A 223946-nucleotide genomic window follows, 5' to 3' on the forward strand; every position below is an offset into this window, starting at 1 on the left:
CCAGGTCTGCCAGTCCTGTTTCGGCGAGTCCCAGCCCAGGCGCGCACCGAGCAGGGCGTAGGCATCGGCGTGGTAACTGTTGGCGTAATCGACTTGCACCTTGGACGCCATCTGCGTGTTGACCCCGGCATGGAAGCCGCTTGGCCAGTCGTAGCGCAGTTCGGCCTGGTAGTAATGCATGGGAATGCCAGGTAGGCGGTTGTCGCCGAAGGTGTCATCGTCCCGGTAGTGGAAATCACTGAACGTGTAGGCCTGGCGCAAGCTGAGCTTGCCAGTGCCAAGGTGCTCCCAGAGGGTGCTGTCCAGGCCGGCTTCGACGCCCTGGTGCACGGTGGCGCTGGCATTGACCTCCTTGGCCGGGAGGCCTGCCGCGATTTCAACGGCCAACAGTTCATGGCGCACTTGCGAGTAGTACCAGGCCAGGTCCCAGCGGCCCAGGGCCGAATCGCCGCGCGCGCCCAGTTCCAGCGTGGTGGCTGTCTGGTTTTGCAGTTCGATCGGCTGCGTGGCGACCGTGGAGCTCCAGATCAGTGACCATGGGTGGGGTGGCTCGACGGACCGGCTCAGGTTGCCATACACCTGCAGTTGCGGGTTGATGTCGTAGCGCAGGCCCAGGCGCGGTGCGTAGTCCCAGTCATGCTGGCTGACCTTGCCACCGTTCTGCGGATAGGTGACTGCGCTTTCACGGCGGGTATAGATCATCGCCAGGCCGGTGGTCAGCCACAGGTCCGGGATCAGCTCCAGATCGTTGCCGACATGCAGGACAGTATCCGACCCCTGATAGCTGAAGTCGCGGCTGCGTGCGCCGAAGTTGTCGCCAGTGGTACGGGCAAACTGCGAGGCGCCGCTGTTGGGCAGGTGCTTGGTGGTTCGCCAGCCCACGGTGGTGTTGCTCTGATGGCCCAGCAAGGTGTCGCGGCGCATGTAGTTCAGGGTGCCGCTGACATCGGTGTAGGCGACCTTCAGGCGCATCGGGCCTTCGCGCAGGTCCATGGGGAAGTCGTGGTACACCAGCCCGGCTTCCACCCGGGCATCGTCCTCAAGGTAGAAGGTGGTCTTGTTGGCCACCCAGGTACTGCCCGGTTGCGGCCGGCTGTCGTCGCGCGCCAGGTAGGCGGCGTTTGCGGCACGCGGGTCGTGCTTGATCTGGTCCTTGGTCAGGCGTCCGGCCAACTCATTCTCGGTTTCCCGGTAGCGCAGGTAGAAGCGCGTTTCCAGGTTGGGGTTGAAACGATAACCCACGTTGGCGGCGATGCCTTTGGCGCTGCCGCTGCTGTGCGCCTGGTAGCCGTCGTATTCCGAATCGGTGAGGGCCACGTAGTAGTCGAGGTTGCCCAATACCTGACCCGAGCTGACGTGCCTGTGCTGATAGCCGCGGCTGCCGGCCTCGTACCGCACCTGCAATGGCGCGGCGTCGTAACCGGTAGGCGTCACATAGTTGATTGCGCCACCCAGTGCCAGCGCGCCCTGATCGAAACCGTTGGCCCCTCGCAGTACTTCGGCGCGGCTCAGCCACAGCGGCTCGAACAGCTCGTAAGGTGTACCGCCCGGGCCGGTCAGCGGCAGGCCGTCGAACATCGTGTACACCCCTGAGCCGTGGGCTCCGGGCGCACGGTTGATGCCTGACCCGCGGATGGACAGCTTGATGCCATCGTTACCTGCAGACTGTGCGAACACCCCAGGCTGGTAGGCCAGCACGTCCTGGTTGCTGGTCACCCGTCCTTGCCCCACACGCTGCATGTCCACCAGGTTGCTGGCGCCGGGTACTGCCTGCAGGCGCGCGCGGGCGTCTTCCAGTTCGCTATGTGCTTCGTCACTGATCAGCACTTCGCCCAGTTCGACCGCAGGTGCAGCTGACGCGTGCTGGGCGACTGTGAAAAGGGCCACAAGGCCAAGGCAAGGTGAGGGGGGCAACACGGGGCGCATCGTACAACTCCAGGTGAAAAGGGCAGGCAACGGCGATGTGACGAGCGAAACGCCGTGCAAAGCACGGAGAGTTTCACTTAATTGAAAGCAGCCATTTGAGGATGGGTTTGTAGGACGGCGATTTACAAACCGTATGAATGGAACACGTGTTTTGGGATTCGTAAGGTGGAGTCCTACCGCGTCAGCCCGATAGCTGACGTGAACTGGCGATGATTTTTTGGAGTTCGGTGATGAGTGCCAACACGCAACAGATCGAAGATAGCCAAGCGGATACGCCTATTCGCCTGACCCCCAGAGAGCAGCAGGTATTGCTGTGGTGTGCCTATGGCAAGAGTTCGTGGGAAATCGGTCGAATCCTGCAGTGCCAGGAGTCGACGGTAAATTTCCATGTGGGCAACATCCTGCGCAAATTCGATGTATCCACGCGGGTCGCCGCCGTGATCAAGGCCATTCGCTACGGCATGCTTGCAGAGCAGTGAGGCACTCATGAGTGAAGTCGCATTGATTGATGGTGCCCTGTCCTGCGTTGTGGAGTGGCTCGAGCGCGACGGGCGGGTGCTTTTCGGTGCAGTGTTGGGCGCTTTACTGGTCAGCGCGGCACGTGATCGGCTGGTCATCGTTTCGCGCAAGCGGCTTACGTTGGGCAAGCAAGCCTTGCTGGCCCTTCTCACCGTTGGCGTGGGCTACCTGTTCGAGCCGCTGTTGCAAGCTTTGGCCCCCATGCTTTCGCGGGGCATGGCTGCTTTCGTGGCGGCGGTCGTGGTGGTTCCGATCAGCCTCAAGGTCATGGTGTGGCTGGACTCGGTGGACCTTCGTGAAATCGTGCAGCGTTGGCGCCGGCGCAGTTAGCCTTCGGAGGTATCCGGCTCACGGTAGGCAAGTGCATCCAGTTTCTTCTCCAGCTCCTGGATGCGCTGTTTGTCCTTGATGTACAGCAGCGTGGCCTCGCGGTCGGCGAATGAAAGGCTGCGCAAACGTTCGAGGATGTCATCTTCCCAGCCTTCACCGGTGTGCAAGGTACGCTCGCGCTCACCCATCAGCAGCCAGTCCAGCGAGCAGGCATGCTGCCGGGCCATATCTACGCATAATGAGTATGGAATGCTTTCGCGTACCTTCCAGCTGCTCAGTGTCTGCGGGCTTATACCAAGCGCTCTGGCCAGCTGAGCGTCGCTTTCGGACTGGGTAAGTTGCTTGAGGCGGGCCAGCACCGAGGCGAAAAAACGGCTACTCATAACAGATATCCATTGCTGGTTTAATGACATTCCCTGGGCTTAAACTACTCGTTATGAATAATAACCCTGCAATATGAGGAACTTTATCGTCATGAACAGCAGTTTGATGAAAAGCCTTTCTTATACAGTAGGCAATACTGACACAAATGGACGATCAACCTTACAGCTTCTGCCATTGCTCGGCCTTAACAGGTATCTACCGTGAGTACTTACAAACTGGTCTGCCCTCACTGCCATAGCCGGATGCGCATACGCACCAGCGAAGGTCGCCATATTTTCCTTAGAGTGGCCTATTTGCAATGCACCACGGAGGCGTGTGGCTGGTCGGTGAGGGCCGAGTTCGAAATGACCCATGAACTGTCACCCAGTGGAATGCCTAATCCGGATGTGTACTTGCCATCGGCCAGCAGTGATTTACGCAGGACTGCACTGCGCCGCAGTGATGATGTTGCGTCAGGCAGGCAAGCGGAACGGTAGCGTAGCCGGCACGGTTTGCAGCGCAGATAAAAAAACACCCCGCATGAGCGGGGTGTTTGCTATTGCCTGTTCGATCAGCCGATCAGCCGATCAGTTGCAGGCCAGCCTGCTGGACCATTTCCAGCAACGGCTGCGGGTAGACACCCAGTACGAAGGCGAGAATGGCGATCGCCAGCAGCATGACGCCGCCAGTGCGCTGTTCCCACTTCAGCGGCGCATCGTGGCGGCGCAGGTTCGGCTCGACCAGGTACAGGGTGACCATCACGCGCAGGTAGTAGTAAACGCCGATGGCGCTACCGATCACCAGGGCACCGACCAGCCACCACAGGTGCGACTCGACGCCAGTGGCGATGATGTAGAACTTGCCGATGAAGCCAGCGGTCAGCGGGATACCGGCCAGCGACAACATCATCACGGTCAGCACTGCCGTCAGGTACGGGCGGCGCCAGAACAGGCCGCGGTACTCGTACAGGGCATCGGCGTCACGGCCGCCGTAAGGCGAGGACATCAGGGTGATGACACCGAACGCACCCAGGCTGGTGATCACGTAGGTGACCAGGTACACGCCCATCGCTTCCATGGCCAGGCCCTTGCTGGCGATCAGGGCGATGAGCAGGTAGCCGAAGTGGGCGATGGACGAGTAACCGAGCAGACGCTTGAGGTTGCTCTGGGTCAGCGCCAGCAGGTTACCGACCAGGATCGAGGCGACCGCGATCACCGCCAGAACGGTGCTCAGCACGCCGCTGCTGGCAGCAGGGGAGAGCATGAACAGGCGTACGACCACGGCGAACACCGCGACCTTGCTCGCGGTGGCCAGGAACGCGGCGACTGGCGCCGGGGCGCCTTCGTAGACGTCCGGGGTCCACAGGTGGAAAGGTACCAGCGACAGCTTGAAGGCCAGGCCGACCAGCATCATGCCCAGGCCCAGCTGAGCCACCAGGCTTGGCATGCTGGTGGCGGCCAGGGCTTTGCCGATCTGGTCGAAGCTCAGGCTACCGGCATCGGCATACAACAGCGCCATGCCGAACAGCAGGAAGGCCGAGCCTGCGGCCGACAGCACCATGTACTTGATACCGGCTTCCAGCGAACGCTTGTTGAAGAAGGCGTACGCCACCAGGCCGTAGACCGGCACCGACAGCAGCTCCAGGCCGATGAACAGGCCGGCCAGGTGGTTGGCACTGACCAGCACCAGGCCACCGAGGGCCGACATCAACAGCAGCAGGTAGAGTTCTTCACGGTTGCCGGGGAAGCCCTTGGAGCCTTCACCGAGATAGGCGTGAGCCAGTGTGACGCAGGCCAGCGTGGCCACCAGTACGATGGCCATGTACAGGCAGGCGAACTTGTCGATGGTGATTAGCGAAGTGACCGCCAGCGGCGCGACCTTCAGCGCCGGCAGGATCGACAGCAGGGCCAGGTTCAGGCCCACGGTGGACAACAGGAAGGTCTGCGAGTGGTTGCGCTTCCAGGCGATCGCCAGCATCACCACCACCGTGGTGATGGTGGTGATCAGCATCGGCGCCAATGCGATGAAGTGTTGAGTGGTGAATTCCATAGCGCTCTTACCGGGCCGAAGCGAGTTGAGTGAAAGCGGAGCCAAGCCACTGCTGCACACCGCTCATGGTGGCTGCAGAAGTGTCGAGGAACGGCTGCGGGTACACACCAAGCACGATCAGCAGCACCGCAAGGCCCAGCACCATGATCAGCTCGCGGCCGTCCATACCGGCCAGCACGGTGTCGCTCTTGCTTGGGCCGAAGTAGGCACGGTGGATCATGATCAGCGAGTAGACCGAGCCGAAGACCAGGCCGGTGGTTGCGATCACGGTGATCCATGGCACGCTGGCGAAGCTGCCGATCAGGATCAGGAACTCGCCGACGAAGTTGCCGGTGCCTGGCAGGCCCAGCGATGCAGCGGCGAAGAACAGGCTGATGGCGGGCAGGTAGGCAATGCGGTGCCACAGGCCACCCATCTGACGCATGTCACGGGTGTGCAGGCGCTCGTACAGCTGGCCGGACAGGATGAACAGCGCGGCAGCCGACAGGCCGTGGGCCAGCATCTGGATCACCGCGCCTTGCAGGGCCTGCTGGCTGCCGGAGTAGATGCCGATCAGCACGAAGCCCATGTGCGAGACGCTGGAGAAGGCGATCAGGCGCTTGATGTCGGTTTGCGCGAAGGCCAGGAAGGCACCGTAGAAGATACCGATCAGGCCCAGGGTCATGGCGATCGGGGCAAACTCGGCCGAGGCGTTCGGGAACAGCGGCAGGGCGAAGCGCAGCAGGCCGTAGGCCGCCGTCTTCAGCAAGATGCCCGCCAGGTCCACGGAACCTGCGGTCGGTGCCTGGGCGTGCGCATCAGGCAGCCAGGAGTGGAACGGCACCACCGGCAGCTTGACCGCGAAGGCGATGAAGAAGCCCAGCATCAGCAGGTATTCGACGCCAGCCGGCAGTTCGGCCTTGAGCAGGTCGCTGTAGTTGAAGGTGAGCACGCCGGTGGTGTTGTAGTTGACCAGCACCAGGCCAAGGATCGCCACCAGCATGATCAGGCCGCTGGCCTGGGTGAAGATGAAGAACTTGGTGGCGGCGTAGATCCGGGTCTTCTTGCCGTCTGCCGAGCTGTGACCCCAGAGCGCGATGAGGAAATACATCGGCACCAGCATCATTTCCCAGAAGAAGAAGAACAGGAACAGGTCCAGGGCCAGGAATACACCGACCACGCCGCCCAGAATCCACATCAGGTTGAGGTGGAAGAAGCCGACGTGGCGCTGGATTTCTTTCCAGGAGCACAGCACCGAGAGCACACCGAGCAGGCCGGTGAGCAGGATCATCAGCAGCGACAGGCCATCGAGGGCCAGGTGGATGCTGATGCCGAAGCGCTTGATCCACTCGACTTTGTATTCGAGTGCCCAGGCAGGTTCGGCGCCCGGTGCAGGGGCCAGGGTGTAATCGCCGGTGCCCCACAGCCACAGGCCGATGCCGAGCAGCAGGGACATGGTCAGCAGCGCGATCCAGCGCGGCAGGGTGGAGCCGAAGCGCTCACCCAGCCAGCACAGGAAGCCGCCGATGAAAGGGATCAGGATCAGCCAAGGCAAAATCATGACGGGTTGGTTTCCTTTGGCAAAGTCGCAAGATTCATAGTCATACCGCAGCCACTACCACAGCGCCGAGTACCAGCACGGCGCCGACGGCGATCGAGGCGGTGTACCAGCGCAGCTGGCCGGTCTCGGTCTTGCTCATGGCGACGTGGCCGCCACGGGCCATCCGAGGGATCAGGCCGATGCTGCGGTCAACCGGATCCTTGCGCAGGATGTGGCTGATCAGCAGGTAAGGTTTGACGAAGAGCTTGTCGTAGATCCAGTCGAAGCCCCAGGCGGCGAACCACCAGGCCGAAAGGACGCGGCCGATGCTGCTGTTGGCGACGGCGCTGGCGAAGCGGCGCTTGCCCAGGAACAGCAGGGCCGACAGCAGGATACCGGCGATGGCGATGGCGCCCGAGGCGATCTCCAGCGAGTGCTTGGCTTCACCGCCGGCATGGCCGGCGCTTTCAGGCAGCACGCCTGCCAGCGGTGGGTGGATCCAGGCGCCGACGAAGGTCGACAGCACGATCAGCACGCCCAGCGGCAGCCAGTGGCTGATGCCGTGGCCGGCGTGGGCTTGGGTCTTGGCTTCGCCGTGGAAGGCGATGAAGATCAGGCGGAAGGTGTACAGCGAGGTCATGAACGCACCGACCAGGCCGGCGTACAGCAGGCCGGTATTGCCGCTGGCGAAGGCTTCCCAGAGGATCTCGTCCTTGGAGTAGAAGCCTACGGTCAGGATCGGCAGGGCGGCCAGGGCGGCACCACCGACCACGAAGCTGGCGTAGGCCAGCGGCAGTTTCTTCCACAGGCCGCCCATCTTGAAGATGTTCTGCTCGTGGTGGCAGGCAACGATCACCGCACCCGAAGCAAGGAACAGCAGGGCCTTGAAGAAGGCGTGGGTCATCAGGTGGAAGATTGCCGCGTCCCAGGCACCCACGCCCAGCGCCAGGAACATGTAGCCGATCTGGCTCATGGTCGAGTAGGCGAGGATACGCTTGATGTCGGTCTGCACCAGCGCGGCGAAACCGGCCAGCACCAGGGTCACGCCACCGACCACACCGACCAGGTGCAGGATGTCCGGGGCCAGCAGGAACAGGCCGTTGGTACGGGCGATCAGGTATACGCCTGCGGTTACCATGGTGGCGGCGTGGATCAGTGCCGAAACCGGGGTAGGGCCTGCCATCGCATCGGCCAGCCAGGTCTGCAGCGGCAGCTGGGCCGATTTACCGACCGCGCCACCCAGCAGCATCAGGGTTGCCAGGACCATCCAGGTGTCGCCCGCCTGGAATTTCTGCGGTGCCAGCACCAGCAGCTCCTGCACGTTCAGGGTGCCGAGCTGGACGAACAGGATGAACAGGCCGATGGCCAGGAACACGTCGCCGACACGGGTGACGATGAAAGCCTTGAGTGCTGCATTACCGTTGTTGCGGTTGCTGTAGTAGAAACCGATCAACAGGTAAGAGCACAGGCCCACGCCTTCCCAGCCGAAGTAGATGAACAGCAGGTTATCGCCCAGGATCAGGAACAGCATGCTGGCGATGAACAGGTTGGTGTACGAGAAGAAGCGCGAGTAACCGGCTTCGCCACGCATGTACCAGGAGGCGAACAGATGGATCAGGAAGCCTACGCCGGTGACCACGCCAAGCATGGTGACCGACAGGCCGTCCAGGTACAGGGTGAAGTTCGGCGCGAAGCCGTCCACCGACATCCACTGCCACAACAGCTGGCTGTACGCGCCGCCTTCAGGCGGGGCGACATTGAATTGCCAGATGACGTAGGCCGCCACGGCGGCCGAGAGGCCGACCGAGCCGACGCCGATCAGGGCGGACAGGTTCTCCGAGAACCGCCCGCGCGAGAACGACAGCAGCAAAAAGCCGATCAGGGGGAAGACGAAAGTCAGGAAGAGAAGGTTCATCCGCGCATCTCACTGGCAGCATCGATGTCGAGAGTGTGGAAGCGGCGATACAGCTGCAGCAGGATCGCCAGGCCGATACTGGCCTCGGCGGCTGCCAGGCTGATCACCAGAATGAACATCACCTGGCCGTCGGGCTGGACCCAACGGGCACCGGCGACGACGAACGCCAGGGCAGAGGCGTTCATCATGACTTCCAGGCTCATGAGCACGAAGAGGATGTTGCGGCGGACCATCAGGCCAACCAGACCTAAGCAGAACAGGATGCCGGCGACCGCCAGACCATGCTCGAGAGGGATAGCACCCATGATTTACTCCTTCGCCTCGTTGCGGCCCAGGTGGAAGGCGGTGACGGCTGCGGCGAGCAGCAGCATCGAGGCCAGTTCGACCACCAGCAGGTACGGGCCGAACAGGCTGATGCCCACTTCTTTCGGGCCCACGGTGGTGCCGCTGATGCCGGCCCCGCTCGGGGTGACGAACAGCACGTACAGCAGCTCAAGCAGCAGCAGGGTGCCGAGTATCACCGGCCCTGCCCATATGCCGGGCTTGAGCCAGCCGCGTTCCTGGGCGACCGAGGCCGGCCCCAGGTTGAGCATCATCACCACGAAGACGAACAGCACCATGATGGCGCCGGCGTAGGCGATCACTTCCAGGGCGCCGGCGAACGGCGCACCCAGGGCGAAGAAGATCATTGCCACGGAAATCAGCGAAATGATCAGGTAGAGCAGGGCGTGCACGGGGTTGGTGCCAGTGACCACCCGAAGGGTGGAGACCACGGCGATCCCGGATGCGAAGTAGAAAGCGAATTCCATCTTTCTGTCCTTATGGGAGCAAGCTCTTCACGTTGATCGGCTCGGCTTCGTTCTGCGCAGAGCCTTTCGGCTTGCCAGCGATCGCCATACCCGCAACACGGTAGAAGTTGTAGTCAGGGTTCTTGCCGGGGCCGGAGATCAGCAGATCTTCTTTCTCGTACACCAGGTCCTGACGCTTGAACTCGGCCATTTCGAAATCCGGAGTCAGCTGGATTGCGGTGGTCGGGCACGCCTCCTCGCACAGGCCGCAGAAAATGCAGCGCGAGAAGTTGATGCGGAAGAACTCCGGGTACCAGCGGCCGTCCTCGGTCTCGGCCTTCTGCAGCGAGATGCAGCCGACTGGGCAGGCCACCGCGCAGAGGTTGCACGCTACGCAGCGCTCCTCGCCGTCGGGGTCGCGAGTGAGGACGATACGGCCGCGGTAGCGCGGCGGCAGGTACACGGGTTCTTCGGGGTACTGCAGGGTGTCGCGCTTGCGGAACCCGTGGGAGAACACCATTGCCAGGCTGCGCAGCTGAGTGCCGGTGCCCTTAACGATGTCGCCGATATATTTGAACATGGGTCAAATCCTCACTGGGCCGCGACGGCTGGCGTGTTGTAAAGCACGATCGCAGCGGTCACCAGCAAATTGATCAGGGTCAGCGGCAGGCAGAACTTCCAGCTGAAGTCCATCACCTGGTCATAGCGTGGGCGCGGGATCGAAGCGCGCAGCAAGATGAACAGCATGATGAAGAACGCGGTTTTCAGCGCGAACCACAGGAACGGCACTTGCGGCAGGATGCCGAACGGGCCGTGCCAGCCACCGAAGAACAGGGTCACCAGCAGCGCCGAGATGAGGATGATGCCGATGTACTCACCGACGAAGAACATGCCCCATTTCATGCCGGCATACTCGATGTGGTAGCCGTCGGCCAGTTCCTGTTCCGCTTCTGGCTGGTCGAAGGGGTGACGGTGAGTCACGGCAACGCCGGCGATGAAGAAGGTGCAGAAGCCGAAGAACTGCGGAATGATGAACCACAGGTTCTGGGCCTGGTATTCAACGATGTCACGCATGTTGAACGAGCCCACCTGTACCACCACGCCCATCAGCGCCAGGCCCAGGAACACTTCGTACGACACGGTCTGTGCCGAGGCGCGCAAGCTGCCCAGCAGGGCATACTTGTTGTTCGACGACCAGCCGGCAAACAGCACGGCGTAGACCGACAGGCCGGCCATGGCGAAGAAGAACAGCAGGCCGATGTTCAGGTCGGCAACGCCCCAGCCCGGCGTGATCGGAATGATCGAGAAGCCGATCAGCAGCGCACTCATGGCCACCACCGGCGCCAGGGTGAAAATCATCTTGTCGACGAAGGGCGGGTTCCAGTCTTCCTTGAAGAACATCTTCAGCATGTCGGCGGCGATCTGGAACATGCCGAACGGGCCGACGCGGTTAGGACCGTAACGGTCCTGCCACCAGCCCAGCAGGCGGCGCTCGACGAAGCTGAGCAGGGCGCCGCAGACCACTACGGCCAGCAGGACCACGATAGCCTTGACGACCTGGATGATCACATCGATCACTTCGGGGGTGAACCAGCTCATTGTGCTGCCTCCTGCAGACCTTCGACGGATGCACCGAAGATGGCCGGCGGGATGCCGGCCAGGCCTTTGGGCAGCGCGACCAGGCCAGCGCCCAGTTCTTCATTGATGCGCAGCGGCAGGCGCAGGGCCACACCGGCCACGTTCAGGCTCAGCAGCGCGCCTTCGTTGACGCCCAGGCGGTCGGCCTCGGACTTGGCCAGTGCCACGTAGGCGGCAGGGATGCGCTCTTGAACCGGTGCAGCGCGCGAAGAGCTTTCTTCGCTGCCGAACAGATGGAAGAACGGTACTGCGGTCCAGGTGCCACGGGCCGGGTTGAAGGCGCCCGGAATGGTGTTGAACCAGGTCAGGCGATCGCCTTGCGATTCGATCAGGCGCACGCCCGGGTCACCGGCACGCAGGTGGCCACCGACCTCGTCCTGGAACTTGTTCCAGGCTTGCGGCGAGTTCCAGCCCGGCGACCAGGCGAACGGCACCTGCTGGCGCGGTTCGGCGGAGCCCGAGTAGCCTTCCATGGAGAAGGCGAACGCGGTGTCCTTGTCCTGCGGGGTGCGTGGCTCGTGCACGCTGATGTTGGCGCGCATCGCGGTACGGCCGGAGTAGCGCAGCGGCTCACGGGCCAGCTTCATGCCCTTGATGCGGAACGCAGCAGAAGGCGCCGCGTTGACGATGCCGGCCAGTTGCGGGGCAGCTACGGCGCAGGCGCTGGTGACGTGGTCCAGCTGGGTCCAGTCGACCGGCTTGTTCAGCAGGGTGGCACGCAGGGCGTGCATCCAGCGCCAGCCTTCGTGGACCAGGATGCTGCTGTCCAGGTACTGCGGGTCGAACACCTGGAAGAAGCGCTGGGCACGGCCTTCCTGGCTGACCAGGGTACCGTCGCCTTCGGCGAACGAGGCCGCCGGCAGCACCAGGTGGGCACGCTCCAGGGTGGCTGTGTTGGAGTGGTCGGCGACGATCACGACCTTCGCAGCGGCCAGGGCGGCATCGACCTTGGCGGCCGGTACGCGGGTGTACAGGTCGTTTTCCAGCACCACGATGGCGTCGGCCTTGCCGCTGATGACCGCATCCAGCGCGGCATCGGCGGACTCGCCACCGAGCATGGCCAGGCCGAGGCTGTTGGCCTCAGGTACCACCAGGCTCAGCGAGCCGTTTTTCTCGCGCAGCTTCAGGGCCTTGGCGATGTTGGCGGCAGCCTCGATCAGCGCCGGGTCGGCCAGCGAAGTACCGGCAACCACCAGCGGACGCTTGGCGGCAACCAGGGCGTCGGCGATGCGCTTGGCCAGGGCCAGGGCTTCGTCGTCCAGGCCTGCAACGGCCGGGGCGCTCGGGTCGATGGCGTGGGCCACGGCGAAACCGATGCGGGCCAGGTCGGCGGGGGCGGCGTGCACGCATTCTTCGGCAACGTCGTCCAGCTTGGTCTCAGCCAGGCTGGCGATGAACAGCGGGTACAGTGCGTGCTGGCCGATGTTCTTCACGGCGGCGTCGAGCCAAGGCTGCACTTTCATGGCCTCGGCCATGGCTTCAGCCTTGCCTTTGGTTGCTTGACGCACGGCCAGGGCAACGCGGGCGGCGGTCTGGGTCAGGTCTTCGCCGAGCACGAACACTGCGTCGTGGTCTTCGATGTCGCGCAGGGTCGGCACTTGCAACGGGCTGTTGTTCAGCACGTCCAGGGCCAGGCGTACGCGGGCCAGCTCACCGGCTTCCATACCCGAGTAGAAGTAGTCGGCACCGACCAGCTCGCGCAGGCCGTAGTTGCTTTCCAGGCTGGCGCGGGGCGAGCCGATACCTACGATGGTACGGCCGCGCAGCAGGTCGGCGGCCTTGTCCAGGGCGGCGTCCAGGCCCAGTTTGGTGCCATCGGCCAGGCGTGGCTGGCGTGGGCGGTCGGTGCGGTTGACGTAGCCGTAACCGAAGCGGCCACGGTCGCACAGGAAGTACTGGTTGACCGAACCGTTGAAACGGTTTTCGATCCGGCGCAGCTCGCCGTAGCGCTCGCCCGGGCTGATGTTGCAGCCGCTGGAGCAGCCGTGGCAGATGCTCGGGGCGAACTGCATGTCCCACTTGCGGTTGTAGCGCTCGGAGTGGGTCTTGTCGGTGAACACGCCGGTCGGGCAGACCTCGGTCAGGTTGCCGGAGAACTCGCTTTCCAGCACGCCGTCTTCAACGCGGCCGAAGTACACGTTGTCGTGGGCGCCATAGACACCCAGGTCGGTGCCGCCTGCGTAGTCCTTGTAGTAGCGCACGCAGCGGTAGCAGGCGATGCAGCGGTTCATCTCGTGAGCGATGAACGGGCCGAGGTCCTGGTTCTGGTGGGTACGCTTGGTGAAACGGTAGCGGCGCTCGTTGTGGCCGGTCATTACCGTCATGTCCTGCAGGTGGCAGTGGCCGCCTTCCTCGCACACCGGGCAGTCGTGCGGGTGGTTGGTCATCAGCCATTCGACGACGCTGGCGCGAAACGCCTTGGATTCGTCATCGTCGATGGAAATCCAGGTGCCGTCGGAGGCAGGGGTCATGCAGGACATGACGATACGACCACGGGTGTCGTTCTCGTCGGTGTACTGCTTGACCGCACACTGCCGACAGGCGCCAACGCTTCCAAGCGCCGGGTGCCAGCAGAAATAGGGGATGTCGAGGCCGAGCGACAGACACGCCTGTAACAGGTTGTCTGCACCGTTGACTTCGAGCGCTTTGCCGTCTACGTGGATAGTGGCCATTGTTCAAAGTTCTTCGTTGGCCCGCGTGAGCGGGCGTGGCTAATGGAAATCTGTAAGCCTGCGGCCTGCCGCGAATCGTTCGGGCCGGCCTGCAGGCTGGCGGGTGGCACGGACCACCCGCGTTCTATCTTTTTATGCGCCGACTACAATCGGCCCGGCCTGGATTGGCTTTGCCAGGTTCGGGCGCAGGGTGCCAGCGCTTTCAGGCGCCACACCGGCCTCGAACTCCGAGCGGAAGTATTTGATGGCACTGCCCAGCGGCTCGACGGCACCGGGTGCGTGAGCGCAGAAGGTACGGCCTGGGCCGAGGAAGTTGACCAGACCCAGCAGGGTCTCGATGTCTTCGGCACGGCCCTGGCCGTTTTCCAGGGAGCGCAGCATCTTCACGCTCCACGGCAGGCCGTCCCGGCAGGGGGTGCACCAGCCGCACGATTCGCGGGCGAAGAACTCTTCCATGTTGCGCAGCAGCGAAACCATGTTGACGCTGTCGTCGACCGCCATGGCAAGGCCCGTACCCATGCGGGTGCCGACCTTGGCGATGCCGCCGGCGTACATCTGCGCGTCGAGGTGCTCGGGCAGCAGGAAACCGGTACCGGCGCCGCCTGGCTGCCAGCACTTGAGCTTGAAGCCGTCGCGCATGCCGCCGGCGTAGTCTTCGAACAGCTCACGGGCGGTCACGCCGAATGGCAGCTCCCACAGCCCCGGGTTCTTCACCTTGCCTGAGAAGCCCATCAGCTTGGTGCCGTGGTCCTCGCTGCCTTCGCGGGCCAGCGACTTGTACCAGTCGTTGCCGTTGGCGACGATGGCCGGCACGTTGCACAGGGTCTCGACGTTGTTCACGCACGTCGGCTTGCCCCACACACCCACGGCGGCAGGGAAGGGCGGCTTGGAGCGCGGGTTGGCGCGGCGGCCTTCCAGCGAGTTGATCAGTGCGGTTTCTTCACCGCAGATGTAGCGCCCGGCACCGGTGTGCACGAACAGCTCGAAGTCGAAGCCCGAGCCGAGGATGTTCTTGCCCAGCAGGCCGGCAGCCTTGGCTTCATCGATGGCGCGGTTGAGGTTCTTCGCCGCAGTGGTGTACTCGCCACGCAGGAAGATGTAGCCGCGGTAGGCCTTCAGGGCGCGGGCGCTGATCAGCATGCCCTCGACCAGCAGATGGGGCTGTTGCTCCATCAGCATGCGGTCTTTCCAGGTGTTGGGCTCCATTTCGTCCGCGTTGCACAGCAGGTAGCGGATGTTCATGGATTCGTCTTTGGGCATCAGGCCCCACTTCACGCCAGTGGGGAAGCCCGCGCCGCCACGGCCCTTGAGGCCGGAGTCCTTGACGCTCTGCACGATGTCGTCGGCGGACATTTCTGCCAGTGCCTTGCGGGCGGCAGCGTAGCCGTTCTTGGCCTGGTACTCGTCGAGCCATACCGGCTCGCCGTCGTCACGCAGGCGCCAGGTCAGCGGGTGAGTTTCGGCCGAACGCGCGATGCGGTTGGCCGGGCCGAAGGAAGTGATGGTCATACGTAACCCTCCAGCAGCTTGGAAACGCCAGCAGGCTGCACGTCGCCAAAGGTATCGTCATCGATCATCAGCGCCGGGGCCTTGTCGCAGTTGCCCAGGCAGCACACCGGCAGCAGGGTGAAACGACCGTCTGCGGTGGTCTGGCCCAGGCCGATGCCCAGTTCGCTCTGGATCTGGCTGACCACCGACTCGTGGCCGCCGATGTAGCAGACCATGCTGTCGCACACACGAATGATGTGGCGGCCGACAGGCTGGCGGAAAATCTGGCTGTAGAAGGTGGCCACGCCCTCGACGTCGCTGGCAGGGATGCCGAGCACTTCGCCGATGGCGTAGATGGCGCCGTCCGGCACCCAGCCGCGTTCCTTCTGGACGATCTTCAGGGCTTCGATGGACGCCGCGCGCGGGTCCTCGTAGTGGTGCATCTCGTGCTCGATGGCCGAGCGCTCGGTTTCGCTCAGGGCGAAACGGTCTGTCTGGATAAGCGTGCTGTTCATGCTTAGCGGTCCACGTCAGCCATAACGAAGTCGATACTGCCCAGGTACGCGATGAGGTCCGCGACCATGCTGCCTTTGATCACCGAAGGGATCTGCTGCAGGTGCGGGTAGCTCGGGGTGCGGATCCGGGTGCGGTAGCTCATGGTGCCGCCATCGCTCGTCAGGTAGTAACTGTTGATGCCCTTGGTCGCTTCGATCATCTGGAACGACTCGTTGGCCGGCATGACCGGGCCCCACGAGACTTGCAGGAAGTGCGTGATCAAGGTTTCGATGTGCTGCAGGGTGCGCTCTTTCGGCGGCGGCGTGGTCAGCGGGTGATCCGCCTTGTACGGGCCTTCCGGCATGTTGCGCAGGCACTGGTCGATGATGCGGATACTCTGGCGCATCTCCTCGACACGGACCATGCAGCGATCGTAGGCATCGCCGTTGTGGGCCAGCGGCACTTCGAACTCGAAGTTCTCGTAGCCGGAGTACGGGCGCGCTTTGCGCAGGTCGAAGTCGCAGCCGGTGGCGCGCAGGCCGGCACCGGTGGTGCCCCATTCCAGCGCTTCTTTGGTGTTGTACGCGGCAACGCCAATGGTACGGCCCTTGAGGATGCTGTTCTGCAGGGCAGCCTTGGTGTATTCGTCCAGGCGCTTGGGCAGCCAGTCGACGAAGTCCTTGACCAGCTTGTCCCAGCCACGCGGCAGGTCGTGAGCGACGCCGCCGATGCGGTACCAGGCCGGGTGCAGGCGGAAACCGGTGATCGCCTCGATCACGGTGTAGGCGCGCTGGCGGTCGGTGAAGGTGAAGAACACCGGAGTCATGGCGCCGACGTCCTGGATGTAGGTACCCAGGAACAGCAGGTGGCTGGTGATGCGGAAGAACTCGGCGAGCATGATGCGAATCACGTCGACCTTCTGCGGCACCTGAATACCTGCCAGCTTTTCTACCGCCAGGACGTACGGCAGGTTGTTCATCACCCCGCCCAGGTAGTCGATACGGTCGGTGTAGGGGATGAAGCTGTGCCAGGACTGGCGCTCGGCCATCTTCTCGGCACCACGGTGGTGGTAGCCGATGTCCGGTACGCAGTCGACGATCTCTTCGCCGTCCAACTGCAGGACGATACGGAACGCACCGTGGGCAGACGGGTGGTTGGGGCCCAGGTTGAGGAACATGTAGTCCTCGTTGGCGCCCTGACGCTTCATGCCCCAGGCTTCCGGGTTGAAGCGTGCCGATTCCTCTTCAAGCTGCTGCTTGGCCAGGGTCAGGCTGTAGGGGTCGAACTCGGTGGCGCGGGCCGGGTAGTCCTTGCGCAGCGGGTGGCCTTCCCAGGTCGGCGGCATCATGATGCGGCTCAGGTGTGGGTGGCCGGCAAAGTCGATGCCGAACATGTCCCAGACTTCGCGCTCGTACCAGTTGGCGTTTGGCCAGATGCCGGTCACGGTCGGCAGGTTCAGGTCGCCTTCGCTGAGCGACACCTTGATCATCACGTCGCTGTTACGCTCGACCGACATCAGGTGGTAGAACACACTGAAATCGGCGGCAGGCAGGCCGCGACGCTGTGTGCGCAGGCGTTCGTCGACACCGTGCAGGTCGTACAGCATGCTGTATGGCTTGGTGACGCCGCGCAGGAAGCTGAGCACCTCTTTGAGCTGGGCGCGCTTGACCCACAGCACGGGCATGCCGGTGCGGGTTTCCTGGGCGACGAATGCTTCGGCGCCAAAACGGTTGTGCAGTTCGACGACCACATCCTGGTCGTCAGCCTTGTAAGGCGGAATGAAAATAGCGTTGTCCGCTGTCATGGTCTCGGTCGCTTTGGGTCAACGTTAAGAATGAAGCCAGGCCGCCGGCTCCTTCGGGAGCGGGCGGCAGGTCGCTGGATCAGACTTCGTCGGGGCTGCGCAGGTTGGTTACGGCAATGCGCTGCTCACGACGCAGGTCTTTCTGGGCTGGCATCTCGGCACGGTAAATACCTTGATCACCAACGACCCAGGAAAGCGGGCGTCGTTCTTGGCCGATCGACTCCTGCAGCAGCATCAAGCCTTGCAGGAAAGCTTCAGGGCGTGGCGGGCAGCCAGGCACATAGACGTCCACAGGGAGGAACTTGTCGACCCCCTGAACGACCGAGTAGATGTCGTACATGCCGCCGGAGTTGGCGCACGAGCCCATGGAGATGACCCATTTGGGTTCGAGCATCTGCTCATACAGGCGCTGGATGATCGGCGCCATCTTGATGAAGCAGGTACCGGCGATGACCATGAAGTCGGCCTGACGCGGCGAGGCCCGGATGACTTCGGCGCCGAAGCGGGCGATGTCGTGGGGCGCCGTGAAGGCCGTGGTCATTTCCACGTAACAGCAGGACAGGCCGAAGTTGTACGGCCAGAGGGAGTTCTTGCGCCCCCAGTTGACCGCGCCACGCAGCACATCTTCGAGTTTCCCCATGTAGATGTTCTTGTGGACCTGGTCCTCTAGCAGCTGGTCGGTAACGGTTTCCCGTTCGCCGACCGGGTACTGCTCGTTGGGCGCATCCGGATCGATTCTGGTGAGATTGTATTGCATTGCCAAAGCCTCATTGTTTCAGCTTCGCTTGCCGCTTGCGGCGACCTTCGGGAGCCCAATCAAGTGCCCCGACGCGCCAAAGGTAGACAAGACCTGCCAACAGAATTGCTATGAAAACGAGCGCTTCGACGAATCCGGTCCAGCCGCTTTCGCGGACGGACACAGACCATGCAAAGAGAAAGAGGGCTTCGATATCGAAGATCACGAACAGCATCGCGACCAGATAGAATTTGGCGGAAAGGCGCAGGCGGGCGCTGCCGACGGGCAGCATGCCGGATTCGAAGGGTTCGTTCTTGGCGCGGCCCCAGGCCTTGCTACCGAGCAGGCTGGACAGGCCGAGCATGAAGGCGCACAGGCCGACGACACCCAGGAGGAAGATGGCAAAGCCCCAGTTGTGGGCGATGAGTCCTGCCGAATCGGACATGCTAGAGATCCTTATACAGAGACCCAGCTCTGCAGTCTGAAATAAGTAGAGCGGCGACGTGGTGTCGCAGGTGCAGTGACCAAATGTCGCAGCTGAATCAATCGCGCTGATTTTATGGGTAAACCCGGTGCAAGTAAAATTTCTGTCGCAAATTTATTCGTAGGATTAAGAACAAAATCCGCTCGTAACTGGCTGAAAGCCTTGAAATTCGGGCATTGCGTGCGTTTTTGTCAATTATGTTTCTTGCAAAGAGTAACGAAGTGCAACTTTAGTAATGATAATTAATAGCATTTGTTCTGGTGCTTTTGATTGACTGTTCCGTGGCTTGTAAAGCTCGTCTGGCAATTTCCCTCTGCTTGCAAATGCGAAAGACTCGTGTTCTAGCAGCTTGCGGTGCGGCTTGTGCCGCTCTGGGTCAATACTTTATCGATTTAGCGATGACCGGCTGATGAGCGGGTGGGGCAGGCGGCTCGACAGTACCAGGAGGCAGGCGCCGGGTGCAGGCAGCCTGCCACACGCCAGGGCGCGTCAGCGCATGGCACTGATGGCCAGGCGTACTGCTGCGCTGTCGCAAGCGTAGACCTTATTTTGCGGTTTGTGCTGATGCCTTTGGCGCTTGAGGGCGCCGTTGGAGGCATAGCGAATGGAATGCGGCGCCCGCCCACATCGTCAAGGGCGTGAAAACCTCAAAAAAGGCCTCCCGGCGTCAGGGTAGGCCAAGGGTGGGTTTACGGGAAAATGATCTTGCTGTAGGCAAACTCATTATCACCCCGTTTGATGCCTGCCTCGGAGGTTGTCACCTCAACGCGGTCATCGTCGTGAACAACGATGATCTGGTGCGCATCCAGGACCTCTACACCTTCGGGCTTGTTGCTGAACACCAGCGCACTGCCGTCTTCGCGTGTCAGAAGTTTGGGCGTGCCCGGCTTCCCCGCTGTGAACGGTACGGCCCATAGAAAACCACCTATTTCAGTGGATTTTTTGCCCGCAGCATCAACGGATTGCTGCTCGAAGCTGGTCACCGCGTAGAGTCTGTCTTTGTTGAACCGGTCATACTCGATACCTGATAGCCCGAGTGTCTTGCCTTGCGCCTGGAGGTTGAAGTTCTGGATGGTTTTGAACGCCTCCACAAGCTCCATGGTTCCATTATTGAACTTCACATGCGCTGAAATAAGTAGAAAGCCGAAATACGAGTCAGCACTGCTGTTTCCCTGTTTGCGAATGCCGATGATCAGTTGGCCATCTGCCGCTTTTTCGTGCGCCGGTTCGCTCGGCGCCATGGTAATGCCTTCGATTTGAAAGTAAGGCGCACCAATGGCTTCGCTGATCTGTTTGCGCAGTCTAATTGAGCTTGTTACCCCGCCTCGTGATGAGGGCGACAAGGGTTTTGCAGCTTCAGGATCGTCCACGGGCCAGTACAAGAGGGTGCTGAGTGTGTCAGCACGTGGATCTTGTTGGGTACCGGCTTTGTTGAAGGCGGTGCTGGCGATGATGTATCGGCCATCCAGCGTCTTCGTCAGCGCCTCGTATTTATCGGCTTCTTTTAACGCATCCCCAGGCAGCACCGCAGGCTCACCACTGATTTTGCCCTGCTCAAGGTCAAGCGTGAACAGGGCCGGCCCCCCCGTGGCAGGCAAGCGTTTGTCGTTGGCCAAGAGCAGTTTTCCATTGCTCTCAACCACTGCCGATACTTCACAGTTGACGGAGGTTTCAGGGGTAAAACACGCTGCAGTGTGATGTTCGACGGTTGCAATGCGTCCTGGCAGTTCAGCTGCCGGTGCGTGGGGCGCTGCGCCGGCGAGGCCGGCAACCAGCATGATAATTGCTCGCTTTTCCATGGGCACTGTCCTTGTGGGAGTGGGAACGTTGCGCAGAAAAGCGTAATGGGAGGGAGAGAAGCCGGAAACTGGCATTTTTGGCAGTAGCCGTTCGACATGATCCACACGCGGACGACCTGATGTCATTGCCAGCAGGCGCATCGACCCTCTGCCCCCAAGGCGGTCAGAGCCCCAGTTCGCTGAGCCCCGGATGGTCGTCCGGGCGACGTCCCAAGGGCCAGCGGAACTTGCGGTCCGCTTCGGCGATAGGCTGCTCGTTGATGCTCGAGTGGCGATTGTGCATCAGGCCATCGGCGGCGAATTCCCAGTTTTCGTTGCCATAGGCACGGAACCACTGACCGCTGTCGTCGTGGTATTCGTAGGCATAGCGCACCGCAATGCGGTTGTCGGTGAATGCCCACAACTCCTTGATCAGTCGGTACTCCAGTTCATGGTTCCACTTGCGGGCCAGAAAGGCTTGGACCTCGGCACGGCCCCGCGGGAACTCGACACGGTTACGCCATACGGTATCGGGGGTGTATGCCAGCGATACCTTGGCCGCGTCACGGCTGTTCCAGCCATCCTCGGCCAGGCGGACTTTTTCGATGGCGCTTTCGCGGGTAAAGGGAGGCAATGGAGGGCGGGACATGGGGGGGCTCCTTGGCGGTGGTTGGCGTAGAGGAGAGTACTGCTGTAGCGGCATTGGGGGGAATGGCTGCAACGGGCACTTCATAATTGCGCCCGTTGCAAGAGTGCAGCGCTTGCGCCAGCGGCTAAACCGCGGCGCCCAAGGCCTTGTCGACAGCCTTGCCGCGCCCGCCCAGCCATACCAGCACCAGGGCCGCCGCCGCCAGCACGCCGCCGGCCATGGGCACTGCGGCATAGCCCAGGTCCAGGCTGATCACCGTGCCACCCAGTGCCGCGCCAACGGCATTGCCAAGGTTGAATGCGCCGACGTTGATTGACGATGCAAGCCCTGGTGCCTCGATGGCGGCAGTCATGACGCGCATCTGCAAGGGCGGCACCACGGCGAAGGTGAACACGCCCCAGACCAGCAGCGCGACGGCCGCACCAATGTGGCTGCCCAGTAGCAGCGGCATCAGCAACATGATCAGCGCCAGAGCACCGAGGAAGATGCGCGCAGCGCCGTCCAGCGACCAGTCGGCCAGGCGCCCACCCAGGCTGTTGCCCAAGGTGAAACCGACACCGATCAGCACCAAGCCGAGGGTGATGAAGCTGTTTGAAGCGCCGGTCAGTTCCGCCAGCACCGGCGCTACGTAGGTGTACAGGGTGAACATGGCACCGGCGCCAAGCACGGTGGTAGCCATCGCCAGCAGCACGCTGGGGCGGGCGATGACCGCCAGCTCTTTGCGCACGTGGGGCACGCTGCCACGCTCACCTTTGGGCAGCGCGTACCACAGGGCGGCCATGGCCAACAGGCCGAGTACTGCAGTACCGGCAAAGGCCATGCGCCAGCCGACCTGCTGGCCGACCCAGGTCGCCGCAGGTACGCCGCCGATATTGGCGATGGTCAGGCCCATGAACATCGTTGCCACGGCACTGGCCTGTTTGTCCTTGGGGACCACGCTGGCGGCGACCACTGCGCCCAGGCCGAAGAAGGCACCGTGGTTGAGGCTGGTGACCAGCCGCGAGGCGAGCAAGGTGTAGTAGTCCGGGGAGAGTGCCGAGAGCAGGTTGCCGAGGGTGAAGATGGCCATCAGCGCCATCAGTGCGGCGCGTTTGCCAAAGCGGCTGAACAGCAGGGTCATGATCGGCGCACCGACCATCACGCCGATGGCATAGGCGGTAATCAGCATGCCCGCGCTGGGGATGCTCACATCGACGCCTTGCGCGATTACCGGCAGCAGGCCCATGGGCGTGAATTCGGTGGTACCGATGCCGAAGGCGCCGATAGCCAGGGCAAACAAAACCCGTTTTGGGGAAAGCGTGCTCATCAGGAGCTCCGGTTCAAAGGTCAATGAGCAGTGGTACCGGCCAGGAACAGGCCGGTACCGACATGCAGCGGGTAATCAGTCCCAGGCGGGCGCCAGGCCATCCGGGCTGACTTCACGGCCATTGCGCTCGAGCGATGCGATGCGCGCCATGTCGTCGGCATCCAGTCTCAGGCTGCAGGCGAGCAGGTTGCTGGCCAGGTTCTCGCGCTTGGTGGAGGAGGGGATCACTGCGTATCCCTGCTGCATGGCCCAGGCCAGGGCCACCTGGGCGACCGTGGCCTTGTGCTTGGCGGCGATCTCGGCCAGCACCGGGTCCTTCAGCACTTTGCCGTAGGCCAGGGTCATGTACGAGGTGAGGGTGATGCCCTGATCCTTGAGGTAGGCAGCCAGTTTGGCGTTTTGCAGGTAGGGGCTGAGCTCGACCTGGTTGGTGGCGATTTCGTCTTTGCCGACCACCTCGATGGCTTGGCGGGTGAGTTCGATATTGAAGTTTGACACGCCGATCTGACGGGTCAGGCCGAGTTTTTTGGCTTCGGCCAAAGCTGTCATGTACTCGGCCAGTTCGATGCCCTTGCCTGGGGCTGGCCAGTGGATCAGCAGCAGGTCGACGTAGTCGGTACGCAGCTTGGCAAGGCTCTCGCGCAAGCTTTGGGCAAGCTTGTATGCGCCATGGTTGTCGACCCAGATCTTGGTGGTGATGAACAGCTCGCTGCGCGGTACGCCGCTTTCGGCAATGGCCTGGCCTACGTCGGCTTCGTTCTTGTAGATCTGCGCGGTGTCGATGGCGCGGTAGCCCAGCGCCAGGGCGGACTTTACCGAGTCGATGACGGCCTGGCCGGTGAGGCGGTAGGTGCCAAGGCCGAAGGATGGAATGCTCATGGGGCTGCTCCTGCTGAGTGATTGAGGTTGAACCAGAGCTTGGGCGCCCTGCTGCCGACCTCGTTCGAATGGGGAGCAGTGTGCAAGTTTTGCAGGGCTTGATTAAGACGGCACAACGCCAAGGTCTTTTGACCAGAAATCACGAGTCATCCCTGGGCTCGTGATTCGAACGCCGTGAATAAGCCCTGTCAGTCTCGACTCACGTGGTGATCTGCCCAGGAGCCGACTGCAGTCGCCACAGATGGCCCATGCCAGCCACTTGCTCTTGCAGCGTAGAGGCCAGCCCTGCACGCCGCGCAGCCCGATCCTGGCTGAGCATCTCGTCAAGCATGTCCAGCAGTTCGCGAGACTGGGCGGCCGCTGCGCTATGGGTCGTATCGTCCTGCAGCACGCCCTCCTGATAGGTGCGCACGCGCTCTTTCTGGCTGGCCTCTTGAGTCGCGGTCGCCTCGACCAGGGCGTTGTCGGCAAACGCCAGGCGAGTGCTGCTGCGGGATTGGTCGTCGATCGTGTGATAGCTGTAGTTCTGCGTTTTGTTGTCGCGGGTCAGGGTCAGGCCGACGAGCGGGTTCAAGCCTTCATGCCAGGCGGCTTTCATGCTTGCCTGTTGCGCCTGCTCCACGGTCAGGGTCGCTGCCGGGCCTTGCAGAGTGGTCGATTGCGAAACCTTGTAGTCGAAGTGGTCCACTTCTTCAGGCCGCATCGGATTGATCTTCTGTTCGGTCTGCGTGATCGAGGCATCGAAGTCGGCCAGGCCGCTCAACAGCAGGCGGCTGGCCGTGTTCGGCGCCAGGTCATGGCCTGCAGGGCGCTTGCTGGTATCGTCCACGCTGTTGAGCTGGCTGAAGGCATCCTTGAACAGTGCCATCAGTTGCGCGTCACCATGGCCGCGCTTTTGTGCTGCGTCGAACTGGGTCAGGTAATTGGCCACAGCTGCCTGACGCTGAGCCTGGCTGCCCAGCAGCGCGCCGCCCTGGGTGTCGAGGTTCATCCTGACCGTGCCGTTGGCGCCTTGCAGTGTGAGGTTGCGGGAATCTTCGTTCAGTTGCAGGTCGAAGGTTTGCTGGTCGCCGCCGGCATTCTGCAATTTGGCATTCAACTGCAAGCCGGTGAACAGCGCCGGGTCGAGCTTGACCAGTGCGCCCAACTGCAGGCTGGGTGGTTCCTGGGTCAGCCCGTTGAGGGCAGCCTGGAAGCTGTTCGCAAGCGCTGCCAAGCCTTTGAGCTCGTCAGTGGTCAACGTACCGCCTTGCACGTCGGCATCCACGGCCAGGCCGTTGGTGCTGCTGTAGAGCCCCACCGTCACGGTGGCGCCTGAGCCGGTAGTGAGGTTGAAGCTGACGCTGCTGGTGGCGTGTTCGCGCAACCTGGCCTGCTGCATGGCCAGCAGCAACGGGTCGGTTGTCGCGCCATCATCGATCGCCAGCCCGGATTGCGAGATACGCTGGCCACCGCTGGCCGCCAGTTGCTCCAACAGGGCAGCGCCAAGCCCTTGGAAGCGCGCTGCGGGGGAGGAAGCCTGAATGGCGCTCAGCATGTACATGCTGAGTTTGTCGATGCCGTCCTGCTCCCACACATACTGTGTCTGCGCTTTACCGAGGGTACCTTTGGCCGTGTAGGTCTGGGTGTCGACGCGGCTTTCTTGCTGGCCAAGGCTTACCACCGTGCTCGGGGATGTCATCGGCGCTTCTGTCGGCAGGGTGGCTGGTACCTGAGGTGCACGGTGGGTGATGTGGGCGACAGGGGTCAGGCGCACCACTGAGGTGATCGGGTTCATCGCCAGCTTCCTTTCTGGTCAGCAGTTGTAACTGTTATCGGCAGGGCTTGTGCAAACGTGAACGTCTGTCACGTAGGCAGGTTGCAATAGTTAACGCAAAAGCCTCGTCACGCGGTGGTGCAATCGCTGTTTTGCGCCCTAGGAGCCCGCGATGCCCAGTCAGCCGTTCACTGATGACTCCACCAATGCCTTGATTGCCAGTCGCTTGCCCGCCTGGCTGACCGAACTTGCGTCCGACACCCTCAACAGCTTGCTCCAGAGCCAGCAGCGACAACAGCAGCTACAGCATCAGTTGCACGAATGGCTGGCGCGGATCACCCCACTCGATGCATTTGCCGAGCCGCTGCTGCGAGAAGCTCTGCAGGCGGAACATCAACTTGGTGTCGATGTGCGTCGGGCCACGCTGCGGCGCAGAACCCTGCAGCGATATCCCTCGCATGTTGCGCAAGTGCCGGATGGGGTCAAAGAGCAGATCTACCAGCACAGCCTGCTGCAATCGGCGTTGCATAACTTTACCGAAGGTGAAACGTTCGCCACCAGCATCATGCAGGGCACTGCGGTGCTGGATGCATCAGGGAATGCTTGCGCGCTCTCGCCCAAAGCATTCTTTGCCCTGTGCCGCTCGCTCGACCTGGGGGGGCGTTACCAGGCGTACCTGCGCGCGCAGTTGACGCCCGGTGGTGAAGCGGGGAAACAACTGAGCACGCTGATCGAGGCAGGTTATCGCACGAGTCTCGAGGCGGCGCTGAGGCTGGCACTGGTCAATGGTGAAATAGCAAGGCATGCCTATGAACACTGTGCCCCGCTGATTGACTTGATCTCAGCTACACCCCCCTCCATCTCTGGGCTGCGGCCCATGCAACTGCGTGTGTTCGGCCGGCTGGTGCGGGGCGCGGTGGCGTTCGAGATAACCCATCAGCGCGCGACCGGTGACGAGTTCGAGGGCATATTGTGCTGGATCCCTGATGATCCTCAAGGCCCGCTGACCTGGTATACCTCTTGGGCATCGCTGTTCATGACGTTGGGTAAACAGTTCCGTTTGCCCGGTTACGTCGAATTCTTCGAACGCTTTATCGGTGAGCGTGACCGGAGTGCCTACACCCGTGCCTTGACCCAGGCGCTGAGTGATACTGCCGAGAATGTGCCGGTCCAGCTCGATGGTCGTTACGAGCCTATCGAGCAGCCGTTGTTCGAATACCTGCGCCGCCAACTGATCGACACCCTGTTGGACAATGCCAAAGTGCACGCCATACCCACTGCCGAAGTGGACGCGCAGCAGCGCGACAGGCGCCTGCATTTCTACCTGAGCTTTGCCATCGATGCGTTGGGCCTAGCGAGCTTCGCGCTACCTGCACTGGCTTTGCCATTGCTGGGGATCACCGCGTTGCAGGTGGCTGACGACGTGTACGAGGGCTATGCCGATTGGCGCTTGGGGGACCGCCAGAGCGCGCTGGAGCACTTGTATTGCGTAGCGCAAACCGTGGCTATGACAGCAGTCAATGCCGGCGCAGGCGCGGCTTCGCACCGCCTGGTGGAGGATGCTCGCGTCGCAGATCTAGTGCCGGTCTACACGGATGAACATACATTGAAGTTGAGTGACCCCAGGCTGCCAGGCTATGCCGTCCGAGACCGAGGAGCAGTCGGTGAGTTGATCAGTCTGCAAGGTGCAGAGTATGTGCGTACACCCTTGGCCAGCCATTTGACCTACCTGGAAGCTCAAACGCAGCAGCGTCGCATCCGCCATCCCGTGCGTCCCAATGCTTATGCGCCGCTGCTCGAGGGCAACGAGGGCGCTTGCTGGCAGCATGAACTGGAGACGCCCCAGGAATGGCACGCCAGCGCTGAGCTGTTTCAGGACCTCGACGCGGGCTGGGGGCACCTCGATGAGCAGGCCATACACGCGGTGATGCGGGCAACGGGGTTCAACCAGGACCAACTGCGCCGTTTGCATGTGGAACAGGCACAGGCGCCGGCGCGCTTGCACGATGCGGTGCAGAGGCAGCAGTTGCACGCTCAGCGGCCAGAGCTGAACGGGGAGGCCTTCGAGCGGCAGCTGCAGGCTCAGCAGCCCATGCCCGGCGAAGCCGAAACCCTGCTTCGCCGGGACTTTCCCGGCCTGTCGGTAATGGGTGCGCGTGAGATCATCGAACATGCGCCCGAGGACCAGGTGGAGCATATGCTCGCGCACCAGCGTGTGCCGTTGGCCTTGGCCGAGCAGGCGCGCTGGTACGTGCGCGATACGCGCCTGGACCGCGCTTGTGCGGGCCTGCTTCAAACCGCAGCAATCAATCGTGATACCGAGCAACTGGCATTGGGCATGATCGCCGAGCGCGCACCGTGGCGAGGAGTGCGCATCGAGCTGCGCGGTGACACGCTGTCGGGTGAAATGACTGCGTCGGCCGGAGCGCAAGCGGCCAGCGAGGTACGCACCGTGCTTCGAACGGCCCAGGGGTATCAGGCGCTGGATGAGCGCGCAAACCCGTTGCCATTGGCCAGAGCTGACGACAGCCTGTTCCAGGCCCTGTTGCTGCAGCTCGATCCCTGGCAGAAACGAATGTTGGGCGATGCCAGCGACGCCCCCGAAACACTGGCCCAGGCCATGTCGCAATGGGCCAGCGAAGAACGCGAGCTCGCCGCTTCACTGTTGCGCATGGCGCCAGTCGGCCTTGGTTTCAGGCCGCCGGTACGGCTGGGCGACGGGCGCCTGGGTTACCCCTTGAGTGGCCGTGGCGAAAGCAGCAATCGCGCATTGCGTCGGGGTATTCAACGGCTGTTCCCCGATTTCGACGAAAGCGCGATGGAGCAGTTTGAGCAGAGCGCCCGCACGCTTGGGCTGACACCTTGGAATCACTACCTGCGCCTGTGTGAAGAGCTGCGAACGCTTGATCAGGCGTTGGGGCTGTGGCGTCGGCAATCGTCGGGGCCGATTCAGTTGATCCGGCGGGCGCGCATGGCACGGCGGATTCGTCACGCCTGGCAACGTCGCACTCACGACACTGACGGCCATCCTGCGTTGATTCTGGAGGGTTCACGCCTGGGTAGTCTGCCCGAACTGCCGGAGCGCGTTCACTTCGACCATGTGACTTCACTGGTACTGCGCAATCTTGATCTGACGGCGCTCGGCGAGGGCTTGCTCGCCCGCTTTCCCAATGTACGGCGCCTGGACTTGTCTTCCAACCGGCTGACCTCGATACCGGATACCAGTGCACTGGCACAGCTGGAACAGCTCGATTTGCGTAACAATCGCATCGTCGACATCAGTGAAGCGCAGGCCGGCTGGTTACGCGCCAACCCCGGCTGCGCAAGCTTGCAGGGCAATCCGCTATCACCGGTTGCACTCGAGCGGCTGGCGATCGAGCCTGAAGCGATCGGCCAGCAGGGCGCAGAGGGCATTGCCCCGTGGCTCGAAGGGCTGACCGAGCGCGAGGCTGCGCCGCGTCGCAGGTACTGGCAGGCGCTGGCGCAAGAGCCAGGCTGCGAAGAGTTCTTTGCTTTTCTCACAGCGTTGCTGCAGACCGAAAAATTTGCTCTTGAAACCGAAGACATGCGGCGTCGTGTGGGTGAGCTGCTTTATGCCATGTACAACCATGCTCATATTCGACGGGCGGTATTCCATCAGGCAGCGGTACCAGGCGCAGGCGCCGACCTCGATGCCTTGATCGTCCACCTGCAGGTGGCGTTGCGCACCGATGGCGTGCGCGGTAGGCAAGTCGAGCAAGCGCTGCGCAGCCTGGGCCGTGAGTTGTTCAGGCTTGATCAGGTGAACCGCTTCGCTGAGCGGTACATCGAAAGCCTGAGCCAGCGCTCGGTGCCCTTCAAGCCAAGTGAGATTTACCTGGCCTTCCGGGTACAGCTTGCAGAGTCGCTGGGTATCTACGGCCAACCGACCTATCTGAGTTTCAAGCATGTCGCCAACGTGACGCCGGACCAACTGGTCGCAGCCGAGGCCGCGGTGTACGAGGCCGAAACAGCTGAGGCGCTGAGCCAGTTCCTGGCTCAGCAGGCATTCTGGCAGGATCATGTACGGCTCGCGTACGCCGATCAGTTCGCGGCCATACGGCAAGCCTACACAGAACGGCAAGCCGCACTAGCGGCCAATGGCGAGCAAGAGCAGGCACCGAGCAATGCAGGCGCTGGAATTGCAGAGCAGCGCACGCAGGAGGAGGTCGCGTTGACGCTGACGCTGGCCCGCGGCAACTACCGGACGTGGTATCGACTCGAGCTACCTCATGGTCCTGGCTCGCGCGCGTTTGCCCATCTGTCGAGGCGTCTGGACAGTAGCCTGGCGATGTGGTGCGGGGAGCCTGGCGACCCGGAATATCTGGCGCGGTCCTATCTGGCGGGTGTCCTGCGCCATTTCTGGCAGTCGGATTACAGCAATGATGTCCCGCCCCGGCGTTCGAGCAGCGAAGGGTGGACCGTCAGTTCTTTACCCGTGCTGCCCCCAGGCATCATGTTTGAACAAATACGTGACCTGTCAGTGTGCAACCATCAGATTACGGTTATCGAGGCTGATTTCCTGCGTCGTTTTCCCAATCTGGAAACAGTCGACTTCTCTGGCAATTGCTTGCGAACGCTTGATGGGCTTGAGCACTTGCCGCGGGTGCGCACATTGAACCTTGGCGGCAACATGCTCGAAACGGTGCCGGGGTTGCAGTACTTGAGCGAATTGAACGCTCTGGACCTCAGTGGCAATCAACTTGCCGATCTACCGGCTGGCATCGAGCAGTTGACCGAACTGACCCATCTGGACCTCTCCTTCAACCAGATCGCTGCGCTTGATGGGCGGATTGGGCAACTGGCAAGCCTTGAAAGCTTGCAATTGAGCGGTAATCTCCTGAGTGCGTTGCCGGACAGTATTGGCAACCTTGTGCAACTGAGCACTCTCGATGTCGCAGCGAACCGCTTGCTCACTGTCCCGGCACAGTTGAATCTTCTGGGCAGGTTGACCCAGCTCTTCATGCAGAACAATCTCATAACACTCGACGCGCAAAGCCAGTTGCGGCTGGAATGGTTCTCCAGGCTGGAGGTGCTAAACCTTGACGCTAACCCATTAGGGGTAGCGCCACAGTTGCGCTACAACGTTCACCTGCAGTACGTGTCGTTGCGTGCCACGGGCCTTCGCAGTTTTCCTCTGGCGTTGCTGCAGCGCCAGCCAAACCTGGTCGTAGACTTGCGTGGCAACCGGATCGTGACATTGAGCGAGGAGGCGTTGAGCTGGGTCGAAGCGCACCCGCACACGGTCAACCTCGAACAGAACCAGCTGAGTGAGGCGGTCATGGAGCGCGTGCGTGAAGCAATGGCTCGGCTGCGGGCAGAACGGGACGGGGCTGCAGAACTGGATCCCTGGGGGGTAAGCAGAAGGCCCATTGACCGCAGGGGTTGAAAAGCCGTGCAGCGAGGTGGCTGCATGAACTGGAGCATGGCCCACCGTGCGGTGGGCCATGCCGGGAGACGATCAACGGCGGCGGAACAGCGGTAGCGGCTCGTCGGTGGCGGCCTGGTAGGTCACCGAGAAGTCCTTCAGCCCTTGCAGGGCATCTTCCGGGTCCTTGTCGGCACGGATGGCGAAGGCATCGAAACCGCAGCGGGCCAGGTAGAACAACTGGTCACGCAGTACGTCGCCAATGGCGCGCAGCTCGCCCTTGAACTGGTAGCGGTCGCGCAGCAGGCGCGCATTGGAGTAGTTGCGCCCATCGGTGAAGGCCGGGAAGTTCAGGGCGATGACCTGAAAGTACTGCACGTCATCACCGATCTCTTCCGCTTGTTCATCGCTGTCCAGCCACACGCCCAGGCCACCGTCGCGAGCCTTGAGCATATGGGCATGGTCACGCCACAGTTGCAGCGGGACGATGTAGTCGTCGCAGTTGGTCAGTTCGTCGATCGTGGTTTCCTTGGGCAGCAGGTGCCAGGTTTCGTCGACGATCTGGTTGTTCTTAATGATTCGCTGCATAGACGCGTTCCTTGAAAGGGTCGATGCCGATACGCTGGTAGGTGTCGATGAAGCGCTCTTCCTCGGTACGTTGCTCCACGTACACGGCGATCAGCTTCTCGATCACGTCGGCCATGTCGTCCTGGGCGAAGGACGGGCCAAGGATCTTGCCCAGGCTCGCGTCGCGCGCGGCGTTGCCGCCCAGGGACACCTGGTAGAACTCCTCGCCCTTCTTGTCCACGCCGAGGATGCCGATGTGGCCGACGTGGTGGTGGCCGCAGGCATTCATGCAGCCGGAGATGTTCAGGTCGATCTCGCCGATGTCGAACAGGTAGTCCAGGTCGTCGAAGCGGCGCTGGATGGATTCGGCGATCGGGATCGACTTGGCGTTGGCCAGCGAGCAGTAGTCACCGCCAGGGCAGCAGATGATGTCGGTCAGCAGGCCGATGTTCGGCGTGGCGAAACCACCTTCGCGCAGCTCCAGCCACAGGGCGTGCAGCTGACGCTGCTCGACGTCGGCGAGGATGATGTTCTGCTCGTGCGAGGTGCGCAGGAAGCCGAAGCTGTAGCGCTCTGCCAGGTCCGCCACGGCGTCCAGCTGCTTGTCGGTCAGGTCGCCCGGGGCAACGCCGGTGGGCTTGAGCGACAGGGTCACGGCCACGTAGCCAGGGCGCTTGTGGGCGCGGGTGTTGCGCGAGCGCCAGCGGGCGAAGCCTGGGTATTCGGCGTCCTGGGCGCTGTAGTCGACGTTGTCCAGGGCCAGGTAGTCCGGGTCGACGAAGTGGCGCGAAACACGCTGTACTTCTTCTTCGGTCAGGGTGGTGCTGCCGCCACGCAGGTGGGCCATTTCGGCCTCGACCTTCTCGGCGAACACTTCCGGGGTCAGGGCCTTGACCAGGATCTTGATCCGCGCCTTGTACTTGTTGTCACGACGGCCGTAACGGTTGTACACGCGCAGGATGGCGTCCAGATAACTGATCAGGTCTTGCCACGGCAGGAATTCGTTGATGAACGAACCGACCACCGGGGTACGGCCCAGGCCGCCCCCGACCAGCACGCGGAAGCCCAGCTCACCGGCGGCGTTGCGCACCGGCTCCAGGCCGATGTCGTGCACTTCGATGGCCGCGCGGTCTTCTTTCGAGCCGTTGATCGCGATCTTGAACTTGCGCGGCAGGTAGGCGAATTCCGGGTGGAAGGTGGTCCACTGGCGGACGATCTCGCACCAGGGGCGCGGGTCGATGATTTCGTCTGCGGCAACACCGGCGAACTGGTCGGTGGTGGTGTTGCGCAGGCAGTTGCCGCTGGTCTGGATCGCGTGCATCTGCACGGTGGCCAGTTCGGCAAGGATGTCCGGGATGTCTTCAAGTGCCGGCCAGTTGTACTGCACGTTCTGGCGGGTGGAGATGTGGGCATAGCCCTTGTCGTAATCGCGGGCGATCTTGGCCAGTGTGCGAACCTGGCGGGCGTTCAGCTGGCCGTAGGGCACGGCGACGCGCAGCATCGGGGCGAAACGCTGGATATAGAGGCCGTTCTGCAGGCGCAGAGGGCGGAATTCTTCTTCGCTCAGCTCACCGGCCAGGTAGCGGCGGGTCTGATCACGGAACTGCTTGACGCGGTCCTCGATGATCCGCTGATCGTACTCGTCGTATACGTACATAAAAGTCCTGTCTCAGGCTGCATGCAGCTATTCGCGCGCACGGCCGCGCACTCCGGTTCGGAGCGGGGAAACGATATCAGGTTGCGTTTATGCGCTAAAGTGATGTTTTTGCATATGAAAAGAACCAAACGAACTAAGTGAGATTGACTGGCGTTTATCCGTCACTCAGCGCCGCAGGTTTATACTCGCGGGTTTGTTGGTAAGGATGTAACCGCATGCTCAAGGCATTGTGCTACAGCTTGTGCCTGAGCCTGCCGCTGGCAGCCAGCGTTCAGGCCGCTTCGGTGGTTTTCCTCAATCCGGGCCTACCCGCAGAGACGTTCTGGGTCAGTTACTCGCGCTTCATGCAAGCGGCGGCTGATGACCTGGGCATGGCGCTGCAGGTGCAATACAGCGCCCGTAATCCCGAGCGCGCCCTGAGCCAGGCCCGGGCGGTGCTCAAGGGCCCGCAGCGCCCGGAATACCTCGTGCTTGTCAACGAGCGGTACGTTGCGCCGCAGATCATTCGCCTGGCGCAAGGTAGCGGGGTCAAGCTGTTACTGGTCAACAACGGGCTGACCGCCAGCCAGGCGAGCAGCATTCAAGCCCAGCCCGCAAAGTACGGCGCTTTGTTAGGGGCCTTGACGGCCAATGACGAGCAGGCCGGTTACCAGATGCTGCACCAGATGGTCGCTTTGCTACCGCGCAGTAACGAGCCGGTGGACCTGGTGGCTTTCGCCGGGCTCAAGACCACGCCCGCCTCGCAGTTGCGTGAAGAAGGCATGCGTCGCGCCTTGGCCGACTTCCCTCAGGTGCGCCTGCGGCAGATGGTTTACGGTGGCTGGAACCGCCAGCGCGCCTTTGAACAGGCGCAGCAGTTGCTGCAGCGCTACCCGGATATCAAGCTGGTGTGGTCGGCCAACGACGAAATGGCCTTTGGCGCCATGCGCGCGTTCGAGGCTGCGGGGCGCAAGCCTGGGCAAGATGTAGTGTTCAGCGCCGTCAACAGCTCCCCCGAGGCCTTGAGAGCGCGCATCGAAGGGCGCCTGGGGGTGCTGATGGGTGGGCATTTCAGTCTCGGCGGCTGGGCCATGGTCATGCTGCATGACGATGCCTATGGTGTGGATATCGCACGGGATGGTCAGCGCGACCATGTGATGCCGGTTTTGCAGTCGATCGATCCAGACAAGGCAAAGCGTTGGCTCAAGCTGGCGGAACAGGACGACTATGGTGTCGACTTCCAGCGTTTCAGCGCCCAAGGACGCCCGCCGACTTACCGGTATCCCTTCCTGACGTCACCTGTCGACTACTGAAAAACCCTGCTTGAGAGAAGGGCATTGCTCGTCTTAACTGCTGGTTGTGAAGTGCATTCCCATAACCACTACAAGAGGCAATGCAATGGGAAATACAACCAAGGTCCGCAAAGCTGACAGCAGCGTCGATGCCTGGGCGATCCTCTGCCTGATCGTCCTGGTGGTGGTCACTGCCGTGTACTGGGTCAGCCACCAATAGCCTCAGCTCCAGGCCGTGATGCAACTTGAGCCGCCCGCGCAAGGGAATTACGCGGGCGGGTTGCGTTTCAGTGGGCGGTCAGGTGCAGCGCCAGTCGTACCAGGCCGATCAGGATCAGGATGAACACCAAGGTGAACAGTGCGCCCAGCGCGATGAAGTGGCTGGCCTTGCCATGGGTAAAGTCGCGCGCGCGGTTCTTGCCGCTCTGCACACCCAGCGCGGCGGCCAGGATGCTGTGCAGCATCTGCCAGAAGGTAGGGGGTTTGCCTTGACTGGAATCGTCCATGCTGGCTCCTTGGATATTCAGAGGCAATCAGGGACAGTGTAGATGGCAAATGGGGCCGCAAAGCGGCCCCACGAACGTCAGCTGTCGTACCCCAGGTTCGGTGCCAGCCAGCGCTCGCTGACGCTGACATCCTGGCCCTTGCGTGCGCTGTAGCTGTCGATCTGGTCCTTGTCGACCTTGCCCACGGCAAAGTACTGCGCTTTCGGGTGAGCAAAGTACCAGCCGCTGACCGCCGCAGCCGGGAACATGGCGAAGTGCTCGGTGAGGAACACGCCGCTGGGGCCGGTTTCACCAATGGCTGTGCCGTCGAGCAGGCGGAACAGCGTTTCTTTTTCGGTATGGTCCGGGCAGGCCGGGTAGCCTGGGGCAGGGCGGATGCCGCTGTACTGTTCCTTGATCAGTGCCTCGTTGTCCAGGTGCTCGTCACGCGCATAACCCCAGTGCTCTTTACGCACCTGCTCGTGCAGCCACTCGGCACAGGCCTCGGCCAGGCGGTCGGCGAGGGCCTTGACCATGATCGAGCTGTAGTCGTCGCCCTTGTCCTGGTAAGCCTTGGCCACTTCCTCGGCACCAATGCCGGCGGTGGTGATGAAGCCACCCATGTAGTCGGTGACGCCGCTGTCTTTGGGCGCGACAAAGTCGGCCAGGGAGAAGTTCGGCTTGCCATCGGGCTTGATGGTCTGCTGGCGCAGGTGGTGCAAGGTGGCCAGGGGCTGACCGTTGTCGTCGTAGACCTGAATGTCGTCATCGGCAACCTGGTTGGCTGGCCAGAAGCCGAACACGGCGCGCGCACTGATCAGCTTCTCGTCGATCAGTTTGTCGAGCATCTCGCGGGCATCCTTGTACAGCGAGGTTGCCGCTTCACCCACCACTTCATCGGTGAGGATGCGTGGGAACTTGCCGGCCAGGTCCCAGGAAATGAAGAACGGCGTCCAGTCGATGTACTCGGCCAGGGTGCGCAGGTCGATGTTGTCCAGCACCTTGACGCCTGTGAAGGCAGGGACCGCCGGCTGATAAGCGGCCCAGTCGTATTTCGGCTTGGCCGCCACGGCCTGCGCGTAGCTCAGGCGCTCGGTGCGGGCACTGCGGTTGGCAGTGCGTTCACGCACTTCGATGTAGTCCAGGCGGGTTTTTTCAACAAAGTCGGGCTTGAGTTCCTTGGACAGCAACTGGGTGGCCACACCTACCGCGCGGGAGGCGTCGGTCACATAGATCACCGCATCGTTGCTGTACTTGGGCTCGATCTTGACTGCGGTATGGGCCTTGGACGTGGTGGCGCCGCCGATCATCAACGGCAGCTCGAAGCCCTGGCGCTGCATTTCCCGGGCAACATGAACCATCTCGTCCAGCGACGGGGTGATCAGGCCGGACAAACCGATGATGTCGCACTTCTCGTCGCGGGCGGTCTGCAGGATCTTCTCTGCCGGTACCATCACGCCGAGGTCGACGATGTCATAGCCGTTGCAGCCCAGGACCACGCCGACAATGTTCTTGCCGATGTCGTGCACGTCGCCCTTGACCGTCGCCATGAGAATCTTGCCCTTGGCTTCGGGCTTGTCGCCTTTTTCGGCCTCGATGAACGGGATCAGGTGGGCCACGGCCTGCTTCATCACCCGCGCCGACTTGACCACCTGCGGCAGGAACATCTTGCCGGCGCCGAACAGGTCGCCAACCACGTTCATGCCGCTCATCAGCGGCCCTTCGATGACTTCGATCGGGCGCGCACATTGCTGGCGGCACTCCTCGGTGTCTTCGACGATGTGTGCGGTGATGCCTTTGACCAGCGCATGTTCCAGGCGCTTGCCGACCGGCAGTGAGCGCCAGGCTTCGTTCTCTACTTCCTTGGTGGCGCCGCCGCCTTTGTAGTCGTCGGCGATGGCCAGCAATGCATCGGTACCTTCGGGGGTGCGGTTGAGCACCACGTCCTCGACCCGCTCGCGCAGCTCGGCCGGGATCTCGTCGTAGATTTCCAGCTGGCCGGCGTTGACGATACCCATCGTCAGCCCGTTGCGGATGGCGTGGAACAGGAACACCGAGTGGATCGCCTCGCGCACCGGGTTGTTGCCGCGGAACGAGAACGACACGTTGGACACGCCGCCCGAGCTCAGCGCATGTGGCAGGTGGTCACGGATGTAGGCGCAGGCCTCGATGAAGTCCACGGCATAGTTGTTGTGCTCTTCGATGCCGGTAGCGACGGCGAAGATGTTCGGGTCGAAAATGATGTCTTCCGGCGGGAAGCCGACTTCATTGACCAGGATGTCGTAGCTGCGCTGGCAGATTTCCTTCTTGCGCGCGGCGGTGTCGGCCTGGCCGACCTCGTCGAAGGCCATCACCACCACGGCCGCGCCGTAGCGTTTGCACAGGCGGGCGTGGTGCTTGAATTGCTCGACGCCTTCTTTCATGGAGATCGAGTTGACGATGCCCTTGCCCTGGATGCATTTGAGGCCAGCCTCGATCACTTCCCATTTCGACGAGTCGATCATGATCGGCACGCGAGAGATGTCCGGCTCGCCTGCAATCATGTTGAGGAAACGGACCATGGCGGCCTGGGAGTCGAGCATCCCTTCGTCCATGTTGATGTCGATTACCTGAGCACCGGCCTCTACCTGCTGCAGGGCGACCTCCAGCGCTTCGGTGTAATTCTCTTCGCGGATCAGCCGGGCGAACTTGGCGGAGCCGGTGATGTTGGTGCGCTCACCGACGTTGACGAACAGCGACTGGCGGTCGATGGTGAACGGTTCCAGGCCCGACAGCCGGCAGGCCTTGGCGATTTCCGGGATCTGGCGCGGCTTGTATTTGGCCACTGCCTCGGCGATGGCCTGGATGTGCCCGGGCGTGGTACCGCAGCAACCGCCGATGATGTTGAGGAAACCACTGGCCGCGAACTCTTCGACCACGGCAGCCATCTCGGCCGGGGTTTCGTCGTACTCGCCGAAGGCGTTCGGCAGGCCGGCATTGGGGTGGGCGGAAACGTGGGTGTCGGCCTTGGTCGACAGCTCTTCAAGGTAAGGGCGCAGGTCCTTCGCGCCCAGCGCGCAGTTCAGGCCGACGGAAATCGGCTTGGCATGGCGTACCGAGTTCCAGAACGCTTCGGTAGTCTGGCCGGACAAGGTACGGCCCGAGGCATCGGTGATGGTGCCGGAGATCATGATCGGCAGTTCGATGCCGTCATCTTCGAACACCTGCTGCACGGCGAAGATCGCTGCCTTGGCGTTGAGCGTGTCGAAGATGGTCTCGATGAGGATCAGGTCGGCGCCACCCTCGATCAGCCCGCGGGTCGCCTCGATGTAGTTTTCCACCAGTTCGTCGAAGGTGACGTTGCGGTAGCCGGGATCGTTGACGTCCGGGGAAATCGAGCAGGTGCGGCTGGTCGGGCCGAGCACGCCGGCAACGAAGCGTGGCTTGTCCGGCGTTTCCAGGGTCTTGGCGTCCGCCACCTGGCGGGCGATGCGTGCGCCCTGGACGTTCAGCTCGTAGACCAGCGACTCCATGCCGTAGTCGGCCTGGGAAATCTGCGTGGCGTTGAAGGTGTTGGTTTCGAGAATGTCGGCGCCAGCGTCCAGGTACGCCTTCTCGATGGCAGCGATGACATCGGGGCGGCTGAGCAGCAGCAGGTCGTTGTTACCTTTTACATCGCTTGGCCAATCGGCGAAGCGCGTGCCACGATAGTCGTGTTCCTCGAGGCGGTAACTCTGGATCATAGTACCCATGCCGCCGTCGAGGATCAGAATGCGCTCATTGAGTGCGTGCTGGAGTGCTTGGAGACGAGCGCTGCGGTCGGACATAGGAACTACCTGGTCGGGCGAATATCAGAAGGTGCGGAATCATAACAAAGCTGCGCGGTTTTTAGGCGCATTGGCCATTCGCATGAATTTCGTTCATGTTGCGCCGTGAAGCACCCATGGTCGACCAGGCAAACGTGATGGCTTTTCTAGAACCCAGGACTTTCGGCACATGGTGCATCGTTTTCTTGTCGGCGCTTTCGCGCTGCTGCTCAGCAGCGTCGCGCTCGCACAAGCCCCCCAATCGAGCGCGGTAATTTCCTACACCCGGGACATTCAACCGATTTTCACCGAGAAGTGCGTGGCCTGCCATGCCTGCAACGACGCCGCCTGCCAGCTGAAGCTGGAGAGCCCCGAAGGCGCAGTGCGTGGTGCAACCAAGGTACCGGTGTACCAAGGTGAAAGGAGCAAGGCAGTCCCGACCACGCGGCTGTTCTACGATGCGCACAGCGAAGAGCAGTGGCGCAAGAAGGGCTTCTATTCCGTGCTCGACGGCCAGGGCAGCCAGGCCGCATTGATGGCACGCATGCTGGAGCTGGGGCACAAGGCGCCGCTTACCCCCAACGCCAAGCTGCCCGACGATATCGTCCTGGGGCTCGCGCGCAACAACATGTGCCCGTTGCCCCATGAGTTCGATGCCTATGCCGGCGCCCACCCCAAAGAGGGTATGCCGCTGGCGGTCACTGGCCTGACCGATAAGGAATACCAGACCCTGCAGGGTTGGCTGGCTGCAGGTGCGCCGGTCGAGTATGAGCCCATTCAACCCAGCGCGGCCGAGGCGAAACAGATCGCCGACTGGGAAGAACTGCTCAATCGACCGGGCTCTACCGAGGCCTTGGTCGGGCGCTGGCTGTACGAGCATCTGTTCCTGGCGCACATCCATTTCGTCGGCGGCGAGCAGGGCCACTTCTTCCAATGGGTGCGCTCGCGCACGCCCAGCGGCCAGCCGGTCGACCTGATTGCCACGCGCCGCCCCAACGACCCGCCGGGTACCGACTTTTATTACCGGTTGATTCCGGTGCAGGGTGTGATCGTGCATAAAACCCACATCACCTACCCGATGGGGCCGCAAAAGCTCAAGCGCGTGAAGCAGCTGTTCTATGCCGGTGACTGGCACGCCAGCGCGCTGCCGGGGTATGGGCCGCGCCACCGCGCCAACCCGTTCGAGACCTTCGAGGCGATCCCGGCGGTGGCGCGCTACCAGTTCATGCTGGATAACGCCGAGTACTTCGTCCGCACCTTCATCCGCGGGCCGGTGTGCCGTGGGCAGATCGCTACCGATGTGATCCGCGATAACTTCTGGGCGCTGTTCCAGGAACCGGCGCACGACCGCTACATCACCGATGCTGCGTACCGTGGCCAGGCTACACCGTTGCTCGCCATGCCGGGCCAGATCGATGACGTGGGCAGTGTGCTCAACCTCTGGCATGCCTACCGTGACAAGCGCAACGAGTATGAAAAACTGCGTCGCGACGCCTACGCCGAAATGCCGGCGCCGGGCTGGTCGACCCTGTGGGCCGGCAACGACAATGCGCTGCTCAGCATCTTCCGCCACTTCGACAGCGCTTCGGTGACCAAGGGCCTGGTCGGCGATGTGCCGCTGACGGTGTGGCTGTTCGACTACCCGCTATTCGAACGCACCTATTACCAGCTGGCGGTCAACTTCGATGTATTCGGCAATGTCTCGCACCAGTTGCAGACGCGGCTGTACTTCGACCTGATCCGCAATGGTGCCGAGGTCAACTTCCTGCGCCTGATGCCAGCGGACCAGCGTGGTGCAATTCTCAGCGACTGGTACCAGAACAGCGGCAAAGTGAAGATGTGGCTCGACTATGAAGACATCGACACTGACACGCCGAGCGGCATCAGGCTCGACCCACGCGACCCCAAGCGCGACTTCGGCCTCAAGCTGCTGCAGCGCACCGGCAGCCTGAACGCTGCGCCCGACCCGATCAACCGCTGCCAGGGTGCTTACTGCTCGCGGCCGCAGATGAATGAAGAATTCCGTAACGTCGAGCAGTCGCTCAGCCGTCTCGTATCACGCCCGGCCGCAGGCCTTAAGGTGATCAACCAGTTGCCTGAAGCCACCCTGCTGCGCATCGAAGGGCAAGGCGGCCAGCGTCAGGTCTACAGCCTGCTGCGCAACCGTGCGCACAGCAATGTCGCGTTCCTGCTGGGCGAGGCCGCGCGCTACCAGCCGGGGCTCGATACCCTGACCTTGTACCCCGGGGTGCTCAGCAGTTACCCGAACTTCATCTTCAACATCCCGGCGGCGGATGTGCCGGAGTTCGTCGAAGACATGGAATACGCGCGCGACGATGCCGCCAGGTTTGAACGTATCGTCATGCGCTGGGGCGTGCGCCGCAGCCACCCGCAGTTCTGGCGTTACTTCCACGACCTGAGCACCTATATCAAGGAAACCCAGCCGTTGGAGTCCGGGGTGCTGGACATGAACCGCTACGAGAACCTCTGATCGGTTGCGCTGACCTTTCCGGCACACCTGCGGTCGGAAAGGTTGGGTGGTCCGGGGCTGCCAGGCAGCCCCACTGTGGCCTCAATGCACCAAGGCAATCGCAGGGTGATCCATGCTGTATTCGCTTCAGGCACTGCGGGCGTTCGCCGCCTGGGTGGTGGTCTGCCACCATTTCATGCAGATCTTTTTCGACTTCCATGCCACTGGCCCCATCGGCCAACTGCTCACTGACCGCGGCGCCGTGGGCGTCGACATCTTCTTCGTCATCAGCGGGCTGGTGATCTACCTTTCGACCCGAGACAAGCCCGTTGAGCCGCGTCGGTTCCTGCTCAACCGCGCGTTGCGCATCGTCCCTGCCTACTGGTTCTACACCCTGTTGATGGCGCTACTGCTGCTGGCCTTCAGCCAATGGATGCCACACCAGGCATTCACCTGGCATCACCTGCTGCTCTCGATGCTGTTCATTCCGGCAGAGAACCCCGGTGGCTACGGCCTGTACCCGACCTTGAACGTTGGCTGGACGCTGAACTTCGAGATGTTCTTCTACCTTTTGTTTGGCCTGGCATTCCTTGTCCGGCAGCGCCACCAGTTGCTGCTGGTGACCGCTGCACTGCTGCTGGTCAGCGAAGTGCTGGGCCGCCTTGGCGTGCTCAGCCGCTTCTACAACAACGGCATCATCTACGAGTTTCTGCTCGGTATCGGCATCGGTGTGCTTTATCGCCGCGGCCTGGTGCGCGAGGGGTTGTGGTTGCCGCTGGCGGTGCTGGGCGTGGCGGGCTACGCGATCTACCACCTGGACGCGTCCCAACGGCTCTTGCATTGGGGCCTTCCCGGTGCACTGATAGTGCTGGCATTTGTAGCGCTTGAGCCGTACTTCCAGGGCAACCGGCTGCTCAAGGCATTGGGGGACTGCTCGTACTCGGTGTACCTGATCCACGTACTGGTGCTGTACGCGGGCTGGTTCGCCAGCCAGCGCCTGCACTTGAACCCCTACCTGGTCTTTGCGCTGTGCGTGCCGTCCATTGGACTAATGTCGTGGTTCAGCTACCAGTGGCTGGAGCGGGGCCTGTACCGGCGGATGCAGGTGTGGCTGGCGGCACCGCGGGAGCAAACGCCGGCGTTTGCTCTTTCCCGAGTCAAATGCTAGGACTTTGTTCGAAGGCCAGCTTGGCGTACACTTGGCCGCAAGTCTGTGAGGAACTTCCATGAGCGCTATAACCATTACCGACGCCGCCCATGATTACCTGGCCGATCTGCTTTCCAAGCAGAACACGCCTGGCATCGGCATCCGCGTTTTCATCACCCAGCCGGGCACCCAGTACGCCGAAACCTGCATTGCCTACTGCAAGCCGGGCGAAGAAAAGCCTGACGACACCGCCGTGGGTCTGAAGAGCTTCACTGCCTACCTGGATGCCGTCAGCGTGCCGTTTCTGGAAGACGCGCTGGTCGACTACGCCACCGACCGCATGGGCGGCCAGCTGACCATCAAGGCGCCGAACGCCAAAGTACCGATGGTCAACGAAGACAGCCCGATCAACGAGCGTATCAACTACTACCTGCAGACCGAGATCAACCCAGGTCTGGCCAGCCACGGTGGCCAGGTCAGCCTGGTGGATGTGGTCGACGACGGCATTGCCGTGTTGCAGTTCGGTGGTGGTTGCCAAGGCTGCGGTCAGGCCGACGTAACCCTGAAGGACGGCATCGAGCGGACCCTGCTCGAACGCATTCCGGAGCTCAAGGGCGTGCGGGATGTGACTGACCACACCCAGAAAGAAAACGCGTACTACTGATCGGTAGTTCGGCGACCGGCTGGCCACAAGCTCCTAGCAACAAACTGTTACGGATTCAACCCCTGCGACAACAGGCCGCAGCCCGTGTTTAAAGGGCTGCAAGCCATCACCGCCTTGGTCGGGTAGAAGCGCTTGGGGCGTCATGCCAGAATGCCCCGGTTTTTCGGCCGGCCCGTCCCGAGGGTCGGCACCTTCCCTTTAAAGGATGGTTCCATGAATGATCTGTTGACCCGGCGCGCAGTCGTCGCCGGGATGGGCGTTCTCGGGCTCGGCCTGCTGGCAGGCTGCAACCCGGCCCGAGGGCTCGAGTTCAAGTACGGCAAGAACATGAGCAACGAAATCCTGGGGCGCAAGTTCCGTCTCAAGGATACCAAGGGCAACGACGTCACCCTGTCGAGCTTCTACGGCAGCATGCCGATGATCTTCTTCGGGTTCACCCAGTGCCCGGCAGTCTGCCCGACCACCCTGGCGCGAGCGGCGCAAATCCGCAAGCAGCTCCGGGGCCGCGACCGCGATCTGTTCCAGGTGGTGTTCATCACCCTGGACCCTGAGCGCGACACCCCCGAAGTGCTCGACGCCTACGTCAAGGCCTTCGACCCCTCGTTCATGGCCCTGACTGGCACCCCGGAGGAAATCGCCGAGGTGGCCAAGGAGTTCAAGGTGTTCTACGAGAAGGTCCCGGCCGGTGATACCTACACCATCTCACATTCGTCCACCAGCTACGTCTACGACACGCGTGGCACCCTGCGCCTGAGCCTGGGCCATTCCCTGAACGCCAAGGAATGCGCCGAGGACCTGGTCACCCTGATGGAGATCTGCTAATGGCTGTTTCACTGCACCCGTTCAAGCGCGGCCTGGCCGCTATTGCCCTGCTGGGCCTGGCGCTGCCGGCTTTGGCCCAGACCACCGTCAGTGATGCCTGGGTACGTGCCAGCGTACCGCACCAGCAGTCCACCGGTGCGTTCATGACCCTGACTGCCAGCAGCGACAGCAAGCTGATAGGGGTGGCATCGCCTGTGGCCAAGACTGTGCAAGTGCATGAGATGACCATGAACGGTGATGTGATGGGCATGAAACAGGTCGAGGCCGTGCAGCTGCCAGCCGGCAAGCCGGTAAGCCTGGACCCCAATGGCTATCACGTGATGTTGATGGGCCTGACGCAGCAGGTGAAGGAGGGTGACAAAGTCCCGCTGACCCTGACCGTGGAAGATGCCAAGGGTGGCAAGGAAACCTTGGAAGTGCAGGCAGAGGTACGGGCGCTCAACGCCGAGATGGGCGGTGGGCACGACCACATGCACATGAAGCACTGATTGACCCGGGGCCGCTAAGCGGCCCCACTTCATTCAGCTGCGAAAACGCGGCAGCGGCCTTTCCAGGGTCAGCGAGGTCAAGGTCTTGCGGACCTGGGCTTCGTCGGCCTCCAGGGCCTTGAGGCTTGCGCGGATCTTGCCAGCGGCGGGCACGTCACCCTGCCGGTCGATCCAGTCGGCGATCTCTTTGCAGGCACTGCTCAGGCAGGCCTGGCGCTGGTTCATCAACGATATGAGGGTGGTGAGCTCTCTTTCGGACATGGCAGGATCCTCCAATTCAGCCATGTCAGTGTAGCAGAGGGCTGGCCAGGCACTTACTGACTTTTCAAGGCGCAGCAGACGCTGCTCTCAAGGCGTAGTAACAACTCGTTACTTATAAACAGAATGTTTAAAGTCGATGCCTTTGTCTGCCTAAGATTCAAGGTGCGGCATCTGAAATTAATCTGCTGAAGCGTTCTGCTGGGGGAGTCTGCCAGTTGTGGGAATGCCGAAGTTAAAAATGGCCACTAGTAGGAATGTTCCTATGTGCTGAGTTGTGTGTGCGCGGAGGAGGGGTGTTGTTACAACTTTCGGGTTGAGCGTGATGCTGGACGAGTTTTAGATTGGTTTTGCCCAAATTGCGCAGGGTGATTTCAATAATCTGAAGTGCCTAGGCGCAATATTACCAAGTAGGAATTGACCTATGCTGCTGGCTGAGGGAATCACGAAATATGCGGGCGCTGGGTGTTGATCGCGGGACGCGTTCTCTAGCGTTCGGCTATTGTTTTTCCAAGTGTGGTGAATTTGCCTTCGAAGCTGCATTTGCCGTGGCCATCGTATCAATGACCGAGGCGGATCTGCTTTTGATTGGCATCGCTTATTTCTTTCGCTACTTGCCCAGTATGCTGTTTTCACCTTTAGGTGGCTGGCTGGCGGACAATGTCAACAGGAAACGAACGTTGTTTGCTGTCGAGGCGGCTAAAGGCCTCCTAGCACTTGCCTTCTTTACCTTATTCAGCTTTTTCACACCGGTATTGCCCGTCTTGGTCGGCCTTGCGATGGTCATGACGGCATTCGAATGTCTGTATGTACCTACGTTTCGAGCGTATTTTCCAGACCTTGTCGGAAAGGACCAACTCGCCTCGGTGAACAGCGGTATTCAGGTGATCGAGGATGCAGCCTCGATTATCGGGCCGCTGGTTTTCTCGGCATGTGTGTTACTGCTGTCTCGCGAAGCAACCTTCTTGTTCTTTGCGGCGTGCCTGGTGTTGTCGGTCATTTCTATCGCTACCCTTGGGCCTGCCAGGCAGGGCGTCCGGCAGGTATTCGATGGGCGCGCCATAGTGCGGGATACGGCGCGCAGTGTAAGTCAGCTCAGGGTCAGCAATGCGCCTTTGTTTGCTGTTATTGGCTGTACCACCCTCTGTGCGATGTTTGCCACGTCGGTGATTCGCTTCATCCTTCCGGCTTCGGTGCTGGAGCACTTTGCCTCAGAGGCAGCGGTTGGCTATGTTTTCTCACTGCTTGCGGCAGGCACCGTATTGGGTGGCGTGCTCTACACACGCTTCAACCCATGGACAACTGCACGCTTGGTACTGCGTTACTGGGCGCTGTATGGGGCACTGTTTTTTGCTGCGGCAGTGGCATTGCACTTCAACAAGTGGCTGTTCCTCCTGATTTTGTTCCTGGTCGGTTTCATTGGTGCATTTGTCGATATCGCGATCGTCACCAACATCCAGTGCTTGTCGAGTGAGCATGAAGTTGGCAGGAATTTTTCCCTCTATTACTTCACTGCCGTCATTGGTGATGCCGTATCGGGGCTGATTGCCAGCCTGGTCTTCGTGCTTGCGGGGCCAGCGACCTTCATATGGATGACGCTCATGCTGTGTATCGCGCCAGTACGCTGGAACCTGAAAGAAAGTGCGCATGACAGCGACAATCGATGATGCAATGCAAGCCAGTGTGCGTGGGGCGTTGGCGCATAACGCTTGGATCCTGTGGGGCACCCGGCAGGAACAACTGATGAAGGGCGGTTAGGCCAGCGGCAAGGACGGCCAGTGCGTGTGGCCGGTATTGCCGTCAGGATTCGACGAAAAGATTCGGATCCTTTGCAACTGGAGCTGGCGTTGTGAGCCGGTGGGAAGGCACGACCGCGTGAACGCATGCTTGTCGATAGGCCCCTGGCGTCACGCCATAGGCCTGTTTGAATTGCCGGCTGAGGTGGCTCTGGTCAGCGAAGCCCAGGTTGAAAGCCACGTGGGTCGCAGCCACGCCGCTCTTGAGCATTTCTCGGGCACGGGCCAGGCGCCGTTGCTTCAGCCAGGCATGCGGCGGCAGGCCGGTGGCCTGGCGGAACACCCGGGCGAAATGGAACGGCGATAGATTAACCGCGCCCGCCAGTGCTTCGAGCGATGGCGGTTCTGCCAGTTGGCTCTCCAGCAGCTCGCGGGCGCGGGCTACGGCCAGTGGTTCGTGGCCAGGGGGAGTGGGCTCAGCGCATTGCCCGTGTCGTTGTACCAGGGCCAGAACCGCCTGGCGCCAGGCGGTCTGTTGCTGCAGGGCACTGGCGCTGGCTTCGGACAGCTGATGCAGCTTACTGAAGGCCATGGCCAGGGCCGGGTCCTGGATCACGCTGTCCTTGAAGCAGGGCATGCCGTGGCGGCCCAGTTCCAGCTCGTCGAGCACGCCGGTCACCCGTTCATGCTCCGGATAAAACCCGCGGTAGCGCCAGCCAGCCTCATGGGCTGTGGCGCCGGTATGCAGTTCGTCAGGGTTGATCAGCACCATGCTGCCCACGGGCGCCAGGTGCTCGCTGCCGCGGTGCCAGAAGCGCTGGGCACCCGACTCGATCACGGTGAACACGTAACCCTCGTGAACATGTGGGGCGAAGCGTTGCTGAATGTAGCGCGCATGCAGCATCTCGACATCGCCCAGCGCGGGCGCCTGCCAAAGGTGGGTTTGTTCGCGCAGGGGCGTGCTCATGTCAGCCAGCTGCGCAGCAGGAAGAAGATAAACATGCTCACCAGCATGCTCAGCAATACACTGCGGGTCAACAACACCAGAACGATGGCCACTACAGCCCCCAGCAGGTAGGGGTTGAGCGGGCTCAGGTCCAGCTGGTGGCCGGGCAGGAAGACGATAGGCCCGCAAATGGCGGTGAGCATGCCCGGCACGGCAAAACCCAGAAACTGCCGGGCATTGGAGCTCAGGCGCAGCGGTAGGCGCGGTTCCAGGAAAGCGTAGCGATTGAGGAACACTACGGCGCCCATGGCAAAGATCAGTAGCCAGGTCATGCGCGGCCTCCGGAAAATTTCTGGCAGACAAATCCGGCAGCCATGCCCAGCAGGCCAGCGGCTACCAACGCGGTTTCCCAGTGCCAGTAGCTGAAAAGCACTGAACAGAACAGCGACACCGCCACGCACACTACCGTGGCGAGGTTGCGCACCAGTGGGGCGATCAGGGCGACAAAGGTGGCGACAATGGAAAAATCCAGACCCAGCTGGTCCAGATGCGGGATGTTCTGGCCCAGCACGATCCCGGCCAGGGTGAACAGGTTCCAGGCCACGTAGAAGGTCAGGCCGACACCTAGCGCGTACCAGCGGTTGAATTGCTGTTGGTCATAGTGGCTGGTCAACGCGAAGAACTCATCGGTCAACAGGAAACCCAGGCCCAGGCGCCAGCGCAGCGGCTGGTTCGACAGCACCGGGCGCATCGACAAGCCGTAAAGCAGATGCTGCGAGGTGAGCAGCAGTGTGGTCAGCAAAATCGACAGCAGGTTGGCGCCGCCCTTGAGCATGCCGATGGCTACCAGTTGCGCGGCGCCAGCGAACACGATCGCCGACAAGCCCTGACCCTCCCAGGCACTGAGGTTGGCCTCGATGGCCATCGAGCCTGCAAGCAGGCCCCAAGGGGCAACGGCCAGCGATAACGGAACAATGGCGATGGCGCCGTGCAGAAAAGCTTGGCGGGCAATAGGCGGACTGCTTTGCATGATGGCTGCAACACTGTTGTTCGGCAGCGCAGCATGCCAGAGGGCGGGGCAGGTGGCTTGAACGATCTTGCTGGTTTGCCACTGCCAGAACAACGTTCAACGCTGGCTGGTCAACCGCCGTTGTGCTGCTGCGCAACCATTGATTTCCACCGCCTTTTGCAGCAAGTCCCGGCGGTGCTGCGGATCGAGGTCGCCCAGCAACCGATACACCTCGGCCTGATAGTCGCGTTGACGCCCCCACTGCATTTCCAGCCCTTGTGGCTGGCTGCGGCTGCAAGCCAGCCGAGTGGCCGGTTGCGGGTAGTAGGGCGCATACAGCGTGGCCATGCCCGGGATCGCTTCGAGCGCTTGGCGGTAACGGGGGCTGGCGTTATACGGTGGGCACCAGGTGGCGATCGCCGTCGCGGGTGGGGCAAAGCCCTGTTGTAGGCTGGCCTCGAGCAAGGGGCATGCAGCATCAGGGATTTGCGCCGCTGGCAGGTAGGTCGTGTAGTACAGCGCCAGGCGGTATTGGGCCACGGGATGGCCGAGTTCCACTGACTTTTCAAGCAGGGCTACCGCAGTTGGAAGCGTACGGGCCATGGCCTGGCCCTGGCGTTTGAGTTCCGGATCGCCGCCAATGGCAGTGCGCAGCGTGTTGGCGTTATCGTCCTGGTTATCGGCCTGCTCCAGCAATGGCAGGGCTTGGCGATAAAGCAGGTCGGCATGCGGGTCGATACGCACGTCGAGCGCTTGTGCGGCAAGCGGCATCAGCGAGATGAGTAGTGCGGGCACGCGGGCGAAACCACTCACAGGCAGGCCTCACTGGCACCACAGCCCGGATAAGTGGAAAGGTACTGGTAGACGGCTCGGGTGTTCATGACAAGTACACGTTCGCCTCTGGCGTATCGGAACGACGGCCTATTCTAGCCAACCGGAAGCCCCGACCGAAAGGGCAACGCACATTTGTCAGACGAGCTTGATCGGTGTGACCTTGCGTTGAGCATGTTTTTCCTGGGCCAGGCCCAGTTTGGCGGTGATCACCTTGGCCAGCGCATTGTTGCCCAAATCGTTCAGGTGCAAGCGATCAATGAACAGCTCGGCCCCGAATACAGGGGAGCTGCTCAGCATGCTGTTCATGTCGTAACACGGCACCGGATCTGCCTGGCTCTTGATGCGCCTGAAGAAGGCCATGTGCAGTTGACTGTCGAAGGCGCCTTCAAGCAGTCGGTCGAAGTTGGTCGGTTGCTGTTCCAATGCCGACAGCATGGCTCGCTCTCCGGCAGGCAGCGTTTCACGGCACCATGGCAGCAGCGGTTGAAGAATGAAGGTAAGGGTGGCGTGGCTGTCGGCAAGCATGCGTTCCCACTGGCGCAAGGTGCGGCCAATGCTGTCGGCAGCATGCGCCAGGCGCTTCTGCGGGGCGGACAAGGGCCAGGCGGGAACCGGCGTGGGCCGGCGCGGGGCCAAGGCCTGGCCGAGGCGTTGCCACAGTGAGTCCCGGCGTGCCGGGCCGGTAGGCAGCATGCCTTCGTTGAAACTGTTGAGGTATTGCTGATAGGCCTTGGCGTGCAGTGCAGCGTGTGGGCCGCCCAGCACCTCACCCAGGCCCTCGTGGGCCAAGGTATTGATCCCGCTGAGCACCACCACGTGGCCGACTTCGCCAAAACGGTGCTGATGGGTGAGAAACAGCAGCAGTTCCTGGCTGGCATTGAGCCCACAGCCAGCCAGGCTCAACCACACTTCCCCGGTGAGCATCGACAGGTGTGACGCCACCGTATTCTCATCGGAACTGGCACCGATGCCCAATGCGGTCGAACCGCCGACGAGCAAGTTGACACGGCCGGTGCCGCCATACTCGGCGGCCGAGAATCGCTTGCCGGCGCAATGGCTGTAGCGCAAACCGAGCGCATCGGTGTTGATGGTGCCGGAACGGTAGCCGCTTTCGTGCACGTGCAGGGTGTGCGGGGCACGGCGGCTGCCCAGTTGCAGGAAGCGCTGGTAGTCGAGCGACAGTGGCGCAGGGAGGCCCGAGCCGAATGTTGCGGTATTGGACGGGCTCATGGGCGCTCCTTGTTGTCCGGCGTGGCGTCTCGCACCGAGCCGTCAGCCCGCCAGCTCTTTGATGTTGTAGGCCAGGCCGCCGACGGCGATCAGCAACAGGGCAACCCCCGAGGCCAGCGAAATCATCCGATTGCTACGCTGCGAGGCGATCTTGCCGATGGCAAAGATGTAAAGGCTGAGCACGGCGAAGTCGATGGCTACCCACAACAGGGACAGCACCATCATGCTTTTGCCGAACGATTCGGTGATCTGGATGAACTGTGGGAAGAAGGCGATGAAGAAGATGATGTCCTTGGGGTTGGAAATACCGACCATGAAGCCTTGCCACAAACCGCCACGCCCGGCTTTGGGCGTTTGCGCCAGCGTCTCGCAGGCAGGCGCTTGCAGGCATTCGCGCAAGGTGCCTACGGCGATGTAGCCGATGAACAGGCAGCCGAGCAGGCTCATGCCGCTGAGCCAGGCCTTGTCGATGGCTGCACTGGTGAGGATGACCCAGGCCGCGGCGCCGATCAGTACCAGGGAAGCCCAGTTGGTGCCCACGGCGGTGAACATGGCCTTGCGCGAGCCAGAGGCTGCGGCGGTGTTGACGATCAATGCCACCACCGGGCCTGGTGTGGCGATCAGCAGCAGTACGGTCAGGGCGTAGGTAGCGGTCAGTGCGGTATTCACGGTCAGTTCTCGATCTGGGTGTCGGTTGTTGCGTGGACGTGGGCATGAAAGGGGCAGCGCGACGGGTTGAGCGAGCCTGCTTCCTGCAGTTGGTATTGCTTCCATTCGAAGTTGTCGGCCTGGCCGAAGAAGCCCAGGCTGTCGGGCATCACGCCGTCGTTGTAGTGCTGCACGCGTTCGCGGATGCGTGCACGGATGCGCTTGCCGCTCTCGGTGCCGGCATTGGCCACTTCGTCGAAGTTTTCCCGCGGGTTGATGACGAAGGTGATGTGATTGCCCAGGTTGCGACTTTTCATTTGATGGTGGCCGGGAAAGTTCATGTTGATGAACAGTGCCATGCCGGCGTAGCAGAACGACCAGCCACTGTCGTGTGGGTCGGCCGGGATCGCTTGCGGCCATGGGTGCGGGTCACGGGCATGGACGCCGCGCAGCACCTTCCAGGCCAGCGCCTGCTGTTCGGCCAGGCTGCTGTCGGCGGCCGTTTCGAGGAACACCACCAGTGGGCTGCCAATGCGTTGCTTGACCGGCACCGTTGCTATGGTGCGCACGTATTCGGCCAAGCCTTGTGCGATGTCATCGGCGAGCTGTTCGGCGCGGGCGAAAAGGATGTGGCAGGATTCACCGGCCACCGCCTTGCGCCCGAACAGGCACGGAAAGTCAGGGTTTGCGAGGATGTTGCGAAAATGCTGTATGGTTTTGTGCGTCCAGTGATGCGTGTTCCGGACATGTTCAGCGGCCAGCTCTAGCGCATCCAGGCGATAGCAGTTTCCATAACCCGTAAACATGATTTCCCCAGGCGTGAATTAGCAGAAAGTTCAAGACACATGCAGGCAGGTTATTGGCTTATCTTGGTTGTTTACCTGCATTTTCTGAGGCGTACCTTACGTTGTAAAACGCGTGGTACTATGACCTACTATTAGTCTCACTCATGCTTCGGGGGAATCATGTCGGAACGGATCCAGGCGTTGCACGCTCTGCGTGCCTTCGAGGTCGCCTCACGTTACGGGTCGTTCACCCGTGCGGCCGAAGAGCTGGCACTGACCCAAGGCGCCGTCAGCCACCACATCAAGACCCTCGAGGGCCTGTTCGGCTGCGACCTGTTCGAGCGACGTGGGCCCAAGTTGAGCCTCACCGAACATGGGCGCCTGCTGGCCCAGGAGCTCAAGGTCGGCTTCAAGATCATCGAAAACGCCTGTGCACTGCTGCGCCAGGACCGCTACGGCCTGCGCTTGAAGGCGCCCTCGACGCTGACAGTTCGCTGGTTGTTGCGGGCGCTGGATGCCTTCAAGAAAGTCGATGACAGCTGCAGCGTGCAATTGTCGAGCGTCTGGATGGACATCGACACGGTGGACTTTTACTCCGAGCCCTACGATTGCGCCTTCCTCTTGTCCAACGGCCGGTTTGCCGCCGACATCGAGAGTTTCAAGCTGTTCGACGAATGGCTGATTCCGGTGTGCCACCCGGACTACATGGCGCATGAGCAGCCGGCACTGGGTGACCTGCGCCAGTGTGAACTGCTGCATCCTTCGTCGGATCGGCGCGACTGGCGGCGTTGGCTGGCGCGCATGGATGCCCTGGACATCAGCATCGATCAGGGCCAGGTGTTCGACACCCTCGACCAGGGCATTTCTGCGGCCCAGCAGGGCTTGGGGATTTCCGTGGTCGACCTGGTGCTGGCCAGTGCCGACCTGACCGCAGGGCGCCTGGTCACCCCGTTCAAGCATGCAGTGGCGACCGGAGACGGGTATTACATGACCTGGCTCAAGTCCAGCCCCAAGGCGCGGCAGATGCACAAGCTGCGCGATTTTCTGCTGGGGCAGGTGCCGCCATTGGCCTACAAGGACATCAACTACCTGTATGGCTGATTGCCCGCACAGGCCCCCCGCGCAAGGGTAGAATCGTCGCATCCGACCTATCCGTCGCACCGAGGACAACGCAGTGGAGTTGCAGCAGGGCTTTGTCCTGACCCGGCATTGGCATGACACGCCCCAAGGCACCTGCGTGGAGTTCTGGCTGGCCACCGACCAGGGGCCGCGGCTGTTGCGCCTGGCCCCGCAGGAGTCGGTGGCGTTCATCCTGCAGGCGCAGGTCGAGCATGCGCGGCTGTTGCTGGCGGGCGAGGCCGGTGTCGAAATCAGGCCCCTGCGCCTGCAGGATTTCCAACATCGTCCGGTGCTGGGCGTGTATTGCCGTCAGCACCGGCAACTCATGCAACTGGAACAGCGCTTGCGCGGTGCCGGCGTCGAGGTGTTCGAAGCTGATATCCGCCCCCCCGAACGCTACCTGATGGAGCGCTTCATCACCGCCGCCGTGCAGTTTACCGGCCAGCCTGATGCCCAGGGTGTCATCTGCGAGGCTCAGCTCAAACCCTTGGCGCACTACCGCCCGCCGCTGCGCCTGGTATCGCTGGACATCGAGACCAGCGAGCGCGGCGAGTTGTACAGCATTGCGCTGGAAGGCTGCGGCCAGCGGCAGGTGTTCATGCTAGGGCCCGCCAATGGCCAGCCCGACGCCGTGGATTTCGACCTGCACTACTGCAACGACCGGGCGGCACTGCTCGACTGCCTGAACCAGTGGATGGCCAGGCATGATCCGGATGCGATCATCGGCTGGAACCTGGTGCAATTTGACCTGCGCCTGTTGCATGAGCACGCCAAGCTGCTTCAGGTGCCGTTGAACCTGGGGCGTAACGGTGCGCCCATGACTGTGCGCGCCCACGCCAACCGTAGCCATGTGTTCGCCGATGCGCCCGGCCGCTTGTTGATCGACGGCATCGAAGCGCTGCGCTCGGCCACTTGGAGCTTCCCTTCGTTCAGCCTGGAAAACGTCGCTCAGGCATTGCTGGGGGAAGGCAAGGCGATCGACACGCCTTACCAGCGCATGGACGAGATCAACCGCATGTTCGCCGAGGACAAGCCGTCGTTGGCGCGTTACAACCTCAAGGACTGCGAGCTGGTGACGCGTATTTTTGCGCATACCCGGCTGCTGGAGTTTCTGCTGGAGCGCTCATCGGTGACCGGGCTGGCGGTAGACCGCAGCGGTGGCTCGGTGGCAGCGTTCTGTCACCTGTATATCCCGCAGATGCATCGGCTGGGCTTCGTCGCGCCCAATCTGGGCAGTCGCCCGGATGAAGCCAGCCCGGGTGGTTTTGTCATGGACTCGCGCCCGGGGCTCTATGACTCGGTGCTGGTGCTCGACTACAAAAGCCTGTACCCCTCGATCATCCGTACTTTCCTGATCGACCCGGTAGGCCTGGTCGAAGGCCTGCGCCAGCCGGATGAGACGCACTCCGTCGAAGGCTTTCGCGGCGGGCGTTTCTCGCGCAGCCGGCATTGCCTGCCCGCGATCGTCGAACGGGTCTGGCAGGGCAGGGAGGAGGCCAAGCGTGAAGGCAACGCGCCGCTATCGCAGGCACTCAAGATCATCATGAATGCGTTTTACGGGGTGCTCGGCTCAAGCGGTTGCCGCTTCTTCGACCCACGCCTGGCGTCTTCGATCACGATGCGCGGGCACCAGATCATGCGCCAGACCCGCGCGCTGATCGAGGCACGAGGTTACGACGTTATCTACGGCGACACCGATTCCACCTTCGTCTGGCTCAAGGGTGCACAGGGTGAAGAGGCGGCGGCGCGCACCGGCCGCGCGCTGGTGGCCGAGGTCAACCTGTGGTGGCAGCAGCACCTGCGTGAAACCTTGGGCCTGGAAAGCGCGCTGGAGTTGCAGTTCGAGACCCATTATCGGCGGTTTCTGATGCCGACCATCCGCGGCGCCGACGAGGGCAGCAAGAAGCGGTACGCCGGCCTGGTTCAGCGCGCCGACGGCGGCGAGGACATGGTGTACAAAGGCCTGGAGTCGGTGCGCACGGATTGGTCGCCCTTGGCCAGGCAGTTCCAGCAGGCGTTATATGGGCGAATCTTCCGGGGCGAGCCGTACCGTGACTATGTACGCGGGTTCGTCCAACAGACCCTGGCCGGTGAGCTGGATGAGCTGCTGATCTACCGCAAACGCCTGCGCCGCCCGTTGGCCGACTACCTGCGCAATGTCCCGCCACATGTACGCGCAGCACGCCTGGCCGATGAGTACAACAGCCGCCTGGGGCGTGCCCGGCAATATCAGAATGGCGGCTGGATCAGTTACGTGATCACCACAGCCGGCCCTGAACCCATGGAAAACCTGCAGTCGCCGATCGACTACGACCACTACCTCAGCCGCCAGTTACAGCCTGTGGCCGATGCCATCCTGCCCTTTGTCGGTGATGACTTTGCGGCGTTGACCGACCGTCAGCTGTTGCTGTTCTGAGTGCCGGCTCAAGCGCCCCTTCAGGCGAGCGGGAGGGAGCGCAGGTTGCCGTTAGTGGCTTTGGGCTATGCTGAGTTTGGGTATCGGCCGTTTCCGAAAAGGCTGCCATCCTGGTATCGGTCACCATTGGAAACTGCCAGTTACTTTTCCCTGGCCCTCTGATGTTCGAAGTGGTTTAGGCTCCGGGTCGGATTTTTCTCCGTGATCTGTAGTCACTGTTTTATCGAGACAATAAGGAGATGCGTATGCTCGTCCGGTCACTGACCCTCGCCACCCTGCTCGCCGTCACTGGCCCTCTGTTCGCCGCCGACAGCGACGCTCCGCTGGCCAAGGAACTGGGCAAGGCACGACCATTGGTGATCATTGCCCCCAGTTCCGCCGACCCGACCTTGCGGGGGTTGAACGATGCCTTGAAAGACCCTGCCACCCAGGCTGCGTTCAAGGAGCGTGGCCTGGTGATCTACAGCGTCGCCAACATGATGGGCAAGCGGGAGGACAAGAACCTCGAGCAGCAGACCACCATGGCGCTGATACGTGAGCTCAAGCTCGGCGCCAGCAAGGGCACCAAGGTCATCCTGGTGGGTAAAGACGGTGAGCGGCACATGCTCAAGGATGACGAAACAGGTGAAAAGATCGACCCGCAGGCCATCATCAAAGCCGTCGATGAGCTGCCGGCCAGCGAAAAGGCCGTGACTGCACCGGAGCCTGTCGCTGCGGCAGCAGAGCCCAAGGCCAAGGACAGCAAGCCCGCCAAACCGGCCAAGCCGGCAGCGCCGCCCAAGCCACTGGAAGACTGACGTCAGCTACGCGTATCACCCCTGGTAGGACAGCAAAGGGCTCGTGGGCTGTACGCTCCGGGCCCTTTGCATTTCATGCTGTTCGGGCCTGGACCGTGATGTGCCGTTTGATCCAGTGATCAATGCTTAGCTTCCCGGCACCTTTGAGCAGCAATGGCAGCAGTGCAACCAGGTAGATCAGGGGCAGCTTGTAGTTGCCGAACCCTAGATCGGTGATGGCGTAACCCTTCGCCAATTCTGCCAGGTCCGACCAGTGCGCAGGCCAGTGCACCGCTGCGATCGCTACGACGGTTACCACCGCCAGCCCCGCCGCCGCCAGCCGTGTGCCAAGGCCCAGTAGCAGTAGCAGCGGCAGGACCAGTTCAGCCCACATCGACAGTTGCCAGTTCAACTCCGCTGGCAGCAGGCTGAAGGGCAGTGGGAAGCTCCCCTGTATATCGCCGAACCAGTTGCTGCCGTTGAATTTCTCCAGGCCGGATTCGAAGAACTCCCAGGCCAGAAACATCCGCAATGGCAAATCAGCGCCCCAATCTGCAAGACTGTCGAGGGGGGGCAGGGTGCGAGTCAGCGTGGTCATGGTCTGTTCTCTTCTTCAGGAAAGGGCCGTGGCGTTACGGCGCTTGTACAGCGCCAGCTTGGCGGTGAGCTTGAGGGCGATGGCGGTGAACATCAGGGCAAAGGCCAGCGGATACCAGCCACCCATGGGAATGCGTTTGTAGAACGACAGGCAGAACACGCCGGCTAACACCCACATGCCGGTGCTGTGCAAGGCTTTCCAGGCACGGCCGCCGAGCAGGCGCATGCTCGGCTTGAAGGAGGTAAGGGCCAGCAACAGCAGGAACAGGTAGCCGATGCTGCCTGGCAGGCTGGAGGTAGCGGTGCGGCCGGCCCAGAACAACTCGGGAAAATGCTGGGCGTAGCGGTAGATCAGCAGGCCGTGCACGGTGTGCGAAAAGGCAAAAGCCAGCCCCAGGAAGCGCCGCTCGCGCAAAACGCGACGGCTGCTTGGGCCGGGCAGCAAGGCCACCAGCGTCGAGGCCAGGAACGTCATCAGGAACAGGGCGAAGGAACTGCGTGCGGTAGCGCGGATAGCGCTGCGCAGGCCATCGGAACCGAGCGGGTGGCTGGCCAGGACCACGGCGGTCATGAGCAGAGTAAGGCCGGCCAGGACGGTGAACAGCTTCCAGCCGGAGGGAAGGGCGATGGCTCTCATCGAAGAGGCTCCCGGTGTGTCAAAGTGTGACCGGGAGTGTGGCGGTACGGCGTATCTGCAGTGTGTCGGCGCAGGCTGTATTGTGTATCGGAATGTAGTGACAGGTGGTGTAGGCCAATTTCACCCGTGCAGGCGCGGCGCGCAGCACCGCGTCAAGGACGGCAGCGTTTCACTTCAGCTCGATTTGTGCGCACAGGCCTCCGCCCTGGCGATTGCTGAGGACCAATTGCCCGCCCATGGCCTGCATCAGTTGGTGGGCGATTGCCAGGCCCAGGCCGGTGCCCCCGGTACTGCGGTTGCGCGAGCTTTCCACCCGATAGAAGGGTTTGAGCACTTCGCCGAGCTCTTGCTGGGGGATGCCAGGGCCTTCGTCCAGCACGCGGATCACGATACGTCCCTGCTCACGGCTGACCTCCAGTTGCGCCTTGCCGGCGAACTTCAGGGCATTGTCCAGCAGGTTGACCAACACCCTGCGCAGCGCATGCGGGCGCGTTTCCAGCAAACTGCCGGTACTGCCGTGGCGCTCGACCTGCGCGCCGCTGTCCTGGTAATCGAACACCACGCTGTCGAGGAACGCGTCGAGGTTGATGCGGCAGGGCGGCTCGGTGTTGATATCCATGCTGCGGGCATAGGCTACGCCTTCGCGGACCAAGTGCTCCATGGCATCCAGGTCATGCCACAACTTGTCCTTCTCGACTCCCTCGTCCATTACCTCGACCCGGAGTTTCATACGCGTGATCGGGGTTTGCAGGTCATGGGAAATCGCTGCCAGCAACTGCATGCGCTCCTTGAGGTAGGCAGCTATGCGCGCCTGCAAGGCATTGAAGGCGACAGCGGCGAATTTCACTTCGCGCGGGCCGCTTTCGTCCAGCAACATGCCGGGCTTTTCTGGGTCTAGGTCGTCAAGCGCCTTGACCAGGCGTGTCAGCGGGCCGATGGCCAGGCGCACGGCCAGCCAGGTACAGAACAGCAGCACGGCAAGCTGAATGAGCAGCACCAGCGGCAGCCAAGTGGCGATCGGCACGGGGGCCGGGGTGACATCGATGGTCAGCGGTGCGCCGTCGGCCAGACGTAGGTGGGCCTGGAAGTGTGCGTTCGGGCCAGGTATCTCCTGGAAGGTCAGGCGATACTGGCTACCGATGGCCTTGACGATCGAGTCGGCGGCCATGGGCGGGTCGTCGCTGGGCATCGCCGCACCCGTTACGCCAGCGTCAAGCCGATAGCGGTAGGTGCGCCGCTCCAGGCGGGGCAGCCAGGCCGGGCGTTCAGCGGCGGGCAGGCGGTCGAGGATGGCCACCGAAGTGGCGACGTCCTGTTCCAGATTGCTGAGCATCATCGAGCGGCTGCTGATATAGCGCTCATAGGCCTGCAGGCTGAACGACAGCCCGTAGGCCAGCACCAGCCCGGTGATGAAGATCAGTGCCAGGCGCGAGGCGAGGGTGCGCGGCCACTTCATGATGGCGACTCGAGCAGTTGCACTGGCAGCGAGAACACATAACCTTCGCTGCGCACCGTCTTGATGCAGCTGGGCTCGCGCGCGTCGTCGCCCAAGCGCTGGCGCAGGCGGCTGACCAGCAGGTCAATGGAACGATCGAAGATATCGGCCTCGCGGCCCTGGGTCAGGTTGAGCAACTGTTCGCGGCTGAGCACCCGTTGTGGGTGGTCGAGGAACACGCGCAACAGGCGGTATTCGGCGCCACTAAGGGCCACCAGCGTGCCTTCGCTGTCGAGCAGGTGGCGCGCGGTGGTATCCAGACGCCACTGGCCGAAACGGATCAGGCGGCCGCTTTCGCTGATGGTCAGGTTGGGCGGCAGCATGCGTGTGCGGCGCAGCACGGCATTGATGCGAGCCAGCAGTTCACGGGCTGAGAATGGCTTGGTCAGGTAGTCATCGGCGCCCATCTCCAGGCCGATGATGCGGTCGGTCTCGTCGTTGCGCGCGGTCAGCATCAGCACAGGCGTATTGCGGTGCTTGCCGGCGCGCAGTTCGCGGCACAGCAGCAGGCCGTCATCGCCCGGCATCATGATGTCGAGGACGATCAGGTCGACGCTGTTGGCTTCGAGGAAGGCGCGCATCTGCCGGCCGTCGGCGACGATGCTGGTGCGCAGGCCGTTCTTCTTCAGGTAATTGCCGACCAGTTCGCGGATTTCGCGGTCGTCGTCGACGATCAGGATGTGATCGACATGTTCCATCGGTGGGGTCCTGTGCAAGGGGAATGGGCGCAGTGTACCGAGCAGGTATGAGCTTGCCTGCAGAGGTTTGTATTGCAGTGTATCTGGTGGCGCATCAGATACAGCAGGAGGCAGGGCGCAGGGTCAGGCGACACATGCCCGATACCTGGCGAGCGTGAAATGGCTCTCACCGGGGAACACAACTCCCCACCCTCAGAAGATCCACAGGAGAGATGCCATGAACATGAAAACCCTCGCCAGCGCCAGCCTGTTCGCCTTGCTCAGCCTCGGCACCCTGGCTGCCCAGGCATCCACGCAGCCGATGGAGGATGCCAGCGTCATGCAATACCGCTACGGCGACCGGCTGGATATACAGAAAGTGCTGTCGGTGAAGGATGATCAAAGCGATGCCTGTGGCCTGGTCAACACCCGTATGGATTACATCAACTCCCAAGGCCAGCGCCAGAGTGTGCAGTACCGCACCTATGCCACGAGCGGTTGCCATGACAACTGAGCGCCGCTCGTTGTTGAAAGTGGGCGGCGTCGCCTTGGCGCTCTTGGGCCTGGGCCTTGCCGGCCACCTGGCAGCCCGCGACAGTTACGGCGCGATGCCATCGCTGTCCGGGGCCAGTGAGTGGATCAACTCGCCAGCGCTGGATACCAAGGGGCTAAAGGGCAAGGTAGTGCTGGTGGACTTCTGGACGTGGGACTGCATCAACTGCCAGCGCAGCCTGCCGCACGTCAACGACTGGGCCCGGCGGTACGCCGATCAGGGGCTGGTGGTGGTGGGCGTGCACACGCCGGAGTACGACTACGAGCATGATGTCAGCCAGTTGAAACGCAAGGTGGCCAGCCTGGGGATCGCTTACCCGGTGGCGGCGGACAACGATTATCGGGTGTGGAATGCCTGGGGTAATCAGTTCTGGCCTGCGCATTACTTTGTCGATCGCCAGGGCCAAGTGCGGCATGTGCACTTTGGTGAAGGTGACTACGACGGGCAGGAGAAGGTGATAAAGGCGTTGCTGGATGAAAAAGGCTGAGGTGTTTACCGTTCCTTTCGCGAGTAAACCCGCGAAAGGAACGGCACGGGCTCAACCGAAGCTGGCGAAATGTGCCTGCATGCGCTCGGCATTGGCCTGGCGGCCACTGAACAGTTCGAACGCTTTCACCGCCTGGAACACAGCCATGTTGCTGCCATCCAGGGTCCGGCAGCCCAGTGCCCGTGCGGCGCGCAGCAGCTCGGTTTCCAGCGGGAAATAGATGATCTCCGCCACCCACAGCCGGGCATGCAGCAGCTCGACCGGCAGCGGTGTGCCCGGCAGTTTGGCCATGCCGACCGGCGTGGTGTTGACCAGCCCGTCCGCTTCGGCAATCTCAGCCGCGAGGTCCGTGCCCACAATGGCTCTGCCTGCGCCGAAATGGCCGTTGAGGTTGTCGACCAGCGCCTGGGCACGCGCTGCATCGACTTCGAACAGCACCAGCCGCTCGACCCCTTCGCCCAGTAATGCATGGGCCACTGCCGAGCCAGCACCGCCGGCACCCATCTGCACCACCTGCCGGCGCGCGACGTCGGGCAGGCCGCGGCGCAAGCCCTCGGCGAAGCCCAGGCAGTCGGTGTTATGGCCTACACGCTTGCCGTCCTTGAGGACCACGGTGTTGACCGCACCGATACCCCTGGCCTCATCGGACAGCTCGTCGAGCAGCGGCAGGATCGCCTGCTTGAACGGGTAGGTGATATTGAGCCCGGTGAAGCCTGTGTGCTGGGCCGCTTCGAGCAATTGCGCCAAGGCGCTGTCTTCCAGTTGCAACTGGTCGGCGTCTATCAGGCGGTAGAGGTAGCGCAAGTCCTGCGCATCGCCTTCATGTTCATGCAGGGCAGGGGTGCGCGACAGTTGAATACCACGGCCGATCAGGCCGGCAAGGATGGCCGGCTGAGTCATGCTGCCTGCTCCTGGAGCATTTCGGCGAAGTGCGCCAGAGCCATGCGGTAGCCGTGGCTGCCCAGGCCGCAGATCACACCCACCGCGATCGACGAGACGAACGACAGGTGGCGGAACGGCTCGCGCTTGTGCACGTTGGAGAGGTGCACTTCGATCACTGGCACCTCGCTGGCGACCAGCGCGTCGCGGATGGCCACCGAGGTGTGGGTCCAGGCACCGGGGTTGATCACGATACCGGCGCAGCGACCACGGGCAGCGTGGATCCAGTCGATCAGGTCGCCTTCGTGGTTGGTCTGGCGGAATTCGATATCCAGGCCGTGGGCCTGCGCGGTGTCTGCGCAGCTCTGAGCCAGGTCAGCAAGGGTTTCACGGCCGTACTGCGCAGGCTCGCGGGTACCCAGCATGTTCAAGTTGGGGCCGTTGAGCACGAGGATAAGGGGCTTCATGGCGGGCATCACTTTGTTGTTGTTGAATGCCCGTATGTTTGTACCACCTGGTTAGTTTCGTCAATTGGGTTAGGTGTCGCATCGTGGAAAGTGGGCGATTATCGGACCCGGAGTATCGCGTTCTCAACGCGGGTATGCCCTTTGAAGCGCCTTTTGTTGCGAAAGGGCTGCAATGCAGCCCCACTCTCAAACGGTGCTGGCGGCCGCGCGACCCACTTCATCCCCGGCTGTTTCTTCATGCAACGATATTCGCGAGGTTTCTGGCAGCGCCAGCCCACCCACCAGCGCCACCAGCGCGATGACCACCAGGTAGAACGCTGGCGCCAGGCTGCTGCCGGTCTGTCCGATCAGCCAGGTCGCCACCAGCGGTGCGGTGCCGCCAAACAGCGTATAGGCCACGTTGTAGGTAATCGCCGATGCGGTGTAGCGCGTACGGGTCGGGAAACTCTCCGAGAGCAACGCGGCGGTCACCACACCACTGCAAAGTGCGCCTACCGCCAACAGGATGACCCCCACCAGCGCAGCCGTCACCGACCCGGAACTTGCCAGCCAATAAGCCGGGAATACACAGACCATTACCCACAGGCAGGTGAAACCAATGGTCTTGCGCCGCCCGACCCGGTCCGAGAACGCGCCGGCCAGCGGACAACCGATGGCGGCGAACACCAGCGCTACCGTTGTCACCAACAGCGACTGGGCGCGTGTCAGGTTGCCGACCATTTGCAGGTAGGTGGCGAAGTAGGTAGTGAACATGTAGAACGACAACGCTGTAAGCGAGATGAAGGCACCCAGATTGCGGATGGCCCGGCCGTGGTTACGCAACGTGTCCTTGAGCGGCGAATGCTCATGGGTCTTGCCTTGAGCGATGGCCTCGCGAAATGCCGGGGTTTCCTCCATGCGCCAGCGCAGGTAAAGGCCCACCAGGCCCAGCGGCGCCGCCACCAGGAACGGTATGCGCCAGCCCCAGGCCGCCATCGCTTCGGCCGACAGGCTTGCCTCAAGGCCGTAGGCGATCACCGCCGCACAGGCGAAGGCAGAGAAGGTCGACACGGGCACGAAGCTGCCATAGAAGGCCCGCTTGTTTTGCGGTGCGTGCTCCATCAGGTACGCACAGGCACCTGCATACTCACCGCCTGCGGAGAACCCCTGCAGGCAGCGCGCAAGGGTCAGTAGCGCGGGGGCGGCAAGGCCGATGCTGGCGTAGGTCGGCAGCAGGCCGATCAGTGTGGTGGAGCCGGCCATCAGCAGGATGGTCAGTGACAGGATGCGTTTGCGTCCCAGCCGGTCACCCAGCGCCCCGAACACGATCCCGCCCAGTGGCCGCAAGGCGAAGGCCACGGCGAAAACGGCAAAGGTCTTCAGCAAGGCCACGCTGGCATCGCCGCTGGCGAAGAACTGGCTGGCGATGATCGTTGCGAGAAAGCCGTAGACGGCAAAGTCGAACCATTCGACGAAGTTGCCGATGGCCGAGGCGGCGATGACCCGGCGCAGAGTGGCGGGGGATACCTCGTGAGATGCGGACATAGAGAAACGCTCCGGTTTCAAAGGCAGCCTGGCGGATTAGCGAAGCGGTCTGGCCGCTTCGTCGTTGTTGTTGCAGGCAGTAAACCGGCGCGGTAGCGAGGGCGCTTCTTCGAGGGCGACGCCCAGATATCTGTTTTGACCGCGTGCGCCCATTCGTGGCCAAGCCGCGGTCAGCCCGGCAATGAGTGGGTGTTATACCGAAAACACCACCCCGGTACGCGAAGCCGCGTTGCGAATATGCTCCTGCATCGCCTTCTGCGCCGCCGCCTGTGAACGGCGAGCCAGGGCGCGCAGGATCTTGCGGTGCTCCTGCCAGGTTTCCATCGCCCGTTCCGGGCGGATAAAGGGCAGCTTCTGGCTTTCCAGGAATATCTCCTGGCTGGCGGTGATCACCTGCAGCATGGCGTGGTTGCCGCAGGCTTGCAGCAACTGCTGGTGAAAGGCGAAATCCAGCCGTGCGGCGGCTTCGAAGCGGCCCGCGCGCAACTCCTGATGCATCGCCTCTACATTGACTTCCAGGCGATCGATGTCGTCCGCAGTCAGTGCCAGTGCCGCCTGCCCGGCAGCGAAACCTTCCAAGGCGTAACGCAGCTGGAAGGTGTCGCTTGCAGAGACCTGTTCGGCATACGGCCAGGCAAATGCCGAAGGCGCTGGCGCCTGCACGAACACACCCTTGCCCGGCTGCACGCTCACCAACCCCAGAGCGCTGAGGGAGGACAGTGCTTCTCGCAGAGAGGCCCTGCTGACCCCCAACTGCTCGGCAAGGTCGCGCTGCGAGGGCAGGGCATCGCCGGGCTGATAGCCGCCGTCTTCGATCAATTTGCGGATGCCTTGCAGGGCCTGTTCGGGGACGGCGCGGGGTAGGGTGTCGAGCATGCTGTTCAGACCGGTCGGAGGGCGATGACCTTGGCTTTTTACGGCCATTGTCAGGCGCTTGCAAGCATTGCTCCGCGCTGATGCAGGCAAATGCGGCCTTGCACAAAAGCGGGGCGTGACGGCGGCGGGGTAAGCGGGCAGGCAAGCAACTGTTCAGACCAGTAAGACCGTTCAGCTCAGGGCTTGCGCACGTCAAGCCGGTGCCAGCACGGACGTTGGCATGGCCCGTGCACTGGCCAGCCAGCACTCTTTTCCCTGGTTACCTGCGAGGCCACACCATGAAGACATTCCGCACCTTGTTCCTGGCCAGCCTGTTCTGCAGCAGCGCCCTTGTGCTGCCAACCGCCCAGGCTGATGCCCTGGCCGACATCAGCGCCCGTGGCGTGCTCAAGGTGGCAGTGCCCCAGGACTTCCCGCCTTTCGGCGCGGTCGGGCCAGACCTCAAACCCCGTGGCCTGGACATCGACACTGCACAACTGCTGGCAGACAAGCTGGGTGTGAAGCTGGCCCTGACCCCGGTAAACAGCACCAACCGCATACCGTTCCTCACCACAGGCAAGGTCGACCTGGTGATTTCCAGCCTCGGCAAGAACCCGGAGCGTGCGGCAGTGATCGATTTCTCCCGGCCCTATGCGCCGTTCTACCTGGCCGTATTCGGCCCGGCCGAGGTGGACATCGCGGGCATCGACGCCGTCGCTGGCAAGACCATCAGCGTCACCCGTGGCTCGATCGAGGACATGGAACTGAGCGCCGTAGCGCCAAAGGGGGCGGTGATCAAGCGCTTTGAAGACAACAACTCGACCATCGCCGCCTACCTCTCTGGCCAGGTCGAACTGATCGCCAGCGGTAGCGTGGTAATGGCCGCCATTGCCCAGAAGAACCCGGCCAAGGTGCCGGTGGTCAAGGTCAAGCTCAAGGACTCGCCGGTTTATGTGGGCCTGGCCAAGAACGAGCCGGCGCTGCTGGACAAAGTCAATGCCACGCTCGAAGCCGCCAAGGCCGACGGCAGCCTCAACCGCAATGCCGAAAAATGGCTGAAGCAGCCGCTGCCGGCCGACCTCTGAGCTGTACCCGGAGTTTGCCACCATGGCCTATGAATTCGACTTCGCCCCCGTGCTGGCCCAGGCCCCCCTGTTGCTCAAGGGCGCCTGGTTCACCCTGCAGCTGACGGTGGTCGGCACCTTGCTGGGCGTGGCCATCGGCGTGCTCGGCGCGGGGGTTCGCGCCTGGCGTGTGCGCCCCTTCGACATGCTGTTTGGCCTGTACGTGGAACTGATCCGTAACACGCCCTTCATCGTCCAGCTGTTCTTCATCTTCTTCGGCCTGCCGGCGCTGGGCATTCGCCTGACCGAGTGGCAGGCGGCGGTGCTGGCGATGGTGATCAACCTGGGTGCCTACTCCACCGAGATCATCAGGGCGGGCATCCAGGCCATTCCCAAAGGCCAGCTGGAAGCGGCAGCAGCCTTGGCCATGAGCCGCTTCGAGGCGTTTCGCCATGTGGTGTTGCAGCCTGCCCTGGCCAAGGTATGGCCGGCACTGACGAGCCAGATCGTGATCGTCATGCTCGGCTCGGCGGTGTGTTCGCAAATCGCCACCGAGGAGCTGTCGTTCGCCGCCAACTTCATCCAGTCGCGCAATTTCCGTGCATTTGAAACCTACCTGCTGACCACCGTGCTGTACCTGATCATGGCCATCGCCTTGCGCCAGTTGCTGGCATGGGTTGGGCAACGTCTGCTGATGGGGAGACGCTGAATGGACTTCACCTTCTGGGACATCCTGCGCAACCTGCTGATCGGCCTGCAGTGGACCTTGCTGTTGTCGCTGGTGGCCTTCTTCTTCGGTGGCCTGGCAGGGCTGCTGGTGCTGGTCGCACGCATTTCTCAATGGCCGTGGCTGCGTGGCCTGGCGCGGGGCTACATCGAGCTGTTTCAGGGCACGCCATTGCTGATGCAACTGTTCATGGTGTTTTTCGGCATTGCCTTGTTCGGCCTGGATGTGTCTGCCTGGATGGCGGCTGCCATCGCCCTGACCCTGTTCACCAGTGCGTTTCTCGCAGAGATCTGGCGCGGCTGCGTTGAGTCCATTCCAAACGGCCAGTGGGAAGCGTCCGGCAGCCTGGCGCTGAGCCGCATGGAGCAGCTGCGCCACGTGATCCTGCCACAGGCGTTGCGCATTGCCGTGGCACCGACCGTGGGCTTTTCGGTGCAGGTGGTCAAAGGCACGGCGGTCACCTCGATCATCGGTTTCACCGAGTTGACCAAGACCGGCGGCATGCTGGCCAACGCCACCTTCGAGCCGTTCATGGTCTACGGCCTGGTTGCGCTGGGCTATTTCATCCTCTGTTACCCGCTCTCGCTGAGCGCCCGTTATCTGGAAAGGAGGCTGCATGCCCCTGCTTAGAGTGTCCGCGCTGCACAAATACTACGGCGACAACCATGTACTCAAAGGCGTTGACCTGAGCATCGAAGAGGGCGAGGTGGTAGCGATCATCGGCCGCAGCGGTTCGGGCAAAAGTACCTTGTTGCGCACGCTCAACGGCCTTGAGTCGATCAGCGATGGCGTGATCGAAGTGGACGGTGAATACCTCGATGCCGGCCGCGCCGACTTGCGCGCGCTGCGCCAGAAAGTGGGCATGGTGTTCCAGCAGTTCAACCTGTTCCCACACCTGAGCGTGGGCGAGAACGTGATGCTCGCGCCGCAGGTGGTGAAGAAGGCCAGCAAGGCCCAGGCGCGCCAGCTGGCTGAGCAGATGCTGGCGCGGGTGGGCCTGGCGGAAAAGTTCGATGCCTACCCCGACCGGCTTTCCGGAGGCCAGCAACAGCGGGTGGCGATCGCGAGGGCGCTGGCCATGTCGCCCAAGGTGCTGCTGTGCGACGAGATCACCTCGGCGCTCGACCCCGAACTGGTCAACGAGGTGTTGGGCGTGGTGCGCCAGCTGGCCAGCGAAGGCATGACCCTGATCATGGTCACCCATGAGATGCGCTTTGCCCGCGAAGTGGGCGATAAACTGGTGTTCATGCACCATGGCAAGGTGCATGAAGTGGGTAACCCGCGTGAAGTGTTCGCTGCACCGAAAACGCCCGAGCTGGCCAATTTCATAGGCTCAGTGGTATCGGCCTGAGCCTGCATCATTGAGTGCAGCTCAGGCGGCCCGCTCCAGCACATCGAGCAGGTCGACGAACTCCATCGCCAGTTTGTGCCGCGGCGCCAGGTGTACCAGCGGTACCGACGCCAGGTGCGACTCTCGCATCTTGATCGAGCTGCTCAAGTACACCGGCAGCACGGGCATGCCCTCGCTGCGCAGTTGGTCAACCAAGGTCTTGTGCAACGCGGTGCGGCCGGCGAACTGGTTGACCACGACGCCTTCCACTTGCAGCGCCGGGTTGTGGTCCAGGCGCAGCTCCTCGACCTCGGCCATGACACTGTGCAGCGCCTGGCGCGAGAAGCTGTCGCAGTCGAACGGGATCAACAGGCGCTCAGCCGCAACCAAGGCGCTGAAGGTATAGAAGTTGAGCGCAGGGGGGGTGTCGATGTAGATCCGTTCGTAGTCCTCGCCCAGCTCCAGCAACAGCTTGCGCAGCTTGTTGATCTTGAACTTGCTCTCAAGCTTGCTCTGCAAGTCGCTGAGGTCGGGGCTGGCGGTCACCATGTGCAGGTTGCGGTAGCGGGTTTCGGTGATGGCCACCCGGTGCTTCTTGCCAGCAGCGGTGACGGGCGACAGCGTCTGGCGAAAAAAGTCGGCGATGCCGGCGGGGATGGCGTCGTTGGTGAGGCCAGTGAGGTAGTAGGTGGCGTTGGCCTGTGGGTCGAGGTCCACCAGCAACGTGCGATAACCCTCCGCGGCACTGGCGGCGGCAAGGTTGCAGGCGATGCTTGACTTGCCCACGCCACCTTTCTGATTGAAAACCACACGACGCATTAGACGCTCATCCATGAAGAAGGGAAATGTCAGGTTGGGGTCAATCCTATGACCAATACACGACAGTTTTATGACAATACTTGTTACATCTTTCCTTCAGTGCCCGCCAGCTTCGCTGCACACCTGATTTCGCCCTCCGCGCTTGGCCCGGTACAACGCGCTATCCGCCTGGCTGAGCGCTGCACCCGGCTCGCGATCCTGCTCGGCGTGCCAGTGCGCCACCCCCAGTGAGATGGTCACAGCGCCGACCGGTTCTATCGCGGTGTCCTGCACCATCACGCGCAGTCGCTGCGCCACCGTTGTCGCGACTACCAGGCCGGCCCCCGGCAGCAGCATCAGGAACTCCTCCCCACCGGTCCGGCACAGCAGGTCACCTTCACGGCAACAGCCGCGCATGATTGCGGCCAGGCGCTGTAGTACCTGGTCCCCGACATCATGCCCATGCCCATCGTTGATCCGTTTGAAGTGGTCGATATCCAGCACGATGACCGAAAACGCGCGGCCTTCGGCCTCCAGCAGCGACAGCTTGAACTCCAGGCTGCGGCGGTTGCCCAGGCCGGTCAGCGGATCGGTCTGGGCATCGCGGTTGAGCCGGCCGATGCGCTCTTGCAAGAGGTTCAGGCCGAACAGCATGGCCCGCTTTAGTTCCGCAGCCTCGAAGTACCAGGCATGTACCCTGTGCAGCCGTTCGGCGTTGCCGGTGCGGTCCATGGTGCGGGCGCCGGCGGCCAGTTGCCAAAGTGGCCTGGCGATGGTCAACGCCAGCCACCACAGCAGCAGGCTGCCCACCAGTGCCAGGGGGGCCGAGATGCCCATGACAGTGAGAATCAGATGACTCAACGGCGCCACCGTTTGCGCCAGCGGTTGTTGCGCCACCACGCCCCAACCGGTACTGGGCACTGTGGCGAAGCCCGCCAGCATGGCTACCCCTTGGCTATTGATGACCTGCCGCGTGCCGTGCTGCAGTTCGGTCAGCTGGTCGATCAGGGTATTGCCTTCGACCACGCTGCCTACCCGTTCGGCATTGGGGTGATAGAGCAGGCGGCGGTTGCGATCGACCACATAGAGGTAGGAGCCGTCCTTGTAGAAATGCTCGCCCAGCAGGCTGTTGAGTATGTTGCGTTCGCGCAGGTACAGGCTGCCGCCGACATAGCCCAGGTAGCGGCCGTTGGCATCGAAGATCGGCTGCGACAGCGCCACCACCAGGTTGTTGGCCGCCGACAGGTAGGGCGTCGACACCAGGGGCCGGCGCTCGCGCAATGCCTCTTCAGTACCGGGCGTCTGTACCTTGCGGCCAAGGTAATGGCGCAGCGCAGCGGGTGAAATCGCCCTCACGATACCTTCGGCATCGACCACGAAGGTGGAGTTGAAGGCCATGCTCTGGCGCAGCAACCGTGTGGTTTCTGCTTCCAGCGCAGCGCCGTCGGCCAGTTGCCGCCCCTGCACACTGGCGCTGAATGACAGCTGTTGCAAGGCAGTGGCGATGAAGGTTTCGGTGATTGCCGCCAGCTTCGCCGCATATACCCGGTTGGCCTCCAGGGCGTTATCGATCAGCAACTGGCGCTGCACCCGGTAGCTGGCGAAGTAGCTGGCACAGAGCATCACCAGGGCTGTGAGTGTGCAAAGGCTGAGGATCAGCGTGCGCAAGTCCAGGCGCAGTCCATGCTTGGCGTGTGGCAATCCAGACCTCACTGACGCAAAAGAAATAACCTTACTCGTTATGGGCTTGCACCGCTACGGGAGGGATGTGGGGCTGTCGCAATCGTTCAGGAACCGGCGTTTTCCAATGCGTCCAGCTCGTCCTGCACCCGTTGCAGGCGCTGCGCTGCGAGTGCCTGGGCCTTTTCATCGCGTGCTGTCTCGCGCATCAGCCGGGTAAGTTTCGCGCTCAGTTGCTGGCCGTCCTCGGTCTGCTCCAAGGCCTTGGCCTTTGCCGGGTCCCGAGTCACCTCGACGATAGTGGCGAACTCGGCGTCGCTGAAGTTCTTTTCGCTGTAGAGCTTGAACAGGTCCTGGCGCTGATCCTCGACCGTGAGGTGCTTGCGCAGCACGCTGCGGATTGTTTCTTCGTCGAGTTGCGGGTGGCTGCGGGTCAGCAGCAACGCCATGCGGTCGATGTTGTGCTCATAGGCCTCCTGCAAGGGCAGGCTGGCCACGATCTGCTCTTCTCGAGTCGGTTTCTGGTCGCAGGCGGTGAGGGCAGCGGCGAACAGCAGGGGCAGCAACAACTTGCAGAGGCGGGGCATGGGCTGGCCTTGGGCGCGTTTCAGGCCGGGGATTATAGCGAGGTCGGGCCGACCATGCATTGCGCCGTCCGATGCTGTAGGGTAGAAACCCGTTCCCCAGGCCATCGCTTCAACCCCATGCCCGACTGGACCTTGCAATCACCCGGCCGTGACGCCATCGATGAAGTCGTTGCCTTCGTCGACAGTGCCCGACGCGAGCTGTTCCCCATGCTCGCCCATTCGCCTTTGCCCAAAGACCTGGCCCATTTCGAGGCGACTTACCTGGATGGCGGCGGGCACTTTCTGGAAGCCCGTGATCGTGGCACGTTGATCGCAGTCATTGGCTACCTGCCCTATGACCATCGCTTCCACCAGCTCGACTACCACGGCAAACGCGTCGTCGAAATCGTGCGCCTGTTCGTGCTCCCCGAATACCGGCGCAACGGCCTGGCCGCGGCATTGTTCCAGGCCTTGCGTGAGCACGCCGTCGAGGCAGGCGTTGAGTGTCTGTACCTGCACACCCATCCGTTTCTGGCAGGGGCGATCCGGTTCTGGGAGCGGCAGGGCTTCACGGTGATCAACGTAGAGGATGACCCGGTGTGGCGGACTACGCACATGGAGCAGTACCAGGTCATTTAGGAACTTTCCTGCTTTGCAGTGACGAGGGTGGATACCCGCAACGCCAAGGGCCTCATCAAACCGGCGCACAAGGAGGATGAAACCACTCAGAGCCCGCCCGACAACGGCCACTCCACGGCCAGGCGGATCTGGTTGCCGTCCAGTTCCGCCTGCGCCGTATCCCCGCGGTGCACATTGTGCCTCAGTGAAAACGCCGTGCCCTTGGCCTTGCCACTCTGTACCACATACCGCGCCTCAAGGTCCCTCTCCCAGTGTTTGCCACCCTTGCCATAGCCCAGGTACGCATACCCGCCGTTGGGGTCCACGTGCGTGCCATCGATATCGAACCCGCGCACATACAGCGCCGTCAGGTTCAACCCCGGCACCCCATAAGCGCCCATGTTCAGGTCATAGCGCGCTTGCCAGGACTTTTCGTTGGGTGCGTTGAAGTCAGACATCTGCACGGCGTTGGCAATATAGATTGCACCGCGGGTCACGTAGTCGAACGGCGTGTTGCCATCCACCTGCTGCCAGCCCAGGCTGAAAGCATGGGGGCCTTGGCTATAGCGCGAGACCAGGCTCCAGGTGGTGTTGTCGATGCGCCCGGACAGCGCTTTGCCGGTGTCGGTGGTGCGGTACAGGTTGAGGTCCAGGCTCAGGCTGCGCCGGTCATCCAGTGCATGGGTGAGGGTGCTGCCCAGGTAGTGCTGGTTCCAGGTGTCTTCATAGCGGGAGGTGTACAGGCTGGCGCTCAAGGCAGCGCTGGGGTTCCACACCGCACCGGCGAGGTCGAAGCTGTTGCCCTGGCGGGCGTTGGAGTAGTTCACCACGAAGCCCTGGTCATGGCTTGAAGCATTGCGGTCGGTGCTTTCGTTGAAGTGCCCGGCAACCAGCTTGACCTTGTCGATTTCATTGCTGGTGAGGAAAAAACCGGTGGCGGTTTCGGGTAGCAAACGGCTGTCGGAAGAGCTGAATACCGGCGTTTTCACTCGCTGCTCACCATAGGAAAGCACTGTGTCGGACAGGCGAAGCTTCAGAGCGGCACCGCCGCGGCTGTATTCGTTTTTAGGGTGGCCATCGTTGTCCACACCGAGTAGGCGAGCCTTGCCGGTTCGACCTCCACCGCTGTCGAGTTGTACGCCAAGGTAGGCATGGGCATCGACGCCAACACCGATCAGGCCCTGGGTAAAACCGGACTGGAATGTACCCATCAAACCGTAGGCCCATTCCTCGGCCAGGCCATTGCGTTCACTGCGCGGTTTGTAGGCATTGCGGGCGGCACTGTTGCGCCCGCCATGCTTGTAGTCACGCTGGTCGTAGACCGTGCGGTTGAGGATGCTCCAGCTGCTGTCTTCGACCAAGCCGTTACTCTGCGACTGTGCGGATTCCGCCAGCGCCAAGGGCGCCAGGCCCAGCAGCGGCAGGGCCAGAAGCAAACGGTTCATTGGCCGGCCTCCAACTGCTGCAGTTGGGCTGCCAGGCGCGCACGTGCCCGCGCAGGCAAAGCCGCTGGCAACTCGGCCAAGCCGGTATCACCCACCTGGATCAGCATCACCATGCCCATGGCCAGGTGTGGGATGCACTGGATGCCGTACACCCCAGGCACCGTAAAGGTCTGCTCGAAGGGCTGGTTCAGCTTGCTCTTGAAAGCCTCGGCGCCTACCGGCAGCAACCTGGGCAGGCTGGCCGCGTTGTGGCCGCTCTGGGTCGGCACGAAACGTACCGTATCACCCGGTGCGATACGCAGGTGGTCGGGCTCGTAGACCATGGCACCGGCCGCGCCGCGGGTGAGCATCTTCACTTCGTGCACGTCGGCCAGCGCAGCGTGAGGTAGCAGAGCGTTGGCGAGCAGCAGGACGGTAGTGCGCAACAGCATGCGGGAGCTTCCTGGTTCAGGGGGCGCGAAAGCGCAGGATGCGCGCGCCGTCGAAGGGGTCGGTGAGGTAGTGGGCATGTACGCCGAAGGTGCTCAGCAAACGCTCGGGGGTCAGTACCTCCAGCGGCTTGCCGAGGGCCACCAGACGGCCGTGTTCGAGCACCGCCACGCGGTCGCAGGTCAGCGCCTGGTTCAGGTCGTGCAGGGCCACCAGGGTGGTTACCGGCAGCGCCTGTACCTGTTGCAATAGGCTCAGCTGGTGCTGGATGTCGAGGTGGTTGGTCGGCTCATCGAGCAGCAATACCTGCGGGCGCTGGGCAAGAGCGCGGGCAATGTGTACGCGCTGGCGTTCGCCACCGGACAGCGAGCTCCAGATGCGCGTGCGCAGGTGCGAGGCATCGAGGTCGGCCAGGGCCTGCTCGACGACCGCGCGATCCTCCTGGGAAAACGGCGCCAGGGCGGACAACCAAGGGGTACGCCCTAGCGCCACGGCGTCGAACACGCTGATGGCGTCGAGGGTGTCGGCCTGTTGCTCAACCAGCGCCAGGGCCTGGGCGATGCGCCGGCGCGGCAGGCGCGCAAGCGGCTCGCCGAGCAATTGCACACTGCCGCTATGCGGCGTGCGCAGCCCGGCCAGCAGTTTGAGCAGGGACGATTTGCCGGAGCCATTCGGGCCGACGATGCCGAGGGTTTCACCCGTGGCGACCGTCAGGTTGATATCGCGCAGCACGGGGTTGCCCGACAGTTGCAAACCCAAGCCCTGGCAGGCGAGCGGGGCGACCTTTGGGGGTGTCATGGCCGTCATGCGCGCCCCCTGCGGCTGACCAGGATCAACGCAAACACAGGTGCGCCGATCAGCGCTGTGACGACGCCCACTGGAATCACCTGGCCGGGGATCAGCGTGCGTGAAAGCATGTCCGCAGCGATCAGGAACAGCGCACCGCCCAGGGCGCTGGCCGGCAGCAGGCGGCTGTGGCCTGGGCCGAGCAACAGGCGCAGGGCATGCGGGATGACCAGCCCGACAAAACCGATGGCGCCGACGATGGACACCATCACTGCCGTCACCAGCGCCGCGCAACTGATCAGCAGCAACTGGCTGCGCCGCACTGCAATGCCCAGCGACGCCGCCGAATCGGTACCGAAGGTGAAAGCGTCCAGTGTGCGCCGGTGCCACAGGCACACCACCAGCCCGAACAGCGCCACCGGCAGCGCCAGCCATACTGACGGCCAGCGCACGCCACTGAGGTTGCCCAGCAGCCAGAACAGGATGCCGCGAGCCTGTTCGGCCGTGGCCGATTTGGTGATCAGAAACGCCGTCAGGGCGTTGAACAGTTGCGAGCCGGCAATCCCTGCCAGGATCACTTGGGCGTTGTTGCTGCTCGGGCCGGCTGCGCGGGCCAGCACCAGGACCAGGGCGAAGGCCGCGACGGCGCCGACAAAGGCGCCGCCCGACATGCTCAGGGCAACACTGCCCAGGCCCAGCAGGCCTACCAGCACGGCGCCGGTCGAAGCCCCGGCCGACAGGCCCAGCAAATAGGGTTCGGCCAGCGGGTTGCGCAGCAGCGCCTGCAGGATCACCCCACAGGTCGCCAGCCCTGCGCCACAGGCTGCGGCGACCAGCGTGCGGGTCAGGCGGTAGTTCCAGACGATACCGGCGTCGATCGGGTCGACCGGGTAACCGGCCTGCCACAGGTGGTTGGCCAGTACCTGGTACACCACGCTGGGTGACACGGTGGTCTCGCCAATGGCGGTGCCGGCAAGCAGCGCGCCGAGCAGGGCAACCAGGGCCAGGGCGCAGCAGGGCAGCTTACGGTTCATCACGGCGCCGCTTTACCGCTGGCGAAGGCTGCCGACAGGGTCTGCAGGCCCCGGAACAGGCGGATACCGGCCTGCATGGCATCGGCGTCGAGGATGATGATGCGGTTGTTCTTCACGGCATCCATGTGCTGGGTTACCGGGTCGCTGCGCAGGAATTCGAGCTTCTTCTGGTAGTCGTCGGCCGGAAAGCGGCGGCGATCCATGCGGGCGATGATCAGCCACGTAGGGTTGGCCTTGGCGATGGTTTCCCAGCCCACCGTGGGCCACTCTTCGGTGGACTCGACCACGTTGCGTACACCCAGGGTGCGCAGCATGAAGTCCGCCACGCCCTGGCGGCCCGCAACGTAGGGGTCGATGTCGAGGTCGGCGCTGGAGAACCAGAACAGTGCCGAAGTCTGGCTCAGGTCTTTGCCGGCCAGTTGTTGCCTGGCGCTGTCCAGGCGCGCCTTGAGGTCGCTGTTCAGTGCCGCGCCGCGGTCCTGGACGTCGAAGATTTCCGCCAGCTGGCTGACGCTCTTGTAGATGGTCTGGACCTGAAACGCCTGTAGTCGCGTGCCATCGGCCCCCACCAGGTTGTCCTTGCCTTCGCAGTCTGAGGGCAGCAGATAGGTGGGGACCTTCAGTTCGTTGAACTGCTCACGGGTCGCGACCACGCCCTGGGCGCCGACCATCCACTCGAACTGCACCGCCACCAACTCTGGTCGCTTGCCCACCACTGCTTCGAAGCTCGGGTCGTTGTCGGCCAGGCGCGGCACCTTGTCGTTCTGCGCCTTGTATTCGGGCAAGACGTTGTTGAACCACAGCGATGTGCCGGCCAGTTTGTCGCCCAACCCCAGCGCGTAGAGGATTTCGGTGCCGGCCTGGCCGATGGTGACTGCGCGCTCGGGGGCGTGGGTGAAGGTCTGCGGCATGCCGCAGTTGTCCACGGTCAGCGGGTAGTGCGTGGCGGCGGCCTGAGCCGCGCCGGTTAGGCTCAAGCCGGCGAGCAGGGTGGCGAAACGGGACAGCATGCGGGGCGATCTCCTATCGGACAGTTCACGGAAGGAACGCACGGACAGGCATCGCCGCGCCCCTGCAGGCGACAGGGGCAACTCTGATGGCCAATCCCGGACACCCCGCCGGTTGGTGAATGTAAGCCGGCAGGTCTCCTGACTGGTGCGTCATCACCCGGCTCCGGCCTTCCCGGATCGGCTGATCCAGTGGCATCGATGGAGCGGGCTCGGCACCTACAGTTGCGGGGGCAGTTCCGTTTGGCGCGCCTGGGCGGCCTGGGATTCCCTATTATTTCCGTGGTGGAAACCGGCGGCCCGCATGGTAGACCATCAGGCAGCCGGTGAAAACGCTAAATCAGAAGTACTTGAGCCAGGTGATGTCGCGTCGGCGCGCCTTTAGCCTGGCGAACCAGCGCACCGGCAGGTACAGCGCCATGGCCAGCAGCACAGCACCCAGCCACACCGCGCCAATGCCGTCAAAACCGAAGTAGTCGCCGTGATTGCGGCCGAACAGGGCGACGCTGGCCAGGTACATCAGTTTCAACACGTACAGGTGCAGCAGATAGAAGAACATCGGTGCCGCGCCAAACACCGCCAGGGCACCGATCCAGCGGGCTTGCCCTGCGCGCTCAAAGGCGCGCAGCAACAGCAGGCCGCAGCCCAGGGTCAGGGCCAGGAACAACAACGAAGGCGGGTATTTGGTGATGTTGAAGAAACTCATCACGGTCTGGGTAAGCGTCGGGTAGCCGCTCCACGGCGCTTCGCCGTAGCCATTGAGCATGCGCAGCGCCATGAAGCCGAGCAGGGCGATGACCCCTGCCAGCAGCAGGCGGTACTGACGCTGGCCGGCATCGCTGCCACGGGCGAACCAAGGGCCCAGGCCATAGCCCAAGGCAATGACGCCGATCCACGGCAGTACCGGGTAGGAGGTGCGCAGGCGCAGGCTTTCAGAGAGCTCCAGCCAGCCACGGTCATGCAGGATCGCCCACGGCACATGCATCGCCGACTCAGCGCCAAAGTGCAGGCTGTCGAGCAGGTTGTGCCCGGCGATGATCACTGCGCCCAGCACAACCAGCGCCGGGCGCGGCAGCCATACCAGCAGCGACAGGGCGATCATGCTGACGCCGATTGCCCAGATCACCTGCAGGTAGATGACACTGGGCGGCAGCTGGAAGGTCCAGGCGAAATTCACCAGGGTGAACTCCAGCACCACCAGGAACAGGCCGCGCTTGAACAGGAACGCCGAGACATCGCTGCGGCCCTGATACTTCTCGCCGTACAGCCACGCTGACAGGCCAGTGAGCAGTACGAACACTGGTGCACATAGGTGGGCCAGGGTGCGGCTGAAGAACAGGGACGGGTCGGTGGCGTCGATGCTCATCGGGTCGCTGACCTGGCGGTGCAGGAAAAATGTCTCGCGGACGTGGTCGAGCAGCATGAACAGGATCACCAGGCCGCGCAGGGCATCGATGCTCTGCAGGCGCTGGGTGAGCTGGGTGGGGGTGGCGGCGGCACTTGTCATGGAGGGGTCGCAGGCAGGAATGGATGTCAAATGAAACGTTATCTTATAACTATTTCATTTGTGCCGGGTAGTGGTTTTTGCAGTGGCGGTTCAGCCGTCATCGCCGGCAAGCCAGCTCCTACTGGGTTTGCGCTGAGCTCGAGAGCAGCGGGGTCCCTGTGTGGCCGGCTTGCCGGCGATGAGGCCAATACAGTCAGCTCAAATCAGAAGCTGTAAGCCACCGTCGCCAAGTGCGACTGCGGCACGCAGTCGCCTCCAGGTACAAACACCACGGGCTTGAGAGGGCAGCGCCGGACTTGTCGTGGCCCCCGACGCACCGGCTCCCGTTTCACCCCGCGCGCGGCGGCGCAGGATGCCTGAAACTGGCGCGCGTATGACTATTGGGCGGGATGCGCGTCAACCATTTACCTGCTGCTGCTGCTCAGTGCGCGCCGGCCGACTTGCTCAGGTCGCTTTGCGCCCATTCGGTGTAGATGCAGGCATCTGCAACCGCCCAGCGGACCTTCACGGTGTCTCCGGGCTGCATGGACATACCCGCAGCCGACAGTGCTTTCACGGTCAGTTCAGTACCGCCCGGGGTCATTACATGGCAGGTCTGGCTTTCGCCGAGGAACAGCACTTCGCCAACCTTGGCAAGCACTTCGTTCCAGCCCGCTGGCAACGGCTCGCGTGCAGCCTGGTCGGTGGTGAGTGCCAGGGCCTTTTCCGGGCGTACCATGATCAGCGCATCTTGGCCCGCCGCCAGGCCAGGCGTCAGGCGGATCGCCACTGGCTGGCCTTCGAAACTGCCGGCACCGTTGCTGCTGGCCGTGATGCGCAGGAAGTTGGAGTTGCCCAGGAACGAGGCGACAAAGGCGTTGGGCGGGTTCTGGTAGAGGTCATAGCCGGTGCCCAGGCCGACGATCTTGCCGTGGCTGAAGATGGCGATGCGCTGGGACAGGCGCATGGCTTCTTCCTGGTCGTGGGTGACGTAGACGATGGTGATGCCCAGCCGGCGGTGCAACTGGCGCAGTTCATCCTGCAGGTCTTCGCGCAGTTTCTTGTCCAGCGCGCCGAGTGGCTCGTCCATCAGCAGGATGCGTGGTTCGTACACCAGGGCGCGGGCAATCGCCACACGCTGTTGCTGGCCGCCCGACATCTGCGAGGGTTTGCGATGGGCGAACGCCTCCAGTTGTACCAGCTTGAGCATGGCGTCGACCCGCTTCTTGGTTTCTGCCGCGCCGAGCTTGCGGATGGCCAAGGGGAAGGCGATGTTGTCACGCACATTCAGGTGCGGGAACAGCGAGTAACGCTGGAACACCATGCCGATGTCGCGCTTGTGCGGTGGCACATTCACCAGCGACTGCCCCTCGACCAGAATCTCGCCGCTGCTGGGCGTCTCGAACCCGGCCAGCATCGACAGGGTGGTGGACTTGCCCGAGCCGCTGGAGCCGAGGAAGGTGAGAAACTCGCCGTCCTGGATTTCCAGGTCGAGATCATCCACGGCGGTGAAGTCACCGTAATGCTTGTTCAGGCCGCGCAGGCTGACCAGGGTCTTGTTGTGCGCGTTGTCTTTGATCACTGCACTCATTGTTGTTTTCTCCGGGCGCTCAGGCGTTCGTTTCGGTGCGCCGGCGCAAGGCGGCGGCAATGACCATGACCATCAGCGACAGGCCGATCAGCAGCGTCGAGGCGACGGCGATCACCGGGCTCAGGTCCTGGCGCAGGGTGGTCCACATCTTCACGGGCAAGGTTTGCAGGTCGGGGCTGGCCATCATCACGCTCAGTACCACCTCGTCCCACGAAACCAGGAAGGCAAACAGGCCGCCGGCGATCATCCCCGGGCGAATGGCCGGGAAGGTCACCTTGAAGATCGCTTGCAGGCGTGAGGCGCCGCAGATCACCGCGGCATCCTCGATCGACTGGTCGAACAGCTTGAGCGAGTTGATGATCGAAATGATGGTGAAGGGCAGGGCGACGATCACGTGGCTGACCACGAAGGCGAACAGCGTGCCGGTATAGCCGAGCTTCAGAAACAGTGCATACACCGCCACGGCAATGATCACCAGCGGCACGATCATCGGCATGGTGAACAGCCCATAGAGCATTTCGCGGCCGGGGAAGCGGCCACGCACCAGGGCGAATGCGGTAGGCAGGCCCAGCAGCACGGCGGCGATGGTGGTCAGCACGGCGACCTTGAAGCTGGCCAGGGCGGCGTCCATCCACTCCGGGTTGGCGAAGAACTGCGCATACCACTTGAAGGTCCAGCCTGGTGGCGGGAAGACCAGCCACTGCGATGAGCCGAACGACAGCAGGATGATGAACACTACCGGCAGCAGCAGGAAGGCCGCAATCACGCCGGTGGTCAGGTACAGGCCCGTGCGCAGCGGGCGCCCCATGGCATTGGGAGACAGAAGCATGGCGGTTTACCTCGCGTTGCCGACCGGTGATTCCGGTTGCAGCTTCAGGTACAGGTAGAAGAGCACCAGGGTGATGACCACCAGCAGTGCGGCGGCAGCGCTGGCCAGGCCCCAGTTAAGGAACGATTGCACCTGCTGGATGATGAATTCGGGCAGCATCATGTTTTGCGCGCCACCAAGCAGGGCCGGGGTGACGTAGTAGCCCAGCGACATGACGAACACCATCAGCGCACCGGAGAACAGCCCCGAGCGGCACAGTGGCAGGAACACCTTCCAGAAGTTGGTCCAGGGGCTTGCGCCGCAGATGGAGCCGGCCTGCAGGACCATCGGGTCGATGGCGTGCATGGTCGCCTGCAGCGGCAGCACGATGAACGGGATCATGATGTAGCTCATGCCGATCACCACGCCGGTCAGGTTGTGCACCATTTCCAGCGGGGCATCGATGATGCCCAGCGCCATCAACGCCTTGTTGATCACCCCCGAACCCTGCAGCAGCACCAGCCACGAATAGGTACGCGCCAGCAGGCTGGTCCACATCGACAACAGCACGATGTTCAGCAACCAGCGGCCCCAGCCGTTGGGCACCAGGGTGATTGCCCAGGCCAGCGGGAAGCCCAGCAACACGCTGATCAGGGTGACGACGCCGGCCACCGAAAAGGTGTTGAACAGTACCCGCGCATACGCCGAGTTGGCGAACAGCTGCTCGTAGTTGCCCAGCCCCGGCACCGGCTCCAACACGCCGCGCAGCAACAGGCCGATCAGCGGGGCGAAGAAGAACAGGCCAAGGAACAGCAGGGCGGGCAACAGGTTGCGGCTGCCCTTCCAGCGCTGGCCGAGGCTCATGCGGCGTGGGGCCGTCCCCGGAGCGCCGGTGCCCGTGGGGGCACCTTGCGCGTTTTGCAGGGCATTGATGGCGACTTTCATTTCACCAACCACTCATTCCAGCGCGCGGCGATGGCCTGGCCGTTCTTGGCCCAGTAGGCGAAGTCCAGGGTGACCTGGTCCTGGGCGTAGGCGGTCGGCAGGTTCTGCGCGAGGTCTTTGTCGAGTTTGGCCACGCTGTCCAGGTTCACCGGCGCGTAGGCGGTCTTGTTGGCGAACTCGGCCTGGCCTTCGGCGCTGCTGGCCTGGGCCAGGAACTTCATGGCCGCGTCCTTGTTCTTGGCGCCCTTGGGGATGACCAGGAAATCGGCCATGACCAGGTTCTGCTTCCAGCTCACGCCCACCGGCGCTCCATCTTGCTGCAGGGCGTAGACGCGGCCGTTCCAGAACTGGCCGAGCGAGGCTTCACCGGAGGCCAGCAGCTGCTGCGACTGGGCACCACCGCCCCACCAGACGATGTCTTTCTTGATGGTGTCGAGTTTCTTGAAGGCGCGGTCCAGGTCCAGCGGGTAGAGCTTGTCGGCTGGCACGCCGTCGGCCAGCAGGGCCAGTTCCAGTACGCCGGGGCTCGGCCACTTGTACAGGGCGCGTTTGCCGGGGTAGGTCTTGGTGTCGAACAGCGCGGTCCAGTCCACCGGCTTGTTGGCGCCGAGCTTGCCTTCGTTGTAGCCGAGCACGAACGAGAAGAAGAACGAACCGACGCCATGGTCGGAGACGAAGCGTGGGTCGATCTTGTCGCGCGCGATGGTGTTGAAATCGAGGGGTTCGAGCAGGCCTTCGCTGGCGGCCCGCAGGGCAAAGTCGGCTTCCACGTCGACCACGTCCCACTGCACGTTGCCGCTCTCGACCATGGCCTTGAGCTTGCCGTAGTCGGTCGGGCCGTCCTGCACCACTTTGATGTTGGTCGATTTGCTGAAAGGTACGGCCCATGCTTCTTTCTGGGCGTCCTGGGTGGTACCGCCCCAGCTGACGAAGTTGAGGCTGTCGGCGGCCTGGGTGGCCTGACATGCCAGGGTCAGCAGGCTGGCGGACAGCACTGCGGTTACACGTTTGCTCAACAGCATGGTTACGCCCTCGTTGCTTTTTGTTATTCGAGGCGGGCTGGTAGTGCGCCCGCCAACAGTATTCGGGGAGCAGCTAAAACAATGTGTCGGTGGCCGTTTGGTGAGTGTAGGTGGCGGCCTGTGATTTTAAGGTCTACGGGATATCATATTATGGTATTCCAAGATTTTGGCAAGAGCGGGAGGCTACCGGCCATCACTCTTTCTCGCCTCGAAGCTGCAAGCCTCAAGCTGCGAGCTTCAAGTCAAAGCAGATCGCGTTGCGCCGCAGATCCGCTTCAACTTGCAGCTTTCAGCCCTGGGGCTCGAAAGGTATGCTCTGCACCACTTCCAGCTCATACCCGGCCAAGCCCGCATACTTGAGCGGTGGGCCCAGGTGGCACAGCTTGCCAACGCCCAGGTCCTGGAGAATCTGCGCGCCGGTGCCGACTTCCGAGTACACCTTCGATTGCCCACGCTGGTAGGGGCGCAACGGCTGGGTCAGTTGCGGTATGCGCTCAAGCAGCGCCTGCGACGATTCATGGTTGGCCAGGATCACCACCACCCCGGCACCTTCCTCAGCGACCTTCTGCAGCGCAGCCCACAAGGTCCAGTTGGCCGGCCCGGCATATTCGGCACCGACCAGGTCGCGCAGCGGGTCGATCACATGCACGCGCACCAAGGTCGGCTGTTCGCGGCGGATATCGCCCATCACCATGGCCATGTGCACACCGCCTTCGATACGGTCTTCATAGGTGACCAGGCGGAAGGTGCCGTGCACGGTCGGCAGTTCGCGTTCACCGATGCGCTTGATGGTCTGCTCGGTGCTCAGGCGGTAGTGGATCAGGTCGGCGATGGTGCCGATCTTGATGCCGTGCCGGGCGGCGAACACTTCCAGGTCCGGTCGACGGGCCATGGTGCCGTCGTCGTTGAGCACCTCCACGATCACCGACGCCGGAGCAAAACCGGCCAGGCGTGCCAGGTCGCAACCCGCTTCGGTATGGCCGGCGCGGTTCAGCACACCGCCTTCGCGGGCGCGTAGCGGGAAGATGTGGCCGGGCTGCACCAAATGCTCCGGGCGGGCATCGGCGGCCATGGCTGCAGCCACGGTGCGTGCCCGGTCGGCCGCAGAAATACCCGTGGTAACCCCCGTAGCGGCCTCGATCGATACGGTGAAGGCGGTGCTGAACGCACTGCCGTTGGCCGGTACCATCTGCTCAAGCCCCAAGCGCTGACAATGCTCGTCGGTCAGTGTCAGGCAGATCAGGCCCCGCGCTTCGCGGGCCATGAAGTTGATGGCCTGAGCGTCGCAGCGCTCGGCGGCGATCAGCAGGTCGCCTTCGTTCTCCCGATCCTCGTCGTCAACCAGCAGCACCATCTTGCCTTGGCGGTAGTCCTCGAGGAGTTCTTCGATCGTGTTGAAAGCCATGCTGCACGCTCACTGTGAATGGGTGATTATTATGGTATACCATCATACACAAATAGTTTTGCAACAGGAGAGTAGCGGATGAAAGCGTATTGGATTGCCCACGTGGACGTGACCGACCCGGAGCAGTATCAGCAGTACACCCAACGTGCGCCCGCCGCCTTTGCCGCATTCGGCGGGCGGTTCCTCGCCCGGGGCGGGCGCAGCGAGGCGCTGGAAGGGCGGCCAACCCCCCAGCGCAGTGTGGTGATCGAGTTCCAGACCTACGAGCAGGCGCTGGCCTGCTATCGATCCGAGTTGTATCAGCAAGCGTGCACCCATCGCCAAGGGGTGGCCAAGGCAGAGGTGATCATCGTGGAAGGGTTCGAGCCCTGAGCGCGGGCTGATATCGCCTGACCTGTTGTGCTGGGTCATTCCCAGCGGCTGGCTTTTCCCCTATTGTCGACGCTATCTTTCCAAGCGATTTGGCAGGGCCATGGAGAAAGTCATTGTCATCACCGGCGCCAGCCGTGGCATCGGCGCCGCCACCGCCATGCAGGCCGCCCGCGAGGGTTACCGCATCTGCATCAACTACCACGCCGATGACCAGGCCGCGCAAGGCATTCTTGCCCAGGTGCGCGCACTCGGCGCCCAGGCCATCTGTGTGCGTGCAGACGCCAGTGTCGAGGACGAGGTGATCCAGCTGTTTCATCGCGTCGATGAAGAGCTAGGCCCCGTCACCGCACTGGTGAACAACGCCGGCACCATCGGCCAGCAAAGCCGTGTCGAAGGCATGTCGGAGTTCCGCCTGCTCAAGGTGATGAAAACCAATGTGGTCGGGCCGATGCTTTGCGCCAAGCACGCATTGCTGCGCATGGCACGCCGCCACGGCGGCCAAGGCGGGGCCATCGTCAATGTGTCATCGGTCGCTGCGCGCCTGGGCTCACCCAACGAATACGTCGACTACGCCGCCTCCAAAGGTGCCCTCGATACCTTCACCATCGGCTTGGCCAAGGAGGTGGCAGGTGAGGGGGTGCGGGTCAATGGCGTGCGCCCAGGCTACATTCATACCGCCTTCCACGCCCTGTCCGGCGACCCCGACCGTGTCGCCAAGCTCGAGCCTGGCTTGCCCATGGGGCGTGGCGGCCGCCCGGAAGAAGTGGCCGAGGCGATTCTCTGGCTGCTGTCGGACAAGGCGTCCTATTCCATTGGCAGTTTTCTCGACCTGGGCGGCGGGCGCTGAGCGCCACCGCTCACGGCTGCCTGGCCGCCAGCAGTTGATAGACGCACTCGGCCAGCGCATCCAGCTCGAACGGTTTGCCCAGTACATGGCTGCCTTGCAGCAACTGATCGTCTCCCAGCGCCACACTGTTGTCATAGCCGGTGATGAACAGCAGTTCAAGGCCGGGATACTGTTGCCGGTAGCGCTCAGCCACCTGGCGACCGTTGGGGCCGTCGGGCAGGCCGATGTCGCTTAACAGCAGGTCCGGCCGCTCGCTGCGTTGCAAGTGTGCCAGGGCGGCAGCGCCAGTCTCGAAGGCTTCGACCTGATAACCCTGTTCTTCCAGCACCTCGCGGATCACCAAGCGCAGAGCTAGCTGGTCTTCCACCAGCACGATGCGCTGCCCGCCCGCACGGTGCCTATCCAGTGAGCCGGTCTTGGAGGGCAGGGCCTGCTGCACGGGCTGTGCGTGATGGCGCGGAAGGTACAGTTCAACGCGTGTGCCCTTGCCGGGTTGAGAAAGCAAGCGTAACTGCCCGCCAGACTGGCGCACGAAACCGTAGGTCATCGACAACCCAAGGCCGGTGCCCCGGCCGATGGGTTTAGTGGAGAAGAACGGGTCGAAGGCGCGTGCAACCACTTCCTCGCTCATACCGCAGCCGTTGTCGACAACGCTGAGGCGCACGTAGTCGCCGCAGGGCAACCCTAAAGGGCGTGCCTGATCGCTGTCGAGCGCCACATTGTCGCCATGAATGCTGATGACACCACCGTCAGGCAGCGCGTCGCGGGCATTGATGCACAGGTTGAGCAATGCGCTTTCCAATTGTGGCGGGTCGATAAAGGTTGGCCAGAGTTCAGGCGCGAACCGGCTGTGCAGGGAAATGGAAGGGCCGATCGTTCGGCGCACCAGCTCTTGCATGTCGCCCAGCAGCGCCGCCACCTCGGTGGAACGTGGTTGCAGGGTTTGCTGGCGCGAAAATGCCAGCAGTCGGTGCACCAGCGACGAGGCGCGTTTGGCCGTACTGTTGGACAGTTCGAGTAAGTTTTCAAGCCCGGTATAGCGCTGTTGTCGCAGGCGCAGCTGGATCAGTTCCTGGGTATTGAGGATGCTGCCCAGCAAGTTGTTGAAGTCATGTGCGATGCCGCCGCTAAGCTGCCCGACGGCCTCCATTTTTTGCGCCTGACGCAGGGCCTGCTCTGCGTTGGCAAGGCGTTGCTGCTGCTGTACCCGCTCGCTGATGTCGTAGGCGAACAGGTAAGCACCCATCGGGGTACCTGCAGCATCGCGCAGGGCATTGAAGCGCAGTTCATAATGGCGCTGGTCCGGCGGCTGGCCGAATGCACCGGTTGCGGTGAACTGCTCGCCCTGCAGTGCCCGTCGCCACAAGGGCAGGATCGCATCCCGGTCTGCGGCATTGTCACCCATCAGGGGGGGCATGCAGGCGCCGACTACCGGTGTCTGACCATACAGGAACCGGAAGTCCTCCCTGGCCTTGCGATTGACGGCCAGCCAGTGCATGCCGCTATCGAGCACATGCACGTTGGCTGCGCTCTGGTCGATAAGCTCTGCGAACAGGCTGCGCTGTGCCAGGGCTTCGCTGACCCTTTGCTCCAGGTGCGCATTGAGCTGCTCGAGGGCCTGCTCGGTCTTGCGTCGCTCGGTGACATCCTTGAACAGAACCGCAACCTGCCGGCGCTGCGCCGGCTCGACGCGAAAGCTGCTCACTGACAAAACGCGGCCGCTGGCTCGCAATTCCTGCTCGAATTGCAGGGGGGTGCCTGTATGCAGCACTGGACCGTAGCGGGCAACCCAGGCGTCGGCTTCATCAGGCAATATGTCGCGCATTTTCTGGCCGGTCACGTCAGCGATGCCGGCATGCCTGGCATAGGCCGGGTTGACGAGCACGTGCACGAAATCACTCAGCGGGCCATGCGGGCCGTCAATGAATTCGATGATGCAGAAGCCTTCATCCATGCTCTCGAACAGAAAGCGGTAGACATTGAGGCCCAGATGCGGGTGTTGCTGCAGTTCGGCTTCAAGCTGCGCGTTACGGCGGCGCAGGGTTGCGATTTCCTCGCGCAGGGCGAGCATCTCGTTCAGAGGCATTGGCGACGTCCGGCAGCGGTGCGTGGCCAGACTTTAACGCGACGGCTCTGGTACGCCTAGCCGCCATCTCGCCAGATTGCGCACGAGTGGGCAGTTTGCCGTCAGAATGAGCGGATGATGCGGCCCAGGGTTTCCATGGCCCGTTCGGCGGTGTCGCCCCAAGGGGTGCCGTAGTTCAGGCGGATGCAGTTGCCAAAGCGGCGGGTGGGCGAAAATATAGGCCCCGGAGCGATGCTGATGCCTTGGGCCAAGGCCATGTGGAACAGCTTCAGTGCATCTATCCGTTCGGGCAGTTCCAGCCACAGAAAGTAGCCGCCAGAAGGCTGGCTGACTCGCGTCTGCGGCGGAAAATACCGCGAGATGGCGGCGAGCATGTTGGCTTGCTGGCCCTCCAGGGCATAGCGCAGTTTGCGCAAGTGGCGGTCATACCCGCCGTGTTCCAGGTAGTCGGCAATGGCGGCCTGGGCCGGCATCGAGGCGCACAGCGAGGTCATCAGCTTGAGCCGTTCGATCTTCTGGGCAAAGCGCCCGGCGGCTACCCAGCCAATGCGGTAACCGGGCGCCAGGCTCTTGGCGAACGAGCCGCAGTGCATCACCAGGCCTTGCGTGTCGAAGGCCTTGGCGGGCTTGGGCGCCTGCTGCGAGTAATACAGCTCGGCGTAGACGTCGTCCTCGATCAGCGGCACCTGATGGCGCTGTAGCAACGCCACCAATGCCTGTTTCTTCGCCTCGGGCATGCTCGCGCCCACCGGGTTCTGGAAGTTGGTCATGCACCACACGGCTTTGACCGGGTGCTTTTCCAAGGTCTGGGCGAGCGCGGCCAGGTCCATGCCTTCGCGCGGCTGCACGGGTATCTCCACTGCCTTGAGCTTGAGCCGTTCCAGCACCTGGAGGCAGGCGTAGAAGGCCGGTGCTTCGACCGCCACCAGGTCACCCGGCTCGGTGACCGCCTGCAGGCACAGGTTCAGTGCTTCCAGCGCGCCGTTGGTGATCAGCAATTCCTCCATGGGCAGCATCAGCCCGCCGACCATGTAGCGCAGGGCGATCTGCCGGCGCAGTTGCGGGTTGCCCGGTGACAGGTCGGTGACCACCATGCGCGGGTCCATGGCCCGGCTGGCGCTGGCCAGCGAGCGCGACAGGCGCTGCAGCGGGAACAGTTCCGGGCTGGGGAATGCCGACCCGAACGGCACGGTGTTCGGGTCCTTGATCGACTCGAGTATCGAGAACACCAAGGCGCTGACATCCACGTCAGTCGATTCGCTCAACGGCTCCATTGGCTGTGGCTCGCTGAACTGACGCGGTGCATGGGCAGTGACGAAATAGCCTGAACGCGGCCGTGCGCGGATCAGCCCGCGGCGTTCAAGCAGGTAGTAAGCCTGGAACACGGTCGACGGGCTGACCCCGTGCGTCTGACTGGCGTAGCGCACCGAAGGCACGCGCTGGCCGGGGCCGAGCACGCCGGAGCGGATCAGTTCGGCAATGTCATCGGCAAATCGTTCGTAGCGTTTCATGAGGGCTCGGCAAGCAGGGTGAACAGGCAATTCACCCACACTATGGCCCCGAAGCGGTTTTCAGTACAGGCTCAGGCCATGCACCAAAAACCGGATCAGTTGCCGGGCAGTGCTTCTGCCGCGCTAGATTACCGAGCCAGGAACGCTCGCCTTCAAATGCTTTCGGCTGTCCACGGCACCGGCGACGGTCAGCGCGTCGGCTTCGGCTTCGGTGATCGGGACACGCTGGCCTGCGAGCAGTGCCACAGACATGTGCAACTGCTCATCTGTAACGATCTCGATGTCCGGGCCATCGCCTTCGATGCGCAGGTCTTCGCCTATGAGGGTGCAGCGGCGGGTGCTTTCTTCGATTTCGACGGGCATGGGATGGTCCTCCGGGTTGCGGTTACAGGTGTGACCGCGAGCGGTAGCAGGTTGCTGCATCAAGCTGCTGCACGGCACTTTATCGGGTGTACACGGGTCAACCCACAAAGGCGCCCCTGCCGGCCTTTTCGCCTGCATTGCTCGTGAATGGAAGGTAGGGGCAGCACACAGCTTGCGTCTGAGTAACGACCCATGGACCTCATCTGGCAAACCATTCAAGCAGAATTCGCCGACATCACCGAAGTGCGCGAAGTCACCCGGATCATCCTGCGCCTGCTGATGGCAGCCATTCTGGGTGCCATTCTGGGCTTCGAGCGTGAGCACAAAGGCAAGTCCGCTGGTGTGCGTACACATATGCTGGTGTCGATGGGCGCTGCATTATTCGTGCTGGCGCCAAGCATGGCCGGTGCCGACGAGCAGGCCTTGAGCCGGGTGATCCAGGGTATCGTCGCCGGTATCGGTTTCCTCGGTGCCGGCACCATCCTCAAAGGTAATGGCCGCGATACCAGCCACGTCAAAGGCCTGACCACGGCCGCCGGCCTGTGGATGACGGCGGCAATCGGTACCGCTGCAGGCATGGGGCGTGAGGCGACGGCGCTGATCAGCACAGTGCTTGCGCTGCTGGTGCTGGCCACGATGCCGATAGTGGTGGAGAAGGTCGAGGGGCAGGACGAGGAGAAACAGCAGGAGGAGGGCAGGAAGCACTGAGGGGAGCCGAAGCTCCCCTCAAAGCGTTGTTGCCTGCTCTTTTCTTATTATTGAGGCCGGCCTTTTGTTGTTTTTGTAGGCCTGCCTTGGTGTTGCGGGTGACCCCCAACCGGGGTCAAGAGCAAACGTATTTTTTTGAGCGCTGACCTGCTTTCATCCTGGGGATCCGATGCTGACTGCCGCTACCTTGAGGTAGTTTTATTGTTCTGTGCCAGACCGCGGGGCGAACCCCTGAAAAGCGTGTCTACTCCAAAAAAATCTGCTTGCTGCGCCTCTGCCGTGTTGTTCTTGTTATGTCAGAGCCGTTACATGTTGTTTTTATTGGGTATCGCATTTTTTGTTGTTGTTGTACCAAAGATATAGCAGGTGTCGTGCCAACTTTTTAAAACCCTTGAAAATCAATGGTTTGGCCTGATTCGCATGATTTGGGTGCCGTGAAATTCTGTCGAATTGTTTCCCTGTTACCCGATTTTTTGCTGACGGCTGTGGGGGCGGTAACACTCACCCACACATACGTGACAACCGTGTGAATCACTGTGCGCTGCGTGCCCGCGCCACACGAGAGCCGTTGGCCCGGCCCAGCACCTTGCTGATCCGCTGCCCGGCGGCGATCAAGCGGCCCAGGTCGATGCCGGTTTCAATCCCAAGCCCTTGCAGCAGGTACACCACATCCTCGCTGGCGATATTGCCCGTTGCGCCCTTGGCATAGGGGCAACCCCCAAGGCCGGCCACCGAGCTGTCGAACACACTGATGCCTTCGAGCAGGCTGGCATACACGTTGGCCAGCGCCTGGCCGTAGGTATCGTGGAAGTGGCCGGCCAGTTGCTCGCGCGGCACGTGCGCCGAGACTACCTCGAACAGCCTGCGGGTATCGCCTGCGGTGCCAGTACCGATGGTGTCGCCCAGAGAGACTTCGTAGCAGCCCATGTCATGCAGGGCCTTGGCCACAGGGGCGACCTGTTCGGCACTGACCCTGCCTTCATACGGGCAGCCGAGCACGCAGGAAACGTAACCGCGCACCCGCACACCGTGGCTGCGCGCCGCCTGCATGATCGGCTCGAAACGCTGGAGGCTCTCACTGATCGAACAATTGATGTTGCGCTGGGAGAACGCTTCGGAGGCGGCGGCGAACACTGCCACTTCCTTCACCCCGGCCGCCAGGGCGTCTTCGAAACCCCGCAGGTTGGGCGCCAGGGCCGCATAGGTAACACCCGCGCGTTGCTCGATAGCGGCAAACACGTCGGCAGAGCCGGCCATCTGCGGCACCCATTTGGGCGAAACGAAACTGCCGACTTCAATGTAGGCCAGCCCGGCGTCGGTAAGGTCGTCGACCAGGCGCACCTTGTCCGCGACACTGATGGGCTGGGCTTCGTTCTGCAGGCCGTCGCGAGGGCCGACTTCGACCAGGCGGACTTTTTCGGGCAAAGGCATGGTGGGGTTCCTGTGGCGGGTCAGCGGTTGTCGTTATTGTTCAATGTTGCAGCCAGGGCCTGTTCGCAACGTTCCTGGGCGGTGTCCAGCTCCAGTTGCATCTGGTGAATATCGAGCATCTGTTGCTCAAGCTGGGCGCGGCGCTCGGCGATCTTTGCCAGCATGCTGTTGAGTTGCTTGAGGTTACCGCTGCTGGGGTCGTAGAGCTCGATCAGTTCACGGCATTCGGCCAGCGAGAAACCGATGCGCTTGCCACGCAGTATCAGCTTCAGGCTGACCTTGTCGCGTGCCGAATAGATGCGTTCCAGGCCACGGCGCTCGGGGCTGAGCAGGCCCTGTTCCTCATAGAAGCGGATGGCGCGGGTGGTGATGTCCAGCTCGCGGGACAGGTCGGAAATGCTGTAGGTCTGGCTGCTCATGCGTGGGCTCGGCGTGGAGTATGGCGGTATCCTGAATGCAGGTTGACGTATACGTCAAGCAGGGTGTTGCGGGTGTGTCGCTCTTTGCTGTCCAGTACAGGCATTGCCAATCAATCAGGCTGCACCGAGCGACGATAACCATTGGGTGTCTGCCCACTCAAGCGCTTGAAGAACCGTGCAAAGTAGGTCGGATCACTGAACCCCAGGCTGTCCGACAACTGCCCGATGCTCATGCGTGTGTAGATCAGGTTTCGCTGTGCCTCCAGCAGCAGCCGCTGGTGCACCAGTTGCAGTGCGCTCTGCCCGCTCAATGCCCGGCACAGCTGGTTGAGCTGCAGGCTCGGGATCTTCAGCCGCGCGGCAAAGTCCTCCACCGACAGGTGCTCACGGTAGTGCGCTTCGACCAGGCGCAGGTATTGCCCCAGCAACTGACGGTCACGTTCGTCGCGGTTGCGCGGCGCCTGGCCCAGTTGCTGGCGACGGCTGATCCACACCATCAGTGCGGTCACCAGGGCTTCGAGCAGGGGCGCGCGTGCCGGAGCATGGCCCTGGTACTCCTGCTGCAGCGTGTCGATCAGGCTGCGCAGATGCACACGGTCCTTGCCCAACGGGTAACAGGCAGGCTTGGCCAGCACCCCCAGCGGTGCACCCAGGCGTTGCTCGAGGTTGGCTACCAGCGCGGTGCCGAAGGTCAGCACATGCCCCTGGATATCGGCACTGAAGCGAAAACCGTGCACGGTCAGCGGTGGCACCACCTGGATTGCCGCTTCGCCAATGGCACTGCGCACGCCCTCGATCTCTACCTGAGCCTGGCCACGTTGCACATACAGCAACTGAAACAGTTCGGCGTGCTGGTGCGGTTTGATTTCCCAGTGGTGCAGGCGGCTGCGGGCCGGGATCGACTCGCAATGCAGCAGGTCCGTACCGGGCCATGCCTGGTTTTCGCCATACAGCTGAAACAGCGGGACGCCGGGGAGTGACGATTTCATGAGCGGCTGGCCTGTCCGTTAATCGAACGCTTTTTATAAAAGTGCAGGTTTTGCATCGGATAGCACAGCTATTGCGCCTGTGCTGCCCGTAAAAATGCAGCTAGAAATCTAATAACACGAGAGAACAACAATGAAAACTCAGGTTGCAATCATCGGTGCAGGTCCGTCTGGGCTTCTGCTTGGTCAACTGTTGTACAAGGCCGGGATCGACACCGTCATTCTTGAACGTCAGACGCCTGACTATGTACTTGGCCGCATCCGTGCCGGTGTGCTCGAACAGGGTACCGTCGACCTGCTGCGTGAGGCAGGTGTTGCCGAGCGCATGGACCGCGAAGGGTTGGTGCACGAAGGTGTCGAGCTGCTTGTAAGTGGCCGCCGCCAACGCCTGGACCTCAAGGGCCTGACCGGAGGCAAGACGGTCATGGTCTATGGCCAGACCGAAGTGACTCGAGACCTGATGCAGGCGCGCGAAGCCAGCGGTGCGCCGATCATCTATTCGGCCAGCAATGTCCGGCCCCACGAGCTCAAGGGCGAACGGCCGTACGTAACCTACGAGAAGGACGGCCAGACCCATCGCCTGGACTGCGACTACATCGCCGGCTGCGACGGCTTCCATGGTGTTTCCCGCCAGAGCATCCCCGAAGGTGTACTCAAACACTACGAATGTGTTTACCCGTTCGGCTGGCTAGGAATGCTGTCCGATACGCCGCCAGTGAACCACGAACTGATCTACGCCCATCACGAGCGTGGCTTTTCGCTGTGCAGTCAGCGTTCGCAGACACGCAGCCGCTACTACCTGCAAGTACCGCTGGATGAACGCGTGGAGGACTGGTCCGACGAGCGTTTCTGGACCGAACTCAAGGCCCGTTTGCCTGAAGACGTGGCAGCGCGCCTGGTCACCGGCCCGGCGCTGGAAAAGAGCATTGCTCCCTTGCGCAGCCTAGTGGTCGAACCCATGCAATATGGGCACCTGTTCCTGGTCGGTGACGCCGCACACATCGTCCCGCCCACCGGGGCCAAAGGCCTCAACCTGGCGGCTTCGGACGTGAATTATCTGTACCGCATCCTGGTCAAGGTCTACCGCGAAGGGCGCACCGACCTGCTGCAGCAGTACTCGCCCTTGGCGCTGCGCCGCGTGTGGAAAGGCGAGCGCTTCAGCTGGTTCATGACCCAGTTGCTCCATGACTTTGGTGAGCACAAGGATGCCTGGGAGCAGAAGATGCAGGAGGCGGACCGTGAGTATTTCCTGTCCTCACCTGCGGGGCTGGTGAACATTGCCGAGAACTATGTGGGGTTGCCGTTCGAGGATGTGGTTTAGGGGCAGTGCATTTAGAGCGCTTGCGATCAAAAAAGAGGCCTGCAGGTTAATACCGGTCAGTTAGCGTTAGCAGGGCTGCTATGCAGCCCAATCGCCGGCAAGCCGGCGATTGGGCCTCGGAAATTGCGAAGATCAATGCGCCTGCGCGTGACGGCGCACCCGATTGACCGGCTGCTGCTTGGCCGGAACCTGCGGTGGCAGGTGGTGATGGTGCTGTGCATGACGCCGCACGATGCGTAGTACACCCCAGAGCATGGCGGCAGCGACGCTAAGCCACATACCTACCAGCATGAGGATTGCCATGGTCAGGCTCATGTCTACCTCCTTCTCTTGGGCCAGCTTTCGGCTCACCCTCCAGATATTGCTTAGTCTAGCTCCCCCCGCGTGACGTTCCATCTATCGAAGGTCTATTGCTTGGTTCGTTTGGTTCCAAGCCCGCACCGGGCTATACCCACGTCGCCTGGCGCCCTATGATCGTGGGTCAAGGCCGGGCGTTGCCAGCCTGGCGCCAGAACAAGCGAGTGTCCATGGTGCAAATTTCCTTCAAGTCCCGGGTTTTCGAGCCGCGCCGCCTGATGGTGGCCTGCCTGCTGGCCGCGAGCCTCTCAGGCTGTGCCAGCGCGCCACCGGCCGCCGTCAAGGGCGTTGCGCAGCGGGTCGAGATCAGCAGCGTGCCGTTCTACCGAGGCAACGCCAACCACAGTGGGGCCATGGCGCTGGCGGCGTTGCTCTCGCAGCAGGGCGCGCCGATCACCCCAGGGCTGCTGGACAAGCCACTGAACCTGCCGCAGGGCGCCGAGTCGCTGGGCACCGGCATCCCGCGCGTGGCGCGCGATTACGGCAGGGTCGTATACCCGCTGGACAAACAGCTGGACGCCCTGTTGACCCAAGTCGCTGCAGGCAACCCGGTGCTGGTGCGTTTTCAGGAAGGTTCGGCGTGGTGGAGCGAGCCGCGCTATGCGGTGCTGATCGGTTTTGACCGTTACAAGCAGCGGGTGCTGCTGCGTTCAGGGATGCACCGGCGGCAGATGATGCCCTTCGATGATTTCACCTCGGCGTGGGCGCAAGAGGGGAGCTGGGCGATACTGGTACAGCCGCCACGGCAACTGCCGGCCCAGGTGGACCGGCAGCGCTGGCTGCAGGCTGCCGACGAGTTGGCCCGTGCGGGCCAGGAATTGGCGGCTAAGCAGGCCGTGGACAGCCTGGAAAGGTAAGCCACCCGTACTGGCCTGATCCGCGGCAAGCAGGCGATCAGGCCAGTGCTGGCAACATCATCAGAAGCCCAGACGGTCGCGCAAGCTGTAGTACCACGCACCCAGGGCGCTGAACGGTACGCGCAGCATCTGGCCACCCGGGAACGGGTAGTGCGGCAGGCCGGCGAACGCGTCGAAGCGCTCGGCCTGGCCGCGCAATGCCTCGGCCAGCACCTTGCCCGCCAGGTGGGTGTAGGTGACGCCGTGGCCCGAGCAACCCTGCGAGTAATAGATGTTGTCGCCGATACGGCCAACCTGTGGCAGACGTGACAGGGTCAGCAGGAAGTTGCCGGTCCAGGCGTAGTCGATCTTGACGTTCTTGAGCTGCGGGAAGGCCTTGAGCATCTTCGGGCGGATGATCGCTTCGATGTTGGCCGGGTCGCGTGCACCGTAAACCACACCACCGCCGAAGATCAGGCGCTTGTCGCTGGTCAGGCGGTAGTAGTCGAGCAGGTAGTTGCAGTCCTCGACGCAGTAGTCTTGCGGCAGCAGGGTGCGGGCCAGTTCCTCGCCCAAGGGCTCGGTGGTGATCACTTGAGTCCCGCATGGCATCGATTTGGCCGCCAGTTCCGGCACCAGGTTGCCCAGGTAGGCGTTGCCGGCGACGATGATGAACTTGGCGCGCACCTTGCCCTGCGGGGTGTGCACAACCGGGTTGGCGCCACGCTCGATGCGGATGGCCGGGGTCTGCTCATAAATGATGCCGCCCAGCGACTCGACCGCGGCAGCTTCGCCCAGGGCTAGGTTCAGCGGGTGGATGTGGCCGCCGCTCATGTCCAGCATGCCGCCGATATAGCTGTCGCAGGCGACCACTTCACGGATGCGCTTCTGGTCCATCAGCTCCAGCTGATTGTGGCCGAAACGTTCCCACAGGCGCTTTTGCGATTCCAGGTGGCCCATCTGCTTGGAGGTCAGCGCAGCGAATACGCCGCCATCCTTCAGGTCGCACTGGATGTTGTACTTGGCTACACGCTCACGGATGATGCGGCCGCCTTCGAAGGCCATGTGGCCCAGCAGCTGTGCCTGCTTGGGGCCGACTGTGCGTTCGATGACGTCGATGTCACGGCTGTAGCTGTTGACGATCTGGCCGCCGTTGCGGCCCGATGCGCCGAAGCCGACCTTGGCCGCTTCGACGATGCTCACCTTGAAGCCGTTTTCCAGCAGGAACAGGGCGCTGGACAGGCCGGTGTAGCCTGCACCGATGATGCACACATCGGTTTCCACCTCACCCTGCAGCGCCGGACGTGGCGGCACCGGGTTGGCCGAGGCGGCGTAGTAGGACTGGGGGTAGGGGGTATTGGCCATGCTCGAGAAACCTCGTGTTTTATATTTTTAACGAATGTACCGATGCTATCAATAATAATAAACACCCGCTAGTCGTCCGTTGAAAATCCTTTACTGCTCCTTGGCCGGCGCTTCTCTATAAAGAGGTTAAGATTCAGTAGGTTAGCTCGAAAAAAAGTGTTGACAGCGGTTTTGGATTGCGTAGAATGCGCACCACACGACAGGCACATAGCTCAGTTGGTTAGAGCACCACCTTGACATGGTGGGGGTCGTTGGTTCGAGTCCAATTGTGCCTACCAAATCTCAGAAAGGGCGATCCGAAAGGGTCGCTTTTTTTGTTTGTGGCTTCTAAAGAAGGCCGCGCGCCACAGGTGGGGCAGGCTTCTGAAAGTTTTTGATTTTTTTGAAAAAAACGCTTTACAGGTACGCATGCGGTGACTAATATGCGCACCACACGACAGGCACATAGCTCAGTTGGTTAGAGCACCACCTTGACATGGTGGGGGTCGTTGGTTCGAGTCCAATTGTGCCTACCAAACATCAGAGAGGGCGATCCGAAAGGGTCGCCCTTTTTGCATTGTGCGCGTCCGGTGGGTGGCCGGTATGTAGCAAGGTGTAACGTATGGTCGCGGTCCGGGCCATGGGCCGCCATGCTAGAATCCGCCGCTTCGAAACGGGAGGTACACGCGTGCGCAAACTGGCAGTGGTAATGGCAGTGCTGGCCCTGGTGGGCTGTGAGAACGAGGTCGAAGGTGTGCACAAGCAGGTGGCTGAGCACCTGCACAACCCCAAGACCGCCAAGTTCGGCAACGTGCGGATCGACACCAAAGGCACCATTTGCGGTCAGGTGCGTGGCAAGGACGATGCCGGGCAGTACGAAGCCTACCGCAGCTACGTCGCCGTCAAGGGTGAGGGTGGCCAGTACGACATTATTGTCGACGACAATGGCAACAACCTGCGCATCCGCGAAATCTGCGGCGGCGCCGAGTTGCAGCGCCGCGCCGAGGCCCTGGCCGACCAGCCAGCCCCCCAAGGCTGGGATGTCGAGGTGATCCAGGGCGCCAACATGGGCGCATTGAGCGACATGACCGCCCGCCTGATCGAGAAGGGCATCCCGTCCTCGGTCGAATATCGCAATGGCAAGCCGGTGGTGCTGCTGGGGCCGTTCCCTACCAAGGAGGAGGCCGAGGCACGCAAGGCAGAGGTCATGGCCAAGCTGGGCACGGATTCGGTTGTCATTCAGCACGGTGCGCAGCGCTGACTTTGTAGCATGGCCTCTAGTGTGGGAGTCGGCTTGCCGGCGATCACCGGCGCAGCCGATGCCATGCACTGAGGTGCCTGCATAGAGGCGAGCCGCCTTTTCCCGCTGGCTGTGAAAGCGCCGGAACAGACGCCTGTCATCTGTAACCCGACCCGTCTATGCTTGCTCTGTGAGACGGCTGAAACGGGGAGGGCCTCATGTCTACACTGGAGCGGGCCATCGTGGTAGCCACCAGAGCGCATGAAGGGCAATACGACAAAGGCGGTGCGGCGTATATCCTGCACCCCCTGCGGGTGATGATGCAGGTGTCCACGCCCGAACAGCGCATCGTCGCCGTGCTTCACGACGTGATCGAAGACACGCCGCTGACACTTTCCGACCTTGCCCGCGAGGGCTTCACGCTAAAGATCCTGGCCGCCTTGCTGGCCTTGAGCCGGCGTGATGGCGAAAGCTACGAGGATTTCGTCGTGCGCCTTGGCTGCGACCCGCTGGCGCGTACCGTCAAAATGGCCGACCTGGCCGACAATAGCGACCTTTCACGCATCGCCTGCCCAGGCCCGGCCGACCTGGCACGGCTGGCCCGTTATCGGCAGGCCAGCGCCTACCTGCAGGCACTGGCCTAGGCCCCTTGCGCGGTCAATCGTCCTTCGGCACCGTCCAGAAAATCTGCACACCGCCATCGTCGCGGTGGGCGAGGGTGACGTTGTCGTTCTCGGCGATCTCCTCGAGCAGGGTTTCCCAGTCGTCGGGCGACTCCTGTTCCAGGCGGAAGATCAGGGCGGCGCGGCTACGTTGAGCGATGGGGCTGTTGATGATTTTCTGGATACGCGTACCCAGTTGTTCATAACTGCTCGGCGTTGCAGGGGCGGTACTGGCCACGGGGCTTTTCCTTGTTTTGCTGTATGCGCGTACAGTATTTCACTGTAAGGTATTTCGCAACTGCGTGTAAGGTAAAAAAGCGGAGGGCTGTGGGTGGCCGATCCGTGGCGAGTTAAACCGCGAAAAAGGGCCGGTGTAGCCACCACACCAGCCCCTTGTCATGCAGCAATCAGTATTCCCAGAAAATCCGCTGCAGCTCTTTGCTGTCCTGGGTCTTGGTCATTGCCACCATGGCCAGGATCCGCGCCTTCTGTGGGTTCAGGTCGTGCGCCACAACCCAATCGTTCTTGTCATCCGGCTGCTCGGCGTTGCGCAGCACGAAACCGCCCTGGTTGACGTGCGACGAGCGGATGATCTGCACGCCATCCTTGCGCAGCTCCTGCAGTGCCGGCACCACGCGCGACGACACCGAACCGTTGCCGGTACCGGCATGAATCAGCGCTTTCGCGCCGTTCTGTGCCAGTGCCTTGTAGGCCGTGTCGGTCACGTTGCCATAGCCGTAGGCGATGTCGACCTGCGGCAGGCTGCTGATCTGCTTGATGTCGAATTCCGAGTTGACGGTGTGACGCTTGGCCGGCAGGCGGAACCAGTACGATTTGCCTTCCACCACCATGCCCATCGGGCCCCAGGCGCTCTTGAACGCTTCGGTCTTGATGTTGACCGCCTTGCTCACGTCGCGGCCTGACTGGATCTCGTCGTTCATGGTCACCAGTACGCCCTTGCCGCGGGACTGCTTGTCGCTGGCCACGGCCACGGCGTTGTACAGGTTGAGCATGCCATCGGCCGACATGGCGGTGCCCGGGCGCATGGAGCCCACCACCACGATCGGCTTGTCGGTCTTCTCTACCAGGTTGAGGAAGTAGGCGGTTTCTTCCAGGGTGTCGGTGCCGTGGGTGATGACGATGCCGTCGACGTCCTTGCTTTCGGCAAGTTCGGCGACGCGCTTGCCCAGCTTGAGCAGGTCGTCATTGCTGATGCTTTCGGAGGCGATCTGCATCACTTGCTCGCCGCGCACGTTGGCAATGCCGGCAAGCTCCGGCACGCCGGCGATCAACTTGTCGATGCCCAGCTTGGCCGCTTGGTACGTGGCACTGTTGGCAGCACTTGCACCGGCGCCGGCAATGGTGCCGCCGGTTGCGAGGATGACCACGTTGGCCAGCTTCTGTTGGGTTTGGGCTTCTTTCGCCGAAGCAGCGGTTGGCAGGATAAGCAGCAACGCCAGGGCGCTGGGTGCGAAGGTCTTCAGTGCAGCATTCATATTATTGTTCTCTCTTCCTAAAGGAGATTTTGCTGTGTCGCACAGGGTGCAAGGCAGTTTTCGTACCATCCTTGGTAGGGCGCTGTAATTTCCTGTATGCCGCTGTGGCTGTGGGCCGGGCTTGACCTGAAGAGCGCGCAGGCGGCCCCTCGAATTCGGCAATCCGAACAAACATAGGAAAACCTGTTCGGTTTTTCGGAAGAATCCAAGATAATCTGCGCCAGAAGCAACGCAGCCCCCGGCAGCGAAACGGATTTGACAAAACCTCATCCTGTTTCCATAGTTAGCCAACGCAAACGTTTGCGATCCGATAAAAACCACAAGATTCGGAGTCATCTCCCATGAAACTGCCGTTCCCCGGTCGTCTGCTGGCGCTCGCCGTCATTTCCTCGCTGTCGCTTGCCCTGCCTCTGTCCGCCGCCCATGCCGAAGACAAACCCAAGGTCGCCCTGGTGATGAAGTCGCTGGCCAACGAATTCTTCCGCACCATGGAAGACGGCGCCAAGGCCTACCAGAAAGACCACGCCAACGAATTCGACCTGGTGGCCAATGGCATCAAGGACGAGACCGACACCGGCAACCAGATCCGCATCGTCGAACAGATGATCGCCACCGGCGCCAAGGCGCTGGTCATCGCACCGGCCGACTCCAAAGCCCTGGTGCCAGTGATCAAGAAGGCCATGGACGCCGGCATCACGGTGGTCAACATCGACAACCGCCTGGACCCCGACGTACTCAAGAGCAAGAACCTCAGCGTCCCCTTTGTCGGCCCCGACAACCGCAAGGGCGCCCGTCTGGTGGGTGACTACCTGGCCAAGGAAAAGCTCAAGGCCGGTGACCAGGTCGGCATCATCGAAGGCGTGCCGACCACCACCAATGCCCAGCAGCGTACCGCCGGCTTCAAGGACGCCATGGAGGCGGCGCAGATGAAGATCGTCTCGGTGCAATCGGGCAACTGGGAAATCGACAAAGGCAACGCCGTCGCCGCCGCCATGCTCAACGAGTACCCCGACCTCAAGGCGCTGCTGGCCGGTAACGACAGCATGGCCCTGGGCGCTGTCTCGGCCGTGCGCGCCGCCGGCAAGACCGGCCAGGTGCAAGTGGTGGGCTACGACAACATCAACGCCATCAAGCCCATGCTCAAGGATGGCCGCGTGCTTGCCACCCTCGACCAGGCGGCCAGCCAGCAGGCGGTGTACGGCATTCAGGCGGCATTGCAGATGCTCCAGGGCCAGAAGCCGAACGTGGACGCCGACAACGTCATCCAGACCCCGGTCGAACTCATCACCAAGCCTTGACGGCCAGGAGACATGGCCATGCCTGTAACGGCCAATGAAGTGCTGCTCGCTGCCAGCGGCCTGGGCAAGAGCTACGCGCAACCGGTGCTGGGCGACGTCAGCCTGGCCCTGCGCGCCGGCGAAGTGCTGGCCCTGACCGGCGAGAACGGCGCTGGCAAGAGCACCCTGTCCAAGCTCATCAGCGGCCTGGAAACGCCCACCACCGGGCACATGACTTTCCGCGGCCAGGCCTATGCGCCTGGCAGCCGTAGCGCCGCCGAGCGCCTTGGCGTGCGCATGGTCATGCAGGAGCTCAACCTGCTGCCGACCCTGACCGTGGCCGAAAACCTGTTCCTCGACAACCTGCCCAGCCGCTTCGGCTGGATCAGCCAGAAGCGCCTGCGCCAACTGGCCACGGCCGCCATGGCACAGGTTGGTCTGGACGCCATCGACCCGGACACCCCGGTGGGCGAACTGGGCATCGGCCACCAGCAGATGGTGGAGATCGCCCGCAACCTGATCGGCGACTGCCATGTGCTGATCTTCGACGAACCCACCGCCATGCTCACCGCCCGCGAGGTGGAGCTGCTGTTCACCCAGATCGAGCGCCTGCGCCAGCGCGGCGTGGCCATCGTCTACATCTCCCACCGCCTTGAAGAACTCCAGCGTGTGGCGCAGCGCATCGTGGTGCTGCGCGACGGCAAGCTGGTGTGCGACGAGCCGATCCAGCGCTACAGCAGCGCCGAACTGGTCAACCTGATGGTCGGCCGCGAGCTGGGCGAACACATCGACCTGGGCCGCCGGCAGATCGGCGCGCCGTTGCTCAAGGTCGACCGGCTGTGCCGCGGCGACAAGGTGCGTGACGTGTCGCTGCAGGTCAGGGCAGGGGAGATCTTCGGTATCTCCGGGCTGATTGGTGCCGGGCGCACCGAGCTGCTGCGCCTGATCTTCGGCGCCGACCGCGCCGACAGCGGCAGCATCGAAATCGGCCAGCCACTCACGGCGGTGAACATCGACTCGCCCAAGGCGGCGGTCAAGGCCGGTATCGCCCTGATCACCGAAGACCGCAAGGGCGAAGGCCTGCTGCTGACGCAATCGATCAGCGCCAACATCGCCTTGGGCAACCTCGCCGCGCTGTCCCGCGCCGGGGTGGTCGACGGCGACGCCGAAAAGGCCCTGGCCGAGCGCCAGATCAATGCCATGCGCATTCGCAGCGCCAATGCCGCCCAGGCGGTCGGCGAACTGTCCGGTGGCAACCAGCAAAAGGTGGTGATCGGCCGCTGGCTGGAGCGTGACTGCCAAGTGTTGCTGTTCGACGAACCCACCCGCGGCATCGACGTGGGCGCCAAGTTCGACATCTATGGCTTGCTGGCCGAGCTGGCACGCCAGGGCAAGGCCCTGGTGGTGGTGTCCAGCGACCTGCGCGAGCTGATGCTGATCTGCGACCGTATTGCCGTGCTGTCGGCCGGCCGCCTGATCGACACCTTCGAGCGCGACCACTGGAGCCAGGACCAGCTCCTTGCCGCCGCTTTCGCCGGCTACCAGAAACGTGACGCCCTGCTGCACGACGCAGCGCCCAGGATGGATGCATGAAAACCACACCTCTCGACACACTGGCCGGCGCCCCCGCGCGCCGCAGCGGCACCTACTTCGGCCTCGGCACCTACCTGGGCCTGGCGGGCGCCTTGCTGGCCATGATCGTGCTGTTCTCGTTGCTCAGCAGCCACTTCTGGTCGTACGCCACCTTCAGCACCCTCGCCAACCAGATCCCCGACCTGATGGTGCTGGCCGTGGGCATGACCTTCGTGCTGATCATCGGCGGCATCGACCTGTCTGTGGGGTCGGTGCTGGCGCTGGCGGCATCGGCAGTCAGCGTGGCCATCCTCGGCTGGGGTTGGAGCGTGCTGCCGGCCGCCTTGCTCGGCATGGCTGTCGCCGCACTTGCCGGCAGCATCACCGGTGCAGTCACGGTGGCCTGGCGCATCCCGTCGTTCATCGTCTCGCTGGGCGTGCTGGAAATGGCCCGCGGCTTGGCCTACCAGTTCACCGACTCGCGCACCGCCTACATCGGCGATGCCTACGCCTGGTTCTCCAACCCGATCGCCTACGGTATCTCGCCGGCCTTCATCATTGCCTTGCTGGTGATCATCCTCGCCCAGCTGGTGCTGACCCGCACCGTGTTCGGCCGCCACCTGATCGGCATCGGCACCAACGAAGAGGCCGTGCGCCTGGCCGGCATCGATCCGCGCCCCTACAAGGTGCTGGTGTTTGCCCTGATGGGCCTGCTGGCAGGCTTGGCCGCGCTGTTCCAGATTTCCCGCCTGGAAGCCGCCGACCCCAATGCCGGCGCCGGCTTGGAACTGCAGGTGATCGCCGCCGTGGTGATCGGCGGCACCAGCCTGATGGGTGGGCGCGGCTCGGTCATCAGTACTTTCTTCGGTGTGTTGATCATCTCGGTGCTGGCCGCAGGCCTTGCACAGATCGGCGCCTCAGAACCCACCAAACGCATCATCACCGGGGCGGTCATCGTCATCGCCGTGGTGCTCGACACCTACCGTAGCCGGCGAGCAGGCCGGCGGAACTGAAAACATGGCAACCATCAAAGACGTCGCGGCACTCGCGGGCATTTCCTACACCACAGTGTCCCATGTACTGAACAAGACCCGCCCGGTCAGCGAACAGGTGCGGCTGAAGGTCGAAGCGGCCATCGTCGAGCTCGACTACGTGCCCAGCGCCGTGGCGCGTTCGCTCAAGGCACGCACGACGGCCACCATCGGGCTGCTGGTGCCCAACAGCGTCAACCCCTACTTTGCCGAGCTGGCGCGCGGCATTGAAGATGCCTGCGAGCGCAACGGCTATTGCGTGATCCTGTGCAACTCCGATGACAACCCGCAGAAGCAACGCAGCTACCTGCGCGTGCTGCTGGAAAAACGCATCGACGGCCTGGTGGTGGCGTCGGTGGGCGAGGACAGCGACCTGCTGCAGAGCCTGGCCTGCGTGCGCACGCCGATGGTCATCGTCGACCGCGCGCTGGAAGGCGTGGACGCCGACCTGGTGCGCATCGACCACGAGCAGGGCGCGTACCTGGCCACCCAGCACCTGCTGGAGCTTGGCCATCGCGACATCGCCTATATCGGCGGCCCGGCTGCGACCGGGGTCAGCCAGCTGCGCCTGGCCGGCTTCCACCGCGCCATGGCCGAGGCGCAGGTAGCCGTGCAGGGGGCGCACATCCTGCAATGCGACTTCACCAGCCCAGGCGGCCATGCGGCGGCCGCGCAGCTGCTCGACGGCCAGCGGCCCACGGCGATTTTCGCCGGCAACGACATGATCGGCTTCGGCGTGCTGCGTGCGGCTGCCGAGCGCAACATCAACGTGCCGGGCGAGCTGTCGGTGATCGGCTTCGACGACATCGAGCTGAGCCGCTACGTGTACCCACCGCTGACCACCGTCGGCCAGTCGATCCGCGAGCTCGGCGAAAGTGCAGCGGCGCTGTTGCTGTCACGTATCGCTACGCCCCGCCGCGATGGCGCAGAGCAACGCATCGTCGCCCCGCGCATCGTGCTGCGCGAGTCCACCGGGCCGCGCCCGGACCTGTTCAATGATTACCGCTAAGGAATGCCCATGAGTGCCAAGGTAGTGGTGGTCGGTAGCCTCAACATGGACCTGGTGGCCCGCGCCGAGCGGCTGCCACGTGCAGGCGAAACATTGGCCGGCGAAAGCTTTTTCACCGTGCCGGGGGGCAAGGGCGCCAACCAGGCGGTGGCCGCAGCACGCCTGGGCGCAAGCGTGGCCATGATCGGCAACGTCGGCGCTGACGCCTACGGCCAGCAGTTGCGCCAGGCCCTGGAAGTGGAGGGTATCGATTGCCAGGCGGTGAGCGAGTGCCCAGGCGTCTCCAGTGGGGTGGCGCTGATTACCGTGGATGCCGCCAGCCAGAACTGCATCGTCATCATCCCCGGCGGCAACGGCCAGCTTACCCCGGCAAGCGTGCAGCGTTTCGACGCGCTGCTGCAGGCTGCCGAGGTGATCATCTGCCAGCTCGAAGTGCCTGCCGACACCGTGGCCTGGGCCTTGGCGAGGGGGCGTGAGCTGGGCAAGACGGTGATCCTCAACCCGGCCCCGGCCACCGGCCCGTTGCCCGCGCAGTGGTTCGCCCATATCGATTACCTCATCCCCAACGAAAGCGAGGCCGAGGCGCTGGCCGGTAAGCCGGTCAACGACCTGGCCAGCGCCCGCCGTGCCGGCGAGCGCCTGCTGCAACTGGGCGCCGGCAAGGTCATCGTCACCCTTGGTGCGCAGGGCGCGGTGTTCGTCAGCCGAGATGGCAGCCGGCACTTCCCGGCGCCGCAGGTCAAAGCGCTCGACACCACGGCAGCGGGCGACACCTTTGTCGGCGGTTTTGCAGCCGCGCTGGTGCGCGGCCTGGAGGAGGGCGAAGCGATCACCTTCGGCCAGCGCGCTGCGGCGCTGTCCGTCACCCGCGCCGGTGCACAGCCTTCGATCCCGACCCTGGCGGAGGTGGCCCCATGAAAAAGACCGCGCTGCTCAATATTGCCCTGTCGCGCACCATTGCCGGGCTGGGCCATGGCGATATCCTAGTGATCGGCGATGCCGGGTTGCCCGTGCCGCCGGGGGTCGAACTGATCGACCTGGCCTTGACGCCGGGCATTCCCGACTTCGCCAGCGTGCTGCGCGCTGTGCTCAGCGAGATGCAGGTGGAGCGCCATGTGCTGGCCGAAGAGATGCAGAAGGTCGTGCCGCCCGGCCTGGTCGAGATCGAGCGTCTGCGCGGCAAGCTCGGCAAGCGTGAATGGCTGAGCCATGAGCAATTCAAGGTGTTGTCGCGCAGTGCGCGCGCCGTGGTGCGTACCGGCGAGTGCCAGCCCTACAGCAACATCGCCCTCATAGCTGGCGTAACCTTCTAGTTCCCAGTCCAGTCTGTGGGGGGCGGCTTGCCGGCGATGGGCCGCCAAGCGGCCCCGACCGCTTCACCACCAAGGCAACAGGAGTGCCCCATGCTCAAACCTCTGCTACAAGGACTCGCCCTCATGGCCGCAGCCGCCACCACCACGCTCCAGGCCGCACCCCGCGACCTGATCATCGACACCGACCCCGGCGCCGACGATGTGGTCGCACTGTTCCTGGCCATGGCCTCGCCGGACGAACTCAATATCCGCGCCATCACCACCGTCGCCGGCAACGTGCGCCTCGACAAAACCTCGCGCAACGCCCGCCTGGCCCGCGAGTGGGCCGGCCGCGAAGACATCCCGGTGTACGCCGGGGCAGGGCGCCCGCTGGTGCGCACGCCCATCTACGCTGCCGAAGTGCATGGCGAAGAAGGCCTGACCGGTGTCCCGGTGCATGAACCGAAAAAGCCCCTGGCCCCGGGCAATGCCGTGCAGTACCTGGTCGATACGCTCGGCGCTGCCGAACCCCGCAGCATCACCGTGGCCATGCTCGGCCCACAGACCAACCTGGCCCTGGCTCTGATCCAGCGCCCGGACATCGCCAAAGGCATCAAAGAGGTGGTGGTGATGGGCGGCGCCCACTTCAACGGCGGCAACATCACCCCGGCGGCAGAATTCAACCTCTACGCCGACCCGCACGCTGCCGAGGTGGTGCTGGCCAGTGGCGTGCCACTGACCTACCTGCCACTGGACGTCACCCACAAACTGCTCACCAGTGACGCCCGCCTCAAGCAGCTGGCAGCCGTGAACAACCAGGCCAGCAAGCGCGTGGTGGACATCCTCAATGCGTACATCAAGCACGATATGGACTTGTACGCCATGCCCGGCGGCCCGGTACATGACGCCAGTGTCATTGCTTATCTGCTCAAGCCCGAGCTGTTCGGCGGGCGGCGCATCCACATGAGCGTCGACAGCCGCGAGGGCCCGACCTTCGGCCAGACCGTCGCCGACTGGTACGGCGTGCTCAAGCAGCCGGCCAACGTGATGTGGGTGGGCGAGGGCGATGCCCAGGGCTTTTTCGACCTGCTCAGCGCGCGCCTGGCTCGATTGCAATAGCGGCGTGCGGTGCGTAGCGCTCGAACACCTGGTCGATGAAGTTGCGCGCCGCCTCGCTGCCCAGGTCGCGCACAAGCAGGTCCAGGGCGATCAATACCAGCTCTTCTGGCGTGCTGGGGCTGTAGGCGCTCTGGCCCTCCGCCCATTTGACCTTGATGTCGGCGTCGATGCTGTGGTGGCTCATGAAAGGCTCTCGTTTGGGCCTGTGGCGGAGGGGCGAACACCTGACCCTGGTGTTCGCAGCAGGCACTGTGCCTGCACTTCTTAAAGTAAATCATCACTTTGCGTCAATGGCTCTTCGACTTAAGAATAAAAAGCCTGCCCAAGCAAACCAACTGCGTGGTGCAAAATCCGGTCACGATTGCCTTTCGCCATGCGCGGTGAGTTCGGGCAGACTTGTGCGGTTTTGCAACGAATTCTGGGTGGAACTGTCGGAACAGGCAGTTCCCAGATCTATTTAGGAGGATTCATGTTCCGTACCCGTGCTTCCCTGGCAACCTTGCTGGTCGCTGCTGTGCTGGCTGGTTGCAGCACTGGTGGCAGCTCTGGCGGCGGCAGCGCCCCGGCTGCAGCTGCAGGCAACGACGGGCGCTGCGAGGCCAGCGGTGCCGATTTCGCCATTGGCAAGCAAGGCAGTGCCGACCTGCTCGAGCAGGCGCGCAAGGCCAGTGGCTCACAGATTGCCCGTATTCTCAAGCCACATGACATGGTGACCCTGGAGTACCGCTCCGAGCGCCTCAACCTGAATGTGGACGAGCAGGGCAAGGTGACACGCGTCAACTGCGGTTGATGCAGCCCCTACGAGGTGCAGGCCTGTGCTGCCCTGGTAAATGCCCATGCATCTATTGATGAAGCCTCAGCCTTCTCATCTGTCGGCGATAATGCAGCTCCAAATACGGCACGCCCCCCCGTAGGAGCGGCCTTGTGTCGCGAAAGGGCTGCGAAGCGGCCCCAGGTTTCTAGCTCCGCCGCATGAAATGCCTGGGGCCGCTTTGCGGCCCTTTCGCGACACAAGGCCGCTCCTACGAAGGGCAGGCGTATGCTGCCCTGGCAAACGCCCATAAAAAAACCCGCCACAAGGGCGGGTTTTTTTACAGCTATCCGAATTACTCCGGACGAACCTGCGCAGCCTGCATACCCTTCTGGCCTTTTTCGGCAACGAAGGAAACAGTCTGGCCTTCTTTCAGGCTCTTGAAGCCGTCGGATTCGATGGCTTTGAAGTGAACGAACAGGTCGTCGCCGCCGCCTGCTGGGGTGATGAAGCCGTAGCCTTTCTCATCATTGAACCATTTGACGGTGCCTTGTTGGCGATTGGACATGGGTGAATCTCCAGAACATTTAATTTTCAGTGGTGCAATGTGGCCGAGGCTACGGAGCACGGACACCATAATAGTCTAATTCTGCGCCTGTAGCGTCTTTTACCTTCGCAGGATGCTGATCCAGGGCAAATAAAGCCCGGAAAGCCCTCTGCGCATGGCTCATTTCGGCTTGCAGGCCGCTTGCACGACGGTCTGTGCCTTCTGCATCAGCTTGGCGTCAACGCCGTCATTGCTGTCCAGGTCTTCGATCTCCTTATCAGTGAAATTATCTTTGATGGCTTGCGCGCCGCACGAACAATGCTTGTCTGCAGTTGCAGCGTCGACACCTTGACCTTGCGCCACCTGTTTGCATTGCGTCATGTAGGCACCCTCCTTGCCGGCAGGGAAGTTGCCAGCGGTGGCTGCCATGGGCAGCAGCAGGGCGCCAGCGGCCGCCAGGGCCAGAAGAGACGGAACTCGCATAACCAGACACTCCTTGGGTTAAGGTCTCATCAAGAGTAGGTTGCTTCCCAAAGTCTGATAGGAAATTTTCCGTGTAAGTTCACCGCTACCGCGTAATTTCCAAATATTTCTGCGCTGCCATGCAACCCCCGTGCTAGCATGCCCGGCTTGCACCTGCACACGTGCAGCGTGCAACTATCTTTTTACTTTCCAGTCACTCAGGTCCCCCTGGCAAGCCGAAAGGCTCCTGCCACTGTGAGGCAGGCTTCCTTCAAGGAAGGCAGGTCGGATCTTGTACTGGCTCATCCCAACCCATGTGACCTTTGGTAGGGGTCACCACTAGGAGAGGAGGCGCCATGCCCACTATTACTCTTCCCGATGGCAGTCAACGCGCGTTCGATCACGCGGTATCCGTAGCCGATGTCGCCGCTTCGATCGGTGCCGGCCTGGCCAAGGCCACCGTTGCCGGCAAAGTCGACGGCAAGCTGGTCGACGCCTGCGAGCTGATCACCCACGACGCCACCCTGCAGATCATCACCCCTAAAGATGAAGAGGGACTGGAGATCATCCGTCACTCGTGCGCCCACCTTGTAGGCCACGCAGTGAAACAGCTGTACCCGACCGCCAAGATGGTCATCGGCCCGGTCATCGACGAAGGCTTCTATTACGACATCGCCTACGAGCGCCCCTTCACCCCTGAAGACTTGGTCGCCATCGAAAAGCGCATGCAGCAGCTGATCGAAAAAGACTACGACGTCATCAAGAAGATGACCCCGCGCGCCGAAGTCATCGACGTGTTCAAGGCCCGTGGCGAAGACTACAAGCTGCGCCTGGTCGAGGACATGCCCGACGAGCAGGCCATGGGCCTGTACTACCACGAAGAATACGTCGACATGTGCCGTGGCCCGCACGTGCCGAACACCCGTTTCCTCAAGGCATTCAAGCTGACCAAGCTGTCCGGCGCCTACTGGCGTGGCGATGCCAAGAACGAGCAGCTGCAGCGCGTGTACGGTACCGCCTGGGCTGACAAGAAGCAGCTGGCTGCCTACATCCAGCGCATCGAAGAAGCCGAAAAACGCGACCACCGCAAGATCGGCAAGCAGCTCGACCTGTTCCACCTGCAGGAAGAAGCGCCGGGCATGGTGTTCTGGCACGCCAACGGCTGGACCGTCTACCAGGTGCTCGAGCAGTACATGCGCCAGGTCCAGCGCGAAAACGGCTACTCGGAAATCAAGACCCCGCAAGTCGTCGACCGCATCCTCTGGGAGCGTTCCGGCCACTGGTCCAACTACGCCGAAAACATGTTCACCACTTCGTCGGAAAGCCGTGATTACGCGGTCAAGCCGATGAACTGCCCGTGCCACGTGCAGGTGTTCAACCAGGGCCTGAAGTCGTACCGCGACCTGCCACTACGCCTGGCCGAATTCGGTGCCTGCCACCGTAACGAGCCGTCCGGCGCCCTGCACGGCATCATGCGCGTACGTGGCTTCGTGCAGGACGACGCGCACATCTTCTGCACCGAAGACCAGGTGAAGAAAGAAGCCGCCGACTTCATCAAGCTGACCCTGGACGTGTACAAGGACTTCGGTTTCACCGACGTCGCCATGAAGCTCTCCACCCGCCCCGCCAAGCGCGTGGGTTCCGAAGAGCTGTGGGACCGCGCCGAAGGTGCACTGGCCGACGCCCTGAACGAATCCGGCCTGGAATGGGAATACCAGCCAGGTGAAGGTGCCTTCTACGGCCCGAAAATCGAATTCACCCTGCGCGACTGCCTGGGCCGTAACTGGCAGTGTGGTACCCTGCAGTACGACCCGAACCTGCCAGAGCGCCTGGACGCCAGCTACATCGCCGAAGACAACGCGCGCAAGCGCCCGGTGATGCTGCACCGCGCCATCCTCGGCTCGTTCGAACGCTTCATCGGCATGCTCATCGAGCACTATGCCGGCGTGTTCCCGGCGTGGCTGGCACCGACCCAGGCCGTGATCATGAACATCACCGACAAACAGGCCGATTTCGCCCTTCAGGTTGAGAAATCTCTGAACGGTAGCGGTTTCCGTGCCAAGTCGGACTTGAGAAATGAGAAGATCGGCTTTAAAATCCGCGAGCATACTTTGCTCAAGGTCCCGTACCTTTTGGTTATAGGGGACCGCGAAGTCGAAACGCAAACCGTCGCTGTGCGTACTCGCGAAGGTGCAGACCTGGGCTCCATGCCCGTCGCCCAGTTCGTTGAGCTTCTGACACATGCGGTTTCCCGGCGTGGTCGCCAAGAATCGGAGTAATGACTATTAAGCGTGAAATGAGAAACGATAAACGTGCTGCACCGAAGGCCCCGATCAACGAGAATATCTCGGCCCGCGAGGTTCGGTTAATTGGCGCAGACGGCGAGCAGGTTGGCATCGTCTCGATTGATGAAGCGCTGCGTATCGCTGATGAAGCGAAGCTGGACCTGGTTGAAATCTCTGCAGACGCGTTACCGCCTGTCTGCAAGGTCATGGACTACGGCAAGCACCTCTTCGAAAAGAAGAAGCAGGCTAACGAAGCCAAGAAAAACCAGAAGCAGATCCAGATCAAAGAAATCAAGTTTCGTCCAGGGACGGAGGATGGGGATTACCAGGTAAAACTACGCAACCTGGTACGTTTCCTTACCGATGGGGACAAGGCCAAGATCTCTCTGAGATTCCGTGGTCGTGAGATGGCCCACCAGGAGCTGGGCATGGAGCTGTTGAAGCGGGTTGAAGCTGACCTCGCCGAATACGGCACCGTTGAGCAGCATCCGAAGATGGAAGGACGCCAGCTTATGATGGTCATCGCCCCCAAGAAAAAGAAGTAATCTCCCGGGCACGGCAGGCCTGATGATTATGTGTAATTTTATCGAATGCGGAGTTCCAACATGCCAAAAATGAAAACCAAGAGCGGTGCTGCAAAGCGCTTCCTGAAGACCGCTACCGGCTTCAAGCACAAGCACGCTTTCAAGAGCCACATCCTGACCAAAATGTCGACCAAGCGTAAGCGTCAACTGCGTGGTAGCAGCTTGCTGCACCCGTCTGACGTCGCGAAAGTCGCGCGCATGCTGCGCGTTCGTTAATTCTGGTCAAAGATAGAGGAAGTTACTCATGGCTCGTGTAAAGCGCGGCGTTATCGCTCGTAAGCGTCACAAAAAAATTCTGAAGCTGGCTAAAGGTTACTACGGTGCACGCTCGCGCGTATTCCGCGTAGCCAAGCAGGCAGTCATCAAGGCAGGCCAATACGCCTACCGCGACCGTCGCCAGAAGAAGCGTCAGTTCCGCGCACTGTGGATCGCTCGTATCAACGCCGGTGCCCGCACCAACGGTCTGTCTTACAGCCGTCTGATTGCTGGCCTGAAAAAGGCGTCGATCGAAATCGACCGTAAGGTTCTGGCTGACCTGGCAGTGAACGAAAAAGCGGCGTTTGCTGCAATTGTCGAGAAAGCTAAAGCCGTTCTGGCTTAAGTACCCACGACAATCATCCGGCAGCGTTCTGCGCTGTCGGGTGTAAAACGTCATCGATAGGGGAAGAGCCTTCAAAGCTCTTCCCCTATTTTCGTATCTGGAGTCTGTACATGGAAAACCTGGACGCGCTGGTCTCCCAAGCCCTTGAGGCCGTGGAGCGCGCTGAAGACATCAATGCCCTGGAACAGATCCGGGTTCAGTATCTTGGCAAAAAAGGCGAACTGACCCAGGTGATGAAGACCCTGGGCAACCTGCCAGCCGAAGAGCGCCCGAAAGTCGGCGCGCTGATCAATGACGCCAAAGAGCGCGTCACCGAAGTGCTCAACGCACGCAAGGCAGCCTTTGAAGAAGCCGAACTCAGCGCTCGCCTGGCCGCCGAATGCATTGATGTGACCCTGCCAGGCCGTGGCCAGGCCACCGGTGGCCTGCACCCGATCACCCGTACCCTCGAACGCATCGAGCAGTTCTTCACCCATATCGGCTACGGCATCGCCGAAGGCCCCGAGGTCGAAGACGACTACCACAACTTCGAAGCGCTCAACATCCCCGGCCACCACCCAGCCCGGGCGATGCACGACACCTTCTACTTCAATGCCAACATGCTGCTGCGCACCCACACCTCGCCGGTGCAGGTGCGGACCATGGAGTCCACCCAGCCGCCAATCCGCATTGTGTGCCCGGGCCGCGTTTACCGCTGCGACTCGGATATCACCCACTCGCCGATGTTCCACCAGGTCGAAGGCCTGCTGATCGATCGCGACATCAACTTTGCCGACCTCAAGGGCACCATCGAAGAGTTCCTGCGCGTGTTCTTCGAAAAAGAACTGGCCGTGCGCTTCCGCCCGTCGTTCTTCCCCTTCACCGAGCCGTCCGCCGAAGTCGATATCCAGTGCGTGATGTGTTCCGGCCAAGGCTGCCGCGTGTGCAAGCAAACCGGCTGGCTGGAAGTGCTGGGCTGCGGCATGGTGCACCCGGACGTGCTGCGCATGTCCGGCATCGACCCTGAAGAATTCCAGGGCTTCGCCTTCGGCATGGGCGCCGAGCGCCTGGCCATGCTGCGCTACGGCGTCAACGATTTGCGTCTGTTCTTCGACAACGACCTGCGGTTCTTAGCCCAATTCCGCTAGGCCCAATCGACGCAACTTTCAGGAGAACAGCATGAAATTCAGTGAACAGTGGCTGCGCGGTTGGGTAAACCCGCAAGTCTCCCGTGACGAACTGGTCGCCCGCCTTTCCATGGCCGGCCTTGAAGTCGACAGCGTAACCCCCGCTGCCGGCCAGTTCAGCGGCATCGTCGTGGGCGAAATCCTCGCCACCGAACAACACCCTGACGCCGACAAACTGCGCGTCTGCCAGGTCAGCAACGGCCAGGAAACCTTCCAGGTCGTCTGCGGCGCCCCCAATGCGCGCCAGGGCATCAAAATCCCGTTCGCCATGATCGGCGCCGAACTGCCGGGCGACTTCAAGATCAAGAAGGCCAAGCTGCGCGGCGTCGAGTCGTTCGGCATGCTGTGCTCGGCAGCAGAGCTGCAGATCAGCGAAGAAAACGACGGCCTGCTCGAACTGGCTGCCGACGCCCCGGTAGGCGAAGACATTCGCCAGTACCTGAACCTGGACGACGCCAGCATCGAAATCGGCCTGACCCCCAACCGCGGTGACTGCCTATCGCTGGCTGGCCTGGCCCGCGACGTCAGCGCCCTGTACAACGTCCCGGTCACCCGCCCGGTGGTACCGGCCGTACCGGCTGCCCACGACGAAGTGCGCCCGGTCGAAGTCAGCGCCCCGGCCGTGTGCCCACGCTACCTGGGCCGCGTCATCCGCAACGTCGACCTCAGCAAGCCCACCCCGCTGTGGATGGTTGAACGCCTTCGCCGCAGCGACGTGCGCAGCATCGACGCCGCCGTCGACATCACCAACTACGTGATGCTCGAACTCGGCCAGCCGATGCACGCCTTCGACCTCGCCGAAATCAACGGCGGCATCCGCGTACGCATGGCCGAAGAGGGCGAGAAGCTGGTGCTGCTCGACGGCCAGGAAGTCGCCCTGCGCGCCGACACCCTGGTCATCGCCGACCACACCCGCGCCCTGGCCATTGCCGGCGTGATGGGTGGCGAGCACAGCGGCGTCAACACCGAAAAAACCCGCGACCTGTTCCTCGAAAGCGCCTTCTTCGAGCCGATCGCCGTTGCCGGCAAGGCCCGTTCCTACGGCCTGCACACCGACGCCTCGCACCGCTACGAGCGCGGCGTCGACTCGCAACTGGCCCGCGAAGCCATGGAGCGCGCTACCGCACTGGTGCTGGAAATTGTCGGCGGCGAAGCCGGCCCCATCATCGAAGCCGTCAGCGAACAGCACCTGCCGCAAGTCGCCCCGGTGACCCTGCGCGCCGAACGCATCACCCAGATGCTCGGCATGGAGCTGCAGGCCGCCCAGGTCGAGCAGATGCTCAACGCCCTGGAGCTGACCACCACGGCCAACGGGGCAGGGGAGTGGACCGTCAAGGTGCCAAGCCACCGCTTCGACATCAGCCTGGAAGTCGACCTGATCGAAGAGCTGGCCCGCCTGTACGGCTACAACAGCCTGCCTGTGCGTTACCCACAAGCGCGCCTGGCGCCCAAGGCCAACCCGGAAACCCGCGGTGAGCTGCCCAACCTGCGCCGCCTGCTGGTCGCCCGCGGCTACCAGGAAGCCATCACCTACAGCTTCATCGACCCGAAGCTGTTCGAGCTGTTCACCCCAGACGTAGAGCCGCTGCTGCTGGCCAACCCCATCTCCAGCGACATGGCCGCCATGCGCGCCTCGCTGTGGCCGGGCTTGGTCAAAGCCATGCAGCACAACCTCAACCGCCAGCAAGACCGCGTGCGCCTGTTCGAAAGCGGCCTGCGCTTCGTCGGCCAGTTGGGTGACCTGAAGCAGCAGCCCATGATCGCCGGCGTTGTCACCGGCAGCCGCCTGCCAGAAGGCTGGGCCAACGGCCGTGACAGCATCGACTTCTTCGACGTGAAAGCAGACGTCGAAGCCCTGCTGGGCTACTCGGGCGCCCTGAGCGACTTCACCTTCGCCGCCGGCAAACACCCCGCCCTGCACCCAGGCCAGACCGCTGTCATCCAGCGCGACGGCAAGGAAGTCGGCTACCTCGGCGCCCTGCACCCGGAAGTTGCCAAGGCCCTGGGCCTGGACCGCCCGGTGTACGTCTTCGAGCTGGTGTTGGGTGATGTGGTCGAAGGCCGCCTGCCGAAATTCAGCGAACTCTCCAAGTTCCCGGAAACCCGTCGCGACCTGGCCCTGATCGCTGGCCGCGACGTGGCCGCCAGCGCCGTGCTTGAAGTAATTCGTGACAATGCAGGCGAATGGCTCACAGACCTCAGGCTGTTTGACGTCTACCAGGGTAAAGGTATTGATCCTGATAGAAAAAGCCTGGCCGTCGGCTTGACCTGGCAGCATCCATCGCGCACTCTTAACGACGATGAGGTGAACACTACCCTGCAAAACATCCTCACCTCGCTTGAACAAAGGTTGAACACCACGTTAAGGAAATAACGGCATGGGTGCTCTGACGAAAGCTGAGATGGCCGAAAGGCTGTACGAGGAGCTGGGGCTTAACAAGCGTGAGGCCAAGGAGTTGGTCGAGCTGTTTTTTGAAGAAATTCGGCACGCACTTGAAGAGAACGAGCAGGTCAAGTTGTCCGGTTTCGGCAACTTCGACCTTCGCGACAAACGCCAGCGGCCGGGCCGCAACCCCAAAACAGGGGAAGAGATCCCGATCACCGCACGGCGCGTCGTCACCTTTCGTCCAGGGCAGAAGTTGAAGGCCCGGGTTGAGGCCTATGCTGGAACCAAGCCATAACGACGAACTGCCCCCCATACCGGGCAAACGCTACTTCACCATTGGTGAAGTCAGCGAGTTGTGTGCCGTAAAGCCACACGTGCTGCGGTATTGGGAGCAGGAGTTCCCTCAGCTCAACCCCGTGAAGCGGCGGGGCAATCGGCGGTATTACCAGCGCCAAGACGTGCTGATGATCCGCCAGATTCGCGCGCTGCTTTATGACCAGGGGTTCACCATTGGCGGGGCGCGGTTGCGGCTCTCCAGTGATGAGGTGAAGGATGAGTCAAGCCAGTACAAGCAGCTGATTCGGCAGATGATTGTTGAGTTGGAGGATGTGCTGGTGGTGTTGAAGAAGTGAGCTTGAGCCGATGAATGGAAATTTTTTAAAAAAAGCTTTCATTTATCAAAAGGTTAGGGTAGATTTCTCATCGTTCTCAGATGTTATGAGAATGTAGTCGGGGCGTAGCGCAGCCCGGTAGCGCACTTGCATGGGGTGCAAGGGGTCGAGTGTTCGAATCACTCCGTCCCGACCAATAATCCCAATGACTTAGGCCATTTCCGCAAGGAGTGGCCTTTTTCATGTGCGTGACTTTTGCGTGACTTCTCAGGTTTTTACGCCTGTCTCCTCTTCAGAATTGTCAGCACCGGCCCACGCGAGTCCGTCGCTGAAACTTTGTTTGCCGCCTCTCTCAACTGCCCCAGCTCCGCGCCAGAATAGTGACTGGTTACACTTCCGTTTTTGTGGCCAAGAAGCGACTTCCGATCTTCCTCTGTTACACCCGCTGCTTTCAGGCGCCTGCCGAAAGTGTGTTTGAGATCATGCACGCGAATGGAAGCGAACCCGGGGTGTGCCGGCCGCAAGTGTTGCTCCTGCCAGAGCTTTGCTGCGCGCACCCTCGCTTTCTTCCAAGCCGAGTCGTTCATCCTGTGCATTCCGGTACCGTTGTACGGGAACACCCACTCCCGGCTGATCCCTCGCTGCCCGTCGATGATCGACTTGGCCACGCTGTTCAGCACCACCAGACGATCGTCCCGGTTTTTCACGCCTGAGTTCTCGTGCCGGCCACCGAAGTCGGCAGGTATCAGGAACACGCTGGTGCCCAACTCGGGCACCGAGATCTCCCAATCCCACCTCAGTTTGCAGACCTCCTGCTCCCGGCAGCCCGTGTTCACCTTGAACAGGGCCATTCGCTGTAGGTGGTCCGGCAACTCCCCGAAGAGAATCGATTGCTCATCCCACGACATAGGGTAGGGCTTTCGACTGGATCTCTTCTCCTCCAGCTTGGCCAGCAGCGGAATGCTGTCGAGCCAGGGCCTGCGCTCTTCATCCCGCCATTTCCGGCAAGCCAGCGACAGCACGCGAATCACCCGCTCGATTGCGATGTTCACCGTCCGGTTGCTGACGGCCTTCCTCACTTTCCCATTCGGCAAGTCTTCGTCCGTCTGCCGGTCCCGAATGAACGGGGCCAGTGCCTGGTCGTCGATATGTGTCAGAGGCAAATCACCCAGGTATGGGTCGAGCTGTTGCAGGCACAGGGCGGTCAGCTTGATAGACGGCTGATCTTTGTGCTCGAGCAGATACCTGGTGGCTGCCTCCCGAAACGTCCGAACCTATCGAACGCCATAGACCTTGCGCTGGCGGATCTGCTCCAGGCGGTGAATCAGGTACTTTTCTGCTTCTGCCCGGTCACCAACTCCAGTGCTTTCGTAAAGTCTCTCGCCGTTGATCCTCTTGTCGATGTGCCAGATGCCGTTCCTTTGGGAAAGGCCTGTGATTGTCTTTCGCGCCATCCCTTATCTCCTGATGGGCGCTCGCTGCCGGGTGATTGTCGTCCCTGAGCGCCTTCTTTCGCAATTGCCATGGCCTGGATGTAGTCGTTCACCCAGGCGTCCAGTTCTTCTCGGTCAAAGCCGATGCCGCGCTCCCCGATGGGAAACTCGCTCACATGCGGCCTGACGGTCTTGTTGAATTCAGATCGGCACATGCCGAGGTATTGGGGTGCATCGCCTGCGCGGATGATGCGCGGCTGAATGCGTGCGGCCGGTGCCGCGCTGGCGTTTGCCATGTAGGTCTCCACGCCGCCGGTGGCGGCAGGTTGGTGGTCAGGCTGCTGGCGCAGGGCTGACGATGTAGTAGCTGGTGCACTTACAGCGTTGGCACACCATGGTGCTGGCGCCTTTGAGCCACTTGCAGGGCGCAAGCACGCGCTCGCTCTCCTTGTGCTGGTTGCGGCACCGGGAGCACTTCACTGTGATATCGGACACGGGACATCCTCGCCCACGCATGTCGGCGGGCTTAAGTAGTAGGGGCAGGGGTTAGGCTGAAGCGTGGCGCTTCATGAAGGTGATCCAGTGCGTCCTTTCGCGCTTGCCGGACTTGTGGCCAAACAGGGGTTTTTCATCCGTTACCGCGGCTGCGGTCGCTGGCAATGATCAAGTAGACCTGGTTCAGTGGCTTGAGGAAGCAAAGGTAACAATTGCCCTCCAGCGTCCGGCCGTTGAAGGTGGGCAGCATCAGGTCGAATGGCTGGACAGCCCAGAAGGCGGTCAGGTCCTGAACGCCGGCGCCGGCATCCGCCAGAGGCATGATCATCGTGGCGTGCTTGCTCTCGCTGGTGCTGCCCCTATTCCGGATCTTCACGACCCTGCGCGGTTCGTCGGCGCGGATTCCGGTCATCATGTCTACCGGCTCCTCCTCCGTCGACGGGCCCAGGCTGCGCAGGTACTTATGGATGATCCGAATCTTCAGGTCGATGGTGCAGAACCTGGTTACCGGGTTCTGCAGGTACTTGCGCTTGCGGATGAGTGCCTCGAACGGTTCGTCGTCCCGGCTGCAGGTGTCGAAGTCCACCACGGCAAAGCCCAACTCATCGTCGCGATATTCTAACCAGGTGATCGGTACCGCCCAGCGCTCAGCACACTCACGGACGAACTCCAGGGTTGCGGGGTGCTCCTTGCCGGTGTTGGCGAAAAGCACGAGCAGGTCGCTCAGATCATCGTTGTGGTCGAGCACCTGGCGCAGCATGTAGGCGCTGGTGCGGCCGCCTGAAAAGCTCAGGACGGTCTTGCCGTGCAGGCGGTACGGAGACATAGGCGTTCCTCGCCGGGGTGGCGTGATTCGTTGAATAGGAGTGTTATGCTTTGACGCTTACTAGGCAGGGAGAGCTGTGATGGGGCCGTGGGAACCAGTCAGAGCGTTTGGCTCACGATTAGCGGCGACGAAAACACGAACTGCATCATTCGCAGGGCTCGCGATTTGGATAGTTTTCCTGCGGTACGGAGAGCCATCTACGTCATTGGTCACGTTTTCCATGCCGCTCGGAATTGCACTATTTGCCATGGGACCACTGGAACTAATTCCAGGTCATTGGTACAGGCTAAATTTCTTCGTCAATGCCATGGCCACCTGCTTATTTTTTGCCAGCATGATGTTCGCGGTGGTGGCAATTGCTTTTGAACTTCCTTTGAGCAAGAGCGAAGGATCGATCTTTTGCCTTGTCTGCTGGGCTTTACTGCTGGTTGCTTTCTATAGCGCGCTCCCTTGGATGAAGCGATCGCCTTTTCACCGATTAAGCGAGAATCGTTTGGCGTACAGTCCCCCGGAAGATATGCGAAAAGCTAAGCAGGAATGAGGTTTGATACAGGTTAATCCCGGGGGAGGGGAAGGCGCTGGCGGGCAGCGCCGTCTGGGTGAATGCGGCAGCCCAGTGATATGCTTCGCCGCTTACCAAACAAGGAGAGTGGTAATGAAGTTGCGGGAAAGTCATAAGGCGTTTCAGGCGTGGTTCACGCCGAAGCGCAGGAGGAGAGCGGGCGGAGCGTTGCTTGCAATCTGGGCTGTTGGGATCTGCTTATACCCTGGCAACCACTGGATCTACGTGTTGATTCCCGGAATCATGTGGTTCATGAGCGCTTGGCCTCCCGGGCTTCACGACAAGAGTTGAGGCGCTGGCGGGCAGCACGTGGTGTCAGGTTTTGCGGCGCGCATCGATCTTTAGTATAACGCCCGGCCATTTCACAGGAAGGAACCTCATGAAACGCACAATCATTAGCGCCATGCTTGTCGCCGTTACTGCGCTGTCACTCAGTGGCTGCTTCGAGTCCGAAGCTGAGAAACAGGCCAAAATCGAAGAGCAGAAGTCCAAGGACTTTTTTGATATGGGTGGCCCTACCGACCGGAGCAAGAGCAAGGGTTACGTACCGTGAGCCGAAGGCTTCCGTAGGGTCTCAACGCCGCCGAACTCAAGGCGGCGGTTTTGTTTGTGCGGGAGGCTTTGGCGGGCGGCGCCGGAGGGTCAAGCGGCAGCGCGAACTTTGAAACTCAGCATGGCGGTGGCGTCGTCGTTGAAGCACTCGGCCAGTTCCTGGTACACCCTGTACTTGGCCTGACTGCGTGTCGCCGCCCACACGCGCTGCACGTAATGGCGGGCATCGCCAAGCATGTACCTGACGTCATCCCAGTCGTACGTGCCGTTTGTGAGCACCTCCCACTGTTTGAGCGGCAGCGTTTCGGCCATCTCGCCGTACTGCATCTCCCAAGTTGGGTGGTAGTTGCGAATGCGCTTCTTCGGGTCACTGTCGAGGATGACGCCGATGTAATGGCCGCGGTAGGCCATGATCACTCCCGGCTCGCCGTTGGCGATGATGACGCGACGTCCGATCTCGGCCGGTACGTCGTAATGGCGGCGAACGTAGTCACAGTTGTAGTTGCTCATGGTTTTCTCCATGCATGCGCCGCCCTACGTGCTGGTGGCGGCATGGTGGCAATTTGGTTTGGGATGGGGGATTACGGGTCACCGGCATGGGGCCGAATAGCGAGGAGCGATTATGCAAAAGGTTGATTTGAATGCGCTCGATCCGGCTATGGAAAGCGATGCGGATAAGCTCCACCGCGTCGCGAGACTTGGGATCGGTCTAGTTCCAGTGGCAGGCTGCCCTTTGCTTGAGCTTTTCGGGTCCGTTCTGGAAACCCCGCTTAACAAACGCAAAACCGAGACGATGATTCAAATCGGTGAAATCATTAATCAGCTGATCGATGATGGCGTGGTAACGGAAAAGGGCCTTCAGGAAAACGAGGTGTTTGTGAGCACTGTCGCTGAAGCATGTGCCATATCTCTTCGCAATCATCAGGAGGAAAAGCTCGAAGCGCTCCGCAACGCAGTGAGAAACTCGGCGCTTCCTAGATGTCCAGCGGATGACTACCGGCAACTATTTCTCAATTTCGTTGACGTATGCACAGTAACCCACATCCGCTTGCTTCATCTGTTCCATGACCCAGAACTATGGTGTAAGAACCAGAATTTGACCTTGCCGAACTGGGGGATGGGGGGACTCTCTTCTGTCGCCGAATTTGCATTACCGGAGCTTAAAGGGCAAGACGAGTTGTATCGATCGATATGGAAAGACCTTTACCAGCGCGGTTTGGTCAACACGGGCAGCATGGGGGGCACCATGTCTAGGGTTGGTATGCTTGCTTCAAGGACTACCCAAATAGGCGCTCAGCTAATCAACTTCCTGAGTAAGCAATGACCTCTTTTCTTGCAATGCTCGAGCAGAATTGAGCTTTCGCGCCACAGCCGGCGATACCGTGATTTCGTGGCGCGGAGGTGTCAGCAGTGGAATCGAGCCGCTAGGGCCAAGCCCATGCAGGTGATGAATCATCAGCGTCATCGCCTCGCCCTGTTCCTCGATGCCGGCCCACTCCATCAGCTCCAGCAGGGCCAGTTTAGTCCCTGGTCGAACTTTCAAGCGCAGGTCTTCTTCCTGCAACTTGGCGGCCTTGTTGTGGTCGATACGCTGGAGAATGCCGGTGAGCTAACTTGGTCGCCTCCGGCATTTTGGGGAACTGGCTCTCTTACACTTCGGCAGCCTCGGACCAAACGGTTAAATCTAAGTAGGTTTATCGTTGTGCACGGTTGCTTGGTGATATCAAATCATAAGCGCCCTATTTGAATTTGATATATATTGACAGGTTTTTCCCATACCGATTATGTTCAGCTGCGGCCGCCTCAGATCCAATACTGGTGCGCCAGCTGTAGAGTAGCTTTAGTCTCTCGTTGAATTCATAAAAGGGAATTATATGAAAAATATCTACATGGTAGGTGCTGGCCATATGGGCGGGGCAATCCTGCTCGGTTTGAAGGATTATTTCAAAAGCACCGCTAACTTGCGTGTAGTCGAAACCGATACACAGCGCATGAGTTACTGGCGAGAGCAAGGGTTTGATGTTTCTACGCAGATTCAAACGCTGGCACCACAGGACTGCGTGGTTTTAGCCGTGCCTCCACAACAGTTCGAAAGCGCTTTAGCCGGAAACCCGATGCTTTCCCGTCATCGCGGCCCGGTGGTTTCGGTGATGGCAGGTATCACCCATGCCAGACTAGTACGCCTACTGGGTCATGACTCTGTCGTGCGAGCTATCCCCAATACTCCTTCTGAGGTGGCCCAAGGAGTCACGATGTACTACGCACCGTCGGACGCCAGCACGGGTCTGATCGATAATGCGCGGCAGATTTTCGACGTTATCGGTATATCTCTGAGGGTCAAAGAGGAGTGGCAGATCGACACGGGAACTGCTTTAGCCGGCGGTGGGCCAGCGTTGGTCGCCCACTTCGTCGATGCGCTACAGGATTACGGGCTTCGCACGGGGCTGGATATCGAACAGGCAGCGGTCGTTGCCCTGCAGTTGCTTAGTGGCACTGCCGCGTTGATCCGAGCTAGCGGCAAGCCAGCCAACCAGATCTGCCGCGAAGTGCAAACTGCGGGTGGCACCACCGAACGAGCTATCGGTGCCTTGGATGCAGCTGGCTTCAAAGGTCTGGTCAATACTGCGCTGGATGCTGCAGCCAGGCGCTCCGCAGAATTGGGTGAATGATTCGGGAGGATGAAGCATGACAATTCTGACCGCACCGGGGAGTGTCCATACAGACCTTGCTGGCTATAACTTGTATTTCGGCATGGGCCAGCGGATAACGCTGATCGACGACCCCAAGGTGTTTAGAGTGAGCCCCGCAGGAGAAGCTTTCGGGTCATTAATCGCGAGGCGTTTTGGGGGGCGTAATAGGGATGCCCGCTTTCTCGATCTGGGGACTGGGAGTGGCGTGCATGCCTTGCTCCTGCGTCAGTTGGGCATGCGCAATGTCACGGCCAGTGACATCTCTCTGGAAGCTGTTCAAGCGGCTCGGGCCAATGAACTGGTTAACCAGGGCGAATCATGCATCGAATTCGTGCATGGCGATCTGTTCGAGGCTGTCCTCCCTGCAGGGGGCGGATTCGATGTGATCCTGTTCAACCCGCCAGGATGGCAGACTCCCTCAGCCGCCTTCCTCAACGCATTACAGCGCACTGAGGCTGCCCAAGGGCTGGCGCTGGAAGCAATGTTCTACGGCGAACAGACCTTGCGCAGATTTTTCGAACGGGTGCCGAGTTACCTGAAGCCTGGAGGCAAGTTGATCATCGGCCTCAATTCGCTGGTCGACATTGCCGGTGTGATGCGAGACCTTTATGACACGCATGAGGAGCGGTTCAAGATCGATTGGTCGTTGCTCGAGCGCCACGAAATCCCCCTTGTACTGTATACCGAGCAATGGCGTGCTCTCCAGGGCCTGTTGCATGAGGAGATCGGGCGTTGGACTAGCCAGGGTCGGGCGCATTGCCGTTTTGACGATTCCGGCGTGCTGTTCTGGTCCTATGAGATCATTGAGTTCTCTTTCACGCCACTAGACGAGTGACCACAATGGCCGGGAAAACCTTCGCCGCGGCTGCGGGATTGTCTGCTGCGCTAGCGTCCAATTGTCTACTGGGGCTCTCGTCACTCTACTGGAAGGCCCTTGCGGCGTTACCGGCGTTGGCGCTACTCGGCTGCAGAGTGTTGATGTCGTTGCTGTGTGTCACGTTGCTACTTGCCGTGCGTAGGGAGTTGGCACCCTTGCTGCGCGGCCTGACGCGACGCGACATTTTCCTGCATGGTTCGGCGGCGCTGCTGGTTGCTGCTAACTGGGGTACGTTCATTTGGGCTTCGATCCATGGACATGTGCTGGAAAGTGGCCTGGGGTATCTGATCGCGCCGGTTCTGGGGATCTCGCTGGGCTTGCTGTTGTACCGCGAGCGGTTGTCATTGCCACGCGTATTGTCATTGGCACTGGTAGTAGGCAGCGTTATCTACTTGCTTTTCGAAACGGGTGGTCTGGATAGCCGGGTGTTCTTGGTCATTGGAGTGACCTGGGGCGGTTATACCTGGCTCAAGAAGTTGGCCCGGCTGCCGCCGTGGTCGGGACTGTTCCTCGAATCGCTCGTGCTGGGTGTGTTACTGGTGCCGCTGATCATCTGGGTGAGCACTCCACTGGAAGGCATCGCAGCCTTGGGCGCTGGTGATAAGGGGCTTCTCCTGCTTTGCGGTGCAGTATCGCTGTTGCCGCTGGCCCTCTTTTCGTTCGCCGCTCGGCGGTTGCCCCTCAGCATCATGGGGCTGATGCAGTTCGTGCTACCTCTGACTCAATTCTTCGTCGCTCTGTTTTTCTATGACCAGATGCCTTCCAGTGGCGCATTACTGGCGTTTTCGCTGATCGCCTTAGCCATGCTGCTTGTAATACTCGAGCCGTTGCTCAGTACAGTTTTCATCAAGACAAAAGGAGTTGTTGAAGATGCTTCAAACCTATAGTGCAGTGGTCGTCGGACTGGGAGTTGTTGGTAGCGCCACGCTGTGGCGCTTGGCTCAGCAGCAGCAAGGTGTTCTTGGCCTCGAGGCCGGCGCGCCAATCAACCTGCATGGAAGCTCCTACGGTGGCTCACGGATTTTCCGCCAGGCCTATTGGGAAGGTTCAGACTATTTGCCCTTGCTGGCAGAAGCAGATCGGGGGTGGCGCGAACTACAAGCGAGCTGTCACCGACCGTTGCTACACCACAGTGGAGGGCTGTTCATTGGCCCGATTCGTTCAGGTGTGGTTTCGGGCAGCGTGGCGACCGCGAAGGCCGGCGGCATTGCTCATCAGCGTCTGACCGCTGCTGAGGTCGAGGCTAGATTTCCCATGTTTCGTGCCGATGAGCACATGGAAGCGGTATTTGAGGAGGGAGCTTTTACCATCGCCGCGGACGATGCGCGGCTGCAAATGCTGAATCAGGCTGTGGCTCATGGAGCAGAAATGCGCTTCGGCAGCCAAGTGCAGGAAATAACCAGTGCCGAGGGTGGACTCGTACTGCGCCTGGCCGACGGTCAATTGGTGCGCACGCAAAAAATGGTGTTGGCGACCGGCGCCGGTTTGGCAAGCGCTCTGATTCCCGACCTCGCCGGGCTATTGCGCCCTCGCAGCGTGCCGATTTACTGGTGTGCGTTCAAACCAGGTACTGAGCAACGATTTGCGAATTTCCCGGCGTTTCTCTACGAACTCGAGGATGGTCGCCTGTTATACGGCACGCCGCAAATCGATAGTGCCGAGCCGGGCATTAAGATTGGATTCCATAATCACCAGCAGTCCTCGCTGGATCCGCACACGCAATTGGAGCCGGCTAGCGAAGCGCTAATCGCTGAAATTTCAGCGTGCGTAGATCGGGTGTTCCCCGATCTCATATCTCGCCCCTATTCTTCACGCAAGTGCGTATACACCCTGACCCCGGACGAAGCATTCATATTAAGCGAATCCAAGGAGCTTCCAGGTGTGTTCTATGTCTCGGCCTGTTCCGGGCATGGCTTTAAGTTTGCGCCGGCATTGGGCGGTTGCCTGGCCCGCGCAGTGGCAGGCCAGTCGTTAGCCATACAGGTTCCGACCTTCAGTCGTGAGCGCTTTGCCCGTTAGCCGCTGGCAGTTGGAGGGCCTCCTGCAACTGCTGCTCCAACTGCTGGCAGCAATCGCGTAGCGACTGGATGAAATTATCTACCAAGGCTGAGTACGGTCGGTGCAGTGGGCGTGCGGCACAAAGTGTGTATGGGATCGACAGGTCGACCCGGCGTAGTTGCAGGCCTAGTTTGGCATAAGTCAGGGCCGTCAACGGGTTGATGATCGCAACTCCCAGACCCTGTGCCACTGTCGCGCATATTGCTGCCGCGCTGTGTGTTTCGACCAGCAGACGGCGTTTGACACCGCGGGCTTTGAAATAATTGTCGATATGCGTACGGTAAGGGTCGCTAGCCGCCAAAGAAACGAATATCTCATCCTCAAAGGCTTCGGCTGGTATGACTGCATGCGCCTCCAGCGGGTGACCAACTGGCAAGATGCACACCACATCCGCGTCGAAAATCTGTTCGAGTTCAGCTCCACCAGGTGCCTGGGTATCTTCTATCAGCCCGAGGTCGTAACGCTGTGAGCTGATCCATTCGTTGAGCAGCGGGGCGTCTTGAGGGGTAATGGTCACCGCCACATCCGGGTAAAGATCCAAAAAACGCTTGCAGACCACAGGGAGCACTGCCTGGGAGAATGCGGGCAACGTAACCAGGGCGATCTGGCCTTGCCTGTGGTGTCGAATGGTTTCGGCCGCTTTGCTAATGCGTTCAAGGCCAAAATAAGCCCGCTCGACCTCATCGAACAGCATGAATGCCTGCTCAGTGGGCACCAGCTTGGAGTTGGTGCGTTTGAATAATTGAAGGCGCGTGATTTGTTCCAGTCGGCCCAGCTCACGGCTGACCGTGGGCTGTGAAGTGTGAAGTAGCGCAGCAGCAGCAGTAGCACTGCCGGTGGTCATCAATGCCCAAAAAATCTCGATGTGTCTGAAGCTCAGGGTAGCCATAGTCCGTTATGCCTGTATACAACGACGCTGCTTAGTATATCCGCGGTGAATGCCAGTGTTTCTGGCATTTACTCAGGCTTTAAGGCCTTTCTGCTATCACCGTGTCCCGACAACCAATGGCTCGGTTGTCATTAACTTCGATACTGTGGAATTTCCTATCGGTCAGCAATTTACACAAGCGCGCGGCTGAAAAGTTCTCTCCGCCCTCGGTTAGAACTTGGACGTACAGGCTCATCAGTGCAGGCAGGATAGGCCCGCCCAGGTCGTCGTCGAGCAGGGTTTCGCTGACCACCAGTAAACCGCCGCTGCGGAGTTGGCTGTAGGCGCTGTCCAGCAGCTTGTTCTGGTAAGGCAAGCTCCAGTCACCCAGCACCGCCGACAGCAGTACAACATCGAAGAGGGGGCCGTTGGGCATCGGAGCGAATATGTCCCCGACGCGGCATTCAATGCGAGCTTGCAATTCTTGAGCGATTACCTGAGCCTCGGCGTGACGCACGGCTTTGTCCAAGTCCACGAGCACAATTTGAGCGCCGGGCAGGTGCTTGGCCAGCTCTATGGCGACTTGGCCGCCGCCGCCACCCAGGTCAAGGATGCGCAGCGGGCGATCATTGCCAACACGTAGCTTGATCAGCTCTGCCAGGCGTGTTCCGGCGCCACGGCTGAATGTGTTCATCGCCTCCATGAACAGCTGGAATTCTTCCTCCTTCTTATCCAACTGGGCATAGAACTCGCTGTCAGCGTCTGGATCCAGACGATCGCAAATGGGCGTTTGCTGGCGCATGGAATCGCTCAGACCGTTGAACAATGGGTAGACATGCCGCTGGTGGTGAGCCATGGCCGCGCACAAATTGTGAGGGCTGTGGCGGGACAAAAGCCGGGCAGCCTCAGGAGAGCAGTGGTAGCCCGACCGGTCAGCTCGTACCAGCCCAACGGACTGACCGAACCCAAGCAGCTTGCGGGCCTGGTTGGCGGTGATCCGACAGTGGGCGGCAATATCTTCCAGACCAGAACCCGGGTGATGATCCAGGTAGCTAAAGAGGTCGAGCTCGGTACAGGTGAATAAAGCGCCCGACATCATGTAGGCGTTGATCAAGGTGTGAATCAGTGGCTCAGAGCTGGGCAGGCGCTGGCGGAAATCGATGGATCCTTGTGCGGTCATGAGGGTTACCTGAGATGTTGGTCGAGATAGGCAAGCGTGGCAGCGGGGGCATACTTGAATGCGCTTCCCTGGCCGAAGGCGAGGTGGTGGATGTTGTTCGGCAATGTCGGGGCGGGGGCCAGCAAGGGCCAGGCATCGGCGGAGCGAACGGTGCGCAACGGCGCGGTTTCTGCCGGTAGCACTGGCAGATATTGGCGCAGGTGTTGATACGCAATTGCTCCCTGGGTTTCGGCCCGATCCGGCAACTGCTGCGCGGGTATGTCGAAGTCCAGTTGTGGCAAGCCGAAAAGCAGACCACCGCTAGCGGTTGAGCGCATGTGAAAACCAGTGAGATGCTCAACTAGAAAAGGCACTGTAGGCGCCTTGTCTAGGTAATGAATGGTCACGGTGCGGTTGCGCACGTGTGCAGGTAAGCCCAGCCGCTGCATCACCTCTGGGCTCCAGTAACCGCAAGCAAACAGCAGTTGGTCGGTACTGTAGAGACCGCTTGGGGTTCGTAATTTATGGCGCAGATCGATCTGCAACTCTGTTACCGGTTCGGCGAAGCCGACGTACACCCTGAGCTTGTGACACTTCCTCAGCAGCAGTTGGGTAACTTGAAGGGGGTCGCGAAAACCTGCGTCGGAGTCCTCGATCGCTAACGCTGAAGGAGCCCATTCAATCGCTGGGTAGAGGGCCTTTAGCCCTAGGAATTCCTGTGAGCGAAAGCCACAAAGGCGGGCTGTCTCCAGCGAGTCATCGGTGTCGCCCTGCAGGCAGTAAAGGGCTGGGGCTGGCAACCACGCCGCCCCCAGCGACTGATAAAAATCGTGGCTTTCACGCACCCATTCGCTGATTTGCGCGTCCGGGTCGAAAAAACGTACGCCGGCGCCCGAATTGGCGGTGGCATTGTCAGGCTCAGCCTGTTGCTCCAGCAGAGCCACCGAACGTCCACGGCGCGCCAAGTGCAGCGCCGTGCACAGTCCGGTGATACCTGCGCCAACCACTACCGCGTCGAAAAAACGGGCACCACTCATTCGCACAGTTGCCCGGTAACGATGGGCATGAGGCTGCCCAAGTGCTGGCGCAGACCCAGCATTGCATTGGCTTCTAGGTACAAGCTGGTTTTACGTTCCGAGTCGATTGCGCCTGCGCAGTAATGGTGCTGGGTTAGGCGTTGGAATCGCTGCAGTCCATCGATCAAGTTCATCAGCGAGTTCGCGTACTGCTTCACTGAATAGCCTCCAGCAGCAGTCAGGCTTGTATGCATATGGCGTAGCTGCTGGTCGAAAAACGCTGAATAGTCTTCATGCTCGCGCGTCCAACTGCCGCCTTCCAGGGGCGCCACGCCTGCATTGAAGCCAAGCAATCGTTCGTGGTGCAAACGGGTCATATGCTGCAAGTTCGAAGCAACGTCATTACGAAAGGCTTCGAACTCCTCATGGCGGTAATTTTCGCGTTGTCCCTCTGGGCGCTTGACAGAGAGATACAAGCGATACCAGTCGGTGGTTTCAGGGTCGCTGAAAACGTCCTTGGCCCAGATTGCATGGTTGCGGCTCGTGGAGAATTTAGACTGCTCTAACAGCAGGAATTCATTTACTACGAAGCTGATCCTCAAGCGGTTCAGCCCCAGCGCAGCGAACAAACGGGGATACAGGTAGGCATAATAGAAGGAGTTGTCGAAGCCCATCAGATGGATCACCTCGACGTTGGCCTGATTCAAACGAGCAATCGCCTCATCAATGCTCTTCGGCTCGGCGTTGAAGGTGCCTTTGTACAGCGCAGCTATGTAACCTGCGGCCATTTCGATCCACGCGAGGAAAGTTTGCCCCTTCAAGGCCGGATCATGGCCAGGAATGCCCCAGTCGCTGTGGGCGCTCACTACGAAATCTTGCGCTGGCAGCTGCTCCTGGCGTGTGAGATATGTTTCGAGACGCGCTGGAGCTTCGATCTGCAAAGGGTGCTGGGCAAAATGCAGGCGGCAGGCCTGCAGGTCGAGCACAGCTTTCACCTGTGAGCGGAAAACCGGAGTATTGCCGCACAAATTGCAGTGCAGCTGAGCCAGGTCATGACTGTTGTTCGGGCGGCCGCAATCTTCGCAGACACAACCGTTGGAAGGGCTCGCGCAGTGGGGGCAAGCGCCGCGGGCGAAGCCATCGAATACCTCCAGGCTGCAATGCTCGCACCACGCAGTTGTTTCCGGACGAAGGTGCAGTACTTCACGTGCCTGCAAGCTGCGTACGAAATCATGCACGAACGGTGTGTGCGCCGGGCTATCGCAATCGTAGACCGAGTCGTACTCCATGCCGGCTTGGTGAAAGGTCTGCATGATCGAATCGGCATAGTGATTGAACAGTGCTTGGGCTGATTCACCGCGTTGGCGAGCTTTAAGGTCGACATACGATTGACTTTTGTCGGTGCCGACCACCAGGTGTGCTTGTTTACCCAGATGCCGCAGCTGTCGACGGATCACGTCAGCGGCGATGTAAGGGCCGCAGATATGCCCCAGGTGCAGATCGCCATTGGGCGTTGGTGGCGGCGTGAAGATCAGATAGCTGGTTGAGTCGAGGGCGCGGGGTTGGTCCTTGGTCTCCCACCATATGCTCATGAACTCCACGTCGTTGTGCGGGTCGGCTTCAACGTAGTGTTCGCTGAACGGCTCGATATAGAGCACATCGCCTGGAACTACTGGCGCTTGGCGGCCGGCCTGCACGAAGCGCCCTGAGCCTTGCAGAATGATGAACGTCTCGTGCTCATGATGCTGATGCGGCCGACTACGTTTGCCTGCACTCAGCGTGACATGCGCCGAGCCGAATGGGGTCTGCAGGTCGGCGACCGGGTAGAGACGCTTGAGATGCACATCGTATTCGTGACTGACCTTAAACTGTTGATGCTTTCTGATCGCTTCCATGTTCTCACGCTGCAAGTGCTGTTTTGGTTGAGGTAATGCACGCTGCAAATACCCCTGGACTCAGCCCGGGGCAGTCGATGCTTATTCATTCTTCCAGTTGCAAAAGCTCCTCGATGGTCTGGCGCCTGCGGATCAAGCGCACACGGTCGCCGTCCAGTAACACTTCCGCGGCCAGTGGGCGGCTGTTGTAGTTGGACGACATGCTCGAGCCATAGGCGCCGCAGGCATGGAATACAATCAGGTCATCGACCTCGACTGGCAGCAGCAGACGCTGCTCTAACTGGCCATCTGCAGATTGGGTGAACACATCTCCCGCCTCGCAAAGTGCGCCCGCCACGACCGTGGGACGTGGTTGCCTAGGAGGGGTGTGGGCGTCTTGCGGGATCACTGTTGCCTGGTGGTAGGCACCGTACATTGCGGGACGGAGCAGATCATTGAAGCCGGCATTTACCAGCACGAAGTGATTGCGGCCGACGTCCTTGCTGGCGCGAACTTGGGTTATCAAGCAACCTGCCTCGGCCACCAACAAGCGGCCTGGTTCCAGCTCAAGGCTGACCGGGTGCCTCAGGTGCGCCTCGATCCGTTTACGCGCTTGGTCCCATATCGCGAAGTACTGGCCCAGGTCGATCTCTCTATCGCTTTCCCGGTAAACCACTGGAAGCCCGCCCCCCGCAGAAATGGCCTCTATATCGAAGGGGCAACGTAGAACCTGCTCGACCATTGTTGTGGCGACGCGCTGCAAGTGCTCATAATCGACGCCTGAGCCGATGTGCATATGCAGACCAATGAGGCGTAGCTTGTACTTTTCGATCAGTGCGTAGCAATGGCTGAGGTTTTCATGCCAGTTGCCGTGCTTGCTGTGTTCGCCCCCCGTATTGGTTTTGCGGCTGTGGCCATGGCCGAAGCCAGGGTTGATCCGCAGCCATATCGGGTGGCCAGGATTGGCTCTTCCGATCTGTTCGAGCATCTGCGGTGATCCGGCGTTGACCGGAATGTTCAACTCGATGACCCGAGCAATCGTTGCCTCGTCTAGCACGTCCGAGGTGTAGACGATTTGTGCCTCGCCATCGGCGTTGCTGTAGCCCGCGCGTACCGCACGCTCGATTTCGCCCAGTGACACAGCATCCACCCATACGCCCAAGTCTTTGAGCAGGCGCAGCAGATGGGTATTGGCATTGGCTTTTTGCGCGTAGCGTACGGTGTCGAATGAGCGCAGCTGTTCCACCCGGCCACGGATCACACTGGCGTCGTAGCACCACAGCGGGGTCTGGAATTCTCGGGCCAGTTCCCGGAGGCGCTGGGGGTCGTAAAGGTTCATTGGATAACGGCCTCGGAATGGGGCGGGCTGATTTCGTGCCAGGTAAAGGCCTTGCGGGCTTTCGTGAGCACATGCCAAGTGCCGGCGTAGCCGGCGGGAAATATCAGTTGCATGCCGGGCACAAAGCGCAGTACTTCACCGTCTTGGTCCTCGAGATGAATTTCACCTTCGAGCAAGTGGGCGAATTCATAGCCGGTGAACTGAACAGTGAAACTTCCTGGCTCGCACTCCCAGATACCGGCGGTGAAGAGCCCATCTGAGGTTTCCACATGCTTGTGGAACGTCTGTACCGGCGCGCCACGGACGCATTTATGCTGCGGGGTGGGTTGGCGGGTGGTGTGCTGTGCAGCATCGGCCAGGGAAACGATCGAGCGATTGTCGAGCATGACGGGCTCCTGAGGCGGTCAAGCCGGTTCGATATCGAAGAGGCGGTTGCACAGCTGACTGGTCTGAGCCATGAAGTCCGGCGCGTTGCCTCGCTCTGCCGGCCAGAACCATTCCACGTGACCTTCTCGGGTCTCAAAATTTCGCGCCTGCGTAGCGGTGTGTTCACCCACGCCTTTGTAGAGGGTCAGTTCACGTACACCCTCTGGTAGCTCTGGGCAGTTGACCTTGCGAATGATCCCGGCCGGAGACTTAAGAAACGTCACGGCGGCTGTGCCTGCCGGAACTGCAGTGGGGAATTCGTCCTGAAAGCCTTGGTAGCTGCGGGCGTGCAATGCATAAAGGTCGACGCCCAGAGCGCGGTACACCAAGTCGATGATCTTGTCACCGGCAGGTCGGGCCCCGATTTCGATAAGGTAAGGCTTGCCATCTACGACTTTGATCTCGACATGGGCCACACCCATGTCCAGGCCCAAGGCTTGGCAGGCCTGCTCGGCGGTATTGCGTAGCACTGCATCGTCGCTGCCGGCGTAGGGCACCAGATGGCCCATTTCCGCGAAGTGAGGGCGCGCGGACAGCTGCTTTTGAGTAACCGCGACTGCATTGCAGCCCCGTGAGGTGCAGAACACCTCAACCGATACCTCTTGGTCGCTGTCGAGGAACGCCTCGAGGTGAATGCGCGTAGGGTCGAAATACAGGGCGTCGCCATAACGCTCCAGCAATTGCTTGGCATCGGCCATCGCTTGGTGCAATTCCTCTTGATCGCGCACCAGGCATACCCCACCACTGCCGCCGAAAACGCTAGGCTTGAAAATCACCCGCTGGCCAGGCGCGAAGCGGAAGTCGCTTACCTGCGCATCCACCGCGAGTGTTTCAGCTACGTTCAGCCCAGCAGCCGAAAAGGCCTGCTTCATGACCAGCTTGTCGCGGCAGTTCAGGATCACCTTGTTGCTGAGGAACGGGAGCGAGTAGTGGCGAGCGATGGCTGCGCCGGCTTCGAGCACAAAATCGTTGACGGGCACGACCGCGGCGGGGACCGCACCGGTGCGTTCTTGGTAGGCACGCACCGCTTCAAGGGCGTGCTGCGGGTCCAGCGAAGCAGGGGCTACTATGAAGTCATCGGCCAGGCCCGCAGCGATGCGGCGGCGTTGTGCCAATTGCTCACCTGGATAAGCCAGGATCACCACAGGTAGATTGAGGGCTCGTGCGGTACAAAGCACTGCACGCTCACGGGTAGGCAGGTCGCCACCGATCAGCAGCGCATAACGTTGGAAGTGGGCCATGTTTAGTCTCGTCGAGCAGGTTAGGAGTAGGGCGTCGCGTCGGGCGCCGCGCTGTGAGGCTGTGAGCGTTGCAGGGCCAGCCGCATCAACAGGGCGATCGACAGCATGACCATCAGGAAAGGCAGTGCCCACGCGGTGGCAATAGCGCCCAGCTGGATCAGCAGCACCACTAGCAGCACGGGAGTGCCGAGTGCATTGGCCCGGCTGACGCTACGGCCAACTGCTGCTTCGTCCAGGCGTTGGGCGATGGCTGCACGAATCTGGATGCGTGCTCCGCCAAAGGCCATGCCGAGCAAACCAAGGCATGCGCAGCGGAACAGTAGGTCCTGGGGCAGTAGCAACCACGCGCTGGCTGCTGCGGCGCTGAGCGTCAACAGGCCGCTGAGGAAGGCTAAGAGACGCGAGCCACTTACGCCGGCGATGACTAGGACTCCGATCAAGGCCATACCGAGGCCAAAGCTGGCGTCAAGAATGCCCAGCTCCAGCAGGGACCAGCCCTGTACCATGACATTAACCGGCAACATGAAGTTGAACGCGCCTAAGGTGGGCCATACCAGCAGCATCGGAATGAACAGCGCCAGTGGCAGCTCCTGTGCCTTCGTGTCGCTCCCGGTATCGTTCGATGTGATCGGAGGCTGCCCTGCGCTGTGACAAATGGCAGCAACCACCAAGAAAATGGCAGTCAGCATCATGGAGAAGCCAAGATTGCCCAGCAGCGGTGTGAGACCCGCAGCCAGTAAGGGGCCGATCATCAATGCTGCTTGGCTACTGGCAGTGGTCGCGCCGCTTAAACGTTGAACCTGCGCAGGGGCTAGTCCGCGCTGGACCTGTGTGAACCACATATCGAGGCTGGCTTCGAGCAGCAGGAACAGCAGCCACACGAACAGGTTGGTCACCAGCAACGCGCTAGTGTCGTAACGGCACGCGCCGGCAACCAAGGTAAGGATCGCCAGCCCCAGGAGAAACCGTGCAGACATCTGCCGGCCGTTGAACTTCCGTGTCAAGCGGCGAATCAGGGTGGGTGTAACGAAGGCCGGAATGAATGAACAGAGGATCGCCAGCGCTAACGGAAAGTAGCTGATGCTTTCTTGGTTCAAGATGTTCCATGTCAGCGACACCAGTAAGGCACCGGAAGCCAGCCGATAGAAGGTCGAACACAGCAGGAACACCATCGTCTCTCGAGGAATGCGCTTCACAGGACGGGCTCCTGGTGCACGGGCTGCATCGTGCTTTGCTCGACGAAGTCTCGGGCGATGTCGTGTGAGCGACGGGAGATGACCGATAGCAAAGTATCGCTCAGCCCATGTGTGGCCTCAGACATGCCTTGGATATAGATCCGCGGCGCGAAGCTCTCGTGGGTTGCCAGGGTATAACTGCGGGTCAATCTAGGCTGGTCCTCTGATCCGGCCAGCCAGGGCGAGACAGCCTTGAGCAGGGTGTGGTTTTGGCGCCGGTGATAACCCGTGGCAAAGACCACCACGTCGGCCTCGTAGCTGTATTCGTGCCCGTCGAGGGTTGAGCGCAGCTGTGCGTGAATACCTTGGTCGTGGCTGAGGCTGATCAGCCGTGAGAATTTGAGCATGCCGAAACGCTGACGGTTATCACCGATAGAGGCCTCGTATTCCTCCCGGTAAAGCTGTTCGATTAGGGCCAAATCAGCAACGGCATAGTTGCTGTCATGGTGCCGGCTAAGCAGGGCGCTGCGCTCGCGCTCATTCAAATTGAAAAAGCGATCAACCATCGCGTGGTCGAATATCTCGTTGATATAGGCACTGTCATCAGCCTGCTTGAAGCCAATACCGCTGCATACCACCCGTACCTCTGCAGAGGGGAAGCGATCGATCAGATACTGGTAGATTTCTGCTGCGCTCTGCCCGGCTCCTACAACCATGAAACGCTGTGGGCGGGAGTTGTCGTATTGGGTGATGCGCTGCAGAAAGCTTGACGAGTGGAATACATGCGGGTGTTCGTACTTCACCGGCATCACAGGTTGGCCACCGATCGCTAACACCAGGTTACGCGTGCGCAGGGTGCTCATGTCTTGGGTCAGGGTATTGCGCACGCGGACGTCAAGGTGGGTTACCTGGCCCCGATGCTCCACTGGTAGAACGGCTTCAACACGGCTCGCATAGCGGGTGATATCGCTAAACTGGCATGCCACCCAGCGTAGGTAGTCGTCGAACTCCTTGCGGCTGGGGTTGAAGTCGCGAAGGTTGGCAAAGCGTGCGAGGCGTTGCTGCTGATGCAGGTAGTTGACGAAGGTGTATGCACTGGCAGGATTGCGGAGGAAGCACAGATCCTTCATAAAAGAAATCTGCATCTTTGCATTAGGCAGCATCATCGGATGGTGCCAGCTGTGGGTCGTTTTGCCCTCCAGGAAAATCAACTTACGGCCTGCGGTCTGGCTAGCGAAGTCCTCTTTGAGCGCAATGGCCAATCCCATGTTGGAGGGACCAAACCCTATGCCAACCAAATCCTGTACGTCCATGTTTGCCTCTTTCATCTATGCCAGGGCGTCCTGCGCGCAGGCGCACGCGGCCATCGCGATTGATCTCGCGTGGTTGTTGGGTTTCACAGGGGCAGTGCTGCTAGTGATTCCGGCGAACTCTACGCAAAGGTGCAAATCAGCGGAAATATCAATGCATGAGGCAGTCTTTCAAATCTGATATGGCTGCTTAGGGCAGTTATTAGAAGGCGCGAATGTTTGGCTTATTTCGCGAATTGCGTATGTGTTTCATCATGGTGGCCTTTCGCTATGCCCAATGGCGAGCCTTGGGAAAGCTACTTCAACTAAGTGGGCAGGTTAGCTCTAGGATTTAGGTGCGCCGCTGTCAATGGAGAGCATGGCGTCAATGCGTTCTCCGAGCAGTTTCCAAGCCTCTGTTTTCTCTCTGGCATAGTCGTGGTGCAAATAGTGTCGCCTTACCTTTGAACCGCCCAGTAGGCGGTTCTGGCAGCGGTCGATGATTTCCAGCGTCACACCTAGCTCTTGCATCATCGTCGCTCCAGTGCGACGCAAGTCATGCGGCGTCCATTCACCTTTGCTGCCTTTGCTCAGCACCAGTGAGTCGTCGTGGTGGCGATCAGTAAGCGGCTTGCTGCGGTTTTTGAAGCGGCACTGCCGGTCGCCGATAAGCTTGCTGACCGTCTTGGTGTCGACGTGGCTGCTTTCGTCCTTGCTGGGGAAGCAGAACGGGGTGTGGCCGGTTTCATCTTTCAGGCGCTTGAACTGTTTCAGCGCGAATGGCGACAGGAATACATGGTGATCCTGGCGTTTGCCCTTATGTCCCTTGGTGGCCTCGGCTGGGATGAACCAGGTGCCTTTCTCCAGATCGACATAACGCCATTCGGATTTGAGTAGTTCGCCGATGCGGCAGAGGGTACTCAGGAAGATCCACACGGCGCATTGCACGCGTGGATTGACCGGGCGGATGCCGGAGTATTTCTGGCCGGCGGGGAGGGCGTCATAGTCGTGTTCCAAGCGGACGAAGCTGTCGCGTAGTTCGCGGATTTCGTCGGGGGAGAGGAGACGGTCGCGTTGCTCCTGGTAGTCGTGGTCGAGGAGTTTGTTGACGTCTAGCAGGTCGACCGGGTTGCCGTCGGCCATCAGGCCGCGCCAAGGTTTGCGTTTCTCGGCCCAGCGTAGCATCTGGCCGATGTTGTTGTTGCGGATCACAACGGTGCGGTTCAGGCCGCGGGTTTTGATCGAGCGCAGAACGGCGAGCAAGTCTTTCTCGGTGAGGTTGCGCAGCGGCTTTTTGCCAATGAGGGGTAGGACGTCCTTGGTGAAGCTGCGGCGGAGCTCTGCGTTGCCGTCCTGGCGGGATACGCCGTCGTGCATCCACTCTTCGAAAAGGTCGGCGACTGTCTTGTTCTCCGCGGCCTGGCGCTCGGCCTCGGCAATAGTGGCGGCGATGGCGGCTTGGGCTTCGATCTTGGCGGCCTTGCGGGCAGTGGTGGGATCGATGCCCTTGGTGACGGTCGCTCTAACTTCGTCGCGCTCGGCGCGGATCTGCGCCAGCGACTTTTTGGGCCAACTGCCCAGGCGGTGATCGCGCTTGGCTCCATCGAGCTTGAACTCGTAGCGAAACAGGACGGCGACGCCGCGTACACCCGCACACACTTTGGCGACCAGGCCGGCGTCTTCGCGCAACGTCTTGCCGTCATCGGCCGAGGTGAGCGCCTCCAATTGCTTCGCCGTCAGTTTCGCCACTTCCTACCCCTTGTCTGATTCGGTATCTTTGGGAAATACCCTACAGGAAAGGGGTTAAATCTGATCTTTTCAGGTGCTCGCTGTAACAGCTTGTAAGTGCAGGCAGCCGAAATTCAGGGTTGTGCCTAGTGAGAAATGCGCACGATGGGAGTTCCTTGCCTGCAACTGACTCCACCGCCCCTTGTACTGGGTAACCAGCGCCAGCAATCAGCAGCTTTGCTTCAGCTAGTCGGGTCTTGCCCCAACACCTTGCTCAACGCCACACGCGCATCTTCAAGCTGCACCAGCGAAGCATGCCGTGCACCCAGCGCGTCGCCATTCTGGATAGCAGTGAGAATCGCCTTGTGCCGGGGCAGGGCGAGTTGGTTGAAGTTCGGCCGCTGGTTGGAATAGCGCACCGATTCGCGCAGGGCCATCGACAGCATGTTGCACAGGTAGGCCAACAGGTCGTTGTGGGTGGCGTCGGCGATGCGGGCGTGGAAGTCCAGGTCGGGTTGCAGGCGCTCTTCATGGGTGCGCGCGGCTTCCATGCGCTGGTAGGCCTCGGCGATCGACTCGACATCCTCGGGGGTGGCGTTGGTGGCGGCCAGCGCGGCGGCGGCGGGTTCGATAACCCAGCGCACGCTGGACAGGGTGTTGAAGAAGTCTTTTTGCGGGGTGGCCTGCATCAGCCAGTGCAGCACGTCGGGGTCGAGCATGTGCCAGTCATGGCGCGGCCTCACCAGCGTGCCGACCCGTGGGCGGGCTTCGACCAGGCCCTTGGCGGTCAGGGCGCGCATCGCTTCGCGGAACACCGGCCGGCTGATCGCGTAGCTTTCGCACAGGCTGGCCTCGGAGGGCAGCTTTTGCCCGGGTGCGAGTTGGCCGGATACGATTTGCAGGCCGAGGTCCTGGACCAGGGTGGCGTGCATGCTTTTGCGCGTGGTGGGCTGGCGGTAGTTCATGGGGGGCGCGGGAGGTCCTTCGAGCGAGGTGGGCATCATAGCATTAGTGGGTGGCGGAGGGCCTGTGGGGCAGGTGTCATGCAGGCAGTTGCAGCCATCGGTTTGCACTGCCTCAAGGTATGCGTGGGATGTGTAGGAGCGGCCTTGTGTCGCGAAAGGGGTGCGCAGCGCCCCCGGCAATATCAGCCTGATGCATGAATTGTGGGGGCGCTGCGCACCCCTTTCGCGACACAAGGCCGCTCCTACCGGGGGGAGGTGTTGAGGGTTGGTTAGTGCGAATGCTTGGGCACCGCCGCGCCACGGCAGCCAACCAGGAAGTCGAAATCGCAACCTTCGTCAGCCTGCATCACATGGTCCAGATACAGCTTCGCATAACCGCCACTGATCAACTGTGGCGGTGCTTGCAGGTCGGCCAGGCGGCCAGCCAGTTCCTCGGCAGAAATGTCCAGGTGCAGCCGGCCTTCCTTGCAGTCCAGCTCGATCCAGTCACCTTCGCGCACGGCTGCCAATGGGCCGCCCGCAGCAGCCTCGGGTGCCACGTGCAGCACTACGGTGCCGTAGGCAGTACCGCTCATGCGGGCGTCGGAGATGCGCACCATGTCGGTCACGCCCTGGGCCAGCAGCTTGGCGGGCAGGCCCATGTTGCCGACCTCGGCCATGCCCGGGTAGCCCTTGGGCCCGCAGTATTTCATCACCAGCACCGAATTGGCGTCCACGTCCAGCTCAGGGTCGTTGATGCGCGCTTTGTAGTCCTCGAAGTTTTCGAACACTACGGCGCGGCCGCGGTGCTGCATCAGCGCTGGGGTGGCCGCCGACGGCTTGAGCACCGCGCCTTTGGGTGCCAGGTTGCCGCGCAGGATGCAGATGCCGCCATCGGCCACCAGCGGTTTGTCGAGCGGGCGGATGACTTCTTCGTCATACAGCGGCGCGGCCTGGCAGTTGTCCCACAGACTCTTGCCGTTGACGGTCAGTGCGGTGGGGTTGGGCAGCAGGCCATGCTCGCCCAGGCGGCGGATGACTGCAGGCAGGCCGCCGGCGTAGTAGAACTCTTCCATCAGGAAGCGGCCCGATGGCTGCAAGTCGACCAAGGTCGGTGTGCCGCGGCCGACGCGGGTCCAGTCTTCCAGTTGCAGGTCTACGCCAATGCGCCCGGCAATGGCCTTGAGGTGGATCACGGCGTTGGTCGAACCACCGATGGCGGCGTTGACGCGGATGGCGTTCTCGAAGGCTTCGCGGGTAAGGATCTTCGACAGGCGCAGGTCTTCGCGCACCATGTCGACAATGCGCATGCCTGACAGATGGGCGAGTACGTAGCGGCGGGCATCCACCGCCGGGATGGCGGCGTTGTGCGGCAGCGAGGTACCCAGCGCTTCGGCCATGCAGGCCATGGTCGAGGCGGTGCCCATGGTGTTGCAGGTACCCGCCGAGCGCGACATGCCGGCCTCGGCCGAGAGGAATTCGTTGAGGTCGATCTGGCCGGCCTTATAGGCCTCGTGCATCTGCCAGACGATGGTGCCGGCGCCAATGTCCTTGCCTTTGTGCTTGCCGTTGAGCATCGGCCCACCAGTGACCACGATCGCCGGCACGTCGCAGCTGGCGGCACCCATCAGCAGCGCCGGGGTGGTCTTGTCGCAGCCGGTCAGCAGCACCACGGCGTCCACCGGGTTGCCACGGATCGCTTCTTCCACATCCATGCTCGCCAGGTTGCGGGTGAGCATGGCGGTAGGGCGCAGGTTGGACTCGCCGCTGGAAAACACCGGGAACTCCACCGGGAAGCCACCAGCCTCCAGCACGCCTTTTTTGACGTGCTCGGCAATCTTGCGGAAGTGGGCGTTGCACGGGGTCAGCTCCGACCAGGTGTTGCAAATGCCGATGATCGGCTTGCCTTGGAATTCGTGGTCGGGGATGCCTTGGTTCTTCATCCAGCTGCGGTACATGAAGCCGTTCTTGTCGGCGGTACCAAACCATTGGGCGGAGCGCAGGGGGCGTTTGTTATCAGACATAAGCGGGACACCTAATTAGTATTACTATTTGTCGTTATGAGGCTGACTCTAGCGGCTAAAAAGGCATCTGTGAAGGGTTGTTGTTTTAAATAGTAATACTATATGATCGATTCGCCAGGTTAGCGGTCTGCCAAAAAGCCCCGGCCAGGTGCTGTGCCCATTACAAGAACAATTGGAGACATCGCCATGATTCAGGAGCAGCGGCTCGTCCGCCTGATCACACTGAAACTCATCCCTTTTCTGGTTCTGCTTTACCTGGTGGCCTATGTCGATCGTTCGGCGGTGGGCTTTGCCAAGCTGCACATGGGCGCCGACATAGGCCTGGGTGACGCGGCATATGGCCTTGGCGCCGGGCTGTTCTTCATCGGTTATTTTCTTTTCGAAGTGCCGAGCAACCTGTTGCTCGACCGCTTCGGTGCACGACGCTGGTTCGCCCGCATTTTGCTGACCTGGGGCGCGATCACTGTCGGCATGGCGTTTGTCACCGGGCCCAACGGCTTCTATGTGATGCGCTTCTTGCTGGGGGCCGCCGAGGCGGGCTTCTTCCCGGGGGTGCTGTACTACATCACCCAGTGGTACCCGGTGCGCCATCGCGGCAAAATTCTAGGCTTCTTCATTCTCTCGCAGCCGCTGGCCATGCTGATCACCGGGCCACTTTCGGGTGCGCTGCTGGGGCTTGAGGGCATCTACGGCCTGCATGGCTGGCAGTGGTTGTTCATCTGTATCGGTACCCCGGCAGTGCTGTTGGCCTGGCCCACCTTGCGCCTGCTGCCGGACGGCCCTGCCAAGGTGCGCTGGCTCAGTGACGAGCAACGCAACTGGCTGCAGGAGCAGTTGGCCAACGACCTGCGCGAGTTCGGCCAGACCCGCCATGGCAACCCGCTGCATGCCCTTAAAGATGGCCGGGTGCTGTTGCTGGCGCTGTTCTACTTGCCGATGACCCTGAGCATCTATGGCCTGGGCCTATGGCTGCCAACGCTGATCCACCAGTTTGGCGGCAGTGACCTGGTCACCGGTTTTGTCTCCGCGGTGCCTTACCTGTTCGGCATCATCGGCCTGCTGATCGTGCCGCGAAGCTCCGACCGCCTGAACGACCGCTATGGCCATCTGGGCCTGCTGTACGCCCTGGGTGCCGTCGGCCTGTTCTTCAGCGCCTGGCTGACGGTGCCGGTGCTGCAGTTGGCCGCGCTGTGCCTGGTGGCGTTCGCGCTGTTCTCCTGCACGGCCATCTTCTGGACGCTGCCGGGGCGGTTCTTCTCTGGTGCCAGCGCTGCTGCGGGTATCGCCTTGATCAACTCGATCGGCAACCTCGGCGGTTACCTGGGGCCGTTCGGCATCGGCGCGCTGAAGGAGTACACCGGGCAGCTGTCGTCGGGCCTGTATTTCCTGGCGCTGGTGATGCTGTGCGGGGTGCTGCTCACGGGCGTGGTCTACAACCGCCTGGAGCGCCGCCAGCGCCTGGCTTCCACGCGGGCGGCCGAAGCCTCCCGCTAACCTTTGCAACCGACAAGCGAGCACAAGCATGCGACTGATCCAATTCGAAACCGCCGCCGGCGCGCGCCGCGTGGGCGTGGTGGAAGGCGAGTACGCCCTTGAAGTACTGGGCGCCGCCAGCACCCGTGAGCTGGCCCTGCAGGCCATAGCCGCTGGCCGTGACCTGGCCTGCGAAGTGCAGGCCGCCGGGCTGGGCGAGCGCCATGACTACCTGGCCCTGCTGGCCGAAGGCCGCGTACTGCCACCGCTGGACCACCCGGACCCTGCCCACTGCCTGGTGACCGGTACCGGCCTGACCCACCTGGGCAGCGCCGCCACCCGCGACAAGATGCACCAGCAGCAAGCCGAAGGCGCCGTCACTGACAGCATGCGCATGTTCCAGTGGGGCCTGGAGGGCGGTCGGCCGCCAGCGGGCGAGGAGGGCGCGCAGCCGGAGTGGTTCTACAAGGGCGACGGCGGCATCGTCGTGCGCCCCGGCGCCGACCTGCCGCTGCCGGCTTTTGCCGAAGATGCCGGCGAAGAGCCGGAGCTGGTCGGGCTGTACCTGATCGGTAGCGACGGCACGCCATACCGCCTCGGCTACGCCTTGGGCAACGAGTTTTCCGACCATGTGATGGAACGGCGCAACTACCTGTACCTGGCGCATTCCAAGCTGCGCGCCTGCAGCTTCGGCCCGGAGCTGCGCCTTGGGGCATTGCCGGCTCACCTGGAAGGTACCAGCCGCATCCTGCGCGATGGCCAGGTGCTGTGGAGCAAGCCGTTCCTGTCGGGTGAGCAGAACATGTGCCACAGCTTCGAGAACCTCGAGTTCCACCACTTCAAGTACGACCAGTTCCTGCGTGCTGGCGATATCCATGTGCACTATTTCGGCACCGCCACGCTGTCGTTTGCCGACGGCGTTCAGGCTCGCCCGGGCGATACCTTCGAGGTCAGCCTCGATGCCTTTGGCCAGCCGCTGCGCAATGGTATTGGCGCAGCGTCCGGGCAGCGTCGCCCAGGTGCAGTGAAAAGCCTTTGAGCGTGTTGCCGGTCAGTCGATGAAGTCGGGACGGCTGTGCGGTCCATCGCCGGCAAGCCAGCTCCCACAAGTACCGCGCAAACCTCAAGATTTTGCGCGGCCCCCTCTGCCCTGACTGACCGCCATGCGCCACTGAGCCCTCTTTCTTTGTTACAGGAGTCAACCATGTCTGGAAGCAACTTCATTGGCGGCCAGCGCAGCGCTGCCGGCAGCGTACGCCTGCAAAGCCTGGATGCACGCACCGGCGAAGCATTGCCGGTGGTCTTCACCCAGGCCACCCCTGAGGAGGTGGCCGCCGCCGCCCAGGCCGCCGAAGCAGCATTTGCCGAATACAACGCCCTGGCGCCAGAGCGCCGCGCGCAGTTTCTGGAGGCCATTGCCGACCAGCTGGACGCGCTGGACGATAGCTTCGTCGCCACGGTGTGCCGCGAAACTGCGCTGCCGGCTGCACGCATCCAGGGCGAGCGTGGCCGCACCAGCAACCAGATGCGCCTGTTCGCCAAGGTACTGCGCCGTGGCGACTACCTGGGGGCGCGCATCGACCGCGCGCAGCCACAGCGCCAGCCACTGCCACGCCCTGACCTGCGCCAGTACCGCACCGGCCTTGGCCCGGTGGCCGTGTTCGGCGCCAGCAACTTCCCGTTGGCGTTCTCCACGGCCGGCGGCGACACCGCCGCAGCACTGGCTGCCGGCTGCCCGGTAGTGGTCAAGGCCCACAGCGGCCATATGGCCACTGCCGAGCTGGTGGCTGAAGCCATCGAGCGTGCGGCGGTGGCTACCGGCATGCCCGCTGGCGTGTTCAACATGATCTATGGCGCCGGTGTCGGTGAAGCGTTGGTGCGCCACCCGGCGATCCAGGCGGTCGGTTTCACCGGTTCGCTCAAGGGCGGCCGTGCCCTGTGCGACCTGGCCGCAACGCGCCCGCAGCCGATCCCGGTGTTCGCCGAAATGAGCAGCATCAACCCGGTGCTGGTGTTGCCTGCGGCGCTGCAGGCCCGCGGCGAGCAGGTGGCCAAGGAACTCGCCGCATCGGTGGTACTGGGTTGCGGGCAATTCTGCACCAACCCCGGGTTGGTCATCGGCATTGCCGGTGAAGCGTTCGGCACCTTCGTCGCGGCACTGGCTGCGCAAATGGCCGACCAGCCAGCGCAGACCATGCTCAATGCCGGTACCTTGCGCAGCTATGCCAGCGGCGTACAGCGCCTGCAGCAACACCCGGGCGTGCGCCATCTGGCCGGTGCCGAGCAGGTTGGCGACCAGGCCCGGGCACAGCTGTTCCAGGCTGATGTGAGCTTGCTGCTCAACGGCGACGAGCTGCTGCAGGAGGAGGTTTTCGGGCCAGCCACGGTGGTGGTCGAAGTGGCCGACGAAGCCGAACTGCGCCGCGCCCTGCAAGCCCTGCATGGGCAACTGACCGCCACCCTGATCGCCGAACCGGAGGACTTCCAGCGCTTTGCCGCGCTGGTGCCGCTGCTGCAGCGCAAGGCCGGCCGCCTGCTGGTCAACGGCTACCCGACTGGCGTCGAGGTGTGCGATGCAATGGTGCATGGCGGGCCTTACCCGGCCACCTCCGATGCCCGTGGTACCTCGGTCGGCACCCTGGCCATCGACCGCTTCCTGCGCCCGGTGTGCTACCAGGACTACCCGGATGCGCTGCTGCCTGACGCCCTGAAAAACGCCAATCCACTGGGCCTGCAACGCCTGGTCGACGGCCAGCACAGCCGTGATGCGCTGAGCTGAGGCAGGGTGCTAGCGCTGTATACCCGCCGGGCTATGCCCCGGCGGGCTTTCGACCGACACCGTAAAACAACAAAAAGAGGTTGCAGCCATGCCGAGTCGTTCCCTGCCCGCCGACCAGGTCGCGTGGGAGTCACTGGATAGTCGTCTGTTTCGCAAGATCAGCTGGCGCATTGTGCCGTTGTTCATCGTGTGTTTCCTGTTCGCCTACCTAGACCGGGTCAATATCAGCTTCGCCAAGCTGCAGATGCAAAGCGCGCTGGGTTTCAGTGACGCTGTGTACGGGTTGGGTGCGAGCCTGTTCTTCGTCGGCTACTTCCTGTTCGAGGTACCGAGCAACGTGCTGCTGCACCGCATCGGCGCACGTATCTGGATTGCCCGCATCATGATCAGTTGGGGTTTGACCTCGGCGGCAATGATGTTCGTCACCAGCGAAACCTGGTTCTACGTACTGCGTTTTCTGATCGGTGTCATGGAAGCCGGCTTCGTGCCCGGCGTGCTGTACTTCTTCACCCAGTGGTACCCCAGCGACCGCCGTGCGCGCATCAACGCCTATTTCAAGAGCTCGATCTGCCTATGCGGCATCGTTGGCGGTCCGTTGGCCGGGTTTATCCTCGGCCACTTCGACGGGGTAAACGGCCTGGCCGGGTGGCAGTGGCTGTTCCTACTCGAAGGCCTGCCATCGGTGCTGCTCGGCCTACTGGTACTGTGGCTGGTCACTGATCGCATCGAAGATGCCCGGTGGCTTGACGGCGAAGAGAAACGCTACCTGCGAGAGCGTCTGGACGCCGAGCCCAAGCCCAGCGGTGGCAGCTCGATCAGGGCGATTCTGCGTGAGCCCGCTTCGCTGGCGCTGTCGGCGATCTATCTGTGCCTGGTCATGGCGCTGACCGGGTTACTGTTCTGGATGCCCCAGTTGATTCGCAACGCTGGGGTGGACGATGCACTGGATATCGGCCTGCTGACCATGATCCCGTACCTGTTGGCAGTGGTGGGCAACCTGCTGATCGGCCGCAGCTCCGACCTGCGCGGCGAGCGCCGCTGGCACATGGCGGGTTGCGCAGCCATGACTACCGTTGGCTATGCCTTGTGTGCCGGTTTCAACGCCCAGCTGTTGGTACTGATGCTGGGCATGAGCCTTGTCATGACCGGGATCATCGCCTGGATGCCGATCTTCTGGACCTTACCGCCGAAATACCTGGCCGGGTTGGCCGCAGCGGCGGGTATCGCGTTGATCAACTCGATCGGCCAGCTCGGCGGCATCATTGCGCCTTACATGGTGGGCAAGGTCCGCGATGTCAGCGGCTCGGCGACGCCCGCATTGTGGCTGCTGACGGCGGTCAGCCTGCTGGCGGTGGTGCTGATTGTCTGGGCCGTGCCACGCCGCTTGTATGCGGTTCAACCTGAATCGCGCACCCACTGAGGAGGTTGCATGCAACGTGTCGTTTCTTTCGGGCCTATTTCCAGCGCCGAGGTGCTGGCCGACCTCGAACAGCGTTACCACTTCCGGCGTTTCGACCAGCCGTTGGCTGACCGCGACGGCTTCCTTGCGGCCTTGGCCACTGCCGACGGACTGATCGGCAGTACATTACCGCTGGATGCTGAGCTGCTCGACCACGCGCCTTCGCTCAAGGTGATTGCCAGCGTGTCTGCTGGCTTCGACAACTACCCCTTGGGCTATCTGCGCGACCGCGGCATCTGTTTGACCAATACCCCCGATGCGGTGACCGAAACCACCGCCGATACCGGGTTCATGCTGCTGATGATGGCCGCGCGACGCGCATGCGAGCTGGCGCAACTGGTGCGTGACGGCGGCTGGACTCAGGGCATCGATGCCTCGCGCTTCGGCATGGATGTACACGGCAAGACCTTGGGCATCGTCGGCCTTGGCCGGATTGGTGCGGCCGTGGCCAGGCGCGCGCACTTTGGTTTTGGCATGCCGGTGCTGTACAGCGGCAACAGCGCCAAGCCCGAGTATGAAGCGGAGTTTGCGGCAAGGCGTGTGCCGCTGATGCAGTTGCTGGGCGAGGCGGACTTCGTCTGCGTCTGCGTGCCGCTGAGTGCGGCCACCCATCACCTGTTCGGCCGCGCGCAGTTCGCCGCTATGCGCGCCGATGCCGTGTTCGTCAACATTGCCCGTGGCGCGGTGGTCGACGAGCGCGCGCTGCTAAAGGCGCTGGCCGAAGGGCAGATCCGCGCGGCTGGGCTGGATGTGTTCGAGCTAGAGCCGTTGCCCGCGAGTTCGCCATTGCTGGCCTTGCCCCAGGTGGTTGCCTTGCCGCACATTGGTTCCGCCACCGTCGAGGCACGTGCGTTGATGGCGCGTACCGCAGCGGCCGAACTGGCGGCGGTGCTCGAAGGTAGGGCACCAAGGCATCCAGTGCGATAGGGAGCGCGCAGGAGCGGCCAGCTCCTGCGTTGCACGCCTTGGCATTCGGGGCTTGAGGCTGGGTGCCGTCGTGGTCAGTCAACCCACCGCCACAGCGGTTCATCCAGCAACCCAACCCCGCGTAGCTGTGTCTGCCCCTGAACCTTCTCCAGCTCCAGCACATTGCACCCGTCACACGCCGACAGCGCCTCAATCAGCGGCGCACTGTGCGACACCACCCAAACCTGGCTCCGCCTCGAAGCGCGAATGATCAACCGCGCCAGCGCAGGCAGCAGGTCGGCATGCAAGCTGGTTTCCGGCTCGTTAAGCACCATCAGTGACGGCGGACGTGGCGTCAGCAGCGCAGCCATCAACAACAGATAACGCAACGTACCATCCGACAATTCACCCCCACCCAGCGGGCGCAACAGCCCATGCTGATGCAGCCGCACGCTGAACAGCCCACCCGGCGGCGCATCAATCTCCAAGCGGCTACCGGGAAACGCGTCATCCAGTGCCGCTATCAGGTCTTCAACCTCGCCAATCTCGATGATGGTCTGCAACGCCGAGGCAAGGTTACGCCCGTCATGATGCAGCACCGGCGAGCGCGTCCCCAGCTGCGGTTGGCGGCAGGGTGCGTCGCGGTCGATGCGGAAGTGATCGTAGAAGCGCCAGCTGTTGATGAACGCCCGCAGCTCACCAATCTCCGGCGCCTGTCGTGGCCGGCCCACGATGTTGAAAAAGCTCTCGCAGCTGTCGGCATGTTGATCGAGCACCGTCCAACCATTGCCTTCCCGCGCACGAACCATGGCGTTCTTGCGCTCAACCAATAAGGACGATGGGCGATAAGCCCCAGCGCCCCAGATGGCTTCGCACTTGATCTCGGGGTCGAGCATGAATGCGGTGGGATAGGGCAGGGGTATCGGCAAGCCCAGCGAGATGGCAAAGCCGAAATCCTCGGTGGCGAAGCCCAGCCGCAGGCGTTTGGCCTCGCTCGGATGCTGGCCTTGTATGGGCACTTCACCGCGCTTCATGCGCGCACTCATCTCTGGCCCGGCCCACCAGGTCGAATCCAGCCCGCCTTCGCGGGCAAGCGCTTCGATCACACCGCCCTGGGCGGTCTCGGCGAGCAGGCGCAGGGCTTTGTACAGATTGGATTTGCCGCTGCCGTTGGCGCCGGTCACCAGGTTGAGTTGGCTTAAAGGCAACACAAGGTGGTTGATGGAGCGGTAGTTGCCGATGGCGAGGGTGGTGAGCATGCGGTGCGTCCCAGGTTTAACTCAGTGCCTGATTGTGGGCGAACTGCACGTGCCTTACTACCGTTCAGCACGGTTTCGGGAGGGCGGAGTGGGCCTGCAGGTAGGGGTGTGTTCACGGGGTTTTCATCATGCCCAGCTCGGCATCATCGAGCAGGGCCTTGGCCAGGGCGCGGAGGTAGTGCGAGGCCCACAGCAGCTGGGGTTTGTCTTCCATCAGGCCGTCGATGGTCAGGTCGCGGGCATAGCCCATCAGTTCCGAGGCCTGTTCGCGGGCGCTTTGGCAAGGGATGCCGGGCTCGATGCGGAACAGGGGGTGGGTCTGGTTTTCACCTTGGTAGAAGGTGGTTTTGCCGACGGTGAATGCGGTTTCTTCGGTGGCCATTTTTTGATCTCCCTGAAGGTGTAGCTGCCTGGGCGGGCCCCATCGCCGGCAAGCCGGACTCCCACAGGTTTCACCGGGCGTCTGAGGGGCGTCTACAACCTCAGGGGCGGTGCTGTGCGAGAGAGCTAGCCCGTGAAAGAGCCAGGCCAGGCAGATCATGATGAGGATTAATGCAGCGTCTGCGGGTCGGCTGGCTTTTGTATTTGGGCCAGTGCTGACTCGAGCAATTTGCGCAGGGCATCGAGCTCGTGCATCGAGGTCATGATCATCACGGACACGGGTGATTTCGGCTGCATCAACATCGCGTGTTGGGCAACGACTTCGGGGCAGAGCGCGTAGTCGGCAGCCATCATCAGCGTGTCTTCGAGGGAGTGGAGAACGTGGGGTGGATCGGGACGATCTTCAACATGGTGTGGCTCCTGTCGTAGTGGAGCAACCACTAACCGCGGCTAAACGAATGGGTGGCAGCTGTACGCGGGTTAGCCGACCGGGACGTCAGGCACCCGGCGCACCCGAAGGTGCCCCACGCACAGCCGCCATAACGGCGCTAATGCCGATTGCTCGGTATTGCACGGCTGTAGTGTCCGACGATTTTTGGGCGGCTAACCCAGTCGTTGAGTGACAACGACGTGCCGAGACTAAAGTCCACTTTTGCGTGCGCAACGGAAAACAGGCGGCGGCAGTATCTTTGGGAAATGCCCTACAAGAAAGCGGTTAAATCTGATTTTTCAGCTGCTCGATGTAACTGCTTGTAACCTGTTGGCAGTCAACATTTAGCTCGCAGAAACTGAGCGTTGCCCAACGGCTCGAGCAAACCGTGACGCGTAACCCTGCATACAGCACTGACCACGGCCCGCAACGAGGCTTGGAGAGAGTCAGGCGAGCTTTTCTCGAACCGATTACCGCTCAACACGGCCACGGAGAAGGGGATTACTCGTCCTCAAGCTGATCCAGCAGCACACGCACCATCGTATTGAGGTGGTGGGACGCTACGACCATTCGGTGATCACCCAGCATGATGCCCGTGTGGTTGAGATAACGAGCGCACTCCATCAGTTTCGACGCTTGTTCCTTGGCTTGCAGAGTGGGTACGTCCGGCGCGGCAGTGAACAGGGTTTGGGGTGTGATTGGGTCTTTTGGCACTGAGCTGTTCTCCTGGCGGTCAGCGGAGGGCTGAGGTTGCTGGGGCCGCTAGGCGGCCCTTTCGCGACACAAGGCCGCTCCGGGGGGCGGAGTGGGCCTGCAGGTAGGGGTGTGTTCACGGGGTTTTCATCATGCCCAGCTCGGCATCGTCGAGCAGGGCCTTGGCCAGGGCGCAGAGGTAGTGCGAGGCCCACAGCAGCTGGGGTTTGTCTTCCATCAGGCCGTCGATGGTCAGGTCGCGGGCATAGCCCATCAGTTCCGAGGCCTGTTCGCGGGCGCTTTGGCAAGGGATGCCGGGCTCGATGCGGAACAGGGGATGGGTCTGGTTTTCGCCTTGGTAGAAGGTGGTTTTGCCGACGGTGAATGCGGTTTGTTCGGTAGCCATCGTTTGATCTCCCTGAAGGTGTAGCTGCCTGGGCTGGCCCTATCGCCGGCAAGCCGGACTCCCACAAGTTTCACCGGGCGTCTGAGGGTCGTCTACAACCTCAGGGGCGGTGTTGTGCGAGAGAGCTAGCCCGTGAAAGAGCCAGGCCAGGCAGATCATGATGAGGATTAATGCAGCGTCTGCGGGTCGGCCGGTTTCTGTATTTGGGCCAGTGCTGACTCGAGCAATTTGCGCAGGGCATCGAGCTCGTGCATCGAGGTCATGATCATCAAGGACACGGGTGATTTCGGCTGCATCAACATCGCCTGTTGGGCGACGACTTCGGCGCAGAGCGCGTAGTCGGCAGCCATCATCAGCGTGTCTTCGAGGGAGTGGGGATTGTGAGGCGGATCGGGGACGATCTTGAGCATGATGAAACTCCAACGTCGAACGGTGGAGCTACCACGGCCTTGCTGTCAAACAATGAGGTGGCAGCTGTACGCGGGTTGACAGACCGAGACGTTGGCACTCGGCGCACCAGAGGGTGCCCGCACGTACAGCCACCATAACAGTGTGCACATGTGGACAACGAAGACGGTCTGTCAAAACCGGTCGCTGAATTGGCAGCGACCGGCCGAGACTAGAATCCACATTGGCCATGTGCAACGAAAAATGGTCGGCGGCAGTATCTTTGGGAAATGCCCTACAGGAAAGGGGTTTAATCTGATTTTTTCGGCCGTTCGCTGTAACTGCTTGTAACGAGCAGACAGTCAAGCATGACCACTGCGGTCAGGTCATGCCAGTCCTTGTGTGATAGCTGCAGCTGCGTCTGGGCAGCCACATCGAGCGGGGAGGATAGGGCATGGGCTACAAAAGCAAAGTGTGTGCTTTGACAGCCCGCACGCACGATCACCAAGCGCTACGGCTCTGCGTAAGTGATACCCATCGAGTATGGGTTCTCGCGGCTCAAACTCCACTGATCATCGAGCCAGGTTCGCGCCGGGCTGCTGGCAGCCTTTCGAGAAACGCCCTGATTTCTCGCTTCCCTCGCAAGTGAAGCGTAGGCACCTGTGCCCCGAGCTTAAGGCGAACTGCTTCGATACCAGGTCGGTAATTCCGGTCGAACGTCCACACGAACTTGAGAAATTCCAGGTCGAACCTTTCCTCACAACCTTCCGCACGATCAGGCCGTGGCTGGTTGCGAAGCAGGCGTAACAGCACCCGAATGAAACAGGTGAGCCTGGGCGTGTCGAGCCAGATGATCAGGTCCGCTCGCGGCAAACGCAGGTCGAAGGTGCGGCGCGCATAGTTGCCTTCACACACCCAGCCGTCACCAGCTACGGCATCGCGTACACGGTCACGGAACTGTTCGGCGTCAGGTTCCGCCCAGCCGGGCTCCCAGAAGAGTTTGTCCAAGTGAACGACGGAAAGCTCCAGGTGTTCTCCCAAGGCGCGGGCAAGGGTGGACTTGCCGCTGCCGCCGTTGCCCAGAATGACGATTCGTTGCATGGTGACTTCCTGTCGTAGGCGAAGAACGATTGTATGGTGGTGGTTGAGCAACACCAAGGGTAATGGATGGCAATCAGCCATTGACAGCCTTCCATTCGCTAACTTTCGTCTTGGTAGAGCGTGGTTTTGCCCACGGTGAATGCGGTTTCTTCGATCGGGTCCCGGGAAGTTGTAGTTGCCTGGGCTGGCCCTATCGCCGGCAAGCCGGGCTCCCACAGATTTTATCGGGCGCCTGAGGTCGTCTACAACCTCAGGGGCGGTGCTGTGCGAGAGAGCTAGCCCGTGAAAGAGCCAGGCCAGGCAGATCATGACGAGGATTAATGCAGCGTCTGCGGGTCGGCCGGTTTCTGTATTTGGGCCAGTGCTGAGCCTGTAGGGCAACGACTTCGGCGCAGAGCGCGTAGTCGGCAGCCATCATCAACGCGTCTTCGAGGGAGTGCGGATTGTGAGGCGGATCGGGAACGATCTTGAGCATGATCAAACTCCAACGTCGAACGCTGGAGCTACCACGGCAATGCCGTCAAGCAATTGGGGTGGCAGCTGTACGCGGGTTGACGGACCGAGACGTTGGCACTCGGCGCACCAGAGGGTGCCCGCACGTACAGCCACCATAACTAGTGTGCACATGTGGACAACGAAGACGGTCTGTCAAAACCGGTCGCTGAATTGGCAGCGACCGGCCGAGACTAGAATCCACATTGGCCATGTGCAACGAAAAATGGGCGGCGGCAGTATCTTTGGGAAATGCGCTACAGGAAAGGGGTTGAATCTGATTTTTCGGCCGTTCGATGTAACAGCTTGTATCGCGCTGGCAGTCAAAATTCACGGCTGTGTGGCGTGAAAAATGACCACCGCGGCGGGCTTCCTGTTGTGGTGTCTTTTGACGTGGATTGGCTTCCTGAAAGTACGGGCGCCAATGTTGGCCCTATCGCCGGAAAGCCGAATCCCGCAGGGGTCACCAAGCTGAGTACTGCCTACAAACCCAGCCATCGAATGATCCGCTGAAACATTGGTCCGCTTCCTGCGGCCAGATCGTCGAGGATATTGAAATGGTCCAGATCCAGGGCCAGCAGCTCCACCGGCATGCCCCGCTCGATGCAGGCTTGGGCATAGTCGATGGTCTGGCGACGGAACTCGGCTGTCTCACGAAGCCCGTAGGGCAGCATCAGAGGTGCCAGTTTCCGGGGAATGTGCAGGATCGGGCTCAGAGCCTCGGCCGACTGCCAGGTAAAATCCAGCGTCCTGGCCAGAAAGGTGTGCGGCAGCGGGCGCAGGTCATACACCCCGCTGACCGCAATGGCGCCCAAGTAGGGCTGTGCGGGCAAGCCATAGTCGCCGACCCAGTCGGTAGCCAGCAGCTCGACCACGCCATGGGCGCCTGCCGAATGGCCGACCACGACGATGCGCTCACGGTCGATGCCGAACCGTTCGGCGTTGCGCCACAGGAAGCTGAACGCCGCGCGGTGCTGGCGTACGATCTCGGCGATGGCGACCTTCGGCGCCAAGGTGTAATTCTCCACAACCGTGACCACGCCTTGCGCGGCCAGGCCCTTGGCGACGTAGCTCCACTCCTTGCTGGTGGTCGCTCGCCAGTAGCCGCCATGGACAAAGAAGACCGCCGGGCGCAGGGCCTCGGTGACGCCCTGTGGCGGGAAGAACACATCGAAAGTCTCGTCCAGGGTCGGGCCGTAGGGCACGTCCAACTGGTTGGGCAGTTCGGCGCGCACGGCCTGGCTTTGCGCGATGAACTCCCGCACATAGCCGTCGAAATCCGTCACCGAGGCCTCGATGTCGTATTGCTCGTCGAGTTGGGCGGTGGTGGTGAAGTCGTTGTAAAGAAAGGTTGTCATGCAGGCATGCTCCAGGCACGAACTCTCGGAGGCCAGCCCCTTGGTAAGGGGCCCGCCAGGGTCACGGAAATACCCGCTTGAGCCTGTACGCGCCGCTTTAGGCGCGTACAGGCCCTGCGCAAGATAACGCCAGCGAGCAATAGGGCAGCGTTATCACTTAGAAAATAGAAAAGGGCATTCTGAGAATAACCCTCAGCTCATCAAAGTTACCCTCGGCCTGGTGGCTGCTTGCGCGGTGCCAAGCGTAACCTGCAAGAATACTTCCACCCTTTAATTCGCCAGATTGAAATGTGTAACTCCCTAAAAGGCCGGTTTCGTTATGGCGTTCGTTGTCCTGAAGCAGCGAAGCCGTGTAAACCCCCTTTGGGCCCCCGTCATAGCCCGTTCCATCAATACCCCAGCCCCGGGTGTGCCAGAGTATGCTTTTAAATCCAGGAACGCCGTAAGCAGCCCAGTCATTTATATATTTGACCTGAAAGGAGGTTTCGTTCGGGCCGTTAAAGTAAGAAACCATGGTGTTCGGTAGCTCAATGGCATTTGACTCTTTCACGAAGTCAAAGAATTCATCACCCACAATTTTCTGAAGGCCGAATTCCACTGAGTGGTTCTTGAAGCGCGGGGTGATGGCCAGACCAAATGCCTGCTGATCGATATGGCCAGCTTCTTCCTTTCCGCTTGATTTCGTATTGTACATCGATAGCTTCACCGATGTGGTGAGCCCTTTCGATTGGAATGTCTGTGCCAGGCCAAAATATTGCCTGTCCCAAATATCCTGAATGCGCGAAATATAAACACTGGTTTTCAAGCCGTTCGCGCTAGTGTGGTCCCCGCCAAAATAAGCGGTCCAATCACTGGTGACCGGGCGCATGGCGTATTGCAGTCCGATGTCTTCGGTGCCTGCAGCATAACGTGGCGCCATTTTTGAGAAGTAACCAGACTTTAACACCAGGCCATCAAAGGATGAGCTTTCAACCGACAGCCCGTCGAAAGAGGCAGGAACAGTACGAGTATCCGAAAAATTCATGACAGGCGTGGCCACCTGATGACGGCCGATTTTTACGTCGGTCTCGGCGGCTCGCAACTTGACTGCGGCAACGCCCAAGCGACTCCATGTAGGTTGTACATCGCCATCGCTGTTCACCAGCATTCTGTTACTACCCCCCGCAGCGTCACCCGTGTCGCGTTCTAACGCGACGACAGAATAGGCAGCAAGGTCCAGTCCTACCCCCACGGGCCACGAGGTGTAGCCGGACTCGAATCCCAATTTGAAACCTTGCTGCCAGGCCACTCGGTCATGCGAAACCTGCGGGCCTTCGTCCGTTTTATACCGATATACGGTGTTGCGTCTCCCGATTTCCTTGGAATACCACTGGCGGGTATCAAGTGTAAGAGAGCTTCCCTCGAAGAAACCGCTTTTCGCCTCGGCCAGTGCTTCAAAGCAACAAACCACTCCAGGTAAAAAGCATGACATGGCGACCACGTTTTTTATGCGGACAGACATAGAGGTAGCCCTCGATTGTTATTGTTTGGAAAGGCAGGGGAGGTGGTTATCCCGGCGTGCGATTGCGCCGGGCTAATGCTTTTTTTATTGGGCGAGTTCGGTCGTGTATTCGATGATCTTTTTTGTCACTTCGCCATTGGATGTGTCTACGGGCACAAAATGATTGGAAGAACACAGGGCATCATACTTCGAGTTGGCTCCAGCGGCGGTGGCACGCTTCACGTAATCAAGAACGGACGGGAAGCGGTCGCTTTGGTTTGTAATGAAAACCTGCGGTACCTTTATGATTGGCATCTGGGTGGGCGATACTTCCTGAAGTCGCGCCTGCAACTCCTTTCCCTGAACGTGGCCTAGCACTTTCGGCTGTATGTCTTTGCCGCGAGGGAGTTGAGCATGCCATGCCAGGTCAACAACCCCGTCCAGCACCAGCACGCCGCTGATCGACAAAGGGTTTTTCACATAGAGCTCAGACTGCGCCTTTAACAGATTTCGCCCAGCCAACCATAAAGCGTAATGCCCCCCCGAAGAATGGCCGAGTGTCACGGTTCTTCTGAGATTCAAGGGGTATTTTTTGGCCAGTTCGCGTAAATGATCAGCAGCCCCCGCAACGGATTTGAAGGAGTTGGGCCATTCGCCATAGCTGCCTACCCGGCTGTATTCGATGTTCCACGTTGCAAAACCCGCCTTGGTCAGCATATCAGCGACTGGCGCCATGTAATCCAGGCCTACATCAGCGCTCCAACGCCCGCCATGGACAACAATCACCACGGGGAAGGGCCCTTCGCCCTGCGGCAAACGAAGGTCCCCAAAGTTGTCCAAGCCTTTTCCATAAAACTCACGGTGGACGTCACCCATCACCGCAGGTGCACGCTTTACCGTATCTTGGAACAGCGACCATTCCTCCTGCGGGGCAGGTACAGGCAGTGGGCTTTTACAAACAATATTATGTTCTGCCGCGCTGATATTCATGGCGACAGAAGCCAGCAACAAAGAAATAGCGGTCTTGTTAATCATTATAAGCCTTTCCTGTCATGCGCATTGATGTTCACAAGTTCATTGAATTTTTGCCAAGTGGCAGTGTTCATCCTTGATTGAGCAAATCCAGGGCGACATCGACGATCATGTCTTCCTGGCCACCGATCATGCGGCGCTTGCCCAGTTCAACCAGAATGTCGAAAGTCGACAGGCCGTATTTGGCCGCGGCCGCCTCGGCATGGCGCAGGAAACTTGAATAGACCCCTGCATAACCCAAGGCCAGCGTTTCCCGGTCTACCCGCACCACCCGTTCCTGCAGGGGACGGACAATGTCTTCAGCGGCATCGATCAGCTTTTTCACGTCGCAGCCGTGGTTCAGGCCCATGCGCTCGGCGGCGGCGGCGAATACCTCGAGCGGTGCGTTGCCGGCCCCGGCGCCCATGCCGGTCAGGCTGGCATCGACGCGATCGCAGCCGTGCTCCAGGGCGACCAGGCTGTTAGCCACGCCCAGGCTGAGGTTGTGGTGGGCGTGCATGCCGGTCTGCGTCGCTGGGTCAAGCACGTCCTTCAAGGCCTTGAAGCGCTCGGCGATGTCCCACATGTTCATCGCGCCACCGGAATCCACAACGTAGATGCATTGTGCACCGTAGCTTTCCATCAGTTTGCCCTGCCTGGCGAGGCCAGCCGGGGTCTGCATGTGGCTCATCATCAAGAAGCCCACGGTGTCCATGCCCAGGGACCGGGCGTATTCGATGTGTTGGCGCGAGACATCGGCCTCGGTGCAGTGGGTGGCCACGCGCACGATCCGCGCGCCAGCATCGTAGGCGGCCTTGAGGTCGTGCACAGTGCCAATGCCCGGTAGCAGCAACGTGGCGATGCGGGCGCGCTGCACCACTGCGGCTACCGCGGCGATCCACTCAAGGTCGGTATGGGCACCGAAGCCGTAATTGAAGCTCGAACCCTGCAGGCCATCGCCATGGGCGACCTCAATGCTGTCGACGCCGGCTTGGTCCAGGGCCTGAGCGATGCACGCGACCTGTTCCAGGCTGTAGCGGTGACGCACGGCATGCATACCGTCGCGCAGGGTCACGTCTGAGATATGGATCTTTTTGTTCGTGTCGATCATCTTCACAACCCCTGATCAGTGAACTGCGCCTGGGCGATACGTTCAGCGACGGTCAGCGCCGCGCTGGTCATGATGTCCAGATTGCCGGCGTAGGCCGGCAGGTAGTGCCCGGCACCTTCCACTTCGAGATACACCGCGACTTTGATGCCGGTGCTCCAGCCAAGGCCAGGGATGTTCTGCCGGTTGTTCTCGGTGAAGTGCTCGAACTGAACGTGTTGTTTGAGGCGGTAACCCGGCACGTAGCGGTTAACCTCGGCCACGCGCTGCTCGACCGCGTCTACGATGGCTTGGGTGTCGGCGTCCAACGGCACGAAGCAATACACCGTGTCGCGCATGATCAATGGCGGCTCGGCCGGGTTGAGCACGATGATCGCCTTGCCGCGCGCCGCGCCGCCGACCTCGACGATGGCGCGTGAGGTGGTCTCGGTGAATTCGTCGATGTTGGCACGGGTGCCGGGGCCGGCCGACTTACTGGAGATTGCCGCGACGATCTCGGCATAATGCACCGGCGCCACGCCCGCCACCGCATGCACGATCGGGATGGTCGCCTGGCCGCCGCAGGTGACCATGTTCAGGTTCGGCTCGTGGGCGTACTCGGCGAAGTTCACCACCGGGACGACATACGGGCCGACGGCTGCAGGGGTGAGGTCGATGATGCGTACCCCATGGGCACGCAGCTTGCTGTCATGCACCTTGTGCGCCCCAGCGGAGGTGGCATCGAAGGCGATGCGGATTTCCTTGAAATTGGGCAGCGCGAGCAGCCCGTCGATCCCGCCTGCGGTGGTGGGTACACCGAGGCGCTCAGCGCGGGCCAAACCGTCTGAGGCCGGGTCGATACCCACCATGGCTCCCACCTCAAGCGTATCGGAGCAGCGAAGGATCTTGATCATCAGGTCGGTGCCAATGTTGCCAGAGCCGATGATCGCTACCGGTATGCGAGCAGATGACATCTGTTCTTCTCCTTTGCAGTGCAGACAACCGTATCGGGTGATATCTGCACATCTACGAGTTGGTTCAGCGCAGCGGCTTGTAGGCCACAGCCTTGATTTCGATGACCAGATGCGGGTGCGGCAGCTGGTGCACGGCGACGGTGGTGCGGGTCGGACCGTCGGCATCGAAAAACTGCCCGTACACTTGGTTGTATTGGGAGAAGTCGTTCATGTTGACCAGATAACTGCACACTTCCACTACGTCCTCCAGGTCGGCACCGACACTGCGCAGGATGTCGCGGATGTTGTTCAGCACCTCGCGGGTCTGTGCTTCGATGCATGGGCGTATGCGCCCAGAGGCGTCCGGCTCTGCACCGGCGATGCTGTTGTCCGGGCGCCGCGAGCTGGTGCCAGAGACGAACAGGAAGTCACCGGCACGCTTGACGTGGGGGAAGGCCCCAAGCGGTGTGGCTTTGCCGTCTACTACCCGGGCGTGGGTCTGCGATTTGTCGCTCATGGCTTATTCCTCGCGCAGCGTTTCAAACGCTACGCTTCCCAAGTCCTGAAATTCGCAGCGCACCGCTACGCCTGGGCGAAGCGCCACGGCCGCCGTCGCCGCACCGGCCAGTACCAGGCTGCCGGGCTCGAGCGCCTCGCCTTGTTGCGCCGCCAGGCGCGCTGCTGCTACCAGTGCGCGTACCGGCGCGCCGAGGATCGCCGCCGTGCTGCCCATCTCTACCGCGCGGCCATCGAAACTCATCACAAGCCCCAGGTTGCCCAGGTCAGTGTCCGGGCGCTGCCAGCCGCCGACCACGAAGCCGGACGATGAGGCGTTGTCGGCCACCACGGCGGGCAGCGAGAACTTGAAGTTGCAATAGCGCGAGTCGATCACCTCCAGTGCCGGCGCTACCGCTTCCACAGCGGCCAGGGCCTGCAGCGGCGTAACGTGCCCTTCAAGGCGCTTGCCCAGCAAGAAACACACCTCTGGTTCGACGCGCGGGTGCACGTAGCGAGACAGGTCGATGCTGCCCCCTTCCTCGATCCACATATCTGAGGTCAGCCGCCCCCAGATCAGGTCGGACACGCCCATCTGCGCCATCTTGGCGCGGCTGGTAAAGCCCATTTTGACGCCCACCTGGCGCGCCCCACGGGCCAGGCGCTTCTCGATCAGCAGGCGTTGAACCGCATAAGCCTCTTCCAGGGTCACGGTATCTTCGCCGCCTAATTGCAACGTGGCCTGGGCGTACAGGGCGGCATCGTCGAGGCGCTTGGCAATACGTTCAATTTTCATGCAGATCACCTCAGCTAGCGGAATCGAAACAGGCCCGGACACTGCCCAAACCTTGGATACGTGCCTCGAAAACATCACCGGGCGCAACGCTTACCATTGGCCCCAATGCACCGCTGAGCACCACGTCGCCGGCCCGCAGCGGGGTGCCCGCCTCGACCAGGGTACGGGCCAGCCAGAGTGCAGCATTGAGCGGGTGGCCAAGGCACGCGGCCCCTACGCCGAATGAAACCGGCTCGCCTCGGCGCTCCATGACCATGCCGGCCAGGCGCAGGTCCAGATCACCGAGCTTCACTGGCCGCTGGCCGAGCACGTACAGCCCTGCCGAGGCGTTATCGGCGATGGTGTCGAGGATGCTGATGTTCCAGTCGGCGATGCGGCTGCCGACCACTTCTATGGCCGGCAACACATAGGCGGTAGCCGCCAGCAGGTCGCTGAGCACGATCTGCTCGCGGTCCAGGTCGTGTTCCAGTACCAGCGCCACCTCAGCCTCACATTTGGCCTGCATGAGGCGGGGCCAGGCGATCGTCTCGCCGTCGCTGACTTCCATGCTATCGAGCAGTGTGCCGAAGTCAGGCTGATTCACACCCAGCTGCTGCTGCACCGAGTGCGAGGTCAGACCGATCTTGCGCCCGGTGATACGTCGCCCGGCACTCACCTGGCGTTGGGTATTGAGCTGCTGCACCTTGTAGGCGTCGGCGATGGCATCAAGCTGATCGCGCACCGGCGACACCGGTTCACCACTTCTTGCCGCTTGGTCGAGCAGGTCGGCCACCTGTTGATGTCGTTCGGTCATTGTTCGCTCTCCTGGTCAATGCGCACGCAGACGTTGGTCAGTTCCGAATAGAAATTCAGCGAATGCATGCCGCCCTCGCGGCCGATACCGGACAAGCCGGCGCCACCGAACGGCGTGCGCAGGTCGCGCAGGAACCAGGTGTTCACCCAGCTGATGCCCACCCGCATGGCTTCGCTGACGCGGTGCGCGCGGCTCAGGTTGCTGGTCCATACCGTCGCGGCCAGGCCGTAGCGGGTGTCGTTGGCGCGGGCGATGACTTCGCGCTCGCTGTCGAACGGGGAAATGTGGCAGATGGGCCCGAAGATCTCCTCGCGCACGCAGCGCGCATCATCCGGCAGGCCCGTAATTACCGTCGGCTCGACCCATGCGCCGTTGTCGCGCGCGTCACCAAAGCGTGGCACGCCGCCACCGGCAATGAAGGTCGCGCCTTCCTGGCGGGCCAGTTCGAAGTAGCTCAGCACCTTGTCGCGGTGTTTGGACGAGATCAGCGGCCCCATCTGGGTCGCGGCTTCGTGAGGCCAGTCAACCTTCATTGTCTTGATGCGCTCTGCAAGGGCAGTGCAGAAGCGCTCGAACAGCGGGCGTTCGACATACACCCGCTCAGAGCACAGGCAGACCTGCCCGCTGTTGAGGAACAGCGCGCGCATCATGCCGTCGATCATCTTGTCGAAGTCGCAGTCGGCGAAGATGATCGCCGCGTTCTTGCCACCGAGCTCGAACGACACCGGCTTAACCCCTTCGGCGGCGGCGCGCATGATGGTGGTGCCGGTACGCGATTCGCCGGTGAAGGTGATGGCGCTGATGTCCGGATGGCGCGAAATGAATTCGCCCGCCGAATTCGGGCCGAAGCCATGTACCAGGTTGAACACACCATCCGGTACGCCGGCGGCTTGCATCACCTCGGCCAGTAGTGTTGCGGTGCCAGGGGTGTCTTCCGAAGGTTTGACCACCACGGCGTTGCCACAGGCCAGTGCGGGCGCAACCTTCCACGTCAGCAACAGCAGCGGCAGGTTCCAGGGCGAGATCACCCCGACCACACCCAAGGGCTTGCGGGCTGCGTAGTTGAGCGCGTAGGCGCCATCTGGCAGGTCCAGGCGATGGCTGTCCAGCGGTGCGGTAGCGAGTATGTCTGCGAAGGTGCGGAAGTTGGCGATGCCACGCGGCACGTCGATCACGGAGGCCATGGACAACGGCTTACCAGTGTCGGCCATCTCGGCGGCAAGGAAGTCCGCCTGGCGGCGTTCCATTTCGTCCGCAATTTTGCGCAGCACGGCCACACGGTTGGCCGCAGTGGTACGGCCCCAGGCGCCGGCAACGGCACGATGCCCGGCTTTGACCGCTTCGTCCACAAGGTCCCCGTCAGCCTCATGGACCAGGGCTACCAGGGAGCCGTCGACCGGGCTGATATCTTCGAAGGTATTTGGGCTCTCGACCCAACGACCATTTACGTAATTGCGATAGTGTTTCATGACTGACCTCGATGACACGGCTGACAGCGAGCTGTGGCGGGCTCGCGTGATTGCTGCAGGCCAGGCCCGGCGAATCGCGGGCGCAGGCGAGCGCTGCTTGCGTTGCTCGGGCAACGCAAACGGTCCTGGGTGAATGGTTCGATCAGTACGCTTGACGGCCGTGGCTACCGCCGGGTCGGCGCACTTGGCAGGGCAGCGCTAGCGGCTGCGCTGCTGCATACAAGTCAACAGGGGTAAAACTGCACCACGGCGGCACCACTGCCATACAACGCGCCGTAGTGATGAACCTTGGCTCCCTGGAAGCGCCCGCCTAGCGCACCGAGCAGCCAATGGAAATGCTTGAAGCCCATATCGACTCGGGCCTGTGCAGCGTAGGTGGGCAGCGCCTCCCGCAGCCCATCGACGTCACCGGTCTCAATCAGCGCCAGCACCTGACGATTCCAGGCATCTTCCTCGGTGTGTACAATGCGGTCGTCGCAGGGGTCGATTGGCTTGGTGAACAGGCTGCCGGACAAGCCGCCAACCCCGACCACTGCCACACGCTTGTCCTGCTCGGCAGCGCAGGCCACGGCGATCGCCGCCAGTTTTTCGGTGGCTTGGGCGTTGTCATAGAGATTGTTGGACGCCACCACCAGTGGCAGCCCTTCAGTGCCCACACCCAGTGCGGTGCTAGCGACGATCGTGCCAGTGTCAATCGGGAAGCCTTGGTAGTCAGCGCCACGGGCATTCACGCCTTGGGCACGGCATGCTTCGATGCAGGCGTTGGCCAGCGTCACATCGCTGTAAAGGTCATAGGGCAGCTCACCGAATTCGTGCCAGTTTTCGTCGACGTGAATGTCTTGGCTGCGTCGACGGGTCAGCCAGATTTCATCCAGCACTGCGAACCACTGGGTGGAGTAGACAAGCACCACGTCCGGCTCAGAGGCCTTCAACGCGACGCCTGCCTGTTGCATTGCACGCTGAAAACGCTGCCAGTTGGGCACGTCGGGGCACAGCTGGGGCAGTGGGCTGCCAGGAACCAGGAAGGCCGATACAACAGTCATGGTCGTTTCACCTGAGAAATAAGACGGGATTGAAGCGTTCAGATGGCTTGAGTCGCGGCACGAGCGAGGCCGGCCTTGACGAGGTTCCACTCCATCACCGCGTTGCCGGTGCCGATCACCGTCCCGTAGCCGTGCAGTTGCGCCGCCAATTCCGGGTACTGCATGGCTGCGTGCATCCAGGTGAACGCGCCGGACTTCAGTTCGGCGAAGGCCTCGTCAATGAACTGCGGCAGCAGGCGGAACACTTCTTTCATCTCCCCGCGGCGCATGAGGTCAATCATGCGCATGTCCCACTGGTAACCCAGCTGGCTCTGAGGATGCTCCTTGGTCATGTCTTCCGGTGGCTCTGGCTCTTGGTGGAAGTGCCAATGCGACAGGGTATTGGAGGCCAGCAGCACCGCACGTTTGCCAGACTTGATGATTGCTTCGCGAGTGGCCTTGCCCAGTAGATCCATCTCCACCTGGCCTTCTTCCATGCTCAGGTAATACGGCGTGTTGTTGGCCGAAACCGATACCACCGGGATGTCCCACTGCGGGCGGATCATGTGCAGCGTGGTGATAGTGCCGTAGTCGACGCGAAATCGCGGGTTGCGCATCATCTTGGTCTGCAGGCCCACCTTGCGACCTTCTTCGCAGCAAGCCTCGGCCAGTTCCACATCGAACTTTATCGAGTAGTCGAAGCGGAACAGGTTGGGGAATATGGGGTCGACCGAGCGGCCGGCCAGGTGCTCGACCCCAATGAAGTGGTGTCCCACAGAGGTAATCCAGTGTGGCGAATGCACCAACAGCACATCCGGCTTGAGCGCCTCGACACTCGCGCGCGCCCGTTCGTAGGCCCAGCGCAATTGTTCCCAGCCCCCCTTGGCACGCGGCTCGTTCTGCACAGGGTTCTCTGCATAGAGGATATGGGGTGGGTGGGGGGCCAGAAACCCGCTGATAATTTCACCGTTTGCCATGTGGCTTCTCCTGGTTTTATTGTTTGTATCAGGGCAGTGAAGGATCGACCGCGAATTGGAATTCCATCTCGACCAGCGCACCCAGCGGAAGCGCCGTTACCCCTACACTGGTACGTGCAGGTGGGGTCGCACCCTGGAAGAACGCCTCCCAGTGCTGATTGATCAGGCCGAATTGGCCAAAGTCGGCGCAGTAGATCCGCGCCAGCATCAATTGCTCCAGGGCTATTCCCAATTCATCGCACAGGCCTTTGAGGTTGGCCAGGATCTGCCTAACTTCTGCGGCCATGCCGCCAACCACCAGGCCGCCATGGGCTGGGTCGAGCCCAACCATGCCAGAAACGTGGATGAAGCCACCTGCCGATACCACGGGGCTATAAGCAAAATGCGGTGCGGGTAGCGTCCGGCTGATCAGGGGGGTCCACGCGCTATTTGTTGCCGCAGAGGTCGAGGAAGACATTTTTTGTTCTCTTTAAGTACGTATACGTCCTAAACGAGATAAATCCTATGGCTGGAAAGAGATGCTGTCAATCGATTTGTAGGACAATTCTCCGGCTAAAATCGTACGTGCACTGGCATTTTGCTCAGGCTTGAATCCTCCTGGCGAAGCGCCAATACTTAACTGGCTGATTTGCCAGACAAATAGTACGTGCACGTACACAGTCATCGATCCCAAGGATCGCAACCCGCAAGGAATGACCGGACAACCAATGCCGCCCATACGCACGCCTTCTCCCGCAAAACTCTCCCCGCAAAGCCAGGCGCTTGTCGATCAATTTCACCTTGAAGACATCGTTTCCCACCTGCTGCGGCGGGCTCACTTCATGGCGGAGGAACGGTTCAACACAGCGTTCGCCGGAGAGTCGATCACCCCCAGACAGAAAGCCGCATTGATTGTGGTGTCGCAGCACCCCGGCCTGACCCAGAACGCACTGGCCGGCCATTTGTTCATGGATCGCAACACTGTTGCCGAAATGGTCAAGAGGCTGTGCGCCAGCGGCATGCTGGTGCGCACCAGCGCCAAGAGCGACCAGCGTGCGTACCAGTTGTATTTGGGCAATGAAGGCGCTGAACTGCTGGAGCGCGTACTGCCGCGTGATGCTGAAGTGGAAAGGAAATTGCTGGAACGGTTGCCTGATGAATACCGGCCGCTGTTCCTGAAGTGCCTGAAGCTGATTGTCTCGCCTGAGGAGGCGTGAGCCGCCCCAGGTTCACCTAGTACCTGAGGTGCCTTGCAACCTCAGGGGCGGCCTTGGAGACCGCTACGGCAATCGCTCGACGCCCGTCGCCAGCCAGAGGGTGGTGAACAATCGGATCGAAATGGCATGGAGTCCGCAACAGCCTCAGGACCCCAGCTTGCCCAGAATCTTCTCACGACAAACGCTGAGCACCTCATCAGCCAGTGGAGAGTCGTCCGGGCAGGCGCGAGACAGAACCAAGGCGCCGAGGGCGTGTGCGAAGGTATCGATGATTTCAGCACGGCTTGCGCCAGGCTCCTCATTATTGCCTTGTAAAACCTCCAGCAATTCTTCGATCCCAGCGCCGTAAGCAGCTTTGATCTCATTGGGCTGGCGTGCAGCGTCTGCGCCCAGCGCCGCTAGCGTGCAGCCATTGCCTTTCTCATCGCGGTGCTCGCGGGACAGGTAGAAATTGACGAAGTCGGCCAGTTGGATGCCCTGCATCTGCTCGACCGTCTTGTTGATCCCGCAAGTAGCTGCTTCGCCCATCAAATCTGCCTTGGACTTGAAGTGCTTGTAAAACCCGCCATGGGTGAAGCCGGCGGCAGCCATGAGGTCTGCAACACCGACGCCGTCATAGCCGCGCTCGCGAAACAGCCTGGAAGACGTTTCCACGATATGCGCTCGGTTAGCTTGTGCCTGGGCCTTTGTGACCTTCATTTCGTTGCTCTCTCTGCTATCAAGCCAACCAATAGCATACATTGATGATGTTCATCATCAAAGGCGTTGACGGTTTCGATTACGATCATCATCATTAGGTCGTATCTTCCACTGAAAGAGCAAACCGCCATGAGCCATACCCATCTCACCGTTCCGACCCGCACAGTTGAAGTAGGCGGCGACACGTTCACCTACCGCCGCTGGGGCAACCCTTCTGGTGTGCCGCTGGTCTTCATCGCCCATTTCCGTGGCGGGCTCGACCACTGGGATCCGATCATCACTGATGGTCTGGCGGCGGGGCGCGAAGTGATCCTGCTGAACGGTAGAGGTGTGGCTTCATCGTCGGGCACTCCGGCCACCACCATTGAGCAAATGGCGGATGACATTGCAGCAGCCATCAAGGCCTTGGGGCTGACCCAGGTCGACCTGCTCGGTTTCTCCATCGGTGGCTTGCAGGTTCAGGAAGTGGCACTGCGTCACCCTGGGTTGGTGCGTAAGCTTGTGCTGCTCGGCACCGGTCTGCGCGGTGGTGATCCGAGCATGGCAGAGGGTGTGAGAGAGGCCGCTTCGAACCCCGTCCCCACCATCGAAAACTTCCTGTTCCTCTTCTTCGGTCGCTCGGAAGCTGCCAGGAAAGCGGGCCTGGCGTTCTGGGAACGGCGCAACCAGCGTGCCGATCAGGACACCCCAAGCTCGGTTGAGGTCGCAATGGCTCAGGGCGCTGCATTTGCAGCCTATGTCCAGTCGGCACAGGGTGAGAACCGCTTTTCTTACCTCAGCGAAATCAAGCAGCCTACCTTGGTGGTCAATGGCGTCGACGACGTCATGATCCCTTCGATAAATTCGTGGCACCTGGTACAGAACATTCCAGATGCCCAGTTGCTGATCTACCCCGACTCCGGTCACGCCGCGCACTTCCAGTTCCCTGAGCGCTTCCTGAAACACGCCCTTCAGTTCCTGGAAGAGTAAGGCAGCGCCTTGCCCGATGACCCAGCCCATCGGGCACGTCTATATTTTTGGAATTTTAAGAACATGAAAGCGTTTCTGATCGATCGCTACGGCAAAGACGTCGTTGGTGATATCACTGAAGTTCCAGAGCCCCAGGTGGATGATCTCGACGTTCTGGTTGAGGTTCATGCCGCAAGCGTGAACGTCCTTGATATCAAAATCAGGAAGGGCGAGTTCAAGCTGATCCTGCCGTTCAAGATGCCTCTGATCCTGGGTAACGATGTTGCTGGCACTGTGAAACGTGTCGGAGGGAAAGTCAGTCGTTTCCGGGTAGGGGACGAAGTCTACGCACGGGTAGACCAGGCGCGTATGGGTGGCTTCGCCGAGTTTGTGGCGGTTAGCGAATCTGCTGTTTCACTCAAGCCTGCCAACCTGAACATGGAAGAAGCGGCCTCGCTGCCATTGGTGGCTCTCACGGCCTGGCAGGCGTTGGCGGAAATGGCCAAGGTTCAACCGGGCCAGAAGGTTCTGATCCAGGCCGGCTCCGGTGGCGTCGGTAGCATCGCCATTCAGGTCGCCAAGCACCTGGGAGCCTTCGTCGCCACAACCACGAGTACCGGCAACGTGTCGTGGGTCAAGGCGCTGGGTGCGGACGTGGTGATCGATTACAAAACGCAGCGCTTCGAGTCGCAGCTGAGTGATTACGATGTCGTGCTCAGCGGACTGGGCGGTGACGTTCTCGAAAAATCTCTCCATGTATTGAAGCCGGGTGGTTTGTTGATTTCCATCTCGGGCCCACCCACCCCCGAGTTCGCAGAACAGCTTCGCCTTTCCTGGCTGTTCAGGCAGGTCGTTCGCTTGATCAGCCGAGGGATCAGGAAAAAGTCGGAGCACAAGGGCGTCAACTACAAGTTTCTGTTCATGAGGGCGAGTGGTGCGCAACTGGCTGAGCTGGCCAGGCTGGTTGAAGCCGGGGTCATCAAGCCCGTGGTGGATCGCGCCTTCGCGTTGGGCTCGACAGCTGATGCACTGGCATACGTGGCCGAAGGTAGAGCCAAAGGTAAGGTCGTGGTGAAGGTGAAGTGATCACCTGAGCACAAAGGTCAGTGACAGCGGCGTGCGACAGCCAGGTGTACGGCTGTATTGCGATTTTCCTGGTTTCGGCTAACTTATACAAAAACCTGTACAAAGATGAGAGGTTGTACATGTATTGTAAGTGGCCCCTGACGCTGTACTTCGATGGCGCCTGCCCTTTGTGCGCCAGAGAGATCGCGTTCCTGCGCAGGAAATCGACCGAGGCAAAGCTCATTCTGGTTGACATCAGTGCTGATGATTTCGATGCAGAGGCATTGAGTTTGACGGTTGAGCAACTGAGGTCATGCCTGCATGCAAGGTTCGCGAACGGGCACTGGGTCACAGGCTTGGACGCAACCTTGTGGAGTTGGCGGGCTGCCGATGTGGGAGGGTGGGTCGCGCCACTGTCCTGGCGCCCGTTACGCCCCCTGTTTTCAGTTTTCTACAGGCTGTTCTGCCGTTTGAGGCCACACCTGGCCTGGCTACCACATCCCGATGGCGGGCACCGCTGTAGCGGTGAGGAGTCCAAATGTCACATTCGTTAGCCGAGCACTATCATGAAATCCTCGTCGGCGTTGGTGAAAACCCGCAGCGCGAAGGGCTCCTGGAAACGCCCAAGCGTGCGGCCAAAGCGATGCAGTACTTGTGCAACGGGTATGGCCAGAATCTTCAAGAGGTAGTGAACGGCGCTTTGTTCGAGAGTCAAAACGATGAAATGATCGTCGTTCGTGACATAGAACTCTACTCGTTGTGCGAACACCACATGTTGCCATTCATTGGTAAAGCTCATGTCGCGTACCTGCCAACAGGGCGCGTATTGGGGCTTTCCAAGGTCGCGCGCGTTGTTGACATGTTTGCCCGTCGTTTACAGATACAGGAAAACCTGACGCGGCAAATTGCGTATGCCATTCAGGAAGTCACGGATGCTGCAGGGGTTGCGGTTGTGATTGAAGCCAAGCACATGTGCATGATGATGCGCGGTGTAGAGAAGCAGAACTCGGTGATGATTTCATCGGTGATGTTAGGCGAGTTTCGCGACTCCGCTTCGACTCGCCACGAATTCCTCAACCTCATTGGCCGACACAATTGAAATCCGATGTTGAGCCGTCGCGAAGGGGTGTCCAAATGAGCTCAGTTACTGCTGCTTTACCTTCAAGCCGCTTTGCGGTGCTGGGTTACGGTGGCTTGCTGCCCTTTGTTGGCTTGACGCTGCTCATTGTTTTTTTTGCTGAATACCGGGGTTTTGCCTCGATCATGCTGGTCAGCTATGGCGCTGTGATATTGAGCTTCGTCGGCGCTCTGCACTGGGGTTTCGCCATGACGTTAGAGGGTTTGCTCGCCAAGCAGCGTCGCGAGCGGCTCGTGTGGAGCGTCATACCGGCCCTGATCGGTTGGGTTGGCACGCTGCTACCTGTGCCATTGGGTTGTTTGGTGTTGACCTTTGGTTTTATCGGGCATCTTTGGCAGGATCGCCAACTGGCGCAAGCTGTGCCTGGGTGGTTCATGCCGATGCGAGTCCATTTGACGGCGGTCGCAAGCCTCTGTTTGCTGCTCAGTGCACTTGCGATAGCAATGGATTTTTGAAACCAGAAGCACTCCTTGATGAGTGATTTCCAGCGCTCAGATCCAGATGTCGTTCACAGCAGTGCGCTCCCCACCTTCATGGCCGGTATTCAAAACGCCACGCGGCTCGATCATCATCAGTTTTGCTTCGGCCTCGGCGGCTGTTCTGTGCTCCACCCCACGTGGCACCACATACAACTCGCCCGGGTTCACGTAAACGCAGCCCTCCGGTAGATCGATGCGCAAGGTGCCTTCGAGCACGAGAAACGCTTCGTCGGTTTCCGGGTGTGAATGCCAGATGAATTCACCTTCTATTCGCACAACCTTGAACTGGTAGTCGTTCATTTCGGCGACCACTCTCGGGCTCCACTGCTGGTCGATCAGCGAAGCTTTCTGGGCAAGGTTTACAGGGCATGTTGCAAGTTGCGGGTTGGAGTTGGACATGGCGGATCCTCATGGGTTGAAGTGGCCAGCCTATCGAACCTACACCAGGCGTTCTTGTACGATCCTGCACGTCAGCGGGCAGGTCGCAAGCGCTCCAGCCAGCGCAACGGTGGCACGCCATAGCTACGTGTGAAGTGGCGTGTCATGTGGCTCTGGTCGTGAAAGCCTGCCGCCAGGGCTGCATCAACCAAGGTGAAGCCATCGAGCATCAGCCTGCGCACAGTGTCCAGGCGTCGCAGGGTCACAAAGCGGTAGGGGCTGGTGCCGTAGAGGGCGCGAAAGTCGCGGGACAGGCTCCATTGTTCGCGGCCGCTGGCCTGTTCCAGCATCTGCAGGGTGATGCCCAGGTGAAGATGCTCCATGATGAATGCCCTGGCGCGCTCGGCCGCGCGGTAATCCAGGCGTTTGCGGCCGCGTGGCTTACCGCCCACCGCACGCAACGCCATCGCCAGGTCATACACGGCGTCCTGCTCCTCCAGCGTATCCAGCGGGTGGTCCAGTGCCTGCACGAAGGCTTCACTGGCGCGGTACAGGCGCGGGTCGCTGGACAGCCCGCCAGCAATGAAGGGCAACGGCTCACCGCCGAGCACGTTCTGGATCAGTGCCGGGTCGATGTAGGCCATGCGGTAGCGAAAACCCGCTTCAGTCCCGGCCATGCCGTCGTGCACCTCGTCAGGGTGCAGGACCAGCGTATTACCCGGTAGGCCGTGGCACAGCGCCCCTTTGTAGTGAAAGCTCTGCACCCCGGCGAGGGTGCGGCCGATCGAGTATGTGTCGTGACGGTGAGGGTCATAGCCATGGCTACCGAACCACGCTTCGATCCGTTCCACACTGCCAGGGTGAGCGCTACGGATGACCCAGTCGGGGGTGGCTTCGTGGCTTGCTTTTCGTTCCATGAATAGACGCTCTGCGACTCAACACTCTGCATCCGTCTGTGGCTCTGCGCCCTGTTGCGGCTGAGCGGCTGAGCGCTGGGCGGCAAGTACCTGTTGCGCCGTCTGTTCGATATAGTCGAACACTGCCTCGGGGACCCTGTACAGGTACTGCTTACGCCGATTGTTCGACACGCTCCCGCCATTGCTCAGGCACATCATCACCAGGTTTGCGAGGTCGCTGCCGCGAACATCGAATCGCTCATCTACGGCCCTGTAGACGGCGTCATAGTTTTCCAGAAAGGCCGTCTCATCGCGTAGCTCGACCTCTAGCGCCCGCTTTGCCATCAGGCAGGTGAATACAACGCACTGCGTTGCATCCCAGAATCGATAGATCGCGTCAGCGCCGATGAACTCAAATGTAAACTGCTCGTGATCGATCCAGTGCACTTGCCAGTATTCACGCACGGGCCCGGAGTATCCTTGAAGTGTCTCCAGATACAGGCGCTCTTCGCGTTTCATCGCAACCGAAACTGGGAGCAACAGGCCGTTTTCAAGCGCCCCGGAATGGCAAAGAGCCTGGTGGATCAAAAAGCGCGACAAGCGCCCGTTTCCATCCATGAACGGGTGGAGGAACACGAACCCAAATGAAATGATGCTTGCCGCCACAAGCGGATCGATTTGGGTAGGGCCTTCATTAGCGAAGCGCATCAGGCTTTCCATCAACTCGCGGCACAGGCCCGGGGGAGGGGGTACATAGGTCACCCCGGCTGCTCCATGCATGCCATTGCTAAGGTGGTTCTGCTCGTGTCGAAATGCCGCCGCAAGGTCCAGAGGGTTTGCCACAGTGGCGTTCTGTAAAGTAACCAGATAATCCTCAGTCAGTGGGTGGCGCTCATGGGCCTGGCGCAAGAGCTTGATGAAGCGGCGGGATTTATCTTCGGTTGGGGCTTCCTTCTCGATTGCAAACGAGTCCTGGGTCTCGTGCAGATACGCCCAGTTGATAGCCCTGTCCATCATCAGCGGAGGGAGTGAACCGATGAAGTTCTTCGCCTTGCCGAGAATGTCATGCTCGAGAAGCTCTGTAACTTGCGCAGTGCGCTCTACGGTCGCGCAGTAAGTCAGATCTCCGAGCCCGTTGAACTCCACCCGCCACTTCGAATTTCGCTCACCTGGTCGCGTAATGTACTGTTCTGGGTCGAATAGCTGAGCGAAGCCGCCGCGTACAGGTGAAGGCTGCTCAATGTCTTCACCGGTGAAGGCTTCCCGGAGATAGCAGGCCTTACGGATATAAACGCCATTGGGTGATGCTTCCAGCGCTTGCGAAAAACGTTCAGCTGGGATCTGTGGCAGAGCCTGGGCGAGAATTGAAAGGTTGATACCTTCGTGCTTGAGCGCAAAAAGCACATTCCCAAGCAGGTCGTCCTCTGAGGGCGCCATTCGATGGGGCACCGCGAGCGTGTTCCCGATTTTCTCAATCCGGGTGACCGGTTGTACGATCGCAGGGCGCTTGAGTGCGACCGCAGAGATCTGCAGCCTATCGAGTAGTAGCGAATATCCCGCTGCCCGCATGTACCTTTCCTTCAGTTTGGGCGTGAGCGCTGTGTTTTTTTTAAGTCAGCTCACAAAATCTTCAGATTTCGCGATTATGCCGTTTTTTTCTTCACTTTCCACAGGGCATGTGAGGTGGGCTCGCAACGTTCGAAATCTGTGCTTGGGTTTTTCTTCAGTTCTGACCAGTGTGGCGAAATTTTCTTGCCGAGGATGCAAAAATCTTCAGTTATGCAACCGAAGCAGTTTTTTTCTTGAGTTTTTGATGCGCCGCGCGGGCGGCGCTCGACCTCAAGGGTGCTGAAGAAACTGTGGCAATCACTGCTGCGGCCCACCCCATACATCCCGACCAACACACACAACCCCATCAAACAGCAAACGCGCCGTCCTCACCAACCCGCACCCCGTGATCACGCCACGTTCCAAGCTGATCTCCACTGTAAATTCGCCGCTAGGATGCTCCACCGCCAAACGCTGGATATCACCGCCGCACGTGCTGGCAAGCCCCTGTGCAACCGACCCTTCGATCAAACAGGCCGTGGCGACACTCACCGCGCCAAACACCCCGATGGACGCATGGCAACGGTGCGGAATGAACGAGCGGGTGTTGACCGTGCCGCCGTTGCGCGGTGCCGACAGCAGGCACATCTTTGGCACATTGCGCTGGCTGACATCACCCAGGTTCATGCGTGGGCCCAGCTGCAGGCGGATGGCTTCAAGGCGCGTTTTCAGTGCACTGTCGGCATCCAGCGTTTCGCACGGCTCGTAGCCGGTCACGCCAAGGTCTTCGGCACGCAGCAGCACCACCGGCATGCCGTTGTCGATGCAGGTCACTTCCACGCCATCGACCCGGTCGCGGCTGCTGCTGGTCGGCAGCAGGGCTCCACAGCTGGCGCCGGCCACGTCGGCAAACGTCACCACCAGCGCCGCCGCCCGGCCCGGCACGCCATCGATACGGGTATCGCCGGCATACTCCACCTGGCCATCGGTGGTCGGCACCTGGGCCACGGCGAGCTGCCCGGTGTTTTCCATGAATATACGCACCGGTGTGCTCGCGCCGCTGGCGGCCACTAGGCCGCGCTCGATGGCGAAGGGCCCGACGCCGGCCAGGATGTTGCCGCAGTTCTGCCCGTAGTCCACCCGCGCTTCGTCCACTACCACCTGCGCGAACAGGTAGTCGACGTCGACGTCCTCGCGCTGCGAGGCGCGGATGATGGCGACTTTGCTGGTGAGCGAGTCGGCGCCGCCAATCCCGTCGATCTGCCGGGCATCGGGCGAGCCCATCACCGCCAACAGCACGCGGTCACGCAGCGGGCCAGGGGCGGGCAGGTCGTCATGCAGAAAATAGGCACCCTTGGAGGTGCCGCCACGCATCAGCAGGCAAGGTATGCGGGTCTGGCCCATGTTCAGCCTTCCAGGTCAGTGAGGTGCTCGACATAACGCAGGCCCTTGGCTGCCAGGCGCGGGCGCATCTCGTAAATGTCCAGGCCAAGCTCGCCGGCGGCCAAGCGCAGGCGTTTGCGTTCTTCCAGGTCGGCGCGTTGGGTGGCGGCTTCGAGTACCCCCTGGGCTTCGCCATGGCGCACCACCACGACGCCGTCGTCATCGGCAACCACGATGTCGCCGGCATTGACGAGCTGCCCGGCGCACAGCAGCGGCAGGTTCACCGAACCCAGCACTTCCTTCACCGTGCCTTGGGCGTTGATGGCGCGCGACCACACGGCAAAGCCCATGTCGCGCAGGGTCTGGCTGTCGCGCACGCCCGCGTCGATCACCAGGCCGCGCACGCCGCGGGCCTGCAGCGAGGTCGCCAGCAGGTCGCCGAAATAGCCATCGCTGCACGGCGAGCTGGGCGCCACCACCAGTACATCGCCCGGCCGGCACTGCTCCACGGCCACATGGAACATCCAGTTGTCGCCAGGGGCCACCAGCACCGTAACCGCGCTGCCGGCCACTGCCACACCTTGCTGGATGGGGCGCACGGCGGTACTGAGCAGCCCTTTGCGACCTTGGGCCTCATGAACCGTGGCCACGCCCAGCCGGCCCAAGGCATCGATCAGTTCCTGCTCGACGCGCGGGATATTACGTACCACGATGCCGGTCTTTCCGATCAGCCCGCTCATGCCAGGTTCTCCGTCACCCGTGGGAACACGCTCTGCAGGCCTTCGGCGTAGACGATGTTGCGTGCGCTGGTGATGCCCACGTTACGCTTGGCCTGCACGCCGCGCTGCAGGGCCACGCGGGTGTAGTACTCCCAGAGGTGTTCCTGGCCGGCCATGCACTGGATGGCGGCATACTTTTTGTCCCACACCGGGGTGATGTCCAGGAAGGTGTCCGGGCGCCATTCGCACTGCTCGGGCTGGTGCGGCTCAAAGGCGTACACGGGCGGTGCGCCAACGATCTTCTCGCCCGGCTTGTAGCCTTCGGCCTGGGCGATGATGCGGGCTTCCTGGGCCAGGTTCATGGCCAGCGGGTGGTCGTAGTTGTAGGGGTCTTTCAACGAATGGCTGAGCACGAACTCCGGTTGTACCCGGCGATACACATCGGCCAGGCGGAACAGGGTGTCCTTGTCGGCGCGCATCGGGTAGTCGCCGATATCGAAGAATTCCACGCTGGCGCCGAGGATTTCGGCTGCTGCCATGGCTTCCTCACGGCGTGCGTCCTTGACCTTGGCTTCGGTCATTTCACCCTTGCGCCACAGCTTGGCAGACTCGCCACGCTCACCGAACGACAGGCAAACCACGTGCATGGCATAGCCTTGCTCAGCGTGCAGCGCAATGGCGCCACCGGCACGCCAGACAAAGTCGGCCGAATGTGCACTGACCACCAGGGCGGCTTTTTGTGGGGTATTCATTGTTCGTAGGCTCCTGCAGTGGGGGTTGACGCAGGATGTCATCGGCCTGCGCACTGCACTAATGCGTTCACTTGCAACGGCTATGCGTTTTATTTATTGCCTGGCAAGCGGGGTAGGGGCATAGTCGCCCCAGTCACGAGCCGAGCGCCGGGGAAGCCTTATGATCGACGTCGAACTGCCCAACCTGATGCAAGTACGTGCGTTCATCCGGGTCGCCGAGTTGGGCAGCGTTTCGCGGGCAACGCAGGTGTTGTTCCGTGCTCAGTCCGTGGTCACCCGCGCCATCGCCGAGCTGGAGGCGCGGTTGGCTGTCCCGCTGTTCGAGCGCCATGCCAATGGCATGCGCCTGACCGACTATGGCGAGTGCCTGCTGCCGCGTGCACAGCGGGTGCTGGCGGAACTGGACGGTGTGCCGGGGTTGCTGGGCACCGCGCAGGGCGAGCCCCTGTATCTGTTTCAGGCGCGGCGCCTGCAGGTGTTCGTGAAACTCTGTGAAACACGGCACATGCAAACCGTGGCGCGGCACTTCGGCCTTAGCCAGCCGGCCGTCAGTGCTGCGTTGAAAGTGCTCGAAGGCGGGTGCGGGCAGCCCTTGTTCGTGCGCACGTCGCGCGGCCTGCAGCCCACTGTGGCCAGCCGGGACATTCTTTTCCCCATCCGCCGGGCGCTGAACGAGTTACGCCACATGGACAGTGACCTGAGTGCGATGCAAGGCACCCTGCGCGGTGTGGTGCATGTCGGCGCGTTGCCGTTGGGCCGCTCGCGCATTCTGCCGGAGGCCATTTTGCGTTTTACCGCCCAGCATCCACAGGTCCGGGTAGTGACCAACGAAAGCCCGTTCGACCTGCTAGCAACCGAATTGCGGGTGGGGGATGTGGACTTCGTGCTGGGCGCCTTGCGGCCTCACGACTATGCCAGCGACCTGGTGGGCGAGCCGCTCATCAACGAGGAAATGGTGCTGCTGGCCCGCCGGGGGCACCCGTTGTTGCACACACACCTGACGCTCAAGGGCGTGCACCAGGCGCGCTGGGTGTTGCCGCGGGCCGGGTCGCCGGCGCGGGGGCTGCTAGACAACTGCTTCGCCGCCGCTGGCCTGGCAGCACCGTGGCCGGTGGTGGAAAGCGCTGATCTGGCGGTTATCCGTGGCCTGCTGGTGCGTTCAGACATGCTGGCGGCGGTGTCTGCGCACCAGTTGGCGTACGAGATTGCCAGCGGCGAGCTGCAACGCCTGCCGCTGGCACTGCCCGGTACTGCCCGCGCCATCGGCCTCATGCAGCGCAGTGGCTGCCTGCAGTCACCGGCGGCGGCCGCGCTGATGGCTTGTATCCGCCAGGTGATCACCTAGCATGCCTGAGCCGGACTGGGGGCCTGGAGCGCGCTCAACGGGCGACGTCGGTCAGTTTGGCGCTTTCCCGGCGACCGAGTAGCGGAATTATCTTACGCAATATCCAATTTTCTTATCGCAGCTCCCTGGCGGTGTGCTGGCAGGTGGCATTGCAGAATGCGCAGCCCTCAGCGTTGCGCCGATACGCCGTTGAGCTCACCCTGTTGCAGGCTTTGCACGCTGTTGCCCAGTGCATCTGTTGCTTCGATATCGGCGCCATGGGCGGCCAGCGCGTCGAGCAATTCCTTGCGCTGAAACATGGCCGCATACATGGCGGCCGTCTGCCCCGCGCCATTGCGCTGGTCAGGGTTGCACTTGGCGTCGATCAGCCGCCTGGCAATGCGCACCTCGCCTTTGAATATCGCCCCCATCAGTGCGGTGTTGCCCCGCTTGTCCTGGGCGCATGGGTCGGCGCCGGCCGCCAGCAGTTGTTCCACGGCTGCTTGCTGGCCGTGGTAGGCCGCCAGAATAAGGCCGGTGTAGCCCTTTTCATCAGGGGTATCCAGGTTGTAGCCCGCCTGGATGAATGTCTTGAGCATTGCTTCATCCCCGCGGCGTGCGGCCCCGAAGAAGTAGTCGCGCAACCGCTGCTCGGTGTTGGTGTCTTGCCCTTGGGGCGGCAGCGGCTCTTGTGCCTGGGCGGTGAGAATCAGCAAGCCACACACGGCTGCCATCATCCATTTGTGCATGGTGTTTACCTGCGTATAAACGAAGAGCGGGCCGTCGGCCCGCTCAGTCATGGCACTCAGTCCTGCAGCTTCGCTGCCAGCTGCTGAACGCGCTTGAGGTCTGCCTTGGCCACTTTGGCCAGGCCTGCACCGTAGTCGCTATCGGCCTTGTAGAAGAACGACAGCATGATGTAGCGGCTTTGCTCGTCGGTCACTGCCAGGGCCTGGCCCAGGCTGTTGATCAGGTCGGTCTGTTCCTTCTTGCTGTAGGAGCGGAACAGCTCGCCAGTCTGCTTGAAGTTTTGCTCGCGCTGGATCTTCGCCTGCTGGGTGCTGCCCACCAGCGGGGTCGGCACATAGCGGGCGCTGGCCTGTTCTTCACGCGGCTGCAGGCGGCTTGGCTGGTAGTTGACCCCCGTGGTGGTGTGGCCCGCGTTGGCCTGGCCATCCTGGTTGACGTTATTGACCGGGAGGCGCGGCTGGTTGACCGGCAAGCCCAGGCCGTTGGCGCCAATGCGGTACATCTGGGTGTCGGCATAGGCGAACAGGCGGCCTTGCAGCAGGCGGTCTTCAGACGGTTCGATACCCGGCACCAGGTTGGACGGCGCCATGGCGACTTGCTCGGTTTCCTGGAAGAAGTTGTCGACGTTGCGGTTCAACACCATCTGGCCGATCTTGCGCTCTGGCACGTTCGGCCAGATCTTGGTGGCATCGAGCGGGTCGAAGTCGAACGTGGCCAGGTCTTCGGGCTTGAGCACCTGGATGTACAGGTCCCATTTGGGGAACTTGCCGTCCTTGATCGCGCTGACCAGGTCGTTGGTCATGTGGCTGTAATCACGGCCCTGGACCTGCTCGACTTGTTTGGGGTCAAGGTTCTTCTGGCCTTGCAGGCTCTTCCAGTGGAACTTCACGTAGTGCACTTGGCCTTCGCTGTTGACCAGCTTGTAGGCGTGCACGCTGTTGCCGTCCATTTCGCGGTAGCTGGCCGGGGTACCCTCGTTGGAGTACAGCAGGGTCAAGGTACGGGTGGCTTCTGGTACGTGGGAGAAGAAGTCGAAGCGGCGGGAGTCGTCATCGAGGTTGGTGCGTGGGTCAGGCTTGAACGCGTGCACCATGTCCGGGAACTTGATGGCGTCGCGGATGAAGAAGGTCGGGAAGTTGTTGCCTACCAGGTCCCAGTTGCCGTCTGCGGTGTAGAACTTGGTGGCGAAGCCGCGTGGGTCACGCAGGGTTTCGGGCGAGTGGTTGCCGTGCACCACGGCAGAAAAGCGCACGAACACCGGCGTTTTCTCACCTGGGCGGAAGACTTTGGCGATGCTCAGGTCGCTGATGTCGGCGCTGGCGGTGAACTCACCGTGCACCCCGGTACCACGGGCGTGCACCACCCGCTCTGGAATGCGTTCGCGGTCGAAGCGCTGCAGCTTCTGCAGCAGGTTGGCGTCTTGCAGCAGCACCGCGCCGTTGGCGCCAGCCGTTTGCGAATTCTGGTTGTCACCAACCGGTGCACCGCTGTCGCGGGTCAGGGTCGCGGCCTGGACGGACATCGTCAGCAGGCTGGCGGCCAGGCTTGCTGCAACCAGCAGGCGGCCGGGTTGGAAATGCTTTAGCACAGGGGTCATCGAGAAGCTCCATAGGCTCAATCGGGCGTTTTTGAATGCGCCCGCAGAGGATAATGAGCGTGGGGTGCCCCCCTAAATTGATCCTGCGCATCAGCACGATTGGCAATTTCAATGCAGTTTTTTATGCACTTTTTGCTAAGTGAGGACTGACGGTACGTCGGCAATCTCACTTGAACTGCCCTCTCACAGGAATGCCTAACGCACATCAACCCGAGGGCAAGCACCATGACTGAGCACAAAGACGACCCGAAACAAAGCCAGGTTCCCGCCCATTCCACGGAAGAGGAAAAGGCCAGGCTCAAGGACAAGAACAAGGACGGTATCCCGCCTGGCGCTGAGTGAGGCCTTGAGGTTGGGGCCGCTTTGCGGCCCATCGCCGGCAAGCCGGCTGCCACAGGTCTAGCGCGCAGCTCAAGAACTGCGCGGTCCGTGTAGGAGCCGGCTTGCCGGCGATGGGCTGCGTAGCAGCCCTGAAACGCTTAGGGGTAACCAATCAGATTGAACGTTTCAGCAATGCGCCCCGTCGGTACTTCCAAGTCGTTCGCATTTGGAGGCACTACCCATGAAGTACCGCGCACTCGGCAACACTGGCCTGCTGGTTTCTGAACTGGTGGTCGGCACGGTCCCGTTCGGCGGGCGTGGCGCATTCGAGAAAACCGGCAGCGTGGACGTGGCACTGGCCCGGCGCATGTTCGACATGGCCTTCGACGCCGGGGTCAACCTGGTCGACACGGCAGACCTGTACTCCCACGGCCTGGCCGAAGAGATCGTCGGCCAGGCGCTGGGTGAGCGGCGCCAGTCGGTCATCCTCGCCACCAAGGCGCGCAGCCCGATGGGGGACAACCCCAACGACAGCGGCGCTTCGCGCTATCACCTGATCCGCGCCTGCGAAGCCAGCCTCAAGCGCTTGGGCACCGACCATATCGACCTCTACCAGATCCACAACTGGGACGGCATCACGCCTGTGGAAGAGACCCTGGCCGCCCTTGAGCACCTGGTGCAAAGCGGCAAGGTGCGTTACTTCGGCACGTCCAACTACACCGCCTGGCAGATGATGAAAACCCTCGGCAGTGCTCGGCTCAACGGTTGGCAGCAGCCGGTTTCCCAGCAGATCTACTACACCCCCGAAGCCCGTGAAGCGGAGTACGAACTGCTGCCGATGGCACTCGACCAGGGCCTTGCCACGCTGGTGTGGGGGCCGCTGGGGGAGGGCTTGCTGACCGGCAAGGTGCGGCGCGGGCAACAGACGCCGGCCGGTACCCGCCAAGGCAACGATTGGCCGGAACCCTACGTGCATGACAAGGAGCGGGCCTACGACATCATCGAGGCGCTGATCGAGGTGGGGCGCCGGCATGGCTGCTCACCGGCGCGGGTGTGCCTGGCCTGGCTCAAGGACCGACCAGGCATCACCAGTGTCATCACGGCCGGGCGCACGGCCGAGCAGTTGCACGACAACCTGCAGGCGGTGGAGCTGGTGCTGACAGGCCAAGACCTTGAACAGATCGAGCGGGTGACGCGGATCGCGCCGCAGTATCCGTACTGGCACCGCATCGCCGCGAAAATGGACCGCATCGACCCGGCGGAGGCGCCGTTCATTGCCCTGCATCGGCAAACGATGAAGCAGCACAAACCCTGACCCGCAATCAGCCCGAGGTACCGATGGCCTGAGGCATGCAGGAAAGCTCGCTTTCAAACGGCAGGTCCGGCCCGGCCCTTGAACAGGTCACCGCAGCCGCCCCAATGGCGTAGGCCAGCATCGCATCGACCGTGTCGCGCGCCAGCATCGCCACACCCATCGGGCTGTCCGCACCCAGCCGAACCAGGCAGGCCAGCACGGCCGCCTGGAACGTATCCCCTGCCCCCACGGTGTCGCGAACCGGCAGTGAGCTGTCCGCCGGCCGGTGCCACGACCCGTGCGCACAATGCACGCTGGCACCCTCAGCCCCGTGGGTCACGAACACCAGCCGGCAGCGCTCGTTCAACCAGCCACGGGCTACCTCGCCAGTGTCGCGCCCCGGGTACAGCACCTGCAGGTCTTCCTCGCTGGCCTTGATCAAATGTGCATGCGCGGCAAACGCTTCAACGCGCCTGCGCCACAGCGCCACATCAGGCTGCGGATTCAGGCGTACGTTCGGGTCCAGGCTGATCAGCCGCTGGTCACGTTCGCGTTCCACCAGTGCCAGCAACGTGTCGGCCACGGGTGTCACCACCAGTGTGTATGACCCCACGTGCAGCCCGCGTACGTTCTCATCCAGTACCGGCAGATGCTCAAGCCGCACCTGCCGGTCGGCGCAGCCTTCGCCGCGGAACTGGTACTGCGCGGAGCCGTTGGCATCCAGGCCGACCATGGCCAGGGTGGTGGGTGCATCGCTGGTCACCAGGTGCTGGCAATTCACGCCTTCTTCCTCCAGTACCCGGCGCAGGCGCGCGCCGAGGTGGTCGCTGGACAACCCGCCGAAAAAGCCTGCGGCAACGCCCAGCCTGCGCAGGCCGATGGCGACGTTGAACGGCGAGCCGCCAGCAATCGCGCTAAAGCCCAGCTCTGAGGTGCGCGGGCTGTTTGCCAGGCTGAAGACATCGAACAACGCCTCGCCACATACCAGATACATGAAGTTCTCCCAAACAGAAAAGAGTAAGGACAGTACCGCGATCAATGCGCAGGCAGGTGATCCAGGTAGCGTCTGTAGGCCACGCCGTAGGCGGCCTGTTGCGCCAGGCCGGGCAGGGTGCGGGTGCTTTCGTCCAGCTCGACGCAGCGTTCGCACAGGGCCTGCAGGCTGTCGCCGTGGCCCAGTTGGCGGCCAAGGCTCCAGGCAGCCTGGATTGCCGCCCCCAGCGCGGCGGCTTCGGTCTGGCGCGGGCACACCACTGGCAGGCCGAGCAGATTGGCCAGTACCTGGCGCCACAGCTCGCTTTTTGCCGCCCCGCCCACCAGGCGGATTTCGCTGCCCTGCAGGCCGCTGGCGCGCAGCAGGTCCAGGCCATAGCGCAGGCTGAAGCAAGTGCCTTCGAGTACGGCCCGGCACAGGTTGGCGCGGGTCAGGTTGGCGCTGGTCATGCCATGCAGGCTGGCGCTGGCAGTGGGCAGCGCCGGTACGCGTTCGCCATCGAAAAACGGCAGCATCAACAAGCCGTCGGCGCCAAGCGGCGCTTGCGCGGCGAGGGCCGTGAAGCGGGTGAGGTCAAGCTCCAGCAGGTCACGCACCAGCGCGCAGGCGTTGGTCAGGTTCATCGTGCAGACCAAGGGCAGCCAGCCACCGCTGGAGGCGCAGAAGTTCGCCACCTCACCCTTGGGGTTGAACTGGGCATGGTCGGCGTAAGCTGCCAGGGTACCCGAGGTGCCCAGGCTGAGGGTGATCATGCCAGGGCTGATATTGCCGGTACCGATGGCGCTGAGCATGTTGTCGCCGCCGCCGGTGGCCACCCAGGCGTGAGGGTTCAGCCCCAGGCCTGCGGCGGCCTGCTCGCGCAGCGGGCCGACGCAGTCGCCGGGGGCGAGCAGCTCGGGAAGTGCCGCCAGCAGGCGCTCGCCCGGTTCGATGTGTTGCAGCACATCGGTTGCCCAGGTGTTGTGGTGCACGTTGTAGTAACCGGTGCCAGACGCATCGCCCGGCTCGCTGCAGGCGCGGCCTGTCAGCCAGTAATTGAGGTAGTCGTGGGGCAGCAGCACATGGGCCAGGCGGGCGAACAGGTTGGGGAAGTGCCGTTTGCTCCACAGCAGCTTGGATACGGTATAACCCGGCGCAATCACCAGCCCCAGGCGTTCGATCGAGCCTTGCGGGCCGCCGAGCGCGTTCAGCAGTGCTTGGTTTTCTGCCGTGGTTTCGGTGTCGCACCAGAGCTTGGCTGGGCGCAGCACTTGGCCTTGGGCGTCCAGCATCACCAGGCCATGCTGCTGGCCGGATACCGCCAGCGCACGGATGGCCTGGCCATCGACGCCGGCCTCATGCAGCGCGCCAGCGACTGCCGTGTGCAGGGCGGCGAGCCAGTCGGCCGGGTCCTGCTCGCGGCGCCCGTCGCGGCCCCGTGCAGGCGCGTGCGCGGCACTACCAAGGCCCAGCACCCGGCCACTGCCGGCGTCCAGCACCAGCGCCTTGGTACCTTGGGTACCGCAATCAATGCCGAGAAACAGTCCGTCCATTGCGTGTGCTCCAGGTCAGTCGCCAAGCACTCGGCGCAGCGTCTCGCTCACGCCAACCTCACACAGGCTGTCATACAGGCGCTCGAAAGCGCTGACGAAGGCACCGGAGGCGGGGATGACCGTGCCAAATATCGTTTCGTCGCCCAGCACCCGGGCAGCCAGCCCGTCACGCTGCACCACCCGTGCCTGGCATTGGGCCGCGCGTGGGTCGGGGATGGCATAGGCGCTGCCCTGTTCGTCTACCCCGCCCAGGTACAGGGCCCAGGCCGCTACCACCAGGGCCACGCGGTCCAGCGGCTGGCCCTCGGCAATCAGCTGGTTGGCGGTGGGGACGATGTACTTGGGAAACTTCGATGAGCCGTCCGAGCACACCCGCTCCAGCTGGTCGGCGATGGCGCGGTTGGCGAAGCGCTCGGTGAGGCTGTCCTTGTAGCGTTCCAGGTCGATGCCCGGCGCCGGGGCAAGTTGCGGGGTCACGTCCAGGTCCATGAACGTGCGCATGTAGCGGCGCAGCAGTGGGTCGGCAAGGGTTTCGTGGACCAGGCGGTAGCCCTGCAGGAAGCCCAGGTAGGTCAGTGCCAGGTGGCTGCCGTTGAGCAGCTTGATTTTCATTTCTTCATAGGGCGTGACGTCGTCGGTGAACTGCACACCGACCTTTTCCCACGCCGGGCGCCCGGCTACGAATTTGTCTTCCACCACCCACTGCAGGAACGGCTCGCACACCACCGGCCAGGCATCCTCGACGCCGTGGCGCTCGAACAGTCGTTGGCGGTGGTCGCTGCTGGTCATTGGCGTGATGCGGTCGACCATGGCGTTGGGGAAGCTCACGTGCTCGCCTATCCAGTGGGCCAGGTCCGGGTCGAGCAACCGGGCAAAGGCCAGCAGGGCCTTGCGCGCGACCGCGCCATTGTGCGGAAGGTTGTCGCAGGACATCACCGTGAACGGCCCCACGCCGGCCTCGCGGCGCCGCCGCAGGGCTTCGCAGAGAAAGCCGAACACGCCTTGCGGGGCCTGCGGGTTGGCCAGATCGTGCCGGACCTGCGCCAGGTCGGCGCGAAACTCGCCGGTGCTGTCGTCGATGCAGTAGCCGCCTTCGGTGATGGTCAGCGAGACGATGCGGACGCCGGGCTCGGCCAGTTTGGCCAGCAGCGCTTGGGCATCGTCCTCGGCCAAGAGCATGTCATTGAGGGCACCGATCACCCGCACTTCGGTGTCGGGTCGGTCGTCCAGCACAAACAGGGTGTACAGGTAGCCCTGCGCCGCCAGGGCGTCGCGCATGGCGCGGTCTTCGCTGCGCAGGCCGGCGCCGCAGATGGCCCAGTCCAGGCCTTCGCCGCGGTTCATCAGGGCGTCGGTGTAGGCCGCCTGATGGGCACGGTGAAACCCACCTACGCCAATGTGCACGATGCCCTGGCGCAGCTGCGAGGGCGCGTAGGAAGGGCGGGCGACCGTGGGCGCCAGCAGGTCGAGGTGGTGCGGGTCGAGTTTCATCGTGTACGTCCTCAGGCCGCTTGCTGCAGGCGTTTGTCCAAGGCCTGGCCGTTGCTGTCGAACAGGTGGCAGTGGCCCGGGTCGAAGGTCAGTTCCAGGGGCTCGCCGAAGGCCGGCGCAAAGTCGCCGCGCACCCGTACGGTGAGCATTTCCCCGGAGCCGGCACGTACATGGCAGTAGCTGTCACTGCCCAGGCGCTCACTGACGTCGGCGGTCACCTGCAGCAAGCCGGGTGTGCCGTGCCCGGCGCTGGCGATGTTCAGGTGCTCCGGGCGGATGCCCAGCGTCACGGGGCTGCCAGCGGGCAGGCCGTCTGTGCACAGTGCCAGGCTGACACGGGCACCGCATTCAAGGGTGACCTCGCACGAGGTGCCCTGGCTGGGGCTCACGTGGCCGCGCAAAAAGCCCATTTTCGGTGTGCCGAGAAAGCCTGCGACGAACAGGTTGGCCGGGTGGTGGTACAGCTCCAGCGGCGAGCCGACCTGCTCGATGCGCCCGCCGTTGAGCACCACCACCTTGTCGGCCAGGGTCATCGCCTCGACCTGGTCGTGGGTCACGTAGATCATGGTCGCGGCCAGCTCCTGGTGCAGGCGCGCAAGCTCCAGGCGCATCTGCACGCGCAGGGCGGCGTCAAGGTTAGACAGCGGCTCGTCGAACAGGAAAATCTTTGGGTTGCGCACGATCGCCCGGCCGATCGCCACCCGCTGGCGCTGGCCACCAGACAGTTGGCGGGGTTTGCGTTCAAGCAGCGGTTGCAGTTCTAGGATGCGCGCGGCGTTGTCGACTTTGGCCTGCACTTCACGCTTGTCCACGCCGGCCAGGTCCAGGGCGAACGACAGGTTCTTGCGTACGGTCATGTGCGGGTAGAGCGCGTAGGTCTGGAACACCATGGCCAGGTCGCGTTTGGCCGGGGCGGTGTCAGTGATGTCGACGCCGTCCAGGGTGATGTGGCCGCCGCTGACCTCCTCAAGGCCGGCGATCAGCCGCAGCAGTGTCGACTTGCCACACCCGGACGGGCCGACGAACACCACGAACTCACGGTCGCGCACCTCCAGGTCGATGCCCTTGATGATGGCGTGGCCATCGAAGCCTTTGTGCAGGTTGCGGATCTTCAGGTCAGCCATGGCGAATGTCCTCTGCGGCGGCCCGCAATAGGGGTGATTGAGCAGGTGTCGTGTGGGGGGCGGTTCATTTCACGGCGCCGAACGAAAGGCCGCGCACCAGCTGCTTCTGGCTGATCCAGCCGAAAATCAGGATGGGCGCGCAGGCCAGGGTCGAGACGGCCGAGAGCTTGGCCCAGAACAGCCCCTCCGGGCTTGAGTAGGAAGCCACCAGCGCGGTCAGTGGGGCGGCAGCCGAAGAGGTCAGGTTGAGCGACCAGAACGCCTCGTTCCAGCACAGGATCAACGACAGCAGCACGGTCGAGGCCAGCCCGCCGCGAGCGATCGGCAGCAACACGCGGACGATTTCCTGCCAGGTGCCGGCACCGTCCAGGCGCGCGGCTTCAAGGATGTCCACCGGGATGTCCTTGAAGTAGGTGTACACCATCCACACCACGATCGGCAGGTTGATCAGGGTGTAGACGATGATCAGCGCCAGGCGCGAGTCGAGCAGGCCGAACTGTTTGGCCAGCAGGTAGATCGGCATCAGCACGCCCACCGGCGGCAGCATCTTGGTCGACAGCATCCACAGCAGCGTGCGCTTGGTATGGCGGGTTTCGAAAAAGGCCATGGAGTAGGCCGCCGGCACTGCGACAAGCATGCACAGCGCGGTTGCCGAGAAGGCGATCAGCACCGAATTCCAGGCGTAGGCGAAGTAGTCGCTGCGCTCGTTGATGTGCAGGTAGTTTTCCAGCGTTGGCGCGAAGATGAACTGTGGCGGTGTGGCGAAGGCGTCGAGCTCGGTCTTGAAGCTGGTCAGCAGCATCCAGAAGATCGGGAAGAAGATCACCAGGGCGATGCCCCAGCACAGCAGGCCGATCAATGCGTCGCGCAGGCGGCGGGTTTGCTTGAGTGGCAGCATGGCGGGCTCCTCAGCGGCGCTCGGTCAGGTTCTTGCCGATCATCCGTATCAGCACGATGGCGGCGATGTTGGCGATCAGCACGGCGATCAGGCCGCCGGCCGAGGCCATGCCGACGTCGAACTGCAGCAGCGCCTGGTTGTAGATCAGGTAGGCGAGGTTGGTGGACGCATAGCCCGGGCCGCCGCTGGTGGTGGTGAAGATTTCGGCGAACACCGACAGCAGGAAGATGGTCTCGATCATCACCACCACGGCAATCGGGCGGGCCAGGTGCGGCAGGGTCAGGTGCCAGAAGATCGCCAGCGGACCGGCGCCGTCCAGGCGCGCGGCTTCTTTCTGTTCCAGGTCCTGCGACTGCATGGCGGTCATCAGGATCAGGATGGCGAACGGTAGCCACTGCCAGGAGACGATCAGGATGATCGACAGCAGCGGGTAGTGCGCCAGCCAGTCCACGGGCTGCGCGCCGAACAGCCGCCACACGGCCGCGAGAATGCCCGACACCGGGTGCAATATCAGGTTCTTCCACAGCAGCGCGCTGACCGTGGGCATGATGAAGAACGGTGAAATCAGCAGCACCCGTACCACGCCGCGCCCCCAGAACTCGCCGGCCTCCAGCAGCGCCGCGATGAGCACGCCGAACACCACGCTGATCGCCAGCACGCTGCCGACCAGGGTCAGGGTGTTCAGGGCGCCGGGCATGAAGCCTGGGTCGGTGACGAAGTACGCGAAGTTCTCCAGGCCTACGTACGCATTTTCGCCCGGGTACAGCAGGTTGTAGCGGATCAGCGAAAAATACAGGGTCATGCCCAAGGGTACGACCATCCACAACAGCAGCAGCGCCACCGAAGGGCTGACCAGGAACCAGCCCGGCCCGACGCGGCGTTTGCCGGGGCGTGCGGTGGCGAGGGTCGGGGTATCGAGGGCCGAAGTGTCCATGGCGACTCCGTGTGCAGCGAAAAGGGCGGACGGCGGCCGTCACCGCGCCAGGCGTTGGCGCGGCTCAGGCCACGGGTGGGCTACTTGGGATAACCGGCGCGCTTCATCTCGCGTTCGGTGGACTGCTGGGCGGCGGCAAGCACCTGGTCGACCTTCATCTGCCCGGTCAGGGCGGCGGAGAACAGCTTGCCGACCTGCGTCCCAATGGCCTGGAACTCGGGGATGGTCACCAACTGAATACCCACGTACGGCACGGGCTTGAGCGTGGGGTGGTTGGGGTCAACGCGCTTGAGCGACTCCAGCGTCACCTTGGCGAACGGCGCTGCGGCCAGGTAGGCGTCGCTGTAGGTAGAGGCGCGGGTGCCTGGTGGCACGTTGGCCACGCCTTCCTTGTCGGCCACCAGTTTGCCGTAGGCTTCAGACGTGGCCCAGGTGCTGAAGGCCTTCGCCGCGTCCTTGGCCTTGGAGCTGCTGGGGATGGCCAGCGCCCAGGAATACAGCCACGAGGCGCCCTTGTCGGTGACCTCTTTTGGCGCAAAGGTGAAGCCGACCTGGTCGGCGACCTTGCTCTGGGTCTTGTCGGTGACGAACGAGCCGGCAACGCTGGCATCGACCCACATCGCGCACTTGCCGCTGTTGAACAGTGCCAGGTTTTCGTTGAAGCCGTTGCTCGACGCGCCTGGCGGGCCGTACTGCTTCAAGGTGTCGACGTAGAAGTTCAGCGCGTTCTTCCACGCGCTGCCGGTGAATTCCGGCTGCCACTGTTCGTTGAACCAGCGTGCTCCAAAGGCATTGGCCACGGTGCCGATCAGCGCCATGTTCTCGCCCCAGCCGGCCTTGCCGCGCAGGCAGATGCCGTACTGGCCCTGGTCGGGGTGGTGGAGTTTGGCGGCAAATTCACCCAGCTGGGTCCAGGTCGGTTGCTCGGGCATGCTCAGCCCAGCGTTCTGGAACAGGTCCTTGCGGTAGTAGGTGATCGAGGCCTCGGCGTAGAAGGGCAGGGCGTACAGCGTGCCGTTGGCCGACAAGCCATTGCGCACAGACGGGAACACGTCGTCGAGGTTGTAATCGGCCGGCAGGTCCTTCATCGGCTCCAGCCAGCCTTTGGCGCCCCACAGTGCGGCTTCGTACATGCCGATGGTCAGTACGTCGAACTGCCCGCCCTGGGTGGCGATGTCGGTAGTCAGGCGCTGGCGCAGCACGTTCTCTTCAAGCACGACCCACTTGAGCCTGATGTCCGGGTGCTGCTCTTCGAACACCTTGGCCAGGCGCTGCATGCGGATCATGTCGTTGTTGTTGACCGTGGCGATGGTCAGCGTTTCGGCGCCCTGGGCCATTAGCGGCAGGCTGAGGCAGGCAGCGGCCAGGCAGGCCTTGATCGCGTCGTTCATCTATGAACTCCCTTACCGGGCCGGCTGACGGCACGGAAGACATTATTATTTTTGTGTCGCTGGCGCTGATTACACCCCCGCGTGGCGCTGCCGACAAAGCTTGGGCTGCACGCTGGCTGATACTTTTTTGCAGTTGTTGCGCTCAGTGATGGTTCTGCTCGGTCAGCCGCTGGATCACCAGGCTGCGATAGTCGGAGGGGGTCATGCCTTTGAGCTGTTGAAAGCGCCGGTTGAAATTGGACAGGTTGCTGAAGCCTGATTCGAAGCACACCCCGGTCACCGGCAGGTCGCTTTTGGCCAGCAGTTCGCAGGCCTTGCTGACCCGCAGGCGGTTGACGAACTCGACAAAACCGCGCCCGGCCGCCTGTTTGAAGAAGCGTGAGAAGTAGGTGGGGGTCATGCCCAGGTGCTCGGCCACTTCGTTCTGGGTCAAGTCCTGGGCGTAGTGCTGGAAGATGTAGTTCACCGCCCGGTTGATGCGCTCGACGTTGTGCTCGTCAGCCAAATGCGAGGAGGTGACTGTGGACAACAACTGGTAGTCCTCGCAGCCGGCCAGCTGTTCCATGAGGATAAAAAAGTATCCAAGGCGGGTCATGCCGCGGCTGTGCGCGATGCGTTGCAACAATTGGCGGCTCTCGGCGATCAGCGTGGGGTCACGGAACTCGATGCCGTAGTGTGCGCGGGCCAGCAACGGGCTGAGTTGGTGCAGTTCAGAAAATGCCCGGCTGCCGCTGTGCAGCACCTCGTCCGTGAAATTGACCAGCATGTCGCGCTGGCTGAATACCTCCCCAGGGCCGGCCTGGCTGATCCAGTTGTGCGGCAGGTTGGGCCCTGTGAGGAAAAGCGTGTTCGGCGCGAAGCTGCCGATGTAGTCGCCGATGAACACTTTGCCGGCGCTGGCCACGATCAGGTGCAGTTCGTATTCCTTGTGGAAATGCCAGCGCACCAGCGGGCTGGGAAAGCCATGCTGGCGGTAGATCAGAGAGTCGCCCTCGTGATCGTCCATCAACTCGTAGGACGGGTCGCTGACTTTGCTCGTTCTGGGCATGGCGCTGCTGGGCTCCGAAGGACGAAGTACCATCGTAGCCTGAACAGGGCAGGTGTCACAGGCCGCCAAGCGCGCCCGCGCTTGCGCTATGATTGGCGCTTCTGTCTCTGGAACCTCCCTGGATGAGCAAGCCCGGTCAAATGGTGCTGATCGCGTTGCGCAAGATGATCGCCTCGGGCGAACTGGCGGCTGGCGCGCGGCTGATGGAAGTGCCTACCGCCGAACGGTTCGGCGTCTCACGCATGCCCGTACGCATGGCGTTTCGTACCCTGGAGCAGGAGGGCCTGCTGGTGCGTTGCGGCGGCCGTGGCTTCCAGGTGCGTTCGGTCAGCGCCGACGACATTGCCGGTGCGGTGGAGGTGCGCGGTGTGCTCGAAGGCCTGGCTGCCCGCCAGGCCGCTGAGCGCGGCCTGCTGCCCGCGGCGCGCGAGGCGCTGCAGCGCTGCCTGGTCGAAGGCGACCTGTTGTTCGACAAGGGGTATGTGACCGAAGAGGACTTGCACGCCTATCACGACCTGAACATGCGCTTTCACCAGGTGATCGTCGAGGCCAGCCACAACCCGGCCATCGCCGATGCCCTGGCGCGCAACGACCACTTGCCGTTCGCTTCGGTCACTGCGCTGGCGGTGGACCGTCACGACCTCGCCCGTGAATTCCGGCGCTTCAACTTCGCGCACATGCAGCACCATGCGGTGTTCGATGCGCTCACCCACGGCCAGGGTGCCCGCGCCGAGGCGATCATGCGCGAACATGCCAATGCCACGTTGCGCTATGCCGAAACCTTTGGCGCGGCCACGGCGGACGAGGGCATGAAGGTGATCCTGCCCCCGTCCTGAGGCGTTTTACAGGTCCAGTACCAGCAGGGGCGTCTTCGCCCGCGAACAGCACGGCGTGAACTGATCGTTCAGGGCCTGTTCCTGTTCCGTGAGGAACAGGTCGCGGTGCTCTGGCGTGCCCTGCAGCACACGCGTCAGGCAGGTGCCGCAAATACCCTGTTCACAGGAGACGGCGATCTCGATGCCGTGGCGTTCCAGCACCTGCACCACGCTCTGGTCGGCCGGCACCTCGAACACTTGGCCGGTGCTGCCTACCTGCACCGAGAAGCTGCCGTCGTCGCTGTTTGCAACCGGCGCTGCGGCGAAGTACTCGCGGTGCAGGTTGGCCTGCTGCCACCCCAACTGCTTGGCAGTGTCCAGCACGTGCTGCATGAAGCCGCCAGGCCCGCACACGTAAAGGTGCACATCGCCCTGCGGGCTGCCCAGCACTTGGGCGATGTCCAGGGCGGTCTCCGGCTGCTCGTCAAAATGTACGAACAGGCGGTCAGCGAAGGGTGCGGCGCTCAGGCGCTCGACAAAGGCTGCGCGGTCGCTGGAGCGTGCACAGTAGTGCAATTCGAAATCGTCGCCGTTGCAGGCCAGTTGCTCCGCCATGCACAGCAGGGGCGTTATGCCGATGCCACCGGCGAACAGCAGGCTGCGCCGGGCGCCCTGGGCCAGCGGGAACAGGTTGCGTGGGGCGCTGATGCGCAGGCGGTGGCCAGCCTGCACCTGCTCGTGAAGGCTGCGCGAACCGCCGCGTGAGGCGGGGTCGTTGAGCACGCCGATCAGGTAGCGGTGGCGTTCTGCTGGGTGGTTGCACAGGGAATACTGGCGCACCAGCCCGTCCGGCAGGTGCACATCGATGTGCGCGCCGGCGCTGAAGGGCGGCAGTGGGCTGCCATCGGCGGCCGCCAGCTCGAAGCTGCAGATGCCCTGGGCTTCGTCGTTGCGGGATACCACTACGGCATCGATCATGGCGCGGGCTCCTCAGGCGGGGGTGGTGTGGGTGGCGATCACGTGCGGTTTGGGCGCGTGCTCTTTGGCGATCAGCCGCTCCAGCACCTTGCGCGCCTGTACGCCGCCGGCGTCGATGTTGAGCTTGAGCAGGTTGCGCTCGGGGTAGGCGAGCAGGTTCTGCTGCTGGCGTTCGAGCATTTCCAGGTCTTCGCTGAAAATCTTGCCCTGGCCTTCGCGGATGCTCGCGGTCAGGGCCTGATCGTGGGCGGCAAAATTGCGCGCCATGCCCCAGAAGTACCAGATCGAGGTGTCGCTCTCGGGGGTGATGAAATCGACCACGATGCTCGAGGCCTTGTGCTCGGCCGGGGCGTGGTAGCCGCCGTGGCCTGCATGGGCCACGCCCACCTCGATCAGTACATGGCTGGGCGGGGTGAAGCGGCAGATCTGCCAGCGGTCCACCGGCACGTCATCGGCCAGGCCGTTGCCGCGCAGGGCCATGCGCCAGAAGGGCGGCGGCATGATGTTTTCCATGTGCCGGGCGGTGACCACTTCGTCGCCGCTCACCGTGGTGGCCGGGGGCGCCTCGTCGATTTCCTTCTGGCCGATGCTGGAGGCGTGCACATAGGTTTCATGGGTGAGGTCCATGAGGTTGTCGATCATCAGGCGGTAATCGCAACCGATGTGGAACAACCCGCCGCCATAGGCCCATTCGTCGCTGGCCGCCCACGGCAGGTGCGGGATCAGGGCCGGGTCAGCCTGGGTTTGGTCACCGGGCCAGACCCAGATGAAGCCATGGCGCTCGACCACGGCGAAGGCCTTGTTGCAGGGGAAGCCCCGCACCCGTTGGCCAGGCATGGCGACGGCTTTGCCATCACAGCCCATGACCAGCCCGTGGTAGCCGCACACCAGGTTGCCGTTTTCGACAAAGCCCAGCGACAAGGGCGCGCCGCGGTGCGGGCAAAAGTCTTCTACGGCGGCGACGCGGTTTTCGTTACCACGGTAGAACACGATCTTCTCCCCGCAAATCTGCCGGCCCAAGGGCTTCTCGGCGATTTCGTCAGGGGTGCAGGCGACGTACCAGGTGTTTTTCGGGTACATGAAGGACCTCCAATTGTTGTTGTTATTTAATGGATCCATTAAGGCCTGAGCTGAAAGGCTGGTCAATGGTTAATCCCAACAAAAATTGGAGGCTGTGCGATTATCGTACGCTTAATGGATCCATTTGGCGGATTGGGGATGAATGGCCCTATTCCTTGTAAATTTTCGTCAGCAGCCGCAGCAGTTCTGTGCGCTCGGCTTCTTCAAGGCTGCCAGTAGCCTCCCGATCGCTGTCGCTGGCGATCTGTTTGAGCTCCTTGAGCATCGCTTCGCCCGACTTGCTCAAGAAAATCCCGTAAGAGCGCTTGTCCGGCTTGCACCGCACTCGCACGGCCAGCGCACGCTCTTCCAGTTTGTTCAGCAGCGGCACCACCTGCGGCGGCTCGATCGCCAAGGCGCGCGCCAGGTCCGCCTGCATCAGGCCCGGGTTCTGCTCGATGATCGCCAGCGCAGAGAACTGCGCCGGGCGCAGGTCGTAGGCCGCCAGCCGGCTGATCAGGTGCTGGAACAGCTTCAGCTGGGCGCGGCGCAACGCGTAACCGAGCAGGTCCTCAAGGACCGTGTCGCCAGGGGGCGTGGGCAGGGAAGCGGTGTCGTCGGTTCGGGCAGACCTTGCCATCGGATTGCATGCTCCTGTGTCATGAGTAAGAAAGTTACCCAGTTTGCCTGCGCTGGCTCAATCCGGCTAGTGAAGCTCAGGCTAAAAAGCTTCTCAACCGGCTGGAAGGCAAAGATAATTTTCATAATAGTTAATTGACATAACTAATTTGCCGGATTAGTTTGATGGTCACCACCTCGAACAACAAGAGTGCAGAACCATGAGCAAATACGAAGGCCGCTGGACCACCGTGAAGGTCGAACTGGAGTCGGGCATCGCCTGGGTAACCCTCAACCGCCCGGAAAAACGCAATGCCATGAGCCCCACCCTGAACCGGGAAATGGTCGACGTGCTGGAAACCCTGGAGCAGGACGCCGACGCCGGCGTGCTGGTGCTGACCGGGGCCGGTGAGTCGTGGACTGCAGGCATGGACCTGAAGGAATACTTCCGCGAGGTCGACGCCGGCCCCGAAATCCTTCAGGAAAAAATCCGCCGTGAAGCCTCGCAATGGCAATGGAAGCTGCTGCGCATGTACGCCAAGCCGACCATCGCCATGGTCAACGGCTGGTGCTTCGGCGGCGGTTTCAGCCCACTGGTGGCCTGCGACCTGGCCATCTGCGCCGACGAGGCCACCTTCGGCCTGTCGGAAATCAACTGGGGCATCCCGCCCGGCAACCTGGTCAGCAAGGCGATGGCCGATACCGTTGGCCATCGCCAGTCGCTGTACTACATCATGACTGGCAAGACCTTCGGCGGTGCCAAAGCCGCCGAGATGGGCCTGGTCAACGAGAGCGTACCGCTGGCCCAGCTGCGCGAGACGACCCGCGAGCTGGCGCTGAACCTGCTGGAGAAGAACCCGGTGGTGCTGCGTGCAGCCAAGAACGGCTTCAAGCGTTGCCGCGAACTGACCTGGGAGCAGAACGAAGACTACCTCTACGCCAAACTCGACCAGTCCCGCCTGCTGGACACCGAGGGCGGTCGCGAGCAGGGCATGAAGCAGTTCCTCGACGACAAGTCCATCAAGCCGGGCCTGCAGGCTTACAAACGCTGAGGGCCGGGGCGGGCTGTGCCGCCACTGGCCACAGCCTGCGGATATTTCTCTACAACCACAACAAGAGGGATGAGCATGTTGCAGGTGCCTTTGCTGATTGGCGGGCAGTCGCGCCCCGCCAGCGATGGACGAACCTTCCAGCGCTGCAACCCGGTCACCGGTGAGGTGGTGTCGCAAGTCGCTGCCGCCACGCTGGCCGATGCCGATGCCGCGGTGGCCGCCGCCAGCGCAGCGTTCCCGGCCTGGGCCGCGCTGGCGCCCGGTGAGCGGCGCAGCCGCTTGCTGGCCGGCGCCGACCTGCTGCAGGCGCGCGCTGCCGAGTTCATCGCCGCGGCCGGCGAAACCGGGGCCATGGCCAACTGGTATGGCTTCAACGTGAAGCTGGCCGCCAACATGTTGCGCGAAGCTGCGGCCATGACTACGCAGATTACCGGTGAGGTCATCCCCTCGGATGTGCCCGGCAGCTTTGCCATGGCCCTGCGCGCCCCTTGCGGTGTGGTGCTGGGCATCGCACCGTGGAACGCCCCGGTGATCCTCGCCACGCGGGCCATCGCCATGCCGCTGGCCTGTGGTAACACCGTAGTGCTCAAGGCCTCCGAGGTCAGCCCGGCGGTGCACAGGCTGATCGGCCAGGTGCTCCACGATGCAGGCTTGGGCGAAGGCGTGGTCAATGTGATCAGCAATGACCCGGCCGATGCGCCCGCCATCGTCGAGCGGCTGATCGCCAACCCTGCGGTGCGCCGCGTCAATTTCACCGGCTCCACCCAGGTGGGGCGCATTGTCGGCGAGCTGGCTGCACGGCACCTGAAACCTGCCTTGCTCGAACTGGGCGGCAAGGCGCCGCTGCTGGTGCTCGATGACGCCGACCTGGACGCCGCCGTCGAAGCCGCAGCGTTTGGGGCCTACTTCAACCAGGGCCAGATCTGCATGTCCACCGAGCGCCTGGTGGTCGACAACTGCATCGCCGACACCTTCGTCGACAAGCTGGCGGCCAAGGTCGGCGGGCTGCGCGCAGGTGACCCACAGGCCAGCACGTCGGTGCTCGGTTCGCTGGTCAGCGGTGCGGCCGGCGAGCGCATCAAGGCGCTGATCGACGATGCCGTGGCCAAGGGTGCACGCCTGGTGTGCGGCGGCCAGCTGGACGGCAGCATTTTGCAGCCCACCCTGTTGGACAACGTCGACGCAAGCATGCGCCTGTACCACGAAGAGTCCTTCGGGCCGGTGGCAGTGGTGCTGCGCGCCGAGGGCGATGAAGCCTTGCTGAAGCTGGCCAACGACTCCGAGTTCGGCTTGTCGTCGGCCATCTTCAGCCGCGACACCAGCCGTGCGCTGGCCTTGGCCCAGCGTGTAGAGTCGGGTATCTGCCACATCAACGGCCCGACCGTGCATGACGAGGCGCAGATGCCCTTCGGTGGGGTCAAGGCCAGCGGCTACGGCAGCTTCGGCAGCCGCACCGCCATCGATCAATTCACCCAGCTGCGCTGGGTCACCCTCCAGCATGGCCCCAGGCATTACCCCATCTAGGCAACGCGCACCATCGGCCGCCGCCCGCACCGCCGGGCGGCGGCAGGCTGTACAACAATAACAAGGAGCAACCTGCGTGAATAACCAAGCCCGCACAGGGGCGACCGCCCCTGGTCAAAGCCCGCGCTACCGGCAGGTGTCCATCGGGCATCCCCAGGTGCAGTTCAGCGAGGCCGACGGCATCCTGCGCATGCAGGCCGTCGAGCCCCTGGCGCCGCTGCCGGCGCGCCTGCTTGACCGGCTGCTGCACTGGGCCGCACAGCGCCCGGACACCACCTTCATTGCCGCGCGTCAGCCCGACGGTGCCTGGCGCACAATCACCTACGCGCAGATGCTCGTGCAGGTACGTACCATCGCCGCCAACCTGCTGGGCTTTGGCCTGAGCGCCGAGCGGCCGCTGGCGCTTTTTTCCGGCAACGATATCGAGCACCTGCAGATCGCCTTGGGCGCCATGTACGCCGGCATCCCGTATTGCCCGGTGTCGCCGGCCTACGCGCTACTGTCCCAGGACTTTGCCAAGCTGCGGCATGTGTGCGAGGTACTGACGCCGGGGTTGGTGTTCGCCACCGACACCCAGCCGTTCCAGCGTGCCTTCGACGCCGTGCTGGACCCATCGGTGGCGGTGGTGAGCGTGCGCGGCCAGGCCGCCGGCCGCCGGCACCTGAGCTTCGACAGCCTGCTGCAGCCGGGCGACCTTGCGCCAGCCGATGCGGCGTTTGCCGCCACCGGGCCCGACACCATCGCCAAGTTCCTCTTCACCTCCGGCTCCACCAAGCTGCCCAAGGCGGTCGTCACCACCCAACGCATGCTGTGCGCCAACCAGCAGATGCTGTTGCAGACCTTCCCGGTGTTCGCAGAAGAGCCGCCGGTGCTGGTGGACTGGCTGCCGTGGAACCACACCTTCGGCGGCAGCCACAATTTGGGCATCGTGCTGTACAACGGCGGCAGCTTCTACCTGGACGCCGGCAAGCCCACCCCGCAAGGCTTCGGCGAAACCTTGCGCAACCTGCGCGAGATTTCTCCCACCGCCTACCTGACCGTGCCCAAGGGCTGGGAAGAACTGGTCAAGGCACTGGAGCAGGACGCGCAGTTGCGTGAAGTGTTCTTTGCCCGCATGAAGCTGTTCTTCTTCGCCGCCGCCGGGCTTTCACAAAGCGTGTGGGACCGCCTGGACCGCATTGCCGAGCAGCACTGTGGCGAGCGTATCCGCATGATGGCTGGCCTTGGCATGACCGAAGCGGCGCCATCCTGCACGTTCACCACCGGGCCATTGTCTCTGGCAGGCTACGTGGGCTTGCCGGCACCGGGGTGCGAAGTGAAGCTGGTGCCGCTGGACGGCAAGCTGGAGGCGCGCTTTCGCGGCCCGCACATCATGCCCGGCTACTGGCGTTCGCCGCAGCAAACGGCCGAGGCGTTCGATGACGAGGGCTTTTACTGCTCGGGCGATGCCTTGAAGCTCGCCGATGCGCAGCAGCCCGAACAGGGCCTGATGTTCGATGGGCGTATTGCCGAAGACTTCAAGTTGTCGTCGGGGGTGTTCGTCAGTGTCGGGCCGCTGCGTAACCGTGCGGTGCTCGAAGGCTCACCCTATGTGCAGGACATCGTGGTGGCTGCGCCGGACCGCGAATGCCTGGGCATCCTGGTGTTCCCGCGTCTGCCCGAATGCCGGCAACTGGCCGGGCTACCGGCTGCGGCCAGCGATGCCGAAGTGCTCGGCAGCGGCGCGGTGCGCAGCTGGTTCGCCGCTTGGCTGGAGCGCCTGAACCGTGATGCCCAGGGCAACGCCAGCCGGATCGAATGGTTGTCACTGCTGGTAGAGCCGCCATCGATCGACGCCGGGGAGATCACCGACAAAGGCTCGATCAACCAGCGTGCGGTGTTGCAGCGCCGGGCTGACAAGGTAGAGGCGCTGTACCGTGGCGAAGACCCAACCGTGCTGCCCGCGCAGGCGCGCCCGTGAGCAGCGCCGGGCTGTGCACCGCGTTCGACGATGTGGCCATCGTGCAGATGGTGCGCACGCCGTGGGTCGACCTCGGCGGTGCGCTCGCCGCGGTTTCACCGATCGACCTGGGCATCAAGGCCGGGCGGGCGGTGCTGGCGCGCGCCGGCATCAGCCCGCAGGCGGTGGACAGCGTGCTGGCCGGCAGCATGGCCCAGGCCAGTTTCGATGCGTACCTGCTGCCGCGCCATGTCGGGCTGTACTGCGGGGTGCCGCAAGCCGTGCCCGCGCTGGCAGTGCAGCGCATCTGCGGCACCGGCCTCGAGCTGCTGCGCCAGGCCGGGGAGCAGTTGCGCAGTGGTGTGCAGCAGGTGCTGTGCGTTGGCGCCGAGTCGATGTCGCGCAACCCGATCGCGGCGTATGAACACCGTGGCGGCTTTCGCCTTGGCGCGCCGGTAGGGTTCAAGGATTTTCTCTGGGAGGCGTTGTACGACCCGGCTGCCGGGGTGGACATGATCGGTACCGCAGAAAACCTGGCCCGCGCGCATGGCCTGAGCCGAGAGGCGGTGGATGCCTGGGCGCTGCGCAGCCATCAGCGTGCGCTGCAAGCCCAGCAGCAGGGCTGGTTCGACGAGGAAATCGTCGAGGTCACGGCAGAGGCTTTCAGCGCCGAAGGCTGCCTGCCACGTGGCATCGAACTGCCACGCGGCGTGGCCCACGTCAGCCACGACAGCCACCCGCGGCCGACCGATGCCACAGCGCTGGCCCGCCTGCGTGCGGTGCACGCCGGTGGCGTGCAAACCGCCGGCAACAGTTGTGCAGTGGTCGATGGCGCGGCGGCGGCGTTGGTGACGCGTTTTTCCGCGTGCACCCAGCCACCGTTGGCACGCTTGCTGATGGCCACGGCCGTGGGCGTGCCCCCCAGCACCATGGGCATTGGGCCGGCCCCGGCCATTGCCTTGCTGCTCGAACGCAGTGGCCTGCGCCTGGAGCAGATCGACCGCTTCGAAATCAACGAAGCGCAAGCCGCCCAGGTACTGGCAGTGGCCCAAGCGCTGCAACTGGATGTGGAAAAACTCAACGTGCATGGCGGTGCCATCGCCCTGGGCCACCCCTTGGCTGCCACCGGCCTGCGCCTGGTGCACACCCTGGCCCGTCAGTTGCGCCAGGGCAACCTGCGTTATGGCATCGCTGCGGCCTGCATCGGCGGCGGCCAAGGCATGGCGGTGCTGATCGAAAACCCCCACTTCGCGGCTTGAATCCGAGGACTCCCATGGCTTGGAAGGCTCCCCTGCAGGACATGCAATTCGTGCTGGAGCATTGGCTGAGGGCCGAGCAGGCCTGGCAGCAGTTGCCGGCCTACGCCGACGTCGATCTCGAACTGGCCCTGCAGGTGCTGCAGGAGGCCGCCCGCTTCAGCGAACAGGCACTGGCGCCGTTGAATGCACTGGGCGACCGCCAGGGCTGCCACCTGGAGCAGGGCAGGGTGCGCACACCGGACGGCTTTGCGGCGGCCTATCGGGCTTACGTGGACGGCGGCTGGCCGGCGCTGGCCTGCGAGCCCCGGTTCGGCGGCCAGGGCTTGCCGTTGGTGCTGGATGCGGCGGTTCAGGAGATGCTCTTTGCCAGCAACCATGGCTGGGCCATGTACACCGGCATCGCCCATGGCGCCTACCTGTGCCTTAAGGCCCATGGCAGCGACCAATTGCAGGCGCGTTACCTGCCCGGCATTGTCAGCGGCGCAAGCCTGCCCACCATGTGCCTGACCGAGCCGCAGGCCGGCAGTGACCTTGCCTTGCTGCGCTGTCGTGCCGAACCGCTGGGCGACGGCAGCTACGCGGTCACCGGCAACAAGCTGTTCATTTCCGGGGGCGACCACGACCTGACCCGCGACATCCTGCACCTGGTGCTGGCGCGTTTGCCCGATGCACCGGCAGGCAGCCGTGGGCTGTCATTGCTGCTGGTGCCCAACGGGTTGGAGGGCGGTGTGGGCAACGGGGTGCAGTGCGATGGCCTTGAGCACAAACTGGGCATTCGCGGCAGCGCCACCTGTGCGCTGCGCTTCGAGGGGGCCAAGGGCTGGCTGGTGGGGCAGGCGCACGGTGGCCTGGCGGCCATGTTCGTGATGATGAATTCCGCCAGGTTGCACGTCGGCCTGCAAGGGTTGGGGCACGCCGAAGCGGCTTGGCAACTGGCCCGTGACTACGCACTGGAGCGTCGCCAGATGCGCGCCCCCGGGCATTCGCCGGGCGCCGCTGCCGACCCCATCCACCTGCACCCCGCCATGCGCCTTACGCTACTGGAGTTGCGGGTGCGCACCGAAGGCATGCGCAGCCTGGGATACTGGACGGCGCACTGGCTGGATGTGGCCGACGCCTCTAGTGACCCTGCCCAGCGTGCCAAAGCGTCGACACTGGCGGCGTTGCTGACGCCGATCATCAAGGCGGCGTTCACCGACTATGGTTTCAGCCTGTCGAGCAAAGCGCTGCAGGTGTTTGGCGGCTATGGCTACACCTGCGAATTCCCCATCGAGCAGGTGCTGCGCGACAGCCGGATTGCGATGATCTACGAAGGCACCAACGAAATTCAGGCCAACGACCTGTTGTTGCGCAAAGTGCTGGGCGATAGTGGTGAAGGCTTTGCGCTGCTGCTGGGCGAGCTGCGTGCCGAGGCCGGGGCCGGCCAGGGCGGCGCTGCCGAGGCGCTCGGTATGGTCTGCGACCGGTTGCAAGGGGTGGTTGCCGAGGTCGAGCGTAGTGCTGCGCACGGCCCGGAATACCCCTACCGCGCGGCCGGGGCGTTCCTGCAGTTGTGCGCCACGGCACTGCAGGCCTTTGCCTGGGCCCGCACCGTTCGCTGCCTCGAGGCGTTGCCGGCCGATGCGTCGCTACGGCGCGAGAAGCACGAAAGCGCCACCTTCTTTTTCAACTATCTGCTGCCAGACTTCGACCGGCAGGTGGCAGCCGTCGAGGCGGCCGCCTGCCCATTGCCGTTCATTGGCGAACCGTTCTGAACCCCACGTGCGAGGTCGCGATAAAGGCCGGCTGAGGCTGGCGCGCCGAGGGCCGGTAACGCATGCACAGGTCTGCCGAGCACAGGTGCGAGCCGCCTTTGATCACCGCCACCGGTATGCCCGGCTCGGCGGGGTCGTAGCTTTCGCTCAAGGCGGGGCCGGGCGGGTCCAAGGCCGCGTCGCGTTGCGCATCGTGGCCCGGGCGATAACCGGTGCGGGTCAGCTCCCAGACATTGCCCCCCGCATCGAACACGCCGAACCGGTTGGCCGGGAAGCAGCCCACCGGTGAGGTACCGGTGAAGCCGTCAGCGGCCGTGTTGTTGTAGGGGAACTGGCCCTGCCAGGTGTTGGCCATCAGCTTGCCCTTGGGCAGCTCAGTCTTGCCCCAACTGAAGTCGGCATCTTCCAGCCCGCCACGCATGGCGTATTCCAGTTGCGCTTCGCTGGGCAGGGCACGGCCAGCCCAGCGCGCGTAGGCTTGTGCATCTTCCAGTGTCACTTGCACCACCGGGTGGTTTTCAAGCCCTGCCAGGTCACTGCCAGGGCCCTGCGGGTGTCGCCAGCTGGCCCCTGGCACAAACTGCCAGCCCGGGTTGAGCACCTTCGGCCCCTGCTGGAACACCATTGCGCCCGGCACGCGCAGCGTGTCGGGCAGGGTGGGGTCCACCTCGGCGCTGATGCCCCGTTCAGCCTGTGTAAGGTAACCGGTAACTGCCACGAACCGGGCGAACTGGGCGTTGGTGACCGGGTGCCGGTCGACCCAGAAGCCCGACACCTTTGCCGCGTGTGGCGGGCCTTCTTCATCATAGAAACGGTCTGAACCGAAGGTGAACACGCCACCCGGCAAGCGCACCATGCCATCGTGCCTGGCGGGCAAGCCGCTGTAGCCCTCGCACAGCAGTACCGGCGCCGGGGCTTGTGGCCAGGCGCCGTAGGCCACGGCGAGTAAGCCGGCGGCGACCAACGCGCAACCGGCTACCCGCGCAATCATGGCTTGCTGGCCAGGGGCATGGCGGGGCTTGCCGGGCGCCCGTCAGCGTCGATGGCGATATTGCTGCGTTGGGCATAGGCCTTCCAGTCGCGCAGCAGGTCGCTCACCTGCTGGGGGTGTGCGGCTGCGATGTCATGGTGCTCGCCAGGGTCGTTGCTCAGGTCGTACAGGTGCCAGGCCGGGGTGCCATCGGTGGCATCCCACAGCAGTTTCATCGGCCCTTTGCGCAACGAGGCGCTGCCGTTGATTTCCCAGCCCAGGGCCTCGTCATGGGCGTGGATCCGGGTGTCCTTGCCTTGCAGGTAGTCCAGCGCCGAGGTGCCCTGCGGCGGAACGATGGCGCGGTCGCGGTAGTTGATGCCGGGCATCGGCGCGCCGGCCAGTTGCAGCAGCGTCGGCATGATGTCCCTGACACTGGCCAGTTCATCGCTGCGCCCGGCCTTGATGGTGGCCGGGTGGTAAACGAAGGCGGGCACGCGGATGCCGCCCTGGTAGGTGGTCATCTTGTAGCGGCGGCTGGGCAGGGCGCTGACCTGGGCCCAGGCCGAGCCGATCATCAGGAACGAATCACGCCGCCCGTAGTTGGCCAGGCGGGTATCGAAGTTTTCCTTGATCCAGTTGGGGTCGACGCGGGTGGCATTTTCCGGCCCGTTGTCGGACATGAACAGCACCAGCGTGTTGTCCAGTTCACCGGTTTTGCGCAGGTGGTCGACCAGGCGCCCGACCTCGGCATCCAGGGCCGCCACCATGGCCGCGTAGACCTCCATGGTGCGCGCTGATTGCTGTTGCTGCTGTTTTGTCAGCGATGCCCAGCCCGGTACGCCCTCCAGTTGCGGCTCCAGCGGGAAGTCCGCTGGCACCAGCCCGGCCTTGCGCTGACGCGCCAGGCGCTCGCGGGCAATTACCTCATAGCCTTGGTCGTAGCGGCCGCGGTATTGCGCCAGGTATTCATCCGGCGCCTGCAAGGGCCAGTGCGGCGCGGTGTAGGCGGCAAAGGCAAAGAAGGGTTTGTTGCTGGCCTTGCCGTCGTCGATGGCGGCGATGAGGCGGTCGGTGAACCAGGTCGTGGAGTAAAAGTCGTCGGGCAGTTCGATGGGCTCGCCATTGTGGCGGAAGGTCGAGCTGTAGTTGGGCTGCAGCGCCATGTTGGCCTGCTTGAAATGCGCAGCGCCCCCTTCGAGCAGCACGTAGGCCTGGTCGAAACCACGGTTCTGGGGCTGCTGCGCGGGCTGCATGCCCAGGTGCCATTTGCCGGAGATGTAGGTGCGATAGCCAGCATCGTGCAGCAGTTCTGCCAGGGTGGCGACATTGCTGCCCAGGACCCCTTCGTAACCGGCGCGCACCTGAGCGCCGGCCGGCAAGCGTTTGCGTGCTTCGGCCATCATGCCCAGCCCGGCCAGGTGCGGGTCGTTGCCAGACATCAGCATGGCGCGGGTAGGGGAGCAGCTTGGCGCGGCATGGAAGTCCAGCATCAGGCGGCCGTCGTTCAGCAGTTTGTCCAGGTTGGGCGTCTGGATTTCGCTGCCCAGTGCCGACAGGTCCGAGAAACCGAGGTCGTCAGCAACAATCAGCAGAATGTTTGGTTGTTTAACGGTTGGCGAGGCCAGGGCCTGGCTTGCGCCGAGCATGAGCAAGCCGAGAGCAGCAAGAGGTTTGAGGCAGTTCATGAGGATGCTCTTTTTGTTTTGATTAGAGTCGTGGCGGCGTGCCCGCAAGGTAGAGAGCCCGCAACGTCCATGGTAACGGCCATTTCTACGGCTGCGCAGGCGCCTGTGAAAAAAACGTTCGATAAACGAACGCTGGATCTGCCTGATATCAGGTAGTTTCAATCACCCTATTGACGGCAAGATGGTTAACAAAAATAATCGTTAACAGAGTTATCCAATTTCATAAAAACAAGTAAAGGGAAATTCTGATGACCAGGCCGTTGAACCGGTGGTGGGTGCCCGTTGTACTGCTTTCGATAGGCCAATGCGTGCAGGCGGCCAGTCCACTTGAACAGAGCCGGCCAGGCCGGCCCGGCGCGCCTCGCTGGGTCGAGGACTATCGGTTCCTGGATACCCCGGCCAAGGCCAGCGACCCGTTCGATGGGGTGCGCTACCATCGCTTGTCCGAGTCGGCCTGGCTGCAGCTGGGGGCCGAAGCCCGTTACCGGGCCGATGTATTCAACAAGCCTTTTTTCGGCTTGCGCGGGTTGAACGACGACTCCTATTTGATGCAGCGCTTGCAGGCGCACGCCGACCTGCATCTGTTCGATGATGCTGTGCGCACCTTCGTCCAGGTGGAGAACACCCGGGCGTTCGACAAGGACCTGTACTCCCCAAATGATGAAAGCCGCAATGAAGTGCGCCAGGCCTTCGTCGATTTCAACCATGATTTTGCCCAGGGGCGTTACACCACCCGCATCGGCCGCCAGGAGATGGGGCTTGGCGACCAGGCTTGGGTCACCTACCGGGACTCGCCCAACATCCGCCTGAGCTTCGACGGCGTGCGCGCCAGCCTCAACCTCAAGGACGGCCGCAAGCTCGACGCCTTCGCGTTTCGGCCGCTCAAGACCGGCGAGGACAGCTGGGACGATGGCAGCAACAATGCAGTCAAGTTCTATGGCCTGTATGGCACCTTGCCGCTGACGGCGGCCTGGAACATCGACCTGTTCGCCTTCGGCCTTGAAACCGATGACCGCAGCCTGGCCGGTGAAGCGGGCGACGAGCAACGCTATACCTTTGGCACGCGGGTGTTTGGCCGCCAGCAGGCGCTGGACTGGAGCTGGAACCTGGCCGGGCAGACCGGGCACCTGGGCAATGCCTCGATTCGTGCCTGGGCGCTGTCCAGCGATACCGGCTACACCTTCGCGCACGCCTGGCAGCCCCGGCTGGGCATGCGCATCGACGCCGCCAGCGGTGACCGCGAGCTGGGCGATGGCAAGGTCAACACCTTCGACCCGCTGTTCCCGCGCAACGGCGTTTATGGTGAGGCCAGCCTGACCACCTTGAGCAACATCATCGTGGTGGGGCCGACGTTCGGCTTTTCACCTTGGCGTACCTTGCGCTTCGAACCGGGCGTCTTCGAAGTGTGGAAGCAGCGTGCAGAAGACGGTGTGTACATGCCCGGCATGAGTATGTTGGCCAATACCCGTGGCACCGGGCGCCATGTGGGCACCATCTACCGTGCCAACACCCGTTGGCTGGCAACACCCAACCTGACCCTGGACGTCGACCTGAAGTACTACGACGTCAGTTCCGCCATCAAGGACGCCGGAGGGGAAGATTCTTCGTTCATCTCGTTACGTGCCACGTTCAGGCTTTGATCCTAACCCAACGCATAACAACAAAAGGGCTTACCCATGCGTGATTCATCCCCTTCTTCAAGCAAGCCGGTGCTTACCATCGGCCTGTGTTTTCTCGTGGCATTGCTCGAAGGCCTCGACCTTCAGGCTACCGGCATCGCCGCACCGCACATGGCCAAGGCGTTCGCGCTGACGCCGGCGATGCTTGGCTGGGTGTTCAGTGCAGGGCTGCTGGGGTTGCTGCCCGGTGCATTCATCGGCGGTTGGCTTGCCGACCGGCTGGGCCGCAAGAACATCCTCATCGTGGCGGTGCTGTTGTTCGGCGGCTTCTCGCTCGGTACCGCCCTGGCCGACAGCTACGCCTCGCTGCTGGTTGCACGGCTGATGACCGGCTTGGGCCTGGGCGCCGCGTTGCCCATCCTGATCGCCCTGGCCAGTGAAGCGGCGCCCGAGCGGCTGCGCAGCACCGCCGTGAGCATCACGTATTGTGGCGTGCCCCTGGGCGGCGCCATCGCTTCGATCATCGGCATGGCGCCGTTGGGCGAAGACTGGCGTGTGGTGTTCTACGTGGGTGGTATCGCACCGATCGTCATCGCCCTGGTGCTGGTGGTATGGCTGAAAGAGTCCCAGGCGTTTCGTGCTCAAACCGGTGAGAAGGTTGCCGGCCAAGGCATGCTGGCCCAGCTGTTCGGGCCGGGGCATGCAAGCCGCACCCTGCTGCTGTGGGTGGCGTGCTTCTTTACCCTGACCGTGTTGTACATGCTGCTCAACTGGTTGCCGTCGTTGTTGATCGGGCAAGGTTTCAGCCGCCCACAGGCAGGCACGGTGCAGATCCTGTTCAACCTCGGCGGTGCGGCGGGCTCGTTCCTGACCGGGCGGATGATGGACAAGGGCCACGCCCGCCGCGCAGTGTTCATTGCGTACATCGGCATGCTGGCGGCGCTGGCGGGGCTTGGCCTGTCGACCAGCTTTGCCTTCATGCTCGTGGCCGGGTTCATTGCCGGCTACTGCGCCATCGGCGGCCAACTGGTGCTGTACGCACTGGCACCGACCCTGTATTCGACTCAGGTACGGGCCACTGGGGTGGGGGCTTCGGTTGCCATCGGGCGCTTGGGTTCGATGGCCGGGCCGTTGGCGGCGGGGCAGATCCTGGCAGCCGGGACGGGGGTGGGTGGGGTGCTGCTGGCGGCTTCACCAGGCTTGGTGGTGGCTGCTGTGGCGGCACGGGCATTGTTGGCCAAACGTAACCGGCAACCGCAGTAAGCCGGCCCGCAGGCGATCAAGGCGCCAGGCAGTTCGGTGAACCTGCCTGGCGATTCTTGAGCTAAGTGTGTGCCTGCGTTCATTTCCAGAACCCCTTGTGCGCAGCAGCTGCTTCGTCCTCCAACAATGGGCCGTGCACGATCACATCACGTTGGCCCCGGGCGAACACCTCACGGCACGGCAAGGAAAACGTCGGATTTTCCGGGTGGTCCCCGGTCAGCCCGAGCAGCGTATGTTCCGACAGCGCATACACCACCCGGCCAATACCGGTCCAGTACACGGCACCGGCGCACATGCAGCAGGGTTCGGCGCTGGTGTAGAGCGTGCAGTTGGCCAGTGCTTCGGGCGGCAGGGCCTTGGCTGCCAGGGCCGCAGCGACCAGTTCGGCGTGTTGGGTGGGGTCGCCTTCGGGCGGCATGGAGTTGTTGCCAGCGCTGGCGATCACCCGGCCTTCGGCATCGGCGACGATGGCCGCGAAGGGGTGGCGACCGCGTGCTTTGGACTGCTCTGCCAGGCGCATCGACTGGCGTAGCAGGTCCAGGTCGAGGGCGGACAGGTCGGTGGCAGCTGGCGTGTAGAGAGTGGTCATGGATGCTCCTGGGGATAGGCAGGGGTAAAAGGGCTCACTTGGCCACGCTGGCATCGGCGCGGTCCGGGTCTGTGGTCTTGTCGTCATTGAGCAGCAGGTTGAGCGTGATCGCCGTGATCGCGCCGAGGAAAATGCCGCTCTCCAGCACCAGCTTGAGCGGGCCGCTCAGGTGATGGAAAAGCGCCGGGAACGACATTGGCAACACGCCGATGCTGATCGAAACGGCGACGATGATGCCGTTGCGGGTACCTTCGAAAGGCACGCGTGAGAGCGCCTGGATACCGGCCACCGTGGTCATGCCGAACATGACGATGGCGCACCCGCCCAGCACCGGCGTGGGCACGGCGGCGATCAGCGCGCCCAGTTTAGGAAACAGCCCCATCAGCACCATGATTGCGCCGGCAGCGGCGACCACGAAGCGGCTCTTGACGTTGGAAAGCGCGATCAGCCCGGTGTTCTGGGTGAAGGCGTTGTACGGGAAACTGTTGAACAGCCCGCCGAGCATCGTCGACAGGCCGTCTGCCCGGAAAGCGTTGCCTAGTGTGCTGGTATCTGTGGGCTTGCCGACCAGTTTGCCGATGGCCAGGCAGTTGCCCGTGGTCTCGGCCATGATCACCAGCATCGCCAGCACCATGATGAGGATTGGCGTAGTGGAGAACTGCGGCGCACCGAAGGCCATGGGTGGGCTCAGCTCGAACCAGGCGGCTTCGCTGACCTTGCCGAAGTGCGTCATGCCAAAGGCTGCGGCCAGCAGGCTGCCGCACAGCAGGCCGATCAGCACGCTGAGGTTGCCGATAAAGCCCGAAAAGCGCGCATACACCAGCAGCGTGATGGCGACCGTCGCCATGCCCAGCAGCAGGTTGGCGGGGTTGCCGAAGTCCGGCGCCCCCGGGTCGCCGCCACCCAGCCAGATGGCCGCTGCGGGCATCAGCGAGATACCGATGATGGTGATCAGGCTGCCGATCACCACCGGTGGGAAAAAGCGCAGCAGCCGGCTGAACAGCGGCGCGAGGCCGATGGTGATGGCGCCGGCGGCAATCACGGCGCCAAACACCTCCTGCAGGCCGAACTGCTTGCCGATCATGATCATCGGTGCCAGCGCGATGAACGAGCAGCCCTGGATCAACGGCAGGCGCGCCCCGAAGCGCCAGAAACCTAGGGTCTGGATCAGTGTGGCGATGCCCGAGGTGAACAGGTTGGCGTTGATCAGCGTCACGATCTGCGCCTGGGTAAGGCCCAGTGCGCTACCGAGGATGAGCGGCACCGCGACCGCGCCGGCATACATCACCAGCACGTGCTGCAGGCCAAAGGTGAACAGTTGCCGCAGCGGTAATACTTCGTCTACAGCGTGGACCTTGCTTGGGCTCATGGCGTGAATCTCCTGAAGGTGCGGCTCTTTTCGTTGTTTTCGGCGCCTGGAGTGACACGCAGCGCAGGGTTCGAACAGGGCAGCTGCAAGCGTGGTCGAGGCCGATGATCCGGCGAAATGAACGATGGAACAAATGAATAACCATCGTTAGCATCGATGGATCATGTGGCAGGGCAGGGGGTTGGGATGCGCTTTTCGCTGGAGCAATTGCAGGTGTTCGTCGCCGCAGTACAGGCGGGCTCGTTTTCGGCAGCGGCGCGGCGCCTGGGGCGTACCCAGTCCACCGTCAGCGCTGCAATCAGCAACCTGGAAACCGACCTGGGCGTGGAGTTGTTCGACCGCAGCAGCCGCATTCCGGCATTGACCGCCGCCGGGCATAAACTGCTGCTGCGGGCCGAGGGCATCCTTGAGCGTTGCTATGCCCTGGAGGGCAGCGCCGACAACCTGGCGCAGCAGGCCGAGCCTGCGCTCACGCTCGCCATCGAGGTGCCGTATGGGTCACTGATCCCGGTGTTCAAAGCGTTCGATCAGGCGTTCCCCTTCGTCGACTTGCTGATTCGCCACCCGGTGCACGGCGATGTCAGCGAAATGGTGCTTAAGGGTGAGGCAGACCTTGGCATCGCTTTTTCCCAGCCGGGCTACCCGCCTGCATTGGCCTTCCAGCAGCTGGGCAAACTGATCATGGCTCATGTCTGCCACGCCACCCACCCGCTGGCGCAACTGCAAACCTGCACCTTCGCCGACCTGCACGCCCACCGCCGCCTGGCCTTCTTCGCCCACGCGCAAAAGCTGCCCAGCAGCGAATACCTGCGTACCGTGCAGCTTTGGCAGGCCGAGAGCTACCTGGCGCTGGTGGAAATGGTGCGCGGTGGCCTGGGTTGGGCGACCCTGCCACGGCAGCTGGTGCAGCGGGAGCTGGATGCCGGTGAACTGATCGAGTTGCAGCTGCAGGCCTATCCGCACACCGACTGGTTGGTCGGCGTCGACCTGCTGTGGCATCAGCAGCGCCGGCCGGGCAGGGCTGCCCTGTGGTTGCGCGATTGCCTGCAGCGCACCAAGGTGTTCGAGCTGGACCGGCGCGGCATGCCTACCACGTTGTAGGCGCCATGTGCTGAGCTTCCCAGGCGCGCTGGCCTGCTATCGATGATTGCAATGTCGTCTACATTTCAACAAACCACTTCACCGCAAAGGATGCTCTCATGACCAAGTTGAAAGCTCTGATTGCCGCTGTAACGTCAGTGGCATTGCTCGCGGCGTCGGGCGCTGCGCTCGCCGACCCGGGTAACGGCAAAGGCAACGGTAATGGCAACGATAAGGGGCATGGGCAAGGCAAGGGGCAGGCCCCGCATGCCCAAGGGCAAGGCAATGCTGGCGGCAAAAAGGGTGGCTCGGGTAGCGATGACTGGCATGGCGGGCCGTCGATCGACCGGGGGGATGTGCTGGGCATTCTGGGTGGCCACCGCAGCTATTGGAGCCCGGGCCCCGCATTGCCGCCGGGCATCCAGAAAAACCTGGCGCGCGGCAAGCCGCTGCCGCCTGGTATCGCCAAGAAGCTCGATGGCCGGCTGCTTGGGCAGTTGCCGCATTACGACGGATACGAGTGGATGCAGGCCGGGGTTGACCTGATCCTGGTAGCTGTCGCCACGGGGATCATTTATGAGGTGGTGAACGGGGCGTTCGATTGAAGTGGCTGAAGCGGCGCTTTCAACCCATCTTCAAGCGTGCCGTGGTCGTGTTGACCACCTCGCTCGGGCGCCGCTCTAGCGTTTTGTTGGCTACCCCAAACGGCACATGCACCATCGGCAAATCCCCTGCCGCCGACATCAGATGGCTGCGCTGGTCATCGAAGAACATGTGTGGTTTGAGAATCGACAGCACGCGGCTCTTCTCCATTCCCCCAAGAAAGAACGATTCATCCGGTGAAACACCCCAGTCCTTCAAGGTCGTCACCACCCGTTCATGTGACGGGGCATTGCGCGCGGTGACGATGGCGATACGCAGGATGCGTTTGTATGCCGGGTCCTGCACCAGCTTCTGATCTTCGAGCGTGCGAATCAGCGAAAGCTTGCGATACAGGTCCGCCAACGGCCCCGGCTGGTGCGGAATGGCCTTGTGCGCATGTTCATGGGCCTGGAATTCATTCAGGTCCTGGCGCTCTTTGTACACGCTCTCCGCTTCGTCATCGGCAATCACCCCATCGAAGTCGAAGGCCACCCGCAATTCGGTGTCGATCTCGTCATCATAGATCTTGCTCGGCAGCACCAGGCCGGCGGGGTAGTCGGCGTCGATGGCACGCTGCACGTCACCTTCGTGGGCGCTGAGAAACAGCGAGGCGTTGAAGGCGGGGATGTATTCGTAGGGCGAGCGGCCGGACATGAATGCGGCACGGGTGATGTCCAGGCCGTAATGGGCGATGGAGCGGAACACCCGCAGGCCGGTTTCGGGTGAGTTGCGCGACAGCAGCACCACTTCTACCGGCAACTGCTCGGGGAAGGCCTTGTTGATGCTCAGGAAGCGGCGGATGAAGGGGAATGCCACGCCTTTGGGGAAGGGTACGTCGAGGTTGGCTTCCTGGTGCAGGCGGTAGGCTTCCACGCCATCTGTCTGGTAGATATCGTCCGAGACGGTCAGGTCGAACAGTGCACTGGAGGCGACGCCGACGACGAGTTTCTGTTCGATGGGGTAGGGCATGGCGGGCTTCCTGGTGATGGTGCAGGGGCGCCTTGTCAGCAGGCTAGGCTCGAATCCTAGCAAACCCGGGCACCTACCGTCACAGACCCTGACCTGCAGCAAGTCCTGCGGCCAAACCACCACTATGCTGAACCCTTCAACTCAAGCTCACTCAAGTAATCAAGGAGGCATTCATGAAAGCTGCAGTTGTTGCAAAAGGGCGCCGTGTGGACGTGGTGGAAAAAACCCTGCGCCCGCTTGCGCACGGTGAAGCGTTGCTGAAGATGCAGTGCTGTGGCGTGTGCCACACCGACCTGCACGTCAAGAATGGCGATTTCGGTGACAAGACCGGTGTGATCCTCGGCCACGAAGGGATTGGCGTGGTGGTGGAGGTAGGGCCGGGCGTCACTTCGCTCAAGCCGGGCGACCGGGCCAGCGTGGCGTGGTTCTTCCAGGGCTGTGGGCACTGCGAGTACTGCAACAGCGGTAACGAAACGCTGTGCCGTGAGGTGAAGAACTCGGGCTATACCGTCGACGGCGGCATGGCAGAGGCGTGCATCGTGGTGGCCGACTACGCGGTAAAGGTGCCCGAGGGGCTCGACTCGGCTGCCGCCAGCAGCATCACCTGCGCCGGTGTGACCACCTACAAAGCGGTGAAATCGTCCAACATCCGCCCCGGGCAGTGGATTGCGGTTTACGGCCTCGGTGGGCTGGGCAACCTGGCCCTGCAGTATGCGAAGAATGTCTTCAACGCCCGGGTCATCGCGATCGATGTGAATGATGAGCAACTGGCGTTCGCCCGTGAAATGGGCGCCGACCTGGTGGTCAATGCGCGCAGTGAGGATGTAGCCAAAGTCATCCAGGCGCAAACCGGTGGCGCGCATGCGGCCGTGGTGACTGCGGTGTCGAAAAGCGCGTTCAACTCTGCAGTCGATGCGCTGCGTGCCGGTGGCCGGCTGGTGGCTGTCGGGCTGCCGCCGGAGGCCATGAGCCTGGATATTCCGCGGTTGGTGCTCGATGGCATCGAAGTGGTCGGGTCACTGGTCGGTACCCGCCAGGACCTGGCTGAAGCCTTTGAATTTGCCGCGCAAGGCAAGGTGGTGCCGAAGGTCACGCTGCGGCCGATCGAAGACATCAACGACATTTTCGAAGAGATGCTGGAAGGTAAGATCAAGGGTCGGATGGTGATCAACTTCGCGGATTGAGCGGTGCGCGGTCAGGTGCATGGGGCGGGTTTTTCAGCGCTGTCTGGATCGAGCGCCAGAACACCCGAGCCATGCACCCGTCCCTGTCGTCAACCTTGGCGACCTCACCAGGTGATCGGCTGACCGTCCCACGCCCAGAAGCTGCCACTGTCCGCCGGCCCAAGCCGGCCAATCTGCTCCAGGATGCACTGCGCCGCGAACGCAGGTTCAAACAATTGTTCGGCGGGCACATTGGCCTGAAACGGTTGGGAAAGCTGCGTATCGGTAGTGCCGGGGTGCAGCACCAGCACCGTGGAAGCTGGGTTGATGCGTTTGAGTTCGATGCTTGCCGTATGCAGCAACTGGTTCAACGCGGCCTTGCTGGCGCGGTAGCTGTACCAGCCGCCCAGGCGATTGTCGCCGATGGACCCGACCCTGGCCGACAGCGCGGCAAAGGTGCAGGGCTGATTGCGCAGCAGCGCCAGCAGGTGCTTGAGCAGCAGCACCGGCGCGAACGCGTTGGTCGCGAAGCTGGCCTGCAGGCCAGCCAGGTCGAGTTGGGCCAGGGCCTTTTCCGCCTTGGCACCGTCGCGCTGCAGAATACCCAAGGTGCTTATCACCAGATCAAGGTGCGTGCAGGTGCGGCCGACCTCACGGGCCAGTGCTTCAAGGGACTGTTCGTTGCGGGCGTCGCAATCGATGCGCACCAGGCGCTCGCCATGTGCAGCGGCGAGCGCGGCCAGGGCTTCGCTGCCCCTGGCCTGGCGCGACACCGCCCACACCCGCGCCATGTCATCGCGTGCCAGCAGCTGTTTACAAAGCGCCAGGCCGATGCCCTGGCTGGCGCCGCAGATGAGTGCGTTCAGCGTCATGGTGCAGCGGCCCTATTCGCTTGCCAGGCGCTTGAGCAGCGCCGTGGCCACCGCCTCGGACGATGCCGGGTTCTGCCCGGTGATCAGGTGCCCGTCCTCGACCACATGGCTTGCCCAGTCCGGGCCCTTGGAATACTCACCGCCATTGCGCTTGAGCATGTCCTCGACCAGAAATGGCACCACATCGGTCAGTCCGACCGCGTCTTCCTCGCTGTTGGCGAACCCGGTCACTTTCTTGCCCTTGACCACAGGATGGCCGTCTGGCGCGTTGACGTTCTTGAGCACACCCGGCGCATGGCACACGGCGGCAATCGGTTTGTTGGACGCATAGAAGGCTTCGAGCAGCGTCTTGGAATCGTTGTCCTCGGCCAAGTCCCAAAGCGGCCCATGGCCACCGGGATAAAACACGGCGTCGAAGTCGTAAGGGTCGATTTCGCTCAGCGGTACTGTGTCGGCCAATGCCATCTGCCCCTCGGTATCACTGCGAAAACGCCGGGTCGCGTCGGTTTGCGCATCGTCCTCGTCGCTCTTGGGGTCCAGCGGCGGCTGCCCGCCTTTGGGCGAGGCGAGCGTGACGTCTGCGTTGGTGTCGATGAACACGTAGTAAGGTGCGGCGAACTCCTCCAGCCAGAAGCCGGTTTTTTTGCCGGTGTCGCCCAACTGATCGTGGGATGTCAGCACCATCAGGATCTTTTTCATCTGAGCCTGTTCTCCAAACATGAATGGGCAGCGCGCGGTTCGCCCTGCATTACTGTGGGAGGGCTGCGCAGGGCAGACGTTCCCTGCGCAGCAGCATCCTGTGTTGTCAGCTTTGCGCAGTCTGCGGCCATACCACGGCCTGGCAAGGTAAGTATGTCCGATATCCTGCGGCAGAATGCAGCATCGCCCTTGCTGGTGATGCAGGCGCTGCGGTGTATGGCACCGGCTTTGCCGGTGATCGCCGGCAAGCCGGCTCCTACAGGAGTGGCGTCAGCTGTAGAAATTGGATAAGCCAGTGCCCCGCAAGGTGGTGAAACGGGTTGGATGCCATGCCTTATGGCCGGCGCCGTACCTCGTGTGTGTGCCGGCTTGCCGGCGATCACCGGCGAAGCCGGTGCCTGTCGAGCTTCAGCCGTTACGCCGGCCTGGTCCTGCGATGAACCACTCCCGCCGCACACTTGAGCGCAAAGCCCAGCACGATCGCCGCCCCGGCACTCACGAAAATCATCTCCCGTCCCGCACTCTGCTGCTGCACGGCGACAAATGCCGGCGCCGCAGCCGCAGCCGCCACTTGCAGAGTGCTCACCCACGGGGTCAGCGTGCCCTGTGGGTCATTGGTGGCGATTGCGCCCATGTAGTAGGTCAGCGCCAGTACCCAGCCAAAGTTCATCAGCAACAATGCGCCGCAAAGCTGTTGTGCATCGTGGCTGTAGCGCGCCAGCAGCACGATCGACAGCAACACCAGCAGCGAACCGAAGCCGATCATCGGCCCGCGCGGTACTCGCCCGCCAAGCACGCTGGATAGCGCCCCGCCGGGCAAGCCGCCGAGTATCCCCAGGCCGAACGCCCAGCCCACGTCCACCGGCGCGATCCCACGCTCACGCGACAGCGGGTCGACAAAGCCCCAGATGCAGTAGATGGCAAGCTGCAAGCACAGCATCCCCAGCAAGGCATAGCGCCCGAGCATGGCCGAGCCGCCACCGCCCTGCGCCAGTTGCCGGGGCGCCTCGCGATGCATCCGGGTGGGGATGGCAAGCGCTGCCAGGGCGATCAATACGAACCAGAAGCCGATCGACGCGATCGCCCAACGGTTGCCAGATACCTCAGCCAATTGCGGCATGCAGGTGGCGTACAGGGCAAACACGGCGGTCTGAATCAGCAGCGACAGCCCATACGAGCGGTCCTGCCCGGGCAGGCGCCCCAGCCCACTGATCGCCCCGGCATACAACAGGCCCGTGGCCACGCCGCAGGCCAGGCGGCAGGCGATCAGCGCCGGCAGTGAGTCCAGCGCGCCACTGAGCAGGTTCAATGCCATCGCCACCAGCGCGCAGGCCACGTAGAAGCTCCGGCCGCCAAAGCGCCGCCCTAGTCCGGGCAGCAGCAGGCTGCCGAGCAAAGTCCCGATCATTTCTACCGACAGCACCCAGCCTTGCTGGCTGAGGTCCAGGTGCAGGCGTTCGCCGACCAGGCCAATGAAAATCGGTTGCACACCGATGATGATCAGCGCCGTGGCGGCGATGTAGATCAGGGCGGCACGCAGAAGCAGGGTATTTTTATTGTTGTGCATCGAGGGTTTCCCGGGTGAAGCAGGTAGTGCGGCCCGCAGGCCGCAGCGCTCGGATCAGGCGTGGGGGAGGGTGCCTGCATCGTGTGTGATACGGCCGTTCATCAAGGTCATGGCCACGTCCGTTTTACCGATCTGGTAGCGGTCCAGCTCGAACAGGTCCTGCTCCATGATGATGATGTCTGCCCGTTTACCCTCGGTAATCGAGCCAATCTCTTTTTCCAGGCCCAACTGGTAGGCGCCGTTGAGGGTGTAAGCGGCAATCAGTTGGGGAATGCTCAGGCGCTCGTTGGCATCAGGCATCACCGGTGCATCGGGCTCGCCGCTGAGCTGGCGGGTGTGGCCCGACTCGATGTGCTCCACCGGTTTGTGCTGGCAGCGGCACTGGCACACCAGCCCGTCCATGCCGATGGACACGGTCACACCCTGGTCGATGAAGGTGCGGAACTTGTACATCGAGGCCCAACGCTTGAACCCGTACGACTGCTGGATCGCCTCGGCATAGGCATCGACCACGCCCCACTGCAACTGGGTGTTGGCCATGACGCCAATGCGGCGAAAACGCGGGATGTCGTCGGGGTGGGTGAGGAAGGCGTGGGTGATCACATGCCGTCGGTCGCGCGGCGGGTTGCAGGCGAAGGTGCGTTCGAACACGTCCAGGGCCATGCGCACCGCTGCATCACCCACCGCATGCACCATCACGTCGATACCGTTGGCGTCGGCGTTGCGTACATGCTCTTCGAACACCGCCTCGGGCATGGTGGTCGAGCCACAGCTGTGGGGCTTGTCGCAGTAGGGTTCGAGCAGGAATGCGGTGTGGTTCAGCTCGGTGCCGTCGAGCATCAGCTTGAGGGTCTGCGCCTTCACCAGCGGCGAGTCGTAGCGCTGGCGCAGGGCCTGCAGCTGGATGACCGGGTCGGGTTCGGTGCCCATGTTGATGTAGCTGCCCACCACGCGCAGCTTCAGGCGAGCTTCGCGTTCCAGTTGCTGCAGGGTTTCATACAGCAGCGCCTGGTCGCCGCTGGGGTCGAGGAAGCCTGCGTCGAATACCGTAGTGATGCCGGCAGCCACCAGCTTCTCTTGCCAGAACGGGATCGAACGCAGGTACAGGTCGATCCCCGTCGGCAGGTAGCCAGCCTCGCTCAAACGTTGCATCAGCAGCGAGTAAGCCGCGCAGTCGATGATGATGCCAGTGGGTTCGCCGGTGACCGGGTCTTTCTCGAACCAGCTGGCGCCTTCTTCCACCGCGGGGGTGTCGCGGTCGATGCCCGCCGCTTGCAGGGCAAAGCTGTTGACCCACATGGTGTGGTAGTCGGTGGACAACAGGCACACCGGTTTGTCTGGGCAGATGGCGTCCAGCACTTCACGGCGCAGCATGTCGGCCGGCATCAGCGGCTGTATCCAGCCCATGCCGGTGATGGCCTTCTCGGTGGGGTTGGCCTGGACGTACTGCTTGAGCAGGGCCAGCACCTGGTGCGGGTCTTCATGGTTGACCAGGGCCTGGAAGGCGAACGCGGTGCTGGAAAAGTGCCAGTGCGATTCAACGAAGCCAGGCAGCACCAGTTTGCCGTCAGCATCCAGCAAACGGGTGGATGGGCCGGCATGGGCCATGACACTGGCGTTGTCGCCCACGCGCAGGATGCGCTCGCCCTGGATGGCCACGGCATCGGCCCAGGGTTGGTGCGGGTCGACGGTGTAGATGCGGGCGTTATGGATGATGAGGTCTGCAGCGGCGGTCATGGCGACTCCCTGGGTCAAAATGCCGCGCTAGTTTTGCGTCGATAAAAAGTTTTAGTCAATAAAATAATTTACCGGTTCGGGGATGTTGTATGCTGGCTTACCCGAACAATCGGGTTCGACAAAGGTAGTGACGTGAGCGGATTACGCGAACAGCAGAAGGCCATGCGCCGGGAGACGATCAGCCGTACGGCGCTGGGCCTGTTCGAGGCGCAGGGGTACCAGACCACCACCATGGAGCAGATCGCGCGCCTGGCGGCGGTGTCTGTGCCCACGGTATTCGCCTACTTCGGCAGCAAACAGGAGATTCTTCTGGAAAAGCTGCGCGAGGCGGACCACCGCGCCGTCACCCAGGCGCGCCGCCGCCTGCCCGAATTCGACGATGCGCTGGATGCCTTGTGCTGTTACGAGGAGCACCTCACCGACTACGCCTTCGCGGTGCTGCCCGCGCCGCTATGGCGCGAGATCCTGCCGCCCTTGCTGCCGCTGCTGGGCGGTGACCAGCAGGCGTTGCCCGCTGCCTACAAGCGGGTCAACGACGCATTGGTCGAGGAGCTCAAGCACCTGCTGCAAGACCTGTGCGACAGCGGCAAGCTGCGGGCCGACCTGGATGTCGGCTATGCGGCGTTTCTGATCAACGACTATGGGCACTTGCAACTGCTGCGCCTGTGCAGCAGTGAGACGCTGGACATGCCTGCGCACCGCACGCAAGTGCGCATGTTCATGGCCATGTTGCTGGCCGGCATGCGTGGTTGACGCTGTCCCTACGCCATCCCGTTGCGCCCATGGGCCAGGAAGCCTGCACGCTCGCTCAACCGTTGGTAGTAATCCCGCACCGCCGGCAGGTGAGGGTGCTCGAAGGGCGTTTCGAACCAGCGATTGACCGAAAGCCCGATGGGGATATCGGCCAGCGTAAAGCTGTCACCGGCCACATAAGCACCGGTCGCAGCCAACTGCTGCTCGAGGATTCGCATATGGCGCGACCAGTCTGCGCAGCCGGCGGCCAGCGCCTGGGCATCCTGGTGCGCGGGTGAGTGACGCACCAGCGACATGAACGCATAGCTCCACGAGCGGTTCAGGTCCGAGGCCTGCCAGTCGATCCATTGATCCACCCTGGCCCTGGCCGTGGCCTCGGTGGGGTACACCAGTGCATCGCCATAACGCGTGGCCAGGTAGCGGATGATGGTGTTGGATTCCCACAGCGTGAAGTCGCCGTCCTGAATCACTGGGACCATGGCGTTGGGGTTCAGGGCCAGGAAGGCGGGCGTGTCGGTGGGCTGGAAGCCTGCGCCCCAGTCTTCGCGCTCGAAGGGAATATCGAACTCGATGCAGGCCCAGAGGACCTTGCGCACGTTGATGGAAGAATCCCTGCCCAATATCCGTAGCATGCTGTAGTCCTTTTCCGGGAAGAGCCGATCGTCAACCACGGCACTTCTTCGGTCAAGCGTAAAGCGCAATGGACAGTAGCGGCCATGCACCCCCACCTAGGCACCGATTCGGTCCCCGGCGAGACGGCCGTTACCGAGGCCTTGCAGCCTTGGTGTTACGCCCATTCTGGCGTTTAGCATTTGGATGGATCGCGGGCAAGAAGCCCGGCAGCCGGCTACGCTCACTACTTGAGAAACATTCTGCAACATTAGGCCAGCAGGCCCTGAAGGATCACGTTCACCGCTACTGATGGATGGTCGCGCTGGTTTGGCAGGTCGCCCCATGGGGGGCCGCAAAACACAGGTTGCCGCAAGCAATCTGTGCAACTCCAAGCGGAGGATCATCATGCTCAGGAAATGCTTGTTGGCTTTGGCCATCGGGGCTGTGTTGTCGGCTTCGGCGGTATTGGTGCCTGACACTATCGGCAATACTTCGAATGCGTATGCGAAGGATGGTGGTGGTGGTGGTGGTGGTGGTGGTGGTGGCCATGGTGGCGGTGGTGGCGGTGGTGGCGGTGGTGGCGGCCACGGTGGGGGTAGCGGTGGTGGTGGCCACGGCGGTGGGGGAGGTCACGGAGGCGGCGGTCACGGCGGTGGGGGGCATGGAGGCGGCAGCGGTGGCAGTGGCGCAGGCCACGGCGGTAGCGGCCACAGCGGTGATGGCGGCGGTCATGCTAGCTCAGGTCGCGGTGAAAGTGGCCGCAACGGGGCGGATGATGGGGCCAACCATGAAGCGAATCACGAAGCCAGTCATGGTGTGGGTGAGGCCCACGGCGTAGGGCATGGTGCTGATGATGGGGTCAATCATGATGTCGGGGATGATCATGGAGGTGATCGGACCTGACATTCACTCACCTCATGCAGCCCGATCCTGTCGCCGGCAACCCGGCCACAGGCACCCCGCTGCATGTCAGCTGTTGCAGGCCTCATCGCTGGAATGTTTGCGTAGCCATGCCAGCGATGAGAAGCACCCGTCAGACGCGGAACTGGTCCATCAACCCCTGCTGCTGGTTGGCCAGGCTGTTGAGCGACTGGCTGACCCGCGCCGACTCGTTGGCCTGCCCGGACAACGACTCGGTGACATCGCGGATGGTCGCGACATTGCTGTTGATCTCTTCGGCCACTGCGCTCTGTTCTTCGGCGGCGGAGGCGATCTGCAGGTTCATGTCGGTGATCACGGTCACGGCCTGGCCGATGCGCTGCAGCGCGGTGACGGCCTGGCCGACCTGCTCCACACCGCCCTGGGCCTGGCGGTGGCTGTTGTCCATGGCGCCGACCACCTCGCGGGTGCCGGCCTGCAGGGCTTCGATGACCTGGCGGGTTTCTTCCACCGACTCCTGGGTGCGCTGGGCCAGGTTGCGCACTTCATCGGCGACCACGGCGAAGCCACGGCCGGCCTCACCGGCACGGGCGGCTTCGATGGCGGCATTGAGTGCCAGCAGGTTGGTCTGCTCGGCGATCGAGCGGATCACCTCCAGCACCGAGCCGATCTTCTCGCTGTTGTGGGCCAGCCCTTCGACCTCGGCCATCGCATGGCTCATGTCTGCTGCCAGTGTGTCGATGCTGCGGGTGGTGCGGTCGATCACCGCCAGGCCTTCGCGGGTCGCCTGGTCTGCTTCACGGGCGGCCTGTGCAGCCTGTGCGGCGCTGCGGGCGACATCCTGGGCCGTGGCGCTCATTTCGTGCGAGGCGGTGGCCGCCTGGTCGACCTGGCGGTATTGCTGTTCCATGCCGGCGCTGGTTTGCGTGGCAATCGCCGAGGACTGGTCTGCGGTGCTGCGGGCCGCCTGCACCGAGCGTTTGACCTCGGCGATGGTCGGCTGCAGTTTGTCCAGGAAGCGGTTGAACCAGCCGGCCAGTTCGCCGAGCTCGTCCTGTTTGTCATAGGTCAGGCGGCGGGTGAGGTCGCCTTCACCGCTGGCGATGTCCTTGAGCATGGCCGCCACCCCGAGGATCGGCCGGGTCACGCCACGGGCCATCAGCCACACCAGCAGCAGGCCGGCAATCGCAGCGCCCAGGCCAAGGCCCAGCTCCAGCAGGGTGCCGCTGGTGTTCAGGGCGTCGAGCTCTTGTTTCAGCGCCTCGGCCGGCCCGGTCAGGGCGTTTTCCGGCACATCCAGCAGCACACCCCATGGCTGGGCGCCAGGGATCGGCTGGAACGCCGCGAGTACCTTGAGGCGTTGCTGGTCGTGGTGGACGCTCAATTTACCTTCGGCCAGCTTGCGTACCAGTTCGGCGCCTTTGCTGGTGTCGACCTGGTCGAAACGCTGGGCCAGCTTGCTGGCATCGGCACTGTAGCCGGCCAGCAGGCCCACGGGGCTGAGAATGCCGACCGTGGTGCGGCCCTCGTACAGGCTGCGGCTGGCTTCCTGGCTCAGGGCCTGCAGGCTGTTGAGGTTGATGTCGATGGACAAGGTGGCGATCACCTTGCCGTTGACCGCCAGCGGGAACACGATGCTGGTCATCAGCACGCGGTGGCCGTCGATGTCGTAGAAGTATGGCTCCACCACGCAGACCTTGCCGCTGCTGCGCGGGCACACCCACCAAGTGTTGGCGGGCTGGCCGCTGGGGCCGATCTCGGTGTTGGCCATGTCGTGCTCGGGCAGGGCCATGGCGGTCAGCTGGCCCACGCGCGGCTGCGACCAGTACAGGGCGAAGCGGCCGGTCTCGTTGCTGCCAAGCTCGGCTTGGCCGGTGAAGAGGCTGTCCTTGCCGTCCAGGGCATTGGGTTCGAACACCAGTGACAGGCCCAGCAGGTCGGGGTTGGCCTGCAGGGCTGCACGAACCTGGCGGGTCATGTCTTCGCGCAGGTCGTAGGCATCCAGGAAGCGCTTTTCCGCCTGTTCACGCAGGAACAGCACCTGGCGGGCGAACCCGGCGCCGTACTGGTAGGCATCCATGAACTGGCGGCTGATGTTCAAGGCCTGGACCTCGCCTTGCGACTCAATGCGCGCCTGCGCTGCCTCACTGAGCATCTTCTCGCTGCTGGCTTTGACCAGGTCCGAGCTGTGGTCCATGCGGTACAGCGAAAGGCCGACGAGCAGTGTGACGATGCTGGCCAGGCACAGGCCGGCAAGCAGGGTGATCTTCCACTGGATGGAAAGTTGTCGCAAAGGCATGGGGCGTCCCTTTTTTGAGGGTAAGGGTTTGGCTTTGGATCTTGGGTGGGGCTCAATCCCTCTGCTATATCGGCGGCCCCGGTTTTTTCTTTATTCAAACATTCAATTTAAATTTGCCGGCCCGCGTAATACGCCGCCGCCTGGCGCTTTTGACATCTGTGCGCCAGTGCTGCAGAGTGCGCGCTTTTTGTCTGCAGCTACGAGGAAAGCCAAACCATGAATGCAGTGATTGCCGCGGTAGGCATCATGCTGATACTCAGCCTGTCGCGCGTGCACGTGGTCATCGCCTTGATCATCGGCGCCCTGGCCGGTGGCCTGGTCGGTGGCCTGGGCATCGAGGGCACGCTCAAGGCCTTCAACGGCGGCCTGGGCGGTGGCGCCACGGTGGCGTTGTCCTACGCCTTGCTCGGCGCCTTTGCCGTGGCGATTGCCAAGTCCGGCCTGGCCCACGCCCTGGCCGACCGTGCGCTGGCGATGATCGACCGCCAGGGCCATGCCAGCGGCGGCAAGGTCAAGTGGCTGCTGATCGGCCTGATGCTGGTGGTGGCGGTGTCGTCGCAGAACATCCTGCCCATCCACATCGCCTTCATCCCGCTGCTGGTGCCGCCGCTGCTGTACGTGCTGACCCGTCTGCGCATCGACCGCCGGCTGATCGCCTGCGTGATCACCTTTGGCCTGATCACGCCGTACATGTTCCTGCCGGTAGGGTTTGGCAACATCTTCCTCAACGAGATCCTGCTGGCCAACGTTGCCCGCGCAGGCGTGGACGTGAGCGGTGTCAACGTCACCCATGCCATGGCCATTCCGGCGGCGGGCATGCTGGCCGGCTTGCTGCTGGCGGTGTTCTTCAGCTACCGCAAGAAGCGTGACTATGACCTGGCGCGCATCGAGCAGGTCGAGCAGGCCAGCGTGCAGTACAACCCGCTGACCCTGCTGGTGGCGGGGCTGGCGATCGCTGCGGCGTTCATCGTCCAGCTGTGGCTGGACTCGATGATCATAGGCGCCATGGTCGGTTTCCTGATCTTCTCGCTGTCGGGCATCGTGCGCTGGAAAGACACCGACGGCCTGTTCACCGAAGGCATGAAGATGATGGCCATGATCGGGTTCATCATGATCGCAGCTTCGGGGTTCGCCGAGGTGCTCAAAGCTACTGGCGAGGTCAACGGCCTGGTACAAACCTCGGCGCAATGGATCGACCACAGCAAGGGCGTGGGTGCCTTGCTGATGCTGTTGGTGGGGTTGCTGGTGACCATGGGCATCGGTTCGTCGTTCTCGACGGTGCCGATTCTGGCGGCGATCTTCGTGCCCCTGTGCGTGCAGCTGGGCTTCGACCCGCTGGCCACGGTGTGCATCGTCGGCACCGCCGGTGCCCTGGGCGATGCAGGCTCGCCGGCATCGGACTCGACCCTTGGGCCAACCTCGGGGCTCAACGTCGATGGCCAGCATCACCATATCTGGGACACCGTGGTACCGACGTTCATCCACTACAACCTGCCACTGATGGCGTTTGGCTGGCTGGCGGCGATGACGCTCTAGCGCATCAGCCCTTGTCGGGCGGCGGGGAAATGCGGTTGAGGACGGTGCTGCCGTCCTTGCTGCGGGTCAGGTACACCGGCAGCACCTTGGGCAGGTTGTCCACCAGGCGCTTGACTTCACGGGTGTTGTAGATGCCGCTGATGCGGATGCGGCCGGTGCTGGCATCGGCCAGCAGCAGGGGCGCATCGAGGTAGCGGTTGATCACTGGCAGTGCCTGTTCGAGGCTGAGGTTGTCGAGCACCAGCTTGCCGCTGCGCCAGGCCAGGCTGTTGCCATAGTCTTCGCTCTGGGCCAACTGCGGCTCGAAGTCGCCGGTGCGATAACTGGCCTGCATGCCTGGGCCAAGGCGGTAGCCGCCGGTGCTGCCGTCGCTGCTGACCAGCACCGAACCCTGTACCAGGGTGACCTTGACCTGGTCCTGATACTTCCACACGTTGAACTGGGTGCCAGTGACCCGGGTCTGGCCGTGGCCGGCACGGACGATGAAGGGGTGGGTGCTGTCATGCTGCACCTTGAAGAACGCTTCGCCTCGCTTGAGCGTGACCTGGCGCTGGTCCTTGTAGTTGAAGTAGGTCAGTTCGGTGTTGAGGTTGAGCTCCACCGTGCTGCCGTCGCTCAGCTGCACGGTCCGCGCCTGATCGCCTGCTTCAACGTGCTGGTAGTGGTTGGGTAGCCAGCCTTGCTCCCAGCCAACCCAGCCCGCCAGCGGCAACACCAGCAGGGCGATGGCTGCTGCCGAGGCCATGGGCCGCCAGTGGCGGCGTTGCCGCGCCATAGTGCGTACAGGCGGGTTGAAATCGATGACCGTGGCGTTGCGCGGCAGCAGGTCGGCGGTCTGCCAGATTTCCAGCATCGCCTGGTATTCATCAGCGTGGCGCGGGTCCGCTGCCAACCAGCGTGCGAATGTTTCACGCTCGGCCTGGGTGCAATCGTCGGCGTGCAGGCGCATGCACCACTGCGCGGCGGCGTCGGTGATGGCATCGTCTGGGCTGGGACTGAGGCGGTCTTGGTTCATTGCGGCTCCGGGTTTTGCGCATTCTACCCCTGCGAGGGGCCTCCCGAGAACCAAGGTAATGGCGAATGACTATCAGTTATGTGTGTTTTGATCGGTTTCGCCCGGATTTTCCAGCGTTTGAGAACCCTTCCCGGCACCCACCTGCCGTGTGTCCCAAGGCTATTCCCATAGCACCCTAATGAAAGCTTTGACATTTGCTGCCTAGGCAGTAATATTTTTACACAATTGCCCGAGCTGCTGCCGATGTCCCATTTCACCCCGCAAAACTTCCAGTCCTGCGCCATCGGCATGCTGCTAGGCCGTGCGGCGATCCTCAAAGACCGCATTCTCGACTGGCACCTCGAATCAGAAGGCGTGACCGCCGCGCAGTTCAAAGTGTTGATCATCGTCACCCAGTACCAGGTGGATACGCCGGCCGAGCTGTGCCGCTACCTGGGCCTGGACAGCGGCTCGATGACCCGCATGCTCGACCGCCTCGAGCACAAGGGCCTGATCTTGCGCAACCGCTGCGCCGACGACCGTCGCCAGGTACGCCTGGCCCTGACCGCCGAAGGCCAACGCCTGGCCGACCGCTTGCCCCAGATCGGCGCGGCGGCGATGAACGAACTGGTCGGCGTGCTGCAGACTGATGAGCTCAAGACCCTTGAAGGCCTGCTGGCCAAGGTCCTGCTCGGTGCCGGCGACCCTCTGACGATCCGCCGCTTCGGCGATCGTTGATTCCTGTTTCATATTCCAAGGTATTGTCATGGCCAATAACGCAGACACCTC

The 223946-nt window shown here is 62.2% G+C and carries 214 protein-coding genes, 3 tRNA genes, 3 pseudogenes and 1 riboswitch (2 of these 221 only partly in view); of the genes and pseudogenes, 83 read left to right on the forward strand and 137 right to left on the reverse strand.

All coding sequences use genetic code 11. From position 1 onward, the window contains the following. On the reverse strand, positions 1 to 1926 hold the 5' portion of the coding sequence (locus JOE27_RS00755; RefSeq protein WP_204917568.1) for a TonB-dependent receptor. 141 nt of this gene lie to the left of the window's left edge; only the first 1926 of its 2067 coding nucleotides appear in the window; it begins with the start codon at positions 1924 to 1926; its stop codon lies beyond the left edge, outside the window. Positions 1927 to 2156: 230 nt separating this feature from the next. Between JOE27_RS00755 and JOE27_RS00760 the strand changes: the two genes are divergently transcribed. Then, positions 2157 to 2405 (forward strand): helix-turn-helix transcriptional regulator, encoded by a 249-nt coding sequence (locus JOE27_RS00760; RefSeq protein ID WP_046787251.1) that lies wholly within the window; start codon positions 2157 to 2159, stop codon positions 2403 to 2405. A 7-nt stretch (positions 2406 to 2412) separates the two neighbouring features. Next, the gene (locus JOE27_RS00765; protein ID WP_196997821.1) at positions 2413 to 2775 is read left to right on the forward strand and encodes a hypothetical protein; all 363 of its coding nucleotides are present in this window, start codon (positions 2413 to 2415) and stop codon (positions 2773 to 2775) included. Here JOE27_RS00765 and JOE27_RS00770 read toward each other — a convergent pair. Then, positions 2772 to 3158: a helix-turn-helix domain-containing protein gene (locus JOE27_RS00770; RefSeq protein WP_125923251.1), complete on the reverse strand. Its 387-nt coding sequence runs from the start codon at positions 3156 to 3158 to the stop codon at positions 2772 to 2774. The two genes, JOE27_RS00765 and JOE27_RS00770, sit on opposite strands and share 4 nt — an antisense overlap. A 201-nt stretch (positions 3159 to 3359) precedes the next feature. Here JOE27_RS00770 and JOE27_RS00775 point away from each other — a divergent pair, with 201 nt between their 5' ends. Then, the gene (locus JOE27_RS00775) at positions 3360 to 3635 is read left to right on the forward strand and encodes an ogr/Delta-like zinc finger family protein (protein ID WP_080952154.1); all 276 of its coding nucleotides are present in this window, start codon (positions 3360 to 3362) and stop codon (positions 3633 to 3635) included. Positions 3636 to 3717: 82 nt separating this feature from the next. Here the strand turns inward: JOE27_RS00775 and nuoN are convergent, their stop codons facing one another. From nuoN to JOE27_RS00865, 18 genes are all read right to left on the reverse strand, one after another. Then, positions 3718 to 5187, reverse strand: a complete 1470-nt coding sequence (nuoN, locus tag JOE27_RS00780) for an NADH-quinone oxidoreductase subunit NuoN (protein ID WP_115275303.1) — start codon at positions 5185 to 5187, stop codon at positions 3718 to 3720. A 7-nt stretch (positions 5188 to 5194) separates the two neighbouring features. Then, complete coding sequence (gene nuoM / locus JOE27_RS00785) at positions 5195 to 6727, reverse strand: NADH-quinone oxidoreductase subunit M (RefSeq protein ID WP_046787247.1); 1533 nt, start codon at positions 6725 to 6727, stop codon at positions 5195 to 5197. Positions 6728 to 6767: 40 nt separating this feature from the next. Next, positions 6768 to 8621, reverse strand: a complete 1854-nt coding sequence (nuoL, locus tag JOE27_RS00790; RefSeq protein ID WP_204917570.1) for an NADH-quinone oxidoreductase subunit L — start codon at positions 8619 to 8621, stop codon at positions 6768 to 6770. Beyond that, a complete protein-coding gene (nuoK, locus tag JOE27_RS00795) occupies positions 8618 to 8926 on the reverse strand; it encodes an NADH-quinone oxidoreductase subunit NuoK (RefSeq protein WP_003251446.1) in 309 nt (102 codons plus the stop codon). The genes nuoL and nuoK overlap by 4 nt, the downstream gene beginning before the upstream one ends. Positions 8927 to 8929: 3 nt before the next feature. Beyond that, positions 8930 to 9430, reverse strand: a complete 501-nt coding sequence (gene nuoJ / locus JOE27_RS00800) for an NADH-quinone oxidoreductase subunit J (RefSeq protein WP_012313764.1) — start codon at positions 9428 to 9430, stop codon at positions 8930 to 8932. 10 nt (positions 9431 to 9440) lie between these two features. Further along, a complete protein-coding gene (nuoI, locus tag JOE27_RS00805; RefSeq protein WP_003251442.1) occupies positions 9441 to 9989 on the reverse strand; it encodes an NADH-quinone oxidoreductase subunit NuoI in 549 nt (182 codons plus the stop codon). An 11-nt stretch (positions 9990 to 10000) separates the two neighbouring features. After that, the gene (gene nuoH / locus JOE27_RS00810; RefSeq protein ID WP_012273297.1) at positions 10001 to 11008 is read right to left on the reverse strand and encodes an NADH-quinone oxidoreductase subunit NuoH; all 1008 of its coding nucleotides are present in this window, start codon (positions 11006 to 11008) and stop codon (positions 10001 to 10003) included. Continuing rightward, a complete protein-coding gene (nuoG, locus tag JOE27_RS00815) occupies positions 11005 to 13719 on the reverse strand; it encodes an NADH-quinone oxidoreductase subunit NuoG (RefSeq protein WP_204917573.1) in 2715 nt (904 codons plus the stop codon). The genes nuoH and nuoG overlap by 4 nt, the downstream gene beginning before the upstream one ends. Positions 13720 to 13851: 132 nt before the next feature. After that, positions 13852 to 15228 carry an NADH-quinone oxidoreductase subunit NuoF gene (nuoF, locus tag JOE27_RS00820; RefSeq protein ID WP_012313766.1) on the reverse strand — a complete coding sequence of 459 codons (1377 nt, stop codon included), beginning with the start codon at positions 15226 to 15228 and terminating at the stop codon, positions 13852 to 13854. Next, the gene (gene nuoE / locus JOE27_RS00825) at positions 15225 to 15722 is read right to left on the reverse strand and encodes an NADH-quinone oxidoreductase subunit NuoE (RefSeq protein ID WP_012313767.1); all 498 of its coding nucleotides are present in this window, start codon (positions 15720 to 15722) and stop codon (positions 15225 to 15227) included. Before nuoE ends, nuoF begins: the two co-directional genes overlap by 4 nt. A gap of 2 nt (positions 15723 to 15724) precedes the next feature. After that, positions 15725 to 17506, reverse strand: a complete 1782-nt coding sequence (nuoC, locus tag JOE27_RS00830; protein WP_125923254.1) for an NADH-quinone oxidoreductase subunit C/D — start codon at positions 17504 to 17506, stop codon at positions 15725 to 15727. Positions 17507 to 17585: 79 nt separating this feature from the next. After that, positions 17586 to 18263 carry an NADH-quinone oxidoreductase subunit B gene (locus tag JOE27_RS00835; RefSeq protein WP_012313769.1) on the reverse strand — a complete coding sequence of 226 codons (678 nt, stop codon included), beginning with the start codon at positions 18261 to 18263 and terminating at the stop codon, positions 17586 to 17588. Between the two features lie 10 nt (positions 18264 to 18273). After that, complete coding sequence (locus JOE27_RS00840) at positions 18274 to 18687, reverse strand: NADH-quinone oxidoreductase subunit A (RefSeq protein WP_003251427.1); 414 nt, start codon at positions 18685 to 18687, stop codon at positions 18274 to 18276. A gap of 728 nt (positions 18688 to 19415) precedes the next feature. Further along, a complete protein-coding gene (locus tag JOE27_RS00845) occupies positions 19416 to 20525 on the reverse strand; it encodes a hypothetical protein (protein WP_196997822.1) in 1110 nt (369 codons plus the stop codon). A gap of 163 nt (positions 20526 to 20688) precedes the next feature. Next, positions 20689 to 21153, reverse strand: coding sequence for a DUF1348 family protein (locus JOE27_RS00850; protein ID WP_046787243.1), 465 nt, complete (start codon positions 21151 to 21153; stop codon positions 20689 to 20691). A 124-nt stretch (positions 21154 to 21277) separates the two neighbouring features. Beyond that, a complete protein-coding gene (locus tag JOE27_RS00855; protein ID WP_115275301.1) occupies positions 21278 to 22459 on the reverse strand; it encodes an MFS transporter in 1182 nt (393 codons plus the stop codon). A 75-nt stretch (positions 22460 to 22534) separates the two neighbouring features. Continuing rightward, positions 22535 to 23338: a 2,5-didehydrogluconate reductase DkgB gene (gene dkgB / locus JOE27_RS00860; RefSeq protein ID WP_174141647.1), complete on the reverse strand. Its 804-nt coding sequence runs from the start codon at positions 23336 to 23338 to the stop codon at positions 22535 to 22537. Between the two features lie 199 nt (positions 23339 to 23537). Next, a complete protein-coding gene (locus JOE27_RS00865) occupies positions 23538 to 25115 on the reverse strand; it encodes a hypothetical protein (RefSeq protein WP_204917575.1) in 1578 nt (525 codons plus the stop codon). A gap of 151 nt (positions 25116 to 25266) precedes the next feature. Here JOE27_RS00865 and JOE27_RS00870 point away from each other — a divergent pair, with 151 nt between their 5' ends. Beyond that, complete coding sequence (locus JOE27_RS00870) at positions 25267 to 30501, forward strand: NEL-type E3 ubiquitin ligase domain-containing protein (RefSeq protein WP_204917577.1); 5235 nt, start codon at positions 25267 to 25269, stop codon at positions 30499 to 30501. Between the two features lie 72 nt (positions 30502 to 30573). Here JOE27_RS00870 and JOE27_RS00875 read toward each other — a convergent pair whose 3' ends face one another. Together JOE27_RS00875 and JOE27_RS00880 are read right to left on the reverse strand one after the other, a co-directional pair. Further along, positions 30574 to 31068, reverse strand: coding sequence for a DUF934 domain-containing protein (locus JOE27_RS00875; RefSeq protein WP_115275297.1), 495 nt, complete (start codon positions 31066 to 31068; stop codon positions 30574 to 30576). Beyond that, positions 31052 to 32704 carry a nitrite/sulfite reductase gene (locus JOE27_RS00880; RefSeq protein ID WP_204917579.1) on the reverse strand — a complete coding sequence of 551 codons (1653 nt, stop codon included), beginning with the start codon at positions 32702 to 32704 and terminating at the stop codon, positions 31052 to 31054. The genes JOE27_RS00875 and JOE27_RS00880 overlap by 17 nt, the downstream gene beginning before the upstream one ends. A gap of 215 nt (positions 32705 to 32919) precedes the next feature. On the opposite strand from JOE27_RS00880, the gene JOE27_RS00885 reads away from it, so the two are divergent. Beyond that, on the forward strand, positions 32920 to 33996 hold the full coding sequence (locus JOE27_RS00885; protein WP_204917581.1) for an ABC transporter substrate-binding protein: 1077 nt from the start codon (positions 32920 to 32922) through the stop codon (positions 33994 to 33996). Positions 33997 to 34262: 266 nt separating this feature from the next. On the opposite strand, the gene JOE27_RS00890 is transcribed toward JOE27_RS00885, so the two are convergent. Further along, the gene (locus JOE27_RS00890) at positions 34263 to 34481 is read right to left on the reverse strand and encodes a DUF2970 domain-containing protein (protein WP_115275295.1); all 219 of its coding nucleotides are present in this window, start codon (positions 34479 to 34481) and stop codon (positions 34263 to 34265) included. 77 nt (positions 34482 to 34558) lie between these two features. Beyond that, positions 34559 to 38266, reverse strand: a complete 3708-nt coding sequence (metH, locus tag JOE27_RS00895) for a methionine synthase (RefSeq protein WP_174141649.1) — start codon at positions 38264 to 38266, stop codon at positions 34559 to 34561. Between the two features lie 169 nt (positions 38267 to 38435). Here metH and JOE27_RS00900 point away from each other — a divergent pair, with 169 nt between their 5' ends. The 5 genes from JOE27_RS00900 to JOE27_RS00920 all read left to right on the forward strand — a co-directional run bounded on the left by JOE27_RS00900 (position 38436) and on the right by JOE27_RS00920 (position 43836). Beyond that, complete coding sequence (locus JOE27_RS00900) at positions 38436 to 40736, forward strand: fatty acid cis/trans isomerase (protein WP_115275293.1); 2301 nt, start codon at positions 38436 to 38438, stop codon at positions 40734 to 40736. Positions 40737 to 40848: 112 nt separating this feature from the next. After that, positions 40849 to 41883 (forward strand): acyltransferase, encoded by a 1035-nt coding sequence (locus JOE27_RS00905; protein ID WP_115275292.1) that lies wholly within the window; start codon positions 40849 to 40851, stop codon positions 41881 to 41883. Positions 41884 to 41941: 58 nt separating this feature from the next. Beyond that, entirely contained in the window at positions 41942 to 42526 is a 585-nt protein-coding gene (gene nfuA / locus JOE27_RS00910; RefSeq protein ID WP_012313787.1) for a Fe-S biogenesis protein NfuA, read from the forward strand. A 213-nt stretch (positions 42527 to 42739) separates the two neighbouring features. Continuing rightward, the gene (locus tag JOE27_RS00915; protein ID WP_012313788.1) at positions 42740 to 43348 is read left to right on the forward strand and encodes an SCO family protein; all 609 of its coding nucleotides are present in this window, start codon (positions 42740 to 42742) and stop codon (positions 43346 to 43348) included. After that, positions 43348 to 43836 carry a copper chaperone PCu(A)C gene (locus tag JOE27_RS00920; protein WP_046787231.1) on the forward strand — a complete coding sequence of 163 codons (489 nt, stop codon included), beginning with the start codon at positions 43348 to 43350 and terminating at the stop codon, positions 43834 to 43836. Before JOE27_RS00915 ends, JOE27_RS00920 begins: the two co-directional genes overlap by 1 nt. 33 nt (positions 43837 to 43869) lie before the next feature. Here the strand turns inward: JOE27_RS00920 and JOE27_RS00925 are convergent, their stop codons facing one another. After that, positions 43870 to 44097, reverse strand: a complete 228-nt coding sequence (locus JOE27_RS00925) for a hypothetical protein (protein WP_012313790.1) — start codon at positions 44095 to 44097, stop codon at positions 43870 to 43872. Between the two features lie 449 nt (positions 44098 to 44546). On the opposite strand from JOE27_RS00925, the gene JOE27_RS00930 reads away from it, so the two are divergent. Further along, positions 44547 to 45761 (forward strand): MFS transporter, encoded by a 1215-nt coding sequence (locus JOE27_RS00930; RefSeq protein ID WP_204917584.1) that lies wholly within the window; start codon positions 44547 to 44549, stop codon positions 45759 to 45761. 133 nt (positions 45762 to 45894) lie between these two features. On the opposite strand, the gene JOE27_RS00935 is transcribed toward JOE27_RS00930, so the two are convergent. From JOE27_RS00935 to JOE27_RS00965, 7 genes are all read right to left on the reverse strand, one after another. After that, positions 45895 to 46797 (reverse strand): AraC family transcriptional regulator, encoded by a 903-nt coding sequence (locus tag JOE27_RS00935; RefSeq protein WP_046787229.1) that lies wholly within the window; start codon positions 46795 to 46797, stop codon positions 45895 to 45897. Next, the gene (locus JOE27_RS00940) at positions 46794 to 47108 is read right to left on the reverse strand and encodes an AzlD domain-containing protein (protein WP_012313792.1); all 315 of its coding nucleotides are present in this window, start codon (positions 47106 to 47108) and stop codon (positions 46794 to 46796) included. The genes JOE27_RS00935 and JOE27_RS00940 overlap by 4 nt, the downstream gene beginning before the upstream one ends. Then, on the reverse strand, positions 47105 to 47806 hold the full coding sequence (locus JOE27_RS00945) for an AzlC family ABC transporter permease (protein WP_046787357.1): 702 nt from the start codon (positions 47804 to 47806) through the stop codon (positions 47105 to 47107). Before JOE27_RS00945 ends, JOE27_RS00940 begins: the two co-directional genes overlap by 4 nt. A 96-nt stretch (positions 47807 to 47902) precedes the next feature. Continuing rightward, positions 47903 to 48598: a sel1 repeat family protein gene (locus JOE27_RS00950; protein WP_115275289.1), complete on the reverse strand. Its 696-nt coding sequence runs from the start codon at positions 48596 to 48598 to the stop codon at positions 47903 to 47905. Positions 48599 to 48754: 156 nt separating this feature from the next. Beyond that, a complete protein-coding gene (locus JOE27_RS00955; RefSeq protein WP_204917586.1) occupies positions 48755 to 49849 on the reverse strand; it encodes a hypothetical protein in 1095 nt (364 codons plus the stop codon). A gap of 42 nt (positions 49850 to 49891) precedes the next feature. Then, positions 49892 to 50518 (reverse strand): LysE family translocator, encoded by a 627-nt coding sequence (locus JOE27_RS00960; RefSeq protein WP_039604614.1) that lies wholly within the window; start codon positions 50516 to 50518, stop codon positions 49892 to 49894. A gap of 2 nt (positions 50519 to 50520) precedes the next feature. Next, on the reverse strand, positions 50521 to 51303 hold the full coding sequence (locus JOE27_RS00965; protein WP_115275287.1) for a YqcI/YcgG family protein: 783 nt from the start codon (positions 51301 to 51303) through the stop codon (positions 50521 to 50523). A gap of 159 nt (positions 51304 to 51462) precedes the next feature. Between JOE27_RS00965 and JOE27_RS00970 the strand changes: the two genes are divergently transcribed. The 3 genes from JOE27_RS00970 to JOE27_RS00980 all read left to right on the forward strand — a co-directional run bounded on the left by JOE27_RS00970 (position 51463) and on the right by JOE27_RS00980 (position 55614). Next, on the forward strand, positions 51463 to 52383 hold the full coding sequence (locus tag JOE27_RS00970; RefSeq protein ID WP_046787225.1) for a LysR substrate-binding domain-containing protein: 921 nt from the start codon (positions 51463 to 51465) through the stop codon (positions 52381 to 52383). Between the two features lie 73 nt (positions 52384 to 52456). Next, on the forward strand, positions 52457 to 54817 hold the full coding sequence (locus tag JOE27_RS00975) for a DNA polymerase II (protein WP_204917588.1): 2361 nt from the start codon (positions 52457 to 52459) through the stop codon (positions 54815 to 54817). Between the two features lie 245 nt (positions 54818 to 55062). Continuing rightward, positions 55063 to 55614 (forward strand): DUF4174 domain-containing protein, encoded by a 552-nt coding sequence (locus JOE27_RS00980; RefSeq protein ID WP_115275285.1) that lies wholly within the window; start codon positions 55063 to 55065, stop codon positions 55612 to 55614. 73 nt (positions 55615 to 55687) lie between these two features. Here JOE27_RS00980 and JOE27_RS00985 read toward each other — a convergent pair whose 3' ends face one another. The 4 genes from JOE27_RS00985 to JOE27_RS01000 form a co-directional block, all read right to left on the reverse strand. Continuing rightward, positions 55688 to 56191 (reverse strand): DoxX family protein, encoded by a 504-nt coding sequence (locus tag JOE27_RS00985; RefSeq protein WP_204917590.1) that lies wholly within the window; start codon positions 56189 to 56191, stop codon positions 55688 to 55690. 15 nt (positions 56192 to 56206) lie between these two features. Next, positions 56207 to 56827 carry a ferric reductase-like transmembrane domain-containing protein gene (locus JOE27_RS00990; protein WP_204917592.1) on the reverse strand — a complete coding sequence of 207 codons (621 nt, stop codon included), beginning with the start codon at positions 56825 to 56827 and terminating at the stop codon, positions 56207 to 56209. A gap of 169 nt (positions 56828 to 56996) precedes the next feature. Continuing rightward, positions 56997 to 58283 carry a HAMP domain-containing sensor histidine kinase gene (locus JOE27_RS00995; RefSeq protein ID WP_204917594.1) on the reverse strand — a complete coding sequence of 429 codons (1287 nt, stop codon included), beginning with the start codon at positions 58281 to 58283 and terminating at the stop codon, positions 56997 to 56999. Next, on the reverse strand, positions 58280 to 59020 hold the full coding sequence (locus JOE27_RS01000; protein WP_039603377.1) for a response regulator: 741 nt from the start codon (positions 59018 to 59020) through the stop codon (positions 58280 to 58282). Before JOE27_RS01000 ends, JOE27_RS00995 begins: the two co-directional genes overlap by 4 nt. Before the next feature lie 217 nt (positions 59021 to 59237). Between JOE27_RS01000 and JOE27_RS01005 the strand changes: the two genes are divergently transcribed. Beyond that, positions 59238 to 59513, forward strand: a complete 276-nt coding sequence (locus JOE27_RS01005) for a DUF2790 domain-containing protein (protein ID WP_204917596.1) — start codon at positions 59238 to 59240, stop codon at positions 59511 to 59513. Further along, entirely contained in the window at positions 59503 to 60039 is a 537-nt protein-coding gene (locus JOE27_RS01010; protein ID WP_115275281.1) for a thioredoxin family protein, read from the forward strand. Before JOE27_RS01005 ends, JOE27_RS01010 begins: the two co-directional genes overlap by 11 nt. A 51-nt stretch (positions 60040 to 60090) precedes the next feature. On the opposite strand, the gene JOE27_RS01015 is transcribed toward JOE27_RS01010, so the two are convergent. The 4 genes from JOE27_RS01015 to JOE27_RS01030 all read right to left on the reverse strand — a co-directional run bounded on the left by JOE27_RS01015 (position 60091) and on the right by JOE27_RS01030 (position 63785). Beyond that, on the reverse strand, positions 60091 to 60939 hold the full coding sequence (locus JOE27_RS01015; RefSeq protein WP_115275280.1) for a shikimate dehydrogenase: 849 nt from the start codon (positions 60937 to 60939) through the stop codon (positions 60091 to 60093). Then, complete coding sequence (gene aroQ / locus JOE27_RS01020) at positions 60936 to 61385, reverse strand: type II 3-dehydroquinate dehydratase (protein WP_046787217.1); 450 nt, start codon at positions 61383 to 61385, stop codon at positions 60936 to 60938. The genes JOE27_RS01015 and aroQ overlap by 4 nt, the downstream gene beginning before the upstream one ends. A 186-nt stretch (positions 61386 to 61571) precedes the next feature. Next, entirely contained in the window at positions 61572 to 62909 is a 1338-nt protein-coding gene (locus JOE27_RS01025; protein ID WP_115275278.1) for an MFS transporter, read from the reverse strand. 192 nt (positions 62910 to 63101) lie between these two features. After that, entirely contained in the window at positions 63102 to 63785 is a 684-nt protein-coding gene (locus tag JOE27_RS01030; RefSeq protein WP_046787355.1) for a FadR/GntR family transcriptional regulator, read from the reverse strand. Positions 63786 to 64063: 278 nt separating this feature from the next. Between JOE27_RS01030 and JOE27_RS01035 the strand changes: the two genes are divergently transcribed. Genes JOE27_RS01035 through JOE27_RS01050 form a run of 4 tightly spaced genes read left to right on the forward strand, consistent with a single transcriptional unit; the run spans position 64064 to position 66906 of the window. Then, the gene (locus tag JOE27_RS01035) at positions 64064 to 64849 is read left to right on the forward strand and encodes a transporter substrate-binding domain-containing protein (protein ID WP_204917598.1); all 786 of its coding nucleotides are present in this window, start codon (positions 64064 to 64066) and stop codon (positions 64847 to 64849) included. 22 nt (positions 64850 to 64871) lie between these two features. Further along, the gene (locus JOE27_RS01040; protein ID WP_039604080.1) at positions 64872 to 65537 is read left to right on the forward strand and encodes an amino acid ABC transporter permease; all 666 of its coding nucleotides are present in this window, start codon (positions 64872 to 64874) and stop codon (positions 65535 to 65537) included. Beyond that, positions 65538 to 66185, forward strand: a complete 648-nt coding sequence (locus JOE27_RS01045; RefSeq protein WP_046787213.1) for an amino acid ABC transporter permease — start codon at positions 65538 to 65540, stop codon at positions 66183 to 66185. Further along, on the forward strand, positions 66172 to 66906 hold the full coding sequence (locus tag JOE27_RS01050; protein WP_119688663.1) for an amino acid ABC transporter ATP-binding protein: 735 nt from the start codon (positions 66172 to 66174) through the stop codon (positions 66904 to 66906). Before JOE27_RS01045 ends, JOE27_RS01050 begins: the two co-directional genes overlap by 14 nt. 21 nt (positions 66907 to 66927) lie before the next feature. Here JOE27_RS01050 and JOE27_RS01055 read toward each other — a convergent pair whose 3' ends face one another. The 3 genes from JOE27_RS01055 to JOE27_RS01065 all read right to left on the reverse strand — a co-directional run bounded on the left by JOE27_RS01055 (position 66928) and on the right by JOE27_RS01065 (position 69950). Then, positions 66928 to 67704, reverse strand: coding sequence for a ParA family protein (locus JOE27_RS01055; RefSeq protein WP_115275276.1), 777 nt, complete (start codon positions 67702 to 67704; stop codon positions 66928 to 66930). Positions 67705 to 67800: 96 nt separating this feature from the next. Next, complete coding sequence (locus JOE27_RS01060; protein ID WP_125923273.1) at positions 67801 to 69384, reverse strand: sensor domain-containing diguanylate cyclase; 1584 nt, start codon at positions 69382 to 69384, stop codon at positions 67801 to 67803. Positions 69385 to 69470: 86 nt separating this feature from the next. Next, the gene (locus JOE27_RS01065) at positions 69471 to 69950 is read right to left on the reverse strand and encodes a hypothetical protein (protein WP_115275274.1); all 480 of its coding nucleotides are present in this window, start codon (positions 69948 to 69950) and stop codon (positions 69471 to 69473) included. A gap of 117 nt (positions 69951 to 70067) precedes the next feature. Here JOE27_RS01065 and JOE27_RS01070 point away from each other — a divergent pair, with 117 nt between their 5' ends. Continuing rightward, positions 70068 to 70568 (forward strand): GNAT family N-acetyltransferase, encoded by a 501-nt coding sequence (locus tag JOE27_RS01070; protein ID WP_204917603.1) that lies wholly within the window; start codon positions 70068 to 70070, stop codon positions 70566 to 70568. A gap of 86 nt (positions 70569 to 70654) precedes the next feature. Here the strand turns inward: JOE27_RS01070 and JOE27_RS01075 are convergent, their stop codons facing one another. From JOE27_RS01075 to ribBA, 11 genes are all read right to left on the reverse strand, one after another. After that, positions 70655 to 71992, reverse strand: coding sequence for an OprD family porin (locus tag JOE27_RS01075; protein WP_115275272.1), 1338 nt, complete (start codon positions 71990 to 71992; stop codon positions 70655 to 70657). Next, positions 71989 to 72423, reverse strand: a complete 435-nt coding sequence (locus tag JOE27_RS01080) for a pseudoazurin (RefSeq protein ID WP_125923275.1) — start codon at positions 72421 to 72423, stop codon at positions 71989 to 71991. The genes JOE27_RS01075 and JOE27_RS01080 overlap by 4 nt, the downstream gene beginning before the upstream one ends. A gap of 16 nt (positions 72424 to 72439) precedes the next feature. Beyond that, positions 72440 to 73228, reverse strand: a complete 789-nt coding sequence (locus tag JOE27_RS01085; protein ID WP_046787205.1) for an ABC transporter ATP-binding protein — start codon at positions 73226 to 73228, stop codon at positions 72440 to 72442. After that, a complete protein-coding gene (locus tag JOE27_RS01090; RefSeq protein WP_204917605.1) occupies positions 73225 to 74241 on the reverse strand; it encodes an iron ABC transporter permease in 1017 nt (338 codons plus the stop codon). Before JOE27_RS01090 ends, JOE27_RS01085 begins: the two co-directional genes overlap by 4 nt. Then, positions 74241 to 75251, reverse strand: coding sequence for an ABC transporter substrate-binding protein (locus JOE27_RS01095; protein WP_204917607.1), 1011 nt, complete (start codon positions 75249 to 75251; stop codon positions 74241 to 74243). The genes JOE27_RS01090 and JOE27_RS01095 overlap by 1 nt, the downstream gene beginning before the upstream one ends. A gap of 110 nt (positions 75252 to 75361) precedes the next feature. Next, positions 75362 to 75560, reverse strand: a riboswitch (cobalamin riboswitch). A 28-nt stretch (positions 75561 to 75588) separates the two neighbouring features. Further along, positions 75589 to 76755 (reverse strand): DUF1624 domain-containing protein, encoded by a 1167-nt coding sequence (locus tag JOE27_RS01100; RefSeq protein WP_115275267.1) that lies wholly within the window; start codon positions 76753 to 76755, stop codon positions 75589 to 75591. A gap of 421 nt (positions 76756 to 77176) precedes the next feature. After that, entirely contained in the window at positions 77177 to 78325 is a 1149-nt protein-coding gene (locus JOE27_RS01105; protein ID WP_204917609.1) for an ABC transporter ATP-binding protein, read from the reverse strand. A gap of 19 nt (positions 78326 to 78344) precedes the next feature. Beyond that, positions 78345 to 79154 carry an ABC transporter permease gene (locus JOE27_RS01110; RefSeq protein ID WP_046787199.1) on the reverse strand — a complete coding sequence of 270 codons (810 nt, stop codon included), beginning with the start codon at positions 79152 to 79154 and terminating at the stop codon, positions 78345 to 78347. A gap of 6 nt (positions 79155 to 79160) precedes the next feature. Continuing rightward, positions 79161 to 80078, reverse strand: coding sequence for an ABC transporter permease (locus tag JOE27_RS01115; protein WP_115275265.1), 918 nt, complete (start codon positions 80076 to 80078; stop codon positions 79161 to 79163). Then, positions 80075 to 81100, reverse strand: a complete 1026-nt coding sequence (locus JOE27_RS01120) for an ABC transporter substrate-binding protein (protein WP_046787197.1) — start codon at positions 81098 to 81100, stop codon at positions 80075 to 80077. The genes JOE27_RS01115 and JOE27_RS01120 overlap by 4 nt, the downstream gene beginning before the upstream one ends. 289 nt (positions 81101 to 81389) lie before the next feature. After that, positions 81390 to 82505, reverse strand: coding sequence for a bifunctional 3,4-dihydroxy-2-butanone-4-phosphate synthase/GTP cyclohydrolase II (ribBA, locus tag JOE27_RS01125; protein ID WP_119688673.1), 1116 nt, complete (start codon positions 82503 to 82505; stop codon positions 81390 to 81392). Positions 82506 to 82583: 78 nt separating this feature from the next. Here ribBA and JOE27_RS01130 point away from each other — a divergent pair, with 78 nt between their 5' ends. Then, positions 82584 to 82877 (forward strand): DUF1330 domain-containing protein, encoded by a 294-nt coding sequence (locus JOE27_RS01130; RefSeq protein WP_119688674.1) that lies wholly within the window; start codon positions 82584 to 82586, stop codon positions 82875 to 82877. A 100-nt stretch (positions 82878 to 82977) separates the two neighbouring features. Further along, entirely contained in the window at positions 82978 to 83724 is a 747-nt protein-coding gene (locus JOE27_RS01135) for an SDR family oxidoreductase (protein WP_204917611.1), read from the forward strand. Positions 83725 to 83734: 10 nt separating this feature from the next. Here the strand turns inward: JOE27_RS01135 and JOE27_RS01140 are convergent, their stop codons facing one another. The 3 genes from JOE27_RS01140 to JOE27_RS01150 form a co-directional block, all read right to left on the reverse strand. Beyond that, on the reverse strand, positions 83735 to 85810 hold the full coding sequence (locus JOE27_RS01140) for a PAS domain-containing protein (RefSeq protein ID WP_204917614.1): 2076 nt from the start codon (positions 85808 to 85810) through the stop codon (positions 83735 to 83737). A 101-nt stretch (positions 85811 to 85911) separates the two neighbouring features. Beyond that, positions 85912 to 87321: a GntR family transcriptional regulator MpaR gene (gene mapR, locus JOE27_RS01145; protein ID WP_115275260.1), complete on the reverse strand. Its 1410-nt coding sequence runs from the start codon at positions 87319 to 87321 to the stop codon at positions 85912 to 85914. Between the two features lie 123 nt (positions 87322 to 87444). After that, positions 87445 to 87684 carry a DUF3203 family protein gene (locus JOE27_RS01150; protein ID WP_046787191.1) on the reverse strand — a complete coding sequence of 80 codons (240 nt, stop codon included), beginning with the start codon at positions 87682 to 87684 and terminating at the stop codon, positions 87445 to 87447. Between the two features lie 192 nt (positions 87685 to 87876). On the opposite strand from JOE27_RS01150, the gene JOE27_RS01155 reads away from it, so the two are divergent. Further along, on the forward strand, positions 87877 to 88392 hold the full coding sequence (locus tag JOE27_RS01155) for an MgtC/SapB family protein (RefSeq protein ID WP_174141665.1): 516 nt from the start codon (positions 87877 to 87879) through the stop codon (positions 88390 to 88392). 531 nt (positions 88393 to 88923) lie between these two features. Here JOE27_RS01155 and JOE27_RS01160 read toward each other — a convergent pair. The 3 genes from JOE27_RS01160 to JOE27_RS01170 all read right to left on the reverse strand — a co-directional run bounded on the left by JOE27_RS01160 (position 88924) and on the right by JOE27_RS01170 (position 91231). Next, positions 88924 to 89823, reverse strand: coding sequence for a hydroxymethylglutaryl-CoA lyase (locus tag JOE27_RS01160; protein WP_174141666.1), 900 nt, complete (start codon positions 89821 to 89823; stop codon positions 88924 to 88926). Positions 89824 to 89843: 20 nt separating this feature from the next. Continuing rightward, positions 89844 to 90242 (reverse strand): MerR family DNA-binding transcriptional regulator, encoded by a 399-nt coding sequence (locus JOE27_RS01165; RefSeq protein WP_046787188.1) that lies wholly within the window; start codon positions 90240 to 90242, stop codon positions 89844 to 89846. A gap of 110 nt (positions 90243 to 90352) precedes the next feature. Beyond that, positions 90353 to 91231: a helix-turn-helix domain-containing protein gene (locus tag JOE27_RS01170; RefSeq protein WP_125923285.1), complete on the reverse strand. Its 879-nt coding sequence runs from the start codon at positions 91229 to 91231 to the stop codon at positions 90353 to 90355. Positions 91232 to 91361: 130 nt separating this feature from the next. Between JOE27_RS01170 and pobA the strand changes: the two genes are divergently transcribed. Continuing rightward, a complete protein-coding gene (pobA, locus tag JOE27_RS01175) occupies positions 91362 to 92549 on the forward strand; it encodes a 4-hydroxybenzoate 3-monooxygenase (RefSeq protein WP_115275257.1) in 1188 nt (395 codons plus the stop codon). Positions 92550 to 92681: 132 nt separating this feature from the next. Here the strand turns inward: pobA and JOE27_RS01180 are convergent, their stop codons facing one another. Continuing rightward, positions 92682 to 92864, reverse strand: coding sequence for a hypothetical protein (locus JOE27_RS01180; protein ID WP_039604431.1), 183 nt, complete (start codon positions 92862 to 92864; stop codon positions 92682 to 92684). A gap of 155 nt (positions 92865 to 93019) precedes the next feature. On the opposite strand from JOE27_RS01180, the gene JOE27_RS01185 reads away from it, so the two are divergent. After that, positions 93020 to 93763, forward strand: a complete 744-nt coding sequence (locus tag JOE27_RS01185; protein WP_046787185.1) for a peptidase C39 family protein — start codon at positions 93020 to 93022, stop codon at positions 93761 to 93763. A 60-nt stretch (positions 93764 to 93823) separates the two neighbouring features. On the opposite strand, the gene JOE27_RS01190 is transcribed toward JOE27_RS01185, so the two are convergent. Next, positions 93824 to 95107: an FAD-binding oxidoreductase gene (locus tag JOE27_RS01190; protein ID WP_012313845.1), complete on the reverse strand. Its 1284-nt coding sequence runs from the start codon at positions 95105 to 95107 to the stop codon at positions 93824 to 93826. Positions 95108 to 95308: 201 nt separating this feature from the next. Here JOE27_RS01190 and JOE27_RS01195 point away from each other — a divergent pair. The 4 genes from JOE27_RS01195 to JOE27_RS01210 all read left to right on the forward strand — a co-directional run bounded on the left by JOE27_RS01195 (position 95309) and on the right by JOE27_RS01210 (position 96970). Beyond that, a tRNA-Val gene (locus tag JOE27_RS01195) sits at positions 95309 to 95385 on the forward strand. A 160-nt stretch (positions 95386 to 95545) separates the two neighbouring features. Continuing rightward, a tRNA-Val gene (locus JOE27_RS01200) sits at positions 95546 to 95622 on the forward strand. A gap of 152 nt (positions 95623 to 95774) precedes the next feature. Beyond that, positions 95775 to 96347 carry an SPOR domain-containing protein gene (locus tag JOE27_RS01205; protein ID WP_046787184.1) on the forward strand — a complete coding sequence of 191 codons (573 nt, stop codon included), beginning with the start codon at positions 95775 to 95777 and terminating at the stop codon, positions 96345 to 96347. 197 nt (positions 96348 to 96544) lie between these two features. Beyond that, positions 96545 to 96970 (forward strand): bifunctional (p)ppGpp synthetase/guanosine-3',5'-bis(diphosphate) 3'-pyrophosphohydrolase, encoded by a 426-nt coding sequence (locus JOE27_RS01210; RefSeq protein WP_046787183.1) that lies wholly within the window; start codon positions 96545 to 96547, stop codon positions 96968 to 96970. Positions 96971 to 96983: 13 nt separating this feature from the next. Here the strand turns inward: JOE27_RS01210 and JOE27_RS01215 are convergent, their stop codons facing one another. Both JOE27_RS01215 and JOE27_RS01220 read right to left on the reverse strand, forming a co-directional pair. Then, entirely contained in the window at positions 96984 to 97226 is a 243-nt protein-coding gene (locus tag JOE27_RS01215; RefSeq protein WP_039602925.1) for a DUF1654 domain-containing protein, read from the reverse strand. A gap of 169 nt (positions 97227 to 97395) precedes the next feature. Next, positions 97396 to 98484: an asparaginase gene (locus tag JOE27_RS01220; RefSeq protein WP_046787182.1), complete on the reverse strand. Its 1089-nt coding sequence runs from the start codon at positions 98482 to 98484 to the stop codon at positions 97396 to 97398. A 341-nt stretch (positions 98485 to 98825) separates the two neighbouring features. Here JOE27_RS01220 and JOE27_RS01225 point away from each other — a divergent pair, with 341 nt between their 5' ends. The 7 genes from JOE27_RS01225 (at position 98826) to JOE27_RS01255 (ending at position 105784) form a co-directional block, all read left to right on the forward strand. Then, the gene (locus JOE27_RS01225; RefSeq protein WP_046787181.1) at positions 98826 to 99782 is read left to right on the forward strand and encodes a sugar ABC transporter substrate-binding protein; all 957 of its coding nucleotides are present in this window, start codon (positions 98826 to 98828) and stop codon (positions 99780 to 99782) included. A gap of 18 nt (positions 99783 to 99800) precedes the next feature. After that, positions 99801 to 101354: a sugar ABC transporter ATP-binding protein gene (locus JOE27_RS01230; RefSeq protein WP_204917616.1), complete on the forward strand. Its 1554-nt coding sequence runs from the start codon at positions 99801 to 99803 to the stop codon at positions 101352 to 101354. After that, positions 101351 to 102346: an ABC transporter permease gene (locus JOE27_RS01235; RefSeq protein ID WP_204917618.1), complete on the forward strand. Its 996-nt coding sequence runs from the start codon at positions 101351 to 101353 to the stop codon at positions 102344 to 102346. The genes JOE27_RS01230 and JOE27_RS01235 overlap by 4 nt, the downstream gene beginning before the upstream one ends. A 4-nt stretch (positions 102347 to 102350) precedes the next feature. Next, entirely contained in the window at positions 102351 to 103373 is a 1023-nt protein-coding gene (locus JOE27_RS01240; RefSeq protein WP_125923344.1) for a LacI family DNA-binding transcriptional regulator, read from the forward strand. A gap of 9 nt (positions 103374 to 103382) precedes the next feature. Continuing rightward, positions 103383 to 104291: a ribokinase gene (gene rbsK / locus JOE27_RS01245; RefSeq protein ID WP_204917621.1), complete on the forward strand. Its 909-nt coding sequence runs from the start codon at positions 103383 to 103385 to the stop codon at positions 104289 to 104291. Further along, positions 104288 to 104686 (forward strand): D-ribose pyranase, encoded by a 399-nt coding sequence (gene rbsD, locus JOE27_RS01250; protein ID WP_012313857.1) that lies wholly within the window; start codon positions 104288 to 104290, stop codon positions 104684 to 104686. Before rbsK ends, rbsD begins: the two co-directional genes overlap by 4 nt. A 90-nt stretch (positions 104687 to 104776) precedes the next feature. Beyond that, the gene (locus JOE27_RS01255; RefSeq protein WP_115275253.1) at positions 104777 to 105784 is read left to right on the forward strand and encodes a nucleoside hydrolase; all 1008 of its coding nucleotides are present in this window, start codon (positions 104777 to 104779) and stop codon (positions 105782 to 105784) included. Here JOE27_RS01255 and JOE27_RS01260 read toward each other — a convergent pair. Beyond that, positions 105756 to 105968, reverse strand: a complete 213-nt coding sequence (locus JOE27_RS01260; protein ID WP_012313859.1) for a hypothetical protein — start codon at positions 105966 to 105968, stop codon at positions 105756 to 105758. The genes JOE27_RS01255 and JOE27_RS01260 overlap by 29 nt on opposite strands. Positions 105969 to 106253: 285 nt before the next feature. Between JOE27_RS01260 and JOE27_RS01265 the strand changes: the two genes are divergently transcribed. Further along, a complete protein-coding gene (locus JOE27_RS01265) occupies positions 106254 to 106574 on the forward strand; it encodes an I78 family peptidase inhibitor (protein ID WP_046787175.1) in 321 nt (106 codons plus the stop codon). Between the two features lie 316 nt (positions 106575 to 106890). Here JOE27_RS01265 and JOE27_RS01270 read toward each other — a convergent pair whose 3' ends face one another. Beyond that, on the reverse strand, positions 106891 to 107103 hold the full coding sequence (locus JOE27_RS01270) for a cold-shock protein (protein WP_012313861.1): 213 nt from the start codon (positions 107101 to 107103) through the stop codon (positions 106891 to 106893). A gap of 159 nt (positions 107104 to 107262) precedes the next feature. Next, positions 107263 to 107565: a hypothetical protein gene (locus tag JOE27_RS01275; RefSeq protein WP_115275249.1), complete on the reverse strand. Its 303-nt coding sequence runs from the start codon at positions 107563 to 107565 to the stop codon at positions 107263 to 107265. Positions 107566 to 107900: 335 nt separating this feature from the next. Between JOE27_RS01275 and thrS the strand changes: the two genes are divergently transcribed. The 9 genes from thrS (at position 107901) to JOE27_RS01320 (ending at position 115373) form a co-directional block, all read left to right on the forward strand. Continuing rightward, the gene (gene thrS, locus JOE27_RS01280; RefSeq protein WP_046787173.1) at positions 107901 to 109823 is read left to right on the forward strand and encodes a threonine--tRNA ligase; all 1923 of its coding nucleotides are present in this window, start codon (positions 107901 to 107903) and stop codon (positions 109821 to 109823) included. Next, positions 109823 to 110374, forward strand: coding sequence for a translation initiation factor IF-3 (gene infC / locus JOE27_RS01285; RefSeq protein WP_174141673.1), 552 nt, complete (start codon positions 109823 to 109825; stop codon positions 110372 to 110374). Before thrS ends, infC begins: the two co-directional genes overlap by 1 nt. Before the next feature lie 60 nt (positions 110375 to 110434). Then, positions 110435 to 110629, forward strand: coding sequence for a 50S ribosomal protein L35 (gene rpmI, locus JOE27_RS01290; RefSeq protein ID WP_012313865.1), 195 nt, complete (start codon positions 110435 to 110437; stop codon positions 110627 to 110629). Positions 110630 to 110657: 28 nt separating this feature from the next. After that, positions 110658 to 111014 (forward strand): 50S ribosomal protein L20, encoded by a 357-nt coding sequence (gene rplT, locus JOE27_RS01295; RefSeq protein WP_003250671.1) that lies wholly within the window; start codon positions 110658 to 110660, stop codon positions 111012 to 111014. Positions 111015 to 111124: 110 nt separating this feature from the next. Continuing rightward, positions 111125 to 112141, forward strand: coding sequence for a phenylalanine--tRNA ligase subunit alpha (gene pheS / locus JOE27_RS01300; protein WP_046787172.1), 1017 nt, complete (start codon positions 111125 to 111127; stop codon positions 112139 to 112141). Between the two features lie 31 nt (positions 112142 to 112172). Continuing rightward, positions 112173 to 114554 carry a phenylalanine--tRNA ligase subunit beta gene (pheT, locus tag JOE27_RS01305; RefSeq protein ID WP_204917623.1) on the forward strand — a complete coding sequence of 794 codons (2382 nt, stop codon included), beginning with the start codon at positions 112173 to 112175 and terminating at the stop codon, positions 114552 to 114554. 4 nt (positions 114555 to 114558) lie between these two features. Then, the gene (ihfA, locus tag JOE27_RS01310) at positions 114559 to 114861 is read left to right on the forward strand and encodes an integration host factor subunit alpha (protein WP_003250679.1); all 303 of its coding nucleotides are present in this window, start codon (positions 114559 to 114561) and stop codon (positions 114859 to 114861) included. After that, a complete protein-coding gene (locus JOE27_RS01315) occupies positions 114842 to 115198 on the forward strand; it encodes a MerR family transcriptional regulator (RefSeq protein WP_008100384.1) in 357 nt (118 codons plus the stop codon). The genes ihfA and JOE27_RS01315 overlap by 20 nt, the downstream gene beginning before the upstream one ends. A 98-nt stretch (positions 115199 to 115296) precedes the next feature. Further along, positions 115297 to 115373 (forward strand) — tRNA-Pro (locus JOE27_RS01320). A gap of 79 nt (positions 115374 to 115452) precedes the next feature. Here the strand turns inward: JOE27_RS01320 and JOE27_RS24960 are convergent. The 4 genes and pseudogenes from JOE27_RS24960 to JOE27_RS01330 all read right to left on the reverse strand — a co-directional run. Next, a pseudogene (locus tag JOE27_RS24960) lies at positions 115453 to 116616 on the reverse strand (tyrosine-type recombinase/integrase). Beyond that, entirely contained in the window at positions 116502 to 116906 is a 405-nt protein-coding gene (locus JOE27_RS24735) for a hypothetical protein (RefSeq protein ID WP_239539270.1), read from the reverse strand. The pseudogene JOE27_RS24960 and the gene JOE27_RS24735 overlap by 115 nt, the downstream one beginning before the upstream one ends. Positions 116907 to 117156: 250 nt before the next feature. Continuing rightward, positions 117157 to 117252, reverse strand: a pseudogene (locus JOE27_RS24740) (SAM-dependent methyltransferase); the annotation flags it as partial. A 1-nt stretch (position 117253) separates the two neighbouring features. Further along, positions 117254 to 117931 (reverse strand): annotated as a pseudogene (locus JOE27_RS01330) (phosphoadenosine phosphosulfate reductase family protein); the annotation flags it as partial. Between the two features lie 220 nt (positions 117932 to 118151). Between JOE27_RS01330 and JOE27_RS01335 the strand changes: the two are divergent. Beyond that, positions 118152 to 118472: a hypothetical protein gene (locus JOE27_RS01335; protein WP_196997915.1), complete on the forward strand. Its 321-nt coding sequence runs from the start codon at positions 118152 to 118154 to the stop codon at positions 118470 to 118472. A gap of 400 nt (positions 118473 to 118872) precedes the next feature. Then, on the forward strand, positions 118873 to 119046 hold the full coding sequence (locus JOE27_RS01340; protein WP_196997916.1) for a hypothetical protein: 174 nt from the start codon (positions 118873 to 118875) through the stop codon (positions 119044 to 119046). An 89-nt stretch (positions 119047 to 119135) separates the two neighbouring features. On the opposite strand, the gene JOE27_RS01345 is transcribed toward JOE27_RS01340, so the two are convergent. After that, positions 119136 to 119555: a hypothetical protein gene (locus JOE27_RS01345; protein WP_196997917.1), complete on the reverse strand. Its 420-nt coding sequence runs from the start codon at positions 119553 to 119555 to the stop codon at positions 119136 to 119138. Between the two features lie 112 nt (positions 119556 to 119667). Between JOE27_RS01345 and JOE27_RS01350 the strand changes: the two genes are divergently transcribed. Further along, entirely contained in the window at positions 119668 to 120369 is a 702-nt protein-coding gene (locus JOE27_RS01350; protein WP_204917627.1) for a hypothetical protein, read from the forward strand. Here the strand turns inward: JOE27_RS01350 and JOE27_RS01355 are convergent. Further along, on the reverse strand, positions 120343 to 120645 hold the full coding sequence (locus JOE27_RS01355) for a hypothetical protein (protein ID WP_204920604.1): 303 nt from the start codon (positions 120643 to 120645) through the stop codon (positions 120343 to 120345). The genes JOE27_RS01350 and JOE27_RS01355 overlap by 27 nt on opposite strands. Before the next feature lie 274 nt (positions 120646 to 120919). Here JOE27_RS01355 and JOE27_RS01360 point away from each other — a divergent pair, with 274 nt between their 5' ends. Genes JOE27_RS01360 through solA form a run of 4 tightly spaced genes read left to right on the forward strand, consistent with a single transcriptional unit; the run spans position 120920 to position 124631 of the window. Beyond that, positions 120920 to 121714 carry a pyrroline-5-carboxylate reductase gene (locus JOE27_RS01360; protein WP_204917630.1) on the forward strand — a complete coding sequence of 265 codons (795 nt, stop codon included), beginning with the start codon at positions 120920 to 120922 and terminating at the stop codon, positions 121712 to 121714. Positions 121715 to 121730: 16 nt separating this feature from the next. Further along, the gene (locus tag JOE27_RS01365) at positions 121731 to 122570 is read left to right on the forward strand and encodes a class I SAM-dependent methyltransferase (RefSeq protein ID WP_196997921.1); all 840 of its coding nucleotides are present in this window, start codon (positions 121731 to 121733) and stop codon (positions 122568 to 122570) included. A gap of 5 nt (positions 122571 to 122575) precedes the next feature. Beyond that, positions 122576 to 123499 carry a hypothetical protein gene (locus JOE27_RS01370; protein ID WP_204917632.1) on the forward strand — a complete coding sequence of 308 codons (924 nt, stop codon included), beginning with the start codon at positions 122576 to 122578 and terminating at the stop codon, positions 123497 to 123499. Further along, a complete protein-coding gene (gene solA, locus JOE27_RS01375) occupies positions 123483 to 124631 on the forward strand; it encodes an N-methyl-L-tryptophan oxidase (protein WP_196997923.1) in 1149 nt (382 codons plus the stop codon). Before JOE27_RS01370 ends, solA begins: the two co-directional genes overlap by 17 nt. Here solA and JOE27_RS01380 read toward each other — a convergent pair. The 12 genes from JOE27_RS01380 to JOE27_RS01435 all read right to left on the reverse strand — a co-directional run bounded on the left by JOE27_RS01380 (position 124606) and on the right by JOE27_RS01435 (position 139753). Further along, on the reverse strand, positions 124606 to 125559 hold the full coding sequence (locus JOE27_RS01380) for a LysR family transcriptional regulator (protein ID WP_196997924.1): 954 nt from the start codon (positions 125557 to 125559) through the stop codon (positions 124606 to 124608). The two genes, solA and JOE27_RS01380, sit on opposite strands and share 26 nt — an antisense overlap. A gap of 79 nt (positions 125560 to 125638) precedes the next feature. Beyond that, positions 125639 to 126718: a methyltransferase gene (locus JOE27_RS01385; protein ID WP_196997925.1), complete on the reverse strand. Its 1080-nt coding sequence runs from the start codon at positions 126716 to 126718 to the stop codon at positions 125639 to 125641. Positions 126719 to 126723: 5 nt separating this feature from the next. Continuing rightward, positions 126724 to 127734 carry an FAD-dependent oxidoreductase gene (locus JOE27_RS01390; RefSeq protein WP_196997926.1) on the reverse strand — a complete coding sequence of 337 codons (1011 nt, stop codon included), beginning with the start codon at positions 127732 to 127734 and terminating at the stop codon, positions 126724 to 126726. Next, complete coding sequence (locus JOE27_RS01395; RefSeq protein ID WP_204917634.1) at positions 127731 to 129608, reverse strand: class I tRNA ligase family protein; 1878 nt, start codon at positions 129606 to 129608, stop codon at positions 127731 to 127733. Before JOE27_RS01395 ends, JOE27_RS01390 begins: the two co-directional genes overlap by 4 nt. Before the next feature lie 85 nt (positions 129609 to 129693). Further along, positions 129694 to 130926, reverse strand: coding sequence for a diaminopimelate decarboxylase (gene lysA, locus JOE27_RS01400; RefSeq protein ID WP_196997928.1), 1233 nt, complete (start codon positions 130924 to 130926; stop codon positions 129694 to 129696). After that, complete coding sequence (locus tag JOE27_RS01405) at positions 130923 to 131312, reverse strand: cupin domain-containing protein (RefSeq protein ID WP_196997929.1); 390 nt, start codon at positions 131310 to 131312, stop codon at positions 130923 to 130925. Before JOE27_RS01405 ends, lysA begins: the two co-directional genes overlap by 4 nt. Before the next feature lie 18 nt (positions 131313 to 131330). Beyond that, positions 131331 to 132593: an ATP-grasp domain-containing protein gene (locus tag JOE27_RS01410; protein WP_196997930.1), complete on the reverse strand. Its 1263-nt coding sequence runs from the start codon at positions 132591 to 132593 to the stop codon at positions 131331 to 131333. A 20-nt stretch (positions 132594 to 132613) separates the two neighbouring features. Beyond that, positions 132614 to 133789 carry a hypothetical protein gene (locus JOE27_RS01415; protein ID WP_348632611.1) on the reverse strand — a complete coding sequence of 392 codons (1176 nt, stop codon included), beginning with the start codon at positions 133787 to 133789 and terminating at the stop codon, positions 132614 to 132616. After that, positions 133786 to 135081 carry a SidA/IucD/PvdA family monooxygenase gene (locus tag JOE27_RS01420; protein ID WP_204917636.1) on the reverse strand — a complete coding sequence of 432 codons (1296 nt, stop codon included), beginning with the start codon at positions 135079 to 135081 and terminating at the stop codon, positions 133786 to 133788. Before JOE27_RS01420 ends, JOE27_RS01415 begins: the two co-directional genes overlap by 4 nt. Positions 135082 to 135402: 321 nt before the next feature. Next, complete coding sequence (locus tag JOE27_RS01425; RefSeq protein WP_204917638.1) at positions 135403 to 136806, reverse strand: site-specific integrase; 1404 nt, start codon at positions 136804 to 136806, stop codon at positions 135403 to 135405. 221 nt (positions 136807 to 137027) lie between these two features. Then, entirely contained in the window at positions 137028 to 137750 is a 723-nt protein-coding gene (locus JOE27_RS01430) for a FadR/GntR family transcriptional regulator (RefSeq protein WP_046787111.1), read from the reverse strand. Positions 137751 to 138019: 269 nt separating this feature from the next. Next, positions 138020 to 139753, reverse strand: a complete 1734-nt coding sequence (locus JOE27_RS01435; RefSeq protein WP_115275243.1) for an IlvD/Edd family dehydratase — start codon at positions 139751 to 139753, stop codon at positions 138020 to 138022. Positions 139754 to 139939: 186 nt separating this feature from the next. On the opposite strand from JOE27_RS01435, the gene JOE27_RS01440 reads away from it, so the two are divergent. The 5 genes from JOE27_RS01440 to JOE27_RS01460 all read left to right on the forward strand — a co-directional run bounded on the left by JOE27_RS01440 (position 139940) and on the right by JOE27_RS01460 (position 146391). Next, a complete protein-coding gene (locus tag JOE27_RS01440; RefSeq protein WP_115275242.1) occupies positions 139940 to 141247 on the forward strand; it encodes an MFS transporter in 1308 nt (435 codons plus the stop codon). 28 nt (positions 141248 to 141275) lie between these two features. Continuing rightward, positions 141276 to 142265, forward strand: coding sequence for an AraD1 family protein (gene araD1 / locus JOE27_RS01445; RefSeq protein ID WP_046787109.1), 990 nt, complete (start codon positions 141276 to 141278; stop codon positions 142263 to 142265). A 165-nt stretch (positions 142266 to 142430) separates the two neighbouring features. Continuing rightward, entirely contained in the window at positions 142431 to 144005 is a 1575-nt protein-coding gene (locus JOE27_RS01450; protein WP_115275240.1) for an aldehyde dehydrogenase (NADP(+)), read from the forward strand. Between the two features lie 88 nt (positions 144006 to 144093). Further along, positions 144094 to 145425, forward strand: coding sequence for an MFS transporter (locus JOE27_RS01455; protein WP_174141685.1), 1332 nt, complete (start codon positions 144094 to 144096; stop codon positions 145423 to 145425). Positions 145426 to 145434: 9 nt separating this feature from the next. After that, positions 145435 to 146391, forward strand: a complete 957-nt coding sequence (locus JOE27_RS01460; protein WP_012313890.1) for a D-glycerate dehydrogenase — start codon at positions 145435 to 145437, stop codon at positions 146389 to 146391. A gap of 74 nt (positions 146392 to 146465) precedes the next feature. Here JOE27_RS01460 and JOE27_RS01465 read toward each other — a convergent pair whose 3' ends face one another. From JOE27_RS01465 to JOE27_RS01555, 19 genes are all read right to left on the reverse strand, one after another. After that, on the reverse strand, positions 146466 to 147629 hold the full coding sequence (locus tag JOE27_RS01465; protein ID WP_115275238.1) for an AAA family ATPase: 1164 nt from the start codon (positions 147627 to 147629) through the stop codon (positions 146466 to 146468). 112 nt (positions 147630 to 147741) lie between these two features. Continuing rightward, complete coding sequence (locus tag JOE27_RS01470) at positions 147742 to 148011, reverse strand: DUF3077 domain-containing protein (protein ID WP_115275237.1); 270 nt, start codon at positions 148009 to 148011, stop codon at positions 147742 to 147744. Positions 148012 to 148178: 167 nt separating this feature from the next. After that, positions 148179 to 148364 (reverse strand): hypothetical protein, encoded by a 186-nt coding sequence (locus tag JOE27_RS01475; protein WP_174141687.1) that lies wholly within the window; start codon positions 148362 to 148364, stop codon positions 148179 to 148181. A 577-nt stretch (positions 148365 to 148941) separates the two neighbouring features. Beyond that, positions 148942 to 149154, reverse strand: coding sequence for a DUF3077 domain-containing protein (locus JOE27_RS01480; RefSeq protein WP_204917640.1), 213 nt, complete (start codon positions 149152 to 149154; stop codon positions 148942 to 148944). 115 nt (positions 149155 to 149269) lie between these two features. Beyond that, entirely contained in the window at positions 149270 to 149539 is a 270-nt protein-coding gene (locus tag JOE27_RS01485) for a DUF3077 domain-containing protein (protein ID WP_115275235.1), read from the reverse strand. A 167-nt stretch (positions 149540 to 149706) separates the two neighbouring features. After that, entirely contained in the window at positions 149707 to 149949 is a 243-nt protein-coding gene (locus JOE27_RS01490; protein ID WP_115275234.1) for a hypothetical protein, read from the reverse strand. Positions 149950 to 150484: 535 nt separating this feature from the next. Next, entirely contained in the window at positions 150485 to 151027 is a 543-nt protein-coding gene (locus tag JOE27_RS01495) for an AAA family ATPase (RefSeq protein WP_115275233.1), read from the reverse strand. Between the two features lie 974 nt (positions 151028 to 152001). Next, the gene (locus JOE27_RS01500) at positions 152002 to 152877 is read right to left on the reverse strand and encodes an alpha/beta hydrolase (protein ID WP_115275232.1); all 876 of its coding nucleotides are present in this window, start codon (positions 152875 to 152877) and stop codon (positions 152002 to 152004) included. Between the two features lie 157 nt (positions 152878 to 153034). Beyond that, the gene (locus JOE27_RS01505) at positions 153035 to 154378 is read right to left on the reverse strand and encodes an OprD family outer membrane porin (RefSeq protein ID WP_177010665.1); all 1344 of its coding nucleotides are present in this window, start codon (positions 154376 to 154378) and stop codon (positions 153035 to 153037) included. Positions 154379 to 154462: 84 nt separating this feature from the next. Then, positions 154463 to 155392 carry an alpha/beta hydrolase gene (locus tag JOE27_RS01510; RefSeq protein ID WP_115275230.1) on the reverse strand — a complete coding sequence of 310 codons (930 nt, stop codon included), beginning with the start codon at positions 155390 to 155392 and terminating at the stop codon, positions 154463 to 154465. 67 nt (positions 155393 to 155459) lie between these two features. After that, positions 155460 to 156479: a 4-hydroxy-2-oxovalerate aldolase gene (gene dmpG, locus JOE27_RS01515; RefSeq protein ID WP_115275229.1), complete on the reverse strand. Its 1020-nt coding sequence runs from the start codon at positions 156477 to 156479 to the stop codon at positions 155460 to 155462. A 2-nt stretch (positions 156480 to 156481) separates the two neighbouring features. Beyond that, positions 156482 to 157429, reverse strand: coding sequence for an acetaldehyde dehydrogenase (acetylating) (locus JOE27_RS01520; RefSeq protein WP_204917643.1), 948 nt, complete (start codon positions 157427 to 157429; stop codon positions 156482 to 156484). 64 nt (positions 157430 to 157493) lie between these two features. After that, a complete protein-coding gene (locus JOE27_RS01525; RefSeq protein ID WP_012313899.1) occupies positions 157494 to 157925 on the reverse strand; it encodes a RidA family protein in 432 nt (143 codons plus the stop codon). Positions 157926 to 157928: 3 nt separating this feature from the next. Beyond that, the gene (locus JOE27_RS01530; RefSeq protein ID WP_039601368.1) at positions 157929 to 158699 is read right to left on the reverse strand and encodes a fumarylacetoacetate hydrolase family protein; all 771 of its coding nucleotides are present in this window, start codon (positions 158697 to 158699) and stop codon (positions 157929 to 157931) included. Between the two features lie 10 nt (positions 158700 to 158709). Continuing rightward, positions 158710 to 159492 carry a fumarylacetoacetate hydrolase family protein gene (locus JOE27_RS01535; protein ID WP_115275227.1) on the reverse strand — a complete coding sequence of 261 codons (783 nt, stop codon included), beginning with the start codon at positions 159490 to 159492 and terminating at the stop codon, positions 158710 to 158712. Then, entirely contained in the window at positions 159489 to 160961 is a 1473-nt protein-coding gene (locus JOE27_RS01540; RefSeq protein ID WP_204917645.1) for a 2-hydroxymuconic semialdehyde dehydrogenase, read from the reverse strand. The genes JOE27_RS01535 and JOE27_RS01540 overlap by 4 nt, the downstream gene beginning before the upstream one ends. A 224-nt stretch (positions 160962 to 161185) precedes the next feature. Continuing rightward, entirely contained in the window at positions 161186 to 162004 is an 819-nt protein-coding gene (locus tag JOE27_RS01545) for a tRNA U-34 5-methylaminomethyl-2-thiouridine biosynthesis protein (RefSeq protein WP_204917647.1), read from the reverse strand. Between the two features lie 38 nt (positions 162005 to 162042). Next, on the reverse strand, positions 162043 to 162960 hold the full coding sequence (locus tag JOE27_RS01550) for a tRNA U-34 5-methylaminomethyl-2-thiouridine biosynthesis protein (protein ID WP_046787098.1): 918 nt from the start codon (positions 162958 to 162960) through the stop codon (positions 162043 to 162045). 28 nt (positions 162961 to 162988) lie between these two features. Next, positions 162989 to 163417 (reverse strand): RidA family protein, encoded by a 429-nt coding sequence (locus tag JOE27_RS01555; RefSeq protein ID WP_204917649.1) that lies wholly within the window; start codon positions 163415 to 163417, stop codon positions 162989 to 162991. 250 nt (positions 163418 to 163667) lie between these two features. Here JOE27_RS01555 and JOE27_RS01560 point away from each other — a divergent pair, with 250 nt between their 5' ends. Then, complete coding sequence (locus JOE27_RS01560; protein WP_039601371.1) at positions 163668 to 164156, forward strand: MarR family winged helix-turn-helix transcriptional regulator; 489 nt, start codon at positions 163668 to 163670, stop codon at positions 164154 to 164156. 144 nt (positions 164157 to 164300) lie between these two features. Here the strand turns inward: JOE27_RS01560 and JOE27_RS01565 are convergent, their stop codons facing one another. Continuing rightward, complete coding sequence (locus tag JOE27_RS01565) at positions 164301 to 164855, reverse strand: TetR family transcriptional regulator (RefSeq protein WP_174141699.1); 555 nt, start codon at positions 164853 to 164855, stop codon at positions 164301 to 164303. A 129-nt stretch (positions 164856 to 164984) separates the two neighbouring features. Between JOE27_RS01565 and JOE27_RS01570 the strand changes: the two genes are divergently transcribed. The 5 genes from JOE27_RS01570 to JOE27_RS01590 all read left to right on the forward strand — a co-directional run bounded on the left by JOE27_RS01570 (position 164985) and on the right by JOE27_RS01590 (position 168461). After that, positions 164985 to 165824: an alpha/beta hydrolase gene (locus tag JOE27_RS01570; RefSeq protein ID WP_039601373.1), complete on the forward strand. Its 840-nt coding sequence runs from the start codon at positions 164985 to 164987 to the stop codon at positions 165822 to 165824. Positions 165825 to 165887: 63 nt separating this feature from the next. Further along, complete coding sequence (locus JOE27_RS01575; protein WP_204917651.1) at positions 165888 to 166889, forward strand: NADP-dependent oxidoreductase; 1002 nt, start codon at positions 165888 to 165890, stop codon at positions 166887 to 166889. A gap of 119 nt (positions 166890 to 167008) precedes the next feature. After that, a complete protein-coding gene (locus JOE27_RS01580) occupies positions 167009 to 167422 on the forward strand; it encodes a DUF393 domain-containing protein (protein ID WP_046787331.1) in 414 nt (137 codons plus the stop codon). Continuing rightward, positions 167407 to 167967, forward strand: a complete 561-nt coding sequence (gene folE / locus JOE27_RS01585; RefSeq protein ID WP_012313911.1) for a GTP cyclohydrolase I FolE — start codon at positions 167407 to 167409, stop codon at positions 167965 to 167967. Before JOE27_RS01580 ends, folE begins: the two co-directional genes overlap by 16 nt. Positions 167968 to 168002: 35 nt before the next feature. Next, positions 168003 to 168461: a DUF3429 domain-containing protein gene (locus JOE27_RS01590; RefSeq protein ID WP_046787095.1), complete on the forward strand. Its 459-nt coding sequence runs from the start codon at positions 168003 to 168005 to the stop codon at positions 168459 to 168461. Positions 168462 to 168497: 36 nt separating this feature from the next. On the opposite strand, the gene JOE27_RS01595 is transcribed toward JOE27_RS01590, so the two are convergent. The 7 genes from JOE27_RS01595 to galB all read right to left on the reverse strand — a co-directional run bounded on the left by JOE27_RS01595 (position 168498) and on the right by galB (position 174203). Continuing rightward, positions 168498 to 168884: a cupin domain-containing protein gene (locus JOE27_RS01595; protein ID WP_204917653.1), complete on the reverse strand. Its 387-nt coding sequence runs from the start codon at positions 168882 to 168884 to the stop codon at positions 168498 to 168500. Between the two features lie 71 nt (positions 168885 to 168955). Beyond that, positions 168956 to 169780 carry an AraC family transcriptional regulator gene (locus JOE27_RS01600; RefSeq protein WP_204917655.1) on the reverse strand — a complete coding sequence of 275 codons (825 nt, stop codon included), beginning with the start codon at positions 169778 to 169780 and terminating at the stop codon, positions 168956 to 168958. 18 nt (positions 169781 to 169798) lie between these two features. Beyond that, complete coding sequence (locus JOE27_RS01605) at positions 169799 to 171328, reverse strand: Fic family protein (protein WP_115275219.1); 1530 nt, start codon at positions 171326 to 171328, stop codon at positions 169799 to 169801. Positions 171329 to 171402: 74 nt separating this feature from the next. Continuing rightward, positions 171403 to 171642 (reverse strand): hypothetical protein, encoded by a 240-nt coding sequence (locus JOE27_RS01610; protein ID WP_148708313.1) that lies wholly within the window; start codon positions 171640 to 171642, stop codon positions 171403 to 171405. Beyond that, a complete protein-coding gene (locus JOE27_RS01615; RefSeq protein WP_115275218.1) occupies positions 171626 to 172711 on the reverse strand; it encodes a 4-oxalomesaconate tautomerase in 1086 nt (361 codons plus the stop codon). Before JOE27_RS01615 ends, JOE27_RS01610 begins: the two co-directional genes overlap by 17 nt. Before the next feature lie 2 nt (positions 172712 to 172713). After that, positions 172714 to 173430: a 4-carboxy-4-hydroxy-2-oxoadipate aldolase/oxaloacetate decarboxylase gene (locus JOE27_RS01620; RefSeq protein WP_115275217.1), complete on the reverse strand. Its 717-nt coding sequence runs from the start codon at positions 173428 to 173430 to the stop codon at positions 172714 to 172716. Further along, positions 173427 to 174203 carry a 4-oxalmesaconate hydratase gene (gene galB / locus JOE27_RS01625; RefSeq protein ID WP_119688716.1) on the reverse strand — a complete coding sequence of 259 codons (777 nt, stop codon included), beginning with the start codon at positions 174201 to 174203 and terminating at the stop codon, positions 173427 to 173429. The genes JOE27_RS01620 and galB overlap by 4 nt, the downstream gene beginning before the upstream one ends. A gap of 118 nt (positions 174204 to 174321) precedes the next feature. Between galB and JOE27_RS01630 the strand changes: the two genes are divergently transcribed. Further along, on the forward strand, positions 174322 to 175506 hold the full coding sequence (locus JOE27_RS01630) for a LysR family transcriptional regulator (protein ID WP_204917658.1): 1185 nt from the start codon (positions 174322 to 174324) through the stop codon (positions 175504 to 175506). A gap of 167 nt (positions 175507 to 175673) precedes the next feature. Here the strand turns inward: JOE27_RS01630 and JOE27_RS01635 are convergent, their stop codons facing one another. Both JOE27_RS01635 and katB read right to left on the reverse strand, forming a co-directional pair. After that, positions 175674 to 176234 (reverse strand): ankyrin repeat domain-containing protein, encoded by a 561-nt coding sequence (locus JOE27_RS01635; RefSeq protein ID WP_204917660.1) that lies wholly within the window; start codon positions 176232 to 176234, stop codon positions 175674 to 175676. A gap of 56 nt (positions 176235 to 176290) precedes the next feature. Continuing rightward, entirely contained in the window at positions 176291 to 177832 is a 1542-nt protein-coding gene (katB, locus tag JOE27_RS01640; RefSeq protein ID WP_204917662.1) for a catalase KatB, read from the reverse strand. 562 nt (positions 177833 to 178394) lie between these two features. Here katB and JOE27_RS01645 point away from each other — a divergent pair. After that, positions 178395 to 179468, forward strand: a complete 1074-nt coding sequence (locus JOE27_RS01645) for an aldo/keto reductase (RefSeq protein WP_115275212.1) — start codon at positions 178395 to 178397, stop codon at positions 179466 to 179468. A 7-nt stretch (positions 179469 to 179475) separates the two neighbouring features. On the opposite strand, the gene JOE27_RS01650 is transcribed toward JOE27_RS01645, so the two are convergent. The 8 genes from JOE27_RS01650 to JOE27_RS01685 form a co-directional block, all read right to left on the reverse strand. Then, on the reverse strand, positions 179476 to 180441 hold the full coding sequence (locus tag JOE27_RS01650) for a carbohydrate kinase (protein WP_204917664.1): 966 nt from the start codon (positions 180439 to 180441) through the stop codon (positions 179476 to 179478). Positions 180442 to 180482: 41 nt separating this feature from the next. Further along, positions 180483 to 181973, reverse strand: a complete 1491-nt coding sequence (xylB, locus tag JOE27_RS01655; protein WP_204917667.1) for a xylulokinase — start codon at positions 181971 to 181973, stop codon at positions 180483 to 180485. A 15-nt stretch (positions 181974 to 181988) separates the two neighbouring features. Then, the gene (locus JOE27_RS01660; RefSeq protein ID WP_119688722.1) at positions 181989 to 183464 is read right to left on the reverse strand and encodes a mannitol dehydrogenase family protein; all 1476 of its coding nucleotides are present in this window, start codon (positions 183462 to 183464) and stop codon (positions 181989 to 181991) included. Between the two features lie 11 nt (positions 183465 to 183475). After that, on the reverse strand, positions 183476 to 184588 hold the full coding sequence (ugpC, locus tag JOE27_RS01665) for a sn-glycerol-3-phosphate ABC transporter ATP-binding protein UgpC (protein ID WP_204917669.1): 1113 nt from the start codon (positions 184586 to 184588) through the stop codon (positions 183476 to 183478). A gap of 64 nt (positions 184589 to 184652) precedes the next feature. Further along, the gene (locus tag JOE27_RS01670; RefSeq protein WP_012313928.1) at positions 184653 to 185486 is read right to left on the reverse strand and encodes a carbohydrate ABC transporter permease; all 834 of its coding nucleotides are present in this window, start codon (positions 185484 to 185486) and stop codon (positions 184653 to 184655) included. A gap of 10 nt (positions 185487 to 185496) precedes the next feature. Next, positions 185497 to 186420, reverse strand: coding sequence for a sugar ABC transporter permease (locus tag JOE27_RS01675; protein ID WP_046785650.1), 924 nt, complete (start codon positions 186418 to 186420; stop codon positions 185497 to 185499). Positions 186421 to 186500: 80 nt separating this feature from the next. Further along, positions 186501 to 187811, reverse strand: a complete 1311-nt coding sequence (locus JOE27_RS01680) for a sugar ABC transporter substrate-binding protein (RefSeq protein ID WP_115275206.1) — start codon at positions 187809 to 187811, stop codon at positions 186501 to 186503. A gap of 142 nt (positions 187812 to 187953) precedes the next feature. Then, the gene (locus tag JOE27_RS01685) at positions 187954 to 188859 is read right to left on the reverse strand and encodes an AraC family transcriptional regulator (protein WP_115275205.1); all 906 of its coding nucleotides are present in this window, start codon (positions 188857 to 188859) and stop codon (positions 187954 to 187956) included. Between the two features lie 122 nt (positions 188860 to 188981). Here JOE27_RS01685 and JOE27_RS01690 point away from each other — a divergent pair, with 122 nt between their 5' ends. Next, positions 188982 to 189695 (forward strand): GntR family transcriptional regulator, encoded by a 714-nt coding sequence (locus JOE27_RS01690; RefSeq protein WP_115275204.1) that lies wholly within the window; start codon positions 188982 to 188984, stop codon positions 189693 to 189695. Positions 189696 to 189701: 6 nt separating this feature from the next. Here JOE27_RS01690 and JOE27_RS01695 read toward each other — a convergent pair whose 3' ends face one another. From JOE27_RS01695 to JOE27_RS01705, 3 genes are all read right to left on the reverse strand, one after another. Beyond that, entirely contained in the window at positions 189702 to 190652 is a 951-nt protein-coding gene (locus JOE27_RS01695; RefSeq protein ID WP_204917671.1) for a PDR/VanB family oxidoreductase, read from the reverse strand. A 12-nt stretch (positions 190653 to 190664) separates the two neighbouring features. After that, complete coding sequence (locus JOE27_RS01700) at positions 190665 to 191732, reverse strand: aromatic ring-hydroxylating dioxygenase subunit alpha (protein WP_204917673.1); 1068 nt, start codon at positions 191730 to 191732, stop codon at positions 190665 to 190667. 148 nt (positions 191733 to 191880) lie between these two features. Further along, positions 191881 to 192351: a MarR family transcriptional regulator gene (locus JOE27_RS01705; protein ID WP_046785644.1), complete on the reverse strand. Its 471-nt coding sequence runs from the start codon at positions 192349 to 192351 to the stop codon at positions 191881 to 191883. Between the two features lie 199 nt (positions 192352 to 192550). Between JOE27_RS01705 and JOE27_RS01710 the strand changes: the two genes are divergently transcribed. From JOE27_RS01710 to JOE27_RS01730, 5 genes are all read left to right on the forward strand, one after another. After that, the gene (locus tag JOE27_RS01710) at positions 192551 to 193381 is read left to right on the forward strand and encodes a p-hydroxycinnamoyl CoA hydratase/lyase (protein ID WP_046785643.1); all 831 of its coding nucleotides are present in this window, start codon (positions 192551 to 192553) and stop codon (positions 193379 to 193381) included. A gap of 75 nt (positions 193382 to 193456) precedes the next feature. Continuing rightward, the gene (locus JOE27_RS01715) at positions 193457 to 194905 is read left to right on the forward strand and encodes an aldehyde dehydrogenase (RefSeq protein WP_204917675.1); all 1449 of its coding nucleotides are present in this window, start codon (positions 193457 to 193459) and stop codon (positions 194903 to 194905) included. A 76-nt stretch (positions 194906 to 194981) separates the two neighbouring features. Further along, complete coding sequence (locus JOE27_RS01720) at positions 194982 to 196865, forward strand: feruloyl-CoA synthase (RefSeq protein WP_119688726.1); 1884 nt, start codon at positions 194982 to 194984, stop codon at positions 196863 to 196865. After that, positions 196862 to 198103: a thiolase family protein gene (locus JOE27_RS01725; protein WP_204917677.1), complete on the forward strand. Its 1242-nt coding sequence runs from the start codon at positions 196862 to 196864 to the stop codon at positions 198101 to 198103. The genes JOE27_RS01720 and JOE27_RS01725 overlap by 4 nt, the downstream gene beginning before the upstream one ends. Positions 198104 to 198117: 14 nt before the next feature. After that, positions 198118 to 199857: an acyl-CoA dehydrogenase gene (locus tag JOE27_RS01730; protein WP_174141732.1), complete on the forward strand. Its 1740-nt coding sequence runs from the start codon at positions 198118 to 198120 to the stop codon at positions 199855 to 199857. On the opposite strand, the gene JOE27_RS01735 is transcribed toward JOE27_RS01730, so the two are convergent. Next, a complete protein-coding gene (locus tag JOE27_RS01735; protein WP_119688729.1) occupies positions 199838 to 200848 on the reverse strand; it encodes a formylglycine-generating enzyme family protein in 1011 nt (336 codons plus the stop codon). The genes JOE27_RS01730 and JOE27_RS01735 overlap by 20 nt on opposite strands. After that, complete coding sequence (locus tag JOE27_RS01740; RefSeq protein ID WP_174141734.1) at positions 200845 to 202515, reverse strand: arylsulfatase; 1671 nt, start codon at positions 202513 to 202515, stop codon at positions 200845 to 200847. The genes JOE27_RS01735 and JOE27_RS01740 overlap by 4 nt, the downstream gene beginning before the upstream one ends. 248 nt (positions 202516 to 202763) lie before the next feature. On the opposite strand from JOE27_RS01740, the gene JOE27_RS01745 reads away from it, so the two are divergent. Next, positions 202764 to 204155, forward strand: coding sequence for an alginate export family protein (locus JOE27_RS01745; RefSeq protein WP_174141736.1), 1392 nt, complete (start codon positions 202764 to 202766; stop codon positions 204153 to 204155). A gap of 36 nt (positions 204156 to 204191) precedes the next feature. Then, positions 204192 to 205397: a 3-(3-hydroxy-phenyl)propionate transporter MhpT gene (gene mhpT / locus JOE27_RS01750; RefSeq protein ID WP_046785637.1), complete on the forward strand. Its 1206-nt coding sequence runs from the start codon at positions 204192 to 204194 to the stop codon at positions 205395 to 205397. Positions 205398 to 205476: 79 nt separating this feature from the next. On the opposite strand, the gene JOE27_RS01755 is transcribed toward mhpT, so the two are convergent. After that, positions 205477 to 205986: a nucleoside deaminase gene (locus JOE27_RS01755; RefSeq protein WP_119688732.1), complete on the reverse strand. Its 510-nt coding sequence runs from the start codon at positions 205984 to 205986 to the stop codon at positions 205477 to 205479. Between the two features lie 34 nt (positions 205987 to 206020). Continuing rightward, positions 206021 to 207355 (reverse strand): nucleobase:cation symporter-2 family protein, encoded by a 1335-nt coding sequence (locus tag JOE27_RS01760; protein WP_119688733.1) that lies wholly within the window; start codon positions 207353 to 207355, stop codon positions 206021 to 206023. 186 nt (positions 207356 to 207541) lie between these two features. Here JOE27_RS01760 and JOE27_RS01765 point away from each other — a divergent pair, with 186 nt between their 5' ends. Together JOE27_RS01765 and JOE27_RS01770 are read left to right on the forward strand one after the other, a co-directional pair. Then, complete coding sequence (locus JOE27_RS01765; protein ID WP_204917679.1) at positions 207542 to 208456, forward strand: LysR family transcriptional regulator; 915 nt, start codon at positions 207542 to 207544, stop codon at positions 208454 to 208456. Between the two features lie 98 nt (positions 208457 to 208554). Then, on the forward strand, positions 208555 to 209040 hold the full coding sequence (locus JOE27_RS01770) for an anti-virulence regulator CigR family protein (RefSeq protein ID WP_174141740.1): 486 nt from the start codon (positions 208555 to 208557) through the stop codon (positions 209038 to 209040). A gap of 19 nt (positions 209041 to 209059) precedes the next feature. Here JOE27_RS01770 and JOE27_RS01775 read toward each other — a convergent pair whose 3' ends face one another. Further along, a complete protein-coding gene (locus JOE27_RS01775) occupies positions 209060 to 210046 on the reverse strand; it encodes a 5'-nucleotidase (protein ID WP_046785633.1) in 987 nt (328 codons plus the stop codon). A gap of 173 nt (positions 210047 to 210219) precedes the next feature. Between JOE27_RS01775 and adhP the strand changes: the two genes are divergently transcribed. Further along, a complete protein-coding gene (gene adhP, locus JOE27_RS01780) occupies positions 210220 to 211230 on the forward strand; it encodes an alcohol dehydrogenase AdhP (protein ID WP_204917682.1) in 1011 nt (336 codons plus the stop codon). Positions 211231 to 211334: 104 nt separating this feature from the next. Here adhP and JOE27_RS01785 read toward each other — a convergent pair whose 3' ends face one another. From JOE27_RS01785 to JOE27_RS01800, 4 genes are all read right to left on the reverse strand, one after another. Then, positions 211335 to 212081 carry an SDR family NAD(P)-dependent oxidoreductase gene (locus JOE27_RS01785; RefSeq protein WP_115275189.1) on the reverse strand — a complete coding sequence of 249 codons (747 nt, stop codon included), beginning with the start codon at positions 212079 to 212081 and terminating at the stop codon, positions 211335 to 211337. A 12-nt stretch (positions 212082 to 212093) separates the two neighbouring features. Next, positions 212094 to 212780 carry a type 1 glutamine amidotransferase domain-containing protein gene (locus tag JOE27_RS01790; RefSeq protein WP_115275188.1) on the reverse strand — a complete coding sequence of 229 codons (687 nt, stop codon included), beginning with the start codon at positions 212778 to 212780 and terminating at the stop codon, positions 212094 to 212096. Between the two features lie 415 nt (positions 212781 to 213195). Beyond that, entirely contained in the window at positions 213196 to 214347 is a 1152-nt protein-coding gene (locus JOE27_RS01795) for an MFS transporter (RefSeq protein ID WP_204917684.1), read from the reverse strand. A 54-nt stretch (positions 214348 to 214401) separates the two neighbouring features. Continuing rightward, entirely contained in the window at positions 214402 to 216084 is a 1683-nt protein-coding gene (locus JOE27_RS01800) for an amidohydrolase (protein WP_161872444.1), read from the reverse strand. Between the two features lie 132 nt (positions 216085 to 216216). On the opposite strand from JOE27_RS01800, the gene JOE27_RS01805 reads away from it, so the two are divergent. Further along, the gene (locus JOE27_RS01805) at positions 216217 to 216837 is read left to right on the forward strand and encodes a TetR/AcrR family transcriptional regulator (protein ID WP_161872443.1); all 621 of its coding nucleotides are present in this window, start codon (positions 216217 to 216219) and stop codon (positions 216835 to 216837) included. A gap of 8 nt (positions 216838 to 216845) precedes the next feature. Here the strand turns inward: JOE27_RS01805 and JOE27_RS01810 are convergent, their stop codons facing one another. Next, a complete protein-coding gene (locus tag JOE27_RS01810; RefSeq protein WP_125924836.1) occupies positions 216846 to 217469 on the reverse strand; it encodes a glutathione S-transferase in 624 nt (207 codons plus the stop codon). Positions 217470 to 217945: 476 nt separating this feature from the next. Here JOE27_RS01810 and JOE27_RS24965 point away from each other — a divergent pair, with 476 nt between their 5' ends. Continuing rightward, the gene (locus JOE27_RS24965; protein ID WP_204917686.1) at positions 217946 to 218287 is read left to right on the forward strand and encodes a hypothetical protein; all 342 of its coding nucleotides are present in this window, start codon (positions 217946 to 217948) and stop codon (positions 218285 to 218287) included. 195 nt (positions 218288 to 218482) lie between these two features. Here JOE27_RS24965 and JOE27_RS01820 read toward each other — a convergent pair whose 3' ends face one another. Further along, positions 218483 to 220627, reverse strand: coding sequence for a methyl-accepting chemotaxis protein (locus tag JOE27_RS01820; RefSeq protein WP_119688740.1), 2145 nt, complete (start codon positions 220625 to 220627; stop codon positions 218483 to 218485). A gap of 216 nt (positions 220628 to 220843) precedes the next feature. Here JOE27_RS01820 and JOE27_RS01825 point away from each other — a divergent pair, with 216 nt between their 5' ends. Further along, a complete protein-coding gene (locus JOE27_RS01825) occupies positions 220844 to 222163 on the forward strand; it encodes a Na+/H+ antiporter NhaC family protein (RefSeq protein ID WP_125922854.1) in 1320 nt (439 codons plus the stop codon). A gap of 4 nt (positions 222164 to 222167) precedes the next feature. Here the strand turns inward: JOE27_RS01825 and JOE27_RS01830 are convergent, their stop codons facing one another. After that, a complete protein-coding gene (locus JOE27_RS01830; RefSeq protein WP_177010267.1) occupies positions 222168 to 223178 on the reverse strand; it encodes a FecR family protein in 1011 nt (336 codons plus the stop codon). 243 nt (positions 223179 to 223421) lie between these two features. Between JOE27_RS01830 and JOE27_RS01835 the strand changes: the two genes are divergently transcribed. Continuing rightward, a complete protein-coding gene (locus JOE27_RS01835) occupies positions 223422 to 223895 on the forward strand; it encodes a MarR family transcriptional regulator (RefSeq protein ID WP_204917688.1) in 474 nt (157 codons plus the stop codon). 28 nt (positions 223896 to 223923) lie between these two features. Further along, on the forward strand, positions 223924 to 223946 hold the 5' end (the start) of the coding sequence (locus JOE27_RS01840) for an HlyD family efflux transporter periplasmic adaptor subunit (RefSeq protein ID WP_119688743.1). It continues 1171 nt past the right edge of the window; 23 of the gene's 1194 nt are visible here — the first part of the coding sequence; the start codon lies at positions 223924 to 223926; its stop codon lies beyond the right edge, outside the window.

It is taken from the genome of Pseudomonas sp. M5, assembly GCF_016907075.1.
In the GTDB taxonomy this organism is placed as follows: domain Bacteria; phylum Pseudomonadota; class Gammaproteobacteria; order Pseudomonadales; family Pseudomonadaceae; genus Aquipseudomonas; species Aquipseudomonas putida_E.

Excerpts from the sequence above, each read along its gene's own strand:
- JOE27_RS01590 (WP_046787095.1), top strand. The coding sequence starts at position 168,003 with ATGAGCTCAGTTACTGCTGCTTTACCTTCAAGCCGCTTTGCGGTGCTG.
- JOE27_RS01600 (WP_204917655.1), bottom strand. The coding sequence starts at position 169,780 with ATGGAACGAAAAGCAAGCCACGAAGCCACCCCCGACTGGGTCATCCGT.
- JOE27_RS01030 (WP_046787355.1), bottom strand. The coding sequence starts at position 63,785 with ATGCTCGACACCCTACCCCGCGCCGTCCCCGAACAGGCCCTGCAAGGC.
- JOE27_RS00850 (WP_046787243.1), bottom strand. The coding sequence starts at position 21,153 with ATGTCCCGCCCTCCATTGCCTCCCTTTACCCGCGAAAGCGCCATCGAA.
- folE (WP_012313911.1), top strand. The coding sequence starts at position 167,407 with ATGTCACATTCGTTAGCCGAGCACTATCATGAAATCCTCGTCGGCGTT.
- JOE27_RS00870 (WP_204917577.1), top strand. The coding sequence starts at position 25,267 with ATGCCCAGTCAGCCGTTCACTGATGACTCCACCAATGCCTTGATTGCC.
- JOE27_RS00845 (WP_196997822.1), bottom strand. The coding sequence starts at position 20,525 with ATGGAAAAGCGAGCAATTATCATGCTGGTTGCCGGCCTCGCCGGCGCA.
- JOE27_RS00915 (WP_012313788.1), top strand. The coding sequence starts at position 42,740 with ATGAATGATCTGTTGACCCGGCGCGCAGTCGTCGCCGGGATGGGCGTT.
- JOE27_RS01775 (WP_046785633.1), bottom strand. The coding sequence starts at position 210,046 with ATGCCCTACCCCATCGAACAGAAACTCGTCGTCGGCGTCGCCTCCAGT.
- rbsD (WP_012313857.1), top strand. The coding sequence starts at position 104,288 with ATGAAAAAGACCGCGCTGCTCAATATTGCCCTGTCGCGCACCATTGCC.
- ugpC (WP_204917669.1), bottom strand. The coding sequence starts at position 184,588 with ATGGCTGACCTGAAGATCCGCAACCTGCACAAAGGCTTCGATGGCCAC.
- JOE27_RS01605 (WP_115275219.1), bottom strand. The coding sequence starts at position 171,328 with ATGCGGGCAGCGGGATATTCGCTACTACTCGATAGGCTGCAGATCTCT.
- JOE27_RS01235 (WP_204917618.1), top strand. The coding sequence starts at position 101,351 with ATGAAAACCACACCTCTCGACACACTGGCCGGCGCCCCCGCGCGCCGC.
- JOE27_RS01705 (WP_046785644.1), bottom strand. The coding sequence starts at position 192,351 with ATGGCAAGGTCTGCCCGAACCGACGACACCGCTTCCCTGCCCACGCCC.
- JOE27_RS01575 (WP_204917651.1), top strand. The coding sequence starts at position 165,888 with ATGAAAGCGTTTCTGATCGATCGCTACGGCAAAGACGTCGTTGGTGAT.
- JOE27_RS00980 (WP_115275285.1), top strand. The coding sequence starts at position 55,063 with ATGCTCGTCCGGTCACTGACCCTCGCCACCCTGCTCGCCGTCACTGGC.
- JOE27_RS01595 (WP_204917653.1), bottom strand. The coding sequence starts at position 168,884 with ATGTCCAACTCCAACCCGCAACTTGCAACATGCCCTGTAAACCTTGCC.
- JOE27_RS01150 (WP_046787191.1), bottom strand. The coding sequence starts at position 87,684 with ATGCCCGTCGAAATCGAAGAAAGCACCCGCCGCTGCACCCTCATAGGC.
- JOE27_RS01670 (WP_012313928.1), bottom strand. The coding sequence starts at position 185,486 with ATGCTGCCACTCAAGCAAACCCGCCGCCTGCGCGACGCATTGATCGGC.
- JOE27_RS01265 (WP_046787175.1), top strand. The coding sequence starts at position 106,254 with ATGTTCCGTACCCGTGCTTCCCTGGCAACCTTGCTGGTCGCTGCTGTG.
- JOE27_RS01385 (WP_196997925.1), bottom strand. The coding sequence starts at position 126,718 with ATGACCGCACAAGGATCCATCGATTTCCGCCAGCGCCTGCCCAGCTCT.
- JOE27_RS01505 (WP_177010665.1), bottom strand. The coding sequence starts at position 154,378 with ATGTCTGTCCGCATAAAAAACGTGGTCGCCATGTCATGCTTTTTACCT.
- JOE27_RS00765 (WP_196997821.1), top strand. The coding sequence starts at position 2,413 with ATGAGTGAAGTCGCATTGATTGATGGTGCCCTGTCCTGCGTTGTGGAG.
- JOE27_RS01335 (WP_196997915.1), top strand. The coding sequence starts at position 118,152 with ATGCCGCTCGGAATTGCACTATTTGCCATGGGACCACTGGAACTAATT.
- nuoG (WP_204917573.1), bottom strand. The coding sequence starts at position 13,719 with ATGGCCACTATCCACGTAGACGGCAAAGCGCTCGAAGTCAACGGTGCA.
- JOE27_RS01745 (WP_174141736.1), top strand. The coding sequence starts at position 202,764 with ATGACCAGGCCGTTGAACCGGTGGTGGGTGCCCGTTGTACTGCTTTCG.
- JOE27_RS01025 (WP_115275278.1), bottom strand. The coding sequence starts at position 62,909 with ATGTCCGCATCTCACGAGGTATCCCCCGCCACTCTGCGCCGGGTCATC.
- JOE27_RS01810 (WP_125924836.1), bottom strand. The coding sequence starts at position 217,469 with ATGCTACGGATATTGGGCAGGGATTCTTCCATCAACGTGCGCAAGGTC.
- JOE27_RS01680 (WP_115275206.1), bottom strand. The coding sequence starts at position 187,811 with ATGAACGACGCGATCAAGGCCTGCCTGGCCGCTGCCTGCCTCAGCCTG.
- JOE27_RS01650 (WP_204917664.1), bottom strand. The coding sequence starts at position 180,441 with ATGTATCTGGTATGTGGCGAGGCGTTGTTCGATGTCTTCAGCCTGGCA.
- JOE27_RS01645 (WP_115275212.1), top strand. The coding sequence starts at position 178,395 with ATGAAGTACCGCGCACTCGGCAACACTGGCCTGCTGGTTTCTGAACTG.
- JOE27_RS01510 (WP_115275230.1), bottom strand. The coding sequence starts at position 155,392 with ATGATTAACAAGACCGCTATTTCTTTGTTGCTGGCTTCTGTCGCCATG.
- JOE27_RS01345 (WP_196997917.1), bottom strand. The coding sequence starts at position 119,555 with ATGAGCAACTACAACTGTGACTACGTTCGCCGCCATTACGACGTACCG.
- thrS (WP_046787173.1), top strand. The coding sequence starts at position 107,901 with ATGCCCACTATTACTCTTCCCGATGGCAGTCAACGCGCGTTCGATCAC.
- JOE27_RS01225 (WP_046787181.1), top strand. The coding sequence starts at position 98,826 with ATGAAACTGCCGTTCCCCGGTCGTCTGCTGGCGCTCGCCGTCATTTCC.
- JOE27_RS01435 (WP_115275243.1), bottom strand. The coding sequence starts at position 139,753 with ATGTCTGATAACAAACGCCCCCTGCGCTCCGCCCAATGGTTTGGTACC.
- nuoJ (WP_012313764.1), bottom strand. The coding sequence starts at position 9,430 with ATGGAATTCGCTTTCTACTTCGCATCCGGGATCGCCGTGGTCTCCACC.
- JOE27_RS01180 (WP_039604431.1), bottom strand. The coding sequence starts at position 92,864 with ATGAGCCTGACCATGGCAATCCTCATGCTGGTAGGTATGTGGCTTAGC.
- JOE27_RS01830 (WP_177010267.1), bottom strand. The coding sequence starts at position 223,178 with ATGAACCAAGACCGCCTCAGTCCCAGCCCAGACGATGCCATCACCGAC.
- JOE27_RS01795 (WP_204917684.1), bottom strand. The coding sequence starts at position 214,347 with ATGCACAACAATAAAAATACCCTGCTTCTGCGTGCCGCCCTGATCTAC.
- JOE27_RS01545 (WP_204917647.1), bottom strand. The coding sequence starts at position 162,004 with ATGACTGTTGTATCGGCCTTCCTGGTTCCTGGCAGCCCACTGCCCCAG.
- JOE27_RS00760 (WP_046787251.1), top strand. The coding sequence starts at position 2,157 with ATGAGTGCCAACACGCAACAGATCGAAGATAGCCAAGCGGATACGCCT.
- JOE27_RS01820 (WP_119688740.1), bottom strand. The coding sequence starts at position 220,627 with ATGCCTTTGCGACAACTTTCCATCCAGTGGAAGATCACCCTGCTTGCC.
- JOE27_RS00875 (WP_115275297.1), bottom strand. The coding sequence starts at position 31,068 with ATGCAGCGAATCATTAAGAACAACCAGATCGTCGACGAAACCTGGCAC.
- JOE27_RS01365 (WP_196997921.1), top strand. The coding sequence starts at position 121,731 with ATGACAATTCTGACCGCACCGGGGAGTGTCCATACAGACCTTGCTGGC.
- JOE27_RS01465 (WP_115275238.1), bottom strand. The coding sequence starts at position 147,629 with ATGCTCACCACCCTCGCCATCGGCAACTACCGCTCCATCAACCACCTT.
- JOE27_RS00905 (WP_115275292.1), top strand. The coding sequence starts at position 40,849 with ATGCTGTATTCGCTTCAGGCACTGCGGGCGTTCGCCGCCTGGGTGGTG.
- JOE27_RS01040 (WP_039604080.1), top strand. The coding sequence starts at position 64,872 with ATGGCCTATGAATTCGACTTCGCCCCCGTGCTGGCCCAGGCCCCCCTG.
- JOE27_RS01800 (WP_161872444.1), bottom strand. The coding sequence starts at position 216,084 with ATGACCGCCGCTGCAGACCTCATCATCCATAACGCCCGCATCTACACC.
- JOE27_RS01630 (WP_204917658.1), top strand. The coding sequence starts at position 174,322 with ATGATCGACGTCGAACTGCCCAACCTGATGCAAGTACGTGCGTTCATC.
- JOE27_RS01240 (WP_125923344.1), top strand. The coding sequence starts at position 102,351 with ATGGCAACCATCAAAGACGTCGCGGCACTCGCGGGCATTTCCTACACC.
- mapR (WP_115275260.1), bottom strand. The coding sequence starts at position 87,321 with ATGAAACGCTACGAACGATTTGCCGATGACATTGCCGAACTGATCCGC.
- JOE27_RS01710 (WP_046785643.1), top strand. The coding sequence starts at position 192,551 with ATGAGCAAATACGAAGGCCGCTGGACCACCGTGAAGGTCGAACTGGAG.
- JOE27_RS01360 (WP_204917630.1), top strand. The coding sequence starts at position 120,920 with ATGAAAAATATCTACATGGTAGGTGCTGGCCATATGGGCGGGGCAATC.
- JOE27_RS01255 (WP_115275253.1), top strand. The coding sequence starts at position 104,777 with ATGCTCAAACCTCTGCTACAAGGACTCGCCCTCATGGCCGCAGCCGCC.
- JOE27_RS00880 (WP_204917579.1), bottom strand. The coding sequence starts at position 32,704 with ATGTACGTATACGACGAGTACGATCAGCGGATCATCGAGGACCGCGTC.
- JOE27_RS01570 (WP_039601373.1), top strand. The coding sequence starts at position 164,985 with ATGAGCCATACCCATCTCACCGTTCCGACCCGCACAGTTGAAGTAGGC.
- JOE27_RS01770 (WP_174141740.1), top strand. The coding sequence starts at position 208,555 with ATGACCAAGTTGAAAGCTCTGATTGCCGCTGTAACGTCAGTGGCATTG.
- JOE27_RS00995 (WP_204917594.1), bottom strand. The coding sequence starts at position 58,283 with ATGAAGTGGCCGCGCACCCTCGCCTCGCGCCTGGCACTGATCTTCATC.
- dmpG (WP_115275229.1), bottom strand. The coding sequence starts at position 156,479 with ATGATCGACACGAACAAAAAGATCCATATCTCAGACGTGACCCTGCGC.
- nuoI (WP_003251442.1), bottom strand. The coding sequence starts at position 9,989 with ATGTTCAAATATATCGGCGACATCGTTAAGGGCACCGGCACTCAGCTG.
- JOE27_RS01695 (WP_204917671.1), bottom strand. The coding sequence starts at position 190,652 with ATGATCGATGCCGTAGTGGTATCCCGCAACGACGAAGCCCAGGGCATC.
- JOE27_RS01315 (WP_008100384.1), top strand. The coding sequence starts at position 114,842 with ATGCTGGAACCAAGCCATAACGACGAACTGCCCCCCATACCGGGCAAA.
- JOE27_RS01715 (WP_204917675.1), top strand. The coding sequence starts at position 193,457 with ATGTTGCAGGTGCCTTTGCTGATTGGCGGGCAGTCGCGCCCCGCCAGC.
- dkgB (WP_174141647.1), bottom strand. The coding sequence starts at position 23,338 with ATGAGCATTCCATCCTTCGGCCTTGGCACCTACCGCCTCACCGGCCAG.
- JOE27_RS00925 (WP_012313790.1), bottom strand. The coding sequence starts at position 44,097 with ATGTCCGAAAGAGAGCTCACCACCCTCATATCGTTGATGAACCAGCGC.
- JOE27_RS01100 (WP_115275267.1), bottom strand. The coding sequence starts at position 76,755 with ATGACAAGTGCCGCCGCCACCCCCACCCAGCTCACCCAGCGCCTGCAG.
- JOE27_RS01370 (WP_204917632.1), top strand. The coding sequence starts at position 122,576 with ATGGCCGGGAAAACCTTCGCCGCGGCTGCGGGATTGTCTGCTGCGCTA.
- JOE27_RS00900 (WP_115275293.1), top strand. The coding sequence starts at position 38,436 with ATGGTGCATCGTTTTCTTGTCGGCGCTTTCGCGCTGCTGCTCAGCAGC.
- JOE27_RS01500 (WP_115275232.1), bottom strand. The coding sequence starts at position 152,877 with ATGACAACCTTTCTTTACAACGACTTCACCACCACCGCCCAACTCGAC.
- JOE27_RS01110 (WP_046787199.1), bottom strand. The coding sequence starts at position 79,154 with ATGCTTCTGTCTCCCAATGCCATGGGGCGCCCGCTGCGCACGGGCCTG.
- solA (WP_196997923.1), top strand. The coding sequence starts at position 123,483 with ATGCTTCAAACCTATAGTGCAGTGGTCGTCGGACTGGGAGTTGTTGGT.
- JOE27_RS01495 (WP_115275233.1), bottom strand. The coding sequence starts at position 151,027 with ATGCAACGAATCGTCATTCTGGGCAACGGCGGCAGCGGCAAGTCCACC.
- JOE27_RS01230 (WP_204917616.1), top strand. The coding sequence starts at position 99,801 with ATGCCTGTAACGGCCAATGAAGTGCTGCTCGCTGCCAGCGGCCTGGGC.
- JOE27_RS01690 (WP_115275204.1), top strand. The coding sequence starts at position 188,982 with ATGAGCAAGCCCGGTCAAATGGTGCTGATCGCGTTGCGCAAGATGATC.
- JOE27_RS01380 (WP_196997924.1), bottom strand. The coding sequence starts at position 125,559 with ATGGCTACCCTGAGCTTCAGACACATCGAGATTTTTTGGGCATTGATG.
- nuoC (WP_125923254.1), bottom strand. The coding sequence starts at position 17,506 with ATGACAGCGGACAACGCTATTTTCATTCCGCCTTACAAGGCTGACGAC.
- JOE27_RS01035 (WP_204917598.1), top strand. The coding sequence starts at position 64,064 with ATGAAGACATTCCGCACCTTGTTCCTGGCCAGCCTGTTCTGCAGCAGC.
- JOE27_RS01055 (WP_115275276.1), bottom strand. The coding sequence starts at position 67,704 with ATGCGTCGTGTGGTTTTCAATCAGAAAGGTGGCGTGGGCAAGTCAAGC.
- JOE27_RS01765 (WP_204917679.1), top strand. The coding sequence starts at position 207,542 with ATGCGCTTTTCGCTGGAGCAATTGCAGGTGTTCGTCGCCGCAGTACAG.
- JOE27_RS01395 (WP_204917634.1), bottom strand. The coding sequence starts at position 129,608 with ATGGAAGCGATCAGAAAGCATCAACAGTTTAAGGTCAGTCACGAATAC.
- JOE27_RS01005 (WP_204917596.1), top strand. The coding sequence starts at position 59,238 with ATGAACATGAAAACCCTCGCCAGCGCCAGCCTGTTCGCCTTGCTCAGC.
- JOE27_RS01260 (WP_012313859.1), bottom strand. The coding sequence starts at position 105,968 with ATGAGCCACCACAGCATCGACGCCGACATCAAGGTCAAATGGGCGGAG.
- JOE27_RS01420 (WP_204917636.1), bottom strand. The coding sequence starts at position 135,081 with ATGGACGTACAGGATTTGGTTGGCATAGGGTTTGGTCCCTCCAACATG.
- JOE27_RS01000 (WP_039603377.1), bottom strand. The coding sequence starts at position 59,020 with ATGGAACATGTCGATCACATCCTGATCGTCGACGACGACCGCGAAATC.
- ribBA (WP_119688673.1), bottom strand. The coding sequence starts at position 82,505 with ATGGCTTTCAACACGATCGAAGAACTCCTCGAGGACTACCGCCAAGGC.
- JOE27_RS01635 (WP_204917660.1), bottom strand. The coding sequence starts at position 176,234 with ATGCACAAATGGATGATGGCAGCCGTGTGTGGCTTGCTGATTCTCACC.
- JOE27_RS01010 (WP_115275281.1), top strand. The coding sequence starts at position 59,503 with ATGACAACTGAGCGCCGCTCGTTGTTGAAAGTGGGCGGCGTCGCCTTG.
- JOE27_RS01620 (WP_115275217.1), bottom strand. The coding sequence starts at position 173,430 with ATGAGCGGGCTGATCGGAAAGACCGGCATCGTGGTACGTAATATCCCG.
- JOE27_RS01045 (WP_046787213.1), top strand. The coding sequence starts at position 65,538 with ATGGACTTCACCTTCTGGGACATCCTGCGCAACCTGCTGATCGGCCTG.
- JOE27_RS01525 (WP_012313899.1), bottom strand. The coding sequence starts at position 157,925 with ATGAGCGACAAATCGCAGACCCACGCCCGGGTAGTAGACGGCAAAGCC.
- JOE27_RS01835 (WP_204917688.1), top strand. The coding sequence starts at position 223,422 with ATGTCCCATTTCACCCCGCAAAACTTCCAGTCCTGCGCCATCGGCATG.
- araD1 (WP_046787109.1), top strand. The coding sequence starts at position 141,276 with ATGCGACTGATCCAATTCGAAACCGCCGCCGGCGCGCGCCGCGTGGGC.
- nuoH (WP_012273297.1), bottom strand. The coding sequence starts at position 11,008 with ATGAGCTGGTTCACCCCCGAAGTGATCGATGTGATCATCCAGGTCGTC.
- JOE27_RS24965 (WP_204917686.1), top strand. The coding sequence starts at position 217,946 with ATGCGTATGCGAAGGATGGTGGTGGTGGTGGTGGTGGTGGTGGTGGTG.
- JOE27_RS00770 (WP_125923251.1), bottom strand. The coding sequence starts at position 3,158 with ATGAGTAGCCGTTTTTTCGCCTCGGTGCTGGCCCGCCTCAAGCAACTT.
- nuoF (WP_012313766.1), bottom strand. The coding sequence starts at position 15,228 with ATGACCATCACTTCCTTCGGCCCGGCCAACCGCATCGCGCGTTCGGCC.
- JOE27_RS01085 (WP_046787205.1), bottom strand. The coding sequence starts at position 73,228 with ATGACGGCCATGACACCCCCAAAGGTCGCCCCGCTCGCCTGCCAGGGC.
- JOE27_RS01090 (WP_204917605.1), bottom strand. The coding sequence starts at position 74,241 with ATGAACCGTAAGCTGCCCTGCTGCGCCCTGGCCCTGGTTGCCCTGCTC.
- aroQ (WP_046787217.1), bottom strand. The coding sequence starts at position 61,385 with ATGAAGCCCCTTATCCTCGTGCTCAACGGCCCCAACTTGAACATGCTG.
- JOE27_RS01540 (WP_204917645.1), bottom strand. The coding sequence starts at position 160,961 with ATGAAACACTATCGCAATTACGTAAATGGTCGTTGGGTCGAGAGCCCA.
- JOE27_RS01555 (WP_204917649.1), bottom strand. The coding sequence starts at position 163,417 with ATGTCTTCCTCGACCTCTGCGGCAACAAATAGCGCGTGGACCCCCCTG.
- JOE27_RS01155 (WP_174141665.1), top strand. The coding sequence starts at position 87,877 with ATGGACCTCATCTGGCAAACCATTCAAGCAGAATTCGCCGACATCACC.
- pheT (WP_204917623.1), top strand. The coding sequence starts at position 112,173 with ATGAAATTCAGTGAACAGTGGCTGCGCGGTTGGGTAAACCCGCAAGTC.
- nuoE (WP_012313767.1), bottom strand. The coding sequence starts at position 15,722 with ATGAACAGCACGCTTATCCAGACAGACCGTTTCGCCCTGAGCGAAACC.
- JOE27_RS01685 (WP_115275205.1), bottom strand. The coding sequence starts at position 188,859 with ATGCCCAGAACGAGCAAAGTCAGCGACCCGTCCTACGAGTTGATGGAC.
- JOE27_RS01080 (WP_125923275.1), bottom strand. The coding sequence starts at position 72,423 with ATGCTGTTGCGCACTACCGTCCTGCTGCTCGCCAACGCTCTGCTACCT.
- nuoN (WP_115275303.1), bottom strand. The coding sequence starts at position 5,187 with ATGGAATTCACCACTCAACACTTCATCGCATTGGCGCCGATGCTGATC.
- JOE27_RS01825 (WP_125922854.1), top strand. The coding sequence starts at position 220,844 with ATGAATGCAGTGATTGCCGCGGTAGGCATCATGCTGATACTCAGCCTG.
- JOE27_RS01520 (WP_204917643.1), bottom strand. The coding sequence starts at position 157,429 with ATGTCATCTGCTCGCATACCGGTAGCGATCATCGGCTCTGGCAACATT.
- JOE27_RS01675 (WP_046785650.1), bottom strand. The coding sequence starts at position 186,420 with ATGGACACTTCGGCCCTCGATACCCCGACCCTCGCCACCGCACGCCCC.
- JOE27_RS00835 (WP_012313769.1), bottom strand. The coding sequence starts at position 18,263 with ATGCAATACAATCTCACCAGAATCGATCCGGATGCGCCCAACGAGCAG.
- JOE27_RS01470 (WP_115275237.1), bottom strand. The coding sequence starts at position 148,011 with ATGGCCACCGAAGAAACCGCATTCACCGTCGGCAAAACCACCTTCTAC.
- JOE27_RS00970 (WP_046787225.1), top strand. The coding sequence starts at position 51,463 with ATGTCGGAACGGATCCAGGCGTTGCACGCTCTGCGTGCCTTCGAGGTC.
- JOE27_RS00930 (WP_204917584.1), top strand. The coding sequence starts at position 44,547 with ATGCGGGCGCTGGGTGTTGATCGCGGGACGCGTTCTCTAGCGTTCGGC.
- JOE27_RS01785 (WP_115275189.1), bottom strand. The coding sequence starts at position 212,081 with ATGACGCTGAACGCACTCATCTGCGGCGCCAGCCAGGGCATCGGCCTG.
- xylB (WP_204917667.1), bottom strand. The coding sequence starts at position 181,973 with ATGGACGGACTGTTTCTCGGCATTGATTGCGGTACCCAAGGTACCAAG.
- nuoL (WP_204917570.1), bottom strand. The coding sequence starts at position 8,621 with ATGAACCTTCTCTTCCTGACTTTCGTCTTCCCCCTGATCGGCTTTTTG.
- pheS (WP_046787172.1), top strand. The coding sequence starts at position 111,125 with ATGGAAAACCTGGACGCGCTGGTCTCCCAAGCCCTTGAGGCCGTGGAG.
- JOE27_RS01450 (WP_115275240.1), top strand. The coding sequence starts at position 142,431 with ATGTCTGGAAGCAACTTCATTGGCGGCCAGCGCAGCGCTGCCGGCAGC.
- JOE27_RS01475 (WP_174141687.1), bottom strand. The coding sequence starts at position 148,364 with ATGATGGCTGCCGACTACGCGCTCTGCCCCGAAGTCGTTGCCCAACAC.
- JOE27_RS00935 (WP_046787229.1), bottom strand. The coding sequence starts at position 46,797 with ATGAGCACGCCCCTGCGCGAACAAACCCACCTTTGGCAGGCGCCCGCG.
- JOE27_RS01535 (WP_115275227.1), bottom strand. The coding sequence starts at position 159,492 with ATGACCGAACGACATCAACAGGTGGCCGACCTGCTCGACCAAGCGGCA.
- JOE27_RS00985 (WP_204917590.1), bottom strand. The coding sequence starts at position 56,191 with ATGACCACGCTGACTCGCACCCTGCCCCCCCTCGACAGTCTTGCAGAT.
- JOE27_RS01700 (WP_204917673.1), bottom strand. The coding sequence starts at position 191,732 with ATGTACCCGAAAAACACCTGGTACGTCGCCTGCACCCCTGACGAAATC.
- JOE27_RS01740 (WP_174141734.1), bottom strand. The coding sequence starts at position 202,515 with ATGAACTGCCTCAAACCTCTTGCTGCTCTCGGCTTGCTCATGCTCGGC.
- JOE27_RS01220 (WP_046787182.1), bottom strand. The coding sequence starts at position 98,484 with ATGAATGCTGCACTGAAGACCTTCGCACCCAGCGCCCTGGCGTTGCTG.
- rplT (WP_003250671.1), top strand. The coding sequence starts at position 110,658 with ATGGCTCGTGTAAAGCGCGGCGTTATCGCTCGTAAGCGTCACAAAAAA.
- katB (WP_204917662.1), bottom strand. The coding sequence starts at position 177,832 with ATGACCCCTGTGCTAAAGCATTTCCAACCCGGCCGCCTGCTGGTTGCA.
- JOE27_RS01660 (WP_119688722.1), bottom strand. The coding sequence starts at position 183,464 with ATGAAACTCGACCCGCACCACCTCGACCTGCTGGCGCCCACGGTCGCC.
- JOE27_RS00945 (WP_046787357.1), bottom strand. The coding sequence starts at position 47,806 with ATGCAAAGCAGTCCGCCTATTGCCCGCCAAGCTTTTCTGCACGGCGCC.
- JOE27_RS01485 (WP_115275235.1), bottom strand. The coding sequence starts at position 149,539 with ATGGCTACCGAACAAACCGCATTCACCGTCGGCAAAACCACCTTCTAC.
- JOE27_RS01095 (WP_204917607.1), bottom strand. The coding sequence starts at position 75,251 with ATGCTGTCCCGTTTCGCCACCCTGCTCGCCGGCTTGAGCCTAACCGGC.
- JOE27_RS01730 (WP_174141732.1), top strand. The coding sequence starts at position 198,118 with ATGGCTTGGAAGGCTCCCCTGCAGGACATGCAATTCGTGCTGGAGCAT.
- JOE27_RS01135 (WP_204917611.1), top strand. The coding sequence starts at position 82,978 with ATGGAGAAAGTCATTGTCATCACCGGCGCCAGCCGTGGCATCGGCGCC.
- JOE27_RS01160 (WP_174141666.1), bottom strand. The coding sequence starts at position 89,823 with ATGCCTTTGCCCGAAAAAGTCCGCCTGGTCGAAGTCGGCCCTCGCGAC.
- JOE27_RS01615 (WP_115275218.1), bottom strand. The coding sequence starts at position 172,711 with ATGGGCCAGACCCGCATACCTTGCCTGCTGATGCGTGGCGGCACCTCC.
- JOE27_RS01115 (WP_115275265.1), bottom strand. The coding sequence starts at position 80,078 with ATGAAAGTCGCCATCAATGCCCTGCAAAACGCGCAAGGTGCCCCCACG.
- JOE27_RS01270 (WP_012313861.1), bottom strand. The coding sequence starts at position 107,103 with ATGTCCAATCGCCAACAAGGCACCGTCAAATGGTTCAATGATGAGAAA.
- JOE27_RS00940 (WP_012313792.1), bottom strand. The coding sequence starts at position 47,108 with ATGACCTGGCTACTGATCTTTGCCATGGGCGCCGTAGTGTTCCTCAAT.
- ihfA (WP_003250679.1), top strand. The coding sequence starts at position 114,559 with ATGGGTGCTCTGACGAAAGCTGAGATGGCCGAAAGGCTGTACGAGGAG.
- JOE27_RS01405 (WP_196997929.1), bottom strand. The coding sequence starts at position 131,312 with ATGCTCGACAATCGCTCGATCGTTTCCCTGGCCGATGCTGCACAGCAC.
- JOE27_RS01050 (WP_119688663.1), top strand. The coding sequence starts at position 66,172 with ATGCCCCTGCTTAGAGTGTCCGCGCTGCACAAATACTACGGCGACAAC.
- JOE27_RS01565 (WP_174141699.1), bottom strand. The coding sequence starts at position 164,855 with ATGAAGGTCACAAAGGCCCAGGCACAAGCTAACCGAGCGCATATCGTG.
- JOE27_RS01210 (WP_046787183.1), top strand. The coding sequence starts at position 96,545 with ATGTCTACACTGGAGCGGGCCATCGTGGTAGCCACCAGAGCGCATGAA.
- JOE27_RS01430 (WP_046787111.1), bottom strand. The coding sequence starts at position 137,750 with ATGAACTACCGCCAGCCCACCACGCGCAAAAGCATGCACGCCACCCTG.
- nuoK (WP_003251446.1), bottom strand. The coding sequence starts at position 8,926 with ATGGGTGCTATCCCTCTCGAGCATGGTCTGGCGGTCGCCGGCATCCTG.
- JOE27_RS01490 (WP_115275234.1), bottom strand. The coding sequence starts at position 149,949 with ATGCTCAAGATCGTCCCCGATCCGCCTCACAATCCCCACTCCCTCGAA.
- JOE27_RS01455 (WP_174141685.1), top strand. The coding sequence starts at position 144,094 with ATGCCGAGTCGTTCCCTGCCCGCCGACCAGGTCGCGTGGGAGTCACTG.
- JOE27_RS01165 (WP_046787188.1), bottom strand. The coding sequence starts at position 90,242 with ATGAGCAGCCAGACCTACAGCATTTCCGACCTGTCCCGCGAGCTGGAC.
- mhpT (WP_046785637.1), top strand. The coding sequence starts at position 204,192 with ATGCGTGATTCATCCCCTTCTTCAAGCAAGCCGGTGCTTACCATCGGC.
- JOE27_RS01560 (WP_039601371.1), top strand. The coding sequence starts at position 163,668 with ATGCCGCCCATACGCACGCCTTCTCCCGCAAAACTCTCCCCGCAAAGC.
- JOE27_RS00855 (WP_115275301.1), bottom strand. The coding sequence starts at position 22,459 with ATGAGCACGCTTTCCCCAAAACGGGTTTTGTTTGCCCTGGCTATCGGC.
- JOE27_RS01190 (WP_012313845.1), bottom strand. The coding sequence starts at position 95,107 with ATGGCCAATACCCCCTACCCCCAGTCCTACTACGCCGCCTCGGCCAAC.
- lysA (WP_196997928.1), bottom strand. The coding sequence starts at position 130,926 with ATGAACCTTTACGACCCCCAGCGCCTCCGGGAACTGGCCCGAGAATTC.
- JOE27_RS01275 (WP_115275249.1), bottom strand. The coding sequence starts at position 107,565 with ATGCGAGTTCCGTCTCTTCTGGCCCTGGCGGCCGCTGGCGCCCTGCTG.
- JOE27_RS01120 (WP_046787197.1), bottom strand. The coding sequence starts at position 81,100 with ATGCTGTTGAGCAAACGTGTAACCGCAGTGCTGTCCGCCAGCCTGCTG.
- JOE27_RS00965 (WP_115275287.1), bottom strand. The coding sequence starts at position 51,303 with ATGTTTACGGGTTATGGAAACTGCTATCGCCTGGATGCGCTAGAGCTG.
- JOE27_RS01340 (WP_196997916.1), top strand. The coding sequence starts at position 118,873 with ATGAAACGCACAATCATTAGCGCCATGCTTGTCGCCGTTACTGCGCTG.
- JOE27_RS01760 (WP_119688733.1), bottom strand. The coding sequence starts at position 207,355 with ATGAGCCCAAGCAAGGTCCACGCTGTAGACGAAGTATTACCGCTGCGG.
- JOE27_RS01130 (WP_119688674.1), top strand. The coding sequence starts at position 82,584 with ATGAAAGCGTATTGGATTGCCCACGTGGACGTGACCGACCCGGAGCAG.
- JOE27_RS01140 (WP_204917614.1), bottom strand. The coding sequence starts at position 85,810 with ATGCCTCTGAACGAGATGCTCGCCCTGCGCGAGGAAATCGCAACCCTG.
- JOE27_RS01015 (WP_115275280.1), bottom strand. The coding sequence starts at position 60,939 with ATGACTCAGCCGGCCATCCTTGCCGGCCTGATCGGCCGTGGTATTCAA.
- JOE27_RS00990 (WP_204917592.1), bottom strand. The coding sequence starts at position 56,827 with ATGAGAGCCATCGCCCTTCCCTCCGGCTGGAAGCTGTTCACCGTCCTG.
- JOE27_RS01755 (WP_119688732.1), bottom strand. The coding sequence starts at position 205,986 with ATGACCACTCTCTACACGCCAGCTGCCACCGACCTGTCCGCCCTCGAC.
- nfuA (WP_012313787.1), top strand. The coding sequence starts at position 41,942 with ATGAGCGCTATAACCATTACCGACGCCGCCCATGATTACCTGGCCGAT.
- JOE27_RS01185 (WP_046787185.1), top strand. The coding sequence starts at position 93,020 with ATGATCGTGGGTCAAGGCCGGGCGTTGCCAGCCTGGCGCCAGAACAAG.
- JOE27_RS01070 (WP_204917603.1), top strand. The coding sequence starts at position 70,068 with ATGCCCGACTGGACCTTGCAATCACCCGGCCGTGACGCCATCGATGAA.
- JOE27_RS01440 (WP_115275242.1), top strand. The coding sequence starts at position 139,940 with ATGATTCAGGAGCAGCGGCTCGTCCGCCTGATCACACTGAAACTCATC.
- JOE27_RS01075 (WP_115275272.1), bottom strand. The coding sequence starts at position 71,992 with ATGAACCGTTTGCTTCTGGCCCTGCCGCTGCTGGGCCTGGCGCCCTTG.
- infC (WP_174141673.1), top strand. The coding sequence starts at position 109,823 with ATGACTATTAAGCGTGAAATGAGAAACGATAAACGTGCTGCACCGAAG.
- JOE27_RS01170 (WP_125923285.1), bottom strand. The coding sequence starts at position 91,231 with ATGAAATCGTCACTCCCCGGCGTCCCGCTGTTTCAGCTGTATGGCGAA.
- JOE27_RS01460 (WP_012313890.1), top strand. The coding sequence starts at position 145,435 with ATGCAACGTGTCGTTTCTTTCGGGCCTATTTCCAGCGCCGAGGTGCTG.
- JOE27_RS00955 (WP_204917586.1), bottom strand. The coding sequence starts at position 49,849 with ATGAGCCCGTCCAATACCGCAACATTCGGCTCGGGCCTCCCTGCGCCA.
- nuoM (WP_046787247.1), bottom strand. The coding sequence starts at position 6,727 with ATGATTTTGCCTTGGCTGATCCTGATCCCTTTCATCGGCGGCTTCCTG.
- galB (WP_119688716.1), bottom strand. The coding sequence starts at position 174,203 with ATGACATCCTGCGTCAACCCCCACTGCAGGAGCCTACGAACAATGAAT.
- JOE27_RS24735 (WP_239539270.1), bottom strand. The coding sequence starts at position 116,906 with ATGGCAAACGCCAGCGCGGCACCGGCCGCACGCATTCAGCCGCGCATC.
- JOE27_RS00885 (WP_204917581.1), top strand. The coding sequence starts at position 32,920 with ATGCTCAAGGCATTGTGCTACAGCTTGTGCCTGAGCCTGCCGCTGGCA.
- JOE27_RS00865 (WP_204917575.1), bottom strand. The coding sequence starts at position 25,115 with ATGAACCCGATCACCTCAGTGGTGCGCCTGACCCCTGTCGCCCACATC.
- JOE27_RS01735 (WP_119688729.1), bottom strand. The coding sequence starts at position 200,848 with ATGATTGCGCGGGTAGCCGGTTGCGCGTTGGTCGCCGCCGGCTTACTC.
- JOE27_RS01065 (WP_115275274.1), bottom strand. The coding sequence starts at position 69,950 with ATGCCCCGCCTCTGCAAGTTGTTGCTGCCCCTGCTGTTCGCCGCTGCC.
- JOE27_RS00890 (WP_115275295.1), bottom strand. The coding sequence starts at position 34,481 with ATGGACGATTCCAGTCAAGGCAAACCCCCTACCTTCTGGCAGATGCTG.
- JOE27_RS01530 (WP_039601368.1), bottom strand. The coding sequence starts at position 158,699 with ATGAAAATTGAACGTATTGCCAAGCGCCTCGACGATGCCGCCCTGTAC.
- JOE27_RS01410 (WP_196997930.1), bottom strand. The coding sequence starts at position 132,593 with ATGGCCCACTTCCAACGTTATGCGCTGCTGATCGGTGGCGACCTGCCT.
- rpmI (WP_012313865.1), top strand. The coding sequence starts at position 110,435 with ATGCCAAAAATGAAAACCAAGAGCGGTGCTGCAAAGCGCTTCCTGAAG.
- JOE27_RS01105 (WP_204917609.1), bottom strand. The coding sequence starts at position 78,325 with ATGAGTGCAGTGATCAAAGACAACGCGCACAACAAGACCCTGGTCAGC.
- JOE27_RS01390 (WP_196997926.1), bottom strand. The coding sequence starts at position 127,734 with ATGAGTGGTGCCCGTTTTTTCGACGCGGTAGTGGTTGGCGCAGGTATC.
- rbsK (WP_204917621.1), top strand. The coding sequence starts at position 103,383 with ATGAGTGCCAAGGTAGTGGTGGTCGGTAGCCTCAACATGGACCTGGTG.
- metH (WP_174141649.1), bottom strand. The coding sequence starts at position 38,266 with ATGTCCGACCGCAGCGCTCGTCTCCAAGCACTCCAGCACGCACTCAAT.
- JOE27_RS01350 (WP_204917627.1), top strand. The coding sequence starts at position 119,668 with ATGCAAAAGGTTGATTTGAATGCGCTCGATCCGGCTATGGAAAGCGAT.
- pobA (WP_115275257.1), top strand. The coding sequence starts at position 91,362 with ATGAAAACTCAGGTTGCAATCATCGGTGCAGGTCCGTCTGGGCTTCTG.
- adhP (WP_204917682.1), top strand. The coding sequence starts at position 210,220 with ATGAAAGCTGCAGTTGTTGCAAAAGGGCGCCGTGTGGACGTGGTGGAA.
- JOE27_RS01550 (WP_046787098.1), bottom strand. The coding sequence starts at position 162,960 with ATGGCAAACGGTGAAATTATCAGCGGGTTTCTGGCCCCCCACCCACCC.
- JOE27_RS01790 (WP_115275188.1), bottom strand. The coding sequence starts at position 212,780 with ATGAAAAAGATCCTGATGGTGCTGACATCCCACGATCAGTTGGGCGAC.
- JOE27_RS00840 (WP_003251427.1), bottom strand. The coding sequence starts at position 18,687 with ATGTCCGATTCGGCAGGACTCATCGCCCACAACTGGGGCTTTGCCATC.
- JOE27_RS01580 (WP_046787331.1), top strand. The coding sequence starts at position 167,009 with ATGTATTGTAAGTGGCCCCTGACGCTGTACTTCGATGGCGCCTGCCCT.
- JOE27_RS00920 (WP_046787231.1), top strand. The coding sequence starts at position 43,348 with ATGGCTGTTTCACTGCACCCGTTCAAGCGCGGCCTGGCCGCTATTGCC.